Genomic DNA, 230,686 nt, shown 5'->3' on the forward strand with positions numbered 1-230,686 from the left:
ATGAATAAAACTTGCGAACAAGTTTGGGAAAGGTGTCTTAATATAATTAGGGATATTGTGGAATGGCAGCCATTTAAAACCTGGTTTGAACCTATTAAACCCATCCAGCTTGAAAACAATGTTTTAACCATTCAGGTGCCCAGCCAGTTCTTTTATGAATACCTGGAAGAGCACTATGTGGGACTGCTTGGAAAAACAATCAAACGCGAACTCGGAAAAGAGGCACGACTTGAGTATCGTATTGTAGTGGAAAACGGTACTCCTCACCAGCATCCTAAAACAGTAAACATGCCTGGACAGTTTACAAACAGCAAGAAGGACAGCGAGGTAGATTTTCCATTAACGATACAGAACCCTGTAAAGAACCCTTTCGTTATCCCGGGTATCAAGCGTGTACAGATCGATTCACAACTGAACCCTCACTATACACTGGAATCTTTTATTGAAGGTGACTGCAACCGTGTGGCACGCAGAGCAGGTAAAACTGTTTCTGAGAAACCAGGTGGCACATCATTCAATCCTTTAGTTATATATGGCAGCGTTGGTCTTGGTAAGACACACCTTGCCCAGGCAATAGGTAATGAAGTAAAACGCATTCATCCTAACAAAGCTGTTCTGTATGTAAGCGCGGAGAAATTCATCAACCAGTTTATTGATCACTCCAAGAATAGTATCATCAATGACTTTATTCACTTCTATCAGTTAATAGATGTATTGATCGTAGATGATATACAATTTTTTGCGCGTGCAGAAAAAACTCAGGATGCGTTCTTTGCCATCTTCAACCATCTGCATCAATCCGGTAAACAACTTATCTTAACTTCAGATAAACCGCCGAAAGATCTGGACGGTTTACAGGAAAGGCTGCTGAGCCGCTTCCGCTGGGGCCTGAGCGCCGATATGCAGATGCCGGACTTCGAAACACGTATGGAAATTCTTGAAATGAAAATGCGTAACGATGGTCTGGAAATGCCAAAGGAAGTGGTGAAGTATGTTGCCTATAATATACAGAACAACGTACGTGAACTGGAAGGCGCACTGATCTCCCTGCTGGCCCAGTCCTCTCTTAACAGAAAAGAGATAGACCTGGAACTGGCAAAACGTGTACTGAAATCTTTCGTAAAGACCTCCTCCAAAGAGATCACCATCGAAAGCATACAGAAAATGGTATGCGAATATTTCGATGTGCCTTACGACAAGTTGCTGCAGAAAACACGTAAACGTGAAATAGTACAGGCACGGCAGATCACCATGTACCTGGCTAAATCATTTACCAAGAATTCTCTCAAGACCATCGGAGAACATTTCGGCGGAAGGGATCACACCACTGTTATTCACTCCTGCCAGACCGTAAAAGACCTGATGGACACTGACAATACATTCCGTGACAATGTAATTGAACTGCAGCAGAAAGTACAACTGGCTGCCATGTAATAAATCCCCTATATACTACATTATTAGTCCCGGGTAAATTGCCCGGGATTTTTTTTTTATTCTATTACACCCTGTTTAACAATTTCATAATTTAGAGCAGCTACAGCAGTTCGTAACAACCAATAACTTTGTGACACGTTATTCTATGTCAAAAGAAGGTCAATACACTTTATGGCGTTCCATCCGGACAGGTAATGAACTTGCTTTCCGCCAGTTGTTCGATGAATACTGGGAGCCTCTTTTCACCTATGCCTGTAAGATCACCAGGGATCATTCCCTGGCGCAAGACAGTGTACAGGGCCTTTTCATCCATCTCTGGGAAAAGCATGACGTACTGCCTGAGGTAACTGCCATCCTGCCATATCTTCGTAGCGCCCTTAAAAACAGGCTGCTGAACGCCCTCCGCGATGAGCATGTCTATCAGAAACATGTCGATATCTTCACACAGGTGCTCGACACCAATGCGCCTGCTTCCTCCGATCAGCTACACCTTAAAGAAACCGAACAACAACTGCTGCTCTCCATTAACCGCCTTCCTGAGAAGATGAAGGACGTATTTTATCTTCACCGGATGGAAGACCTCTCCGTTGCCGAGATCGCTTGTAAGCTGGGCACCTCCCCGCAAACTATCCGGAACCAGCTCAGTACCGCCATGCAAAGACTGCGGAACGGCTGGAAGACGATCGCCGGCTAATCTAATATTACCTAATTGTTAACGCCGGGTGGTCCAATAGTTAAAACTCCCGTTTCCCGTGTCTTATTATAAACCACAGAACAGTTTGGACAAAGGGACACTATTAGCACTACTGGAAAAATTCCGTCAGGGCGAATGCTCAGTGGAAGAAGAGGCACTTTTATCTAAATGGCTGGATGCCCTGGAGCAGGACGACACCTTACCTGTACTATCTGCTACCGAAATGCAGCAGATCAAACAGGACATGCAGCAGCAGATATGGCCCGATCCCACTATCCGTCCCCGCCGTATAGGGCTGCGCATCGCCAGGATAGCCGCGGTAGTGGTTCCGCTGATCATCGGGGGATATTTTGCACAACAGTACCTGCAGCATCCTTCCCGGCAGTTAGCACACTCGTCCATGAACTGGCAGACGGTAAAAAATACAAGCGGACAAATACAAAGGATCGTATTACCAGATCATACAGTAGCATTGTTAGGGCCTTACAGTACTATTCAGTATCCTTCTCTCTTCCCGGGCAATGCAAGGCCGGTTAAACTGACGGAAGGCAAGGTATTCTTTGATGTTGTGAAAGACACCAGGCCATTCAGCGTAGAAGACAACAGCGGTATACGCACCACGGTACTGGGCACCTCTTTTACCATAGAAGCCAGCAATGCTTTACGCATATCAAGAGTAGCAGTCGCTACCGGTAAGGTACAGGTAGAACGCCAGGGCATTAAACCGGCTACCCTGGGGCCATCGCAAAGACTAACATTCAGTGAACAATCTGTAAAGCAGGACAGCGTTGCGGCCACCGACCTGTTAGCATGGACAAAAGGAGAGATCATACTGCGCAATGCCACTTTACAGGATTTAATACTAACCATAAAAAATCAATACGGCATCACAGCTACCACAGCATTGGACGTACACCAGGGGAATTACACAGTACACATTCCAGCTACTATGACTTTGCAGGAAGTCCTGGACATTATTGAAAAAATCAGTTACAGACCAAAAATTCATTTCAGTATGCAAAACGATCAGCTTCGAGTTCATTAAGGGAATCAGGAATTGACCTTGGGGTTCTATTTCTCATGCTGCATTCCAAACCTTTATTCCACATACTACTTCCATTCCGGTGGAACAGTTATAGTCATGCCTTTACCTTAATCCTTAATATATGCAAAAAAACACTTTACAATTCTCTCTGCGGCTTCGCACAGCATTCCTCGCGGGACTTGCGTTGCTCGTACTGGCGTCTACCGCCTTCGCCTCGCATACCAATGCACAGGCATTGCAAAAGATCCTGCAGCGCTTCCAGGTGCAACAAGGCAGCCTTTCTGCTGCATTGAAACAACTGGAATCAAAAGCACAGATCAGCCTTGCTTACGACGAAGCTGCACTACAGAAAATACAGGTGCACGCAAACACGTATCAGAAGAAAACAGTTATCAGCATCCTGCAGGACCTGCTCAGCCAGTCCTCACTGAAATTTGAAGAAAAGTACAACACCGTATTGATCTACGACAGCGCTTCCATCGCTCCCGCTAATACACTGCAGGCAGTGGACGAAAAGATCACACTCACAGGTGCGGTATATGATAATAATGGTCCGCTGATCGGCGCCACTGTAATGGTCAAAGGCACCAGTACCGGTACCGGCACAGACGCCTCCGGTCATTTTAAATTGTCAGTATCAGCTGGTAACAACCTGGTGCTGGTAGTAAGCATGATCGGTTTTAAAACACAGGAGATTGCTGTGGGCACACAACGTAACTTTCAGATCGTGCTCGCAGAAAACAGTCTTAACCTGAACCAGCTGGTAGTAGTTGGTTATGGTACGCAACGTAAAGCTACTGTATCCGGCGCTGTGGCAGATGTTCAGCTGGATAAACTGACTTCCCGCTCACTGAACAACGCTGCGGAAGCATTACAGGGTAAAGCACCCGGTGTGATCATACAGAACAATGGCGGGGACCCTACCTCCAGCCCTACCGTTTATGTTCGTGGTATGGGTGGTATCAACGGTGAATCGGCCCTCTATATCGTAGATGGATCTATCTACAATGGCGGCCCTATCAACCCGAATGATATCGAATCAATCAACGTGCTGAAAGATGCATCTGCTGCTATCTATGGCGCCAGGGCTTCCGGCGGTGTAATACTGATCACTACCAAAAAAGGCAAGGAAGGGACGGCTACTATTACCCTCGATGCTAAAACCGGCTGGCAGTACGCGGCTAAAAAGCTGGACGTACTGAACGCAAAACAATTTGCAGACGTTGAGAACATCGCATATACCGCTGCAGGTATCGCTCCGGCGGATGCTTTCAATGCTGCCAAATACCCTGATGGCCAGATCACGCGCACAGACTGGCAGGACGAGATCTTCCGCACCGGCAAGATCCAGGACTATAACGTAGGTGTAAAAGGAGGCAACGAAAAAAGCAGGTATTATATGAGCTTTGGCTACCGTCGCAACGAGGGTATCCTGCTGAATACACATGCTGAACGCTACTCCTTCCGCATGAATTCAGATGCACAGATAAAACCATGGCTGAAAATAGGTGAGAACATGTCATTTACCTACAACAACGGCAATGGCGCCAACACCACCAGCCCTTATACCGGCGCCATCTTCACCGCCCTGGGTTATCCGCGTAATATTACGCCATATACTTCTACCGGCGCTTTCAGTGGTATGCCGATCGCATATGCCGGCTCATACGGTGACCTTGCCAACCCGGTAGCGATCCTGACCAGGATGGACAATAAAACACCGGTGAGCAATATCAACATCAATCCTTACGCTGAAGTAAAACTGACAAAAGACCTGGTGTTCCGCTCCAATTTTTCTGTTACCAAATCATTCAGTGATCAGAAGAACTTCACCACCCGCGCACTGGAGATCGGCAAGATCAATACCAGCAACGGACTGACTGAAAATGTCAACAACGGAACCAATATCTTGTCTGAACAGACATTAACATACACCAAACAATTTGCAGGTGTGCACAACATCACTGCTGTAGCTGGTTATACCTATCAGCATGATGACTATACCTTCCTGTCTGTTTCTGCCAGCAACTTCGGCGATGAGCGCGACGTTTACCGTTATTTTGATAACGCCGGCACCTGGGCAAAACCATCCAGCGGCAGAACACAGACTGCACTGGAAGCAATGCTGGGACGTATTAACTACGACTACAAAGGCAAATACCTGCTGACTGTACTGGGCCGCCGTGACGGTAGCTCTCTCGTTGGCGCTAATAACCGTTACCAGAACTACTACTCTGTATCTGGTGGATGGGTACTGACAGAAGAAGATTTCCTGCATAAGAATGATGTGCTCAGTTTCCTCAAGCTCCGCGCCAGCTATGGTCTGCTGGGTAACCTGGCAAGTCTTCCTGCGAATGTTATCAACATCAACTTAAAATCGGTTAATATTTACACAGGCGCCAACGGTACGCAAACCACAGGTCTTGCGGAAGATGCCTTATCAAATCCTAACCTGACATGGGCCAATTCCCGTCAGCTGAACTTTGGTACAGACCTCGCATTCTTCAAAAACAGTCTGTCTATCACTGCTGACTATTTTATCAAGAACACAGAGAAGATGATCATGCAGGTAGCCCCACCAAGTACTGCAGGTGTTAGCACCGGTATGTACAAGAACATGGGTAAAGCGCGTGACAGGGGTATTGAACTGGGTATCAACTACAATGGCAAAATAGGAAAAGACTTCACATTCGGCGTTGGCGCTACTGCTACAGCTATCAAGAACAAGCTGATCGAGCTGCAGCCGGGCCTGAACGAAGTTGTTTCTTCTTCAAATATCAACGTTCGTAGTACGCTGAACCCGATCGTAACACGCGTAGGCCATGAGATCTATGCTTACAATGTGATCAGAACTGCCGGTATCTTCCAGACACAGGAAGAGATCAATAACTATGTGAACAAAGATGGTGCAATGATCCAGCCGAACGCTAAACCAGGCGACCGTAAGTTCATTGACCAACCTGATAAAAATGGCGTTCGTGACGGTGTGATCAACAACAACGACAGGCAGATAGTAGGCAGCCCCTTCCCTGATTTCACTTATGGCCTGAGCCTGAACGCCAGCTATAAAGGATTTGACCTGAACGTGTTTGCACAGGGTGTACAGGGTAATAAACTGTTCAATGCCCTGAAATATACCAACATGAACCCCAGCATCGGTACCAACTACAACATGCTGACAGGTATCCTGAATGCATGGACGCCACAGAATACCAACACCGATGTAACCCGTATCATCTCTACCGATAAGAACGGTAACTACGGTAATACTTCCGACTGGTACATAGAGAACGGTTCTTACCTGCGTATCAAGAACATCACCCTGGGTTATACCTTGCCGGCCAGCCTGACCAACCAGGCGCATATCGGTGCTGTAAGACTGTACGTTACTACTACTAACCTGTTCACCATCACCAAATACACCGGTTACGATCCGGAAGTAGGTATGGACGAACTGGGTATCGACAAAGGCCGTTATCCGCAGGCGAAGAATGTGCTGATCGGGTTGAACGTTAATTTCTAATAAATACAAATGACGACTACAATGAAACAATTAATAAAACATATCACCCTATCGCTTGCAGGTCTTTCCCTGCTGGCGGCCTGCAATAAAAAGCTGGACATTACTCCCGAAGGAGCGCCTACCACAGGTAACTTCTGGCAAACGGAAACGGACGCCATCGCCGGCGCCAATGCTATGTATAGCCAGTTTGATGACGAAAACTTCTATGGCCGCGGTTACTGGTGGTTCATCAACGCCAGCGATGACATGGTAACCGGACGTGTGAAAGCAGAAGGTGATAACATCAAAAACTTCAACAGCAATTTCATTGGCGGCTCCTATACAGAAGGACAATGGAAATTGAGATACATCGTGATCAAACGTGCCAATGATGTGATCCTGCATGTACCTTCCATTAACATGGATGAAAAACTGAAGAACCGTATTCTTGGAGAAGCCTATTTCTTCAGTGGTCTGATGTACTTCGAACTGGCTTACACTTATGGTGATGCACGTGCAGGCGTACCGATCGTAAAACGCGACAGCCTCACCGGCGATCAGCCTATTCCGCGTGCTGCCAATGTGAACCTGGTATATGAGTACATAGAGAAAGAACTGCTGAAAGCAGCATCCCTGCTGCCTTACTTCGACGAATATACCAGCGACCTGTATGGCCGTCCACATAAAACCGCTGCTTATGCCTTCCTCAGTAAAATGTTCCTCTACAAAAAGGACTATGCCAATGCAGAGAAATATGCTGACTCTGTGATCCTGAGTGGTAAACATAAACTACTGGACAATTTCGCAGACGTATTCACTATCGCCAACAACTGGACCAGCGAATATATCTGGTCAGTATACTCCAACTCACAGGGCCCAAGCGGCTGGGGTAGCATTTTGCCAGGCGTTATGCTGGAAAACAAAGGCTGGGGCAAATACAATGGCTGGGGATATTATATGCCTACCAAAGAACTGTACGACTCATATGAGGCAGGCGATAAAAGAAGAGAGGCTACTATCCTGAAGCCAGGCGACGCATTCACCTTCTATGGAGAAGCAAGAACATATGCTTCTACCAACAGCCTTTCAGGCTACCAGTTCCGCAAGTATATGGAGCCTTTCTCTTACGCTGGCGGCGCTCACCTGAGCCCCAACGGCGACCATCCTACTACAGACCTGAACCTGCCACTGATCCGTTATGCAGAAGTATTGCTGATCAAAGCGGAAGCTGAGCTCATGCAAGGCAAGAATGCTGATAAAGAGATCAACATGATCAGGCATCGTGCTGGTCTGACAGACGTGACCAATGCAGACATGACCGAGCTGAAAAAGCAACGCCGTTCCGAGCTGGCCGGCGAGTGGGCTAACCACCACTTCGACCTGGTACGCTGGGGCGATGCACAGGCAGCTTATGCAAAACCACTACACGGTTTCAGCGGCGCTGAAATATGGCCTGCACGTAACTTCAATCCTGCTATCCACAACGTATGGCCGGTACCAAGAAGTGAAGTGACCAGCAGCAATGGCGTTGTAAAACAGAATGGCGGCTGGGAATAATATTTTTTCAATTTAATAATTAGGAATTAAGGACCAGGAGTATTAATATTCCGGCACTTAATTCCTAATTTTTTAACTTCTAATATTTAATCATCGAGATCACATGCTTAGGTCTACCTTTCTTTCCCTCTCTCTTTTCGCGGCCCTGGCCGCGGCAGCGCAAACCAGTAACTATACGACGTTGAGCGCTCATGCCCATAACGATTATGAGCACCCTATTCCTTTCCTGACAGCTTACTACCGTCATTATGGTTCAATAGAAGCAGATGTTTTTGAGCGGAATGGCAAATTGTTCGTTGCACATAATGAAGAAAATATACTTGCTGAGCGTTCTCTCGAGAAACTCTATCTGCAGCCTTTACAAGAGCAGATACGTAGGAACGGGGGTACTGCTTTTAAAAACAGTAAGGATACTTTACAGCTGATGATAGACTTCAAGACCAGCGGTATACCAACCTTAAAAGCACTGGTTAAAACACTGGAACGCTATCCGGAGCTCACCAAAAATCCTACTATCGTTATTACCATCAGCGGCGATCAGCCAGCACCTGCACTGTGGGACCAATATCCTTCCTACATCCATTTCGATGGCAAAAGAGAATTACAGTACACAGCAGCACAGGCAAAACGTATTCCGATGTATAGCGTTGATGTAAAAACCTTTACCAACTGGAACGGGAAAGGGCTGATCGTAAAAGCTGAACGGGAAAAAATGCAACACTGGATCGACAGTGTGCATCATGCTGACAAGAAAGTGCGTTTCTGGGGTACGGCAGATAATGTAAATACCTGGAAAACGCTGATGAACATGGGGGTTAATTACATCGGCACTGATCTCCTGGAAGATCTGGCCAGCTTCCTCTCTGACAGGAAAAGACTGGAATACAATAGTACCGCCGCTCCGCATACACTATATCCTGCCCGCTATGTGAACAATGATAGCCTTACGCATGTCAATAACGTCATTCTCCTGATTGGCGATGGTATGGGACTGGCCCAGATCTATGCCGGCTTCACCGGCAATCGTGGTCAGCTGAACCTCCTGCAGATGCGCAACATCGGTTTCTCCAAGACATATTCGTCCGACAGCTATATCACAGACTCTGCAGCCGGTGGCACTGCCATGGCTACAGGGCATAAGACCAACAACCGTTACATTGGTGTAGATGCTACTGGTGTACGTCTCAACGCCATTCCCGATGTTATCGCTCCCAGGGGTTATAAGAGTGCCCTCATCAGCGCCGGCGATATCACTGACGCTACGCCCGCGGCTTTCTATGCGCATGTACCGGAAAGAACATTGGAAGATACGATTGCTGCCGACTTCCTTTCCAGTCCTGTCAACATTATGATCGGCGGTGGTGCTAAACATTTCAACCAGCGTAAAGACGGCCTGAATATGCCTGCGCTGCTGCAGCAAAAAGGATATACATTCAGCACCAGTCTGGAAGATCTTGATACTATACATGCCTCGAAATATGTTGTGCTGGACAAACGGGCAGAGCTTTCTATGTTAACCGGCAGGGGCAAATTCCTGGCGCCTTCACTGGAAAAGAGCATTGCTACGTTGCGCCAGAAATTCTTCATTATGGCGGAAGGAGCGCAGATCGATTATGGCGGGCATGTTAACAACCTGCCGTATGTTGCCACTGAAATGATGGATTTTGATGAGGCGATCGGGGCGGCGATGAAATTTGCAGATGAAGACGGGCATACGCTGGTGATCGTTACAGCGGATCATGAGACGGGCGGATTATCATTGCTGGATGGTAATATTTCCAAAGGATATGTTGACGGGCATTTCAGCAGTAATGACCATAGTGCTGTGATGGTACCTGTCTTTGCTTATGGGCCGCATTCGCTGGATTTCAGAGGGGTGTATGAGAATACGGAGATATTCGAGAAGATCATTGCGTTGTTGAAATAATATTTTCGCCCTGAGGGTGCTTTGTTACGATTTCAGATGTTAGCACTGGATGTAGTCTTAAAAGTTCCTCTTGTGCGAAGGAATTTGGATGATGTTTGGCCACTGTTTCAAATGGAAGCACTGACTGGTTCTTTGAAGTCTCTCTTCTCGATGGAATTTGGATGATGTTTTGCCACTGTTTCAGGTGGAAGCACTGACTGGTTCTTTAAAGTTTCTCTTCGTGATGGAATTTGGATGATGTTTTGCCACTGTTTCAAATGGAAGCACTGGCTGGTTCTTTAAAGTTTCTCTTCGTGATGGAATTTGGATGATGTTTTGCCACTGTTTCAAATGGAAGCACTGGCTGGTTCTTTGAAGTCTCTCTTCGCGATGGAATTCGGATGATGTTTTGCCGCGGTTTCAGGTGGGATCACTGGCTGTAGTTCTTTGAAGTTCCTGTATATGAAGCTTTGGCAGGTCGTGTTGAGCGTTAGGAATATGAATTAAACCCCTGTCAAGCGGACCGACATACTTCAAATAACTAAGGCCAGTGCTTCCCACCTGAAACCGGTGCTACTTACGCTTCCCTACGACATAATTTTCGTCGCCCTTATCAGGAGTACGAAATAACCGGAGAAGTAAATAGCGGTAAACAGAGGTACATAAAAGTTAAACTACTATAATTAAACAAAGAGGCCTTTGCATGCGTCCGTCTCCTGCCCTTACCTACAATTGGACGACTTATAACGGCGCACGGTTTAGGTGGAGATCACTGGCCTAAGTTGTTTGAAGTATGCTGACCGGCCCACCAGGGGTTAAATAGATATTCCATCGCCCATTCGTCCTAAAAATGTTCCATAGCAAGGATACTTCAAAGAACTAAGCCAGTGGTCCCATCCCAAACCGTGCGCGTGAGTCCAACCCACCACATTCACCCGCTTCCATCAATCAGACGACTTACAACAGCGAAGGGTCGGGTTTGATTTTCCTCAATACTTTCATTCTGCTGAGGTTTTAATCCTTCTTGAACCGCTCCAGTACTCTCTTTCGGTCTCCGGCATGGGCATGGAGGTGCCTGTAAACGACCTTTCCTACATACTTGCGCACATCTGCTTTCAGGGAAGGCATATCCAGTTTGTCTTTGGTATTGTCGCCGTATTCCATTGGATCACCTTTTACAGCGGCCATCAATACTAATTGACGGCCTATCTTTTTTCTTGAAGCCTTCAGTGCTACGCCTTCTTTTTCGCCTATCGCTTTAATGGCGTCCTGCAGGCCTTTAAACACGCCGTCTACCAGTGAACCGCCGGATTTTGTACCGTCATTATTGGCAAAAGACCTGATGTAGGGGGCCGGATAATTAGTGTAGATATGATGATATCTGAAGATAATGTGGTAGATGTAACCATTAATGGCGGTTTTCAGCTCCATGGCCAGCCAGGAGTCCTTCTTGCCATAATCATGTTTTTCCAGTACATTATTGAATAGTTCCTTTAATCCTTTTTTGAAATAGAAAACGTTACGCTGTAGTTCTCCCCTGTTGTCGACGCTGATGATCTTCAATCCGGCGTTCAGGTATGCAAGCTGCTGGAACATAATGTTCACAGGGATGTAAGAGACCTGGCTATCCTTGAATATTTCTTCATCCAGCTGAAAATCAAGCTTGATACCATTTATTTCTTCAGGAGAACAAGGAGCAGTAGAAAGCTCATATGTACCCGACTGTGCTGCCAGTACATGTCTGTCAGGATTAGCCACAATCCTTAACAGGAATACATTGCTGACGCCTATCAGCATGCCGATCTTGTGATTCTTGGAGGATGCAACATGGTGCAGCAAGGCGATCTCATGCAACAGCTCGTCTTCCGAGAGACCTGATATTACGATACTGATGTGATTGTCAGGGTTAAAAGTGATCTCTATTGTATTAATGCCGGTAACACTCTCCAGGTATTCTGATAATACTATCTTCAACAGCCGGCGGATACCGTAGCTGTTGGTCGTTCCCAGGTACATGACTGGTCTTTTCCTGATAGATTCAATAATACTAAGGCCTGGCCGTCCGTTCATACATATGCATTTTCTGCAAATTACTCCAATCGTTTCATATTACTCCAAGCGTTTCACAACACTACCAGATTGTTCTTTACGGCATACAATACAAGGCCGACACGTGTGGATACATTCAGTTTTTTAAACAGGGCTTCTCTGTAACCGTCTACCGTGCGCTCGCTTACAAACATCTCTTTGGCAATGACCTGGTAGCTTTTCTCGCTACAGGCCAGTCGCATGAATTCCATTTCACGGTCGCTTAACTTTACAATGGTGCTCAATGGGGAGTGTTCATCTACCAGGTAATTGATGGATTGCATCACCTTTCTGGTGACCAGGTCATTATAGTAATATCCCAGCGCAAATACTTCATCCAGTGCCTGATTCAACTCGGCGGGTTCTGCATCTTTAAGGATATACCCTTTGGCGCCGTGGCGGATCATTTTTATGATCGCGGTCTCAGCATCCATCGTACTTAGCGCCAGCACTTTGATATCCGGGTAATGCGTGCGCAGCCATTCCGCGGAAGCATAACCGTCCATATCGGGCATATTGACATCCAGTAATACAATGTCGGGTAAGCAGTCCGGATCAATTCTATCTATCAGCTCTTTACCGTTAGCTGCTTCAAATAAAACCTCATAAGCTGGAAAGAGGTTGATCAGGATCGATAGCCCTTTACGGAACATCGTGTGATCATCAACAATGGCTATATATTTTATTTCTGACATAAGGTGTGGTTAATTCATACATTGGGTATGGTGATGGTAATGATCGTTCCTTTGCCGGCGCTGCTGGTAATATTGGCCAGGCCTCCCAGCACCGCTGCCCTGCTGGTAATATGCTGCAACCCTAATCCGTTCTTCCTGCCGAGCACCTCCTCTACATTGAAACCGATACCATTATCGCAAATACTAACATACAGCCGGTCTGTCATGTATTCGCAGGTGATGATCACTTCTGCTGCTGCGGCATGTTTGAGCACGTTTTGCAGGGCTTCCTGTATGATCCTGAAGAGGATCAGCTTTCCCTGCGCCTCCATTGGTCTTTCCGTGCCTTCCAGGTGAAAAACCACACGGGTTGCTCCGCTCCTGTTGATCCGTTCTGCCTCCTGGTCAATGTTGCCCGCCAGGCTGAATAGCTGTACTCTTTCGGTACTAAGTCCTTTGGCAATGTCCCGCAGGATGGTCATAGCCTGCCCTATCGTATCTTTTACTTCCTTCAGGCTACCAGGAGCCTGCTCTGCACGCTGCTCCATGATATGTAACTGCACTTTTGCAAGGCTTAACAGCTGCCCTACATGATCGTGCAGTTCCTGGCTGATGTTGTTAAAAGTCTCTTCCTGGATCTCTAACGTAGATTGTAGCAGCTGCCTGTCAAAATCGTGCTTCATCTGCATCTTTTCCACTTCCACCTGTTGTTTCCTGTTGTTGTATGCCCAGATCATTATCAGAAATAAAATACCGAGAAATAGCAGGACCGCTATTACCGCTATAATGATGATGATGATCTGTTTATTTGCATCCTGCATAATATGAACGCCAGACAATAACAGGAATAGAGAATAATATTTACAGCAGGTAGAATAGCGTGATACAGGCTATCCTTACCGATCACAATATGATTACTTCTGATATATTGCTGCAATCCGAGCAGCACTAATGTAATGAGGCCAAACAGTAAATTGGCGGCACTGATCCAGAAATAAGGCTCTCTGAATATACTTACCAGTACATCGCCCCTAAAAGCCAATCGTAATAGCACGAAACAAGCGAAAACAATATTAAGGATTTCAATCAAAACAACAGAAATATTGTTGAACTGGCCGGGACCCTGCAGGAAAATATAATTCAGGACAATAAACAGCATAGACAGGATGGCAATTGTCACATAAACGGGTTTTTCATTCCTTCTGATCTTTAGCATCCGGGCATACAGGTAAAGATTTATAGGGGTTGACAAAATAATATACCAGTTGTACATGGTATAATTGTGCGTCCAGCCGAGCGCCCTGTAATTGTTCCCTACCAGCTCAATGACATTGGTGAGCAGCAGTAAAGGGATAAACAGTACCAGGTTACAGGCGTTAAGCCCCCTGTAGCAAATGATGGCTACCAGGAGGCTTAACAATTGGAAATACTGAAAGTAGTCTATGATCATAATTTATCAGGGTTGCAGACCGCCGAAGTCGTAAACATATCCGGGCGTTCCAAGTAACCCGGGGGTGTCGGCGCGTGTGAAAGGAATAATAAAAATTGTTGTCCGGTTCCTTTTGGCTTCCTTCAGGCTAACGGGCAGTTCAGATGCAGGATCATCAATGATCTCGTCCGTATAGTAACCCATTACAAGCTGCGTATAAACAAGCCTGCTCGTGTCTCCCTGCTGCAAGGCAGTATAAGTATGCTGCAGCCAATCCAGTACTTCCGGGCCAACAAAGTCCTCAGAGAAGGTAGCGATACGTGATTGAGGTACCAGGAGATTGATCTGTTGCCCACCTCTTAATCTAAGACCATGTTCTGACATAATCGATACATAGGCCTGTGCGCATTTCAGCGCCACCTCGTACCTTACCAGTTCTCCTTTGTGGGGAGGATCGTTAAACCTAAAGGAGGGGAAAGCTTCTCTTTCCATTACAAATGCACCTGTTGTAGCGCCTGTAAAAGGCATTTTTGGATCTTCCATGTTGTGGGGTTTTAAATTGTGATTGAGGTTATTTAACAGGCACAATTTAGAACGCTGCTACGGATTTACAACACGACTATAACAAATACGGGACAAAGAAGTTTTAAGGCGGGAAAAACACCCGTATGCCCTATGTGAATATCACCCTCATCAACAATATGAAGCCCTGTACTTCGACCCCGTCAGGGGTCACGTGTTTGTAGCCCCCCGTTTTCAACGGGGGGGAACGAAACGATGAACGAAACGATGGACGATACGATGGACGATACAATGGGATAACACGATGGACGATACAACCGACAAAACGGCCGACAAAACCGAAACAAAACACCAGGCAAAACGGCCACCATTCGCAAAACAACACCGGTACACCCCTATGTGAATATCACCCTCGTCAACAATATGAAGCCCTGTACTTTGACCCCGTCAGGGGTCACGTGTTTGTAGCCCCCGTTTTCAACGGGGGGGAACGAAACGATGAACGAAACGATGGACGATACAATGGATAACACGATGGCCGATACACCCGACAAAACGCAAACAAACAAGGTCCCCCATCACGAAAATCCTCTGCCTGGTTCATGCCATTCCCCTCACAATCAATTTATCCTTAATACATAAAACACTACAATATGTCAATTAAACTTGTTAACATCCCGCCAGTAGCGTAATTTTATATTCAGATAATCACCCCAAAACCGGCAATTAAAAGATAGATAGACTGACTCATTTTTAACAGCGCGCTTATTAATCATATATACCCCAGCGTAACGCATGTATATGACTTTATACATATCGTATCGGCATTTCTCCCATGCGAGGCTACGCATTATTCAAATCGTTTAAAAATGACCCCATGAGCCCAAAACCACTTGTATCCGAAGCACCATTACCTCCCACTACAGGGCCCTGTGAGGAGGTAACCAATGAGAATCTGGTCAAAGGCCTCCCCGTCAATGAACAGGATTACGCCATCATTGTCGGAATAAGCCATTATACTAGTTTAGCACAATTAAACGCACCCGTTACGGATGCCTGTCGCCTGAGGAACTGGCTGATCAGGGCGGAGGGCGGTAATCTCCATCCGCAGCATGTCTTTTTCATTCCCTCTGCTCCCGGCAGCAATGTACCCGACCAGCTGGCCATTGACAAGGCGCTGTCAGACATCCTGCAGCTGGCGGAAGCCAAACCTGCCCGGCGCCTGTACTTCTACTTCTCCGGTCATGGCTTTGGCTCCAACTGGGAAGTGAACGGTATGTGCCTGCCTATATGGTCGCCCAGCTTTTATAATGCGGCCCTTTCGTCTAAAGCTTACCTGGACCTGCTGGTAGAAAAGGACCTTTTTAAGGAAGTGTATTTCTTCCTGGATTGCTGCCGCGACAGGAAGATCAACACGAAGCCTTTGCATTCCATGCTCGGCGGGCCACGTCCGGGAGGTGCCAATACCATGGCAGTGGTCATGTATGCCTCAGAGTATGAGAACCCGGCCTGGGAAGGGATGATGAATGCGAACGGCAATCTGCAGGTACATGGTTATTTCTCCAGGGCCTTGCTGGAAGCGCTGAATGGTGGGGCGGTGAATAACAGCGGTGATATCACTATTACCAGCTTCCTCGACTATGTGCGGGAGAAGACGGAAACCTATGCCAAGGAAAAGAATCATACACAAACAGTACGCTCTGATATCCGCAATAACAGTTACGGGCTGGATTATGTGATCCATAAGACCGGCAGAACACCCGGCACCGTATTAACGATAAAGTTCAAAACCGGGGGAGACATCTCGCTGGACGGACCTGACCTGAGTAATATCAAATCAGGCATCGTACAGGCAGGCGATTCATGGCTGATCCCACTGGGTAAAGGTTATCACCAGTTAACGGATAAAATCTCCAAAAGATCTTCATTTATTACCATCGATGGTACCCTTAAAACTATGATCTATGAATTCTAATGCCCCTACCTTTAAACTGACCGTTGCTGCCGTTGGCGTGATGTCCGACTTCGCGCATATCACGGTGTACAACGGTTTCCTGGAAGATATCGCAAGGGGGTATGAGCAACTGGATCTCACCTTGCCACAGGGGCTCTACAGCATTACCCTGAAGCTGGATGGCAACATCATCAAAGAGCATGTCCGGCTTACGGAAGACACCCGTTTTGAGATACCTACGCCACCGGTATACTCCTCTGTGGTGGCCGACCGCTTTGAATCTTCGCATGAGTATTATACCCACAATGCACAGCATTGCAGCCGGGAACCTACCGTGGAGACAGGCACGACTGAAGGCGGCGCCATCTTTCTTTTCTTCCGGTATACGGACCTGGATAAACGAAAAGAACTGAATACAGACCAGCATTCGCTGGGAGAAGGCTTCTCCCTGCTGGATGCAGACCGGCAGATATTATATCGCCTGCAGGGCAGTAATATCCGGGAAGATACTGACACCGGCTGGTTGGCCTTTCATGCAGTACTGCCGGTAGGCATTTATTACCTGCACTACAGCGGATGCAAGTTCGAAGAAGGCAACGGACGGGCTACCGATATTCCTCCCAGGGAGATTCCGCTCCAGGTATTTAAGAGCAGCGACAGTTTGCAGGGATTGGCAGATAAATACTGGCAAACGCAGGTCTTCCTCACCTTCGGTTACGGTCCTATCTTCCCTTCCATGAGCGTATTTATTGCGCCCCGGCAACAGGGGTTCATCAACAACGATGAAGGCAATTACCGCATAGATGGCCTTCGTCATAAATTCCATAACGGCGTTTATTACCTGCCCGAGAAAGTATTGCTGGAATTCGAAAAGGGACAGTGGGCCTCGCCTATGAAAGGCCTGCTGGCGGCATATGTCTATTTCAGCAGTCCTGAAACGAACAATGAGCTGTTGTTCAGGAATGTTGCACAGGACCTGCCTGCCCTCCTGGGAGAGGATACGCCGGACGTGAAAGCATTGCAGGTGATGGCGGCACAGTATTACAAAGATCCCATCCCGGAACTCACGCTCAGTGAGCCCTGTATGTTCCTGGCCGGCGTACGCGCCGTGATCAGGGCCTCCATTAAACATCCTGATATCATTGCGGAAGATAGCTTACTGGAAGACATCACCGACAAATTGTATTGCGATATGGTGTGGACTTCCTATCTGCCGGCGCCTATCCCCGAAGCAAAAGCGCAATTGGGAGATGCTACAGCCTGCGGCTCGCTGACAGACAGCATCTTTAACGTAGTGGAAAGGATCATTGGCAATGAAACATCGCCGGAAGAGATCGGAGAAAGATTATTGCAATCCCAGACTGTCAGCACGCTGTTGTATTACATTGATAAGCTGAATGACGATCTCAATGTGAATGATCTTGCCAACAGGCTGCAGATCCCTCCTAATGTGGTCAGAAAGACGATCAATCATATTCTGAGCTTCTCAGACAGCTTAAAGAATGCAAACAGCAAACCAGATCAGTTCAGCATCAGCAACATTAACAAACTAAAAAGCATCCAGTAATGACACCACAAAGCTATGCGCTGCATATCGGCTTGAATGCAGTGAACCCTGACGGCTATGAAGGCTGGGACGGCGAGCTCTTTGCCTGCGAGAACGACGCGGCGGTGTACAAGGCGATCGCTGAAAAGGCGGGTTTCCAATCCATCTACTCACTCCTTACCAAAGAGGCCACGTCTCAAAACGTGCTGCAACACCTGCAAAAAGCGGCCAGCCAGCTGCAATCGGGCGATATACTCCTGCTCACCTATTCAGGACATGGCGGTTCTATTATAGATACCAACCAGGATGAAACCAACAACTTTGGCGAGATGGACGGCTTCGATGAAACCTGGTGCCTGTACGACCGGCAGCTGATAGACGATGAGCTGTTCGACTGCTTCAGCAGGTTCAAACCCGGCGTACGCATATTGATATTCTCCGACAGCTGTCACTCCGGCTCTGTAGCCAAAGCAGCAGAACCGCTTAGCACCACGCTTGATCCTGCTACTTATACCCGCGCCCGTGAAGCGCCGCTGGATGTGTTGAGCCGTACCTACAACAAACATAAAAGCGAATATGATGGCATACAGGCGCAACTCAGCGCCGGTCCGGCAGATATTGCTGCTTACGTGGTGCAGTTTGGCGCCTGCCAGGACGACGAACTGGCGATGGAAGTATGGGGCAATGGCATGTTCACGGCAAAGGTGCAGGAGGTGATGCAAGAAGAGATCAACAGTTATACAGACCTGTTTATTGCCATTAAAAAAAGCTTTTCTGCCCAACAGCATCCTAACTTGTTCCATTACGGGAATAAGACCTACGACTTCCTGGCGCAGGCGCCTTTCAGCATACAGCCACTTGTAGGAACACAGGGATAAGGTTTGCAAACAGCCGATGCACGCAGGCCTGACAACCATAGCGCCCCGAGCATCCTGAATGGCACGAGCCAAAGTTTGCAAAAAGCTGATGCACGCAGGCTTGACAGTTACAGTTCCATAGTCTTCCTGAACGGTACGGATCATGGACCCTGATCCAATACAATGTGGTGGCATAAAAAATCCGGAAGCGGCACAGGGCTGCTTCCGGATTTTCAACGCTATATAATTTCTATCGTTTCGATTTGAATTCAGAGCCTTCTTTCCATTTCGGGAATTTATCTTCATTCGACAAGGTCTGGCCTACATCGAACAGGAAGCGCACATCTTCCACCATTCCTGACAATTCCCAGCTGGGATCCATCTGGTCGAAAGGGGAATGATAATGATCGCGGCCGTACATGGTGGCATGATCGGGTGCCCAGGCAGAATCGTGCATTAGGGATTTGGTGCCGCTACCGGGATATAACGCTGGGATACCGACTTTCGCAAAATTGAAATGGTCGGAGCGGAAGAACCAGCCCCCCGAAGGATTGGCTTCAGGTACCAGGAAGCGGCCCTGTTTTTCGGCCGATCTGGCGGCATAATCGTCCAGCTCAGATTGTCCCTTACCGATGATCGTAATGTCTTTGGTACGCCCGAAGAAGTTCAGCACGTCCATATTGATGTCCGCAACGGTCGATTTAACAGGGAAGATGGGATGTGCCGCATAATATTCGGAGCCCAACAGGCCCTGTTCCTCTCCTGTTAATGCCAGGAATAACACCGAGCGTTTAGGCGCCTGTTTCAGCTTGGAAAAGGCCGTTGCAAGCTGCAGGAGGCCAGCTACACCGGAAGCATTATCCAGCGCACCATTGTAGATAGAATCGCCTTTTACAGCTTCTCCGATGCCCAGGTGATCCCAATGGGCGGAGTAGATGATATATTCATTTTTCCTGTCTGTACCGGGCAGCAGGGCGGCCACGTTGTGGGAAACGGATTTACGGATCTTGTTCTGCAATGCCAGGGAGGCCTTCACATTTAAGGGGACCGGTTTAAACCCGGGGCGTTTAGCCTGGTTCATGATACTGTCGGGCACACCTGCCAGCTGAAACAGTTTTTCGGCAGATTCCTGGGTCAGCCAGCCTTCGATGGCGGCGCGGCTCTTATTATCGTCGGGCGTCTGCAGGTCCAGTTTAGGCTTTGACCAGCCGCTGCGAACTACTGTCCAGCCATAGCTGGCAGGCAACACGTCATGAATGATGAGGATACCTGCCGCCCCCTGACGGGCTGCCTCTTCAAATTTATAGGTCCAGCGGCCGTAATAGGTCATGGTATGGGTCTTGCCTTTGAACAGGGTGCTGTCATAAAACCCGGGATCATTCACCATTACCACCACGGTCTTACCTTTTACGTCCAGTCCCGCGTAGTCGTTCCAGTTGTACTCAGGCGCCACGATACCGAAACCGGCAAACACCATTTCTGAATTGTTGATGGCCACCCGTTCCTGTACATGTTTGGTACCTGCCACGAACTGATCGAGGTAACTGAGTTTCAGTTCACCGCTCTTACCATTTATGCGCAGGTCGCCTTCCGGCACGGACCTGATCTCCACCATCGGCACTTCCTGGAGGAAACTGGTATCATTCCCTGGTTGCAAGCCTATTTCCTTAAACCGTTTTATGAGGTAGGCCAGCGTTTTCTCTTCCCCGATGGTAAAGGGCTTACGTCCCTGGAATTCGTCGGAGGCAAGTACAGCAATATCCTTTGCCAATCCGGCTGAATCGATGGCTTTAATAGCAGTTGAATCGTCGGCAGTACCGGCCTGTCTGGTGCCCGGGTTACAGGCTGCAAGTGCCAGTGTTGTACATAAGAGCAGGTTCTTCATCAGCAAGTTGTATTTCCTTAAAGATATTCAAATTATCTTCAACCTGTTCCCTTGGGCTATTTGCAGGTGCAGTTCTCTCTTTGAATAAATAATTATAAGTTTGCCGCCAAACCGGTTAATCGTTCTGTTCTGTTAACAAAGACACGTTATAGAAAACAGCTCTCACGGAGCTACACCAAACAACAATGGATCGATGCCCCTTAAATGTTAATTTATGCAATATTTCGCAGAGAGATTAAAAGCGCTACGCAAGAGCCATGGTCTGTCCCTGCAGGATCTCGCTGATAAATGCGATCATACGGTCAGCAAACAGGCGCTGAGCAAATATGAGGCGGGCGTTATGCAGCCTTCCCGCAAAATATTAGACATTCTCGCAAAAGTATTAAAGGTAAGGGTCAGCTATTTTGACACGCAACCGATTTTCAAACTGCCTGCATTTGAGTTTAAGCGGAAAGGCGACATACCCGTAAAACAGCTGGAGAGTATCAGGGAAAAAGTAAAGGATATGTTCGAGCGTTATCTGCAGGTAGAATCCCTGCTCGCCATCCAGTTTAAGTTCAGCAATCCTGTAAGGCCTATCCCTGTAGCCGATGAACTGGCAGCGGCGGATGTTGCCACCAAATTACTCAATAAGTGGGACCTGGGATGGGGCGCCCTCCACAATGTGAGCGGCATGCTGGAAAGCAAAGGCCTTCGTGTGATCGAGGTAGAATCACCGGCCATCTTCGACGGCTTAAGCACCTATGTGGGAAAGATACCCGTCATTGTGCTGCATAAAGACCGGCCGGCCGATATCAAACGTTTTGCCGCGATGTACGAGCTGGGCCAGCTCGTGCTGAACATCACCGAAGGTGCAGACAGGCATAAGATCTGTGAGACCTTTGCAGCAGCGATGTTGTTGCCGGGGGATGCTTTGGAGACACATTTAGGCAACAAACGGATCGCCATTGCGCCGGGAGAATTGAGCACTATCAAAGAACAATATGGGCTGCCGATGGGGGCTATTATGCAACAGGCAGTCTTCAAAGAGATCATCGACCGCAAAAATGCAAATGGCTTTTTTAAAATGCTTGCAGATAATGCTGATGAAACAGGCCTCGGCGTTTACACCGGCCAGGAAAAAACATACCGTTTTGAACGCATGGTATACCGGCTAGTAGCAGAAGATATCATTGATGTGGAGAAGGCGGCTGATCTTACCGGGAGATCGGTGGAAGAGCTACAGCGGGAAATAGAGGTGTTTGAGGCCGTGGCGCAGGAGTAAGCATATGTAAGGAAAGATATGAGGCTGACCAAACAGTAAAATGAAGACTTTGAGATTCATTTAAACGATAATCGGCCCCCATAGGCACCCAAACAAAAAGGGGCTGACCAATACTTTGGGTTAGCCCCCTTTTGTTTGGATACCTGATGGAAACAAGTGAAGGTGTAAGTGATTCTCAAAGCCTTCGTTTATTTTGATACACCCACCTCTTTTGTTCGGGTACTTGTACAGAGACGGTTAAGTATATCGGCGATTTCCAGCGCCTGTTTGTTCTTTTCTGGCCTTCTCTTTTTTTAAGGCTGCAGCCCGCCGAAGTCATATACAACAGTTGGATCTTTCAATTTATTTTTGTCTTCGGTATATGGCACAATGAATACTGTCATCCGCCCTATTTTTTCCTTTTGTGTTTTTAGCGGAATCCTCCTGCCTTTAGGGTCTGCTTTGGCGAAGAATTCAGCTGTATACATTCCCATTCGTAGTTCAGTAACGCCATCGTCTGTATCACTTTCCAGGTCGGTGTGGTTTACCAGCCAGCACACCATATCCGTTCCTGAAAACGCTTCTGAGCGCGTAATCAGACTGGATTTAGGCACGAAATACCCTTTCGCCCCCCGCATTACTTCATTTTGTAAGATCGCAGGATCATGTACATACCCATGTCTCGCCATCACCGAATCATACTCCTCAAAACAGAGTTTTGCATGCTCATACTTCCATTCAAAGCCCGATGTGGATGGTTCCAGGTGATGCGCAGCATACTGTTCACAGGCATCTCTAAGCAGCCTTGTGAAATTAGCTGGCGCCGGCGGTACAGCCTTAGGCTGCTGCCGGCAAGCTATCAAACCAAAGAAAAACAGTAATACAATACTGAATAAATAAGTGCTCTTTTTCATGCTGTGGGGTATTATGAGGTTATTGATAAAAGCAATTTAAAACACCTACACCAACTCACAATGCTCACAACATAAATATGGGACATTCCACTTATATCCCGGGAAAAATCCCCTCCCTATATACCGCCTATTTCCCATTGTATGGCCCTGCCCACTGGCCTACCTTTGACTTAACACAATGCCCCTCGCAGCTATTCATCACATTCAACACTACTATTATGGACCCAGCATTCATACAATCATATTTCGACAGGTGCGATAAAAACACCATCAGGAAAATAATTACAAGCGCCATCAAAGCGCAGGAGCTGCCTGTCAGGATCCGGCCTATCATACCACAACGTAACCCCAACAAAAACACGAACAACAAAAAAAGCGTCGGCCGGTAGCTGACGCTTTTTTCATAATATCTAAATATTTATCAGTTGTTCCTCACAGGAGGAACATTCGTTGTTAGCCCTCCCTTGTTATCAACGTAAAGCTTACTGCCCATTTGCCCCTGTTTTCTTTTCCGGTGATGTTGACTGCTTTTATCCTTCCTCCCCTTATTCCACCATACCAGGAAGCCGGTTACAGGCAGGCTGGCGCAGATGAGGCTTGCAAAGAAAGCCAGGATCTTTCCCGGCAGACCGGCAATGGCGCCCACGTGAATGTCGTAGTTCATGCCAATCAGCTGTTCGCCTGCATTCCTGTCTTTCGCTGTTTCATGCAGGAGCAGCTTACCACTGTGCTGATCGAACTGCAGATCGTCCCGGTCATAATAGGTCTCCTTTCCCCAGTAGGCAGACATGCTGATGGTTGCCGTATTGTTATTCGGTGTGGCATATACACCAATGCGTTTTGCATTCGGGAATTGCTGTACCGCTGTGGCATAAGCCACATCCAGCGGATTAGTGCCGGCCGGTGGCAGTGCTAAAGTATCTGACTGCACTTCCTTATGCTGGGGCGGTGTAATGCTGCGGGATGCTACCACATAAACGGTAGCCTGGAACCATTTAAAGGCCCATACCATGCCGGTCAATGCCAATACCAGGGCTATGAGCAAGGCATAGAAACCTAGTACATTATGCAGGTCATAATTCACGCGTTTAAAATTGCCTGACCATTTTATTTTGAAGCTTTGCTCGCGTGTCTTCTTTGTCCATTTCTTCGGCCACCAGAGTATGAGGCCTGTGATCAGGAGAATGACGAAGATGAAGGTTGCCCATCCTACTATCGGCTGACCATATTTCGTATTCAGGAGTAAACTCCAGTGCAGGTATTTTACGATCACAAAGAAATCACGTTTCAGGTCATGCACTGCTGTTACATTACCCGTGTAGGGATCTACATATGCGGCTTTATAATACGCCGTAGCGCCAAAGATGGTGAGGGCATTTTCATCGCCTTCGGCATAGCTTAGGAACTCCCAGGCCCGGTCGGGCGTTCTGTAAGTAAACACACTGCGGATGGGATATTCCTTTCCCAAAGCAACCTGTGCCTTTTCCTGCAGTACGCTCAAGGGCAATGTTGGTGTATGGTGTGCTGTAACGAACAACTCATCATGATGTACCCATTCGTTGATCTCTTTCTGGAACACGAAAATGCAACCGGTAATGCTGACGATCAGCACGATGATGCCGGACGTTAGTCCCAGCCAGAGATGCAGCCAGGCATTGAGTTGCTTTCCCAGAGATTTCCCTTTTTTATTAATGTTGGTTTGTGTGTCGTTCCCCATGGTTTCAGGCATTGGAAGTATTGCTTTACGGAAGGGCCTGGTCCCTTTTGAGTGCATGCAGGGTGTCCCTACCGGGCTAATACGCGAAGGTCGGGATGCCTAAAAAGATAATTAAGACAAAAAAGGAAAAGTATTTACGCAAAACGGAAAAAAGAAATTATGAGACTGGTAGTGCCGTTGCAGTACTGTGTTCTAATTTGGTAGTACGATGACCCTACCATTGTCCATTTCAACCCACATCGGGCAACCGATACTGTTCACCCCCGGTATGCCTGACGCCTATTCCAGCTACGCGCTGCAGGGCACCAGGCCGTATTACGCGGTGAGTGACAGCTTTGGCTGTATCCTGTTCCAGCAGGTAGCGAATCATAGTTACAATGCATGGGTAAGTCATTATATCATTAATAGACCGACAGCATTTAAAGTAAAAGGAAACGTGGACGATCTGTTGTTCCACCACACATTAAAGGGTAATATGTTCTATATATTGAACAGCCATGAAAGTGAAACGTTTCAACACCAGATGAATATCATGGTAACTCCCAGGCTACGCCACCTGGTTCGTTTCAAATCAGCAGGAGTATATGTTGCTTTGGACATACAGATGCCGGTGGATGAACTGAAGAGTTACCAGGAAAGTTTCCCGGTTGTGCAAGACCTCTTAAAGAAGCTAGACGATAAAAATACCATTACCCTCCTGGATCAGCATATGATAGCCCATGAACGCCTTCGCAATATTATTCAGGACATCACCGAACGCCAGTTACCTAAGGCAGCCAGCGAAAAATACAGAGAACAGAAAACCGGAGAACTCATCATTGAATCACTTGATATGCTTTCACGTTACCTTACAGATGCCAACGGCCTGAGCGCGGCCGACCATGAAAGAGGCCAGAAGACAGAGGTACATTTGCTGAAACATCTGCAGCAACCATCGCCTCCCACCCTCAAACAATTGGCGAGATTTGCCGGTACGAATGAAAAGAAACTGGAAGAGATCTTCCGGAGCCGTCACGGTATTACCGTATACGACTTCTTCCAGAATGCGCGTATGCGTATCATTTACCGCAAGCTCACCGAGACGGCTGTGCCTCTTCAGGACCTTGCTGAAGAATTCGGCTATACGGATTATTCCAGCTTCTCCTACGCCGTAAAGAAACGCTTTTCAATGAGCCCCCGTGAACTGAGAAAGAACAGTAGCATCAATTCCTGATGGTTTTTCTCTCTTTCCAAAGTTCACTATTTAACTCCTAAACAACCCCTTTATATCATGACGTAACTTTAATACAGAAAGAACAATATTATTCGTTTTCGTTGCCATAACGACTTATAAATACGACAAGAACATTTAATGGTATATTGAGGAAAACAACGTCCTGGCTTTCTAGCCGGGACCATTTTTCTTACAATGTTACCATTTCCAATATATCGCAACATATACCAACGTACACATGCCAATTGTTTTCTCATCGCATTATTTGTATTCCCCATTCACGCATTAACCCAGGTACATGAAACCGTTTAAAAGCACGCTTTTGTTTGTTGCCCTATGCTTACCCTGTTTTCAGATCGCCCTTGCCACTGGTGGGGGCGATTGGTTTTCCGGCAGATGGTCCATGCAGCCCGTACCTGTTCATACACAGTGGGCGGCAGACGTTTCTCCTGACAATGTATTGCCCGAATATCCCCGCCCGCAGATGGTACGCTCTCAATGGCAGAACCTGAACGGCCTCTGGGAATATGCCATTACCCGCTGGGATGAAGACATGCCTTCGCAGTTTGACGGTGAGATACTGGTACCCTTTCCCATCGAATCTGCACTATCCGGCGTACAGCGGGCGCTGTTGCCGACACAACGACTCTGGTATAAACGCACTATCAAAAAACCCGATACCCGCGGCGGTAAACGGGTACTATTACACTTTGGCGCGGTAGACTGGAGAGCGGCTGTCTTTCTCAATGGCAAGCTGCTGGGCAGGCATATGGGCGGGTATCAGCATTTCTCATTTGATATTACCGCCTCTTTACAGGAAGGGAATAATGAATTGGTGGTGAGTGTGCTCGATCCATCCAACCTGGGGCCTAATCCCTGTGGTAAACAAACCCTGCGACCAAGGAAGATCCTGTATACAGCCGTTAGCGGTATCTGGCAGACGGTATGGATGGAGACAGTGCCGCCTGTCTATATCACAGATCTCTTTATGACACCTGATGTCGATGCCAATTGTCTCAATCTGCGGGTCAATACTTCCGACACTGCAGGCACCGTGATCGAGGCTATTGCTTATGCAGGCACCCAGCCTATTGCCCACACCTCCGGTCCCGCCAACAGGATGCTGGACCTTGGCCTTCCCTTTGCACACCTGTGGAGCCCTGCAGATCCTTTTCTGTATCACCTCCGCATTCGGCTACGGCGGCATGGACAGGTGGTGGATTCTGTGACCAGCTACTTCGGGATGCGGAAGATAGCCGTACAAAAAGATAGCACAGGCATGCCACGCCTGTTCCTCAATAATAAATACACTTTCCAGTTGGGCGTACTTGACCAGGGCTACTGGCCTGAAGGATTGTATACCGCGCCTACTGATTCCGCTCTTGCATTCGATATCAGGATGATGAAGGCGATAGGATTTAACACCATCCGCAAGCATGTGAAACTGGAACCTGACCGCTGGTATTATCATGCTGACCGCTTAGGCATGCTGGTATGGCAGGACATGGTGCCCTGTGCGGATGAAGACTTCTATTCTACCTCGCAGTTTGAACAGGAGAACAATGAGAACCTCTATCAGCTGCACAATTTTCCTTCCATTGTGATGTGGATACTCTTCAATGAAGGATGGGGAAAGTATGATCAGCAGCGCCTCACGGAATGGATGAAACAGGCCGATCCCTCACGGATCATCAATGGTCATTCGGGAGAGAACCTGGATGTATACAGCGACACGCCCCTACGCGACCGATGGATCAGTAGCGATGTGGCGGATGCGCATTATTATCCCGGGCCCTATATACCACCGGCATTACCAGGTAAAGCGAGGGTATTGGGAGAATGGGGCGGTGTGCGCGTCATCACACCCGGCCATCAATGGGCGCCCAAAACAGGATGGGGATATGTGGAAGTGAGTGCAGCCAGGTTTGCCGAGCGATATAAATACATGATGGGCCGCCTGAAGCAATACGAGAAACAAGGATTATCCGCAGCAATATATACACAACCTTATGATGTGGAATCGGAAGAGAATGGGTTTATGACCTACGACAGGAAGGTGCTGAAGATCGATGTGGCAGAAATGCGAAAAGCAAATACCTGGTAATAAAAAGGAACCTTCCTGGATCGTTCAAAACAGGAAGGCTCCCTGCCATGCAGATCTTACATAGCTGTTGTGATGTTTGTTATCGTAGTTGTGCACCAATAAAACTGGCGGGTGATCGTTTCCGTTCCGGAAACCGCCTGCAATGTTTTTACGCCGATCGGCTGGCTGGTGACCAGGTAATAGACGTGGGACAGGCTACCGGGAACAGTGGTAATAAACCATGGCGTGGTCGTACACAGGCTTCCGGTTGTATAATACACCTTGCCGCCAACCGTTTCATATACGATAGATGTTGGCGTAAAGACAGGCTCTAAGGTGAACCTCGTGATCTTAAAGGCCAACAGGCCGCCGCTCATGGCGAGTACGAGGATCAGTACCAGTAGAATTTTAGCTTTTTTCATGATGATGGATTTTATTATTCAACCGTTCCGCCTACGGCACTACATGGCCGCAGTAGTACGGGTAGTGATCAATGCACAGGGCTGATTACCTATTATAAACGTATGTGTTCCTCCCACTTCCTCCAAAGTGATGTTGCCTATGGCCGGACCAATACTAAAGGTAACTGTCGTGGTTGCACCTGTGGTAGTTAAATAACGTGTAGCACCGAGTGCAGTACAGAATATAGTACTGGTAGAGTAAACCGTTCCGAAAGTAGATAGCTCCTTCGTATATCTCCATACCGGCGAAGTATTGAACCGGCTCGCTTTAAAGGCAAACGCGCCTCCGATTCCTGCAAGCATGATCATTGCAATTAAAATGATTCTGGCTTTTTTCATGGTAATAGTTTTAGGTTGATAGATATGATACGACTGGGGTAGAAAGCGACCTAATGTACCCTGATATTTCGCCGTTTACTTTGGAGGCCCTGTATTTATTTAGGAGATACCGATCCCCTATGGCAATAAAAAAGGGAACCTTCCTGAACCGTTCAAAACAGGAAAGTTCCCCGCCATGTAGTTTGTACATAGCTGTTGTTTATATTTGTTAACTGCGGTGCATAAGAAAGGTGTACCGGACAACATCATACTTTCTTCCGATCCCCCTAACAATGATCTTCGTAATTAAAATAGCCCTGGCTTTTTCTCAGGTAATAGATTTAGGTTGACAGATATCCTGTGTTATAATCCTTAGCTAATTTACTGCGATATTTCTGTGTTTGCTTAGGAGGCCATGTACTTATTTAGGATGTACTGTTTATCTTATTACGCCTTTTTTGACCTTACAGGTATAGACAAACATGGCATGAATGCTGCTGTAATATTTCCGTACATTGTATTACCTTACGAGTGACCCCATTTATATGAAATGCATTGCCGCCTGGATTTTATGCCTCTGTTATCTGCCCCTGTTGGCTCAAAAGCCATCCATCTCCAACACATCTTATAAAAGCTGGGAATTGCTTTTTAATTACAATATTACTGACGATGGTAAATACGTCTGGTATACATATGGATCCGAAGTCACGGGCAGTACATTGGTAGTTAGAGCTATCAACGGAGATGATAAGAAAATATTCACCGGCGTGCGGGAAGCTGCATTTGCCCCAGATAATAAACACCTCATCTTCATTTCTGAAAAAGGATTGGGTATTCTTTCATTGGGAGGCAGCGAAGTGGAATACCTTCCTGGTGTAAATAATTTCATCTTACCGGAAGAGGGAAACGGCGAATGGCTAAAAGCACAATATGGCGATACCCTGCTTGTCAGGAACCTTCGTAGTGGTCGGCAGGCTTATTACCCGGACGCCCTGCCGGGTTATTTCAACCGGCAGGGAACAGTCTTAGTGTTACACATCCGGGATTGCCTCATATGGATGGATCTGCAAAACAAGCAACAAAGGCAGATTGCTACGAAGAAGAATATTGGCAACATCACCTTCGACCATACGGGTACACGGCTTGTATTCACTTCCGGCGATGCAGCCGCTGCGGAGGTTCATTATTACAGTAAGGACATGGACAGCGCCCGCGTGCTTGTTTCTCCCCGAAAGCGGGACTTCCCTCCCACTAATGGTATGCTGCAGTTTAGCCAGGATGACCGCTTATTGTTTTTCAAAGTGGCAAGGAAAAAAGAGGCCACTGCCCAGGACAGTACCATTATTACCGATAAACTAAGGCTATGGGATTACCGGGATGCCCGTTTACGTTCCCAGCAAGCACCAGATCCATATGGGCCATTCTCTGCGGTTGTTCCTGTTTCCGGCGGGAATGTTATTCAACTGGAAAATATAGACAGTTCTATCTGTGGTATACCTGGTAAGCGTTTTGCTATCGTCTGCAATGTGACGAATGAAGAAGACGCCTATTGGAATCCCCGGCAGATACCGGGTCATGACCTGATATCGCTGAGTGATGGTAGCCGGCGGAATATCACCCGTTCTCCACAACAGGCATTCCAAATCTGTTTATCTCCTGCAGAACGGTTTGTGACCTGGTTCGATACCCAGTCAAAGCATTATTTCAGCTATGAGATCAGTACGGGGATTACACGCGATATTTCTGCCGGCATTCTTAACTCGCTTGTTGATACCCATATCAGCCGGAAGGAAGTACTACCTTATGGCATGGCCGGCTGGTTAGCCAATGATACCCGTGTGCTGGTGTATGATGAATTTGACATCTGGCAGCTGGACCCGGCAGGCAAGCTCCCTCCACTGAACATCACGAACGAGTATGGCCGCCAGCAGAAAACCACCATGCGCATTGTATATTCGCAGGAACTGCCTACATTAAAACTGAATACGCCCCTGCTGATCACATGCCTGGATAGTACTAGGTTTAATGGTTTTACATATATAAAGGCTGGAGCCAATGCTGTTATTTCGCCTCCCGCTATGGAGCCATGTGTTTATCATTTCCCTGCATTAGCCGTACACGAGCCACCCCCACCTGTTAAGGCACAAAAAGCGGATGTTTACCTGCTTCAGCATCAAAGTGCCACTCAAGCCCCTAACCTGGTCACCACAACAGATTTCCGGCATTTCAGGCGTCTTTCGGATATTCAACCCCAGCAGGGCTTCAACTGGTTGCAGGCAAGCCTTGTTCGCTGGTCTATTACCGATAGCCTTACAGGTACCGGGATCTTGTACAAACCGGAGGATTTTGACAGTACTAAGAAGTACCCTGTCATTTTCCATTATTATGAGGAAAAGAGTAAGGGCCTATTCCTCTTTCCAAGCGTAGGACTTAGTACAGGAGATCTGAACATTTCCTGGTATGTCAGTAACGGGTACCTGGTATTTATACCGGATATCTACCGGCCTACGGGACAATCGGGCGCCGCGATTCTTAACACCGTCGTATCTGCCGCTAAATATCTGTCCTCCTTACCCTATGTGAATGGGCAAAAGATGGGCTTACAGGGCCATAGCTTCGGGGGTTATGAAACCAACTATCTGATCACCCATACCAATTTATTTGCGGCAGCCCAGGCCTCTGCCGCCCCGGCAGATTTGTTTGGGCTGCATGGAGGAACGGGATTTGGCGGCAGGAGTTACCATTATATATCTGAGGTGGGACAACTGAACCAGGGAGCTACTCCCTGGGAAGATCCACAGGCCTATTTACAAGGCTCTCCGGTTTTATCCGTCAGCCAGGTAACCACACCATTATTATTAATGCACAATAAAGAGGACGGAGCCGTACCGTTTTCCCAATCGGTGGCATTGTTTACAGCACTGAGAAGATTAGGGAAGCCGGTTTGGTTGCTGGAATATGAGGGGGAAGGGCATGTATTGTTTGATCCGGGGTGTCTGTTGGATTTTAATATGAAGCAGCAGGAGTTTTTTGACTATTACCTGAAAGACAAAGCCTTTCCTACGTGGATGCGGCGATAACAGGTTCTTACCCATTGCTACTAACAAATTTTATTTAGTCCTAACCGGGTAACTATGACATTAAAGTAGTTTCAGCAAAAAGTCATGAAAAAAGCAAAGATCTTCCTTTCCTTAATTGCCATGCTGGCAATTATTGCGGGCGCTTTCGCCTTTAAAGCTTTTAAGTTCAATGCTAACCCGGCATGGAGGTATACCAATTCTATTACCATAGGAGGAAGTGTTTATTCTTCAACGGTGCCGTTTTGTACATCAACCAATCCCGTGTCCTTTTTCACTACAGCATGTTTTGAAATAACAACAACATATACATCAATAGCCCGGAGCGGAGCGGCTAAAATTACTTTGGCATACACAGCGAACACAAGCATAACATATACAATACCACAGACATCCTGCAGTCTTTTGACCGCTTGTGTGACAGCCATCTTCTAGACAACAAGTGATTTGTATGAAGGTCTAAATTCAGTGACCATGCCTGGCCAGGATATATGTCAGAAATTTATGACCCTCCTTAATAGATCTCCCATTACCTATTATAGTCTGCTTCCAACCCTTTCCTTTGGTCATAAATCAGTTTTTTTGAATCCAGCCAAACTTTTATTGCGTATATCAGTTTTGAAGACAAAGGCGCCCCACCCTGTCGACTCCCGATAGGTTCGAGGCCCTGGGTTCTTTGGGGGAATTCTCCATAGATATAAAAATACTTCCTGGACAACATCATCTGCTTCGTTTACGTTCTGTAGATGGTAAAAGGCTTCCTCATACAAACACTTATGATATCGGTTAAAGATCACATCAAATGCAGTTTCAATGCTTTTCTTCAGTACTTTAACTAAACATATTCCGTTCATATAGAGTAGGGACCTCACAGAATAAATTCTTATTATTTTTTTGAGTACCTGGGTGTCAATTCGACGACATATCAATGAGAACTACAGCTCCGCTAATCGAGATACTGACATATAACAAAGCTTACTTATGTAACATTGCATACCACTAAGAAGCAGGGTACCATACCTATACAATCAGTTAGGATTATTAAGAGCTAAAAAATAAAATACATGCTGACATACTAATCATTTTAGTATGCTAGGGAACACTTTACTTTTGTTGATCCGGAACAAAAATAACCATCAATAGGAAGTAAAGCTATTCCAATCCGCCAGCCACTCTCTTATGTTCCAATGTCTGGAACATCTATTTCCTGTCAATCATTTGCCATCACAATTTTTCATCCAGGTAGGATTATCTAACGTTTTAATAGTTATTCAAATAAACAACTTAACAGTACTATATCATGATTCCATCTAAGATCAAGTACATTATTGTTATTTTCTTTTTCCTATTTGCAGCATCTGTTCATGCCCGAACAGCCTCTAGCTGCAAAACAGTAAGTCATTCTGAAGTAGAAACACTGTCTAAAATGCATTTAGCGGCGTCAATGGTAGTTGAATTGCCGTCTGTGGGCTTTCAAACTGCATTTAAATTCGAAGAAATTGGTTTCAATTTGGGGTTGGATCGGGGCTTTTTGCCAGAAGTAGGGTCAGTTGAGCGAGGATTATCAAAGTACAATGTTAGAGGAGTTAATTTAGTTAATCTAAATTTTGAAAATTCATCAAAAATCAAGGATCTAAATACTTTAATTAGAGACAAATACAAGTATTTGGGGAAAGAATATTGCCTAATAAAAGATTTTTACCAGGATCGACAAGCAGATATTTGGGAACTTAATTTAAATAAACAAAGTTGTAATAAGAAAAAAGCCAAGTTGAATTGGAAAGCTAGTCTATTTAAAGAATCCAAACTTATTTTTATTAATCCTTCAGACATTGAAAGTATAGGTATTCTAAAGGATGCAGATGCAACATTCATTTATGGGTCTAGAGAAGCAAATGGAGCAACTTTGATTACAACAAAAAAAGGAAAAGAGGAGAATCTAAAATTTAATTTGAATTTCAAGTCGGGTTGTGTAAAGTCGTATCAAATTTCAGATAGAACATTCATTTATGAATCTAGTGAGACAAATGGAGCAATTTTGATTACAACAAAAAAAGGAAAAGAGGAGAATCTAAAATTTAATTTGAATTTCAAGTCGGGTTGTATAAAGTCGTATCAAATTTCAGATGCAACATTCATTTATGGATCTAGTGAGACAAATGGAGCAATTTTGATTACAACAAAAAAAGGAAAAGGGGAGAATCTAAAATTTAATTTGAATTTCAAGTCGGGTTGTGTAAAGTGGCATCAAATTTCAAGTAGTTTAAAACTAAATTCGAGTTGGACTAAGTCAAATTTCAGATGTAGTTATAATAACTTATACCCTGGATATTTAGACCATTCATTTAAATTAATCGCGAGTCCGACCAATATTCCACATAAAAGGAGTTTCAATAATTATTATAGCAGGTCAACTGGCAATTCCACTAAGGCTTTATCCGATTTAGTTGGTAAAACTACATTTCATCCTAATAGGGAATTAATAAGAAGGCGAATAATTTTATGTTTAGCCAATACAGCCAACTATACTTTAGACAAAAACTGGTACAAGAAAAAGCGAAAAAAGAGTCCAGAGAATAATTATATAGCCATTAAAGAACAAAAGTTTAAATCCTTTAGAGTTAAAAATGCTTATTTAGTCTCTCCTGTTCAACGAACATAGTCATTGTCAATTCTTACACCTGTACTATTTCATTAGTTTTTAATGACAGGGAATGCTGTGCTCATATTAGAGTACAAATCCCCTATTCAAAAACCCGAACATGACTATCATTAAAGCATGCCATTCAAAATGGCCGATGCCCGAGGGCATTGAATCAACTATTAATATAGTTGATAGTAACAACCTGGAAATTATACGCACAGATTTAAAGCTAAATCAAAGAGACTCTATGACAATATTCCTGACGGACGGCATAGAGGATAGTGAAAAATTTAATCTTGTACTGAATAATATTAATAAGATTGGTAAAAGCTGCGACACATATACTGTTTTATGTGATTGGGAGGATAATATTTCAGGTAATCTATATAAAGGACTTGTCAATTTATGCGACACAGCCCCTTTCAAAAACATCTTACTGCACATTACAACAATGTGTTGCCAGCACATGAACATTAAATCGGCTAAAAAGAAAATCATTTCATTCAATCTTGCCAAAGTCAAACAACAACTAAAGCTTACATTTCCGTTTTCGGGCCTGGATATAAATGCAATATCAACACTAAGCGATAAAAAACTCCATCAGTCTAAATGGGACATTGCGGGTAAACTCAAAACAGCAATTATTGCAAACAATAGTTTTGACGCCGTCAAACTTTCAAAAACTTCGCCTGATCTACTTCCTAATGTTTTACAAGGAAGCAAAGACCCATCAACTTATATAGATGATCTTTGTAACAAAATGGCTGAAATAGTCATTGCGGTATTAAAACGCTATAGAAAAGAGGTAAACCTGGACTTTTATACTACGATAGTAGAAGAAATTTTCCAGCAGTTATATCCCCAAACATATGGCTATCAAATATGGAAAAGGATTAAAAGTACTGCAAGGACTTACTGGCAGCCGAATGATAATGAACAAACACCTAAACCAGGACATCAACTAATTAAAATAATCAAGGATTTCTCTGATGAGAACGGCCACTTTGACATTAACATTATTTGTCATTCTGCAGGCGCCATCGCCGGCTGTGAACTGGTAAAAGCCATTCAGAAATTAAAGTCTGCCCGAATCAGGATTGGAAAGATAATTTTTCTTGCACCGGCCTGTAGCTTTGAACTGTTTGAGGAGGCTATTATGGGCTCCAGTATCCTTCGCGAAGGGTTCAGTATGTTTGTTTTGAAAGAGGAAGATGAACAAAAAGACATCTTCATCGACAATGTATATCCACGCTCTTTTCTACAACTCGCGTCCATACTGGAAAATAGAATCAAATCGACGCCTATCTTAGGTATGGAGAGATATTGTAAGAAACAGCCTCATATCAGTATTGAAAATGATGCCATCGAAGCCTTTCAAGCCTTCCGGGAAGGAAGTGGTAATACGCGAAAAGTCGTATACGCAGGCGCTCCGGATTGTACCGCCAAAAGGCATGATGACTTCCTTACAGACGAAGGAACAATAGACACGATCATCCAATTGTTGAAAAATGAGACGCCTCCACAACCATTAGGCGCTCTGGTGCCAGGCAACAACACTGTCGGTGATAAAACGAACGCAGCAAGGAAGGACAAACATCACCGGTCCAATGGACGGCACATGTCAGCATGGCATTCCTTACGGCAGCCAAACGATAACTATCTTAAAATAAAGGTGACCAGGTGGAAGAATAAGGAGCGAAAGTTAAAGTTTTCATATACAGCCAGCGTAAACGGTAAGAAGGAAAGTGATTCTTTCGACGTCGTACATTTGCTTTACGACATAAAAGATTATTATAACGACAGCATAAAAGAACTAGAGGAGGCTGCATTTCATAAAGAAAACCTGGAAGAGCACCTACGTCGTACCGGTATGAAATTTTATGAAGAATTGTTCCCGGAGGGACTCAGGGATACTTTCTATAGATTAAAAGATAAAGTCTCAACGCTCATTGTAGATTCCTTTGATGAATTTATTGCCTGGGAACGCTGTAAAATGTCCTGGACAAACGACGATGGTACGGTACAGAATGGTCCATTCTTATGCGAATGTTTCAACATGGTACGTTGCGGCCCGCTTTCACTGCCTGTGCATATACCACTAAAGAATCTTGCGATCATCGTACCCAAAAGTGATTTACCTAATGCCCAGGCAGAAAAAGAAATGCTGTACGAACTCGCATCAAAGCGGAGCTACATGAAAATAACCGAAATAGATCCCACCGTTTCTAAAGTGATCAATAGCTTCAGAGCCGGCGAATATGACGGATTCCATTTTATAGGTCATATACGCTCCAGTGAATACGCCAATAAATATCGCATGGAGCTCAACAATGGACCAGTGGAACCAAGCCATATTAGTGGAGATGCCAGGAACCTGGGCAGGGCCACACCTTTTGTATTCCTTAACTCCTGCTATTCTGCAAAAACCGGGCTTGGGCTAACCAATATCGGAGGATGGGCCGCGGCCTTCCTCCGTGCTGGAGCCTGTTGCTTCATTGGATCCGCCTTTGCTGTAGATGACTTCCAGGCGCTAAAATTCGCTACCAGGTTCTATATACATCTTTTCTCCGGATGTACAGTAGCAGAAGCAGCAAAACACGCCAGACTGGATATCAGAACCGCGGGTGACCCAACCTGGTTATATTATGCTGTTTACGCGCATCCTTTTGCGCGCTTGCAAGAGGTCCCAACTGGATAAGTATGACATTACAGTAAAGTAGTTTCAGCAATCAAACCAGGGTATAGCGGATATTTCGCCAAGGAAGGGACATGAGCAGTTCTACAGCACACACGTCCGCAGCCGCATGCGGAGATGTTCAATATGACTGAACTCCCGGGTTAGGATAGACGGGAATATTGTCTATTTCCGCCTTATTGCCGAAGTTAATTCAGTGACCCGCTCTAGAAGGATGGGTAGAAATTCTGGTCCTTTCCAGATAATGCAAATGCTGACAATTATAAACGTCAGAATTATCATTATAGCACGACTACTCAAAGTTACAGACATGCTTTCCCGATTCCGTTTTCGTGAAAATTGAATCATACCGAAAAAGGCTAATAAATAAGGTTAGTAAAATGGTTGGTATACCTTTCCAGCTCCGGATGTGTATTACGCTTGATGTTGACCACCCCTAACGCTCATCTTGACCACCTTTCCGGCCTTTACTGATATTAATAATTGATAATCAGCCAGTACCGCTGGTCAATATGCCGGAACGACATAAACTTAATTAACGTAGGTGGTCAACATGCCGGAACGGCATATTGACCACCTCTAGTTCCTCCAGGATTGTTTGCTTTGGGATACAAAACCCCACGGAAGATGGCCGGAGAAACTATCAGCATGACTAAACTAAAACAGATCTTCTTGCATCGCAGGAATGGCATGGCCCTGGAAGCCATTGCCCGCGTAATGAACGTCTCTCGCAACACTGTCAAAAAGTACATTCGCTTAGCAGAGCAGAAGGGCTTGGAATTGGAACAGCTGGCAGCGATGGAGGAACATGACCTAGAAAAGATATTTGCGGAACCAACATCAGTTGGGAAATCGCGCTTTCAGGATCTGGAGGGAATGTTTGCCTGGATGGAGCAGGAATTGAAGCGAACTGGCGTTACACGATGGTTGCTGTGGGCGGAATACAAATCCCGCTATCCGGATGGATACGCTTACACACAGTTTTGCGATTATTACAGGCATTGGTTGGAACATCGTTCTGCAACTATGCATTTTGATCATACACCTGCGGACAAAGCCTATATTGACTTTACCGGTAAGAGATTGCAGGTGGTTGATAGAGACGGAGGAGAAGTACGAGATGTGGAGATATATGTGTGCATATTAGGATTTAGCCAATTAACCTACGTAGAGGCATTAAATAGCCAGCGCAAGGAGGACTTTCTGCAAGCAACAGCCAACTCATTAAAATACTTTGGAGGTGTGCCCAAAGCCCTTGTTACAGATAATCTGAAGTCTGCCGTGACTGAACCGGATAATTATGAACCGGAAATCAATGAAAGCTTCCTCGAATTTGCCAATCATTATCAGACAACTATTTACCCCGCCCGCAGTAGAAAACCTAAGGATAAAGCGCTGGTAGAAAGCGCGGTTAACATCGTCTATAAACGCATATTCGCTCCATTACGGGATAAGATATTCTTTGAATTGCATGAGCTGAATAGCTCCATACTAGAGCTCTTAAATAAGCATAATAACGAGATGTTTCATAAGGAACCATTTAGTAGAAGGCAAAAGTTCGAACAGCATGAAGCAGGCCTGCTCCAGCCATTACCTGCAACCCCTTACCAGCTTCGGAAATATAAGACAGCAAGAGTTATGAAGAATAGCCACATACAGCTGGAAAAGCATTATTACAGTGTGCCATACCGCTTTATAGGGAAAGACGTCAAGGCCATTTATACCCGTGATCAGGTACATATATTTATCAATAACGAGAGGATTGCCTTCCACATTCGGGGATACAAGCCGTTTGGCTATACAACAGATCAGAATCATCTTCCCTCGAGTCACCAGTTTGTCGCTGATTGGAAGCCTGAAAAGTTTCTGTCCTGGGCTGATAGTATCGGCCCACAAGTTAGGACCTACATAGAAACCATCCTGCAGCAAAAGAAATATCCGGAGCAAGCCTATCGCAGCTGTGTTGGGATATTATCCCTGGCAAAGAAGGCGGGCAAAGAACGTCTGATAAAAGCGATAGAACGAGCCACCTTTTACCAGATATATAACTATAAAACTGTCAAGAAGATCCTTGATGGAGGGTTGGAAATGTTATTCGAGCCAGACAGTGATCAAAGTGAGGCCTCATTGCCCCAACATACTAACATAAGAGGGAAAGAACACTATCAGTAATCACCTTGTAAAACACCATACTATGCAAGAAGTAATCAAGCAAAAATTAGGTCAAATGAAGCTGCATGGCATGAACCAGGCATATTCAGCAGTCTTATCCAATACTCGTTCTGAATCCATCACTCACGATGAGTTTATACACATACTCGTGCAGGCTGAGTGGGAAGACAGAGAAGGCAGAAAGATTGGCCGATCTTTAAAAAATGCGCGGTTCCGCTATCAGGCCTCCATTGAAGAAATTGATTTTACAAAAAGTCGAAATCTGGACAAGACGCATTTATTGCGATTAGCTGAATGTATCTTTATAAAGAAAAAGGAGGACCTCCTCATAACCGGTGCATCTGGTGTAGGCAAGAGCTTCGTCGCCTCAGCCTTGGGGCATCAAGGCTGCCAGTTAGGCTATCGTGTTTTATATTTTAATACCCAGAAGCTATTCTCTCGCTTGAAGACGGCTAAGGGCGACGGTTCATATAACAAAGAAGTTAGTCGAATAGAGAAATATGATCTTTTAATATTAGATGACTTTGCCTTGCAACCTCTAGACAATTACAACCGTAATACACTTATGGAAATTATTGAAGACCGACATGGGCGTAAATCAACCATAATTGCCTCTCAATTGCCTGTCAGTATGTGGTATGATGTGATTGGAGAAAGCACGATTGCAGATGCGATACTAGACCGGTTGGTTCATAAAGCGCACAGAATAGAATTACAAGGAGAATCTATGAGGAAACTGAAAAGTAACTAGTCCGATTTTACCTATTTTTGTTTTAAATAATACATCTTCCACAAAAAGTATGGAAGGCCTGCCTTCGGCAGGAATTAAGTTTTGTCAAAGCGGGTGGTCAAGATACCGTTCTGCTGGTCAGCATCTCCGGAATACACACCGGAAAATGATAAATCAATAGCTAGTCGTGTTATAGCCCTGGTGGGCTCGGAGAATTGTAGTTGTAGTTTCATAAAAATGTTTTAAATCATAAACTGACGTTACCAGCTACGCAACTGGTATCTAATCCTCAAGTAACAACTCGCATTGCAAAAAACGTCTGATGTTTGATTTAAAACATCATTCACCGAATAATTTAAAGAATGTTCGGTCTTCATTCTGATGCACGAAGATAAAATAAAGTGAAAATAAAAAACAAAAAACAATAAAAAATTGATTGGGCCAGTTAAACGCAATCCAAAATATCGATTGCATAGAGGAAATGAAAATGCATGAAGATAATACCTTTCATCTCTATGTGGTGCCCTACTATACTGGGTTATACAGTTTACTGCTGATTCATTGATGGCTGTACACCAATTCCATTACCATATTAGGAAGCGTATATTCATTAACTGTACCATTCTGCACTTCATCACAAGCTGCATCATTCTTTACTACAACATGTTTTGAGATAACCACTACAAATATCTCGACAGTACGAACACGTGGATCATCCACTATTACTTTAAGAAATATCGCGAATACAAGTTTACATACACAATACAGGAGGCGTCCTGCATTGTTGTCACATCTTGCATAACGACTATATTCTAAACACAGATCCAACTACATCACTAAGCGTTTACCAAGTTCAATACCTAAAGGAGTAAGCGAGTATATCTTCATTGGCGTACCATCAGGGTTGGTATATTCATGGCTGGAATGTACCATATAACTATCCCGTTCCAGTAAGTTCAGGAAATGATTAAAGAGATTTATACCATCAGGGTTATTCGCTTCTTCTTCCTCTGTGAAGAAAAAGCCTTTTACTTCATTATACGGTGCGGGATTATAAGCTTTTCTTTCCCAGAATTCCAACAAAATATCAGAAGGATCAGTGAATAGTTTCATAAGAACAATGCGCTATATATTAAGAGTTTATTACCTTCTTCAACGAATCCACCCCCACGCTTCCAATCACTATCTGCTTAAACTCCTTCTTCTTATCATAAACTACCAGATATGGGAAGCCAGGTGCTTTGTAATAAGTAACAAAAAAGCCTTTTATATCCTTCCCAATTGTCACGTTCTTATATTGATCCAGCTTAAACAGCGTATCATACATCTGGATTTCCTTAAAGTCCGCCATAGTAGCCATATAAAAACGTACATCTTTTAACTCACTCATCCGCTTGGTGATATCCCTTGTCAGAGCCTGGCAATAAGGACAATCAGGGCCAAAGAAGAACAACACTATGGGTTTGCCTTTGGGAATATTGGCAGTATTTAATTTGACAGTCGTATCCAATAACTGGATGTTAAAAGACGGTAGGTCTTTATCAATTCCTGGAGGCAAAGCGCGGTTATATTTCGTACAACTGGCTATTCCGGCTAGTATCAAGACTAACAATAACGATCTCATTACGATTGTATTTTATTATTGGCTGCCTTCCAGATATAATCCAGCAGTAGCAATCCAAAGGAGAAAAATATTAATATCGGTAACATCTGGAAGCGTAATGCGATCTGGGAAGCGAATACGCTGAATCCAAAATTTATAATCCAAAGGCCGAAGGCAAGTAACAAGCCTATTGATAAGGTCCTGTTGTATTTGATGCCGTGTAGTATCACAAAGCCTACCAGGCTGAATAGGAACACCACATTCATTACGCCTACAAGGATAGGATAAAAGCTGAGTACTGTAACCTTCAGGTCTTTAAAATGCATCTTCAGCTTCCTGGATTCAAAGCCAAACCACATTTGCCCAATTGGGGCTATACTGTCTTTACCCATGTTGTACGTATCCAGGAACTCTACCGGTGGAGCATAGTACTTCATGGTGTTGGGTATTAAATAATACTGGGCAAACGTAGTAGGATATTGCTTGATCAGGTATGCACCGTATTCCGCATAAAGAGGGCCTACGGTTGCCCATTTCTTTAGTATATGTGCAGTTGAATCCTTTTTAAACTGACGATGCATATATTGCTGCAGGGGTGATTTCGGGTCCCACATGTACCAGGTGTTGCCAATTAGCATCTCCTGCTGATGCATAAAGATGTTCCTGGTAGTATCAAAATATGTGCGTACCATTTTATCCAGCTGCTTGAACTTAGCCGGCATCGGCGGTGGAGGTTGGTCCTGTACAAAACGGTAGGCATACAAGGCGTTATTAGCCATCTGCCAACCACTGAAAGGCGAGAACTGGCGTATACCTGTTAAGCGATCATACTGGTTACTGGTATGCCACACAAACCCTGCTATGAGAATGATACTAGACAAAATGCCTACCACCTTCTGCTTCCAGGGCTGCCGGCTGATAATAAATGCCAGTCCGGCGACAATTGGGTAGAATAGGGCATTATATCTTACTGTAAAGGCAAGGAGAATAACTACCGCATGTAAAATGATCAATGTCTTGTTTGGTCTGTGGAGGATCCAGAGTAAAAGGGTAAACCATATCAGGCTCAGGCTCAAAAACAAGGCATCGCTGGATACATAATTTGCCATGTACAGGAACACGGGGTTAAATACCATAAAGGCATAGAGCACTCCGAATGCAACTTTTCCGGGTTTGTAGAAGTAGGCAAGGGTAAATACAAGTGACAGTGCACTGGCTTGTAACAGTAAATATTGAAATCCCACCAATGCTGTGTCAGATATTGTCAGTGTACTGAAGAAACGCAGGAATTTCGAATAGCCAATCGGATAAGTATTGATACTAAAATTCCCATAAGCAGATTCGAGATATACATAAGAATCTCCATCAATAAACCCTGCGGATGGATATAGATGTTTGAAGATGAAGAACTGCACAAGGACGGCTAAACCAGCAAACCAAACCAACGCTTTATTCCAGGGCAAATCCCAGAGGAATTCTTTGAAGGAAGGAACACGCTTAGGCGCTGCAGCTAAAGGCGCCGCATCTGCGGATTTTTCCTCGTGATATTCCTGTTCGGTATTAATAGCCCAGATATTATCTTTTGTAGTGATTCCTTCTATGATATTATCTACCGCTACCATGGCAGTCAACATGGAGTGGTCCGCATTATTGTACTTATGCATGCCATTTCGGCCTACCAGGAATAAGTTTTCCAACTGATCAGTATAAGCCCTTACCTTGTCAAAATGGGCATAAGCACCGAAATAAGCCGGGTAAGTCTTTTCAACTCTCAGCACAGTGCTATCCAGCACATTCTCTGATGTAGCCAGGCCGATCTTTTCCAGTTCTCTAATGGCTAAAGCTGCGATTTCCGTATCAGGTAATTTCCAGAAATCATCTGTTTCATTACAGAAGAATTCCATCCCTACCCAGGCGGTATCCGGGTCTTTAACCATATAGGGGCTCCAGTTGTTGAATAACTGCAACCTTCCCACCTTTACATCTTTCTCTTGTATATAGATCCAGGTATCTTCCAGTTTCAAGGGCTTCCATTCCCCGGTATGTTTATCCAGGAAAGAAAGCTTACGGAGCAGAATGCCCACGGTAATAAAGTCCCTATATTGCAATTTGGAGGCGATATCTTTAACCGGCTCAGGCACCTCTCCTACTATTCCTCCGATTAACTCTTTTACCGGCATAGTGCTGAAGAAATAATCCCCTGTAAGGGACAATTCTTCACCGGTTTGGTTATTGACAGCAGTAACAGCCGTTACTTTATTATTGTCGGTATATATATGCTTTACATCATGATGCATGTAAATAATGCCCCCCATTTCCTGCACCTGGCGGGCAACTTCTTCCCATAATTGACCAGGTCCTAGCTTGGGATAAAAGAATTGTTCTATCAGGCTGGTTTCCGTATCCTTCTGCGCTACATCCACCGTTGATTTTTTCTTCTTTTTACTGAGTTCCTGCACGGCATGTTCTATTGCCTTGCGAATGCTTACACCTTTGATACGTTGTGCGCCCCACTCTGCGGGGATTTCATCACAGGGAACTCCCCACACTTTTTCCGTATAATCCTTGAAAAAGAGATGGTATAAAGCTTTCCCAAAGCGGTTGATCATAAAATCAGCCAGGCTCTTTTCGGGCTTGCGAGGGAACAACTGTGCCCAGAGGTAAGAGAACAGGATAGCAATGGTCCTGCCTATTCCTAATTTTTTGAGTGTATCTATAGATAAAGTAATCGGATAAGTAAAGAAGCGGCGCAAGAAGTAAATCCTGGACAAGCGCTTACGTACCAGCATCACCTTGTCAGGATCATTGCTTTTTAGGTTCTCAGGCAGGTCCTTTCTATTGATATCCCGGGACTTGTTCTGATACCTGATCTTAAAAGACTCTTCACTACCCGCCTGCAAAGGCAGAATATTTAACCACCAATGCATTACCCGGTCGGATTTGGAAAAGAATCGGTGCCCGCCAATATCCATGCGGTTACCTTTATAATTAATGGTCTTTGAGATACCACCTATATCTCCGCTTTTTTCTAATATGATGGGGATAATGTCAGTGCGTTGTAACATCTCATAAGCGGCAGTCAATCCTGCGGGGCCCGCTCCTATGATAATGGCATTTCTTTTAGATTCCATAATATGGCATTGAATAATTGTAAAACAGGGCGCCTCAAGGGTCGTGGTTAACTATTCTAAAATACCACAGTATGCGTTCTGAATTGTTAGGAGAAAGCGGAAATTATACCGCCGGGTCAACGACTGGTTCAACATCCTCCTCTTTTGCAGGCTTGGATTCCTGGAAGCTTTGCCCGATCACAAATTCCAGCAATAAACCGGCAAATACGAGGGTGAAGATGAATGGGAAAGCCTGATACCTCAGCACAATCGGTGATGCAAAAACACTAAATGCCAGGTTACTGAGCCATATCAGCAGCATGATCCATAATACTGTCCGGTAATAAGGACTAACTTTTGAAAAACCGCCAAGGACAACAAAACCAATAAATCCAAAAAAGAATATGACGTTGATCATGGCTAGTAAGAGCGGGAATATAGCAGTGAGAATAATGATCTTGTTTTTAGAGAAGTGATGCACCTTGTTCGACTTATAACCAAACCAATTCACTGCGCCAGGATCGACAGTGTCACTTCCCATATTGTATATGCCTAAAAACTCTGTAGGTGGGGAATAATAGTTTATAAAATTAGGCCAGATATAATATCGGAGGAATGCACCGGGATGTTGCCTGATCAGCCAGGAACCATACTGTCCATAAAAATTTGACACAGATGCCCAACGCTTGAGGTAGGGAGTCGTGCTGTCTCTTTTGTATTTATCAAACAAATACAGCTTTAAAGGAGCTTTATCGTCCCATAAATAGTAGATGCCCAGTTCCTGATCCGGTCGCTGCTTCAACCGGTTGAGCGAATCCATGTGCTTTATGGTAATAGTGTGAATTCTTGCGAATTGTTTTGGGACAGGTTCCCTGTTAGTGGGCGGAACATGCGCATACATAAACAAGGCATTACTTCCCATTTGCCAGCCACCAAAAGGGGAAAATGTGGCCACACCCAATCTCTCTTTAAATGTAAGCGTTGTGTAAAGCAAGAACCAGCCAACAGGAATAACAACAATAGCTAATCTCAACAACTTCTCCTTAATAGCTCCCTTCGCCAGTAACACTACCAGGATGCTTACAATGGGATAATACAAGGCATTGTAACGCACGGAGAATACAAAGCCCAGCACCAGGGCCTGGAAGACAAACATCTTAATAGTGGGGCGGTATAATATCCAAAACAGGCTTGTTATCCATAACAGGCTGAATGTCGCAAACAAAGCATCGCTTGATACAAAGTTAGCAATGTACAGCCAGAGTGGATTTAAGACAAGAAAGACAAATAACACTCTCATTGTCCATTTGCCAGGCTGCAACAAGTATTTTATAGAGAATAAAAAAAAGAGTATAGCCAGCTGCAACAAAACATATTGGACAATAACCAGTCCCGTGTCCGAACGATTAAATACACTAATTAAGCGAAGGAATTTGGAGTAGCCAACCGGCCACATGTTTATATTTACATTGTTATATGCGGCGTCGATGTAAGAGTATGAATCCGGTAAAAAATTAGGGAAGGGATAGAGCTTTATTATAACAAATAATAATATTCCAGCCATTAGTACGGATAGCATTAAACAAATCCTACTTTCTTTGTCATCCCAGATGTTTTTGAAAAAATCAGCAGGAAGTAAAGGGGCTCTAGGTGTCATATAACGTAGGTTAACATAAAAGACTAACGCGCACAATATAACTAGGAATAACAAATTATAGTTACCAGATAGGGAATATTTGGGTCTGTAAAATAAACTGTGTCAATAATATTTAAGTACTAGCCTCGTTGTTGAATGATATTTTTTCTGTTGCAGTTGGTCTGTGATCCAAAGATGCAAAAAATATCATTCAGTAACGAGGTTTTTTATAGCTTCAATTTTAGCCTATCTGGAAATATAATAGAGAGCTGAGATACGGTGATACTCCAATTCTGCAGTGGTTGCGTCCATTTCTTTTGTATATTCTGAGTCGACAGGTAGATGAGTTTTAGCAACGCCATGTCTGAGGTAAATGCCCCTTTTGTTTTCGTTACTTTACGAATCTGTCGATGAAAGCCTTCTATGGTATTGGTTGTATAGATTAGTTTTCGGATCGCGGACGGATATTTAAAAAATGTACTGAGCTTATCCCAATTACGATTCCAGGATTCAATGACTATAGGATACTTTTTACCCCATTTGCCCTCCAGTTCAACCAACTGTTGCTCTGCTTCATCTTTACTTATTGCTTGGTAAACAGGCTTCAGATCTGCCATAAATGCTTTTTGATCCTTGCTAGCTACATATTTAAGTGAATTTCGGATCTGATGCACGATACAGGTCTGGACTTCTGTATGGGGAAAGACCGTGGCTATTGCTTCTGCGAACCCCTTTAAGTTATCTATGCAGGCAATCAGTATATCACATATACCCCGCTGTTGCAGGTTTGTAAGCACACTCAGCCAGAAATTAGCACCTTCGCTTTCTGAAACATACATACCCAACAAATCTTTACGGCCTTCAGCATTTATTCCCAGAATATTGTAAACGCAGCGATTTATAACACGTCCATCTTCTTTAACCTTGTAGTACATAGCATCAAGCCAAACAATGCAGTAAATGGCTTCTAAAGGCCGGTTCTGCCACTCTTTTACCAGGGGAATAACCTTATCGGTTATAGCAGAAAGCGTAGCAGCAGAAATATCGGTATCATACATGTCTTTTATATGGGCTGAAATATCGCGGAAGCTCATCCCATGCCCATACATGCCAATAATTTTATGCTCAAGACTCTCCGCAAGGATGGTCTCTCGCTTTTTAACAATTTGCGGATCAAACGTCGAGGAACGATCACGGGGTGTTTCAATATTAATGGTACCGTCTGCTGTCTTAAGTCGTTTGGGAGTACGACCATTTTTACGGTTGCCAGCGTCACGTTGCGCATCATCCAGATGCTCATCCAGTTCAGCTTCCATTGCTGCTTCCAGAAACTCTTTCAGTAAGGGCGCAAAGGCGCCATCCTTGCCAAAAAGAGATTTTCCTGAGCGAAATTGCTCTAGGGCCTTTTTCTTGAGGCCGTCATAATCAAATTGATCATTGTTGCTCATAAAAAAAAACTGTGTTAAAGGTCTGAAATAATTTTTAACCTTTGACACAGTCTATTTTACACTCTCGAATATTTAATTGTAATGATTTATCCAAATTGAACTGATACGCTATAACCAATTAAGGGATAAACTACTTTTGTTTTTTTTGGGAAATAGAAATAAGCTGTCGCCTCATTTGAGACGGCTTATTTCTATCAATATGAATTCCATCAATAAGGAATATAGGTCTTGAACCCAATTTCGGGTGTTATCTCTAAAAAGAATAAATCAGCAATAGTCGGTTCGTTTTGCTTTAATACATCTCGCAAATCACCTTTTTTTAAAAGTATTTTATTTCCTACGCTGTCCAGAATCGTATATTTAGAACTGATTAATTCAACTTCAACTCTTGTCATTTCTGGAATGTCTTTATCTATAGTAACTTCACTAAAGGTGTGGCTTTCAAAGTCTAACTGGGATGTCAGGCTTCCGATATACTTCTTTATGTCGGATGTAATAATTTGATTAACGCTGCTTATAGCTTTATTCCTAAAACTCTCTTCAATTACTTTTAAGGATTTTATTGATGAATTGGTTTCAAAAAATTTGTTAACCAACTCAAATATCCCCTTCAAATTATTATTTACTTCATCTTTGTCAATTTTGACTGTTTTTTTTAACGTGACAATCGCCTGATTCATACAATACAAATTTTGTTTGATAAAAAGATATAATTATTACCAGACTCAAAGGTTAATAAGATGTTAATGATATGCTTTTAGGCACAAGGATATTTTATTTGTTGCCTTTCTGCGATGAAGCTAAAGAGAAGATAATAGCGGATGTTAGTGACAACTGATCAAATAAATTTGCTTGGTGGTAAACTATTTTCGGCTTAAATTGAATGGTTTTACAAATTTCAACACTTCTGAGACATTTGGGTACTAGGTGGCTGTAAATTCGATAAAATACTCCATCCACGAAGACTTAAAAAATGTTTAATCACGCATATCCTCCTATCCTAGCAAACTTGGTCAATTACTCCTTCATAAATGGATACTGCAACAGCTTTGGTAAGTTGTGCTTGAAGCCGTCGCTTTGTTCATTGACATAACATTGGATAACCTGCACCAAGTCAAACTGCTTTTACCACTTTGTGCATTGGTTCAGTGCTTTGTTCAGTGCCTGCTTTTGCGTGCCTTTCTTTGAGTTCAAGGAATCCCCGAAGAGCTGTTAAGGTATCCAGATAACTACCCCTGTACCTTGCAGTAGGGGATTTTATTCTTCAGGCGGGGCGCGCGCTTCAGTGCGTCTAAACTATCAATTGCTTTACGACATCGCAGTTGCCTATACTTTCAGCTTCTCTTGAACTTTTTATGCAAGTGATAAAGTCACCCAGTACTTTTCGGTGCTCTTTCTAATGCGCTTGCCTATAGCAAAAAGCTTGCTTTTTATCTCACCAAGATATTTGCTTGGAATGGAGGCATGGAGTCATTTATATAGAGCGCAAGGCAGACGAAATACAGCTGAGCTAAATGCAGAAAAAAGACAAAACTTATCGATCTAAACAAAGGAGAATGTTTTACATTTTTAAGATTCGGTTTTAGGAAAATAGAATCATTGAAGGGAAAACAACGAACAAATTATCGCCCCAAGATGGAAGCGAGGCTTAGTCTAATGAAAAGATACGGGATTTCTTTAAGTGTATTGAATCACAACCATTAACCGGGTTCGGGATATATATCCAATACTGCAGGGCTAGGCTCAATACTGTCGGGTAAAGTATTCCGGTAAAACGGTTTGGTATGTAGAGGATTGGCTGACAAGGAAAATCTGCCGCTATTTGACGAAGGCCAAAAGATGAAAGGTTTCGGTTGAATATCCTAAGCGCGATAGGCGAAAGGACCTTAATAATACATCCCTAGGAAAGCGCAGTGCGCCAAATGTGCATGCCGTGTTTGATGTGACGGGTAGTGGAAGACATGGACTATTGTCTAAATGCGCCACTGCTCGACTCTACCTTGCGAGAAGCAAAGATAACGAACCTCTCTCCTCGGAACCGACTCTAGGAAGTTGTGTTAAAACTATAATATATGCATATGTTGTACATAACCCTGAACCAATCTATAAGTGGCTGGAAAAGTGAAATATACCCAAGAAGTAAAAATATTTTCATTCAAATGTTATAGAAATCTGTCAGGCGCAACAGTAATTATTATAGTTTCTCAGAAAAATGAGGGCAGAGTATCTTTATATTAAAAATTATACTTAATTATTAATGCCTGATAATTTATTTAATTTATTATAAAACTTTTAAAGTTTAGTTGTGACTAAACAAAATAGTAGTATTTTTGAGTTAAGACAAATTGAAGCAATTAAATCAAGACAACACAAGTTTTATGACTTGTCAATTAACGGTGTATTCCAACTTGCTGAATTTGAAAGCAATCTTGAAAACAAGTATCAAGCGGAATTAAGAACGCTGCTTTCGATAATGGATCATTGCTCCAATGGTGGTACACTTCCTAAAGAAAAAATGAGAGATATCACACCTAGAAAACAAACAGTCAAAGAATACGAATTTAAGTCAAAAAATCTTCGAATTTATGCTATACAACAGCCTGGTAGCAAAGTAGTTATTTTCTGTGGATATAAAAATTCACAGGATTCTGACATAAGTCAATTTAGACATCTCAAGAGAAATTTTTTAGACAACCTTAAATAATAGGTTATGGAAAGAAGCGAATTATTACAGTCGAAGGAATATTGGACAGAAAAAATCAAATTGGAGCTTTTCCAAATGGTGACAGATTTTAAGGAGGCTAACAACCTAACGATTGAAGATTTGGCCAGAAAACTGGGTGTTACAAAAGGGTATATTTCTCAGATTTTAAATGGAAATTTTGACCATAAGATAAGCAAACTTGTAGATTTATCATTGGCATGTGATAGGATACCAGTCATAAGATATGAACCTATGGCTCAATATATACAAGATGATGAGCTGGACCTGTGTGATGGACATTATAAGGACAGACCTATAATTGTTTTGGATCTAGGCACTCATCAAACAAGTACGATAAATACCAAAAAGACTTCTTCAGATGCCATCTACTGAAAATATAGTTGACGTAAAATATGGAATTAACTTTGCTAAGACTTTGAGCTTTAGCTATAAGAGTATGGAAGTTTTAGAGCTGCAGGAAATTGATCTTACAAAGCTAAAAGTCAAGTTCGTTAATAAGATTGAAGTCAATAAGAATTTACAAATAATTGAGATCGATTTTGGAACCAACTTCTTTAATGACAAGGATATTGAGTTATTAGAATATTCTCTAAGAATGAATTATCATATTTTGAATTTTGAAGAGGCTGTCGTTTCTAATTCAGATCCCCAGACGTATGAAATTCATGATAGACTGATGCTCCACCTTATGGGGCTAACGATTTCAACAGCAAGAGGAATTTTGATCTCTCACTTAATGAATACAGATTACAAGAATATTTTTATTCCTGTATTCTCTGAATCAGAAATAGAGAAGTTGTTCTTTAGTGGAAAGAAGGAGAAATCTAAAGAATAAATGGGATTTGCGAACTGATAATATTTAGGGATCTATAATAGGATTGGAGTGGGGAATTATTAGGATTACGATTAAGATATGAACCTTTTTTACCTTCTAGCTGAAATAGGTTAGATTTAATGTGACGGCTTGTACAATGTAGCTGAAGCTTGATCTGACGCTAATTTGAATCATTATTTATTTGGAATGCCCTCCCAAAGCTCAAAGGGGATTTCAAAAGAAATAAATGATTCATCGTTCGTATGACGATGTTAGAAGTGTCAGAAGATTTGAAACTGTAACGATAAATAGTTGCGATTACAATTTACAATGAAAAAATTTGAATCCCTAGCAACATTTTTACCTCTCTTGGCAGTCTTAGTATATACTACAGGATTTATAACTTTAACGTCATTTCTGAACTCCAATGGAGTTAGTTACATTCCAGCGCTTGATGGCAAAGTTATCCAAGTGGGATTTCTTTCATTTTTCCTTTTGGCTCCAATTCCGATAATCACATTTCAAAAGATTGATCAACTATCACAAGACGATAAGCCTACAATTGAGAAATTAATTACTCTCGGGTATGAATCTAAAGTCATAATAGCAATATTTTCTGCTTCATGCGTTCAATTACTGTTAGAATCTCCCTGGAAGTATTCCTTTCTATCATGGCTCTATCCTTTAATATTATTCGGCATACTAAAAATAAATAAGAAAGGAACATACACACTTCTAACAATAATCATCTTTACAACGTTCTTTGGCATGCTTTTTTTTGTAACGTTTATACCTTATAACCCCGTAAATACCGTATTTCCCCCCCCTTCTTATTTACATTTATTATTAGTTCATGAATTAATTTTTTTTGGGTGTTTCATATTCCTACTATTCTTAAGCTCAGATAAGGTAGCAAGGGTTCCTCAATATATATCTATTGGTTTATGCTTTGTCGGCGGTTCAATTTTGATTGGTAATCTTTTACTTGAAAAAATAAAATCAGAATATGCAGGAACTCCCCCTCAAAAAGTCACTATGTATTTTAAAGAAGATAGTTATAAAGAAATAAAAAGAACAATCATCAGTAGGGACATTGTGGACAGTTGTGTTACAATAAATTTAATTTTTGAAAATGATAATTTCTATTTTTTCAAGAAAGGAGATACAACTATCAGCTTGCCTAAAGATCTAATATCAGTTGTATTTAGTACTCCGATGAAAGCGGATACTATAAAAAACTTGCCGCCCATGTAAGCTTGCATCGCATTAATGAATAAAACCTGTCAAAGAACTTTAAGTAAAAAACGTCCCGAATGCTACCGGACGTTTCAAATCTTCAAAAAACCGCAACTCCCACCTCGGTCTGATATCCCTGCATATTCCCTGCGGTTACCACCACCCTTCCACCCGGAAAGGCAGGATTCGCAACGGCAGTCCGGTAGGTCCAAACGCCACTACTATTCATCGCAGGGCCTTTTTCAACTTCCTTTCCCTCGGCTGATACGATACTGACTATTACATGATCAACATCTCTTATGATCATATAGATGACGTCGTTGATAGCGCCTCTGTAATAGTCGGTGATCACCATTCTGATATCCGGGAGTTTGTCAGCAGGCTTTCCGTCTGCGACCGGCGGTTGCTCTACCTGTGGTCGTCTCATGATGGAAGCGGCTGAGGGGAATATGGATAAATGCTTAAGAATTTTCATGATACATAAATTTCAATGTGAAAGAAAAAGCACCCCGGCCAATGACCGGGGCGCTGGTTTACGCATTAGGAAATCGTGATTGTCTTCTCGGCTGCGTTACCTGGTAAATCCACCGCAGTAGCAACTACCCTCGTACCGGGCAGTGCTGCATTGGCAGTAGTTACCGTATAAATCCAGAAACGCCTGTCCTTTGCTTTAATGACAGCATCTCCCTGCTCCAATAAAACGCCAGCCTGCGAAAAGATGGCAACTTTTACTGATACCGGGGTAATGACGTCTCTTGCCTTCACAGCGATCAGGTCACCAGCTGTTCCTTTATAGCCACTGATGTCTAAAGCATCAATGACAGGGGGATTCATGGCATCCCGCAAGGCTACGTTATATGCGGTCTGACCACCTTTTGCTGCTTTCTGATACTGTGCTTTAATAGCAGGATCTTTCATTGCATCCTGCGCAAACAACGATGCGGTTATAAATCGCTCGTTTGTTTCCTGCTGTTCTTCAGTCGGCGGTTTGGTACTGGGACCCCGTTTAACAGCGACTACCGTCTTTCCTTTTCTGACACGAAAGTTCATCATATCTCCGACTGTACCGGATACTCCTTTCGTGAATGGGTTTGCTTTTACATATGCCATAGTGATAAGTTTTAGTGATTAAAAATGTTGTTTAATCACAATCATGATCACCAGGTCAAACAGGAGGCGCCCCTCTCCTGTTTTAGGCGCAGCCCTGTTGATCGCGATTGCTGACACAATATTAGCACGATTAACAACGCCATTTCGGCCCATGTGTACCACCTGCAAATCCCTGTATACGAACTGCAAATACGTGAGGACGAACTGCAAAAGTGTGAGGATGGGAATATATCAGCCTTACTAACAAACCCGGAAATGACTGAAAAACTCCTCCCTGTATTCCCGTAAACCAACAACCTGCCCCACATAGGTCATAGGTGTTCTGCCCATTAATTTTGCTGCTAAAAAAAACTATGAGCAGCAAATTAAACAAACCGGTTAAAATGCGTCGCACGGAGAGTGAAATCAGTGGCTTGATGGATATGTTTGATAAGGGAGGAATGAGAGTTAAGGACTTTTGCGAACTTCATAATATAAGCGATGCCACCTTTTACAATTGGCGAAAGAAATATCCACCCATAAAAACAGCTCCTTCAGAAGGATTTATAGAAATCATTTCTTCACTTCCCGCTAGAGATTTACCGGAAGAACGATTATTTGCCAAAGTGGGAGATATTTGTCTTTACCAGCCAGTTGGCCCTGATTATCTCAAATCGTTACTGGCATGAGCAACATAATATTGTTTACAGACCGGTATAGGTATTTTTTATATGGAGGCAGTGCTGATATGCGTAAAAGTTTTGCAGGACTTTGCGGAATCGTGATAAATGAGATGCACATGACTATCACAGATAATGACATATTTGTATTCCTCAACAAAGACAAGACTCACATGAAGATACTCTTGCATGAACACAATGGTTTTACGATGCTGTATCGTAAGTTAGATAAGGGGAGGTTCGATCTTTTGATGCAGGAAGGAGGTAACAACGCAGTTGCATTAAATGCCAGTGACTTATTATCTATTCTTAAAGGATTATCTTTCCATAAGTATCGTCAATACACTTAATCTTTTATTAATCTCAGTGCGCAAATTATTTTTGTTTAACAGTGAAGGTAGATCGAACAAAGATCTGCCTTCGCTGTTATTGGTAGTGTCTGATGAAACAATCTCACGAAACATACAACAAAGCTGCTATCTCTGATGGAAAGGATCAGGTAATTGTACTATTACAGGAGCAAATATTGCTCCTGCAGCAGGATCGTGAGACTACTGATAACTTACTCAGAGAGCAGGACCAATTGATCATCAGACAGCATCAGTATTTATGCGATAAGGATCTGCAACTTGCCAGCTATCAGCAAACAATCCTACAACAAGTCGAACAATTATCTCAGTATGATCAACTGATCACCAACCAGCATAAACAGATATCTACACAGCAGCAACACTTAGACGAACAGAATAAAGAGTTAAGTAAGCTAGATATGCTTCGGCATGAGTTGCGTATAGTAAAGAAATGGATCTATGGGATAAAAAGTGAGAAACGTCATACCAGCAACGAACTCCCCATGTCGGTAGATGTGATACAAGGCAAATTATCCCTGGACGTTGATGACTGGGGTGTATGTCACATAAACAGTAGAAAACTAGTAGCCGCTCATATCAGGACCAGTATTACCATTGCCCCAAAGAAAAGAGGTGGTCGACATGATCTTCCTGAAGGGTTGGAAGAAGAGATTATTGTCCTGGACGTAGAAAATCTGCCTGTTGGCGCCAGACTTTTGCGAATAGAAGAACAGCGGCAGTTGGCTTGTAGTCCGCTACGGTGGTACGTCAAAGTTACCAGGAGACCTGTTTACATAGCTTCTTGTGAAGATGGCTTGTATGCTAAACAGTTCGTAGCTCCGCTACCAAAACATCCTATCCCCAGATGTAAAGTAGACATTAGTGTTCTGGTAATGCTATTGATTGACAAGTTCCTTTATCATATGCCTGTATGGCGACAGCAGAGACGTTTTGTCCAGTATGGGATCACGCTATCTTATAGCACGCTATCCTATTTTACGAATAGGGTCTGCGATATACTGGAACCATTATGGCATTTACTTCTTAAGGAAATATTAAGCAGCAGGCATCTTCATTTTGATGAGAGTTGTTACAAGGTTTTGGATGACACCCGCAAGAAGGGTAAGAAATCACATTTAGGCTGGATGTGGGCAATAATGTCCCCTGTTCAGCGCATAGCTGGTTTTACCTATCAGGAAGGAAGAGGTAAAAAGGATATTGCGAAAATATTGTCAGGGTATCGGGGATACTTGCTGACAGATGGTTATGGGGTGTATACCAGCTATGGTAAACAGCCAGGTGTCATCCATCAACAATGTCTTGTGCATGTGAGAAGATATTTTACGCAAGCCCTGAATTATGACTCCAGCCGTGCGGGATATGCTTTAGATAACTTCTTTAAACCTTTATATGCCATCGAAGCAGCATGTAAAGCATTGAACCTGGATTATGATCAGATCACTGAAAAGAGACAGGCCGAATCCGTTCCGGTACTATTAGCAATGCGTCAGTGGCTGGAACAACAAGCTCCTGGTACTATACCGGGGACTCCGATGCATAAAGCTATTACTTACGCACTTACCCGCTTTGACGCACTGATGATCTATACAACTGATGGAATGTTAGAGGCTGACAACAATTTACTGGAAGCACAAATACGACCACTGGCATTAGGCAGGCATAACCACATGTTTGCGGGTTCTCATCTGGCAGGTAAACGCGCTGCTATTATTTACAGTCTGCTGGCTACTTGCCGTCTACAAGGTGTCAATCCTGTAAAATGGTTGGATGATGTGCTGCGAAGAATTACTGATCACCCTAAAGACAAGTATCTGGAACTTTTGCCCCAGAACTGGAAATCGTCCAACACCACACATAAATCGGCTGTCTGACAGATATCCGATTATATCCCTTGCTTTATTTTGCCGGTAGCGAGATCTATCACTTTTGCACTTTCTGCCTCCGCCTTCTTCCTGTCGCGTTTCTCCTGGGCCCTAATAACAGATTGATCTCTTCTATCAAGTTCTTCATCACTGAGCATGACGACCAAATCGTGAATATCGATCTTGTAAAATTTACAGATCTTCAATGCCATTAAAAAGCTCAGTTCTCTTTGATCCCGTTCTGTTTTCAAGTATGTCGTATAGGAAGTACGCAGGGCCTGTGAAAAAGCGGTGTTGTCGGGTTGATAGATTGCTCTCAATTTAGCCAGCGCCTGGCCTACAGTCAATCTATCGGGCGGGGAGAACGTTAACATAACGGAACTATTTGGTTGTAAACCAAATATCGACAAAATCACGCTAAAATGAAAAACGGAATATCACGAGATATTACTGGTGAAATGTCGATAGTAAAAAGACGGGGCACGTTGGAGGTTTACGTATTCCCGGCCGATGGGTAAGGGATCGCCGACAACCATAGTGACTTCCGCATCAACAAACCTGATATAGTTGATACAAACAATGTATCGCTTGTGTATGCGAATGAACAGATCAGGGGTAGCTTCCTGCCGGAATTGCTGCAGGCTTTTTCTGATTGTAAAGGTACGGCCATCCAGGAGCTTAAGAGATATATAGTTTCTCTGCACAGCCACGTAAACGATCTTCTCTTCCAGGATCATCTCCCGAATAGCATCTTTTTTAAGTATCAAAAACGGGCGGTTCCTCATGCAAATGGATAATAAAATCAGATAAAGCGAAACGGATACGTGTGAAGGCTGAAACAAGCCGGTGTAGCCACATCAGAACACCTTGTATATCCAATAGGAATAAATGAGATAACCGGTATTGATTAGCTGATAAACCGACTACGGTTTTTAATTCGGATACAGGATTTGTTAAGTTTTTCATGTTAGTTATTTTGAGTGTTGAATGCGTCTACTTAGCAGACATGTAATTCATGCATACAAAGTTCATGTAAAGCCATCACTTAAAGATCATTTTGACACCTCCCGTTTTCCCCAATTTTTACACAAAAATGTACTGTTCAGGTTTATATTTCAATGTAACTTTTTACCGTCTTGACACCGCTTTGATACCGCTAATCCTACGTTCATCTTACGTTCACGAACGTAGAATTAACGTAAGATTAGCGGTATCAAAGCGGTATCAAGACGGTATCTGTCAGGTCCTGAAATAGGTTTACACCTTAAAAAGTGTAAAACATGCAAAATTCAAACAATCAGAACAAAGGTGGACGCAAGGGACGCCTGGGACCACAGTTCCAATATGAGCAGTCGTTCATGAACAAAGTCGTAGCCGATTACATGGCCGGAGACCAAAGCATGAGCCAGGTCGCAGCTCGTTATAAGATCACTAAACCACAAATAGCTTATTGGTACTCTCTTTTTTCTTCCGAACTTAGGCAAACGACTTTGGAAAAACCCATAATATCTACGGCCATGACAGAACAGGAAAAAAAGGAGTTTGATGCTTTAAGAAAGCAAAATGAAGAACTCCGTAAAAAGCTGGAACATGCCAATTTAAAGGCATTTGCTTTTCAGACAATGATCGAAGTTGCTGAAGAACAATTTAATATTGAGATCCAAAAAAAGCCTGGTACCAAGCCGTCTGCAGAGTAAAAGAACATTATCCGGACAAGGATTTGGGTAATGTTTGCGGACTGTTTGGTAAAAGCAGACAAGCTTTTTATAAGCGGAAAAACAGCGATCATCAATTTGGCCTGGAAATGGCCATCGTTCTTGACAAAGCGGAGCAAATCAGAGCTTCACAAAAGCGACTGGGCGCCAGAAAACTTCATAGAATGCTTTCACAAACTCTTCAACATCATAAAATTAAATTAGGCAGGGATCGATTTTTCAATCTGTTGGCTGAAAATGGAATGCTTGTCCGTAAAAGAAAACGTAAGAAAATACGGACTACCGATTCTAATCATCCCTTCAAAAAATATCCTAATCTGATTAAAGAGCTGAAGCTTAGTCAGGCTAACCAGGTGTGGGTTAGTGATATTACTTACCTTCCTTTGGTAGGCTCCCGGTTCTGTTATTTGAGCCTGATAACTGATGCTTATTCAAGAAAAATCGTCGGTTATTGCTTACATCCATCACTGGAGGCCGAAGGGCCTATTGAGGCCTTAAAAATGGCTTTATCGGATATAAAGAATCCCATCAAATATAGCCTGATTCACCACTCTGACAGAGGGTCACAATATTGTAGTAAAAACTACATAGAATTACTTAATGATAGTCACGTCGGCATTAGTATGGCCGAGAAGGGCAACCCGTATGAAAATGCCATTGCTGAGCGAGTAAATGGAATATTAAAGTTAGAATTTGGCCTGGACCGGTTATTTAAAAACTATGAAGCCGCGGCTGCTATAGTAGCAGAGACTATCCGCATCTACAATGAACAAAGGCCTCATACAAGCTGCGACTATCTGACTCCGAATCAGGCACATACAAAACAAGGGGAATTAGTAAGGAGATGGCGAACCAAGAAAAAAGATGGTCCAAAATCAGGATTAACAGCAGATACTGTCAACCTGATCCAGGACTAAAATCTAAAGAAAACAACCTTTTTAGGATTATCTTTTAATATTGTAAAATTCAAACGGATTATCTCACCAAAAGTGTAAACCTATACCAGGATAAGACAATCTGAAAGGGAATGTGTCTTAGTAAAGAAAAAACTTTACAGTTTGAGGAATGAGGCGCCCTGGTACTAAAAAAACTTTACAGTTCTTATGATGAGGTTCAGGATTCGCTTTACAGATGATTGTAGATTCATTGTCAACTTTACATCTGTGCAAATTAAGCTTTACACATGCAATACAGGAACGGGAAAAAAATAAATTCTCTTACAGAACGGCGTACTAAAGATAGACCTCATTAACCAGGATCGAATAATACACTGCCATAGGTAAATCTGCTTAAAGCAAGAAAAAGCAGGAACTACAGTATGCCTGGGCCGTAGACAAAGATCGTAAGCAGCGGGGCGCTTATGCTGCATTACGATCTTTGTTTCAGATAGTCCTTAATAGCGCTGTGATACACCGTACTTCCCGGATGCGCTTTATAGCTTGCCTTCCGTACCGGATCATTAATAATCTCCCTGGCGTATGCTACAGCTGCTGCAAATCTGGATTTTTCCTCCAATTGAGCTGCAGATGGAACCACATTGCTCATATCAGGATACTTGGTCAGAAAGGTCTGGCCCTTTCTATTTTTAACTACAAATTCTTCATGTAATACCGCCTTACTAACCTTAACCCGTTAATAAGACGTTTTTTGTTTTTGCCATAAGTAAATATTCAATTAGAAAACAAGATGGTGGGTTTACCCTAATTTCGCCTTGATTAAAGCAGGACCGGGCAAGATTACCCGGTCGTTGTTTCTCTAAATCTAACTTAAACCTACTACTTTCTTTTATCGCGCGATGCTGGTTGAAAAGCAATCAGGTTAAACATCTCACGCATACGGCTTCGTACATGATCACCATAGATCGCCCCCAGTTCTGCGGCATTTAATCGCGTGATGACATGTGTGATCATCCCGTGAGAATGCATCAGATCATACCTCGTGAACAGGATCTGCGACATGAGATTGATCTTATTGCCCCAATAGCTAACCAGGGGTTCAAGACCAAGATCATCGAAGCAATGAACATACGGCATGCGCCTGTATGGATTGAATGCCTTTCTGCTATATTTCAGGATCACGTCACTGCCCATGTCCGCAAACTCAAGGCTTATCTGCACGGAAGATTTAAGGAACGGACGGTGATCAGGCAGACTGAAATTTGACAGGATGCGCATGATCGATGTTTTGCCGCAGCCCACTGGCCCAGTCAAAAGCAGCCCTTTGTGCAGGTCAACTTTCTCCTTTGCCGCAACTTCTCCATCGCGGAGAAAATAAGCGAGCAACTTCATGACAACGGGCCTGTCGATATCATCGATCACGAAATCCCTGCGATACAGGTCACTGCCTTTCTCTTGTACCTGCTGCAGCAGGTAGTGGTAATCAAAAGGGCTCATCGTAACGTTTGTCTTTTGCTGATTCGAGCCCTCCGGTTGTTGATGTGGTATTTGCAATAGCATTGCTTTTTAATGAAGGAATGCGGCTGATCCATTTTTCCGCGGCGGCCTTCCAATCGAGGATAGGCGCACCGCTCATAGTCCAGCCAATGGCTTTGTAATGAAAATAAAACAGCTCAGCTTCTTTGTCTGATTGCGCCGCGGAACGGAAATACGCACATATCTCTTCCAATTCCGGCGCCGCAGGCACAATAATTTTATCTTTACTTTTTTTTTGCGCGCGCGCTGTTTTACTCTCGTTTATAAAATTGTTTATTTGTTTATTATTATAAAAGCGGGGCAAAATAGCTCCCGTATGTGGGTCAGAATTGCTCCCCCCACCTGGATCTTTATTGCTCCACATATGTGGATCATTTTTTTCCGGTACATGTGGAGCAGTTTTGACAGACTGTGGGGCATTTTTTTCCAGTGGGACCATTTTTACCGCACAGGGCAAAAAAGGCTTTTCCGACGGATGATAAGTCAGGAAACCAAAATCATGCAGCCGTTTCAGGCATTGCAGGTATGTGCGAAGCGAACCTATCTTGCTGAGCCGTACCACTAAACTCCGATCCACCATTAGGGTTACCGGAAAATGCGCCAGGTTCCATAAGTGGAACAATGCCATATAGAGGCTAATATCGTTTGCACGTAGTCGTTCATGCTCGTGGACAAGTGTGTAGAATGCGTTGAGGTGGCGGATGAAATTTACGCCGGTATACTGCTTATTCATAGTGGTTATTTGAGTTTTTAATAATGCGGGTTAACATGCTATTTGCTGATCATTTCGAGTTCTAACATTCTCCTGGTGTGGTATATCTCCCATTTCAGCCATTCGCCCAGTACTGCCTTCAGCGATTGCTGGCCGCTCCGATAGGATGTTCCATTTTCAACCAGCTGATGTGCAACTCTCTTTCGCCGTTCAACAAGCCATATGTACCTTTTCCTGTTATCGGTGATGGCACTCGTTTCTGCTCTGAACCGGGATATTAAGTACCGGACATAATCTGCACTGTTGAAATCAATGTACTGCAGCCGGTTGTACAGTCGCCAGACATCGTCATTGCCTTTCTTTACAAACCCCAGTAACTGATTCCCCAACTTTTTAATATAGTTGCGGTTACAGTACGAGAGATCATTCTCATCGGGCGATGAAACCGACATTTCCAGCGGAGCAGTTACAATGCGCTGCAATCGGTCGTCGAGAGAACGGAACCGCGGTGAACTCTTTACTGTCACTAAAGTTTGCATAATGAAATCATGAAACAAAAACCTGCTGTAAGCCGGCATCTTGTAGTCATCGTCCATATACTGGCAGAAATTCTTCTCCAGGAACAGGTGCCAATCGAACAGCAACTTGTGAAGGAACTTAAATAAATGCCGCCCCTCTGGATCAGGATCAAGGTTTTCCATCTGCCTTACTTCAAGTTCCGGAAGCCATTGTATCAATTTGTCCATCAGCGGTACAATGCTGTACTGACAAGACCTTACAGCGATACGAATGGTCTCTTCGTTTGTTGAATTTTTGAGCGATGACAAGAACTCTTGTTCAGGATGTTCAAGTTTCGGATATCGGCCATACATTACCTGGCTGATAAATTTTGAATTGAGAATGGGCGATTTTCTCAATTGCCTTGGAATTTCCTCATTAATGAGGAATGCGAGATGATTTAATATCATCATGTTATTAAATTTTTTGTTAAAAAATAATTACAGCTTCAATGCAGGTAAAGTAGACGCAAATTTTTTGCGCACATACATACATGCGTTGAATTATTTTATTAGTAACGAGGGTGTAAAAAACTGTGACTGGTGGGGTAACTGGTCCTGTGGAATTATAGTAGGACTGGTAGAGATAGTAGAGATAGTAGGGATAGTCGAGGTAGTAGGGCTAGCAGAGAGGAAGTGGCGTTAACAAAAGCATAATTGGAGTTTAAGCCTGAGAGATCAGGTGAGTCGACCAGATCGGTCAACGGCCTTTTTAAATCGAGTTTTGTATGCATAAGACTGATTTGAAATAGGTGTTATTAAAGTTATAACAAAATGCAATTTAGGGAGTTTGTGAATATCATTAATCGAAGTTTTAATATTTTTTTGTTAAAAATATAACCAATACATAATATGTATTATCCGTCTTTCGAGACCAAATATGTTTAGCTACTCCTCACATTATATTTCTGCTTATAAATAAAGGATGTAAATAGACACCCTAGGCACAACGTCTTGTTAGTGCAAAAGCGTAAATAATAATGCAGATCAAAAAGTTTAAACCGTGGAACTTAATAGACGTATAGTTTAAGATCACCGATGTACGACCACCCCTCCAATCTTAGCTCTTGCTGATGCACAACTAATTGTGATTCTTAAAGGGATTGTCCTAAAAACAGTACTTACCGAAAACGATATTGTCGTCAGGAATAATTGGTAATCGCTCCGCTGTTGTTGTTATTGTCCGGTCCAAGTAACTAAATACTCGAACTCTAAACTAAAATCTGGTAATAGTTCATCATCTTTATTCCGAAATTATACACACTCAATAATAATATTTTTTATGAACATTCCTCGCACACTAATTATACTTCTTGTTTTTACTTCAATCGTCGCTGGACTTCTCGCGAAAGAAGTAGCTCGCATGCCAGGTAACGGCTTCACATCATATACAACCACTACGCTGGGTGGCGCAGTCATAACTTTATGTAAGACAACCCAAATATGTTTAACTTCACAACCAGGCACTCCAACAATAACATACACTACAATTTTGCCCGGCAATCGTTGTCCACCGCTCGTTACTACTTATGTCACAGTATGCGATGATTAATTTGAGCAACTAAAATAGCCAATGTTGTTTGAGCTAAGAGATCTAAAGCGATTGCCTCATTGAGAATATACTTCCGAGGTTCGGTCCATTCGCCTATATCATAAGGTATCTGATCGACGCCAAAGCCGTAGATGCCCGCGAAGATATGGATTTAAATGGTTATTGCTCAGGGTAACCGGGATTCTGATGTCCTCTTAAATTGGGGTTAGTAGATAAATCATATACCGGAATCGGAAAGAGCGCTTTAAATGATGCCCATGTTGTTCCTTTCGAAGACGAAATTAAGCTCATCACTTCATCAATCTTGTTCAATCTTTTCAAATCAAGCCAGCGGTGTCCCCACTCTGTAAATAATTCAATTCTCCTTTCCTTAATGATGGCATTTAACAGGTCATTTTGATTGGTAGTAGCGACATCTTTTAATCCAGCTCTGTTTCTTATAATGTTAACATCTGCAGCCGCACCATCAAGTTTTCCCTGGCGAGCCCTCGCCTCACCACGTATAAGGTATAACTCAGCCAATCTAAATACAATTTGATATTCGGTAATGGCTGTGCTAGTCACATCAGTTTTATATTTATTAACATATGGGTAAGTCTCTGCCAGCCAATTTTTTGTTTTAGTCCATTCAGCTTTCCTACTGTCGCCGGTTTCAAAAGAAGAGTATAGTTGGTTGCTCAAATAAACAGGGTGGCTATCAGATGGACCATTATCGGTGTCAGTAAAATTGAAGATGACTCCATCCCCATTATTGATACCTGCATCTCTACTCTGAAATGCCCAAATTGTTTCTTCACTATTCATCAAGAACGTCTGATCAAGTGGGGTTAAGGAATACATCCCATTATTTATGACCAAAGATGCTTCTTCTTCTGCCTTCCCCCACTCACCGATATAAAGATACACCCTACTCAAAAGCGTAGAGGCTGTATATTTGTTTGGGCGCACCCTTTCCGTTGTAGTCGAGGTAACATTAGAAGCCACATAATCCTCATTCAATAGCTTTTTAGCCTCCTGTAAATCCTTGATAATTTGTTCATAAACCAATGATTGACTTACCCTTGGTGACACACTACTGATTTTAGTATCAGTATTTAAAACCAAAGGCACATCACCATAAAGATTAGTTAGGTAAAAATAAAAAAAAGAGCGCAGAAACCTAGCTTCACCAAGAAGTTGAGCTTTGACATTATCTGAGATGCTATTTGATCTCTCAATTCCCTCAATTGCCGCGTTAGTCTTAAAAATAAATTCATAAAAAGAGCCCCAAAATCCATTCGCCAAATTACTTGAACTTGAGTTTTGATAGAACCTAATCAGATCTTCATTTATGCTTCCATTAAATAAGGATAACTCATCAGCAGAAAGACCTAACTTCAGCGACAGTGAGTTCATCCCGTGTACCAGACCACCTGGATCAGAAAGGGTAATGTAGAGTCCCGTCAAAACCGATGCAGCACCAGCGTTAGAGTTGTATATCTCTTGGCCAACCACAGTTTGAATTGGAGGATCAATGTCAATTAGCTTTTCGCAACTTGAAGAGAATAAAGCAATAATAAACAAAAAAGACATTATTAAATAGCCCCTAAAAAATCTGATTATCTGCATATTATATACTATCATATGTTTTTTTTTAATAGATAAATTAAAGCCTAACCTGAAGACCTGCGGTAAGTGTTCTTAATGGAGGTAAAGTTGTTAAACTTTGAGTTTCCGGATCAAACCCTTTATAGCTTGTGATAGTTACCAAGTTTTGCCCCTGGAAGTACAAGCGCATACTTCTTATACCAATTTTTGCCATCCAACTATCGGGAATGTTATAAGCGATCGAAACATTTTTTAATCGTACAAATGAGGCATCAACATACCCGCGGTCACTATCCCTAATAAAAGCTAAATCCTTCCCTGTTGTGGAGAATTGCATAAATTCAGAATTATCGCCCACCTTTTGCCATTGCTTACCAAAAATATAAGCCAGTTGATTCACCCTACCCGATCCGGGATATGAAGCGATTTGATAAAGAGGATTTATCCCATTCTGCTTGATAAACTGAAAGAAGAAATCTATTTGCAAGTGCCTAATCTGAATAGTGTTTCCCAATCCTCCCTGAAATTTCGGAGCCAAAGTAATCCTTACATCACGGCCGAATTTCGGAGGAGTTGAAGTACTAGGATTCTGAACAATTTTTCCTTCAATATCTTGAAATTGATATAGACCAGTTTCGGGATCAACTCCTGCATTTTTATACACATCCTTCCATCCCCAAAATGGTTGCCCAATCCTTGATTGCGAATAAGGAGAATTTGATAAATCCGGATACTTAATCAATTTATTTCTTAGTACGGTAACGTTAAATGAAGTCGTCCACTTTAAGTTTCGGCTTTGAACGTTTGTTGTGTTAGTTTCAACTTCTAAACCAGAGTTTTGTACTAATGCAGGAAGATTAGCTGTCAGCACTCCTGGCCCCGAGATGCTTGGCACAGGGTAAGCTATTAGTTGATTATTTGACCGATTTCGAAAATAAGATATCGAAAACAACAGACGATCTTTAAGATAGCCTGTCTCCAGCCCTAATTCTGCCTTTCTTGTTGTTTCCCAGTGATAATATGCGTTAAAGATACCAGTTGTTTGATAGCCAACCGCTCCCTGGTAAGGATTTCCAAATGTTCTTTGATATTGTTCAAGATACTGATAATCCCCAATACCATCATTCCCTGAAGTACCGTAACTAACTCGCAGCTTTCCATAGCTAAGCGCCCGAAACCGTCTGATAAAGCTTTCCTCTGAGAATATCCATGCCAAGCCCAGCGAGCCAAAATTACCGAACCGATTATTGGGACCGAAACGGCTACTACCGTCTCTACGTGCACTTAAGCTTATAATATATTTATTCTGCAATTGATAGCCCATTCTAATGAAGGACGCGCTATATTTATATTCTGAAGTACTATTACTTTTTGTTCTTACACTTACTGCTGCATCCTTGCTGCCTAATAAAGCGTCATTCAAATAATCATATAATGTTAGAAAGTTGCCATTCTGGCTTGAACTTTGAAACGATGCACCTAGTAGAAAACTGAGACTTCCGCTGAATATATTACTTTGATACCTTACCTGCGGCTCAATACTTAGATTTTTAGTTAGGTTGTCATTAAATTCAGCACTTCTCAGGGTAGAAATATTTGATGATGCTGGCTGCGCCGATGCCAAAGGAGATTTTTGAAAACTATTACTTCTAATTTCATTGTAACCAAAGCTAGCTGACAAATCAATGTTACCGATACTGTAAGACAAATACGAAGAGGCATTAAAATTATTTGTATGCAGTATGTATTGGCGCAATAACTGAGCTGGGTAAGGTGCACTCGCCCGAGTGGTAAGTGCTCCTGTTTGAGGATAAATAGCCCAATTTATTGATCCATCTGGATTATATACGTCAGGTGCATTGGGTTCAGTGGTAATTGCAATATTTGTGAAATCAACTTTTGGAATGTTTGACTTGTCAGATAGGTAGGACGTAGAAACCGTAATCTTTAGTTTTTTGTTTGATGAAGTCCCTGTCAGCGTCATATTACCTGAACCTTTTGTATCTGAATTATTACCAGGAAACACGGTTGTTTCACGATGAACATTTCCTCCTACTCGGTAAGTTACATATTCACTTCCTCCGGATATAGATGATTGAATGTCCATAAACTGACCATTCCTTCCAATCATTTTATCTTGCCAGTTAGTATACTTTGTTTGATCCCAAACCATCAAGTCAGGATATACAAATGCAAATGCAGGATTATTTAACCTATCAATTCTACCGTCATTGGTCAAAGCTTCTTTTCTCATACTAATATACTGTTCAGTGTTCATCATCTTCAGCTTCCGGGGTATTTGCGAAATCCCCGATTGGAAATTAATATCAATACTGGTCAAGCCCGCTCTACCTTTTTTGGTAGTAATCAGGATTACGCCATTGGCGCCCCTTGAGCCATAGATAGAAGTCGCTTCTGCATCTTTCAAAATGCTTATTGACGCAATGTCGTTGGGATTAATGAAGTTAAGCGGTGACATACCGTTACCTAAGGGTGCTCCGCCACCAGAAGTAATTGCTGGCAAAGAACTAGTTATTGGCAGACCATCGATAACGTAAAGTGGATCATTGCTAGTAATGTCATTTAAGCTATTTCTCCCTCTGATTTGAACGGCCACTGGAGCACCTGCTATTCCGCTAGTTGGGGTAATTGTTACTCCTGCAATCCTACCTTGTAAAGCATACAAGGGATTATTTACTGGCTGTCGTTCAATCTCCTCTGAACTAATGGTAGCGACGTTGCCCGGATTTAATCTTCTTGATGTTTGTCCATAAGCTATTACCTGTGTTTCATCCAATGTACCTACATACTTTTCAAGGCGAATTATACCGATTGTTTTTTGTTCTCTTATCTTAACTTCCTTAGTTAAAAAACCGATATTGGAAATTATTATTGTGGAATTTGCATTTATGTTCTTCAACATTATCGAACCATCAGCAGCAGATGTTGTGCCCTGCGACGAACCCTTGACTACAACTGTAGCGCCAGAAACTGGCAGCCCATCTTCATTTACGATCTTAGCGGTGATAGAAATAGTACTATCATAAAATATCCCCGGTGATTCGACCATTCTTTTTGTGCTTTTCCTAATTGAAATGTTCTTTTCATCAATTAACCATTCCAAATCTTTATTTTTAAGGATTTGCTCCAACACTTCTTGTAACAATACATTTTTTGCGTTGATTGTAATCTTCTCTTCATCATTAAGAATGTTATTCGTATAATAAACCCGCTTACCAGTTTGTGTTTCAATTTTTTTAAAAATATTGTACAGAGTATATGTTCCCGAAATGGTAACTCTTTTTTCGGCTTGTGCCCTTCCTAATCCGTAAATGGGGCATTGCAGATAAAATAGGCAGACGAAAACCCATAACGACAATCTCATTGTATTCAATTTTGGTTGGTTATAATATATGTTTCCTAAGGCGAGGTATAGTTTTACAAAAAAATCACATTCCGACTCATTTGTGATTAGACAATTCTTCTGATAATAAGTATGCTTTCTTCCTCGTTTGCACCACCATTTATAAAAAAAAATTCCGAATAAATCGAGAACTCCATTCGTGACATATGTCACCAACCCCATTAACTTAACATTAACATTAACATTTGCCTATCTGACAATCCCGGTGAAAGTTCCGTCATTGCAAATCAGGAGATCCGAGCTTATTTGAAGCACAGATGAGATCCACTGCATACTCTACCGTAGCACTACAAGCCGATAGTATTTTGTCGCCTCGATTGCTACGAGAACTGGAGCACGCTTGACATAAGCGAAAGTATCTTAATATTTGCTGTAGTTGGTTTGAGAATAATAGTATGGTAAGACTCTCCGTAAAGCCTTCTCCCTTCATATCGAGATAATATACTGAGCTTCTGTTGCAGCTCCTGGTCATTCATGATTATAGATATAGATTTATAGAAGCTCCAATATAAAATAGCTTTTTATTAGGCCCATCAGCACATGTGATGGTGATAGCATCGACAGTTCATCAAATGAGGCAAAATTTCCAATTAACGTTGTGTATTCCGGAGATGCTGACCAGCAGAACGGTATCTTGACCACCCGCTTTGACAAAACTTAATTCCTGCCGAAGGCAGGCCTTCCATACTTTTTGTGGAAGATGTATTATTTAAAACAAAAATAGGTAAAATCGGACTAGTTACTTTTCAGTTTCCTCATAGATTCTCCTTGTAATTCTATTCTGTGCGCTTTATGAACCAACCGGTCTAGTATCGCATCTGCAATCGTGCTTTCTCCAATCACATCATACCACATACTGACAGGCAATTGAGAGGCAATTATGGTTGATTTACGCCCATGTCGGTCTTCAATAATTTCCATAAGTGTATTACGGTTGTAATTGTCTAGAGGTTGCAAGGCAAAGTCATCTAATATTAAAAGATCATATTTCTCTATTCGACTAACTTCTTTGTTATATGAACCGTCGCCCTTAGCCGTCTTCAAGCGAGAGAATAGCTTCTGGGTATTAAAATATAAAACACGATAGCCTAACTGGCAGCCTTGATGCCCCAAGGCTGAGGCGACGAAGCTCTTGCCTACACCAGATGCACCGGTTATGAGGAGGTCCTCCTTTTTCTTTATAAAGATACATTCAGCTAATCGCAATAAATGCGTCTTGTCCAGATTTCGACTTTTTGTAAAATCAATTTCTTCAATGGAGGCCTGATAGCGGAACCGCGCATTTTTTAAAGATCGGCCAATCTTTCTGCCTTCTCTGTCTTCCCACTCAGCCTGCACGAGTATGTGTATAAACTCATCGTGAGTGATGGATTCAGAACGAGTATTGGATAAGACTGCTGAATATGCCTGGTTCATGCCATGCAGCTTCATTTGACCTAATTTTTGCTTGATTACTTCTTGCATAGTATGGTGTTTTACAAGGTGATTACTGATAGTGTTCTTTCCCTCTTATGTTAGTATGTTGGGGCAATGAGGCCTCACTTTGATCACTGTCTGGCTCGAATAACATTTCCAACCCTCCATCAAGGATCTTCTTGACAGTTTTATAGTTATATATCTGGTAAAAGGTGGCTCGTTCTATCGCTTTTATCAGACGTTCTTTGCCCGCCTTCTTTGCCAGGGATAATATCCCAACACAGCTGCGATAGGCTTGCTCCGGATATTTCTTTTGCTGCAGGATGGTTTCTATGTAGGTCCTAACTTGTGGGCCGATACTATCAGCCCAGGACAGAAACTTTTCAGGCTTCCAATCAGCGACAAACTGGTGACTCGAGGGAAGATGATTCTGATCTGTTGTATAGCCAAACGGCTTGTATCCCCGAATGTGGAAGGCAATCCTCTCGTTATTGATAAATATATGTACCTGATCACGGGTATAAATGGCCTTGACGTCTTTCCCTATAAAGCGGTATGGCACACTGTAATAATGCTTTTCCAGCTGTATGTGGCTATTCTTCATAACTCTTGCTGTCTTATATTTCCGAAGCTGGTAAGGGGTTGCAGGTAATGGCTGGAGCAGGCCTGCTTCATGCTGTTCGAACTTTTGCCTTCTACTAAATGGTTCCTTATGAAACATCTCGTTATTATGCTTATTTAAGAGCTCTAGTATGGAGCTATTCAGCTCATGCAATTCAAAGAATATCTTATCCCGTAATGGAGCGAATATGCGTTTATAGACGATGTTAACCGCGCTTTCTACCAGCGCTTTATCCTTAGGTTTTCTACTGCGGGCGGGGTAAATAGTTGTCTGATAATGATTGGCAAATTCGAGGAAGCTTTCATTGATTTCCGGTTCATAATTATCCGGTTCAGTCACGGCAGACTTCAGATTATCTGTAACAAGGGCTTTGGGCACACCTCCAAAGTATTTTAATGAGTTGGCTGTTGCTTGCAGAAAGTCCTCCTTGCGCTGGCTATTTAATGCCTCTACGTAGGTTAATTGGCTAAATCCTAATATGCACACATATATCTCCACATCTCGTACTTCTCCTCCGTCTCTATCAACCACCTGCAATCTCTTACCGGTAAAGTCAATATAGGCTTTGTCCGCAGGTGTATGATCAAAATGCATAGTTGCAGAACGATGTTCCAACCAATGCCTGTAATAATCGCAAAACTGTGTGTAAGCGTATCCATCCGGATAGCGGGATTTGTATTCCGCCCACAGCAACCATCGTGTAACGCCAGTTCGCTTCAATTCCTGCTCCATCCAGGCAAACATTCCCTCCAGATCCTGAAAGCGCGATTTCCCAACTGATGTTGGTTCCGCAAATATCTTTTCTAGGTCATGTTCCTCCATCGCTGCCAGCTGTTCCAATTCCAAGCCCTTCTGCTCTGCTAAGCGAATGTACTTTTTGACAGTGTTGCGAGAGACGTTCATTACGCGGGCAATGGCTTCCAGGGCCATGCCATTCCTGCGATGCAAGAAGATCTGTTTTAGTTTAGTCATGCTGATAGTTTCTCCGGCCATCTTCCGTGGGGTTTTGTATCCCAAAGCAAACAATCCTGGAGGAACTAGAGGTGGTCAATATGCCGTTCCGGCATGTTGACCACCTACGTTAATTAAGTTTATGTCGTTCCGGCATATTGACCAGCGGTACTGGCTGATTATCAATTATTAATATCAGTAAAGGCCGGAAAGGTGGTCAAGATGAGCGTTAGGGGTGGTCAACATCAAGCGTAATACACAAACGTCGAATAAAACTCTCTATATACCATTTTCATTTATGAATCTACTATGTATCCGGTCAACCATTCTTATTACTTTTGTTTAAGAAGATTGAATATCTTAAAATTAGTTGACTACACTACATTATTAATTATATAATCAAAATAAATTGATCTATATATTCATTTAACCCAGCTCGTCATGACGTAATCAAAGTATTCATTTTCAATTAAACAAGAGACAAATGAAGGATACAAAACGGAGATATTGATACATTTCTTAGTAGCCGATTGAGGAATAGATTTGTACTCTTGTCTTTGAGTGAGTAACTGAACAGGCTCCCTTTTTTTAATAGTACTCCTATGCCTTCCTTTGCTCTTCACTACTTATCATGTAATCCTTGCAAGTGGTGATCAGCAACCACGACATGGAGGATCGTTTTAACAAATAATAACAAAATAAAACATGATATATTAGTCACTAGGGACTCATCATATTGCACGTTAAACATTTAGAAACTCTATTGCAATAATCAAACAAACAATACCATCAATCCTTTGGCGCCTTCACCCCTGAGTTGGAAGGAAGCCCTGAAAGAATTACCACAATAATGACGAAATAAAACACTATATAGTACAGGTCAAATATCAGCTAGCAAAAGATATTTGATTGCAAATGGAGAAGCCGAAAACCATTAGAAGAGAGTAGGCATATATACTTTCACAAAAATTTAGCCTTTTAATCTCAAAAGGCACAATTTTATGAACAAAGCAAAAATAATGTTATCTGGAGTTGCACTTCTCGCTGTTGTAGGTGGAGCATTGGCCTTTAAAGCTTCTAGACTTCCAAGCAATGCAATCACTTCATATACAACAACTACTGCAGTAGGTGGGCCTACGGTTACCAGATGTAAAACTACTAAAGGATTTTTCACTACGACCGAAGGTATCGCAGCAAACACTTATACCACCTACAATACACTAAATGGCGTGTGCGGTCCTGTTGTTGCGACATTCACTCTTCCATCTAACGATTGATGTAAGACTTGATAACAAACTTGATAATTGACTTACTAAATCTGGGCAAAATATGTTCGCCCAGATTAGTAAGTCAATTTCTTCTTGTAAATACTACTCCGTTTTGTTCTATATAATTTTAGATAAAAAGTAACACATTCAATTGACATAATATGCGAGCTATCGATTTCGGTGTAGACAAAGTAGTGAGCTCTCGTAATGCATAGATTTTTTTAACCAACTAATTATCATAAAAATTATCATTAAGCATTGTTAGTGTGCATTCTGTGCTTATTAGTGTATGTATTTGCACAACACATTAAATGGGGTATGCGGTCCCATTGTTGCTACCTTCTATGAAACCGATTATGAATGAGTAAAATTAGCAACTAGTAGGTAACACAAATTATCCTAGATTAGAATATCCCCTTTCGCTCAGCTTCTTCGGCCTTGACACAAGGTCAAACCTGGGCAAGTAATGGTGCCCAGATTTAATTTAACTACCAACTGGAAGCTCGATTGTACGAGTCGCCTATGGAATTGTATTAGAGGAATCTAACTCCAACCCAGAAAATGACGTATTACCATTTACCATCCAAATGGGCACAGATGTAGCTTTTAGGTAATAGTCAAAGAATTGTTGAATTCGAATTGTCAAATCAAGCTGATTTTCACTATTCGAGACGGTATGATCTTCGTCTTTATATTCAAGCATCCAAACTTTCTTATTCGCTCGTCTCATGCCCAGAAATAATTCCAAAGCTTGATTGTAGCTAATAGATTCGTCATCAGGATTATGAATAATCAATAAAGGTGTCTGTATTTTGCCAATATGCAAGACAGGGGAATTCCTTATGAATATCTCGGGATTCTCCCATGGGGAAACACCAATATTTCGCTGACCGTTATCTGAAGAAGTTTGATTATTGTCACCGCTAGGGCGCAAGCTATTATATTCACTAATGATATTCGTCGGTCCAGCCATTTCACAAGCAGCTTTAAACAATGTGGTCCCCGTGATAATTACATTCGTTTCATACCCCCCAAAACTTTGACCTTGCGCCGCCATTCGTTTGGTATCAACATATGGAATAGAGTCTAATCTTTTGATTGAGGATTCGATCGTATTTATAATATTCGTTGCGACTTCTCCTGTTCTATAATAAAAATCAGGCTCAAATACCAAATATTCTCTGCTCACAAACCAGGGTATGTTTACATTATGGCTAAATAACTCGGGTGTTTTATATCCATTAAGGTTTTCTGATCGCCTTTCATAGTAGTTAAAAATCACAGGATATTTTCTTGATGAGTCAAAGTCTTGTGGCTTGTATAATACTCCATCGCATTTTAATCCGTCAGGTAGAGTCCATGTGATTAACTGCGATTCAGGCCAAATATATTCTTTTTCTGGATGTATATCTGAAACAGCTGAGAAGGAATGGAAGTCCCTCGTATAATATAAATTCGGAGATTCCTTTGTACTCATTCGCCTTACGATAAATGCTTGTTTGTCCTTGGATTTAATTGGCTTAAATTGACTTGGATCCTCAGCTACATTTGCTGAAACGAGTATCGAGGTTGGCTTGAAATAATACACTTTCGAATCCATAATCAGTTTTGAAGGTTCACCTACCGAAGAAGAGTACGCTTCCCAAAAGCCATTTTCCTTTGTTCGCATATTAAAGGCATATAATAATATCATATCACGCCGATAAGGTAAAGGGTATTTCTTGTCTGGTACAATTCTAAATCGAATAGAATTTGCCTTTCCAAGACCTTTAGTTATATTAATTGGATTCTTGCCACCTAAAAGATCGACTTTCCAGATGTCGTAGCAATCATAAATGAAAACATAGTTTCCGTCTCTGTCAATTTCCTGTAACCCATATGCGAACCTACGCTCTCTTATCTTATCAGCCTCACCTCGTTCTGAAATAGAGAGCTTGTTGGGGATTAGAGCACATATATCAATTTTAGATTGAGACTGTGTGTTAAATGAATAAAATTTTGCTTCTTTTGAGTCGAACCATACTACAAATCTTTCCTTTTGTATCAGGCTTGGGCGCTGAAAACCAGGATATTTTAGTTCAGCAAGTTTCGTTTTCCTCCCAGATTCGAACGACATGAGATACAGTGATTGTGATTGATTATTCCAATAATATTCATTTTCATTTATTTTGCTCTTTAAAAGAGCAAAATGATTATTTTCCAACACACCTTCAGCCAACTCTAATTCGTAATTCTCAAGAAGAAGAATATGAGTACTATTTATATCAACAACCGCACAATATGAGTTATCAGTCGCTCTTCTTCGATATATTAATTCCTTTGGTTTTAGTACTTTATCTTTATACGACCATACCAATACTCGATTGTCAATTTGGGAAACATCTTCTGAATATTTATAGGAGAAAAAAAGCCTTTGTCCGTCAGAAGTGAAATTGAGAATATTATCACTAATTCGACTTTTACCACATAAGTCGATATTTTTTTTATCCACCAATATGCGAGAGGTTCTATCGCCCTGTTTAAAATATTTTATACTCCTATTTCCAAGATCATCGTCAGTTAGAAATGCAACTTGAGTTCCCGATGCATCTAAGATTGCTCTTTTTGCATCTGAGCTTTCCGGAATTCTCACTCGTTCGTTTGTTTTCAGCGTTACGACATACAAGCCCAAACTGTCTCTCATCAATATCTCACCTCCACCCGCGCTAAAATGTGATTCATAAATATTAGTATATTGGTATTTTTTTTTCCCGTCGAGCTTTCTTATTACCATAGCCCCAGAATCTCCAACTAAAGAATATTTAATCCATTGATTATTCCCGTTATTGTCCATTTCAAAAGATACAACATTAGCGACCAATTCTTTTGCATGCGTAAATAGATTTAATATTACAAGCGTATCTCCTGGTAAAAGTGCTAAGAAATATTTGCTATTATTACTGAGCGTTGGTTGGTCAGCGTTTTTAAATTCCATACTAAATGAGTTACTTAGCCCTTTAATACATGTCATCTTACTCTTTTTCCCTCCATAGCTATAGACACAATATTCGCCATTGTTTGTTATCAACATATTCTCCCAACCTGTGTTTTGTAGAGAGATCCAATTATCGCAAGCATTTTTATCTATAATGCGTTTTTGACAATAGGAATTAAACACGTTGCTAAAGCATGTTATTATTAATAGAAATGAAAATTTCATATAAAGAAGGCTTTTGATTGTTTATTCTAAAGTAATATTATTAACGGCAGCAAATCCGCAGTGAGAGCTGCTTATATTAAATTCATAGTATCAAAAAACAAGCGACAACAGTACACTGACATAGAGTATGCCCTTGTTGTCTTTTTGCAGTGTAGGGCTTCTAAAAACTGCTAGTCTGACCTCCTTATGCAGCTTTCTGACCGACAGCAAAGTTGAGAACTCTGATACAAAGAAAGTAATCGGAACAATTCGCACTCAAATAGCTGGGAAATGGCGGGCTGAATTCATTTAGAATATTGACATCGATAAGATATCTTCTTTTCGCATCTCGACAAAAAAGCCAATTCTTGATTAGCATGGATTCCTATTTTTTCACGTTACTGTTAACCATAATATTTGATAGATTACCACATAGGTGCGGAGAAGCGTGGATACACTTAAGATAGCATTGACAAATCGACAGCTATTAGTTTCTGTTGTTAAAACCTCATTAGAACCTTGAAATGTTTACAGCATCCCAAATAATTCATACCACGAATCTCAATAAAAAATCTGGATGATTAAACGCACTAAAAGCCTTCATTCTCCAATAATAATGCCGTATCATCGCCAGCCAGCTTAATATATTATATCTTTTTCACGTTTATTTTTTATAGATTACACTGTTTTTAGAATATTTCGTAAAAAACTTGCGACGCAAATTTTTCATTCGAATTTAACAAATGAAGCTAATCGATTCAATATGACATAAAATATTCCTGTTGAAACAAGCTTCTAAATTTACCTAGGGAGCGTTCTAGATGAGAATTTAATGTATTCTTCTTTATGTTCATTTCCGCAGCTGCTTGCTTATAACTTTTCTCTTCTCGAAAAATTTTATTGATCGCCTGCCTTTGATTGCGAGATAACTGTTTCCACCCCAGCTTCAATAAATGCAATTTTTTACTTAAAGAGGAGTCATCATAAAACAAAGACAAGTTAGTTTGCTCTGCCAACAAAATATCATAGGCATATTTTTGCATTTTCGATTCGATGCAGCGTTGCTTATTGAGCATCTCCCAACATCTATAATGTATTCCCATCATGAGGTAGGCCTCAATTGAATTTCCCTTTATTTCGACATTCTTTCGTTCCCATAATGTCATAAACAAATCCTGTACAACATCTTCAGACTTCGCCATATCATTAAGTATTATTCGCGCCTTCATAAGTAATGAATTGAAAGTGCTCTTGTAAACTTGCTCAAAGGGCAGCTCTTGACCCTTAAAAAGAATTATGGCAATATTTGGAGATTCCCCTGACATACGCGTATAACAAATTAAGTGGAAGATTATTTAATTATGAAGTATAACAAAACGTATTTGATTCAAATAAAAACACGATCGCTACATTGCCCGACCTGTATTATCTTCATGCATGGGGGATGCATTTTTTTGACGCTTTCTTTTATTACGTATTAATATACACCTTAGAGAAACAGCACACACAGCTTTCACTACAGGACACAATTCAGCGAATGAATTCAGCCGAAAAACGATTAACATTCTTTACTTAAACGTTCCTTATCCAGTTGCAAAAATGAATATCCCAATTAGATAATCTAAAAATGGGTCCGCCCTCAACAGTGGGTCGAAGTGAAGAACAAAAAGTACCCAAAAAAATTTAACAGAAATTTAAACCATCCATGTAGTAAAAAAATCCATCCGCGTTAACATCGAATTAACTACTCGCAAATTGAGATTCAGTAGCTTAGCAAGTGTATAAAGTACGTTCATTGTTCTACCCCAGATGTCTTTTTATTATCCCTTGAGGTCCCGGAACAGCTCATTTGTATCACCATTTTTCTGTTGAGGTATGCATCTAGACGGTTACAACGACGAACATCTCTTCAAGCTGCTGCAGGACGGCAGCGAAACAGCCTTCAATGCCATCTTTAACCGTTATAGCAAACGTTTATATGTGGAAGCCTATAACCGTTTACAGGACGCAGATGAAGGGAACGATATTGTGCAGGAAGTGTTCTTCTGGTTATGGGAAAGAAAGCGCTCCCTGGAAGTGCCACAATGCCTGAAAGCCTACCTGGTACAGGTAGTCAGGAATAAATGTGTAGACCTGATCCGTAAAAAGACCAGCACAAGGGGTAAGAAACTACAGTACACCTGGCTGGCGGATACCTGCACCACCACATCTCCGATAGAAAATAAAGAATTGGGCAGGCAGTTGGCGGCGGCTATTAATAGCATCACGCCGGCCAGCAGGCTGGCCTTTGAGCAGTTGTACCTGCACAAAAAGAGCCTGAAGGAAATTGCCGACCAGATGGACATCAATGTCCAGTCAGTAAAGAATCACATCCACCGTGCGCTGAAAGTGCTGCGCGAAAATCTGAAACATAGCTTATCATAAGTACCTTTTGGTGTTTTTTCCGACTATACGGGTACTATGAATATAGATGAAACCCAATTAGAACAATTGGTACTGGACGAACTGGGAGGGATCATTACCCCCGAAGACAGTGCCACCCTCAAAAAACTGCTCGAAGAGGAGCCGGAAGCACTTATTATCCGAAACGCCATCTACGAACAGTTTTCGGGACCTGAGGAACAGGCCTTCCTGGCCCTGCCACCCGAACATTTGCCCATCGATAAGGTATGGGCGAAGATCCGCAAAAGAAAATGGATCAGGGTCATTGTACGCTCATCGCTTAGTCTTGCCTTCCTGGCCTCAGTGGCCTCCGGCATCTACATATCATTCCAGCCAACAAAGCCTCTACAGCCTAAGGCAGTTGTCCATGGATTGTCTCCCCTGAAAACTGTTGCACTGCAGCTGCCCAATGGTGAAATTGTGAACCTGGGCAGCACGCAGCAACATGTTACCGTAGGCGATGTTACACTCAACGCACAACAGAAACAGGTAGCCCTGAAAGGGACGAATAAGGGCATGGCCATGATCACCGTGCCTGCCGGGCAGGACTATACCATTAACCTACCCGATGGTACCGAAGTACAGCTCAACGCCACTTCAAAAATGGCCTTCCCGGTAAGCTTCACCGGTAATACCCGCGAAGTGACCATAGCAGGAGAAGCCTACCTGAAAGTAGCCGCGAACCCAAAGAAACCTTTCATTGTACACCTGCCCAACAGCACGGTACAGGTACTCGGCACAGAATTCAATGTAAACACCTACGATAAAGCCCATGAACAAATAGCCCTGGTAAAAGGCGCGATTAAACTGGATGCTGATTCTTCCACGATCATGTTGAAACCAGGATTTGCAGTACGATACCAGAAAGGTCAACAGCTGCAGGCGGTACGTTTTGATGCGGAAGAATTATTGGCATGGAGAGAGGGTACTTATGTATTTCATGCTACGACTATAGACGAAATGTGCAGTGTTTTGAAAAGATGGTACGGCATAAAAGTCATTAATGACAATGTAAACATTAACCGGCCACGCTTTACAGGTTATATAGACAAATCAAGGCCTATTCAGTATTTCCTTAATGCATTACAATTTACCGGACACTTTGATTATTACTTTGATAATGACAGTGTCTTACATATACGTTAACGTTACAGGGTCTTTAAATTTTGTCATGCAGTTTTGAATGTAAAATGATGTTATTTCACGAGGAAGAACTATTATTGTCTGTGAAAAGGGGCGATGCATCAGCTTTCGCTACACTCTACAAACGGTACCGTCCGCAATTACTGATGGAAGCATATCAGAAGGTACGCAACCAGCAAGAGGCGGAAGATATAGTACAGGAGATCTTTACATCTTTGTGGCAAAGGCGCAGGGAACTAGCTATCAACATTTCTCTGAAGCATTACCTGTATAGGGCAGTACACTTACAGTATGCCTACAAATGCCGGCGCAATGAGGTAGCCCGCAGGTTTGTATCGCATGCCTGGTATACCTCCCCGGAAAGCGCTGTGCCCCGGAACCTGGAGAACAAAGAACTGGGACAACAGATCCGGGAAGCCGCCAGGCATGTATCCGCTCCGGCATGCAGGAAAGTATTTGAACTGCTTTACCTGCAGGACTGGAGCCATAAAGAGATTGCACAGGACATGAACATCCAGCCACAGGTAGTGAAAAACCAGGTAAGCCGCGCATTAAAAGTGATCCGTACCCGTTTACGCGAAGAGGAAGTTGTATAGTGCATTCCGTCTATTTACAGGCATTAAATAACCATACCATGTATACTTCAACATCGGGCCTAAAGAAGCTACTGCTCCTTGAAAAACTAAACCCTAGCTATATTGCTCCTGCAGATATTCCGGAGGAATACCAGTCCCTGCTGATACCTGCAGCGGGGCAATGTTACAGGAACGATGCGGAAGCAGAGATCTTATCCCAGCACATCGACTTTGGTCCATTCTCCATATGGATCCATGATATCTGGGCAAAGCAAAACTTTGTGCTATGCACGGCCATTCCTGCACACATGTGGTGTTTACATGGTTTGTATGAAGACAGCCTGCACCTGGAAGATCCTTCTGCTCCCAGTTACCTGCTGGAAGAAAAGGAATTCAATCTCTTCAATCTGCCGAAAGGCTTGCACAGCATTCCCATCGCTGAAGGGAAGAAAGTGCTGTCCATCCATATCAACATTGAGCAGGATGTACTGAAAGACATGGTAGAAGAATTTCCCAGCCTGGAAGTACTGGCCAACAAAACACCTGCAGGTCCCGGCGCCATCAATGCACACCCCTACCATAGCAATCCCGTATGCGATTTCCTGGTAGAGAAAATCCTCTCCTGTAGATATGAACCGAAAAGGGCGTATCCTTTTCTCTTCCGTGCCTGTATAGATTTGTTGCGAAACATCGCGGCCCAGGAAACACTGGCTGCCCAGCCATTGATGTCAGAGAGTGTATTGAACGCCGATAAGATCCACCGCCTGTTCAATTACCTGCAGGAACATCCCTTTATAAAACATACACTGGTACAGCTGGGATATATATTCAAGGCCAGCGGTAAACAATTAGCGTTTGAGTTCAAACAACATTTTGCCTTCACCATTCATGAATATATGCACATGTGCAGGATGATGCACATCTATGATGTGATGCAGAAAGCCAATACCCCTGCGGAGAAAATAGCCGCCATCAGCGAGTATCCGAATGTCACTAATATGCTCATTCAGCTAAAGGAATACTACGCCTGTATGCGCAGCGCTACTTATCAATGATGGCCCGCACCGTATCCAAAGGCAGCGAACCGTAATTCGCCCGCTTGATCTGCCTGTTCTTATCGTAGAACACCAGCAAAGGATAGGCCTGCCCACCATAAAAGCGGAAGAACGCATTATTATAATCCAATCCCAGTTTCACATTCGGGAATTTCTCCACATTAAATTTCTCCTGGTAGATCTTCACTTCATGAAAGCTACCGGCGCTGATGAAAAGGATATTGACATCTTTCAGGGTATCCATTGAAGCCACCATTTTCTGCGACATGGTATCGCATGGCTTACAGCCGGGACCATAAAAGTATAACATGGTAGGGCGGCCCTTAGCAAGACTATCTGTACTGAACTTCGATACAGTGTCTCCCTTCAGCAATACAATCGGTGGCAAAGCTTTCGGATCTGTTGGCATATTGTCCAGATGAGGAGTTTGGGTACAGCTGGCCAGACCCAGGGTAAACAAAAGGAGTAGCTGTTTCATATCGTATAGATGATTACGCAGCAGTAATATAACTTGTTTAAGCGGGATAATAGTTAGGAGATAGCGCATTACTACCCGGCCCTCACCCAAACAAGTGGGTCACGCCAAAGATGAGACCTGCCAGGGCAAGAATGCAAACGATCGGCACGATCACTTCATACAAAAAAGCCTTCATCTGCGCCTGCCGACGTTTTTGGATCTGGATAAACAAACGATGCATCCGCTGATCGCGCTCCAGCTGGTCCTGCCTTTTTCTCCAGGTCTTCAGCGTGATCTGCACCAGGGGTTCGTTGTCAAAAATTTCCTTATTAGGTGCAATACCCGCATAGCTTTCCAGCTCTTTGATCAATGCATCATTACTCAATTCATAATAAGTACCTGAGGGTGTCTCATGCTTAAGAATAAAACCATTGATCAACAAAAGCTGAATGGTACTTGAACTTAAATACTCCTTCATGGTATCATGGTCCACAGCAGTACTCTGAGAGTCTGCAATCAAGAGTTTCTCCAACACATAACGTACGGACAACCGGTCCTGGTAAGAGGTTATTTTTCTGAGCAGGTCGGTATAATGACCGGCCTTAGCATTAGGGAGGTGTAACATATCTTTTAAATTCATATCCCGGTCGGAGAAATAACTGTTTGGTACTCATCACACCGCCATTGTTTAACAGTTTTTAACACAGCGATCATACAACTTATTGCAGTGCAAATTCTCCCTATCTCCTAACTATTCCTCCCGGTATACCGCATAACTTTAAAAAACCCGTTAACCACAATCAAGCTCCCCATGAGTAACCCGAGCCTCAAAGCATACATTTTTAAAGACCCCAATAACCGCCCTTACGTATGGACTGCCATTATCGGGATCGTTCTCCAGTTAATGTTCTTCAAATACCTTTATCCCTTTGCCAGTTACATTAACGGAGACTCCTATGCATACATGGAAACGGCGCACCAGAACCTGGCGATCAATACCTACCCCGTAGGTTACTCCATGTTCATCCGCCTGTTCAGCGTATTTACACATTCAGATACGGCCCTGGTCGTATTCCAATACGGCATGCTGCAGGCCAGCCTCCTATCACTGGTGTTTACGCTGTTCTATTTTTATAATCCACACCGGTATACCAGGATCGGATTATTCGGTTTTATGTTGTTTAACCCGGTGTTCCTCTACCTGGCCAACTATGTATCCAGCGATACACTGTTCCTCTCGTTGAGCATCACCTGGTTCACGATATTGCTATGGATCATCTACCGTCCTTCCCGCAGACTGATGATCTATCATGCCCTGGTATTATTCCTGGCATTCACGGTGCGATATAATGCATTATATTATCCATTGATCGCAGGTATTGCATTTTTGCTATCCAAACAAAGTATCGTACAGAAGGTATTGGGATTAGTGATCTGTGTTATACTAATCGGGAGCTTCATTGAATACAATAAGAGCAAATACTACGAGCTGAGCAAAAAACGAATCTTCACCCCCTTTACTGGCTGGCAGATGGCCAACAATGCCATGTACGCATACAAATTCGTTCCCAAAGATCAACGGAAACCTGTACCCAAAAAATACCAGGTACTGGATAAAATGATACGCGAGTATTTCGATAGTACATTTAATAATCCTAAATACCCGTATGAAATGATGATGGCCAGCACAATCTACATGTGGTCACCAGGCACTCCTTTACAGATCTATATGCATAAACAGTTCAAAAAAGACTCTACGGCACCTGAATTGAAACGCTGGGCCAGCGTATCTCCCCTGTATGAAGAATACGGTAAATACATCATCAAACAATACCCAATGGCTTTTGCCAAATACTATCTGCTGCCGAATGCATTGAAGTATTACGCACCTCCCATTGAGTTCCTGGAATATTACAGTACCGGTGTAGACAGCGTACATCCCGTCGCCCAGATGTGGTTCGAATATAAAAGCAATAAGATCACCACGAAGTTCAAAGACTTCAAGGTGGATATATTGAACTTCTATCCCATCCTGGTGGGTACGATGAATGTGATCTTTTTCCTGGGAATGATCGGGTTTCTTTTGCTGCAGGGTTACAAACAGCAGCCGCTGATGGGTAAAGGATTATTGCTCGTGGTCTGCCTCTGGCTAACAAACTTCGGGTTCAGTATCTTTGCCTCGCCCATTGCTTTACGGTTTCAGCTATTCCCCATACTGGTCATGACTTCTTTTGCCTTCCTGTTCATGGAATACCTCATAAAAGAAGCGACCAAAAAAGAATGATCACTGGCCTTCATCATCATACACAAGGGTGCTGGTCCAGGGCAGTCCTGAAGGAGCATCATAGGTATAGGGAATGCCGCCTATGGTAACCCAGGTCAACACCACACCGGTGTATAGCGGCCTGCCTGCATTTACCGTTGGCTGTGTAGGGCTGGTCGCGAAGTTCCGGTAGGGAGACATGTCGGCCAGCGTGATCCAGCGGCTGACGCCGTTGATCGTCACCCGCGTGCTTACTGTCATATACAAATTATTCAATCCCCGCAGGGATCCGGATGCAGTGATGCCTGCCGTTATTGCCGACAGCACAATGATCCACAGGATTGTCCTTGCCCGTTTCATAAAGTGAAGTTTTGATTTAAAGTTAGAGCTAGAATAGACAAACCTGCATACTACATTCCGGCAGAAGTTTAGAGCCACTGCTAGTAGCCTTCATTTTGTGTCAGGTGGGGATTCAGCAGTATGTCGCCATGAGGAATGGGGAACACCTGTTTGTAGTCCATCCAGGCAGCGCCTTTCTCAATAGCTTCGGCTGCCATCACATCTCTGGCCCTGTCATAACGTTTCAGGTCCAGCCAGCGATGCCCCCATTCCGTGAACAGCTCCACCCGCCTTTCCTGTTCAATCGCTTTTAACAAGGCCACCCGGTTCATGGCTACTGTATAACCGATGCCTGCCCTGCGCCGCAATCGGTCCAGGTCTGACCTGGCGCCGGAAAAATCGTTCATATACGCCTTGGCCTCTGCCCTGATCAGGAGCACCTCGGCTAAGCGTAATACCGCTACGTAGGGCGTAGTTGGCTTGCCGTCTTCCACCAGTCTGTATTTATGGGCATAGTAATGCATATGGCCATTGGTCGTATCTATGCCCGTCCAGGCTTCCAGGCGCTTGTCGCCATGTTCGAATGCTTTCAGTAGCCGTTTGTTCATGTACAGCGGCTGTCTGTCAGGATCAGGCCCCTGTTGTAATACCAGCAAGGCGGCATCTTCGTTCTCCCCGCTGGGATTGTTTTCCAGGGCCCAGATTAGTTCAGGGCTGTATTGCCCGAAGGCCTCGGTCAATGCAGGGATAGTATATAGTCCATTGCGGGTGATCACGTCCGTCGCTTCCTGCTCTGCCGCCGTCCAGTTTTTCCTGTACAAATGTACCCGTGCCAGCAAGGCTACCGCGGCCCATTTATTGGGCCGCAACCGCTCCCGAACGATGCTCTGTGCATCCCCGCCCAGGTATTCTTCTCTTAACACGGATACGGCACTTTTCAGGTCATCCTCCATTTGCGCATATACCTTTTCAGCAGGGCTACGAGCTGCGGTGGTGTTATGCTTCAGATCCGTAGTAAGCAGCAGCGGTACGTCGCCAAATAAATTGACCAGATAGAAATAACAGAAAGCCCGTATGAATTTTGCTTCTCCCATCAGCTGTTGCTTTACAGCAGGTGTTAATACATTTGCTCCTTCCACTCCGGCCAGCAGCATGTTACAATGCTGTATACAGTTATAAAGCGGCGCCCAAAAGGGGCTATCATCAGCAGTCAGGGTATTCTCATAACAACGCAGGAAATCACGGTTTCCGTCCATTAAGCCTAGTTCATCACAGTACAACCCACAGAAAACAGAGATACCCGTTTTCCCTGCTGACAAACCGCTGCCCTTAATAAGGCCATAGATGCCAGCCATGGCTTTAATGGCCCCACTATCTGAACGAAATACTTCGGCTGGCCCTGTTTTATCCGAAGGCTCCCCTACATCGATCATCTTCCTGCACGACAGGCAGGTAAAAAGCAAAAGGCAATATAAAAACAGTACCTGCATATGATATTATTTAAAATAAATATTGTGCTCCTATTTTGATGGTACGCAAAAATGGCAGCACCGTTCTACTGAGGGTTTCCGGATCCAGGGATCGGTAATTGGTAAATGTGAGAGGGTTGCTGATATTGCAATAGATCCTGTATTTCCCTTGCTCTCCATTCTTCCAGGCAACAGTAATATTGTTTACACGGATGTACCATACATTCATGAAGATAGCCGTACTGTTCAGGTACTTTTTAAAGTCTGCTTCCGCCGAAGATGCCTGTGAGGCTCGCTGTACCTGCGCATTGTCACCTATCCTTCTCCAGCGGCCGGCAACATAAACGTTCTGGTTCCACATGGTACCCGGTATGTGCTGTTTATCAATGATGGCGTTCTCCGCCATCCGCTTCATATATTGCCCGGAGCAGGACAGCTCGAAATTATAGATGGTACAGGTGAAGCCAAAACCGCCATACAACCGCGGAGAAATATTAACGGCCACTGTCCGGTCATTTTCAGTCAGCGCATCAGCGCTCACCATATCGCCAGCCCTGTTCCGATAAACATATTCTCCATTCTTTGGATTAACACCCGCAAAATCGTAGTAAAACAGCTCCCGCAAAGGGCGTTTCAACTGTGTCTGACCAGCAGGCGCAGGCATCAGGCCAGGGAAAGAGAGTAGCATATTCGCGCCCCTGGCCGCATTAAAACGTATGGCCAGGCTCCAGGGCGTCCGCTCGACCAGCTTTGCATTCAGTGTCAGCTCTATACCACTGTTCCTGATTGCCACCGGCATATTCTGCTGCATTGTTCCGCCGCCTGCCATATCGGGTAAAGGATATTCCACCAGCTGATGTCTTGAGCTATTACTATAGTATGCTGCTTCGATCTCCCACTTGTTATTAAAGAAACCCATATTGAAAGTGATGTCTTTCTTGTAAGTCATGCCACCCGTTAGCGCGCGGTTCTGCTGTTTGGCCGCTATCAGGCCTTCTACAGACTGGTAACTACCCGCAGGCTGATAGCTTCCTGCATACTGGTAGTCAGCAATCTGATCATTGCCGGTGGCCGACCAGCCCAGCTGCATTTTGCCGTAACTGAGCGCAGGCAATGCATGCCGTATAAAAGTTTCCCGTCCGAAGTCCCAGCCTATTGCCCCACCTCCATATTTGTTTACCTGCTCATCCCTTCCAAACCGACTGCTGCCATCAACCCGGAAAATAAGCTCCAGCGTATATTTCTCTTTCCAGGCATAATTCACATGCGTGTATACGCCTGCATACTTGTAGCGGTTAGTGAAAGGCGTACGTACGACTGTCTTTGCCAGTTCATAGTTCAACATATCCTGATCGTGCAGGAACCCGGCAGCATCGACGGTGGTATTGCTGGTATGCATACTGTTGTAAACTGCACCCAGGTTCAGCGTCATCTTGTGTTGGTCATAAAGCAGGTTAAGCTGCGTTGAAGGTTCGACAACAAAGGTGTAGGAGCGAAAATTGTTCTCAGTTGAAGATGCCGTTAAATTTCCCCGCTCTTCTCCCCGCCTGGCAATGTTCATAATAGAGGTATTTTGCGCTCCCATCCAGTGATGACCCGTCATGAGCGTAAAACTCAAATTCTTTTTAAGAAGATAGCTGATGTTAGCAGTAGCGAATAGATTCGAGACGCTACCCGCAAACTCCGGCATGGAAACAATGGAGTTGTTCACAGCATAATTGATCTTCCCGTTGCTAAACAACGAAGGCGCGTTAGGAGGTAAGGTAATACCGGCGGTATAGTCCGTGCCGGGTAAGCCGGTATTATTGACACTTGCCAGTCCTGTCAGGGAAACAAGGAGACTGCTATCACGCAGTTTTATATTAGCGCTGCCATGCAGGCCATATTTATAATCACCGTACTTATTGTCTTCCCGCATATACACAGTAGTATTCTGGCTATAGGTTCCACTTATCCTGTATTGGACAACAGACCTTTCTCCGGAAACAGTGACAATAGCATCCCGGTATTGAGCGATATTTCCTATCAGTACTTTCTGCCAATCAGTATACCGGAGCGAATCCCAGATTAGTATGTCAGGGGCTTTGCCGTTTGTAGGCGGCAAGCCATCATTTTGCCAGGCATCCCGCCGCAGCTGAAGGTATCCACCCGTGTTTAACAAAGGCTCCCGCCGCGGCACCCCTCCGAAACCACAGGCAACATCTGCCATGATATGTGTTCTTTCTGCGTGGACAGCGCTCTTTGTGAAGATCAATACGACACCATTAGCCCCCCTGGCGCCGTACATGGCAGTAGCAATGGCACTTTTTAACACAACGATCCTTTCTATAGCGGCTGTTGGAAGATAGGAAAGCGTGGAACTATATTGGCTCATGGTGCCTTCTCCTCCTTTGAATTCCGGATTTATCATTACCCCGTCAATAATATACAAAGCCTGGCTGTTCCTGTCAAAACTGGTAGGACCTCTTATCTCCATAGCTCTGTCGCCCGCCGCCCTTCCGGTCGGCCGTTGTAATATCACGCCTGGAATTTCCCCGCTAAGGCCATCTAGCATATTGACCTGCGTCGTCATTGTAATATCTTTTATGTCCGGAAAATGACGCGTAGTATCCACACGTTTGGGCTTCTTTAGTTTGTCGCCTGTCACTTCAACAAGCGTCACACTATTGGCCTGTTCCCGTAACATGACATTTAATACCCCGCTGCCAGGTACGATGGTATCGAGGGTAATACGTCCCACACAACTGATGCTTACAGGCACACCGGTCTTCACATTTAACAATGAGAAGTACCCGTTAATGTCTGTTTTGGGGCCGCTTTCAGCATTATTCAGCCTTACAGATGCACCATCTATCGGGCGCCCGGTCCTGTCGCTGACAATTCCATGCAGTTTGGCAATCACCGCTGTTTTTCCGGCTTCAGTCTCCCTTGCTCTCAGGCCAATATACTTTCCTTCAATGGAGTATTCTACGGGACTATCTTTAAACCATATCTCCAGGAGCTCAGGGACAGAGATGTGCTTATATCCCACGAATATGACCCACTTAGGATCGATACAATTCTTATTCTGGAAAATATAACCAGTCCATTTCTCTATCGAATCAATGGCTTCCCTCAAACGCATGCTGTCCTTGTGAAAGGATACACTCATATGCTGCTCCGGAGCCTGGGCACTCGAACTAATTACGGCACAGAAACATATTAAACCTATGACAATGCCTCCAATAAGCTGGCTGCAGGTAAGGGTAGATTTGGTCATTCCCGGATTTTTTATTTGTTAAACAAATACAGACCCAAAGGATATTCATAGGATTAAGTACAGGTATCTAAACGCTTGCATTGCTGCAGCGCATCTATAGGAAATTATTACCGCCTTTTTTACACTAGTATCAAAAACGGTCTCATTCTTCGTGCCTGTTCAGGCATTTTTTTTAATTAACTAGTTATTAACTGCCAGGGAAGAATCATTCGATAATTTGCCGATCAACCAACCATGTTCATTTTAAAACTAACATAAAATGGATCCAAAAGAGAATGCAATAACTGATCTTCAACTTGTCGGCCAGATAATGAACGGCGACATGCAGGCCCTCGCCCTCTTGTACACACGTTACTACACACCACTGCTCCTGGTTGCCCGTACCAAATCACCAACCAGGGATGCAGCAGATGAAGCCGTTACCGATGTCTTCCTGTCACTCTTAAACAGGGAGCAGGAATTCACCATTACAACAAGTGTAAAAGCATACCTGGAACAGTCCGTTCGCTACCGCTGCATGACCAAGTATGCGATAGCAAACAGGAAGGAGGCATTGCGCAAAAAGTATGAGCCTCATGTACCAGATTATGTACCGGCCACCAACCGGATGGAACTGGCGGAATTGCGGGCTGCCTTACAGGCGGCATTACGCTCACTACCCGATCAGCTAAAAAAGGCAATAGAACTTTCCTATTTTGAGGAAAAAGAGAGACAGGATATTGCCACAGCATTGGGAGTAAGTCCCGAGACGGTAACTAAATACATTCTGGAAGCACGTAAACGCCTCCGCGAGTGCCATTCGCTTAAGATATTTTTGTTATAGTGTTTATCTGATAAGGAAGCTTTACATTTTAAATATATTATCCATTGGACGAGGAACAGATAACACAGTTGGTAATTGATGAACTGCTGGGCAACATCACACCGGAAGATGCTGCCATGCTCAATGAACTCGTGCAGGAAGACGCCACTGCGGCGGCGCTTCGCCTTGAAATCATCCGGCTGTTGACAGAAGGAGATATGCAGGGTGCGCTGGATGAAAAAATACCAATAGAAAGAGCACTCACAAAGCTGGAAAATCAAAAAAATAAAACAAAGAAGCGCTCTTTCCGGGGTCCCGGCACTGTTATCATCGCATTCATTGTCCTCGCCACAATTTTTCTTTTTTATAAACAACAGCAACAGGCAGACATATCAAAAAAATCAGTAGATCTGCAAGCAGCAATATATAAATACCCTGTACTGATGTTCGGAGACGGAAGCTTTATCAGGATGGATCAGATAAACGATAATAAGATCTCCAACCTGTCATCCGGCCCGCTGCGCAACACAGCCTATATTCATGGCAGCATACATCAGTTTGAGAAGGCAACGCTCATCACCGCAAGGGGTGAAAATTACCAGGTAGTACTATCCGATGGAAGTACGCTCTATGCCGGCCCGAAAACCTCCATCACATTTTTCCTTGGCAATACTGCCCCCCGACGCGAAATTGCCATTAGCGGACAGGCATTCATAGATGTAACACACGATCCCCAAAGACCGTTTATTGTAGATTTACCACATGATGGTAAAGTGAAAGTGCTGGGAACATCCTTCAATGTAAATACGGAAGAACAGGGTGGCATACAGGTAGCACTGAAAGAAGGCAGTGTCCAAGTAGAGAACGGGCAGGATTCCACCCGCCTGGAGCCGGGTTTTGCTGCGAGCTGGAAGAAAGGCAGCCGCATTTGCACAACGAGGTTTAACGAAGATACTGTATCGTTCTGGCGGCAGGGTCGGTATCTCTGTTCCAAAGCTACACTGCGTGACCTGGCCAATGTAATGGAACACTGCTATCATTACCCGGTTAGCATAGATGTTCCGGCGGAGGTAGACACATCGCGCTTTGTTGACAGGGAACTGGTGAGAGGTAATTCCATTGAAACCTTTCTCAATAGTGGAGTGGTCTTTCCCTCACATAGTAAGTTTATATTTTATTTCGACAAGGATAGTACATTACACATTTCTCTCAATCATGGGCCGTCAACTAACCACCGCTGAAGAACGACTCTTATTAAACAGGATCCGTAAAGGTGATATAGAAGCATTGGAACTATTATTCATCTCTCACCGCCAACGTGTATTCGTGGATGCCTACCTGCGCCTGAAAGACCCCGCTGCGGCATGGTCGGTCACCACAGAGATCTATTCCTGGCTCTGGGAAGACAAACCAGGCCTGTTCCCGTTTGCTTCCATTAAATTAATGTTGCAGGAAGAAGTAAAAAAACGAACCATTGCACAACCCTGACTGTTATACTCCAAACCTCCATTAAAATGTCACCCCTATCACAAGGAGATGCCAAGTTGCTACCATTGGAAGGTAAGCGCTCGTCAGACACCAATGCGGCACGAATACCCGAGGAATATCTGCAACTATTACTACCCTATGCCGGCATCCACTGCTGGCAGCAGGCCAATGTCCAGATCCTTTCGCAACATCTGCAACTGGGGAAATTTTCCCTGTGGGTACACGACATCATGGCCTACCGCGACCAGGTGATCTGTCCATTCGTACCATTCCCGCTATATACCTTACACTACCTCTTTGAAAGTAATCTCAGTATCAGGATGCCACATTCTTCCCCTTTTCTGCTGGAAGAAGACACCTGCAATCTTTTTCACCTCAGTCCGGGGCTTAGTTATCTTCCCCTGGAAGCCGGCACGAAAACCGTCTCACTTAATATCAACATACTACCGGAACATATCTCCCAGCTGGCAAAAGATCATCCGGCTATGCTCCAACGCCTTAATGAAATATCTTCCGGCAACCAGGCCATCAACAGGCACCCTTATACGATCAATGCCCTTAGCAACCTGCTGGTAACAAAGATGCTGACCTGCCGTTACCTCAGGCAGGAGGCCACCCTATACCTGGAACGCTGCTGCACCGACCTGTTCAACATCTTCTGCCGCCAGTATGCCATTGAAGACAAATCCATGTTCATTGACGATGTAGATACCTATGATGTCTACCACAGGATCTTTGAGTACATGAAGACACATTCAAACATTTACTATGATATCCACAAAATATCCTGGATGTATGAAATTCCGGAAGGAGAACTGGCCACCGGCTTTTTGAACACCTTTGCCGTCACACTGGAGGAATGCAGCCATATGCTGAAAATGATGAAAGCATTCGAACTACTGATGCAGCAGGACCGCGACTTCAGCGAAATAGCCGCCGCAGTAGCCCTGGATACTGACACCATGATTGCCAGTGTAGAGGAATATTATAATTTTAAGATATCCGTTCAACGGAATTAAGCCTCATCATCATCGGACAATAGCCGCTTTTTCACCTCGTTCCAGGCAGCCAGCACCTCATCGTCACTCATCACCGTATCAGCGTTCAGCTGGTTGTCGTCTTGTAAGGCGTTCTCCCTTTTCCTTACATAGAAAAAAGCCAACATCAGTAGTGTGGTACAGCCTATGGGAATCAATTCGTCCTTTACTTGCACGTGGATGGTGAGCGGTGGTGTATCCTGGCCGCCCGTCTGCTGCTGTTCAAAAATGATCCTGACAGATCCCCGCAGGCTGGACACAGGCTGCTGCAGGAGAGGAATGAGCAATAATGTAATGATCAGTATTGTATTTGACGTGCCATGCTGGGTTCGCTTCCCCCTCTTTGAAGCGCGGTTCAATTTATCGTTCATATAGTTGGTTTTATATCCCCCACTATATATAGTCTATACTTAGGGGTAAAAAAGGATGAACGAGAGGGAAGTTTTTTTTAAAAAATATTTCATGTGGGGTTGGGAAGTTTGTTCGTCTTCATTTTTGCCTGCAACACCAGCTCCCACAACAACACGCCAAACACCACACCCAATATCATATTGAACAACTGGTACCGCAGCACCACCGGTGAGGCTAATACGCTGAATCCATAGTGTACGATCCAGTAAAAGGTGCCTATTCTTAGCGCATTGCGGAATTTCATATCTGCAAAGGAAGGCCCGGATACCCTGTAATAGGCGATCCATCCGGAAATGAATAAGAGCATAATGAAGACCATCAATGCAGGATAGTAATCGAAGAGGACCAGCTCTTTTTGATTGGAACGGGTATAGACCTTATTGGAAGGATAGCGGAACCAGGTTTGTGCAACCGGCCACACCGTATCTCGACCATCGTTGTACACACCCAGGTTTTCCACAGGCGGATAGGCATACTGGAAGAAATTCGGCAGCAGGAAATACCGGAAATAGGACGCAGGGTGCTGGCTGATCAGGTATTTGCCATAATCATTATACAATGGCGCCACAGCCGCCATCTGGCGCAGATGCGCAGCATTATCTGCAATATTTACAGCACCGGGAGAAGGTTGTAAGGGAGACGTGGCATCCCAGAGGTAAAAAGCCATCAGGGGGCCATCGGGACGTTGGGACATGGGAATGTGTTGCAGCGAGTCTATATACGCATTCACCTTACTGTGTATGGCTGCAAATTGCGGAGGTACCTGCAAAGGCGGGCGTTCGGGCATATGCGCGTAGGCATGTACGGCATTATTGGCCATCTGCCATCCGCTGAAGGCGGAGAATTGGCGGGTGCCCATCACTTTTTCAGATTGCCAGGTCGTGTATAGCATAAAGCCGCCGATCATGCCGGTCATGATCAATCCACTGGCTATTTTAACCCGTACGCTAAAAGGACAGAAGACGATTACGGTGATACTGATTACCGGATAGATCAATGCATGATACCTGACGGTATAGGCCAGCAGCAACACCAGCAAATGTGCAGCCAGTAACCACTTGGAAGCCTGATACACCAACCGGAACAACTGGGAGATCCAGATAAGGCTGATGCCGATAAAATAGACATCGCTGGTTACATAATTGCCCAGGTAAAGGATAGCAGGGTTTAAGAACAGGAAGGCGAAGATCAGCCTGCGGGGCCATTTGCCTACGGAGGTCAGATCCAGCAGGGTAAAAAAGAAATAGAGTGCACAGATATGGTAAAAGCAGTATTGCACAAAGATCAGGGCCGTATCCCAATGGGTAAAAAAACCAACAGCGCGGATCAGTTTCGCATAACCTACCGGCCACATATTCGCATCGGCATTAGTGTAGGCGCTGCGGAGGTAGTTGTAGGAATCCTGCATGAAGTTGGGATAGGGATAGCAATACTTGAATACAATAAACTGCAGCAGCATGGTGAACATCGCCAGGTAGACATATCTCTTAAAATGCATTCTCATCATATGCAGGAATTTATATGGCCGGGCCAATAGCCAGGTTTGGAGATAGAGAATATTTCTGAAAGCGCTTAAAATTACTGGTTAAATGCTAATTTAAACTGCATTTAAAACACACGTGTGTTAACCACCAGCCCCATATTGATCCCGCTCCTGCTCTGCTGCCATTTAATGGCATGGTCCCGGCAAGCACTTATTACCAATGATAGTTATCGTACCTGGACAAGACTCTCCCCGAACTACGGCTTACGGGATGATGGCCGATACCTCTGGTACCAGTACGGCTCCCCGGCAACAGGCGATATATTGGTCTTGCGCTCGGCAGATGACCAACTGCACCGGGAATTCCCGCATGGCTTCAATCCAGCCTTTTCAGGCGCCAGCTTTCTGTTCCAGCTGCCGGGCGATACCTTGGCCATTTTCACCTCAGATAGTATGAGCTACCTGCGGGATGTTACTACTTATGTAGTAGCCCAACATCAGCTCATCCTGCAACAATCCCATGCGCTTAGCTGGATAGACCTGCATACTGGTGGCAGCAAAACTATCTATGAAGGGTCGGTCAGCCAGATAGCCTTCAATGGGCAACAACTCGCGTTTATTGAGGGGCATACGCTCCGGTATTATCAGCGGGAGATGGATACGACCAGGATATTACATGACAGTTGCATGGGCCCATTACAGATCTCCCGGGATGGAAAACGGATCATTTGCCAGTTATTACCTGCACAAACGCCGGCACAGGAGCAGATCAAGATCTGGCATTACCAGGATTACTACCTGCAAACAGCTCCACCCGTTTCCACTACCATCAGCATCCACCTCGAAGATGGACAGGTGCTACCAGTCAATACACCCGGTACACAGATCGCCTACCAGGATGGCGGCAGGTATATCATTACCCAAAACAATCTCAATTACCAGGAATACTATTGGAACAAAGCAGTGATCTCCACGCTTTATCTTGTAGACACACAAAGCGGCGAAGGGAAAACCATCACCGCCAACAAAGAAAAGTTGCTGATCCAGCCAGCCATTTCACCCGGGGAAAGGTTCATGACCTGGCTCGATCCATCCAGTCAATATATCTGTTGCTATGAGATAGCTACAGGGCAGACGCGCGATGTATTAAAAGGGGTAGAAGTGGCACAATGGACAGCGGGCGACAGCATTCTTTTTATCCATACAGCTGATGATGTCTGGAAGGTAGATCCTACCGGGAATAAACCTGCCATGAATCTGACACATGGCAAACGACAGCATACCCGATTCCGCCTGCTGTTCCCCGGCGTATTCCTCGCCTTTGATACAAAAACAAAGCAAAATGGTTTCCGGAGATGGCATTATAACAGCTTAGCGCCTGGTATAATGGATGATGCCTTATATTACTGGCCGCAATATCCTCTGGATCAATACAAGCCTGTAAAAGCAAAAGATACCACTGTTTACCTGTTGCAGCGCATGCAGGCTACCGCAGCGCCGAATTTATTACTGACGGATGATTTTATCCGCTTTACACCTGTTTCCCATATCCGGCCGGAGAAAGATTATAACTGGCTGACAGTAGAATTAACGAAAGCGGGACTCTTGTACAAACCGGCGAATTTCGATCCCAAGCAAAAATACCCGGTCATCTTTCACTACTATGAGCGCAGCGAAGATTACCTGCACAGGTACCTGCCCCCTGCATTAAGTGAGGGCAATCTGAATGTGCCGGCATACGTCAGCAATGGGTATATTGTATGTATTCCTGACATCCGCACCCAAAAGGGACATCCCGGCAAAAGCGCAGCTAAGGCAGTTTTAAGGGCAGCGAAGTACCTCTCCACCTTTCCCTGGGTAGACCGGCAGCGAATGGGATTGCAGGGACATAGTTTCGGTGGATATATCACCAACTATATCATCAGCCACAGCCACCGCTTCGCGGCAGCACAGGCCAGTGCCGGCCCGGTTGACTTTTTCAGTGGCTATGGAGCCGTCAGGAAAATAGCCGGTACTGCCATGCAGCACTTATACGAACAGGGACAAAATAACATGGGTGTTCCCCCATGGGACAGACCCGGGCTATACCTGAAAAACTCCCCCATCGTCCATGCAGACAAAATACATACTCCCCTGCTGTTGCTGCATAACGATAATGACAATGCCGTACCCTTCGCACAAAGTATAGAACTGTTCACTGCTTTAAGGCGATTGCAAAGGCCTGTGTGGCTGATCCAGTACAGGAATGAAGGTCACCAGTTGTTTCGCGACCCGCAGAAACTGGATTTTAGCATCCGCCAGCAACAGTTCTTCGATCACTACCTGAAAGGTACACCGATGCCCGATTGGATGAAGACTCACTGACCGTTGTCGTCATAGATGCCCAGCCAGGTAGGCCAGGGAGAACCTGTTACTACCGTAATGAAATAAAAAGCCCCACCGATGGTAGTAGTAGATTGGGTGGTGCCTGTATACAAAGGGGTAACAACATTTACAGGCATCTCCCAGATATCTGTACGGAAAGTACGGTAGGGTGCTTCTGCGGCATAGGTCAGGTTCCTGGAGGCGCCGTTCTGAAAGAAATCGCCCGTAGTGCGATAAAAGAGATTCGTAAGTCCCCGCCGCTGGGCCCTGAATGACATTGTCCCCACCAAAATTGCAGACAAGGCGATCATTGTTAAAATAATCCTGGCCTTTTTCATAACATAATGCGTTTGAATTAAAGGTAGGAAGACTAAAATGGAAAAGAATTAGGAACAAAATACCGGACTTGAGAGACACCGTTTATTCCTGGTACCCCTCGTTCTGTGTAAGATTTGGGTTTAACAATAGCTCGCTTTTAGGAATAGGATACCATTGCTGATAGGCTTTCCAGTCGCCTCCTTTAGCTGTAGCAGCAGCCTTCATGACCGTATTGACAGTATGGGTGCGTTTAAGGTCTAGCCAGCGGTGCCCCCATTCGGAGAATAGTTCTACCTGTCTTTCATGCTGGATAACATCCTGCAGTGGACCTGTACCATTGACCCTCGGCGCAGGCAAACCCGCCCGCTGCCGCACCACCATCAGGTCTTTCAATGCACCCTCCTTGTCGGCCGAATGCAACCTGGCTTCTGCCCTGATCAGGTATTGCTCTGCCAAACGTAATACCATGAGGTATTCCGTGAGCGGCTTAGTGGCATTTGTAGCCTTGTATTTGAAAGGATAAGGATCTGTGGCGCCAGCTAGCCAGTATTGCTTTCGGAGGTCATCTTTTTCCAGGGTCTGCATAAAGGACGCCGCGGCAACAACAGGACGCTGTTGTACAAACAGCATAGCATCTTCTACCAAAGTCTTATTCACTGGTTGTATTTGCCAGATGGCTTCTTTGCTGTTTTTCAGGAACACCTTTGATAATGGCACCGTATCATAAACAGCTTTATTGTCAATAAGGGCCGTTGCCGCGGCGATCGCCGCCTGCCAATTGTTCCGGTACAGCTGTACCCTGGCCAGTAAAGCGGTAGCAGCCCATTTGTTGGGCCGTACACGCTCGGGGCTTGCAGACAGGATATCTGCCTGTACATAGTCCGGCCGTAGCAGCGATGCGGCATCTTCCAGGTCTTGTACGATCAGTTCATAGACCTTCACCACCGGCGTACGGCCCATGCTGGCATTGACCTTGTAATCAGTACCGGTGACCAATGGCACTTCATCAAAAAGGTTCACCAAATAGAAATAACAAAAAGCCCTGACAAACTTTGCTTCTCCTGTTAATTGCTGTTTAATGGCAGGCGTGAGGCGGTTGGAAGCGCTTAGTCCTTCAATAGCGGCATTACACTGATAGATGTATTGGTACAATAACCTCCATACCGGCATATTGTCGGGCATGGCCTGGTTTCTATACATGGCCCGGGGCAATTCATCTTCCTGTTCCAGCAGGAACTCATCGGCCGAGAGACCACATAGATAGGACAAGCCCTTTTCTCCCATAAACGCCCCTTCATTGCTCATACTATAGAACAATCCTGTAAGCACGGCGGCAGCGCGGGCATCAGACTGATAGATGGAGCCAGCGCTGTCTCCATCCACCGGCTCGCCGGGGTCCAGCAGTTTGCGACAAGCGCCGCCCAACAGCAGGAAGAGGAGCAATAATAATTTCCATCGCATTCCCAAACAGTTTAAAGCGATATTTTCAATCCGGCAGATAACACCCTCAAAGGAGGAATGGCTGTCCGTGACTGCGTTTCGGGGTCCAGGCCCTTATAGCTGCTCAGGGTGAACAGGTTCTGTGCCTGCAGGTACACCCTGCTGTCATGCAGGCGTAGTTTCTGTTGCATGTTCTCCGGCAATAACCAGGCAGCCTCCACATAGCGGCAACGGACGAATGAAGCATCCTCATAACCAAGGTCACTTTTAATGGCCTTCTTGTACCCTTCCCGCAGGGCGCCATTCTGTGTATACCGCTGGCGGTCGGTGATATCGCCCGGCTTCTGCCACCGGGATAGTACCTCCGTGTATTGATTCTGCTGGAATCCCGGCATATAGCTGGGATCAAAAGTCGTATTGATCCCCTCCTGCTTTGTAAACTGCAGGAGCACTTCCAGCTGGAAACGCCCCAACCGCATACTATTCTGCCAGCCACCGAAGAATACCGGTACACTGTTCACCGACAACCTTTCTGCAGCTTTCTCAGCCGGTACCGGTTTCTGGTTGGCATCCGCAAAGAGATAACTGCCGGTAGCTGGGTCCACCCCCATGGAGGTGGCTACATAACGCTGCGACAAAGGCTCCCCTTCCACAAATCCGTTACCTCCCAGGAAGGGAATGGTCGGATCAGGATAGTGTACCAGTTTATTGTGGCCAAAAGAGATATTGAATGCGGACGCCCATTCAAATTGCTGCTTTCGGATGCAGCGGGTAGATAGCGTAAACTCCCAACCCGTATTCCGGATCACGGCAGGCAGATTGCCAATGATGCTGCCGGCGCCAGTGATATCCGGTAAAGGGTAAGCCACCAGCTGATTGGAAGAGCGGTAAATGAAATGACTGGCAGAGAACAGGATCTTATCGTCCAGGAAACCCAGTTCCAGGCCTGCTTCCGACTTCTGCGTCAGCTCCCAGGCAAAATCGGCATTGAATAAGCGGCTGGTCTTCAGGCCTGTTGCGCCCTGGTAAGTTCCTGTCACCTCCTCATACTTATCGAGGTACTGGTAATCGCCTATCTGGTCATTGCCGGTGGTGCCATAGCTCATTCGCAGTTTACCGAAACTCAGCACCTGCCGCAGGTGACACATAAAAGGTTCTTCTGTAAAGATCCATCCTGCGCCCGCAGCGGCAAATACTGCATATTGTTTACGTGGGCCGAAACGGCTGCTGCCATCGCGGCGTAGGCTGAGGTTCAACAGGTAGCGGTTCTTCCAGTTCAATCCTGTTCTGCCAAACAAGGCAGCATAACGGTAAGCTGCGCCTTCCGTTGCGCCATATACGGTATCTGCATAGCGGATATTCCTGATCAGGCGATCGTCTTTGAAACCATCGCCATTGATGTTCTCCCGGGTTTCGTCATAGCCCTGCACCGTGCCTCCAAGCACTATTTGCAGCCGCAATGCCCCTGCCTGGAGCTCGTAGTTCAACTGGGGCTCAATAATGCGGGAAATGGCGTCATAATCGTATTTATGCAGGGAACCGGTTTTGCCTTTCCGCAGATCCGGGGCATACATCTCGATTGGAAGGATGGTCTCCGATCTGCCGATTAGCCAGTTATAGCCCATGGCGGTCTTGAACACAAGACCAGGCAGCAGCCGGTATTGCAAACCGAGGTTGCCCAGCAGATTTTTTACATGCGCGTCAAAGAGCGGGCCTACCAGGGCAATGTAGGGATTCAGCCAGCCGTAATTCAGGCTGCCGTCTTCCAGGTATACCGCAGGCGCATTGGGCGGCAGCATGATCTGGCTGGTGAGATCAAGACCAGGTAAAGATGTTTTATCGGCCAGGAAACTGCCCGTAAAAGTGGCATGGAAGCGCTGGTTGGCGGTGGTGGTGCTGGTACTGAAATGGATGCCGCCGCGGGTGTCTCCGAATGGGCCCGGGAAGACGGTGCTTTCCCGCCGGTAATGACCACTCAGCAGATATAGAAAGTGCTTGTTCCCTCCGGATACGGATGCCTGGGCATTGGTCACAGATGCAGTTCCTCCTGTCAATTGTTGCTGCCAGTCGGTATAACGGGTGGTATCCCATTTCAGTAAGTCAGGGGCATTCCTTTCCGTAGGCCTGACGCCGTCATTCCGGAAAGCCTCCCGGCGCATGGCGATATATTGTTGGGTATTCAGCAATTTTACTTTTCGGGATGTTTTCCCGAAGCCCCGGCTCACATTGACGTTCAGCTGTGTTTTTCCCGGCTGGCCTTTGCGGGTGGAAATGAGCACGACGCCGTTGGCGCCTCTCGAGCCGTAGATGGCAGTAGCATCCGCATCTTTCAGCACTTCGATGCTTTCCACATCTTCGGCATTGATAAAGTTGAAGGCAGAGGCCTTGTCGCCCCAGATCTGCGAACCCAGTCCGCCGTTCAGGACGGGGTTATAGGGAATGCCATCCACAATGAACAGTGGCTGCGTACCATTTACCAGGCTGTTTTGCCCACGGATCTGCACTTTCATGGCCATACCCGGCACACCACCCGTTTGCGTAATGAGCATACCGGGTACCCTGCCCTGCAGGGCCATGAGCAGGTTGGTACCTGACTGGCCGGCAATGAAGTCGCCTTTGACGGTGGTAACATTCCCGGTATTGAAGCGCGGGGTGGTGGTGCCGTAGCCGATAATGACCGTTTCATCCAATACCCGGCCCATGATCAGTGCAGGTGTATCGGGCAGCTCCATGGGTTGCATACGGGGGCCTATGGCCAGCGGGGCTTTCATTACATTGATGGAGCGATCGTCCAGCTTCCAGGTATAAAGACCTTTCAGTACGGCATTGAGTACGTCCGGCACGGCGGCGTTCCTGAAGTCAGCGTCCAAAACCTGGTGTATGTTGACTATTGCAGGATCATAGCTGAAGTAGTAAGGGCTTTGTTTTTCGATCTGGGAAAAGATGTACCTGAGGCTAAGCCCCTTGCCGACGATGGTCACTTTGGGCCGGGCATGGTCCTGCCCTTTTACCTGGCATAGACAACAGGTAAACAACAACAGGAGGAGTTGACAAAGTAGCGCCGGTTTGGGCATTCCCATAAAACGATGTTGTGGGTATTATCATATAAGTAGCATTTAATGACAAAAAGTACTCATGCGGATAATTTTTAGCCTTTAACATGCCATTAACTCATGCCCATTTGAAATTCGATACATTTATGCACAAAGAAAATAGGGTCTTTGTTATGCATCCATTGAACAATTATTCAGAAGACGAACTATTTCTACTCATGCAGCAGGGCAGTGAGGCTGCCTATGCTGTGCTGTACCAACGCTATCTCGACCTGCTGTTCTCAGCTGCTTATTCAACACTCAATAATGTGGACGAAGCTAAAGATGTGGCCCAGGATGTGCTGATCTGGCTATGGGCCAACCGCGCCACCCTGCAGATCAATACTAATCTGAAGGCCTACCTGGTCGGAGCAGTTAAAAAACGTTGTATTGCGAGGCTCAGGGAAAAGGCCAGCCGGGACAATCGCCAGCAGATCTACGCATCCCTCAGCAATACCATCACCGGCGCTTCTCCATTGGAAACAAAAGAACTCGGTAAGCAGCTCAATGCCGCCATGGCCATGGTCAGCCCTACCAGTAAGAAGGTCTTTGTACTGTCTTATATGGAAGATAAATCAATGAAAGAAATTGCCGCTGCGCTGAACATCAAGGTACAGACGGCGAAGAACCACATGCAACAAGCCCTGAAGACACTCCGCCAACATCTTCGAAAAATTTAAGCTTTCCACCCAGTACTTTTTTGTCATTGGCTGCTACTATATAGTGAACCAGATTTTCACCAGGTTTATCATGCCGGTAGATCCAGAATACATCGAACAATTGGTACTGGAAGAAATAACAGGCACCATTTCACCTGAAGACAGTATCACCCTCAAAAGACTCCTCGAACAGGAACCGGAGGCATATGCCATCTGGCAGCGGCTGCATCGGCAACTGACAGGTGCCTATATCCGGTCCGTCCGTGACAATCTGCCCGAAGACCTTCCGGTGGAGCAAGTATTTGCCACACTGAGAAGGCGCAGGCGACGTAAAATATTCACAGGCAGCCTGGGCGTGGCAGCTTCGCTGCTGGCGCTTGTGCTGGTGTACAAGATAATGTTGCCGGAGCACGAACCCGTTCTTCCGGCCCCTATCCCATCTTTCGCCCTCAAAACTGTTGCACTGCAGCTGCCCGGTGGGCAATTGCTCCATCTGGGCAGCACGCAGCAGCAGATAGTGGATGGGATCACTTTCCGGGAGACAGCCGGAACATTGTCCTGGTCGGGTGCTAACCCCTCCCAACTGGCCCGCGTAATTGTACCGCCTGGAAAGGATTATACCCTTCACCTGCCGGATGGTACGGAGGTGAAGCTAAATGCGGCCACCACCATAGAAATGCCCCTTGCGTTTGGCAGGAGCCGGGAAGTGACGGTAAAGGGAGAGGCCTACTTCCAGGTAGCTAAAAACAGGGAAAAGCCCTTCCTGGTACGTTTACCCAAAAGTACAGTGCAGGTATTGGGTACCTCCTTCAATGTAAACACTTATGATAGCAGCCAGGTGAGGGTGGCGCTGGAATCGGGCGCCGTTAAAATGCGTACGAATGATGGCGATGTGCTGCTGCAGCCCGGAAAAGCCGTCCGGTATCATCCGGGAACAAGACCCATAGCGGCCGGTTTTGATGCCCATGCCGTGCTGTCCTGGAAGAGCGGCTACTATGTATTTGAAAATACCACGGTGAGTGAGATTGCCGATGTGATTGAACGCACTTATCGTGTAAAGGTGATCCTGGACTCAAAAGCCACGGCAGAGAAAACATATTCCTCCAGGCTGGAAAAGGGGGCGCCACTGGAAAAATTCCTCGAACGATTAAAGACACTTAATAACATCAATTACCAGTTTGAAAACGGAAACAGTATTGTGCATTTGTTATACCGCCCGTAAACAATATCGGCTATGCGCTCAACATTATTCAAAGCTAACAAGCTTATCCTGATCGAAAAGGACAAACAATCTTATATTCCCGCCAACTGCCTGCCGCTGGAGTACCTGAAGCTGGTGGTTCCCTATGCAGGTTTATATTTCCGGGAAGATGAGGAGTGTGAGATCCTCTCCCAACACATCAGCACCGGCCCTTTTTCCTTATGGATGCACGACATTTTTGCGAAGGACAGGATCACATTGTTGCCATACACACCCTACCATATCTGGACCCTGCATTTTATGTATGAAGACAGTCTGGTAATAGAAAGCAAAGAGAATCCCCCTTATCTGCTCGAAGAACGGGAATGTAACCTGTTCAACCTGCTCCCGGGGCTACATCCTGTTCCTATGGAGGCCAACAGGAAAGTACTGTCCGTACATATCAACATTCGCCCGGAGTTCTTCACTAACCTCGTATACAAGTATCCCGCCCTCAGCGAGTTGCTGGACCGTTTCACTCCTTCAGCGAGCTGTGCGATCAATGATGCACCACATCCTATCAGCGCAGTTGCAGACCTGCTCATTCAGCGCATTCTAACCTGCCGTTATACCGGCCGGAAAGCGCATGTGTTCCTCCATCGCTGCATCCTGGACCTCCTGCTGAATTATGCACAAAGAGAGGCGCAGGCGGGTGAGCCCTTCCTGTTCAGCAGCCTTGAACACCGGGAAACCTACCGGCAGATCTTTCAGCTGCTGGTAGAGCAGGCACACAAGACCTTTTCATTGGCTGAACTATCCTGGTTATATGGATTGCCCGCGGCAGAACTATCCCAGGGCTTCCGGCAGCACTATGCCATCTCTATTGAGGACTTCAGCCACATGCAGAGAATGATGATGACTTATCACGTATTGCATAAAAGAAACTGCTCACTGCCAGTTATTGCAGAAGCTACTGGTTTTAAAGACGCCAATGAAATGGTGAAACAACTGGAAGTGTATTATGAGTTCAAAGTAAAAAAATAAGGCGAATACCCGGTAACCCTGTTACCATTCATCTCTGACTGCAACTAGAGTTTCCCACGGTCTGCATTTGTCAAGACTTTCGTGGAGATACGACCAACCAATTACATACAGCTTAAAAACTAACCATGAAGAGATTGAATGCGGCAGCGGCTGCCATCGCATTGTTTTGTGCATCGCATGGATACATCTACGCGCAGACACCGATTAACTCCACATCCTCCTGGCAGATGCAACCTGTCAGTATTCAAACAAGATGGGCGAAACAAGTAAATCCCCAAAACGTATTGCCGGAGTATCCTCGGCCACAAATGGTCCGGAACAAATGGCAAAACCTCAATGGTTTATGGCAGTATGCCATTACCCCCAAAGATGCCGCCAGGCCTACACAGTTCAACGGGCAGATCCTGGTGCCCTTCCCCCTCGAATCGGCGCTGTCCGGTGTGAAAAAACCACTGCTACCTACTCAGCGGCTATGGTATAAACGCAGTATTACAAAGCCGGATATCAGCGACGACAAACGGGTGCTGTTACACTTTGGCGCAGTAGATTGGCTAGCCACAGTATACATCAATGGCAAAGAAATTGGCGGCCATACTGGCGGTTACCAAAACTTCTCCTTCGATATTACTGATGCGTTAAAAGACGGTGATAACGAACTGGAAGTATCCGTATTCGACCCTACTGATCAGGGTATCAATCCTCATGGCAAGCAGGTATTGACCCCGCAGAATATAATGTATACCGCCAGCAGCGGTATCTGGCAGACGGTATGGATGGAAACCGTACCGGCTGCTTACATTAACAACATCCGCATTACACCGGATATTGATAAAGGTAATTTGCAACTGGAAGTGATCACCGCCGGCAAGGAAGGTGACTATTCCATAGAGGCTGTTGCATCCAATGGTAAAAAAGTAAAAGGTAAGCCTAATACGCAGCTCTTATTACCGGTGCCGAATGCTAAGCTTTGGAGTCCTGACCAGCCCTACCTCTACAACCTAAATGTAAAACTGTTGTACAAAGGCAAAGTGGTGGATACGATCGGTAGTTATTTCGGCATGCGTAAAATAGAAGTGAAGAAAGATGAAAAGGGTGTAGAGCGCCTTTTCCTCAATAACAAATACACCTACCATTTGGGCGTATTGGACCAGGGTTTCTGGCCGGAAGGATTGTACACCGCTCCAACAGATGAGGCCTTGCAATTTGATATCATGGCCATCAGGAACATGGGGTATAATACCATCCGTAAGCATATCAAATTAGAACCCGCACGCTGGTATTATCATGCAGATAAAGCAGGTATGCTGGTATGGCAGGATATGGTGACCTGTGCGAATGATAAACCAGATGCCAGATCTGAATTCGAAAAAGAAAATAAGGAAAATATCGCCCAGTTATACAACTATCCAAGTATCGTTATCTGGGTACTGTTTAATGAAGGTTGGGCACGATATGATCAGCAACGCCTGACAGAATGGATGAAACAAACAGATCCATCACGTATTGTAAATGGTCATACCGGGGAGAACTATGACCGTGGTGCACCTGAGGACGCTAAAAAATGGGCAAGTAGTGATCTGACTGACATCCACGATTATCCTGGTCCAGGCATTCCACCGGCATTACCTGGCAAAGCGCGTGTACTTGGTGAATGGGGTGGTGTAAGAGTTCCTACCTTAAAACATCAGTGGAATGACATGGAAGGCTGGGGATACATCCAGGTGCCTGCCAGTGCTTTTAAAGCGAAATATGATTCCATGATAAAAAGCCTGAAATCTTTGGAAGAAAAAGGCTTATCCGGTTCTATCTACACGGAACCATTTGACGTGGAAACAGAGGAAAATGGTATGATGACTTATGACCGTGAAGTCATTAAAATAGCTGATGAAGATCTCAGGAAAATTCATGGCCAGATATTGGCACAGGCTGAAAGTTATGCTGCGGCTCCTGGTGTATTTAAGGCCAGAGTAGCTGACACTGCTAATCCAGACTTGCAGTATGCGTCTTTGCTGGATCAATTCCGCAATGGTAAGAAAGATTCGGAATTTTTGAGGGATTTGACATTGATGGCTGTACGTTTAAAAGACGACAAAACTGTGCCGGAATTGAGCGCGGCATATATCAACAGCATGACTGATCCGTTCACGTTCAGGAACATGACCTTCATCAATCGTTTCACCAAATCTACAAAAGATCCGGGCTTTAATATCTTATTCAAGAATCAACAAAAAGCGGGTGAGTTAATTGGCGACGATAATGTAAGAAATAAAATAAAGTCCACAGTATTCAATGATGAAATAAAAGCATATGTTTCCGGGCCTGAAGCAAACCCAGACTGGAATGAACTAGAAAAAAAGATAGTACCTAAATATGGAACTCCTGGTGAGGAAATATTGTTGCATGCTAAAGCTACGCATTATATAAACCATAGAGATTGGAACAATTTCGTTCCTGCTGCATCTACATTAATTAATAAGTACAGAAAAAGTGTACCCAGCGGTATGCTAAATGATTTTGCCTGGGCAGTTTTCGAAAATGTAACGGACACCTCACTACTGAAATCTGCACTCCTATGGAGCAAGTACAGCCTGGAAGAAGAACAAGTGCCGATGATGATGGACACCTATGCAAATTTGCTACATAAACTAGGCAATCAGCAGGAAGCAATAAAGTGGGAACAAAAAGCTGTAGACTCCGATCCTAAAGAAACAGTCTTCAAAGACACCCTCGAAAAAATGAAAAAAGGTGAAAAAACCTGGAACTAAATAAATCTTCGCCAGGGGCGCATCTCCCGCCAGATGCGCCCCTGGCACATTAACTTCAAATTAACTTCTTTTTATTTTTCATTTATTAGTTTAGCAGTGAACCAACTTTACCATCCCTCTTATGACAGATCACTATACCGAATTGCTACACACTTTTGAGCAAACCCCAATGGAGGACCTCGCCTGCTACTTCCACGACAATGCAGAAAGCATTGACTCCCTCATCCAATTGTACGAAGCATATAACAAGCATGTGATGAATGCGCAGGCAAAACGCATTCGCGAGCTCAGGAAAAGCATCTGTCAACTGACGGAAGATGATGCCTGGTCTGACATGGAAGGCCTGGAAATAAGCTATAACGATTTCGAACCACGCATCTATATCCAAGCAGGTTTTACTTCGAATGCAGCAGATCCATTAGCCACCTTCAGCATTCATATACTCGCCCCTACGGTACAGGCCTGGAATCATTATGAAGACCGGCTGCTGGATCACTATACAGCACAGGAACCCCTGATAATCGGCAACAAGACAATATTACAGGTATTCACCGTTCCCGGGCAGCAGCAGGAACAGGTGCTGAAGGCCCTGCAGGAAGTCTATTTGTTCTTATCCAGCCTCACTTTCAGGAATTTCTTCCCCTCGTTAACATCTCATTAACTAAGTTCCCTTTCCAATTTACTAGCTTAGCTGCTATATAGCGATTGTCGTTCAACGATTCCCTTCGGAATACACCAACGAAACCGGCTTAACGATAAAGCATTGTTCCCATTGCCAGCCCCCACGCAAGCCAATAGCGGGTTGCTGCCTGGCTTATATATATAAGTTCATGTGTACATCAAAATAGACCGTTAAAACGCGATTATGTACCCTACATTATTCGAAGAGAACAAACTACTGTTAATTGACCGCCTGGACCGGGCGTATTTTCCTGCTGCCAACATACCAACTGAGTATCTGCCCCTTATCATACCCCATGCTGGCTTGTATTATGAACAGGATGATGATTATAGTATGCTGTCGCAGCATGTCCAGTTAGGACCTTTCTCTTTATGGCTGCACGATGTATTTGCCCATAAGGATATTGTATTGCGGCCCTATGCCCCTTTTCATCTCTGGGCCCTGCATTTTATGTATGAAGATACCCTGCGCGCCGTATCGTCCAAAACAGATATATTTACCCTGGAGGAAAGACAGTGCAACCTGTTCAACCTCTACTCCCACATGCTGCGCGTACCCATGCAGGGAGGACAGAAAGTGCTTTCATTCCATATCAATATACTGCCATCAGACCTGATGTTGCTCGTACAACACTATCCGGGTCTTTATTATCTCGCCAACAAAAGGGTGCAAAGGACATCCAGCGTTATTAACGAAAAGCCTTACCGTATTAATGCTGTTTGTAATATGCTGATCCAGAACATCCTGTCATGCCGCTACTTGGAGATGCCTGCCGCCTGCTTTTTGCAGCGCTGCTGCCTGGACCTTTTCCTCAATTTCGCCCAGCAGGATGCCATCTCTGACGAGATCGCCACTCCCACTGAGGCGCAAACGGCCCTTTTTAACCAGATCTTCATGTACCTGACTGAGCATCCGCACATCCGGCACGACGTGCAGGACCTGGCCAAAATGTTCGATATACCAGGCGCGAAACTGGCCCAGGGCTTCCGGGCGCATTTCAGTATGGGGCTCGTTCCCTTCCTGCAGATGCAGAAAATGATGATGATCTACCACACGCTCATGCAAAAGGCTTGCACCTTGCGCGATGTGGCACTCGTAGCCGGTTATGCACACACAGAAGAGATGGTAAGCGACCTGGAAAAGTATTACAGCTGCAACCTGGCTGCCTTGCGCAGAAGCATGTAAATTTCATTTTGCATTGTTTACCACGAAGCTCCTACAGGAGCTTTTTTTGTGCCCCCTTACACCCGTCCCTCCAAAGTTTTTCTCCTCATCTCCTAAGTTCACTTCTGCCCCGCACGCCTACCTTTGGAAAGAACGAAAACTGTATACTACCATTTTAGAGTTTCTCCAAAAGTTAGCCCATGGATCAGCCCATTTTAATACCACAAACAGATAGCCAGGTTCCCGTAAAACGCAAAGCCATTATTATAGGAGCCGGTCCCGCCGGATTAACGGCCGCATACGAATTGTTGAAGAGATCCGACATCATCCCGGTTATCCTGGAAAAGTCAGGAGACATTGGTGGTATCTCAAAGACCATTAACTATAAAGGTAACCGCATGGACATTGGCGGTCACCGCTTCTTTTCGAAGTCAGACCGCGTCATGAACTGGTGGCTGAACATCCTGCCAGCACAGGAAACAGGCAATGACCAGTTCACCATCAGCTACCAGAACAAATCCAGGCAGGTAAGGCCCGGTGACAGCGTCACGCCCGGCCACGCCGACAAGGTAATGCTGGTGAGGGAACGCCTCTCCCGCATCTACTTCCTGCGCAAGTTCTTTACTTACCCGATACAGCTTTCTATCGATACACTCAGGAAACTGGGAATAGGCACCACCATCTCTATCCTCGTTTCCTACCTTCAGGCCCAGCTCTCTCCCCGCAAGCCGGAGAACAGCCTGGAAGACTTTATGATCAACCGCTTCGGTAAAACACTGTACAAACTATTCTTCAGGGACTATACAGAAAAGGTTTGGGGCGTACCCTGCCACGAAATTCCGGCTGAATGGGGCGCACAGCGTATCAAAGGCGTGAGCATCCGCAAGGCCATTCAACACGCCATTCAATCGGCCGTAAAGAAGAAGAAAAAGAAAACAGGCGACATTGCCCAGAAAGATACCGAAACCAGCCTGATCGAGCAGTTCCTCTACCCTAAACTCGGCCCCGGCCAGCTATGGGAAGAAGTGGCCCGCCAGGTACAGGAAATGGGCGGCACCATCCTGATGCACCACGACGTAATATCTGTCAATACACAGGACGGTAAGGTAGTGGCCGTAGAAGCCTTTAACAAACAAGACCTCCAGACCATTGAATTAAAAGGGGACTTTTTCTTCAGCACCATGCCGATAAAAGAGCTCATTGCCAGCATGGATGCCGACATACCACAGAATGTACGGGAAGTAGCAGCCGGGCTGCAATACCGCGATTTCATCACCGTGGGCATATTGCTTCAGAACCTCTCAGAACAGGACAAACGCACCGGTAAATGGAAGCCCTTACAGCTGAAAGATACCTGGATCTACATCCAGGAAAAAGATGTAAAAGTAGGCCGCCTGCAGCTGTTCAACAACTGGAGCCCCTACCTGGTGAAAGATCCTAACACCGCCTGGGTAGGCATGGAATTCTTCTGTAATGAAACAGACGATTTCTGGAAACTGCCCGATGAAAAGATTGCGGCACTCGCCATCCGCGAGCTGCAGAAAATAGGATTGGCCAATGCGAATGACGTGCTGGATTCTACTGTGCTGCGCGTAGAGAAAACCTACCCGGCCTATTTCGGCGCCTACGAACACTTTGATGAAGTGAAACAATATGTAAATACCTTCCCCAACCTCTTCCTCGTAGGCAGGAACGGTATGCACAAGTATAACAACGCTGACCACTCCATGCTCACAGCAATGGTGGCAGTAGACAATATCATTGCTGGTGAAACAGGGAAAGATAACATCTGGTCCATCAATACGGAACAGGAGTATCATGAAGAAAAAACGGGACAGCATGCCTGATGGCTGTATAAGAAATTAGCCGGGCACGATTGCCCGGCTACATGTATACAGACTAAAAAATTCAATCAGGATGTAATGATACACCTTTCAACATGGAAATAAGTTAATGCGAGGTTAACAGAATGAAATTTCCCTTTTGTAACCACAGAGTTCATCCGGCGCTTCATGCCACTGTTTCCTTCAGCGTCGCGATTACGCTGATCGTTGACCCGGCTGTAGGACTATTGGCCTGGTAGCGGTAAACACCACACCCGGGCCATTTTCCTGCAACAGCAAGATATGGCGGATCAGGAATTAAGTATCTGGCATAATACTATCCGTAGACGTAATTCCTGGTTCCAGATTTTATAAATCCCTAATTCATTTTACATGCGAACGCCATTGTTACCACTGCAGCAACTGCTGGACAGCATGCAACACCCGCCACGCCCTAATGATCCTGACGCCTATGAAATTGCCAGTTCCATGCATAAACAATCCCTTGCCGCAATAGAAGATATTACCCTGGCATTTGAAGAATGCCTGGCCGCTGGTGTCAGCGAACAAACCATTCAGAAATATGTGAGCACCTGCCAGGAAAAGATCACGGCGCTTTGCAACGACGTGCCTTTCAGCTGGCTGGAAGTGGAAACATCTGCCCCTGTGGAATATGACGAATGGCGCTACCTCTGTAATGACATCTGCCACCAGCTGGAAGATCTCATCCTGTACCTCATGTTTACCTATGCCAAGTATTACAACAAAATGGCGGTCACGCCAAACGTGTACCGGGAACTGATGCGGCAACGCATCGCTCCCGGTCTTTCTGTGATCCGCAGCTGGTTCAGCGAAACAGACGAAAGCTGCAGGGAACTGCAAATGATGATCCTCAGTCTCTACGATGCATTCCTGCCGGAAGTGCCTAACAAAATGAACCACTACCAGCTGGACTTTCTCCGCGAGCTGCAACAGGCCCTGCTCAAATACTGGTCGCAGGAAGACAATACAATGGAACATGGCCTATTACAACAATTGCTCTTTTCCCTCAACTTCAACAGTACCGATTATTATCACTATTGCACTTCCTATATCAGTCAGCAACTGGCAGAACTGCCAGACACGCATACCCAGCTGGACCTCCTCTCCTTCATCCATAAAACGCTTTGCCAGATACCGGTGAAACAAGGCCTGGCCTACAGCTATGATTCACCATCTATCATTGCACTACTGAAGGAATGGCTGCAGGTAGAAAGTAAATACCGGCAAACCAGGACGAAACGTCATTCCTCCAAAAGTGTGCAGCAGTTCAAAACCCTGCCTGAAAATTTTAAACTGCAAACGAACCTGACACTGCCGGAGCTGGCAGCATTTTTCAGGGTCTTAAAAGAAGCCGGCATCATAGAGAACAGGAATATGCAGGATGTATTCCGCCTGCTTGCCCTCTGTTTCTCCGTGCAGAAAAAAGAGGCATTCGAAGGAAGCCTGTTCCAGTCACATTACTATCGTATGTCCACAGATACTTTAAAAAAGATGGAGGACCTGGCGCTTTCGCTCGTCAGGAAAACCTGGCAGCTGAAAAAAGGGATGTAAGCCACTGTACATGGCCTACTTTTTCTTCTTCTTTTTTTTCTTCATCATTTCCTGCTGTTTGTTATGTTCATCCAGCAGCAACTGCCAGTTATCGTTCGGGATATCTTCAGAGAAACTGATCGTTTGCCGGTAATCATTCTTATCTATTTTCATGACGGTGATGTCCTTACCAATGTAAGTCTGGATAGCTTCCAGCACCGGCTTTTCTTCTTCACTGCAAAAAGAGACGGCCTGTCCTTTCTTCACGCCCCTGCCTGTACGTCCTACACGGTGTACATAGTTTTCCGGCACCTCCGGCAGGTCGTAATTCACTACGTAATCCACATCCGGGATATCAATACCCCGGGCATTCACATCTGTGGTGATCAACAGTTTGACATCTCCCTTTTTGAACTCTTCCATCACCTGCAGGCGGTCGTCCTGCTCCTTGCCGCCATGCATGGCCAGGGACTTTACCCCCACACGCTCCATGGCAGCCACCACCCTTTCCGCCCGCACTTTCGTGCGCACAAATACCAGGATCTTACTGTCGGGGAACTCTTTTACCAGTCTTTCCAGGAAGAAACGTTTATCGTCCATTTCCACAAAGGCTACGGCATGCTGTACGTTCTTAGATACAGGGTCCTGCGGGGAGATCTGGATCCTGATAGGGTTTCTGACTACAGAATAGGCCAGGTCTTTGATCTCTTCATCGATAGTGGCAGAAAAGAAGAGGGTCTGGTGCTTACGGGGAAGGTGTTTCAGTACATCCCGGATGTCCCGGATGAAACCGAGGTCCAGCATATGGTCTGCCTCATCCAGGATCAGGATGTCCGTCTGGCCGAGGTCAATAAAGCCCCGGCTGATCAGGTCGAACATGCGGCCTGGTGTAGCAATCAGCACATCCACGCCCTGGGCCAGCTTCTTCAGCTGTGGCGCCTCGTCCACGCCCCCATGTAGTCCTAATATGTTCAGTTTTGTGTACTTACCTATCGTTTCAAACACGCCCGAGATCTGCACAGCCAGTTCGCGGGTGGGTACCATTACCACGCATCTCACTTCCCCCTTCGCTTTCCGGGGATGGTACCTTTGCAGCATATGCAGCACAGGAATAGCAAAAGCGGCTGTTTTACCCGTTCCTGTCTGTGCAATGGCCAATACATCATCTCCCTTCAGGATGGAAGGAATCGCCTTAAATTGAATATCCGTAGGACGTTTAAAACCCAACTCGGCTAAACTTCTCTTAATCTCTTCGGAAATATGGTACTGCTCAAACTTCATGCGGCAAAGATAAGGCTAGCAACTGACATTGGCGAAAGGAGGGCATGGGGGGGAGATCAGACCTACTGATTAAGCGTCAGTAGCCCCGGGTATTGGCGTACAAATTGTAATGGCTATCTTTAAAGATAATTCAATTGCATGAGAGGCAGATTCTTTGTCAGATTACACCCCATACACCGCGTATTGATCAGTGCAGGTATTGCCGGCGGGGTATTCCTGCTTACACAGACCTTGTCCCTGACCCCGCTGATCCGTATCGTATTGCTCTGGGATGTATTCGCCCTTGCATATAACATTACCTGCTGGGCCGTGTTCTTTAACCGTACTGTGGATGAGATCCGGAAATATGCCCGGAAAGAGGATGGCAGCCGCATCTTTGTATTCATCGTAATACTCCTGGCCTGTTTTGCCAGTATGCTGATGGTATTGCTGCTCATGATATCTGACGAATCAAAAGAAGCGGATAAACTACTGTATATCCCTGTGGCCATTGCCGGCATCCTGTTTTCCTGGACCATGGTGCATACCATGTTTGCCTTCCACTATGCCCATATCTACTATGACGACGATGAAGACCATGTGGAAAAACAGGCAGGTGGCCTGGAATTCCCGGAAGAACCGGAGCCTGACTACCTGGATTTTGCCTATTTCTCTTTTGTGATCGGGATGACCTTCCAGGTATCGGACGTGGAGATCAGCGCCCGTAAATTGCGGCGTATAGCGCTGTTACACGGCCTGCTGGCTTTTGGACTAAATACCTTCGTGGTAGCACTGACCATCAACCTGGTGGCAGGGCTGAGGAGTTAAACAATATCAATGGATGTTGAGCAGCTATTCAAAATGGCTCCAGAATGCCTGTGTAGCCAGCTGCCCGGCCCTCTGCAGGCGTTTTCTTTCCCGCAGGGGCTGTACCATTGAGCGGTAGGCCTGTTGCAGATAAGGCCAGCCAAAGGCCGCGGTATTGAAAATGATCATGATGGAAGAGAATAATTGTAATCCCATAAACAGGGCAATACCCAGGTGCATCAGCACCACTCCCAGATAAGCATAGGGGCGGCTGCGGCGCCACCAGATAAAGAACGGATATCCTATTTCCAGTAGCAGCGTACTCCAACCGATCACTTTTGCCAGCAAGGGATAACTGGCTATCCAGTGCATATCAAAACGGGCAAACTGTCCCTGCATCAGGGTTTGCCAGATGGCTTCCCCATTCCACCATTGTATGCCCATGGCCTTTTCAAGACCTGAAGCGATATATACAACACACAGGTGCAATTGCAATACTCTTATCGACAGTGTATTCCATTCCGTTGCCAGGGGCCTGGTATGTGGAGAAAAGGTATCCCAGGCATACACGGCGCCCACCGGCATGATAATGCAATAGAACAGGGCAATATGCATAAACGTTTCTACGCCATATGCGGCCATGAAACCGGTATTGATAAACGTAAAGTGTAATGCCCATGCTACAAAAGCCGCATAACGGGTGTATTTCCCCAACAGCAATAAGGCAAGGCTGCATAAGTATAGGCCCATCAGCACATATACCCAGGTATCTGCCGCAACACCCGTTACACGCACCAATGGCTGCAACCAGGATAACTGGGGCATATAGGGATCTACAATACCACTGCTGAGCGACCAGGGTACGAGCCCGTCCGCACCGTACAACAGGGTAATGCTCCCTGCCAGCCAGCCGCCCTGGACGAGTCCCAGCAGGGCAATCGCTATTCTGAAAAATGCCAGTGGCTCGCCCGTGGAAGGAGCCAGGAAGAAGCGTTTAAGATAGGTAAGCATAGTAGCAAGGTTTTAAATCTTTGAGGGGGTTTTTCTAAAATCTTTCACCAGGAAGGGTTCCCACTTCGGCGTAGCGCCGGCACGGAATGCAGCCATATCCGGCACCCTCTTGCCGATAACGGTGACACGCACCATCTGGCTGGAAGGATTCTGACGTAACATATAGGCAGCACAGCTCTTGGCCAGCAATGACTGCGCTTCGTCTATACTGAAGAAGTTATAGATGGTTTGTATACGGCGGTTGCATTCGGTATTGCTGCTTTCCAGCCGGGTTACACGCTGATGCCTACCATCTGCCAGGGTGTACACCACCGCTATTTCATTGCCGATACGTGGTGCAAAAAAGCTGAAGATATTTCCACTGCCGGTATAATCGCCATAGGCCGTGACCTGTTTCAGCAGCCAGGATTTATGCGTGGTCCATTCTTCCAGGTGAGCGGCGTGTAAGGCTGCTATCGTTAAATGGAAGATGGCGAGGCCTATCCAGCAGAGATGTTTGGTCGTGATCATGATTGATGTGGTTTGGTTACGATTTCGTTCAGCGGTTCCGATTATCATCCCCCGTTGAAAACGGGGGCTACAAACACGGCGCTCCTGACGGAGCGATATGCATTGCCGGAAAACGTTTGATCCCGTTCACCGGTTCCGATTCCGTCCACGGTTCCAGGTGTTCATCCGTTGGTTATGGGTTCATCACCGTTCGTGATTCCCATCCACGGGTTACGGGTTCGTTCATTGGTTCCGATTTCCATCCATGGGTTACGTTTTCATTCACCGGTTCCGATTTCATCCCCCCCGTTGAAAACGGGGGGCTACAAACACGGCGCTCCTGACGGAGCGATATGCGTAGCATTGTGGAACAATAGTTTTATAGCGTTTCAATGTTTCAGGGGCCAATAGACAGGAAGAGCACCGGCAATAATATTATTCCGATGCCCTTCGCTATGACTGATGCATAACCATGTTAGAAACCGAGTACGGCGCCACCGGCTACTTCTTCCACGTTCAGTTTCTGGAAGCGGGTATCCAGGCGGGCGAAATTGGCGCGGATATCTTTCAGGATCTCAGGGTCGAAGCAACCGATCATGTTGGGGAACCTTCTCCTGAGGATATCTTCCCATTTCAGGCCATTGTAGATGGTCAGACGGGCGCCGGTAGTGGGCACCTGGGTAATATCGGCGGTGCCATAGAAACCACGGGTAAAGTAAGGCAGGGTGCCGGCGGGGATTGACAGACGGAATTTAGCCAGGGTGGCCTGTCCGATCACTTTCTGGTCCACTACGTCGGGCACTAAACGTGCACCTGCTTCCAGGAAGGATTTGGTAGCCAGCAGTTGCTGTCCTCTACCTACTTCAAATACGCCCAGGTCAAAGAACTGTTTAGGGTCCACTTTCTGTGCCAATGCTGCTGCGCGGGAGGCGATGTCCAGGTAGGGTATCATGGTAGGACAGGTCTTGATCCAGATCTTCCGGAAGGGGATCTTTTCATAACCGATCTTAGCCAGTTCCGGGAATGGCGGACGGCCACCGGGACCAAAGAACTGTGTTTCTTCAGACAGGCTGCCATAACGGGCTTTGGTAATGTAATCGTTGACCGGTAATCCATCAAAAGCCAACAGATAGGTGTCTGGTGAAAGGTCTTTCAGGATCGCATCCAGTTCGTCCGTGCCATCCAGTCGGGCGCCGGTTTCAGTCGTGGAACCAATAGATGTTTGAGGGGTAGCCTGCTGGTCTTTCTTGCAGGAGAACAGTGACAGGGCGGCTATTGCAGCCAGGCCTGTAAACAATAGATGTCTACGCATTTTCTTTGGGGTTTGTGGTTAATAATTAAATCGATGACACAAAACTCCGTCAATTAACCACACCCGTCAAGTGCAAAAACTCCTGTTTTACTACGTAGAAATACGCAAACAATGGAAAGCTCAACAGATGAGCCACCATCGGCGGCCCATCTGCTCATAATTTTTTACATGCTACTGCTCTTAGCGCAGGAACAGGATCTTACCGGCCTCACTTGGCTTGTAGGTGCCGGTAGCACTGTCAAACGTATAGGTACAGGTACCAAAATGGTCCCATGCACATACGTAGTCATAATCCTTGATACCTGCCACTGCAAACTCGCCGGTGCTGGTTTTGTAGTACTTGATCTCAGCACGTTCTGCCTTGTTCTGCATACTGGTGGCTACCGCTGTGCCAGCGGCAAGGGTAACGGCCACTGCCATTAACGCGAATCTTACATTTTTCATTTTTGTGGTTTGATTTTGTAGGTGAAAAGGGGGCAACAACAGGATGATGATCTTAACAGCATACCTGCTGTCAATATTTTAGTTCGGTTTCCTTGCGATGATGTTTGTATGCTTATCGAAGTTTGCCAGTGTTAACAATGAGAACTTTACTTTTTTCCTTTTCATGGGTTTACATTTTGTGTCGTGACGGGGTTAACATTTAATAGGGTACCGAAATTTTCATGGATGATAAAAGGCCGTCTTTCCTTATTTACAGTCACGAAGATATAATAGTCTGCTGCTACGCAACAGCAGTTGTGAAATTGATAATAGAATATTTACTATCTTTGCGTCAGATTAACACAAAGAGTAAATGAAACCCTTTCATAGTTATCAGAACCCCTCCCTTGCAGTGGACCTGGTGGTGTTTGGCTACAGTAAGCAAAACCTCTCCGTTTTACTCCTGAACAGAAAGGAAGCCCCCTTCAAAGACCGCTGGGTACTTCCCGGCGCCTTCCTGCAAATGGAAGAGCGTTTCAAGGATACCTGTTCAAGGGTACTGAAAACCAAACTGGGAATGGATGACGTCTACCTCGAACAGTTGTACTCTTTTGATGAGCCAGACCGCGATCCCCGCGGCCGCACCATATCAGTGGCGTACTATGCACTGGTCAATCCGGCCAGGGTAGCCATTGCTGCCGGCAGTATGGCCAATGACGTCAGCTGGTTCAACATCAATGAGTTGCCTGCATTAGGCTTTGATCATGACAGCATCTTCCAGCAGGCACTCCAGCGCCTGCGCTCCAAGATCACGTATTTCCCTGTGGGCTTTGAGTTGCTGGACGATCTGTTCACTATGCCGGAGTTGCATGAACTATATGAATGCATCCTCGATACGACCATTGATCGCCGCAATTTCAGAAGGAAGATCCTTGATTCGGAGTATATCATTAACACAGGCAAGAAACGTGAAGGTTCCCAGAACAGGCATCCCGATCTGTACAAGTTCAATAAAAAATTAAAGCAGAATAGCTTCCAGATAAATATCTAACGATGCAATACAATAATGAATGGCTGATCAAACGATATCAGGCCAAGGAAAAGTTAACCTACACCTTCTTCTGGGGACATAAAGGAGAACCTGGCAATGTCACTAAAAGTTGCTTCAGCCAATGGTGGCCTGCCGCTTTTAAAGATGACCAACATGTTTATCCCACAGCAGAACATTGGATGATGGCTGAAAAAGCAAGACTATTCAACGATGCTGCCGCCGAAGAAAAAATACTAAACGCGCCCTCACCTGCAGCTGCTAAAAAGCTCGGCAGGCTTGTGCAACATTTTGATGCCGCCACCTGGGATGCAAAAAAATTCAACATCGTAGTGCAGGGCAACCTGCTGAAATTCTCTCAATATCCGAAGATGAAAGAATTTTTGATCAATACCGGCAACAGCATCATCGTAGAAGCCAGTCCCCTGGACAGGATCTGGGGAATAGGTATGGGCGCTGGTCATGAACACGCAGAGAACCCGACCCTCTGGAGGGGACAGAACCTCCTGGGATATGCACTGATGGAAGTCAGGGACCAACTAAAACAATCAATACAATGAACGAGAAACAAAGGAAAGGCATCAGTAAATTCCTGAGCCTCATCCTACGACATCAGCCAGAGGTGATCGGCATCACACTCGATGAGAATGGCTGGACAGATGTAGATGAACTGATCGCTAAAATGAATGCCAATGGGCATCGCATTTCTTTCGATGACCTGGAAGAAGTAGTGGAGACTGACGATAAACAACGTTATTCCTTCAGCCATGACGGCAATAAGATACGCGCCAGCCAGGGACATTCCGTGAATATCTCCCTGGGCCTGGATCCGCAGGAACCGCCGGCATACCTGTATCATGGCACCGTATCAAAGTTCCTGGACAGCATCCGTAAAGAAGGACTGCAAAGGATGAGCCGTCAGCACCTGCACCTGAGCCGCGACAGGGAAACGGCCGTTAAAGTAGGTAGCCGCCGCGGCGCACCGGTGATACTCAATATCAGCAGCGGAGAAATGCACAGGGATGGATTTCTCTTCTACCTGTCAGACAACGGCGTATGGCTCACTGATCATGTGCCAGCGAAGTATATCAATTTCTAAAAATGATGAACAGGAATTTTATCAAAGACGCATTACTGGGAGTGGCTACCGGCGATGCCCTGGGCGTACCGGTGGAATTCCGCTCCAGGAGCATCCTAGAGCGGGATCCCGTTACAGATATGCGGGGTTATGGAACACATCATCAGCCACCAGGCACCTGGTCTGATGATAGTTCGCTTACATTTTGTCTGGCCGAGATGTTGTGCAATGGATATGACCTGCAAAACCTTGCCAACCGCTTTATTAACTGGAAGCATTACAGCTACTGGACGCCTCATGGAGACGTGTTCGATATTGGCATTGCCACAGCAGAAGCCATTACAAGATTACAAAACGGCACTCCTCCTACACTCGGCGGTGGCACCACAGAAGGCAGTAATGGCAATGGCTCTCTCATGCGCATCCTGCCATTGCTCTTCTATATAAAAGACATGCCCATAGCCGAACGCTTTAAACATGTACAGGAAGTATCGTCGCTTACACATGCACACCTGCGTTCTGTCAATGCCTGCTTTATTTACCTGGAACTGGCCCTGGCTATCCTGAAGGGGCAGTCAAAAGAAACTGCCTATGAAACAGTTTGCAGCACAGTGACAGACTTTCTGCAGAACGGGGAAACACATCATTTCAGCGATATACTTTCGGGTCAATTGCCACAATTCCCCATAGCAAAAATTCATGGTACGGGCTATGTGCTCCGTACGCTGGAAGCAGCCATCTGGTGCCTGCTCAATACCAATTCTTACAGCGAAGCTGTATTACAGGCTGTGAACCTCGGAGATGATACGGACACGACAGGAGCTGTGACGGGCGGACTGGCAGGCCTGCTCTACGGTTGGGAAACAATTCCGGCCCACTGGCTAAATGTTTTGGCCAAAAGAGATGCAATTGACCAGTTGATTGTTAACTTGCAGGCCAAAATTTACAGGTAAATGGCGCGGACGTTTGTAATTGGGGATATACATGGCGCATTGAGAGCCCTGGAACAGGTACTTGGCAGGATCGGGCTGAAAGCAGATGATCAGCTCATCTTCCTGGGAGATTATGTGGATGGCTGGTCACAATCCGCACAGGTCATTGATTATCTCATGCAACTGGAAAAACAATACGCCTGCACTTTTATCAAAGGTAATCATGACGCCTGGTGCGAGTCATGGTTAATGGGTGGATTCCCTGACCAGACCTGGCAATTCAATGGCGGAAAAGAAACGGTGGCCAGCTATGATGGTTATAGCCAGTCGCAGAAAAATAGTCATATCATTTTCTTCAACCGGATGAAAGACTATGTCATTGATTCGGAAAGCAGGTTGTTCATACATGCGGGCTTCACTTCCATGCATGGTCCTGCCATGGAGCGATATGACACCAGCTACCACTGGGACAGAACACTCTGGGAAATGGCCATCACGATGGATAAACGTATCAAACGAGATTCCAAGTTGTTCCCTAAAAGATTGTTGGTCTTCAACGAGATCTTTATTGGTCATACGCCTACCATCAACTACGATGTAGATGTACCCATGAATGGTTGTAATGTGTGGAATGTAGATACCGGTGCAGCTTTTTATGGCAAGCTGACGGCCATGGATATTGATACAAAAAAATTCTGGCAGAGTGATCCTGTGCAGCAACTATATCCTAACGAAAAAGGAAGGAACCGTTAAGTGATTATCTTATTAAGGTCAATTCTTTTTTCACCAGTGGAAGATCTTTGTCGGTGATATCTGTTTCGTAGTAGTAGATCACACCATCTTCCATCTGGACCCTGTGCTCCAGGTCTTCATCACTGAGATAATCGCAGGCAGTGGGAATGTCCCAGTAATTGGTAATGCGCACCCATCGGCCGTCCATATAAGACCAGGTACTGCATGTACACAAACAGGCATGCATAGATTGTACGAAGATGGAAATATCATCCTGCCCGTCCCCGTTCAGGTCTCCCTCGTTCACTAACCTGATATGCCTCCCTATCACGACCGGCATCGGTCTTATCTTGTTGTCCTGGAACCTGACAATATACTGTGTCTTGCTTACTACTTCGGTATCTTCCTCATGCTTCTTTTCTCCGTCGATCCTGCCGTAAAATACCCCATACCCAACATCCTGGCTGGTATCTGCGTCGAAATGTCCCTCTACAAAAATAGTATCAGGAATGATCTGAGCGTCCTCCGGTGGAGACGAGAGTATCATGACACCGGTGTCGATGGCAGCTTCAACTGTATTATTCATGCCAGTGGCTGTTTCTTTTTCTTTGGGAGACTCTATAGTGGAATAGCATGCCGGTAATAAAAAGAGACATAAGGCATAAAGGGACTTTTGCATCTCACATGAATTCTGATACTAAAGTATTACTTTATTTACGCTTTCTCAAACAAATACTATAGTTCTCAATGTTTTAGTATTCTTTTTACCGGTCCATGATTATCGGTGCAGGCCCGCATCAGGCCTGCAATAGTAAGGACTACTGCATTCTTTGCGCTTTCTCAAACAAAGACTATAGTTATCAATGCTTTAGTACTCCTTTTACCAGTCATGATCATCTATACAGGTGCGCATCATGCCTGCAATAGCAAGGAGTGCTATTTTCTTTATCCAATTTGGAGTGGGAACGTTTGCGTAAATATTTACGCGGTGTTCTGATCGCTCACGTATCAAATCCTGTAATTTCAGTAACAAATAAAACCCCGTTATGAAAACACTAATACTACTGGCACTTACATGCCTGCCGGGAATCGGCATGTCTTATGCACAAACCCCGCTGTATGTCGCTCCTGGCGGCTCAGCGTCTAACCTTGGTACAAATATCAATGCTCCCACAACACTGGCCAATGCACTTGCTACGATCCCTGCAGGAGGCACTATTTACCTGAGAGGAGGCACCTACAGTTTTTCTGCCACGGTGGTCATTACGGCTACGAACAATGGCACTTCATCGGCCTACAAGAACGTGACGGCATATGCCAGCGAAGTACCGGTGCTCGATTTCTCCGGACAAGCAGTGGCAGACGCAAATCGCGGCCTGGTGCTGGATGGCGACTACTGGCATTTTACAGGCATCACCATCACAGGCGCCGGTGATAATGGCATGTTGCTGGCAGGCAACAACAACATCATCGAAAAATGCATCTTCAGCAAAAACCATGACAGTGGCCTGCAACTAAGTCGTTATGTTACTTCCAACACGACACTCAGCTCCTGGCCTTCCAACAACCTTATCCTGAACTGCGAAGCATTCGACAACCAGGATCCGGACAATGAAGATGCAGACGGATTTGCGGCTAAACTTACCTGCGGCACAGGCAACATATTCAGGGGTTGCATTTCCCACAATAACATCGACGATGGATGGGACCTTTATGCTAAAAGCGAAACAGGTCCAATAGGCCCTGTAACGCTGGAGAACTGTGTATCATATGGCAATGGTACGCTCAGCAGTGGCAGTACTTCCGGTAATGGCGACAAGAATGGTTTTAAGCTCGGCGGCTCAGGCATTGCTGTCAATCATATCATACGCCGTTGCGTGGCTTTCAATAATGGCCATCATGGTATTACTGACAACAACAATCCCGGCAATATTGAGGTATCCAACAACACCAGTTACAACAATGCGCAATCCAATTTCAATTTCCGGGACGGCAGCACGGCTACCTATAGGAACAACCTGTCTTTCAATGCGGGCTCCAGCGATAAATCGACCGGCACTGAAATCGGCGCCAGTAATGTATGGTGGAAGAACAATGCCAGCACCAACAGCGGCAGCCTGGTAGTGAGCAGTGCAGACTTTATTTCTACTACGCCGAGTGTTGGTAAAAACGCTGACGGCAGTCCTAACCTGGGCAATTTCCTGGCCCTGGCCAGCGGCAGTGACATGATCAACGCGGGTGTAACTGCTCCTGGCATTACTTACACCGGCTCTGCGCCCGATATAGGCGCACGTGAATCAGGCAGTACCAGCAATCCCGGCGCCTATACGCTCAGCATTACAGCGTCTCCTGCTGCAGGAGGTACAGTAACTGCCAATCCCAATGCCTCGTCTTATACAGCAGGTACTGTAGTGACGCTGACGGCAACTGCTGCCAGCGGGTATACCTTCTCAGGATGGAGCGGTGCAGCCAGTGGCACATCCACTACCACAACAGTTACTATCAATTCCAACATCGCTGTAACGGCCAGTTTCACCGCCAGCAATGGAGGCGGCGGCAATACACTCCTCATAGACGATGCTGCCAGCGCCAGCAGCGGTTATTGCGGCGCAGACGGTAGTCGCCAGAACAGCTACAGCGGTGCAGATGGCGGCTACTACATCAACCTGTCCAACGCTACTGCCAAAGGCGTGAACTACCGCATTACGGTACCATCTGCAGGCACCTATTCTTTTATATGGCGATATGCCAATGGCGGTTCCAATGTTTCTACCACTGCACGCCTGCTGGTGAATGGCAGCACAGCGGTATCTGGTGTATCATTCCCTAAAACAAGCGCCTGGACAGCGTGGACAACTACCGCAGCAGTAATGGCCACACTTGCTGCGGGTACGAATACAGTGCGGATTGAAACGACATCCTCCACAGAATTTGCCAACATCGACTGGCTGGAAGTGACGGGCAACAGCCCTTCGGCAGGGGCGTGCAGCGCTACTTCGCTTGCTGCGGTAGCTTACAAAGAAGAAAACATGAACACAGCAGTGAATGAAGCCGCACGCGTGTATCCTAACCCGGTAGTGAATACCTCCACACTAAGTTTTTACAACAAACAGGAAACAAGGGTGGCAGTCAGGTTATATGATGCCAATGGCGCACTTGTAAGTACGGTAGTTAACAGGGTCTATCCTCCAGGGCAGCATCAATTGAATATTGATTGCAGCAGGCTGTTGAAGGCAGTGTATTTCATCAGGGTAGAGCGGGATGGAAAGTATGAAACATTAAGGATCATCAAACAATAAATTACAGTTGCTCACCCGGCTTCAGGGCTCTTCCACGCTGTTGCTCAGCAGCCGTGAATGCCTCATCAGAAAGCGCCCGGAATCCTTTGGGCGCTTTCGATGCCGGGCCCTTATAGATGCCTACGAAAGGTTTTGAGAATGTTTTGCGGGTTACAGGATCTGTCATCCTGAAATATTGCGGATACCAACCCTGTACCACCCGATGATCAGGCGCTGCCTGCTGTGCGGCCTTCGCCCTGTTCTCCAGGATCTTTTCCAGGGTGATCTTATCAACATCTTTTTCTTTGAAGAAGTAAACGCGGCGGCCCTTTAAGCCATTGCCGCTTTTGAATACCCCCGCATGATGCCATTCCGAAGCAAAGGCTTCAAGCTCTTTCGCACTGATCTTCGTGTTGAACTTCCTGGATAATAAAGTGGCTACCTCGCCAGCTTTCAACAACTGTTTATCTTCAGCATCCTGGTAATTCTCAGACTTTCCCTCCTGCAGATATTTACGCATCTTCATGAGGGAAAGTTACAATAATTCTAATTTTCGATCGTGATCTTCCCGTCTTTAGTGCTTCTCTGAACTATAGCCAGTGAGACCAATCCGAAACCGGCTAAAACCGCACCGCCCACAAAAGGGCAACCCGCACCTATAAGGTTTTCTATACGGGCAGAAAAAAGGAATGGCAAACAGAAGAGCATTCCGCCAACACCGGCTATGATAGCGGAGAATCCTCCTACGAGTACAATAGTTTTCAAAGACATAATTATTTCATTTAGGTATAGCTATACACAAGATATACTTTTGCTTATAATTTATCATGAAATTCCTGGCTATCGGTTGGCGCCTCTGTTCTTTCAAACATGCCATAATCACGGCTTACAGCAGCGATACGCAAACGATAGGTCTCAAACACATGATCACGTCCTGCCGATTGCGCCATACGATGCATCTCTGTATTCCGCCATTGCTGAATAGCCGTTTCGTCCCGCCAGAAGGACAAGGATAAGATCTTCCCCGGGGCAGTCAGGCTCTGGAAGCGTTCAATGGAAATAAAACCATCTATTTCCTCCAGCAAAGGACGCAGGGATGCAGCAATATCAAGGTATGCCTGTTTTTGTGTGTCCTTCGGGACCACTTCAAAAATGACTGCTATCATGTTCTTTTATTTAAGCGTTATTAACATACTATCCGGGATACGTGCATTTAACAGTGGCGCATACTGAATGAGCCTATCATTCAAACGTACATGCGGATAGTGTTCAAACAGCCAGCTCAGGGCTTCCGTCGCCATATCTGTTGAAAAGCGCTGCGCTGTACATTGATGGATGCCACCGCCGAAAGTGAGGTATGCACCGCCCATATACCAGCTGCCGCATCGAAACAAACAGGCATTTCCTGCAGGCGTTGCCTGTAAACAGCATAAGGGTCGGCCACTTCAGATTGACGGAATAATATCTTGTATGTCATGCTGCAAGATTAGCTAGCTTTACACACAAATACTTCAGTCCACACTTAAATATGGAAACAGCCTTTAAACATATCGCTGCCCTGATCGGCGATCCTACCCGCGCCACCATCTTATGGACATTGCTGGACGGGAAGGCGTTCACGGCTACAGAGCTGGCCATTGCTGCAGATACCTCTCCGCAGAATATCAGCATGCATCTCAACAAACTCGTACAGGCAGACCTTTTAAGTGTGGAAAGCCAGGGAAGGCACCGGTATTACAAGTTCTCGCGGAAGGATGTAGCCTATGCCATTGAGGCGCTGGCAAATCTCATTCCGGCAACACGCAATACGCCTGTTGTGGAACAGGATTCCGCCGTTAAATATTGCAGGACCTGTTATGATCACCTCGCGGGTAAAATAGGTGTGGCTATTACGGATAGTCTCATTACGCAGGAAATACTCTCAGATACATTTGACCTGAGCAGCAAAGGCAATAAGTGGTTTGGGAAAATGGGGATAGATATTGACACCCTGAAACAGCAGCGACGCACATTCATACGCCCTTGCCTCGACTGGAGCGAAAGACGTCATCACCTGGCAGGCGCTGTTGGCGCCGCGCTGCTGGACATGATGCTGTCGGCCGATTGGCTGCGCAAGACCAGGCAATCAAGAGCGATTGTTATAACCGCGGAAGGAGAGAAAATGCTGGAAAAGCATTTTAAACTGGCTATCCCGAATTAAACGTCGAGATGAGAATGGTGCGACGAATACATATTTGACATGGATTGTATTGTATGGGTTGCGCACAACACGTTGCACGACGCGTTGCACGACGACGACCCGGGGTTGCACGACACGTTGCACGACGATGACCCGGGGTTGCACCCCGCGCTACAAACACGGCGCTCCTAACGGAGCGGTGCAGCAGACGGCCAATTTGAATTCATGCATCAAAATATTCAGGAAATCAAAAACGATCTATAATGTATTCAACAAAACACATAGCTCCGTCAGGAGCTGCGTGTTTGTAGCCCCGGGTGACAACCCGGGGGTGTTTGTAGCCCCCGTGACAATCCCGGGGATGTTCGTAGCCCCGGTGGCAACACGGGGGTGTTTGTAGCCCCCCCGTGACAATCCCGGGGGATGTTCGTAGCCCCGGTGGCAACACGGGGGGTTTGTAGCCCCCCGTGACAACCCGGGGTATTTGTAGGCCCCCGTGACAACCCGGGGGTGTTTGTAGCCCCCGTGACAACCCGGGGATGTTTGTAGCCCCCGTGACAACCCGGGGGTGTTTGTCGCCCCGTGACAACCGGGGGCCAATCGGTTCCCTCACACCGTCCAGTGTTCACGGCGGATGATATCTTCCAGGCGGGCCTTGTCCGCCCCCATCTGGGGCTCCAGCCCCAATTGCTGCATTAGGCTGTAGCTGTTGATCACCCCTTCCTTGAACCAGGGCATTTCCTTGCTCAGTACCATCAGCTTGGCGAATCCTTTCATATGTTCACCTTTCTGGATGAGGTAATAGGCATGTGCCGCCCTGAAATGAGGATAATGGTAGAATTCACCTGCTATAGCATCCCAGCTGGCTTCAGTTACCGCCGGCTCCGATTTCAGCAACGCGATGGCATATACGGGGGAATGCAGGAGGTCGTGCTCGAAGGAGACCAGCTCCCCGATGCTCAGCGACTTCCGCTGATCATTAAAAAGCCTGATACGCAGCACTTCGTTATATAATTCGTGGGCACGTTCCTCTTTATGTGTAGCATGCAGGATATCGGCCAGGAGGATCTTTGCTTTCAGATGATTCGGCACCAGGTGCAGGGCCTTTTCAGCCCTTTCTTCCGCCTCTTTGTATTTGGTGAGGATGAAATAAGACCGGGCCACTGCCATATGAAAATTGGCATCCGTAAGGTCAGGACCGGTTGCATGTTCTGCTGCGATCTTCAGGGCATGCTCGGGGTAACGGTCTATATTGTAACGCTCTATGACCTGCCAGAGCTTCATGGATTCACCGATGGAGTTATCCAGGATCTTATAGATGATCCCTCTTCTGTCCCAGATGGACTTTACTTCTTTCCAGGCTTCAAATTCCTCAGGGAAAGCGATGGCGAAAGGAATTACTTCATTGGTTTCTTCCGAGCGTACCCTCATGCTCATCTCTTCTTTGGGTCTGCTGGTATAACGTGCGGCGGCTGCCAGGAATTCTTTGTCAAATAACTCTATGTCCGTCAATGCCGGAGCAGGAATGGCCTGCCCATTCTTATTGTTTCTAAGGCCAAATAAATTAGCGAAAAAGCCCATATCCGAAATACTGAATTGTTCCGCAAGATATACAAATTATATACATATTATTTATAATACCATTTGAATAAATAAGCGGGAACAGTCGCTAATTATTTCTAATTTACAGTAGGAAGCGAAGTATTCAGGATTTTTTATATATCAACCAAATGTCAATTTCAAGAAGAGCATTCTTATCCCAGACAGGGAAAGTAGCTGCTGCCTACCCCGCTATGCTCGCCCTGGGAATGTTACAGAGAGCACCCGCCCATGCCTTTGACCTGCAGGGAACCGGAAACGGTAAACGTATCGTTATTCTCGGTGCAGGCCTGGCAGGACTGACTGCTGCTTATGAGCTAACAAAGCTGGGATACCAGTGCACTATCCTGGAAGCACGCAACAGGGCTGGTGGAAGATGCTGGAGCATCCGTAAGGGTACCGTTCATCAGGAAACTGATATTGCGCCGCAGACAGCCGCCTTCGACAGTGATCAGTACTTTAATGCAGGCCCGTCCCGCATTCCGCATCATCATGAGCTGACCATGCATTATTGCCGGGAACTGGGTGTGCCCATACAGGTATACAATAATGTAAACGAAGCCACCTATTTCTTCAGTGAAGGCAAGGGCCCCCTTTCCAATAAGAAGATCAGGGCCCGTGAGATCCATAATGACCTGCGCGGCTATACGAGCGAATTGCTCGCCAAGGCCATTGATCAGCAGAAGATCGATACCGCCCTTACTAAAGAAGATACGCAGAAGGTCCTGGAATACCTCCGGGCAGAAGGGGGCCTGGACATCGACAAGCTATATAAAGCATCCGACAGGCGTGGCTTTGTTGAAGCGCCGGGTGCGGGCGACAAACCAGGGAAGATCGGCGATCCACACCGGCTGGCAGATATCATCTCCTCCGGCCTGGCAGACCCTGACTTCTACAACGTAGCAGAATATACGTACGAGTTACAGATGACCATGTTCCAGGCCATTGGCGGTATGGACAATATCGCCAAAGCTTTTGAACAGCGGGTGGGCAAGATGATCCGCTTCGGATGCGAGGTGACAGAGATTGTCAATCAGCCGGAAGGCGTAAAGATCCTCTACAAAGACAAAAAGGGCAGCAATGAACTACAGGCCGACCTTTGCGTGTGCACATTGCCACTGCCCGTATTGAGCAATATCCAGCATAATTTCTCTTCCGATGTAAGCCGGGCCATCGACAATGTGCCTTATATGATCACGGGAAAGATCGGCCTCCAATTCAAAAGAAGGTTCTGGGAAGAAGATGAGCAGATCTTTGGCGGCATCACCCATACCAACAATGACCTGACACAGATCTTCTATCCGTCCTACGACTATCTCAGTAAAAAAGGGATCCTGCTGGGCTATTACAATTTTCACGAGAAAGCGAAACGGACGGGCAATCTTACACATGCAGAACGCGAGAAACTGGCGCTGGAAAAGGGCAGCCTGATACATCCGCAGTATACGAAGGAGTTTGAAACCTCTTTCTCTGTGAGCTGGCATAAAACGCCCTACAGCATGGGAGGATGGGGCTTGTACACAGGCGCCACCAGGCAGACATTCTACAAGAGTTTATTACAGCCCGACAAACAGGTATACTTCGCAGGTGAACATACCACCTATCTGAATGCCTGGATGGCCGGCGCTTTTGAATCGGCCAGAAGAACGGTAGCTGACATTCATGCCAGGGTTACGGATCAACGTATCACTTATCCTACTGCCACCGGCAGTTAATGCAATAGATATTTTTTACAACCAAAACTAATTGCTATGAGTACCACCAACTCCATGAACAGGCGTGACTGGCTGAAGACCACAGCCCTGTTTACCGGAGGATTGACGATGCTTCCTCCGGCGCTCAGTCGCCTGCAGGCAGCACCTGCCACCCCTGTCGCCGGTAATAGCACGGCCTACGCCAACGACCTTGCGCTGGGCCCTAAACTGCCTGCCAACCTAAAAGCCAGACTGTTTGCCAACGAGAATCCATTCGGCCCTTCTGCCAGTGCAAAAAAGGCCATTATGGACAGTATGCTGACCAGCTACCAGTACCCCATCCGCCTGATGCCGGAACTGGAAGAAAAGATCTGCGCATATGAAGGCATCACGCCAGATATGCTGATGCTGAGCTCCGGCTCTTCTCCCCTGCTCTTAGGCACTGCTGTCAGCCTGTGCAGAGACGGCGGCAACATTGTTACTGCAGATCCTACTTACGACGATCTCCCGACCCGTTGCGAAAAGGTGAACGCCAAATGGATCAAGGTACCACTGACCAAAGAATATACACATGACCTGGACGCGATAGAGAAAGCTATTACGCCGGATACCAAACTGGTGTACATCTGTAATCCCAACAACCCGACGGGTACCATTGTAGACAAAGACAAACTGAAAGCATTCTGTGAACGCGTGTCGCAGAAAGTGACGGTATTTGTAGATGAGGCTTATATCGACTACCTGCCCGATGCGGCTGCTACTACCATGATCAGCAGTGTGAAGAAAGGACAGAACATTATCGTGGCACGTACTTTCTCCAAAGTATACGGACTGGCAGGCCTGCGTTTAGGTTATATCATCGCACAGCCTGCCACCATTGCGAAACTACAGCCACACACCTCCTGCAGCTGGGCGGCCCTCTCAGCGCCCGCCATCAGTGGCGCACTGGCCAGCTACCAGGACCAGGCCTATATGCAGGAAGTAGTGAAGAAAACAACTGAGAGCAAACAGTTCCTCTACGATACACTGAAAGCCGAAGGTTACAGCTACATTCCTTCTCACACCAACTTCGTTATGTTCCCGCTTAAAATGGACGGAGAACGTTTTGCAGAAGAGATGTTAAAACGGAGCGTAGGTCTACGTAACTGGAAACTGAACAACCAGGATTGGTGCAGGATCAGCATCGGACGCATGGATGAAATGCAGGCATTTGCAGCTGCATTCAAGGAATTATCTTAATTAACAGACTGTATGAAAAAATATCTGCTCACATTACTTTCCTCTCTTTGCATATTGCAGGTGATGGCGCAATCCCGCCCTATCACCACTGCCGAATATGTGAAAGCCAAGACCTTTACGGTAAAAGACCTGGACAATGATACCTACGTAAAGTTCAACAATGCTTATGTATTGGACCGCTATGAAATGCGAAAGCCTTATTTTATTACCGGCGACGATGGACAGAAAAAAAGGATAGACCTCTACCGGCTGATAGCGAAAGACAGTATGCAGGACATTGCTACCGTAATTTTCTACACCAATGAAAGCGGCAAACTGTATACAGCCGTCATGCCACTGTTCAACAGCAATGCTGATATCTGGAACCAGTACTTTGAGGATATTCATGCCATTGATAAAGTGGAGAAGAACTACGTGCTGAAACTGTCTTACGTATTGTCCAAAGAATTCAGCTACCAGTTGTACAAGGCCATGAATGCGGGTAAGAATGTAAAAGACGAAGCCGGTACTTATGGCACTGATATCTGTTTTCCGGGCGACCAGCTGGTGACACTGGCCAATGGTGCGCAGAAGGAACTGCGCGACATACAGCCGGGAGATGAGATCATCAGTCCTGATGCGGCTACACACCAGACCAGCACCATTCGCGTAAAAGAACTGGTGAAACACACTGCCGAAAATTATGCCATCACCCGCCTGCTGGTGATGCATGCCACAGAAGAGGATGCAGCTGGTATACATGTGGTGACCTTGTCAGGGAAAGTATTACAGGCAACGCCGAACCATCCGGTGCTGACCATTGCAGGCAAAAAGCAGATGGGCACCATTACTGCAGGCGATCAGCTGCTTTGTATGGATGAACACACCAAAACACTCGTCACATATACTGTTGTTAATAAAACGGAAGCTGCCGGAGGCAAGCAACCTGTCTACAACATCATTGCTGAAGGCGGAGATGCCTTTATGATGAACAATATCATGGTATTACAGAAATAAAGTAGAGTGCTGAGCGTACAGGCGCAGGAAATCGCTTATAGGTTCAGGACTTTCCATCAGGTATTCGAACAGAAGGAGGATGTATCAAAAAATAAACGAAGGTTCTTAGAATACTTAAATGAATACCTGGCCCCATCAGGTATTCAAACAGGAAGCGGCTGCATCAATTGATACAGCCGCTTCTTAATTAAAGCTCCGCCAACACTTTACCGGCCGTACTGCCAGCCGCCTGCTGAAGCACTTTAGCGGCAATGTTATTAGGCGCCGGCTGATAATCCTGGAAGGTGACAGATACCGCAGCTCTTCCCGAAGAAAGCGTGCGCAAGGTGGTTACATATCCAAACAGTTCTGCCAGCGGCACTTCCGCTTTGATATACTGAGCACTCGCCTTCATTTCCATTCCCCTGATCACACCACGGCGCCTGTTGAGATCACCGGTAATAGCACCGGTAAATTCTTCCGGCAGGGTCACTTCCACACTCATGAAAGGCTCCAGTAAACGGGGAGCAGCTTTTGCAGCTGCTGCGCGGAATCCTATCAGGGCAGCATGTTCGAAGTCCAGCGCATGAGAGTCTTTCTCATGGATGTCGCCATCCAGCAAACGCACCCGCATGGATTGTACGGGGTAGCCTGCCAGCACGCCGTTCTGCATCGCTTCTTCAAATCCTTTCTTCACAGATGGAATGAACTCGCGTGGAATAGCGCCACCGGTGACTTCATTGACAAACTCAAGACCTTGTTGTCCGTCTTCACGCGGCGACAGCTCGAACACGATCTCAGCAAAGTTACCCGACCCACCATTCTGCTTCTTATACACTTCCTTGTGTTGCACCGCTTTGGTGAACACCTCTTTATAGGCGATCTGCGGTTGTCCTTTATTGATCTCCAGCTGATAGTTCGCTGCCAGTTTCTCCAGCACAACTTCCAGGTGCAATTCCCCCATTCCTTTGAGGATGGTTTGACCGGAAGCGGCATCCACGCTTACCGACAAGGTAGGATCTTCTTCTACCAGCTTAGCAAGCGCTTCGCCCAGCCTGTTCACATCTTTGGCCACTTTCGCTTCAATAGCGTATCCCATCATGGGCTCAGGGAAGCTGATCTTTTCGAGCAGTACAGGCCTTTCCACGTCAGACAGGGTATCGCCTGTACGCACGTCCTTCAGTCCAACCACAGCACCAATATCACCAGCGCTGATCACATCAGCGGTTTCATACTTGTCAGACATGATACGCATCAGGCGACTGATACGCACCTTCTTACCTGTACGGCCGTTCCACACGGCATCACCTGTACGTAAAGTACCGGCATATACCCTGACAAATGTCAGCTTGCCTGCATAGTCATCAGAGATGATCTTGAAGGCCAGCGCAGCAAACGGACTTTCTTCCGTAGTAGTTATCTGCAAACTTTCTTCCGTTTCCGGATCAGTAGCATGGATCTCCTGCACATCAGCCGGAGCAGGCAGATAACGGACTACTGCATCCAGCAAAGGTTGTACACCTTTATTGCGATAAGCGGCGCCTGCCAGTACAGGGATAACCTGCATCTGTAAGGTAGCTTTGCGCAGGGCACGGTAGATCTCAGTGACGGATACCATAGCAGGGTCAGTGGTATAGCTTTCAAAGACACCTTCATCATACAATGAAAGTTCTTCCAGCAGATTAATACGCGCCTGTTCCGCTTCTGCCAGCATGTTGGCAGGAATATCAGTAACGGTATATGTTTTACCATCCTGACTATCCCATACATAAGCCTTCATAGTGATCAGGTCAATCACGCCGGAAAAAGCGTCTTCCGCACCAATGGGCAATTGCACAGGCACAGCGTTCGTATGCAATACCTCACGGATCTCATTCACCACACGACGGAAATCTGCTCCCTGCCGGTCCATCTTATTGATCATCACAATACGTGGCACATGATAACGGTTAGCCTGCTGCCACACCGTTTCAGACTGCGGTTGTACACCCGATTTTGCACAGAACACAGCAATGGCGCCGTCCAGCACGCGCAGCGAACGTTCTACTTCCGCAGTAAAGTCCACGTGTCCGGGCGTATCTATAATATTCACCTGGTATTTATTACCATCCAGTTGCCACCAGGTAGTGATGGCCGCAGAAGAAATGGTGATGCCACGTTTCTCTTCCTGCGGATCGCTATCCATGACGGTATTTCCTTCATCAACACTACCTAACTTGTGTGTAAGTCCTGTATAATACAGCATGCGTTCTGTAACGGTTGTTTTACCGGCATCCACATGCGCCATGATCCCTATATTCCTGAATTGTTCCTGTCGTTTCATTTCTTTTGATTTTAAAGCAATAAAAAGCCTTCCGCTCTGGTAACGGAAGGCTCGCTGCAATATGCATAGCACTATACGTTACCGGACATGCCGTGTAAAGAATATTGTCAATGTTTTGATAATTGCTATCATATTGCTGTTATAAATGTTCTTAATGATAATGTAGTTGAAATACGATATTGTTCAGCTATGCGGACATACATGTCCTATGCAGCAGTTGTATGTAACTGCCGGCATGTAACTAAACTTTTTGCCTGAAGAAGGTGGGGGAGACAAATAAAAAGGCCCCTTCGGATGAAGAGGCCTCTGAAGAATATCCAGACACAATATTAACCTCTCATATCCGGGCAAGGATCTGCCTCCCCGTCCTTAATTAAGACAATGCAGGTGCTTGCAATTACTGCCCTGATAGCAGCATTTGCGTTGAACGCTGATTGATATGAAAGAATCTGTTTCATTGTGATTAATGCTTTTAAAATTCGCGTACAAATGTACGAAGAATTTCGATATAAAAAACAAGTGGCATGTCGGGGATGGTTGTGCTGACCACAGTGAGATCAGGAGGAGAAAGGGCTAAAAGCTTGCAACGGTCCTGTTGAAGCGAAAACCCAAGGCTCAATAAATAGTGCAGGGAGATTGTTACTTCCAGTGTCTACCCATTCGGAGATTTGTAAAATTGTAAATTTGTAAGAGTGACTCCATTCATTGAATTGATCACGATACTTACAAGTGTAATGAAGGATCTACTATATTCAACTGTCTGTTCTTTTCACTATTGATGATCCATGCACCCAGGTTAAACCAGGCGGCACATTCATCCAATATCCAGGCATCTGAACTGCACACTGTTTTATCGCCTGCTATCAGGAATTTATCGGGCGAATTCTCAAGATGGATCTCCCAGGGAAATTGATATTGCGCTGCCAGTTCATAACAAAATGCTTTCAACTTTCCACTATTGGAGATGGGTGCATCGAAGATCCAGACCACTTTTTTTATCTGCAGTTTGCGAAGTGTTTCTCCTATCAATACCAGTACATCTCCGGTTTGATTCATCATTTTATAGGTACCGTGAACAGATGATATATCGCGGTAACATCCATCCAATCCTTTAAATACGAAACCGCCGGAATAAATAGTTTCCAGGAGGATTAAGAGGTTAAAACCATCTATGTAGATCGTTTTATGTATTAGTTCATCAGGATGTAGTTCCTTACTTTTTCGCCGTTCCAGTTGTTGTGCGGAGGCGCTCATTCCCTGCAAAGCCAGCAACTGGCGTTTGATCAGGTTGTATCTGTTGCCAACCAATGCCAGGGAAGCCTTCGGCGGGTAATCCCTGCTGAGCAGGTAATGCATATCTTCCAGCCCCTGCCTTAACTGTTCCTTAGCGGCGGCTGTTCCGAATAATGATTGATCTTCCGGATGTTTTTCCTGGTTTCTTTCGGCTTGCAGTTCGTTATTGTCCATAGCAGGGAATAATAAATAAAGACGCCTGGTAAGGCATTTCCCTCAAATTTATAACCTATGTCACTAATTAACGTAATAAACAGGTTTTCCAGGCTCCGATATACGGAATGTGAGGTTGATACGGGCCCCGATCTTCCGGGATGTTTTAGGGATATGATGTTCGTAAAGGTCCTGCATGGTTTCTCCCATCAGCAGGAAACTGCCATGGGTCAAAGGGATGTCCAGGGTTTCTGCCCCTGCATGTTGCTTAGGTCGCACCTTAAAGATCCTGGTTTCTCCGAAGGTGACAGAGGCGATGGCATGATGTCTCCCATCTGCAGGTAAATAATCGCTGTGCCAGGACACGGAATCATTCCCGTCCCGGTAGTAGTTCAGTAACACCCGGTCAAATTCGATACCGCACTCTGCTTCTACCTTAGCCTTAATATCCAACAGTTCGGTGGTCCATTCAAAACCATTGGAGCCGCCATAATAGGCAGTTAAACGGGGATCCGGCAGGACCCTGTCATACATTTTCCGGGTTCGCTGTTGCCAGGGGGTGGTTTCCTTGAGTATTCTGAAGTATTTATCTGACTCTGCCTTAGTGAAAAATTGCTCCCAGAGCCTTAACTCTGTGCCGGGCAGCTGAAAGTCTACGAAACGCCTTATCCCCTCATCAAACAGTTCACAATCATCAAAAAGTTGCATAGATCACAAAGATAGGGAATGGCACCGAAATACTAAAATTTTTAGCATTTTGATGACATCTATTATCGCCATCCATGCTCCTGGTGTGACGGTTCCCCAGGGCGAAAACCCGGGTGGACGGTTCCCCGGGTTGAAAACCCGGGGCTACAAACACGTTGCTCCTAAAGGAGCAGGTTATACAGACGTTCCGCGGGTGTTCAACCGGCACAAACACGTTGCTCCTGGCGGAACAGGTTATAATGCGGTTCAGCGGGTTTGAAATCGGCGCTACAAACACGTTGCTCCCGGCGGAGCAGGTTATAATGCGGTTCCGCGGATTGGAAATCGGCACTACAAACACGCGGCTCCTGGCGGAGCAGGTTATATTGTTCTTCCGCGGGTTTTCAGTACCGCCTTCATTATAGCCATATCAGCGGATGCCGTACCGGTAGATTACGTACTACCTCTGCATTGGAGGGTTGATGATCCAGTTTCTTCCAGGTATCCAACCATTCCTGCTGCTGGTATGCGGTTGCGCCAAATACCAGGAAGGGCTGTGCCACCGGCCATTCATCCCAATACATCACGTCCTTTTTGTAAGGCCATTTCGCCTTATCCGCCACATAGGGGTAGAGAAATGCTATTCCTTTTTTAATGCTACGGCCGTCTGGCAACTTGTAGGCCCATAAGTCGTTTTCCTTGTCGGAAAGGATCTGGCAAATGGTGACCATGGCATCCAGGTTGAACAGGGAATACCCATAGGGCTTCGTTCTGGCCAATTCCAGGGGGAAACTACCGTCGGCAGCCATCTGGTTAGGTAACAGCACCTGCTTGTACCTGTCCCTGCAAAATCGTAATAAAGCGGTGTCCTGGGTAAGGCGGGCGAAGCAGGCAGCCTGCATCACCCAGCAGGTACCGTGGTTGTTCTTCGCATTCATTTCATCTTTACCATACTGATGTGTGGTAAGCCAATGGAGATAATCTGCAAACCATTCATGAATGCCTTTTGCCAGTTCCTTATCGAAGGCAGGATTGCGCTGCATGACCAGCACTCCCTGGGCCACCTCCATCAGATGAATAGCGTCAATAATGCCAATACCTCTGCCCGTGAACCGGCCTTTAATAGCCTGTGCATACTGCAGGTTGGGATGCATGCGTGTAGCAGTATCCGTGAACCACGCCCTCAGATGCGGGAGGGATTCGCGGATATATGCAGCATTGCCCGTGATACGATAAGCAGCAGCCAGCGCACCTATAATGCGGCTGAAACGGATCATTGCATGACGATGTGCAGCAAAATTGTCAGGATTGGTCATACCATCCCGCTGGATATAGGGGCTATCCGGATGGGCAGGGTCAGGCCACCAGTAATCGCCTTCAGAGTAAAAATCATGCTTACCGCCTGCACTGCGCTTACAGGTTGCAGCAGTGACCGTTACGGGCGCCTGTTGCTTCGCCCAGGCAGCTTCTTTGAGTACCTGCTCACGCAGTACATTGACAATAGTTTTATCAGGCGGATCGAAGGCGCTACACAATAGCAGTATCAGTAAAATCGTAAGGTGCTTCATGGGTTATCAACATTCTGTTCTACATAATACAAAACTCCTGTGATAATTTTTCCTAAATTGCTCCGATGAGAAAAGGACTACCTATATTTATCCTGACTGCCAGCCTGTTTTGTTTGTCATCCTACGGACAGGCACTTCAGCCACTTGATGTAGCAAAAGCGATCTTCGACCCGCATGTCTCACCTGATTTCGCCGGTAAACACGCCACGGGCGATTATAGCGGCCGTCCGAACGGACAGGACTTTTCCCCTGAAACAAAGCTCTCCTTTCTGCCCATCTATCAGTCTAAGGAAAAAGCAGTGGTGGCAATGACCATTGCAGACAATAAGGGTAAAGCAACAGACAAATACCTTTTCTTCACAAATGATAGTGCGCAATGGAAAATGTATGCAATAGCAACGCCAACGCTGGCACGCCTGCACGAACACAGGAAGAATGAGATGGAAGCCATTACAGCAACCGAGCTGGATAGCCTGCTCGCCATTTACAAGCAGCAGGAATATGCCCCCTTTAAAAGTAAAGAAGAGTTCTCTTTTATATTGAACAGCCTGAGGCTGAAGCTGTCGCCGGATGATAGTCTTGTGGCTCATTTCTACAAGCATGAAGCAACCTTTAAACAATTGTTGAAGGAGGTAAATAAGACATCAAAATCTCCCGAAACAGAAACACCGACCTTAGTAAATACCCGCACACCTGCATACAGTCCTTTGCTGATCAGCAATGTTACCACCGGTGGATTTCTGCCTGCGAAATGTATCGACTTTCATATCATGAACGACCAGGTAGGATATCTTTATGCGCCCCACAAAAAGTATCTGCCTGACTTAAATCCAGACAAGGTCATGATGTTAAGACCGCTGGGAGGCGGATGGTACTTATATAAAGTAGCGATCTATTTATAGTGTGTTATTTTTTTCCATGGTATCAAAGTATGTTTTATTGCTGTTGTCTAACCTGTAGACACCTATTTAGCAACGCAAAAAATGTAACCATGAGAAAAACACAATTGTTATCTTATTGCCTTCTGGCAATTGTAGGCATCACTGCCTGTTCGAAAAAGAATGACGAAAGCCCGAAACTCAACAACGAAACAGCGCTTGCAGCAGCTGAGCCACCGACTGTACAGGTACCCGGCGTTTGTGAATACGACCTGGATGAAGCTGCATTAAAGGCACAGGGTTATACTAAAGTATTTGAAGACAACTTCAATACACTTGACACTACTAAGTGGGATCGCTGGAACAGTGGCGGTTATAACAATGAACTGCAGCTGTATACGCCTAAAAATCTCCGCATTGTAGATGGTAAATTATTAATTAAACCTGTAAAGGAAACAGTGACCGGGGCGACCGATCCTGACGATCCTACGAAGAAAAAATTCGATTTCACTTCCGGTAGAATTGAATCCCACTACAACTTCAAAGCATCTACCACTACTCCTAAAGTGCGCATATCAGCCCGCATAAAACAACCGCTGGGCTTCGGTATGTGGCCAGCCTTCTGGTCGTACGGCGGCAATTGGCCGACTAACGGAGAACTGGACATCCTGGAAGGATTTGGAGAAAGGAATCTCTACAACACCAATATATGGTATGGCAGCACCGCCGGTACTCCGGATCACGACTATACGCTTTCAATGACATATGTACAATCGCAATCTGATCTGACCTCCTGCTATCATGTATATGAAGCGATCTGGCAGAAAGATACGGTTACCTTCCTGCTTGATGGCACCGTTACAAGGAAACTGGTATCATCAACACCGGCCGGTCGGTTCATTCCAAAGTTCTTTAACAAAACGCAGCACATCACACTGAATGCTGCTATTGGCGGAGATCAGTTTGGCACTATTGATCCATCACAGGTGGTATTGGGAGACACCTATGTAGATTGGGTGAGAGTATATACCGCTAAATAATGAATGAATAAAAGAAAGACAGCCGGCGGCGTGTCTGCCGGCTGTCTTATCGTATGCTGCATGCATGAAAACAAGATGCTGCTCCTGTATTTCATGTTGCCTATCTTCCCACCACGGGGAACTGCGATATCCTGAGTTTTGTACAGCCGTATGGCACCAGTATGACATCTTCCGCCTCGCCCGTCTCCAATCCATACGTCATAGTATAAGGAATTGGCCCGCTCATTTCATTGTATAAATTCCAGGAAGGAATACGTTTAGCCTTTGTTTTGATCAATACAGGTGCATGGTCCAGCGTCCAGGGATAGCTGACGGTACTGTCTTTCTTTTCTACTATATATTGCTCCTGTAACTTATCGTCAGGCACCTCTATCAGGCCATAGTTCCATGGTGTAGCAGGCCGTACTTCATAATAGGCAGCGCCATATTCTATCGGGTCTTTATCATTTGTGACCTTACTTATTTTCTCACCTATTTTCAGTGCATAGGTAATCGGTCCGCGTTCAACAGACATGGCGTTTTCATACCACCTGCTCTTAGAGATCTGCATAGGCAGAAGCAACTCTACCACATCACCCGATTTCCAGGTACGGTCTACCTTTACGACCTGGTTGCCTTCTACTTCTTTCCATAGTTGTCCGTTTACTTTCACTGTGGCCTGTTTACACCAGGCGGGAATGCGGAGATGAAAAGGGAATGTTACAGATGGAACCTTCTTTCCGGTGGATAATGTGAAGCGGATGGATTCTCCAAACGGATAGCTGGTCTCCTCTTTAAAAGAGATCACCGTCTTGTCGCCCACATAAGTAGTTACTTCACTGGGCGCATATAACAGCGCAGCAATGCCTTTGTCGGCGGTAGCGTACCAGAGGTTCTGCGTAAACTTCGGCCAGCCCTGATGCATGTTGGAAGTGCAGCAGGGATACCCGGAGAGCAGGCCATAACAAAGATCTGTACCGCTATGGTTCACATCAAAGTTGCGGGTATGCCGGGTGGCCACTACCTGGTTAGCCTGCTGGAAATATTGCCTTTGAATAAAATCTTCCGCTATCTGGGAAGGCAGGGCGTTGAATGCGATCTTCTCCAGCAGATCGGCATAACTGACATCTCCGCTGATCTCCAGGATGCTTTCCAGTGTGAACATCATTTCCACAGCGGTGCAGAGTTCCGAACCCTGTGTTGGATTATTACCATGCAGGGCTTCGTCTCCGCCATAGAGGCCATGGGCCATGCCGTTGTATTTCCGCAGATCATCAAAGCCTGTTTTGGTAGCCTCCAGGTATATTTTATCCGGATGTTGCTGATAATAAATAAGTGGTTCCTTCATACCCTGCGCCAGGTTCACCCCGTGAATACTGCCGGGACGGCGTAACATATCACTGTGCAGAAAGGCTTCTGTAAAATCGAAGGTCTGCTTGTGCATGAGATCCGCCAGTTCCAGCAGGAACTGATCGCCGGTGATATTATAGAGCCAGTATATCACCATGAGGTTATCGCCCGCACGGTAGCGGCCCCAGAAAGACCAGTGATCCAGGGGGAAGGTGGGCAACTGTTTCAGCTGATACCTGAAATAATTGGTCAGCAGGCTAATGACCCGCTGATCGCCGGTAGCTGTGTAATACTGTTTCAGCACTTTCAGCATGACCATTTTGGGCCACCAGTCGCGGCTATTGTCGCGCTGTATGCCCGGTTCATAAGGATAGTCACGGGAGGGACCAAAATAGCCATCGGGCTGCTGGCTGTTAATAGACCATTCTACCCAGGGCTTCACCCGGGCAATCAGCGCAGTATCTTTCAGGATATAGGCCAGGGGCAGAAGCCCGTCGATCCAATAAGGTCCCCGCTCCCATTGGTCGCCATCGCCACCCAGCCAGCCATTTCGCGGGCCCATTACCAGTGGGTACAATTTGTCCAGCTGACCGGTAGCGCCTTCCTTCTGGTTGAGCAGCATGGTTTTAAGCCATCCCTGTGGCTCGATGGCGCCTAAAGGCAGTTCGATATAAGGTTTCTGATAGAGTGGAGCACGGTTGCCGGTATACGGCCGGACCTGAGGCTTCATTTGTGGTGTCTTCTTCACCTGACCTGTAACCGTGCAAGAGAGACCTGTGATGAGCAGTGGAATGATAGCAATGTTCTTCATATAAAATGCTTGGCATGAAAATAAGAGGAAGGGTATTCCCCCGTTATGTTGTCTTCTGGTTGAAACCCCGGGGCTACAAACACGCGGCATCCGGGCGGAGCCGATCGTCGTGATTAAACCTCTTGTGTTGTTTCCCGGGGCGGCACCGGTGAAGGACTAAAATATAAAATAAATGCCGACTATCCTGCTGCTTATCATTCAACGAAAAAAGGGCTGCACCATATGTTGATGCAGCCCCTTTCGATTATCAAAGTGAGGTATTATTCCGTCACGGTGAATGTTACTTCATTTACTTTGGTAAGACCACTCATACCGCTGTCCTGGTAGATCACTTTATACTTTCCGGGAGCGGTGATCTTGTACCCTGTCAGCAGGTCGATCTCGGCAGATACCTTGTTTTTAGCAGGAACCTTGATGTAAGCGTCTGCAGGAGGAGGCATGATCCTTTTTGCCATAATGCCCTTGTACTGGACAGGCTCGCCTTTGCTATCCTGGATGTCAAAGTAAGAGTTCATGAACTTCTCAAAGGGGGTATGCCATTTACAGAACTGCAATTCCTTTCCGGAATTGTTGGTCACGGTAAATTTCAGCATAACAGGAGCGCCCACTTTTACTTTTTCGGGTACAGACATGGTGGTAACAAGTTCCTCTGCTGTTGACGGTACAGATGTGGTAGATGCTGCTTTCTGCGCATGTTTGCAGGCAGTGAATGAAAAAACGGACAGACAGGCTGCCAATGTGATAAGCTGGTTTCGCATTTAATTAAATTGAGGGGTGAAAATTAAATTAAATAATTTAATTATTCTTATCTAGACACCAGGTTTAGCGTTAAGGCTTCGTGAAAATTGAAAGTTTCTTACACCAGCACATCGAAAGGGAATGACGATTTTTGGTACATGGATATCAACACAATCATTGAGGGAGCCCATGGCGTATCTTTAAGGAACCTGGAACGGGGGGACGCAGATGCGATGTCTGTGCTGGCAAACAATCCGGCAATAGCCCGTAACCTAAGGAATGCATTTCCACATCCTTATACACGGAAGGATGCGGTTTTCTACATCGAAAAGGCCCGGGAAGGCGCCTGGGGATATTGCCAGGCAATATATTATGAAGAAGCATTTGCCGGTGTCATTAACCTGATGCCCCAGGAGGATGTATACCGGCATACGGCAGAAATAGGGTACTGGCTGGGAGAGCCCTATTGGCATAGAGGTATCATGACAGAAGCGATCCGTCTTATGTGCCGGCATGCTTTCAGCCAGACGGGCATTATCCGCATCTATGCAGGCGTGTTTTCCTACAATCGGTACTCAGCTGCGGCACTGGTAAAGAACGGATTTGTACTGGAAGGCATCAGGAAGAAAGCGGTATTAAAGTACAATGAACTATTTGACGAGCATTTTTATGCATTATTAAAATCTTGACATGCAGGAGATCGTAGAGAAAATACAACGCAGAACAGGCATTGATCTGGTTAAGATCCTGTCGGAAGAGCTCTCGGGATCGGAGCTGAATTCACTGTTGCTCGAAGTATTCGACAGGAAAACTGCGCAGCTGACACCCGCACAGCTCTTACAGCAATACCGGCGCAACAGGTTTGTACAGCCTGCAGCTGTGGATGTAATGCAACTCCGGGAAAAGGGCCTGCATACGCTGCAATGCTTACAGCAACATGATTTCGTGCCCATCGAACTTTCGCCCGTTTCCATACTGGGCGCCTGTGCCGCCGTTGCTCCTGTTAGTCAGAAGAAAATTATCAGTGCCATCAGGGGCACGGAAGTGTTATCTGATGCCACCAATGCTATCGCCCTGCATATAGCCGACCAGAAAAAGAAACAAGGCGACAAGGGCCTGCTGAAATATTGTACTACGCAGCGGCATGTACGTACACCGCCGGTAAAGATCAAAGGACATAGCCCGCATTTTACAATTGCCTGTTGCGTTAGTGCAGGAATGGATACCGGCAGTTTTACTTTCGAAATAAATGCCGTCAGGGAGCATTTCCTGGCACTACGGGCTGTCCTGGTACAGGTATTCCAGGTCGAAGTACAATACTTTAAACTACAACCAAGAGGGGGGTACAATCAGGACCATCAGCTCACGGAAAAAGTCTTTGGTGAGATCAGGAATGAATTCCCAATTGTAGTGGATACAAGTGCGGCGCCAAACGATTACTACCAGGGCATACAATTCAAGGCTGTCATCAATATACATGGGGAAGCAATAGAAATTGCGGATGGTGGTTTTGTGAACTGGACACAGCAGCTGATGGAGAATAAAAAGGAACGGTGTTGTATATCCGGCCTTGGAATCGACTATCTTAGTCAAATAATGTAAGTATGATAAGAAGAGGCCAGCTTTTAACGGAAGACGCGAAAGAGCACTTTTTTAAGATCGCTTATCCGGCAGCTCCTTTCCAGGAGTATGTTGACTATTATTTTGAGATCAGCACCGATCCCGCTGCAGCAGACTTTTACATCAATGGCCTGCCTTCTTCCAATACACTGCTGGCTTTTAACCTGAATCAGCAGTCCTGGCATTCTTTAAAGGAGGGTAGTGATAAGCCCGCCGTTTTCAATCGAGCACACCTGTTGGGGCATACATCCATATTACATACCGGCATTTATGCCGGTGGTATGCATACTTTCTTTGTAAAATTAAGCCCGGGTATTGCAGCATTACTGTTTAGAGAAGCGGCAGCCTCCTTTGTCAATACACATACAGACCTCTCCTGCCTATGGACCAGGGAACTGCCGGCGGAGCAGCTAATGGAAGCTGCCAGTTTCAGGGAGCGGATAGAATTATTTCAGCAACTGCTGATGAAACGCATGGTGCATGACCGTCACCACCTGAAGGTACAGCGCCTGCATCAGATGATGAAAGCCTTCCACTCGCTGCAACTGAAAGGTGAAAAAGAAATCGAAAAGATCTGTTCGGCCAACTGGGTCAGCTATGCATCGGCCAGAAGGGATTTCCTGCAATACATCGGATTTACGCCTAAATATTGCCAACGGATCAGCAGGCTAAAGCGTGCATTAAAAGCATATAAAAAACATGGCTATCATTTTTACTATGAAGATTACGGTTACACCGATTTTTCCCACTTTGCAAAAGATAGCAGGCAAATAACAGGACGCCCGCCCTCACTTTTGATATAGCAGCCACTGATGAAAAATATTTTCAGGAATTCGAAATATGCCTTAACTTAACAATACAACTGCGAACGGCTTTATTCTAGTACCTCAAAGAGATTTAAAATTACACGTTACTATCAACGTTCACCAGACATTACAGGTTACTTGTTCTGACATAAGCAGATAACGCCCAGGCTGTATCCTTGAGCTCAATGCCCGGTATATACCACCGGAAGGACTTTTTATTCTCACACCTTTCCAATCACATGCAAACACCTTAATTCCTTGCAATGATGAAAAATTCCATTATCAACACCCCGGATCAACATGGCTTTATATTGAATGGTACAGAAACATTATACATCTGCCATCTGCCCATGTTCAATATGGAAAATCACATGTACCAGGCCACACTGGAAGTCACTATTTCAGCTGAAGCGAAAGCAGCTTATCTGAAAGACAGGCAGGAAAATCCCGGCAATTATTATGTATTGGGCAACATACAAACTGATCTGTTCACTATTCCGGATATCATGCTGGGCAAGACCCAAAACTTCCAGGCAGACATTTTCCGGAACATGCCTGCAGACCCGAACAAGGACCAGCCACTTATCCACAATATAACCACCACGATCACCAGGATCGTATATGCCCGCCATTTCGATTACTCCATCCCTTATCCCGACGATCTTACCTACATCATTTTCGGCAATGAGAAGGAAGCATTTATTGACCACTATCTCACCGAAGAGCAAGACTTTCTGAACATCATGGCGCTGGACAAAGTTCCTGACTGGCTGCCACTTGATCAACTGGCTATCTCCGCCAATGTGGGCTTTATCGGTTTACCGTCCACGCCGATGCCAGAGACGCCGCCACTGTCGCCTGGCAGCTATAAAGTAACCTTCCAGGGGCAGGACGACCTCTATGAATTACATGTAGGGGAGGATATTTTCTTCGACACTGAAATCGTGAATATGGCAGCCGAACAAACAGTGATGAAGGGCTTCTATGTATACTAAGAGAGACCATTATTACACATTCACCCCATCCAAATAATACCGTTATGAAACAAGCTCTAAGCTCCCGGCAGCGCTTTGCGCAAAACCTGGCGCAGCAACGTGAAGAAATACTGGCCAAGCTCAAGGTAACAGGAACAGGCTCCGACGACCTTGCCGGCTGGTTCCTGGGCCCTAAAGCAGAAAATACAGAACTGCTGCAGGCACTTATCCACCAGGCGCTGGACAATCACTGCAACGACCGTAAAACCCTCTACCCCAATGATCCGGTATATGTGACCGAAGAAATGAAACAAACGCCGGAATACCAGCAAACGGTAAGCGTACTGAAAAATAAGCTGGACGTGCTGCTGCAACAGTTGAAAGGCTCCGTACCTTTCTGGAGTTACCGCTGGCAGTCGCATATGAACTGGGACACTACCCTGCCCAGTATGGCCGGTTATTTCGGCACCATGTTATATAATCCCAACAACGTTGCCGCCGAGGCGTCTCCCGTTACGACAGTACTGGAAATGATTGTGGGCGACGAACTTTGCAAGATGCTGGGATATAATATCTCCGGCGAATCGCAGACACTGGGACCGAAAGCATGGGGACATATTACCTGCGATGGCTCTATTGCCAACAATGAAGCCATGTGGGCCGCACGTAACCTGAAGTATTATACTATCAGCCTGGCTGCGGCCATCAAAAACGAGCCATTACTACAGAAAGCCGGCGCTTTGAAAATAAGACTGGCCGACGGCTCTGTTACTACCATGGCCGATGCAGGCAGCTGGGAGCTCCTGAACCTTTCTGTTGACGAGGTGCTTGGCCTGCCGGACAGGCTAAACACAGAATTCCATATCAACCTGGATCTGCTTAACGATATCATGGAGAACTACAGCATCCAGAATATCGGTTTTGACGGCATCAATAAATATATAGACAGCGGCATCAAATCGCCCGTACTCATGGCTGCTTCCACCTGTCACTATTCATGGCCTAAATCGGCCGCAGTGCTGGGCATTGGCGCCAATAACCTCATCAAGATCTATGTAGATGAAAATGCAAGGCTCCATATAGGCCGCCTGAAGGAAGAGCTGCAAAATGCGCTGGACAACCGCATGCCGGTGCTGATGGTCGTAGCTGTAATAGGCACTACGGAGGAAAGTGCAGTAGACCCCCTGAAAGAAATTGTAGCGGTACGCGAGGATTTCAGGAAAAAGGGCCTGAACTTCGTGATCCACTCAGATGCAGCCTGGGGTGGCTATTTCACATCCATTCTCCGGAAACCGGAACGCCAGTTATCTAACAGGTTTGTGCTGTACACTCCTACGCTGACCATGAACGCGTATGTAACAGAACAGTATGCGCATATTCACCAGTCGGACTCTATTACGATAGATCCGCATAAAGCAGGCTATATTCCTTACCCGGCAGGCGGCCTTTGTTATAAGAACGGCGCTATGCGTAACCTCGTAGCATTTGCAGCGCCGGTGGTATACCATGGTGGTGTAGATCCGACGGTAGGCATTTATGGACTGGAGGGCTCTAAACCAGGCGCCGCAGCAGCTGCCGCTTATATGAGCCACCAGGTAATTCCGCTGGACCAGAGCGGTTACGGCCAGATCCTCGGGAAGTGCCTCTTCAACAGCAAACGCCTGTACAGCGCCTTTATTACGATGGCAGAACCAGATGATCCTTTTATCATCGTGCCATTCCAACGGCTGCCGGCAGAAAAGAACGGAGAAGGGCCGGACAAGATAAAGCAACAATACGAGTTCATTAAAGAGGAGATCGTGCCCAGGACCAATGAACAGATCATGGCCAATCCGCAGGCCGTGGCATTATTGCCGGAACTGGGCAGTGACCAGGTCATTATTACCTACACCTTCAACTTCAAGGAAAACGGGGTGCTTAATAAGAATGTGGATAAACTGAATGAATTAAACCTGAATATCTTCCAGGCTTTAAGTCTTTCACCGGGCGAACATGATCATCCGTCCAAAACACCGATGTATTTAACCCAGTCACAGTTCGACAATGAATCGTACGGTAAATCATTTGTAGATGATTATAAAAAACGCCTGGGCCTATCCGTCGATAATGATGAACCGGTGAACATCCTGATCTCTACCACCATGAACCCATGGCTGACAGATACATCTGAAGGCAATTTCATACCTGAACTGGTGAAGGTGTTACGCCAGACAGTACTGGAACAGGTAGAAAAGCTGGTAGGCGCGCTGGAAGAAGCATAGGGAACGGTTAACAAGTGCATCATAAAAACAGGAAGGGGCTGTCTCAGGGAGCAGCCTCTTTTTATTTGGGTTCCTGGGGAGCCAGCTGCTTATTAAAATGATATTGTTGTCCCCATACCTCACTTTCGATCGTCATAGGGGAACACAATATTCATACTATGACGGGCAAAACAAACAAGATCATCTACCGGGCAAGCACCGTTTTCGTAGCCATGTTTTCCATCCTCGGCGCCTGGGGCTTACTGGCAGCACCTTTTTTTATCGACACCGTACATGCAATGGGCTATCCCAATTATTTCAGGATAAGCCTGGCAGTCTTTAAGATACTGGGCGGCGTGGCGCTATTGATCCCTATTCCTGCCAGGATGAAGGAATGGGCTTATGCAGGGATCGGTATCAATGTAATATCGGCTATTATTTCATTTTCCGCCATTCATGCGCCGGCCGCAAGTTTTATATCGCCCCTTATAGCACTGGTGATCTTAATCATTTCTTACGTTTATTTTTGCAGAACAGTTCACTTGTCCCCTTCCGTCAATTTCGATCGTCATGAAAGGGAACAATAAAATCCATAGTAATGAAAGAGTTTGTATTAATCTTCAGGACCAGCAACAACGCGGATTTCAAGCCATCCCCTGAGCAGATTCAGGAAAGAATGAACTGGCTGGCCGGCATTGCCTCCCAAAACAAACTGGTTGATAAAGGGAATTCCCTCTCACCCCTCAGTGCCAAAACCGTAAGACCCGGTAATGTAGTGACGGACGGTCCATACACGGAGATTAAGGAATTTGTAGCCGGTTATGTCATTGTCAGAGCAGATAACCTCGATGATGCGACTGAACTGGCCAAAGACAACCCGGTATTGAAATCTGGTGGCAATGTGGAGGTCAGGGAGATCATGAAACGCGATAGCAATAATTAAGGCCGATGACAGAAAAGGCAACATCGCAACAACTTTTACCCCATCTGTTCAGATTGGAGTACGCTAAAATGACGGCCGTCTTATGCCGTCATTTTGGCCTGCAACATATTGAGACAGCGGAAGACATTGTTAGTGAAACATTCCTGACAGCGTCGGAGGTATGGGCTGAGGGTGGATTACCTGCCAATCCTACTGCCTGGCTTTACACCGTCGCCAAAAATAAGACGAAAGACTTTCTCAGGCGGCAGAAGATCTTTGAAACGAAGGTTAAAGGGAAGCTCCCAACAGCTGAAGCAATACCCGAACCTGAGATTGAATTCACGCAAGAGCGCTTCAACGACAGTCAGCTGGCCATGATCTTTGCGGTTTGCAACCCGGCCAATGCACCTGAATCCCAGATCTGCCTGGCGCTGCAAATTCTATGCGGATTCAGTGTAGAGGAAATAGCGAACGCTTTTCTTACGAAAAATGAAACCATCAAGAAGCGTTTACTCAGGGCAAGGACAAATCTACGGAATGATGATTTCAAGATCACCACATTACAGGAAGATGCTGTTCAGTCCAGGCTCGATACCGTACTCAGAACTTTATACCTGTTGTTCAATGAAGGGTATTGCTCCGCGTCCAATAATCATGCTATAAGAAAAGAGCTCTGCTCTGAAGCCATCCGGCTTACGCTTTTGTTGACAGAAAATCCCACTAGTAATACAACAAAAGTGAATGCCCTTCTTGCGTTAATGTGTTATCAAAGCTCCAGGCTGGAGGCAAGGGAAAATGAAGCAGGAGAAACGATATTGTTTGAACAGCAGGATAAAGACCTTTGGAGCCAGGAGCTGATCGACAAAGGAAATTACTACCTGGTGAATGCCTGTTCAGGCAATGAAGTATCTAAATATCACCTCGAAGCCGGCATTGCTTACTGGCATACAACACCCACTGACAATAAGAAATGGGAGCATATCCTGCAGCTTTATAATGAGCTTATCCTCATAGAGTATTCTTCTATGACAGCCCTGAACAGAACCTTTGCTTTTGCCAAAGTATACGGATATGACAAGGGTATTATAGCAGCAGAAAAGTTACAACTGGAGGATAACAGTTATTATCATTCCCTGCTGGGGTATCTATATGCAGGCAGAGATGTCGACAAGGCTGTTGCTCATTATAATACTGCTATCAAGTTGACGAAGTCGGCCGCGGAAAGGAGGACTTTGTTGAAGGAGGTAGGGCGGTTGACTTCCGCCTGCGGATCCGCTCAACCATTCGATATAAAATAATCAGAAACATTACTGATAATACTGCTAATATCACCCTTGTAGAAACCCGCACCATTCATACAACCACATTCTACAATAAAGTATTCATCCCCACACAAACAAATATCCATCACAAATACATCGTGAGGGGTGTATTCAAGGCATCTGGATTCTGCAAAATCTACTACGGCCGCCGGACATCCTTCTTCCTTCCTGAGTTTAAAATACTCCCTGTACTTAGAGGCAGCGACCACTTTTTTATTAACGATCCAAAGCCGCCATTCGTATCGAATATTATACGGTTCAGATATTACAATCCTGCTCTCCGCGGATAAAGTGCTATTCTCAATCTGCATAAGCATATTGAACCACCCCTCTATTTCATCAAACCGCTTTGTTTCACCAGCAAACGACTTACTATCGTCATCCGGACGAATAAATAACAGTTTATCTCCAGGATACGTCCTGTTTTCCATGAGTTCTCTAAAAGTAGAGATACCGGCTTCATAGTTGAGCATATGCCGTCCCCATTGACTGTTATAATTCTCTATTGAGAATGCCTCTTTATTAAAGAAGATCCCTTCACGCAGCGATACATCTTCATAGGCTAAAGCATTAAATGTAGTAGAGCCATAGATGATGGACCTGCGGCTCCTGTCAAACAGGGGCAGCTCTGCAGTAAAGGGAATGATATCCAGGGAAATAAAAGGAGCTCCGATCTTTTCACAGGCATTCTTCATTCCTTCAAAATCGGCTTGGCTGGTTAGATTCCGCTGTACAACCCATTGAATATGTTTATACTTTTCCATAGGGGGATTTGAGGACGAAAATAAAGTTCTTTTTTTACGAGTACTCAATTTTATCTGAGAGTAAATATGTATTAATTTACACTAACAATTACTCCGTATGCAGATCCAGCCACATCCTGCTTTAGCACATCTTGTCCGGCACTACCTGGTACTGGAGGAGCGGGAAGCTGTTAACTGGCAGCATCGATTGTTTACTGATGCCAATACGGGGTTAGTGTTCAATCTTGGAGAGGCAGCTTTTCATATTTCGGATGCCTCGCCATCGCAGCATGCCGCCTGGTTATACGGGCAGATCAATAATTATCATGATCTTTCTCTTTCCGGTCACATCAAATGGATCATTGTAGTGTTCCGGCCTTATGGCGCTCATCAGCTCTGGGGTGTACCTGCATCGGAATGGAATAATTGCTTTTTTCCTGCCAGCGAGGTGCTGGGCGCTTCCATTCATGTTATTACTTCCAAATTGCTGGCTACAACGTTATTAAGTCAGCAGCTCCAATTGATCGATACATTCCTTCTACACCAGCTGGATAAGCGCCGGCGTCCCGAGCCGGTTGTTATTCAAGCTGTGGAGGAAATTACAAAGCACGAAGGTACGCTGCAGGTAGAATGTTTGCTCAGGAAGCTGTCAGTAACTGAGCGCACATTAGAAAGAAAATTCAAACTACATACCGGTATCACTCCCAAACAATTTTCCGGTATTACCCGTTTAAATGCCAGTGCGAAAAGAATAAAAAGGATGCAGGCGGAAGATACGCTTACTGACATCGCCTATGAAAGCGGCTATTTTGACCAGGCTCATTTTATTAGGGATTTCCGGAAATATACCGGTTTTACACCTCAGCAATATCAGCAGGAGGTGCATCCGCTGGCGTTAAACTTCCTGCAATTGTAATCTGTCGGATTTATACAATTCAATAAAACCCGGCTGGCATATTTTGCAGCACAATCATTCCATATGCTGCCAATAAAAATAGCTACTGCACAGTTCGAAAACCGAAGCAACGATAAAGCATATAACCTGGGGGTTATCCGATCCATTGCTGCACAGGCCAAATCGCAGGGAGCGCAGGTGATCGCGTTTCACGAATGTTCTATCACGGGTTATACTTTTGCCCGGCATCTGGACCGCCGGCAATTGACAGATGTTGCAGAATCCATTCCTGATGGTGAAAGCATACAGGCCTTAATTGCTATTGCAAAAGAGCTGGATATTGTGATCCTGGCGGGGCTGTTTGAAAAAACAGATGATGGTTCATTATATAAAGCCTATGTATGTGTGGATAAAACAGGTTTGCTGGCCAAATACCGCAAGCTGCATCCTTTCATTAACCCACATCTCACCCCGGGCAATGAATATGTTGTGTTTGACCTGTTGGGATGGAAATGCGGCATACTGATCTGCTACGACAATAACATCATTGAAAATGTCAGGGCTACCGCTTTGCTGGGCGCTGACATCATCTTTATGCCACATGTAACGATGTGTACCCCTTCCACCCGGCCTGGAGCCGGGTTTGTGGATCCGGCGTTATGGACATCCCGGGAAACTGACCCGACCTCGCTGCGCGCGGAATTTGACGGATTAAAAGGCCGCAGCTGGCTAATGAAATGGCTACCGGCAAGAGCATATGATAATGGCATCTATGCCATCTTCTCCAATCCAATTGGTATGGACGACGACCAGTTGAAGAATGGCTGTTCGATGATCATTGATCCGTTTGGAGATGTCGTTGCTGAATGCAGACGCCTGGGCGATGACTTTGTGATTGCAACACTTACGCCGGAAAAACTAACACAATCAGGTGGATACCGCTACCGGAATGCAAGGCGGCCGGAGTTGTATGGAGCAGTCATTTCGGCTCCTCATAAGGCGGTACAGAAAGTAGTATGGATGCAGGATACCGAAAAATAAATACATTAAAAAGGCCGCCCGGAAACGGGCGACCTGGTTCATTATCACTGTTTTCTATTGCTTTGTCAGGGGGCGGCGCAGTATCTGCACCACAAGTGTGTCTTTACTGTTATCCTGGCTCAATTTAGATACTACATTAGGATCGAAAAGCATAGCAGGTCCGGCAAGGTAGCCGAGGGCTGTCAACTCCATTGGCACGCCAAATGGCGATGACTCCCACCGGGTTGAAGTAACAGTTGCCACTACATATGCAAAATAGTATTGACCATTTACAATCCTTACCGGATATTGCTTCCTGTACTTACAGGGTGCAGTATAATAGGTGGGACACTGTGATGCAGGGCCGCCCAGTTGCACCAGATTAATTAAAGAATCAGCTACAGTTCTGTTAGGCTTGGGGCTGTCTTCCGAATAATCTACCGCGGCCAGCATCATTAATGTATCATTTTTACCAAGGATCTCTGTCTTTATATTTCCCAGCAATACACTCTTCTCACCCTGGAATTCGAGGGTATACGAGGAAAGATGCGTACCAGCGCCAGTGGATGCATCTAATATGTAAGAGGAGGCACGCCCCCTGCGCGTGAGGTAATCCTTAATCACCGCTTTGTCATATATGGTAGTAGTACCGGTGTACATGACAGTTTCATCTACCGATACAACGTCGCCAGGACTATACGCATTCCGGGAAGTTCCATTATCATCTTTACTACAGGCAAATACGCAGGTACATATCACTACTAAAATCAGCATCTTTTTCATGGTTCGATCAATCTTTAATTTTGAGTTTGTTTTACAGTAAGACAGGGAATACTGAAAAACTCCTACGCCCCGTAAAGATTTTTTTAAAAAAGTTTGATCAGGACATATATATTAGATATTAGGCCATTGTTTTACAGGCTATTAGAACATCCATCCTGACCGGCTCAACCAACTACAGTACATTGTTAACTACTGCATATAAAACAGGCCGCCGTTCAAAAAAAGAAACAGCCCGAAAACGGGCCGTAACTTCTCCTTTCATTTTTTACCCTCCTATTATTTATTCTTTTTTTGCTCCAGTAAATTTTTAGGTGATTGTTTAGATGATTCGACAGCTGTCTTAGTGGCTCTGCCACGACTCATTATAAATCCCAGGTAAATGATCAATGCGATAATCACAGCTATTGGCCATATCCTCTGTTTCAGCATTTCCTTCATTGTTACAGGATGATATTGGTCATGATAATATTTAAAGCGGAATCAGGGCAGTAACACCCTGCTGCAGACATTATTGCTGCTGCGCATGGTTAGATAATAATCAGGATGTATTAAAGCATCAGGCTACTTGCCGTGTGGTAATAAATAAGGTTTCGTTAGAAAATGGTATTTAAGATTGAATATTCGGTGTACGATCACTATGGTTTTCTGAGTTTTTGCTTTTGAGGTCAGTCTGATAATAAATATACTGATAATTTGCATACAGAGAACAAAAAAATTACTCACAATTCTTTTATAATGAATCAGTTATTATTAAGTCATTTTATCAGATGCAGGAGAAATTTAATTTATGCCTCCACCTTTATTATTCCCGCATGAATGTCTAAAATCCACGATGCTCTATGCTTTCGTTCATAGATGCGAGTGGCGATATCATTATACCATTTTTATAGATGGAGAAAAAAACTTTATTTTGAATATCTTTAAAATCGATTTCATTTTAATTTAACAGGATAGAAAAAAAGCAGATCAATCGGAATATAATATTAATACATCCATTTCATCAATTTCGGCGACTAATCAATCATCTCTAATTTAAATTGAACAATATGAAGCAAACAGCACCTGCTTTTATCCTGCTGCTTACACTGGCCGCATGTGGCGGCGCCTCAACAGATCAGGCGAAAACAGAAGAAAAGAAAGAAGCTGCAGCAACCACCGGCGTTGCTTACAGCATTGACACAACAGCTACTTCCGTTAAGTGGCGTGCTACACACAAAGGTGGATTTGCACCACGCTTTGGCAGCATCAAAGTTGTAGATGGGAGCCTCAATGTTGAAAACGGTAGTGTTACCGGCGGCAGCTTTGATGTGAACATGAACACACTGACCACTGATCCGGCTTCTGTGACCGAGCCTGACAAAAAAGCGGCTGATCTTGACGGTCACCTGAAGAGCCCTGACTTCTTCGATGCGGCGAAACACCCAACCGCTAAATTCGTTATCACCAGTGTTACTCCTTACGACAGCACCAAGGAGAAAAGCCTTCTTCCCGGCGCCACTAATCTTATCAGCGGCAACCTGACCCTGAAAGACAGCACCCTGAATATTACCTTCCCTGCGCAGATCTCCGTTGGTGAAAACGACGTTACTGCCAATGCAAAATTTGTGATAGACAGAACTGCATGGGGTATTAACTATAAGACCGAAGGTAGCCCTGAAAACTGGGTGATCAGCAAAGATGTTGAAATTGGTCTCAGCCTGAAGGCCGCGAAAAAATAGTTTTCTAAAGGACTTCATATAAAAAAGCAGCCCGGCCATCATATGCCGGGCTGCTTCTGTTTGATTGTGTCTGGTACCTTCACCTGGTCCACTGTCACCTATCAACGCGAGTGTTTTATAAAACAAGACCATCTTTGCATATACACATTGCATTGTTACGCCGATTGAATCGCCTTGTTTCAACTTCAAATCATCATCATTTACCTCTAATCATAGAGTATTCACAACACCATTTTTAGCTGACGTGATTGTCATTTGCTTATATCAATCACTGGCTCCCGTTCTTCTTAAACACAAGGATATAATGCCTTAAAAAATATTTCCATGGCATTGCAAGGATCGGCAGTATTACCAGTGCGAAAACAAATGTCATTCCCTCTGCCGGAGAACCAGCCAACTGATTTGATATCCATAATGGGTAGGCCACCAGTATTAACCAAATGGTCTTATAAAGTATTTCGAGCATGACAATGGGAAGCATTTTAAGCGGGCGCAGGATGCCGAAAAATGCCAATACTGAATACGATGCCCAGACAGTGAAGTTCATTGCCTCAGCAGGGTCCCATACGCCCTTATGTGTAAATATGAAAGTCCACGCATCCTTTCCTAGGAAAAGGAACATTAATACATACAACAGTCTTAAAAGATAAATCTTGTATGTAGGTACGCCATCCCACTGTTTGTAATCAGGCTTAAAAATATTTGTCATTCTATAGGTATGTAGGGTGATACATAACGAAGATAATCTTCTGGCGGGATTATAAATAATACTTTCGTTTGAATTCTGAAGGGCACTGCAGGACTCCAACGGCTAAAACGCCAAGAGATATTAATAACTGTCTGCGTAGGGGTGTATTCATACCCCTATCAAAATGGTAATCACTTCAATAGTTCTACAATTCTATTCCTAAACCAATTGGTCTTTACAAGATCACTAATAGTATATTTATTGAGTATGGGTTGAATATAAATTCTACTATAATAGGTTTTCATACTAAAGAAAGGATAAAAAGTTTCAAACTCATCGCTTTCCAGTGCCTGTAATATAGGCTCCGCTTTTTCATCATTCTTTATTGCATCCTTAAACTCAACATAGGTTTGCCTTGATGTAGCAATACTCAGCAAAATCCTGTGCAATTTCTGATTCTTCTGATTGGTAATATCCTGGATATATATTTGCTTGTCAAAACCAGCCCAACCTAATTCAGCAATATTATCCGGATGGTATATGTAATTTTCAAACGCGTAATAGTGTAGTATACGTAGATTCGGATATTTCCCACGTATTGAAACTATTTCATCATCCCGGAAGTAGTCCCTGTCCCTTATTCCAAGTTTGGTTTGATCTGCTTTTATTGTTAGAAATACCTCTCTGCTATCTTTTGCTGGAAGAAAGAAATAGCCTTTCCCATTTAGTGCAAGGTTATAGTGCTTATCATTTTGGTTTTCAACTACCACTAATTTGTAGCCCTGTAAAATATTCTGCAAAGTTTCTTTAGGAACAGCAAGATCATACACTTCCAGGTTCTCTTTTGGTTCTGGAGTAATCACTTGCGGAATATCAAAATTAAGCAGATCAAGGTCTATAATACTTGCATTTTCTGCACTCCTTGCAAAGTCGATGAAACCTAAAGCATGAGAAGCGGTCCAAAGTTGTGCATCTTCGGGTATCCAGGTATCTACAATTTCTTTAAGTAATCTGGATTGTAGCGAAGTATTTAAATGACAATCCATTTCATCTATGTAAATGATCGCATCTTTATACTGCTCCTTCCTAACGATAAAGTTTAAAAGAAGGATAACTACCTGCTTTTCACCATGACTCAACAAGTCATAATTGATTTTCGAATTACCTTTTTTAAATATTAGCTTGGGATTGGTCTGAGCATTTGCATTCTGATATTCTGCAATTTGAATGGTAGTGATTTCATCACCACCAAATATGTTCAGCAAAGAATTATTTAAAGGACGTATAAAATCCTGAAAGATCTTAAGCGTGTCTGCAGAACGTCCACTGAATACCGGCTCACGAAGAGCATTGTCAATCATTTGTATGTAAGATGTCACATCATTGTTGAATCTTTCATCTACATCTATAAAAGAAGCAGGAGCATCTGCATTAGAGACAGGAGCATCAATATTCCCGACGTTTTTAATTCTCGGAACAATCCGTATGCTGCTTCGGCCGATAAACTTCTCTGTGATGCCGAATCTGCTTCCAGGAGCATCATTTTTTCCTGTACCAATTTGAGTACCATCCGTAAATACCAGATTAACTTTCGGTTCCTGGTTATTCTTTTTATGATACTCATCAATGTCAATATCATTGATCAAGACAAACTCCTTATCAACAGTAACGCGCCGCCTTACGAAATCAAACGCATCGAAAATAGAAGACTTTCCCGACCCGTTAGATCCGATCAACAAAACAAGCTTAGACGTTGAAGGAATTCCTTCAATCGTCAGTTCAGAAAAACGCTTAAAATTTCCCAGTTCTAATTTTGTGATACGCATAAACCAAATATACCAATTAGGATAACAAGTCAGGGGAGCCTTGTAGAAAAACAAAAAAGGAGATCATCTCTGATCTCCTTTCTGTCGGGGCGGCAGGATTCGAACCTGCGACCTCCTGCTCCCAAAGCAGGCGCGATACCGGGCTACGCTACGCCCCGAACCCGTTAAACATCTCGCTTTGTTGCCATCGCTTTCGATGTTTGGGATTGCAAAGGTAGATGATTTTTTGATATAACCAAAAATGATTCAAAAAAAATATCAGATTTTTTAAAATAACTTTCGGGCGCGGTCAGTGAGACGCATTTCTTAAAAGTGAAAACACACGTCTGCACTGGAAAAAAGAAGAACACTATGAGCCTTGCTAAACTATTCTGGCTGGGCAGCCTGGCGCTCGCCCTGCAATCCTATGGACAAACAAAAAAATTGCCGCTGCTGAGAGAACAGCTTTTCGACGACAACTGGCGCTTCAAAAAAGACAGCCTGCAGGGGGCGGAGCAACCTGACTTTCCGGATGCCGGCTGGCGGACTTTACACCTCCCGCATGACTGGGCGATAGAAGATCTTCCCGGACAAAACGATAGCACCATCATCGGTCCTTTCTACAAGTACAGTCCGGCGCAGGAACACGGCGGCTATGTGGTGGGCGGCACCGCCTGGTACCGGAAGCAGTTTACCCTGCCTGCCCTCCCCGCCGGACAAACCGTGGCCATCCGCTTTGACGGCGTATACATGGACAGCGATGTCTGGATCAACGGGCGCCACCTGGGCAACCACCCTTATGGTTACACGCCCTTTACGTACGACCTGACGCCTTACCTGGCAGCCCCCGGACAAAAGAACGTGCTTGCTGTCAGGGTGAAAAATGAAGGCCTCAATTCACGCTGGTATGCCGGGGCAGGCATCTACCGGCATGTTCACCTGCTGATGCTGCCTCCCATACACCTCGTAAAAGAAGGTATATCCATCACAAACCCGGAAGCTGGCAAAGAAAAAGCCATCGTACAGGTAAGCGCGGCTATGACAGGCGGCAGATCGGGTACTGCCCATCATATACTGCAGGTCCGGCTGAAAGACAGTACCGGTCAGGTGGTGGCGTATGCCTCGCAAGCTGTCAGCATTTCCCCGGGAGATACTACCACAGTTATCAAACAGCTCACAGTAAATAACCCGGCCTTATGGTCGCCGGGAAGACCGTACCTGTACACGACGGAGATCAGCCTGCTGGATACCACCAACACAAAACGGAGCAGCTCCGCTGCAGACCGGCTTGAAATTAAAACCGGTATCCGGAAGATCAGCATAAACGCTACCCAAGGCCTCACCATCAATGGCGAGAAGGTACTGCTGAAAGGCGGGTGCCTTCATCATGACAATGGCCTGCTGGGCGCTGCTGCCTTTGACAGGGCCGAAGAAAGGAAAGTGGAGCTGATGAAGGCCTATGGCTTCAACGCCATCCGCACCAGTCACAATCCACCTTCTGAAAAATTCCTGGAAACCTGCGACAGGCTGGGTATGCTAGTGATCGACGAGGCTTTTGATATGTGGGTAGACCAGAAGCATCCGCAGGACTATCACCGCTTCTTTAAAACATGGTGGCAACGCGATCTGCAAAGTATGATACTGCGCGACAGGAACCATCCAAGCATTATCATGTGGAGTATTGGTAATGAGATACCCGAACGGGCAGATAGCGCAGGGCTTGCGATCACCCGGCAAATGGTGAAGGAAATACGCCGCCTGGACAGTACACGCGCCATTACCGAAGCAGAGAATGATTTCTGGGAAAGACCCTATAAATGGTCCGCTACAGATGCATCTTTCGCATTGCTGGATGTAGCGGGGTATAATTACATGTGGCGTAATTATGCATTGGACGAAAGACGGGTGCCAGGCCGTGTAATGTATGGATCGGAAACTTTCCCCGCCGACTTATACCATGCATGGAACCAGGTACAGGGACTTCCTTTCGTGATCGGCGATTTCGTCTGGACTGCGATGGACTACCTGGGAGAAGCCGGCATTGGACACAGCACCTACTCCGGTAACAGCCAGGGTAGAATGAGCTTTCCCTGGTTCAATGCCTGGTGTGGCGACATAGACCTGATCGGCAATAAAAAACCTCAATCCTATTTCCGGGATGTGGTATGGGGAAGAAGCGCTGTGGAAATGCTGGTACATACGCCCATCCCCGGGGGAACGAAAGAAAAAGTGAGCTGGTGGGGCTGGCCGGATGAAGTACCTTCCTGGACATGGCCGGGCATGAACGATAAAAACATGCAGGTCAGGGTCTTTACCAGGGGAGAAAAAGTTGAACTTGTATTGAACGACTTCCGGGTGGCCACAAAAACCGTATCAGACAGCACTCCGCTAACGGCCACCTTCGACATTCCCTATACCCCCGGCGTACTGACGGCTTTTGTATATGACAGCAAAGGCAACGAGATCGGCGTCAAAACGCTGGCCCTGGCCAGTGCGCCACAAGGCATCAGACTAACGGCCGACCGTACACAGATTGCGGCAGATGCCAATGAACTGGTATATGTGAATGTGGATGTTGTAGATAACCTGGGAAGAATTGTACCCAATGCAAATTTGCCATTAAAGCTCAGCATCAGCGGAGAAGCCACTCTGGCAGCTGCGGGTAGCGCTTGTCCCAATTGTCCCGCCAGTTTCCAACAACCGAAACTGACCACCTTCAGAGGGCGCGGATTAGCCATTTTAAGGGCAAATGGACGACCAGGCAATATTACACTCCAGGTAGAAGGTGAGGGGCTTAAAACGGCTAAAATCAACATCCGGGTAAAATAAGCCTGCTTGTTCGTTCCGTCTTCGATGCTTGTTCGATGCTTGTTCGTTGCGTCTTCGCTCAGGGTTGAACAAGCGCAGACTGACAAAATTGACATAAATCTGACCATATACCAGTTGAATTTCCGTTCAACTGGTATAATTTTAACCTGCCGTCTCAGGTAATCCACCACTTCCGGACACGGTGTAACAATACAGGGTAAATGTCATAAAGGAGGATCGTAAGCAATACCAGGGGAATCACAAAAAAAGTGGCTATTCCCATCAGGTTGAACAGGTACCCACCCAATATGCCTCCGATGATGAAAAATGCCAGCACCGTAAGCCGGATATAGATCTTCTCTCTCAATACACGGGTATTCTCCACCTGCGGATGTAAAAGATCAGATAATTCACCTCCCAGATCTGTGATCAGGCCAGTAAGATGGGATGTTTTGATCAATCCTCCCGAAATTCTCGATACCAGGCCATTCTGCAAACCCATACAAAACAGTACCGCTCCCGTGATCGCCTCCCGCTGTATTTCACTGCCGTTATAGACGTCATTGCCATAGACCGCCACTCCCAGCAGAATGATGATCTCCAGTACAATTGGTGTGGCATGCGCAAAATAAGCGCTTTTGTAGTCCAGCGATTTGACAATGAAGTTGGAAATGAAGGCGCCGAAAAAGAACATGAACAGCCAGTACAAAACCGTGTATACTTCTGCCAGGTTCTGCTCCGTGATCTTTCCGGCCAGGGTTGCCACATGCCCTGTGATATTGGATACAAAAGACAGGAAGGCCATTACCCCTACCACGTTGGTCATACCGGCAACAGAAGCGGTAGAAGACGCCAACAACAGGTTCTTTTTAAGGCTGCGCTGCCCGGGTTCTTCACGAAGCATAAAAGAAAAGGGGTTGATGAGATGATGAGGCGGCAAGAGTAATGCCAGTATTTCATCCTGTTTGTTTTCAAATCTATCTAGCAATAGATAGATTGAAATTTTCCGATCTATTTAAATAATTTTGCACCCTTAAATACAAATGATGGAAGCTAAGATGACAACCCGGAAGTATTGGTCGCTGATACTAATACTAGGAACAATGACGGCGCTGGGACCATTTTCAATCGATATGTACCTCTCCGGTTACCAGGCCATTGCAGGAGATCTGCACACAACTACGGCCAGGATCGGACTTTCACTGGCCAGCTACTTCATCGGCATCTCTGCCGGACAATTACTATATGGGCCACTGCTGGACCGCTTTGGCAGAAAGAAACCGCTTTATGCCGGACTGACGGTGTACATCCTGGCCTCTGCCGGCTGCATCGTTGCCAGATCACTGGACTTCTTTGTAGCGGTACGTTTTATCCAGGCCGTGGGCAGCTGCGCTGCCGCTGTGGCTTCTGTCGCAATGGTACGCGACTTCTTCCCCATAAAAGACAGCGCAAAGGTATTTGCCCTGCTCATGCTGGTAGTAAGCGCTTCTCCCATGCTGGCGCCAACCATAGGTGGCTATATCACAGCTGCCTGGGGCTGGCAGATGATATTTGTTGCTTTGGGCCTAATGGGATTATTCCTGATGCTCACCTGCATTTTCTTCCTGCCGGAAAGCCATCAGCCAGATACCTCCATGTCGCTGAAGCCAGGGCCTATCATTAATGGCTTCTGGGCAGTGATGCGGGAACCCCAGTTTTACACATATGCGTTAACGGGGGCACTCGCCTTTTCAGGACTATTTGTATATGTATCTTCCTCTCCGGTGGTATTCATGGATATTTTTCATGTATCAGAAAAGCATTTTGGCTGGATCTTCGCCGGCCTGTCTGTCGGGCTTATCGGCTCCAGCCAGTTGAATAGCCTGGCCCTACGTTATTTCCGCAGTGAGCAGATCATCCGTATTGCCATGCTTGGACAGGCATTGGTCGGGATCGCGTTCTGTATCAGTACCTATATGGGCTGGCTGGGACTAGGGTCTACCATTGTCATCCTGTTCCTTTTCCTGAGCTGCCTGGGATTTGTCAATCCCAATGCTTCTGCGCTTAGCATAGCGCCCTTTAAAAAGAATGCAGGAAGCGCAGCGGCGCTGATGGGCGCGCTGCAGATGGGCATTGGCGGACTTGCCTCCACGATAGGCAGCCTGTTTGACGCGCACACCGCAGTGCCCATGACCGTTATTATGGCTGCTACCGCGGTACTGGCGCTGACAATGCTGCTGGCAGGACGTACACGCATCACTAACCCCGTTTTGCTGCAGGAAGGCAGTGAAGCTGTGGCCATTCATTAAAAGGTGCTATCTTGCAGTCAGCCATATATCCTATGAAAAAGACTTTCTTATTTCTGCTTGCCCTATTGAGCATTCAATGCAACAGGCATTCTGCCAATAAGAACTTCGATCTGAAGATCAATGTAGATATTGGTAACTACAGGTATACCCGTCATCCCATCACCGAGGCTGAGTTCCATATATTAAAGAGTAATATAGCGCGGGCCTGGCCCCAGCAGATACTGACCAGCAGCAGGAGTACGACCGGCAGCGATCATGAAGCGGCACCGGTTTTAAAGTCAAAATATACTATACAGGAATACATCCGCATTGCCAATGATATGGAAACATTCAAAAAGGAGCTTGTTGTTCCCGGTGAATATCTGAAAAGTACTGCGGCTTCACCGGAAATTGCTGTGCTGGAATACAACAAGGTCTTTGCGCCTCTATCTGACGAATGCATCGCCGAACCTGTCAACTACAGTGATCTGATCACGACCGCCATGCAGGGTATCCTGGCCGACAATAATATCAAACTGGAGGTCTGTTATGGTTTCAAACAGATCTCCACCTTTGAGACCAAGTATACGATCTACGCCAAACTGGACAACACACTGCATACAGTTACCTTTTCCAACACCAAAGGCTGCACACCAGACAATACCGCTATTTACCTGTTACTGAATAAAGTACTGATGAGCACTGATATAAAAGAGCGACTGGTGAGGTACAGTGATCATAACAGCCTGATATTTGTGCAGCCGGCCAGGTATGAGAGACTGGCCCGTAGACTTGCACAACCCTGATACGGCTGCTCCCACTGCTGCCAGGTGAATGTAAAATTTTATACATTCACGTTATAAACACGTTAGAAAAAGATGACCATGTCAATAACCGGAACCCCAGTTGCCCTGCTCTATCAGGCGCAGCAACCACCTGCCAGGAACGGCATTCTCAAGCCCATGAAACCCGGCGGCTACTCAGACAGTGGCGCTGATATTGCCTATGCGCTACGCGAAAAAAAAGTACCTGTAAGTACGCCTGTGATCCATCCGCAACTTTCCATTGACCTCGATTGGGTATTCCCCGATACGGAAGCCGGCATACTGCATGCCGTGGCTAAAGGCGCCCAGGTACTGTGGCTGAATACAATACTGTACAACGGCCATCCTGTGGAAGCATTTCTGAAAAAAGGTATTGCCGCCGTGGGGCAACTGCCCCGTAATACGGACCTCTACGACGATAAATGGACAACCAATAAACTGCTGCAAAAGAATAATCTTCCCATCCCTCCTGCCGTTCTGATCAGCCAGGAAAACCTGCATGACTATCAGCTGAATTTTCCTTTTCCTGTAGTAGCTAAGCCTATACGTGGCAGAGGCAGTGAAGGTGTGCATGTTGCCAATACACAAGAGGAACTGGATGCCATACTGGAAGATATGCTGAGCGGAGAAAAGTACGGTAGCGCGGTATATGTAGAAAAATACCTGCAGGGAAAAGAAATAACTGTTACAGTGATGCCGCCGGGCCAATATGAGATCAAAGGCGTTTGCCAGGAAAAGATCAATTACTGGAGTCTCCCGGCCGTTGAACGTTTTAATCACCATAACGGTGTAGCCCCCTACAACGGCACTGTTGCCGTTGTACATAACAGCAGGGTGCTGGACGATGCACAGCTGCAATCACACAAGATCATTACCATCTGTAAACAGTGCGAATCTGCGGCTGCCCTGGTGGGCGCCAAGGCGCCTGTGAGAATAGATTGCCGGCAGGATGAGCAGGGGAATTATTTCATCTTCGATCTGAATATGAAACCCAATATGACCGGCGCAGCACGTCCACACAGGCAGGACCAGGACAGTCTGTCAGCATTGGCGGCAAGGAAGATAGGCTGGAGTTTCCCGGACCTGCTGGTAAATATGCTGCGGCAGCAATGGCGCTTGTAATATGAAGGATTACCGGATCTTCAGTTTTTCCAGCATTTCCGAACTAAACGCATCAGAGGAAGCACCATAACCTGTTACCAGTATACCTTTTATGCCGTTGGTAGATTCAATGGCATACACTGCTGCCTCGTCAGACGGATCTGTATTACCCTCATAGCGATACACGTCTACAATGCTGAAATCATTTACGCCTATTTTATTTCCCTCATTTACCAGGTAATTCCCTTCCAGGTTAAAATCAACAGTATATCCCTGCCGCTTCAGCGAGTTAATGGCATTGGAAACAGTATCATAATGGTGTTCCATATCTGTTATTTTGAATGATATTAATAGATTATTAATTGAGGCCGGCCGGACTTTTCTTCCATATTGCCTGTATCTTCAATAGCTTGATCAGGTAAATAATCAGGAAAACAAGCTCCAGTCTGAAAGAAGCAATGAATCTGCCGGTGCCGAACATATCATAAAAACCTACAAACAGGCAGGCAAGTATTCCCAACACGGCATCCACCAGCCCGACTTCAATGGCCCAGTCCTTTTCAAACAACAAACCGTAAGCCGCAACTGCTTTTATGAAGAACAGTACCATGACCAACAGGGTGATAAAGGAGTGCCTGTCTGAACTTTCCAATCCATATAAAGACACGCTAAAGTCGTTCCCCAGCAGGAACATTATCAGATATATTCCAATGGCCATTGCACCAGCGAATAAAAAGAAATAACTGAATATCTTCAGCCACCAGGTCAACAACGTTCTTCTTCTTGGCAGCATTAATTCTTCCAGTTCATCCAGTTTGTCGGCAATAATAGATTTATCGTCCATATACAGGTATTAAGGGTTCTTCCAGGCAAATATACGAACTGTCTCTGCAGCCTGACGCAAAAAAGGACCGTTCCTGGAGAGAAACGGCCATTAACAATCAAGCTCCACTGTATGAATAAAAGGAAGGATATACTTTGATAATAATGCCGCAGCTCTACACATTCCATGCTGCTTTCCATAGTCGATAGACTAATAGTCCATAGTAAAACACCGGTTAATATTCCAGGCTGATTAACTATGTCTGATCGGGCTATTGTTCATTGCCAGGCGCTATCTCCTATGAACTATTTGCCTATCGTCTACAGATTGCCCACTATCCTAATAAGCTACCCATTTGACTCCCGTCACACACTGCCAAATACACTTGTTCATCATCTTTACCTGTGAGTGTTCTGTCCGTTGATCCCTGTCTTTTACTGTCTGTTGAATTCTCTACAAAACTACCCTCAAAGCGCCTGAATGTCAATTGCCTAATTACATGTTCTGTTGTACTTTTTATGGAGAGCATTATAAAGTATGTCTCTTTACAATACCGAGTTTCTTCATTTTTGAGGCCAGTGTGGAAGGCGGCAGATTGAGTAACTCTGCGGCGCCTCCCGGGCCTGATATTTTGTGATTACACTTTTTCAGCACGGTAAGTATATGTTCTCTTTCTAATTCCACAATTGTCTTAATATCTGTGTCGGCAGCCACCACTACTGTTTCCTTCCTGGCAGATACCGGCAGTGATACTTCCCTGATCATGCTTTCACGCGCCAGCAGCACACTTCTTTCTATAAGGTTCTGCAATTCACGTACATTGCCCGGCCAGCCGTAGTCCGTCAGTTGTTTCAGTGCGGCCGGCGCTACGCCTTCTACCACCTTTCCCGTAGCGGCAGCATATAAGCGGATGAAATGATTGATCAGCAGCGGAATGTCTTCCCGGCGTTCACGCAGCGCTGACAACATGATGGGGAATACATGCAGCCTGTAATACAGGTCCAGGCGGAAGCGCCCTTCGGCAATTTCCTTCTCCAGGTTACGATTAGTAGCTGCAATGATGCGCACATTAACTTTCAGCGTACCATTACCGCCTATTCTTTCTATTTCTTTTTCCTGCAATACACGCAATAGTTTTACCTGCAGATCCGCCGGCATATCACCTATTTCATCCAGGAAAATAGTTCCGCCGTCTGCTCTTTCGAACTTACCGATCCTCTTCTCCAATGCGCCTGTAAAAGCGCCTTTCTCATGACCGAAAAGCTCTGATTCTATCAAATGGGTGGGCAGGGCTGCACAATTCACCTTAACGAATGGTTTTGCCTTTCGGGGAGACAATTTATGGATACAGTTGGCCACCCCTTCCTTACCGGTACCCGTTTCACCGAGTATCAGCACAGAAGTATCCAGCGGAGCCACCTGGCGGATCAGTTCAAATACACGTGACATTGGCGCACTTTGCCCGATAATACCTTCAAAGTTGGGAATAGGCGGCAGGGCATCCTGCTGCGCCGCAATCACTTTATCCGGCTGGAATGCCGGCAGGCGCGGAGCGTCCTGCTTCTGTTCCGTATCGGGCTGTACATTCAGCGCACGGTTGTGCTCAAAACGGTAGCGGGCTATATCGAGTGTTACCAGCAGGTCTTTCTCCCTGAATGGTTTCACAATAAAGCCATAAGGCTGGGTCACTTTTGCGGCTTCCAGCACCTGGCGATTGCAATTGGCAGACAGATATACAAAAGGTATGTTTACTTTATTCAGTTCAACTGCAAGGTCAATACCTGTCTGGTCACCTTTCAGGTAGATGTCCAGTAGTACGAGGTCTGGCCTTTCCGTTTCTATGATCTCCAGGGCTCTGTGTACAGAGCGGGCCACGCCTGAGACCTTATAGCCGGCTCTTTCCAGTGTTAACCGTATATCGCCCGCAACAATCAGCTCATCTTCTACGATCATAATTTTTTCTTCCATACTAAGCAGTTTTGTTTACTAATTTCAGTAAGCCGGGAATTTTTTCCCTGTCAAGTTGTGGTTTAAATATCAATGTGACGGATACCCCGTCCTTATTCTTAACGGATAGTTTTCCTTCCAGCTGCTCACTTAATGTTTCCATAAGCAGGATCCCCATAGAGGCATGCCTCCTTTTCTCAAAGTCCACCGGCAATCCTTTCCCATTGTCTTTCACTGAAAGCAGGATATCTTCTTCAGAGATATACTGCAGGTTAACTGTAATGGTACCTTCCTCTCCCGCCGGGAACGCATATTTGAATGAATTTGTGATCGCCTCATTCAGGATCAGACCGATGGGTACAGCCTGACAAACTTCCAGGTATACATCTGCTATCTGCAAATCAAAAGAAATCTGCCGTAATCCGGCAAAACTATCTTCAAAATATGCAACAAGTTCCCGGATATATATATCCATCCCGACGAGGGCCATACTTTCCGACGAATATAACTTTTGATGAATAAGAGAAATTGCCTGCATACGATGCCGGCTCTCCCTGATGGCCGCCAGCGCATTTTCATCGTCCAAATGGGCCGCCTGCGCATTCAGCAATCGCATAATGATCTGCAGATTGTCTTTCACCCGGTGATGGATCTCCTTTACCAGCCATTCTTTTTCCGCTACCAGCTTACGTTGTGTGCAGAGCAGGACATGCAGTGAGTGGTGCTGCTCACTGATCTCCCGTTGCTGTAACTGCAACTGCCGGTTGATCCGCTGTTTAAGCTGATAACGGTTGTAGCCCAGCACCAGCAATATTACCAGCATCAATGTCCCTCCTATGATCACATTTCCTTCCAGGCGGGCCCGTTGCAGATCGCTCTTTTGCAATTGCCCCCGGCGGGTCAGCAATTGAATGCGCTGTTCTTTCAGCAGCAGATCATGATCTTTTTTCTCCATATCATATTGCATCTGCAGCTGTGCGATCTCCCTTGTTTTCTCCTCGCCGTAGAGTGAATCCTGCAACAATTTATACTGCTGATAATAAACAATTGCATCAGCATAATTTCCCAGGGCAGAATCAGCCCGGAAAAGACTTTTGTAGTCATTTAACAGCTCATATGCATAGCCGCCGTTTTTACAATAGATCTCATAATTCGTCCCATACCATTTTACATTCTCATAATCTCTGACGGCCAGGAAATAATTGATCAGCGCCACATATATTCCGTCCTGCATATAATGGAAAGTCCCGAAGGCCCTGGATAAACATGTTAATTTTTTCACCCGGATATGCGCTTCTTCAAAGCGCCCCAGACTGATATAGCTGTTGACCAGTCCTGCAGACAAAGTCGCCTTGTCTTCATCGGAAGTGATGTGGTAGTGCTTCTCCATATCCCCCAGTATATGAACCGCATCTTCCGGCCTTCCGAGGCCTTGCAGTGCGCTGGCTACATTCGGGATCAGCGTCAGAATGGAAGCTGTATCATTCCAGCGTTCTGCTATGCCCAGTGATTTTTTGAAATATGTCAGCGCCTGTGCGTGATCTCCCAGATGATAGAATGTAAGTCCCAGCCGGTTGTAAATGGTGCAAAGCATTAGCGAAGTGTCCTGCATCGCCTCCGCCGTTTTTACCGCCATAAAACCATTATCCAGGGCTATTTTATAATTCCCCATCTGGCTGTGTACATTGCCCAGCAGGTCATAAATGCCCTGCAATGCGGGATAGCGGATGTCCTTGTAAATAGCCAGGGCCTGTTCCAATGCAGACAATGCAGGCGCCAATACTCCCTGGTGATTGTAGCAATCGCCCAGCATTTGCAATGCCATCGCCTGTTTAAGCTTGTTGACTGCCATTTTATACAGTGGAACGGCCAGTTCATAACAGGCTATTTTTTGCTTCAGTTCATTCTCAGAATAGGTATCGTATGCTCTTGCCAGCTCCATCCAGGCATCTCCGGCGCCTTCCGGGACAGGATACTGCACTTTCTGCCGGGGTGACAGTGACCCGGTCAGGTTTAATTGTGCTGCTACAACAGTAGGGCGCGAACATAATATCACAAAACAGAGCCACCGTACCAACCTATAGCAAGCGCTAATATGGTCCCCATTTTTTTCAGGCATAGTCCGTGATTCCCTCCTCAAATTCTACCGGTCCGGTAAAAGCTTGTTTTTCCTGGTATTTAAAGTTGACAGTAATTATTACACCATTATGGCTCTGTATGTTCAAAGTTCCTTCCAATTGTTCAGTTAATGTTTTTATCAGTGTCATTCCCATTGACTTCTTATGAGGCGTTCCGCCATCGGCAGGAAGACCTTTTCCGTTATCTGCCACAATGAGCGTCAGTTGCTGATCGCCCGTTTGCTGCAGGGAAACCAGGATGGTACCATTAGCGGTAAAAGCATATTTAATCGCATTGCTGATCGCTTCATTCAGGATCAGCCCCACAGGCACAGACTGCGATACGTCCAGTTTTACAGGCGCGATCTGCAGGTCGAAATTGATCCTGCTAATGCCGGTAAATCCCTCTTTCAGGTATATTACCAGGTCGTGGATGTAGGTATGCATGTCTATCAGGGCCATATTTCCCGATTGGTACAGCTTCTGATGGATCAGTGAAATAGCCTGCATCCGGTACCTGCTTTCCCTGATAGCGTTCAGGGCGTCTTTGTCGTCCAGGAAGGCCGTCTGTGTATTCAACAGGCTCATGACAATCTGGAGGTTGTTTTTTACCCGGTGGTGTATCTCTTTCAGCAGCCATTCTTTTTCTTCGATCAGTTTATCCTGGATACCGATCAGTTCCTGCAGGGAGAGGTTCTGTTGATAGATCTCGTCCTGTTGCTCTTTCATCTGCCTGTTACTCCTTAGTTTCAGCTGGTACCGGTTGTATCCCAGCAGAAGCAGCAGGACCAGCATGCCGGCTCCGCCAAAGATCACATTCCTGATAAACCAGGCCCTTTGCAGTTTTGCTTCCTGTAGCTGTGCTTCACGCGTCAGCAGTTCAATGTTCTGCTGCTTCAGTTTCAGCGCCTGGTCTTTCTGTTCCGTTTTAAACCGGATCTCCAGCTGATTCAGTTGCTGACGTTTCATTATATTAAATAATGAATCATGTGATGCCTTATACAGCTGGTAATGACGTATAGCATCCTGGTAACGGCCCAATGCGGAATCAGCCTTAAACCAGCAGGCATAACTCCTGGCAAGTACTTCCATCCGGCCGCTCCTTTCGGCTGCTGCCGCCAGCACAGCTGCATACTGCCGGACAGTTTCATACTGCTTTTTGTCCAGGTAATACCTGATCAGATCTGAGTACAGGGTTATGCTATCAGTACTCCCGTTTTCCCCTCCCATAAAAGGTGCATACCGGGTATTCATCGTCACCAGCGTAATATTACCGCCGCTATCCGGCGCTTCATTCAACAGCTTTTGCAACATTACCTCTGACGGATTCAGCTCATCCTGTGCCACACACCGACACAAGCAACCAATCATACAAAAGGAAAGCAACAGTAGCCTTTTCATAAGTTAATTATTTTAATACGTCTCTACTACGACCTGTGGTTTCTCTCCTGTTTGTGCTATTGTTCTTGTCTTATAGTTGGGACGGCTAGCTGGCATTATAATTTAAAGATTGGTTCGACTTTCCGAGGAACAGGAAAAGTACAACATTTTTTACGTCCAGGCAATGTCTCATGCATGTCGCTTATCCTATTTGTTGTTTAAATGACACAATCACTGACACTCCCTGTTCCTGGCGGATGCTGATAGTCCCCTCCAATTGTTCTGCAAGCGTTTCCATAAGACGGGTGCCCATAGAGCCTTGCACAGATACATCAAATGCTGGTGGGAACCCTTGCCCATTGTCGGCAATACTAAGTATAAACTGGCTGTCGAGCGTGCATAATAAGGATACAACAACAGTTCCCTGCCGGTTTTCGGGGAAAGCATATTTAATGGCATTGGTAAGTGCTTCGTTAAGTATGAGACCAACCGGCACTGCCTGGGCTACGTCCAGCTGCACCGGGGCTATCTGCAGATCGAAATAGATACGCTGGATGCCTTCAAAATTATCTTTCAGATAACTGATCAACTCGCGGGTATAGGTTTGCATATCTATCAGCGCCATGTTTTCCGACTGATATAATTTCTGATGGATGAGGGAAATAGCCTGCATACGGTGCTTGCTTTCCCTGATAGCCTCCAGGGCATCTGCATCATGCAGGTAGGCGGCCTGGGTATTCAACAGGCTCATAACGATCTGCAGGTTATTCTTCACCCGGTGGTGAATCTCTTTTAACAGCCATTCTTTTTCCTCCAGCAATTTGTCCTGCGTAGTGATGAGCTGTTGCAGGGAAAGATTCTGTTGATAGATCTCATCCTGTTTTTGCCGGAGCTGCCTGTTGTTCTGCTGTTTCATCAGGTAACGGCTCCCTCCCAGTACGAGCAGCAGCAACAACATGATGGCCCCGGAGATGATCACATTGCGCGTAAGCCTGGCCTCTTTCAGTGCTGACCGCTGCAATTGTCCCTGGCGGGTCAGCAGTTCGATACTCTGTTGCTGCAGGCGGATATCTTTATCCTTTTTATCTATGTCAAACCTGACCTGCAACCTGGCGATCTGTCCGGCTTTCGCTATCTGAAATAATGAGTCGTTCATTATCTTATATTCCTGGTAATGTTTGATAGCAGCGGGATAATTTTTCAATGCGGAATCTGCCTGAAACCAACATAAGTAGTTATGCGACAGCACATTGACCAATCCTATCTTTTTACATACATCGTTTTGTAGTGAGCAATAGAAAGACGCATCCATATACTGCCGGGTGGCCAGATAGTAATTGATCAAGGCGTCATAGATCAGCGTTTGATAATAATTGTATGCCGACATCTCGCGCGAGTGGCTTTGCAGTCCTGGAATAAATGTTTTGGCTTTGTCATACTGGCGCATAGCCGTATAACATTTCACCATGTTGGCTAAGATCCAGAGACGGTCTTTGAAGATGGGCTGCCGGTATATTTTAACTATGTTATTCAATAGTGTGAGCGCGGCCTCCGGCCGGTCAGTTTTGAGGTAGTTAGCAACGATATTTGTGCTCACGACCAGTATGGATGCGGTGTCTTTGTAGCGGTCAGCAATTTTCAGCGCTTTATTAAGACTTTCTTCCGCCTGTTTGTAATCGCCCAGCTGATAATAGGTAATACCCAGCCTGTTGTAAATGGTACATAGCTGCAAACTGCTGTCATGCTGTTCTTCCGCTGTTCTAACAGCCATCAGGCCATAAGTCATGCCCAGGCTATAGTCGCCCGTACCAGTAGCAATAATCCCCAGCAGGTCATACAAACCCTGGAGGTCTTTTCTACCCGTCTCCTTATAAAGCGCGAGCGCTTTATTTAATGTTTGCAGGGCCTCCGGGAACTTTCCCCAGCAGTGATAGCAATCGCCCGTCATTCTCAGGGCATTGGCTTCATTTTTCTTATCGCCTGCCTTATGATATTGCAGGTTCGCCTCCTCATACAAGCGGATCTTCTCTTTCAGCTGAGGTTCGTCATCAACTGAATAGTAATTGCCCTGCTCCATCAATACATCTCCAAGATCATCCGGCAGATTGGCGCCTTCTAAGATCGCGCTGGCTTTCAAAATGGCAGTCTTCCCTTCATTGGGCATTTTCTTTTCCCGGTAGGCCTTGGAGAAGGCGTAAAGACACCTGGCCTCCCAGCGGGTATCTTTCACGTGTTCATTGATCCGGGCTGCTTGCCCTATGTATAATAGTCCGCTGTCCAGATCGGCGGTGCTTTCACCTTCCCTGTCTATGTAAGCATTGCCGAGTTGTAACAGTATATTGATCTTTTGAGTGTCGGAAGTGGCTTTCGTTAATTGGTGCAGCAATACGGGGACAGCGCTTTCAGGCTGGCCCATACACGGTAGTATGCCCATAAGCATGAGATGGAACACCAGCGCTAGCCTATACATAAATTAAAAGTTTTTGTCCCTGCAGGTTGTAGGCAGCTACAATAATCCGATAATGTTTTTAATAATTCTTTCTATTCGATAATATGTACAAGAGAATCGATAAAATGGCAATTGCCCGGGCGGGGACTTATTCAATAGTGCGCAAGAGGCTAAGCAGGGATCTGTCCTTTAACATACCACTATGAAAAGCTTTCACACGATAGGACGTATCCAGCACAATCCAGGCAGGGTATGCTACATGCTGCTGCATGAATTTCGCTGCCAGCGCATGTATGCCCTGTGTACCGTAGGGAATAAAGGAATAAGTGGTATCGTTAAAAACAATGGGTTGATGGCTTTCTGCATTCAGGGTCAGATAGTAATATTCTTCAGTCAGCAGTTGCTGTAATGCAGGAGAGCGTCTGACCTGCACGTCCTGCATTTTGCAATAACTGCACCAATCGGTATAGATCTTAATGACTATGGGTTTAGGGCGTGCAGCCATACTATCCCGCAGGTGAGCAAAGGTAACCGGTCCCTGTTGTGCAAGGACCGGCATTGTTAGCAATATGCCATATATTATGCAGATGAAAAACTTCCGGATCATATCATTTGAACAGGTTATATCTCACTCCTAAAAACCCTCTCGCACCTTGTAAGGGCGCATAGTTGTATTCGGTGTCGAATGTATATCCATTGGGATTGTTCACGGGGTCATTCACATGCTTATCGAAAGGATCAAAAGGTCTCATTAAAGCATATTTCGGTACATAGTTCAGCAGATTCTTTACACCTCCATATACCTCCCATCCTTTGGCAAACTTCTTTGTGATCTGGGCGTTGGCCAGCAGGAACCAGGGAGAGTATTCGGGCCTGTAATCTTTCGGCTGTACCGGCAGGCGCATCGGGCCGTTCCAGTTGCCGGTAAGATCTATGCCAAAGCCGGCCGGCAGGCTATAGCTGATCGTGAAAGTACCCGCCCATTTAGGCGCATCTATTTGCCTGCTTTTCAGCGGAATGCCCGCTGTATTTTCATCTATCTGGTATACATCCATGTAAGTAACACCGGCAAGCACTTTCAGCGGGAAAGCAAAAACGGCATCCACATTCAGGGAAACGCCCTGTGAAATGGCATGTCCCCGCAGATTATCGTAAATGATCTTGTTAGGATCCGTATCAAAATCACCGTTGATCTTATTTGTGAAATAGGAATAGAACCCGGTAGCATCGAGGTTAATGAAGGCATTGTTCATCGGGACCTTCAGCACATAGTTCAGGTTCGCGTTGTATGACTTTTCCGGTTTCAGGGCTTCGGCGATGACCACCTGGCGGGAACCGGTCAGTGCAGCATGATCTTCCGTAAACAGGTTCACTACACGGAAACCAGTACCCAGGCTGGCCCTGAGGGTGTTATTGTCATTGGGCGTCCACTTGTAGGCGATACGCGGCGAATGGATGCTACCGTGGTTTTTGTCATGGTCGTAACGATAGCCCAACAGGAGTTTATGTTTCCTTGCAAATGCCCACTCATCCTGTATGAAGGCGCCGGGCAAAGGCGTTTTAGCAGGCATATTGATCTTGCCATCTTCCGAAAGCGTACCGGGGGTATTGTCGTCATACCAGGTATAACGGTAGGAAATACCGGTCAGCAGGTTATGCTTTTCACTCAGCTGTTTATCCCAATAGAGCTGTGTAAACCCTACATGCTGCGTAGCCATATAAGGCATCTTACCATAGTAGGAGTTCTGTTCATGCCGGTTGTAGGAGTATTGCAGCATGATCTTCTCTTTTAGGGGCAGCTGGTATAAACCGATCAATTCCACTCTTTTGGTATAGATACTTTCGCCATAGATAGCGTCGCTGCCGCGCCAGGCTTTGCTCCATCTCATATCGCCACCCCAGCGGTCCTCATATACATACCTGGCGGCAATACTTGCCTGCCGGTTCTCCTTCCGCCGGAAGGCCCATTTATTAAAGACAGAGATGCGGTTTTGGATGGTCAGGTCAGTAAAACCGTCGCCGTTGTTGTCTTTTGGGTGCTGATAATTAAACCAGCTGACGCCGAACAATCCCGAGGCTTTACCCGCAGTTACCTTCATGGCAGCGTCTATGTTATATTCTCCCCAACTGGAACTAAACACATCGGCACTGATGAGCGGCGCGCTCAATGGGTTCCTGGTGATCACGTTCACGATACCTCCCATGGCCTCGGAACCGTATAAGGAAGAACCAGGCCCTTTTACCACTTCTATGCGTTCCACCATGCTCATAGGAATGCCACTCAGGCCATATACAGTAGATAAGGCGCTTACGATGGGCATACCGTCTATCAGGATCAGGGTATATGCTCCTTCCATTCCATTGATGTGAATATCTCCTGTATTACAAACGTTACAGTTAAGCTGGGGCCTTACGCCATTTACCATCCCGATGGATTCCAGCAGGGAGGGAGAAGGGTTTTTCTGAAAATATTTAGGTGTGTATACTTCTACTGGTACCGGGCTTTCCGTCCTGCTGACGGGCTTCAGGGTACCGGTCACTACCACATCGTTCAGTTTGGTAACGTCTTGCTGCAACCTGATCTGCAGGGATGTTTTTCCGCCGGGGCTTACCGTCACCTTCCTGGAAAAGGACGTAAAGCCTGTAGCGGAGGAACGCAATGTATAGGTGCCGGCTTTTACATTGTTCAATTTGAAATAACCGGTAGAATCGGTGGCTACGCCGGCTTTATTTTCCGCCAGGTATACGTTGGCCAGGTATACCGGCTGACCGTCTGACAGCACATATCCGCTGATAGTACCGGTAGCTGATTGTGCCCTCACTGCCAGGCTGAAGGCCGGGCAAACAAGAGCTATCAGTAAAGATATTTTTATACATGCAAAAGTAGAAATACGGGGCATTAATTAATATTATTTAGGTCTGTCTAAATTATTATCAGAGACAAATCTAATTATTTATTCAGAAAATCATACTCCTTAATTCAACAATCTGGTAAATTTCAATGAAAATAAATTGAATATCAGGCCCTACCGGTATAAAAATACCGGCAATGCACAAGGTATCTAAACAGGATATGCTTATTTCCTGCTTAGTAATTCCTGGACTACAGGGATGTAGGCACTCTTAGGGAAGTTGGTTTTGAAGTAATAAAAAAGTTCTATCTGGGCGCCATTTCCCTTATTGTGGTCAGGGATATTGGCCAGGAACTCATTGCCTGCCATCATTTCATGTAAGTTGATGGGTGCGTAGGCATAAAGCTTATACTGTTCGTCAAAATGCTGCCAGAAATCGACCATGGTGGCGCCGCCCCTGATATATCCTTTTTTAATGAGGTAGCACTTTTTAGCGATCAGCAGGTCCACTCCGGGGCTGGAAACATATTTCGCATCAAAGGGGTCGTAGAGATCGGTGGCGTCCTGGACCACCTGTTTCAATTCTTTTTCGTTCAGGGCTTTATTTTTCCGGTCACCAGGATTTTCCAGGCGTTTTCCGGCGCTGTTAAGCAGGTAATATACCAGGCGGCTTTCCAGGGTACTTACCATACTTTCATAAAAGCCCACGGAGATCTGGCCTTTTCTGAGGTGGACCAGCAAGGGAGCTTTCAGATCGAACAGGGTAGAGCGCATCCCCCATAGGGCGCCATTGACAGAGCGGGCAGTGTCCATTACATAGTCCATAGCACTGCTCAGTCGCTCGGTGGAGAGGGGCGTATCGTTATTGAACAGATCATGTCCGGCCGCATTACTGCCGGAATAGATCTTTTTGCCAATGCTGCCCTCACGACTGATACCTATATCCACAGAATCGCCGGGTTCCACGTAGAGGACTGATTTTACATATTTGTTCTCTATGGTGATATAGCCGGGAGCCTCCATGGGTACTCTTAATGTAAACTCGTGATTGCTTACTTTTCCGGCGCTTTGCTTATATAATGAATTGAAATATGTTCCGATCGGCTTGTAGACAAATACATCAGTACTATCCGGTGCATCCGGCACTTTTCCTGTAATAACAACCTGTTGCGCAAATGCGGTGAATGGAATCAATAGGATAAATAGTACTTTTCTCATATCATTTTCTAACTTATCAAAATCGGACCCTCTTGAGTTGCCGGGTAACATTTCAGTTGGCCCATTAATTTACACAAAAAAAAGAAATCCCCGGGATGAATATACCCGGGGAGCCTGCTTTTTTTGTTATCCTTCATCATTTTTCCGCCATGGAAACCTTCTCAACGATGGATACGATCAGCAGGAAGGTATAGGGCATAGGATATAAAAGTCTCGTTTTGAATGTGAATTATTTATAATACAAAGCTACGTCCCCGCTGCTTTCAGGAAGCTGACAACTGTCATCCCTTATCGTGATACTGGTCTGGAAATTGTACTCCCCCAGGGTGTGAATAAGACAAATAATGGTTTGATCGGGATTAACAGGCAGTCACTGCTTCATGATAACTTTATGGCATGAGAAAGACATATAAAAAAAGAGATTTCCCGGTTGCGGACATCAGGAGATACCTGGAACCAGGGCCTACTGTTCTGGTCAGCTCCCAATGGAAAGATGAGCGTAATATTATGACCATGGGCTGGCATACGGTAATGGAGTTTTCACCGTCCATGATCGGGTGTTTTATTACCGGAGCGAACCACAGCTTTGAGATGATCCGGAAAAGCAGGGAGTGTGTGATCAACATCCCTACAGATGATATGATTGAAGACATCATAGGGATCGGCAACTGTACCGGCGCAGAAGTGGACAAGTTCCAGGAATTTAAGCTGACGCCGGAGAAGGCGGAAAAGGTGAAAGCACCCCTTATAAAGGAATGCTATGCCAATTTTGAGTGTAAGGTGATTGACGAACACCTCTTACCTAAGTATAACTTCTTCATCCTGGAAGTGGTCAAAGCCCATGTAGCCACCTCTCCTAAATACCCCCGTACTGTGCACTACAGGGGGGACGCAACTTTTATGATCTCAGGAAAGAACGTTTCCTATCCGGCCAGGTTCAAACCGCAGAACCTATAGCCTTAATAACTGGCCTGCCCGATATCCAGCCTGCTGATCTTGCCGGCTGCATCGATATGGAACTTAAAATAGGCCTTGAAATCGCCCCAGTAGTCGCTGTGAAACCGTCCATAGAGGTCCAGTCCCTTGTTTTCTATCTTATCGATGCTGGTGAAGCGTTCATGGCCAAATGCTTTTTCGAAGAAGCTTTTGAAGTCCATTTTATTGCCATCGTCATAGAGTGCAGCATCCGCTGTGAAAAGTGCGAACCAGGTTTTACTATCGGCAGCCTGCAAGGCGTCGATCGCCTTTTTCACGATGGTATTTGTGAGTTTATCAGTGTTCATTGTATTGGATTTGTTTTGTGCTTTAACGGTCAATGTGCATATTACTAATGCCATTGTATAGATGAAGATCTTCATTAGTTGTTTTTTGCGAGTGGGTGTTGTAAATAAATAGCGGCCAGGTTCATCAGGAGGAAAGGCAGCTCTATAGCGGCGCCTTTGAGATCTTTCAGCGATAGCTGCAGGCAGAGTATCAGTAAAATGGCGCTTGCCATGAGGAAATTACCAGCTACAAAGGTCCTGGGAAATAAGATCAGCACAGCACTTAACAATGTCACGATCCCATTGGTCAACACAGCTGGCCTGTTGAAGTGAAAGCGGCCCAGCATGGCTGCCATTTCCGGCTTACCGGAGACCATTGCCCATCCCTGCTTCAGCCCCATGAACACGATCGCCAGGACCAGTGCTGCATTTAGTATTTTAATGAACATGCTTGCTATTTTAGAGTGAATGGCGGGCGGAGTCTTAGTTGGTGGCTCCGCCGTTTACCAGCAGGTGCTGGCCAGATACGAAAGAAGACAGATCGCTTGCAAAGAATTCTGCAATATTGGCCACATCTTCCACTTCTGCCAGGCGCCCCATCGGACAGCTGTCCAGCAATTGTTTTCTTAATTCGGGATATGCCTCAGGATCAACGAAGATACCGGAATGGTCTACCGCGAAAGGAATGATAGAGTTTACAGTAACCCCTCTGTGACCGATCTCTTTTGACAGGATATCCACCAGGTAGCGTGGAGTTGTTTTACTACCACCATATACAGCCATACCGGGCACAGGGAAGGAAGTAGTGCTGGATGCGATGTAGATGATACGTCCATTGTCTTCCACGTGTTTTGCTGCCTGCTGCATAGTGAAGTAGGTACCTTTGGTATTGATGGAGAACACGCGGTCAAATTGTTCTTCTGTAAATTCAGTTACCGGTGTTTCTACCAGCTCTATACCTGCATTTGCTACTACGATATCGATCTTTCCAAAAGCTGCTTTTGCTTCGGTGAACAGTCGCTCGATCTCTTTCACCTTACTCACATCCGCCTGTACAGCGATCACCTTCGCGCCCATCGCTTTGATATTACTAACTACTTCATCTGCGGATGCTTTATCCCTGGAATAGTTAACCACTATATCTGCGCCCAGCGCTGCATAACGTTCTGCGATGGCTTTACCTAATCCCCTTGCTGATCCTGTAACTATTGCTACTTTACCTTTTAAGTTATTCATGACTGACACTTATTTGAATTGTTATTGTTTAACATTTATTTATTGTAATTAAGCCATACCACCGTTTACGCCTATATTCTGCCCGGTGATCCATTTAGCGGCGTCACTGGCCAGGAATGCCACCACTTCTGCAATTTCTTCAGGCGTACCGATACGGTTAAAAGCGGCCATAGCGGCGAGGCGGTCTACCACTTCCTGCGATTTTCCATTCATAAATAAATCAGTGTTGGTCGGGCCGGGAGAAACAGAATTCACATTGACCCCTCTGGCGCCCATTTCCTTTGAGAATACACGGGTTAATTGTTCTACGGCTGATTTAGTAGCTACATAGGTCCCGTAGGTAGGAATCATTACGCGGTTCACAGTAGTGGAGAAGTTAATGACGGATCCCTTGTCTGCCAGTCTGGTCGCTGCTTCGCGGAGGGTATTAAAGGTACCTTTTACGTTGATATCGAACTGGCGATCGAACTCTTCGTCCGTAGTATCCTTAATAGTTTTCAGGAGCATGATGCCTGCATTGTTCACCAGTACGTCGATCCTGCCATAATGTGCAATAGCGGCATCAAACAGGTTCTTAACATCTGCACTCCTGCTGACATCTGCCTGTATAGCGATGGCGTCGCCACCTTTTTCCTTTATTTCAGCAACAACCTGGTCGGCAGCATCCTTACCACCGGCATAGTTAACGATTATCTTTGCTCCTTCTGCTGAAAGTTTACGGGCAATGGCAGCGCCAATGCCTCTTGATGCGCCTGTTACTAAGATTACTTTGCTTGTTAGTGTGTTCATGTTTCTTTGTTTTTGTTTGTCGTTATTGACATAACAAAGGTGGAACATAAACACGCCCTAAAATTGCAAGATTTACACTATTAGTTGCAAATATCTAAGACACCCCTGTTCCGAGGTGTTTTCTGTATAGGACCGGGGTGGTATCTGTATATTTCTTAAAATAATTACTGAAATGAGCGGTTTCAGCAAACCCAAGCTGGTCGGCGATCTGCTTAATAGGAGTAGCGGAATTCTGTAATAATGATTTAGCTTCGGTAATGGTCTTATCTATGATCCAGGTACTAACGGACTTGCCCGTTTTCGCCTTAATGACATTATTCAGATAGTTGGGATGCAGGTTTTGCTCGTTGGCATAATCCTGTGCACGGAAAACCCGTTTAGCCTTCCCGGTGCTTAATTCGCGGTAATGTTTTTCCAGGCTTCTTTTGAAGTTCTTCACGATCTGTGAGCTCCTGTTACCTTCGTAGATCGGGTTGTAGTCTTCCCAGAAGTATTCCTTTATCTTCAATAGCAAGACCACAAACAGGTTGCCGATCATTTTATTCTTGTAAGGAGAGTTGGAGAAGTACTCTTTATAGATCTGCAGGTATAATGGTTCAAACTCTGCGAACACTTCCGGCTCCAGTACCCTCGCAGGGACAGTTTCTGCCAGCAGGAAAGGAAACTCTTCGAATATATTGGCATGAACGTTCTCCTTCAGGAAAGACTCGCTCATGGTTACCAGGTAGACTTCCTTCAAACAATGCCACTCAAAGGATTTATAATGCCCGGGATTGGTGAAATAGATAGTATAGGGCTTTGTATTGAACTCCAGATCATCTGTAGTATATCTCCCCTCCCCGTCCTTAATAAACAGGAAAGAATAAAAATTAGCCCGGTATACGCTGGATTTAAAAGGCAGGTCCCCATGTATATCCATCAGCTTATGGATCGTAAAGTCGTTCTTAGGGTCGATCAGGTCTACGGGTAAACCCAGATACTCGTAGTTCTCGATCAGGTTATTAAAAACGGGGGGCCTGTCTGTTGTTTTCTGCCTGGTCATGGTAACGGAGGAGGTTTAGATGAGGTTAAAGTTACAAAAGGTTTGGGCTACCTCGTAACATATAACCCCGAATCACTATAACTACTCCCAGGTACTGGCTACCGGCGTCAATACTTCGATCTGGGGAGGGCTTACAAGACCACTGTCATCCCGCTGTTGCTGGAAGGCTTTAAAAGAGGGTGTATTGAGCACTGCTGCCTGGATCTCTTCGTTTTTGTAGTGGGAAAGGTGGGTGAAGGTAGTTTCACTATTATAGATAGTGTATTGGAAGTCGGCGCCCATTTTTTCGAAGTCCTGCATGAAGGCCTGGATGTTCTGTTTATTCTGCGCTACAAAAGACGGTTTTACTCTGTAAGTCACTTTTACTGCTATCATGGTTTTAAGTTTTTATATAGATATAGACAGGGCAGCATGTAAAAACGTGACAGGATCTCCAAAGTTTTATTGCTGTCTACTATGCATGGGAATTTGCGGCTAATTTAAATTGCAGGCACGCTGCAGTAGAATACATACGTTACCTGTAGGCCACTGCCCTATTTACAGCTTTTTTCGTCAAAAGAGTTCTGTGTGCGCAACAGAACTCTTTTGGTGAGTGTCAGGAGCATCCCACCTATACATATTCTAATATTTATTACTATCTTGTTGCAAATGCCATATCAAACATCGTAAACGGGGCAATTAAATATTTCAATATCAATTAATTAACGTTCGGGAGAAATCACTACCTATGAAAAAGCTGTTCTCTATCGTTGCGACTTCGGTTGCACTTTATTCCTGTAGCTCTACAAATCTTGTCTACATCAGCGTCCAGCAACCGGCGCCTGTTACCATATCGCCTGATATTAAAAATGTAGGGATCGTTAACAGGAGTACCATTGCTGACAAAAACAAAGCGCTGGACATCATTGACAAAGTACTCACAGTGGAAGGCGATAGCCTTGACCGGCAGGCCGCCCAGGCAGGCGTGGTCGGACTGGCTGATGAACTGATCAAAAATAACAGGTTCACCAATGTCACCGCTTTCAATAGCATTGACCTGCGGACAAACGTACCGGGGCAATTTCCGGCGCCGCTGACATGGGACGTAGTGGAGAAGATCTGCCGGGAAAAACACGTGGATGCGTTGTTCTCCCTGGAACTGTTTGACACAGACTCAAAAGTAAGCTATGCCGCCGTTCCTGTATCAATGAAAACACCGCTGGGCAATATTCCTGGTATTGAACATCACGCCAATATGCTCACTACCGTGAAAACTGGTTGGAGGATCTACGACCCGGTGGAAAAATCAATACTGGACGAATACGCCATTGCCAAAGACATCACCTTCACGGGAAAAGGCATCAACCCCGTAGCTGCAGCCGGCGCTATCATCAACAGGAAAGAATCCGTGCTCGACGTCAGCAGAAAAACCGGGCAGGATTATGCCTTCAGACTGATCCCTTACTGGATCAGGGTAACAAGGGATTATTATGTAAAGGGAACCGACAATTTCAGCACCGCGAAACGTAAAGCGCAAACAGGTAACTGGGATGGTGCTGCTGAATTATGGAAGAAAGAAACAAACTCCTCCAGCGCCAAGATCGCGGGCAGGGCATGCTACAACATGGCCATCATCTGCGAAATAAATGGTCAGCTGGACAAGGCAATAGAATGGGCACAGAAGGCTTATGAGAATTACAACAATAAACTGGCCCTGAGATACGTCAACATCCTTAAAAACCGGAAAGCAAGCAATAATGTACTGAACTATCAGCAACAAAGCTAAAGTTCCAGGTCTATGGGATTTACGGTCCCATAGACCTGTCTTTTAACAAGGGCCCATTACAATGCCTCGCCATTAATATCTGTCGTCAGCACATCGCTCATATAATCGAAAAACGGGCGCATGTTCTTAAAGGTCTGATTCGCTTCTTTCAGGAACTCACCACTCAGTACCACTTCATCCGGAAAATGCCGTACCAAAAGGAATTGCTTGTAACGCAACAGATCGATCGCTTCATGATCTGCATCAAAACCTTTCGGAGCCGTTTTCAGCTGCTCTCCTTTCAGCTCACCAAATGTTGACACAAAGGACTTCGCCTTCAGGATTTTCCGCAGCGGGGCGGGGTCAAATGCGATATCCTCCCTGATCCGTTTAAGGTCTTCCGTGCTGGGACCAAAGAATCCTCCCGCCACAAAGCTGTTACCAGGCTCGATATGAAAATAATATCCTCCCCTGCGGTACTTTGTCGCACGCTTGAAGCTACCGCTCCAATGGGTCTTGTAAGGCGTTTTATCTGCAGAAAAACGGGTATCCCTGTAAATACGGTACAGGCTCTTTTTACCGGAAGGTGTCTCAATTTCATCATGTGCGTTGAGCGCCTGTAACAACGCCTCTGCAAAATGCTCTACAATGGCCAGCTCCTGCAGGAATGTATCCTTGTGTGCGTTAAACCATTCCCTGTTATTGTTCTTTCTTAGTTTATTCAAAAAGTCAAAGCCTGATGGTGCTAATAATGCCTGTTTGGCCATAAGATCCTGTTTAAATATGCCGTAAAGATACTAACACAAAAAACGATATTTCGTTAATCCACATGCCATTTGTGGCATATCACGAAACCACATGCCTCAGCAAGGCACAGTGCATTGTCTGCCAGTCATTTATCAAATGGCATTCCTCTTGCCATGCCTATCTGCACTTTAATACTTACTGCTATGATTCACCTCACAACATTGGGCTTCATCCACACGGTGATCGGTGTGCTGGCCCTTATCCCCGCATTTATATCCCTGTTTAGTTATGGTGTGATCGCCCCTCAGAAAAGAACCGGCAAAATCTACATTGTACTGACGGCATTAGCCTGTCTGACATCTTTCCCCATTATGAAGAGCGGTCATTTATCGCCCGGGCATTTTCTGGCCATCCTGATCCTGCTCATGCTACCGCTGGCCTACTATGCATCTTCTATAAAATTGTTCGGACAGAAATGGCAGTACATTCAGGTGGTTTTGATGTCGCTCACATTATTTTTTTCACTGGTACCTGCATTTACAGAAACGCTTGTACGCGTACCACTGGGACATCCGTTTGCTTCAGGACAGGAAGATCCCGCGCTTCAGCCTGTTATGGGTGTACTGGCCCTCGTTTTTGTGGTGGGTATCTGTTATCAGTTGTTCAGGCTGAGAACACAGCACAGGAAATTGCAGTCAGTATAGGGATACATGGAAGTGGCTAACGGAACAGGAAGCTGTTCTTCAGTTTCAGGTTAGCTCCTGCCACCGGCCCACATCAAACCATTCGGATATCTTCCGCCCCACGCCGTCAGCTTCCCCTTTGAAGAAATACTCATTGGAATTGTGATCGTAATAATAATCCTTTTCCCATTCATGAATATTGGCTACAGTTATCTCGATAGCATCCAGGATAAAATTAATTTCCGCATTGGTCATGGTAGGATGTATTGATAATCTTACCCAACCGGGTTTACAGGAAAGATCCCCGCTACGGATTGCATCAAGTATGGCATACGATCTGGCTTTGTCTACATCAAGCAGCACATGCCCGTAAGTTCCCGCACAGGAGCATCCTCCCCTGGTCTGAATGCCGAACCTGTCGTTAAGCAGCCTGGTAATTAAATTGTAATGCACGCCTGTTACGATAAACGAGACCACACCTAAGCGCTTTGTTACATTGGCCTGAAGCACCTGTACATACTTCATGTCAGGCAGTCTGTTGAATATCGTCGCCAACAGTTCTTCCTCCCGCTTAAGCATATTGCTTATACCCATTTCCTCTTTCAGCCGGATACACATGGCAGCTTTTATTCCCTGGAGAAATGGCGGTGTGCCACTGTCTTCCCGTTGTTCAATATTGGCTACGTATTCCCGCAGGCCCCATGGGTTCGTATACTTCAGGGCACCGCCTCCTGGTTGATCAGGGATCTTATTGTTGTAAAGATGTTTGTTAAAGATCAATATCCCGGGTGTACCGGGACCACCCAGCAACTTATGCGGGGAGAAATAGATGGCGTCCAGATAGGCGTCATTTTCACCCGGATGCATATCCATCTCACAGTAGGGTGCAGCACAGGCAAAATCCACAAAGCACCATCCACCGTATGCATGAATGAGTTTAGCAATGCCGTGATAGTCCGTTCGAATACCCGTTACATTGGAACATGCTGTTACGGCAGCAATCTTATATACGCGGTGTTTGTGCTGCTCCAGTAAGGATCCGAAGTGTGCCATATCCACATTCCCATCTTCTCCCATCCGGATCACGGCCACGTCTGCAATGGTTTCCAGCCAGCTGGTCTGGTTGCTATGATGTTCCATTGCCGTCACAAAAACCACTGGCTTCAAGGCTTCATCACACGGCGGCCACTCTTTTCCTGTATACGCCGCAATGCGCTCGGGCACTCTCATGCCCATTATCCGTTGCAATTTGTGTACAGCAGCGGTCATTCCGCTGCCGCAAAATATCAGCACATCATCACTACCGGCATTAACGTGTTTCTTTATAATGCGCTTGGCTTCTTCATAAGCCTTGGACATCGAGCTGCCTGTGACGGTGGTTCCTGTGTGCGTATTACCCACAAAAGGAAGTATTTCCCGCCGTATATAGTCTTCAATAGGTCCATAACACCTGCCGCTTGCAGTCCAATCCGCATAAATGATCCGCCTGACGCCAAAGGGCGATTCAAAATGTTGCTGACTGCCGATAATATGCATCCTGTAAGATGAAAAGTAATCTTCCAACCGGCTCTCACGGTTCAAGGGTAGCGTTACCATGTCTATCTGGATTTAGCGGTTACCACCTTTTTAAACATATCGTGCGGTTGCCTGCTGTAACGTTCATTCAGCCAGCGGGATGCAGCGAAGATGAGGGCAACAAAGAGTAGCAATACGGCCAACTGCGTCACAGACACTTTCTGGATGTCCTGTCTTGCCGTAACATCGCATACCTCTCCAGGACAATGCTGTACTTTCTTCCTGTTAAACAAGGGATACACCATGCAGCCCAGGCAGATGCCAAAGGAAGCTTCGAAAAACAGGAATAAAAGGCAAACCAGGCAGACCAATCCGGTAATAATGCTGTAGGCGTTGACAATGATGAAAAGATAGAACATGGTGGCAGATAACACAATACCAATGATCCAGGCAAATCTCTTCTGTGGTGCACCTACATATTCGGGTACCTGATTACGGACAATGAGGCGTCCTGCTATCATTGTTGGGGAATACCTGGGATTGATCAATACACGGATCAACAGGTCGAGTAAAAAGAAGGTGATTACGTATTTTACGAGTATAAAATTGCCGCTAAAGAGAATAAACATCAGGGATGTATAAACGGCGAGGAACAGGATTCCTGCCGCCGCCCTGATCTCACGCTCGTTCAGGACAGGGATATCATATCCCGCTACTTTTTCTCCGAATTGTAAAAACTTGTTCATGTTTTGATTAATATTGGGTGCAAGGATTGAATTTTTATCGATCGACGATACAAGAATAGAGAATAGGGCTGATTACAAATATGCCCGGTCAACAAACGACGCCTCCTGGTCAATGAACTGCGAACTTGCGTCAATTATCCCAACAGAAGGCTGAAACAAAGAACATTTTATCGACATTTACTGCATCAAACTTCAATATGAAGATCTTATCCGGCATAAAACGATATGAACTATACGTCTGGCTTGCGCCGGCCTTTTTACTTTTAAATCTGCTGGGAGACATTGTTGAACATAGGAGCGATTTTCCGCAAAGGGCCGTTAATGAAACCTGGCTGGCATGCTATGTAATAGTGATGAATTACCGCTTGCTGGAGTACACATTGCCAGGCATGAGCCTGAAAAGGTTTTTCCGGTCCGTCCTGCTCATACTACCGTATTTCTTTTCTTATTCGCTGGGCCTTTTTCTTTGGAGAGCACTGGGAGTTACATTGCATATTTATACCGTACTGGATAACACGCTTACAATAGACAAAAGGATCGGCACCCTGACAGGATACAGTATCGGATCGATTATATTTTTCAGCGTTGTCAGGCACATCTATAACCATATAAAGCTGAAGCAATCAGCACAGGAGTTACTCATAGCAAGCCAGCAAGCCGAGCTGAACTACCTGAGATCCCAGACTAATCCTCATTTTTTATTCAATACACTGAACAATATCTATTCACTGGCCAGAGACAAGTCCGACCTCGCTCCCGAGTCTATCCTGCGATTGTCAAAGATCCTGCGTTATATGCTGTACGAAACCAGTGCCGCCTATGCCGCTATTGAACAGGAAATTAAGATCATTGACGATTACATTGAGTTGGAAAAGCTACGCTATGATGAATCATTGCATGTTAATTTCAACCACGATCTTGAAGACAGGAAGCAGGCCTTACCGCCATTGCTGCTTATTCCACTGGTTGAAAATGCGTTCAAGCATGGTGTATCAGAAACCAGGGACCGACCCTCAGTAAATATTCATCTTTCTGTCAAAAACAGGGTGCTGCTTTTTATTGTTGAAAATTCAACCGGAGATGCTGCAGGAAATGTCAGTCTGAAGGAAAACATCGGTTTGTCTAATTTACGCCGGCAACTGGCATTGTTATATACCAGCTATAGTCTTGATACACGCCCGGGTGATTTTACATTTACCGCTACCCTGAAAATAAATCTCGACAGTCATGTCTAAAATAAAGTGCATTATTATAGAAGATGAGCCATTGGCAGCAAAGGTGCTAATCGATTATATAGCAGCGGTTCCTTTCCTGGAATTACAAAAGACTTTTAAAGATGCGATCCTTGCTGCCGAATTCCTGTCGAACAATGAGACAGATCTTATATTCCTGGATATCCATCTGCCCAGGCTGAAAGGCATGGCTTTTCTCAGAACACTTGTCAATCCGCCATCAGTAATAGTTACCACCGCCTATCATCATTACGCAGTAGAAGGGTTTGACCTGAATGTAACAGATTACCTGTTGAAGCCTTTCGAGTTTGAGCGGTTCCTCACCGCTGTTAATAAGGTAAATGCGGAGCCCCGGCGGATAGCAGGTAGTATCAAAGACTTTATCTTCATAAATGTACAAAAGCGGAAAGTCAAAGTCCTTTTCTCAGAAATTCTGTATATCGAAAGCCAGCGTGAGTATATTAAAATCGTTACTACCAAAAGCGAGTACTTATCCAAAATGAGTACTCATGAGATTGAAGAGGTACTGCCAGCACATCTTTTTAAACGCATACATCGCTCTTTCATTATTTCAGTCAACCAGATAGATTCCTATACCGCCGAAATAGTGGAAATAAAAGGGATCCCTATTCCCATTGGCCGGGGGTATAAGGATGTTATTGACAATTTATGAAGCAGGATCATTTTTCAGGACTTTGATGGCTGGTTGGTGCATCAATGCTGAGCCAAAAGTAAAGCAGCACCCCAAACGTTACTACCGCAGTAGTCCCAAACGCAAGACCAGCGCCAAAGCGGAGCCATAGCCAACCGGTAACAGTACTGGCCAGCATGGTACAGATACTCTGAAACCCGGTGTAGGTGCCTATTGCGGTAGCCGTATCCGCCTTGTCAGTGATATTGCTTATCCATGCCTTGGAAATCCCTTCCGTTGCAGCAGCATAAGCGCCATACAAGAGGAAAAGAAATCCGTAGTAATAGATACTACCTGTGAAGGCCATCCCGGCATATACCAATACGAAGAGGAACAGTCCGGCAATGAATATCTTTTTCAATCCTATGCTATCGGCCAGTATTCCCAGGGGAAAAGCGGCCAATGCGTATATCAGGTTATAAAAGATATATACGCCTATAGTAGCTGCATCACTCAATCCTGCCTGTTTTATTTTCAGGAGGAGGAAAACATCGGAACTGTTAAACAATGTAAAAACCAGCAATCCTGTTACTACGCGCCGGTAAATAGCAGGGCTATGTTTCCAGTAATGCAGAAAGGAGAAAAAGGAAACGGGGGTTTTGTTCTCTTTCTGTTCGCGTTTTTTGTCTTTGAGATAAAAAGATAGTCCGATAGCCAATAGTCCGGGCACAAATGCGATAAAGAACAGCGTCCTGTATTCATTGGGATAAAGGTACAGGTAAACCAAAGCCAGGGCTGGCCCGATAACAGCTCCCAGTGTATCCATCGAACGGTGGAATCCGAACACCCGGCCTTTGGTAGCCGGCGTGGCTTCGTCAGACAACAGCGCGTCTCGCGCGCCGGTACGGATGCCTTTGCCTAAGCGGTCGGCCGTTCGTGCCAGGAATATCCAGAGCGGGTAGACAAAAACGGCCATTATGGGCTTAGACAAAGCGCTCAGGGTATATCCTAATTGTATGAACGGCGCCCTTCTGCCTCTCTGGTCAGATAATTTGCCGAAATAGCCCTTGCTTAAACCGGCGGTAGCTTCTGCAATACCTTCAAGTATGCCAATCAGCAATACGGAAAAACCAATGCTTCTTAAATAAATGGGCATGACCGGATATAACATTTCGCCGGCCACATCTGTCAGCAGACTAATGAACGATAATACCCATATTGTACGCGTTAAGTATTTCATGGCGCATGGTTATACTATTACCCCGAATCCACTGTTTAAGATGATATAAGCCGACAGCCATATAAGTCTGCCAGCCAGGCTATTTCCCCATAATTTTCTTACGATGTTCTATCCCCCAGCTTGTCAGGTTCTCAATGATGGTCTTCAGCGTCTTACCATGGTCTGTAAGCACATACTGAACCGTTACAGGCTGGGTGTCTAACACCGTGCGTTTAATCAGTTCATTTACTTCCAATTCTTTCAATTCCTTGCTCAGCATTTTGTTGGAAATACCGGGTACATCATTCAGGATGTCAGAGAACCTTCTTTCGCTATAATAGCAGATAGATGAGATAATAGGTATTTTCCATTTCCCGCTCAACACGTCCATTGCATCATGGACACCCATCATCTCTCTTTTGTGATCTTGTTCGACTCTTTTGCACTCCATAAGTTACTTTGTTACCTCCAGGTTACTGTTACTTTCGGTAACAAAGTTACCAAAATATATCCGGGCGTCATAAGTTTGTATCTCAATCATCAAATAAACGAGAGGAAAATGAAAAGACTAGAGAACAAGGTAGCAGTAGTTACAGGCGCGTCAAAAGGAATAGGTGCATCCATCGCGAAATATTTTGCGGCGGAAGGTGCTAAGGTGGTGGTGAATTATGCTTCCAGCAGGGAAGATGCAGAGAAGGTGGTAAAAGCCATCAGCGACGCAGGAGGCAAGGCCATTGCGGTACAGGGTGATGTATCGGATGCGGCTGATATAAGCAGACTTTTTGAAGCAACTAAAGATGCTTTCGGCTCATTGGATATCCTGGTAAACAATGCCGGCATTTATCAGTACGCCCCGGTTGAGGAGGTTTCAGCCGATTCTTTTCATCGGCAATTTAATATCAATGTCTGGGGATCTTTACTTGCCATCCAGGCATCTTTAAAACTGTTTGGCAACAAAGGTGGCAATATCATTAACATCAGTTCAGAGGCAGGCAAAATGCCACTTCCGACAGGTTCGATATATTCTGCCACCAAGGCGGCCTTAGATGCTATTACTATTTCTTTATCAAAAGAACTGGGTGCAAAAAAGATCCGCATCAATTCTATTTTGCCGGGCGTGGTAGAAACAGAAGGCTCACATAGCGCAGGCTTTATCGGCAGTGATGCTGAAGCAAAACTCGTAGCTAACACGCCACTTGGCCGTACGGGTCAGCCGGAAGACATTGCGAAAGTAGCTGTATTTCTTGCTTCGGATGAATCGGGTTGGATTACAGGAGAAAAGATCTCGGTTTCGGGAGGTATTTATGGATTTTAGCATGCAAGCCAGGTATAACAGTCCCGCTAAAACCCAGCTCAAGTCAGAAAGATACTCGCTCTCAACGATTGACAAACCCAACAACAAATTGTAAAAAAATGGAACAGCATCAGTATACCGGGTCACTACAAAAACCTGTAGGATCAGGGTTCAATGCAGCATCTACATCAACAGATGTACTGAAGGGAATTGACCTTACTGGAAAAATTGCCATTGTAACAGGCGGTTACACCGGCATCGGTTTAGAAACTACCAAAATGCTTGCCGCAGCAGGCGCCACCGTTATTGTACCTGCAAGAAGTATTGAAAAGGCAGCCAAAAATCTGGCCGGCATTGCAAATGTAGTGTTAGAGGAAATGGACTTAATGAGCCATATTTCTATAGACAGATTTGCAGAAAAATTTCTGGCTTCAGGCCGGCCATTACACCTGCTGATCAATAATGCAGGAATTATGTTTGTTCCTTTGCGCAGGGACAGCCGTGGCATAGAGTCTCAATTGGTGACAAACTACCTGGCACCATTTCAGCTCACCGCACGCTTATGGGATACACTAAAAAAAGCGAATGGCGCAAGAGTAGTGAATGTGTCTTCCCAGGGACATCAATTCGCACCATTCAATTTTGAGGATCCCAACTTTGAAAGTCGTGCGTATGAAACCTTATCAGCGTATGGCCAATCAAAGACAGCACTCAATCTGTTCACTGTTGAATTGGACAAACGTGGCAAGAGGCATCATGTAAGAGCGTATGCATTGCACCCGGGCAATGTTCTCGGAACAGAACTGGCAAGAGAAGCATCAGTAGAAACATTCCGCCAGCTGGGATTGGTAGATGAAAATGGCAACCTTTTACCTGAATTTGCAGCTTCCATGAAAACAATTCCGCAAGGGGCGGCAACCACCCTCTGGTGTGCTACCAGTCCCTTGTTAAACAATATCGGCGGTGTGTATTGCGAGGATGCGGATATTGCGGTATTAGCTCCAGGGCAGGAAATATCAGGGGGCGTAAAGCCTTATTCGCTGGATGAGAGCAATGCAAATCGGCTTTGGAAATTGAGCGAGGAGATGACGGGGGTTGGGTTCGATGTTGATACGGCTGCTTGATAAATGCAAATAAGTTTAGACATAGGATGAACGAACAGTGGTTGATTCTACTTTAAAAGCATATTTAGCTCTTGGCAAAGCCCGCGCTATTAGCGGGTTTTGCTACTTAAGAGTGGGATAAGGAGAATAAGTCCCGAACCGGCTTGTATAAACTATTTATCTTAAGGTATGAGGGACGCGGGAGCGACAGCGACAAATTATCCTCAGATCACAAAAGAATATTGCGATTGTTCAGCGGATAAGATCATGAAAGCGATGACAAAAGATCAGTATGTAAAAAGTGTTTCCAAGCCGCTGGAAGACCAGGTAAAAGAAGTGCTTCTGATCTTTCAGGATTGTGTGAATGAACTCAGGCACCGTATTGACAGCGTCAAAAGACAAGCAAAATAAAGGGGGCATATGGTACACTGTCTGTTCATTGCCAATTTTCCAGCCATTGGAAAAATTGGCAAGTCTTAGGGAATTAAATACATTTTTCAGAGGGTAAATGGTACGCAATTTTGTATTGACAATAAATACAAAACAATGAAAGCATTTAAAGTACCAAACCGTGAAGAGGTCAGCCCTGCCAACCAGGCAATATTCGATACACTGAAAAAGAAGCTGGGCAAGGTTCCTAATAGCTATGCATTTATGGCAAGTTCCGAAAATGGTTTAGCCAACTATCTCGCATTGTCTAATGCAAAAAGTTCACTTACTATCCGGGAGAAGGAAGTTATTAACCTGATCGTTAGCGCAATAAACGACTGCCATTATTGTGTCAGCGCCCATACTGTGATCGGAAAATTAAACGGCTTTACTGATGAGCAAATACTGGAAATACGCCGTGGCAACATCAGTTTTGATGCAAAACTCAACGCACTAGTGCAGTTCGTGAAAGAGGTGACTAACAAAAAAGGTAACGCCAGTCAGCAGGCTATAGATAACTTTTTTGCAGCAGGCTATACCAATGAAAGTCTTGTTGATACGTTAATGATCATCTCCGAAAGAACTTTCAGCAATTACCTGAACGCTATTGTGAAGGTGCCAATCGACTTCCCTGTTGCGCCTGAAATTTGAGATAATTCGTTCAGTGCTGATAAATGCCCGGAATGGTAAATTACACCATCCAAACAGTGAAAAACACCATATTCCCGATGCAGCCTATGCTAACTTAGCACAGGCTAAGTTGAAGGAAATTTAAAAGGCATGATCTAATGAAGTTTTCACATACTGACAAGAGATCGGGTGGTGTAATTTATTTTCTGGAGAACGAGGTATTTTCCGGCAGGAGAACAGAAGCGACGGCAGACCGGCTTTTTACAATCGCGTTAAACAGCGGTCCGGCGCAGCAGGTCTATATTGACAATATTGAGTATACCTTCCCTTCCGGATGCCTGTTACCGCTTTTTTCCAATCAGTCTTTTATATTTGAAGAGCCCCGACAGATTACCGCCTGGCAATATAACCGGGATTTTTATTGCATTGTTGATCACGATAACGAGGTAAGCTGTGCAGGTTTTCTGTTTTTCGGATCCTATGGTCAGCTATTCATTAAGCTGGACAAATTCAATCAGGGAAAACTCGAGATACTGAAAAGCATTTTTATCGAAGAGTTTGAAATGGATGACAGTACAAAATCGGAGATGCTCAAAATGTTATTAAAAAGGCTGATTATTATCGGTACCAGGTTAGCCAAAGAACAATATGTAAAAGAGCAGCCCGTTGAATCTGACAAATTTGACATCGTTAGAAAATATAATCTATTAGTTGACAGGAACTTTAAAACACAGCACCAGGTACAATTCTATGCGAATGAGTTAGGCAAATCTCCCAAAACATTATCTAACCTGTTTGCACGTTACCATCATAAACTCCCCTTACAGATCATTCATGACCGTATAATTGACGAAGCAAAAAGGTTATTCTATTACACGGATAGATCAGCGAAAGAAATAGCTTATGAGCTTGGGTTTGATGACGCGGCACATTTTAGCCGGTTCTTTAAAAAGATAACAGGCCAAAACATTTCCGGGTATAAAAAGGCCAGATTACGCTATTCAGAGGCCAATGCATTGTCTTTTCCCCAGGAGCCGGGACATCCGGCATCGTTCTTATAAGCCTGTTAAACATGATAGTCCTTCGCGTGACGGACTAATAGCTGCGCCAATAGTCGCGCTGCCTTTTTGCGATATTGCCCTGCCGGCCAGGAAATAGTGGCCAATCGTGTCATACCTTCGCCTGTAATTTTCAGCGCTTTTAATTCAGGGTAGTTAAAGATCGACGAACCCATTAATATGGTTGCCCACTGACCACTATCTACTAGTTGTAAAAGCATATTGATATCATTTACTTCCATTTTGATATCAGGTATTAAATGATGATCTTCCAATAAAAGATCGAGGTAATTGCGGATGCTATATCCTCTGGTAGGCAATACCAAAGGCATACCATCTAATTGCTTAATGTTGATCTGCTTTCTACCGCCCAACGGATGGCTTTTGTGAACTACAAGTGCCAGGCAGGAAGAAAACAAACGTTCAATTTCAAATCCATCGCCTTTCTCGCCTTGAGAAAAAGACAACATCATATCAATATGACCCTGATCAAGCTTGTCAAGTAAATCCTGAGTGGTGCCAAAGCTAATTTTTATGTTGATTTTGGGACACTCTTGTGAAAAGTCCACTATAGCTTTCGTTAACAAGGCCATTAGTCCGTAGGTCACGCCGATCGACAACGTTCCTGTATTAAGATTCATCAAATCCTTCAACATGTCCTTGCCGTCCTGGGCATCTTTCGCCGTTTTGAGGGCATAAGGCAAAAACGTTCTACCGGCCTCTGTGAGCCGCACCCGCTTAGCGATCCTGTCAAACAACGGCACTCCCAGTTCATCTTCCAATTGTTTGATCTGCTGAGATAGTGTGCTTTGCGTAATAAATAATGCACCCGAAGCTTCAGTGAAATTTTGCAATTCAGCGGCCTTGATAAAGTATTTTAATTGACGGAGTTCCATTTTTAAATAATCGGTTTTTTCGATCAACTATATCTAAAATAAGCATTTTAACGATTAGTAAATTTCGGTGACCTTTGAATTATCAAACAAAAAATATCATGGAAATCAAACAAACTATCGAAAATGCGCTTTCTCACTCAACTGTAAAAGCGATCATCAACGCGCCAATTGAAAAAGTAAACATTGCAGATTGGTTATTCAATCTCCCCGATGAGGAATATCAAAGATGCTCTACAGCCCATATCGCAGCTGGCTTCACACACACTTTAGCTGGCGAGCCTATGTCAATCAATGTAGAGACCATCGGTAACGCGCTTGTCATTCAGCATTATGTGGCTACTGAATACAGGGCAGATTATTGCCGTATGTTATCGGTTTCTGATACCATCACTACCAACGGGCGCAGCAAAGTTCAGGTGTTATGGGAACTTAGAGTCACAAAATTGGACGATCAAACCTGTGAATATACCAACGAAATTCATGCAACAGCGACGCCGGAGTTTTTTGAATTTATGAAAGTGCACAACATTTCTTTGGCCCAGGCTGCTCACGACCGCCAGGTTGCATCGGACGCTCATAATCATGAAGAAACACCCCTGTTTGCAAAAAGCATCGAAAAGAAAGCCCTTACCGGTAGTTATGGTATTTAATTGAATGGTTAAAAAAATGAAATCGAAATTAATCAGATTGATAAATATGCCAGCAGGCATGCCGCAAATCGATGACTTCCTGCTCGAAGAGGATGAACTTCCATCGATTACTGATGGTCAGTTATTGTTAAAGCCATTATTTATTTCTGTCGACCCATACTTAAGAGTCGCCATGAGTGGTGGACATCCGCCTGCGTTAAATGTTGGAGATATTATTATTTCACGTGGTATTGCAGTAGTTGTGACTTCCGCTCATAAAGATTTCAAAAAGGGTGATCTGGTAATGGGATATATGGAATGGCGGGATCTTTTATTACGTGACGCTGATGATCTGGTTGTATTGGAAGATAAGAGTATGCCATTGAGTTCCTATCTGAGTGTATTAGGAGCTACTGGTTTGTCCGCTTACTTTGCGCTTAGTGAAATAGGTAAGCCGCAAAAAGGTGAAACGATCGTTATTTCGGGTGCGGCTGGTGCGGTAGGAAGCATCGCAGGTCAAATCGGTAAATTGTTTGGTTGTAAGGTCATAGGCATTGTAGGAAGCGATGAAAAAGCCGACTTTATAAAAACCGGGCTAAGGTTTGACGCTGCCATTAACTACAGGACCAGTACTGACATCGGTGCCGTCCTGGACAGGCTTTGTCCCAAAGGGATAGATGTATATTTCGATAATGTTGGCGGTAACATATCGGATGCTGTAATCAGTAAGATGAATGATTATGGGCGGATAGTGGTCTGTGGTACTATTGCTGATTACAATGATGAAAAGGAAGCTGTTGGGCCAAGATTGTTACCACTTGTGGTTTACAAAAAATTATTAATTCAAGGATTTCTCATCGGCGATTACAAAGAGCGTTTTAATGAAGGCCGGGCGCAGCTAAGACAATGGCTGATTGACGGAAATCTGAATTACAGAGAAACGATCGTGAAGGGCTTTGAGCAACTACCAGCGGCTTTTATAGGACTTTTCAGTGGCAAAAACGAAGGCAAGATGTTAGTTGAATTGTAATGGAAATAATTGCCCATAAGTAGCTTTACCCTAATGAAGATGCCTAATGAAGTCATTATACGAAATAGTCTCGTTCATATCAAAGTAGTTCGCGTAATGAAAGTTTCTACTCACCTTGAAAATTTCAGTTTTTCAAGGTGAGGGTCACCATTTCGCGAAAAATAATGATTTGCACTCGTACCAGCTACAATTAAAATACTTCACTCCATCCCCCAAACAAAAAAGCCTCCAGGTCTTTCGACTTGAAGGCTTTAAAGCTTGCGGTGAGAGAGGGATTCGAACCCTCGGTACAGTGTTACCCGTACGACGGTTTAGCAAACCGTTCCTTTCGGCCACTCAGGCATCTCACCGAATCAAATTTCCCCGTTAGGGGTTGCAAAAATAGGAATTATTTTATCTTATCCAAAAGTTTTTTGGAATAAGATTTGACCAATTTATTCGTTTACCTTCATAGAACCAATGCGATCAGACCTAAACAACTGTTAATGAAAACATTTACAGACGTAATAACCGATCCCATATACGTCAAACCTGAGGGGACGGACAATGCCTTCCAGAGATTTCTCAAATCCATGATCCGCGATGAGCGAGACCTGCCATTCCTTTATCTGACACTGGAACTCACATTAATATTATTGCCGCTGGCAATTATTTTATACCTGCCGGTACCAGGATGGTTGTGGTGGACTGCCGCAATTGCTTACCAGGTACTGAACAATTTCAGATATAAGGGTTCCTTCGGACTAATGCTGCATTGTACCAGTCACCGGGTATTCTTCAATAAGAAATATGGCTTCCTGAACCATTACCTCCCCTGGGTGATAGGACCGCTGTTTGGACAGACACCCGAAACTTACTACAGTCATCATATCGGCATGCACCATCCGGAGAACAATATGCCCGAAGATGAAAGCAGTACGATGGCCTACCAGCGCGATTCTTTCAGGGGATTCTGCAAATACCTGGCAAGCTTTGTATTTACCGGCATTGTTACCCTTTGCCAATATTTTATTCGCAAACACCGCCAGAAACTAATGGTCAGAGCTGCCAGGGGTGAACTGATCTTTTTCCTGGCCTGTATCGGGCTCTCCTTTATCAATTTCCCGGCTACCCTGACCGTGTTCATTATTCCTTTTATCATTTCCCGGATCATCATGATGGTGGGCAACTGGGCACAGCACGCTTTTATTGACGCCGGAGATCCTGCGAACGCCTATAAGAACAGTATTACCTGTATTAACACCAAATACAACCATAAATGCTGGAATGACGGTTACCACATCAGCCATCACATCAAACCCTCCATGCACTGGACGGAACATCCCCTCTTTTTCCGGAAAACACTGCCGGAGTATATTGCCAACGACGCCATCGTATTTGACGGTATCCACTTTCTGCACGTCTGGGTCTATCTGATGACAAAACGATACGACCTCCTGGCCAGGAATTTTGTGAATATTGGCAACAGGTTCAACAGCGACCAGGAAATTATCGCCTTCCTGAGGGCCCGTACTCAAAAAATAGACATCGCTACCGTCCCCATCAACAACGCTGTAGCCTGATAAATCGCCCCCTTTTTATTTATATGACACATAAATCTTATGAATATGCGTAATCATAAGAATAAGTGACTAAATTTGCGCTCTAACTTTCGATTTTAAAGTCAAAGCATTATGCGCACTGTTACGTTAAAAAGGGTTGTGGTTACCGGGCTGGGGGCCTTAACGCCTATCGGAAACGATGTAAACACATTCTGGAATAGTCTTAAATCTGGTACCGGTGGTGCTGGTCCTATTACCCGTTTCGATACTACGGAGTTTAAAACTAAGTTTGCTTGCGAACTGAAGGGTTTTGATATAGAGAAATTCATGGAAAAGAAGGAAGCCCGTAAAATGGACATGTTTACGCAATATGCCATGGTGGCTGCCCAGGAAGCTGTTGAACATGCAGGTCTTCACCTGGATGGTGTGGACAAAACCCAAATCGGTGTGATCTGGGCGTCCGGTAACGGTGGTATGCAGACCTTCGAAGACCAGATCGTTGAATTTGCCCAGGGCAATTTCATTCCTAAATTCAATCCTTTCTTTATTCCCAAGCTGATCTCCGATATCGCAGCTGGTCAGATCTCTATGAAATATGGTTTCATGGGTGTGAACTACTGTACTGTATCTGCCTGCGCTTCTTCCAGCAGTGCTCTGGTAGACGCTTTCAACTATATCCGCCTGGGTAAGGCCAACGCTATCGTGGCTGGTGGTTCTGAAGCACCTGTTACCCGTGCCGGTATCGCCGGTTTCAATGCGCTCAAGGCATTGTCTACCCGCAATGATGATCATGCTACCGCTTCCCGTCCTTTCGACGCTGACCGTGATGGTTTCGTAATGGGTGAAGGCGCTGGCGCTATCATCCTGGAAGAATATGAGCACGCTGTGAAAAGAGGCGCTACCATCTACGCAGAAATGGTAGGTGGCGCTATGACCGCTGACGCTTATCACCTCACCGCTACTCATCCGGAAGGCCTCGGCGCCCGTTTAGGTATGCAGAGAGCCCTGGAAGATGCTGACCTGAAACCTGAAGATGTAGACTATATCAATGCACACGCTACTTCTACCCCGCTGGGCGACGTTAGCGAGCTGAAAGGTATCACCGGCGTATTTGGTGATCACATTACCAAACTGAACATCAGCGCTACCAAATCCATGACCGGTCACCTCCTGGGTGCTGCCGGCGCTATTGAAGCGATTGCTTGTATCAAGGCTACCCAGTTCGACTTGGTGCCTCCTACCATCAACACCACTACATTGGGCGAAGGCATCCCTACCAACCTGAACCTGACCCTCGGTAAGGCACAGGAACGTACCGTAAATGTTGCCATGAGCAATACTTTCGGTTTCGGTGGTCATAATGCGATCGTAATATTCAAAAAATTCAAGGCTTAATACGCCCTGACTATATTAATAATGAAGAGCGGGTTACAAGGTAATCCGCTCTTTTTATGTCGCGCCCACTCCTGAATAAACATGTACGGTATGCTTCGGGCCAGCTACATGTAAGCCATAGATATAGCACCTTATCCCATAATCCCCAACCTGCCTCACCCCAATGCACAGCATTGTATCAATGATAATCAGCATGTTACTGTATAGCCACACTAAAATTTTTAGTAAACTCGTAATTATGCCGTAGTTTAGTAGTCTAAAATAGTCCGTGGTACATTTTTCGGATGCGCCACGGCTTTTTAAACCGATATGGCAAAGAAGAAAGAGAATGTAATAACGCCTGATCCGGCACCGGTCACGGCAGATGACCATATAGCAGTGTTTGGCGCCAGGTCACATAACCTGAAAAACCTGGACCTGCAGTTACCCAAGAATAAACTGGTAGTCATTACGGGCATCAGCGGAAGCGGAAAATCCTCCCTTGCGTTCGATACCATTTATGCTGAAGGCCAAAGGCGATACATGGAGAGTTTCTCCGCCTACGCCCGCCAGTTTATCGGCGATATGGAAAGACCTGATGTAGATAAGATCACCGGCCTTTCACCGGTTATCTCCATCGAACAGAAGACGACCAACAAAAACCCCCGTTCCACGGTGGGTACCATCACGGAGATCTATGACTTCCTCCGTCTCCTCTACGCACGTGTAGGCCTCGCCTATTCATATAATACCGGCAAACGCATGACCCGCTTCTCTGAAGAAGAGATCCTGGACCATATGTTCAAGAACTATCCGAAGAAAAAGCTGGTTATATTGGCGCCGCTGATCCGTGGCCGTAAGGGTCACTACCGCGAACTGTTCGAACAGCTCCGTAAACAGGGCTACCTCAAAGTACGTGTCAATGGCGAGATCCTTGATCTGAAGGAACGTATGCAGGTGGACCGTTACAAGATCCATGACATTGAACTGGTGGTAGACCGGATCCAGGTACAGGACGATGCCCGTACCCGCATCAGCCAGAGTGTGCAGAAAGCCCTCCAGATGGGCAAAGGCCTGCTCTTCGTCATGGACAACGACAGCGGAAAAGTAAGCCAGTACAGTAAACAACTGATGTGTGAGGATACCGGCCTTTCCTACGAAGAGCCATCGCCCAACACCTTCTCCTTTAACTCCCCTTACGGAGCCTGTCCCCGTTGTAAGGGCCTGGGTACCATTTACCAGATAGATATGGACGCAGTTATTCCTGATCCGTCCCTGTCTATCAATGATGGTGGGCTTGCGCCTCTCGGTGAGGCCCGCGATACCTTTACCTTCAAACAGGTACAGCAGCTGGCCCGCAAACATAAATTCTCCCTGACAGCACCCATCTCCGAACTGCCGCAGAAGACCATGAACCTCCTGCTGTTCGGCGACGAGAACGGTAAACTGGAAATGGATATGGAATTTGGCGACAGCGCTGAAGCAGCATACGCCAATGAATTTGAAGGGGTGATCAATACCGTACGCCGTTATTTCAACGATACCTCTTCCGATGCCGTACGTAACTGGGCAGAAAGCTTCATGAAGCTGCACACCTGCCCCGAATGTAATGGTACCCGCCTGAAAAAGGAGAGCCTCTTCTTTAAAGTGGATGAGAAGAATATCGCTGAACTGGGCAGTATGGACCTCGACAAGTTACAGGACTGGTTCAAAGACATCGAAAAACGCCTGGATAAAAAGCAGAACACCATCGCCAAAGATATTCTCAAAGAGATCCGCGAGCGCCTGGGATTCCTGCTCAATGTAGGCTTGAACTACCTCACCCTCTACCGCTCTACCCGCACATTGAGCGGCGGTGAGAGCCAGCGTATACGCCTGGCTACACAGATAGGCTCCCAGCTGATGGGCATCACCTACATCCTGGATGAGCCCAGCATCGGGCTTCACCAGCGGGATAATATGCAGTTGATCGATGCCCTCCGCAACCTGAAAGAGATGGGCAATACCGTGATCGTAGTGGAACATGACAAAGATATTATGCTCCACGCGGACTACCTGGTGGATATTGGTCCGGGCGCAGGTGTACACGGCGGACAGATCATCGCCCAGGGCGCACCTTCCCAAATCCTGAAACTGGACACACCTACCGCCGGTTATCTGAACGGCAAAAGGGTCGTACCGGTTCCTGCCGAACGCCGTAAAGGCAATGGCAAGGCCCTGGAACTAAAAGGCGCCACCGGCAATAACCTGAAGAACGTGAGCGTGAAATTCCCGCTCGGGGTATTCATCTGCGTTACAGGCGTATCCGGTAGCGGAAAGTCCACACTTATTAATGAAACGCTCTACCCTATCCTCAGTAAACATGCCTACGACTCCAACCTGGAGCCGATGCCTTACAAAAGCATCAAAGGACTGGAAGACATCGATAAGGTAATAGAAATAGATCAGTCCCCGATCGGACGTACTCCCAGGAGCAATCCCGCCACCTACTGCGGATTCTTCACCGACATCCGCCAGCTGTTCTCCCAGGTACCGGAAGCCAAGATCAGGGGTTACAATGCAGGCCGTTTCTCCTTCAATGTGAAAAGCGGACGCTGTGATGTTTGTGAAGGCGGCGGCATGCGCGTGATCGAAATGAACTTCCTCCCCGATGTATACGTACACTGCGAGAAATGTAACGGACGCCGCTACAACAGGGAAACACTCGAGATCCGGTATAAGGGAAAATCCATCTCCGATGTACTGGATATGACCGTAGATGAAGCCGTGGAATTTTTCCAGCCTGTCAACTACATCTACCGCAAGATCAAGACCCTCCAGGATGTGGGCTTAGGCTATATTACCCTGGGACAATCGGCGGTAACACTTTCCGGCGGGGAAGCCCAGCGTGTGAAACTGGCTACGGAATTGTCCAAGAAAGACACCGGCAAAACTATCTATATCCTGGATGAACCTACCACAGGTCTCCATTTCCAGGATATCCAGCTGCTCCTGAACGTGCTCAATAAACTGGTAGACCGGGGCAACACGGTGCTGGTCATTGAACACAACCTGGACGTTATCAAGATGGCCGATCATATTATAGACCTGGGACCTGAAGGAGGCGCCGGCGGAGGTACAATCCTCTGCAGCGGTACCCCGGAAGAAGTGGCCAACTGTAAAGACAGCCATACCGCCAGGTTCCTGAAGCTGGAACTGAAGAATTAACACAGGCGCACCCGATCTTTAGCACTCCGCAAAATGATATACATCCCTTTCCGCGGGTGATTAATTTCACCTGCGGAAAGCGGAACTTGTAAAGGGAACTCGTAATTTGCAGGCATGAAATACATTTCTGGGATTATAGCAATACTACTGCTGTCAGTATTTGCGGCCTGTGAAGATGAAACCAAAAGTTGTGACCAGACCCTGATCAGTGACCTGGGCATGAACTTTAAGAAGGACACATTGCAAGGCTTTTTAGTTAAAGACACCATCTGGCCCAAGGTAACTATGTATGCACTGGGAAAAGACTCGATCGTTAAAAAACAACCCAGATCGAGCGTGTTTATGTCATTAGACCCACTGGCAGACAGCAGCAGGTTTTACCTGAAACTGGACTCCACCATGATCCCCGACACCCTGACCTTCCGGTACAAAAGGAAACAGAACTTTGTGTCGCCAGGGTGTGGATTTGCCACCTTCTTCACCCTCGATACGGTGATCACCACCTATCATACCATCGACTCTTTACATATTAATAACAGGGAAGTAAACAGCACGAATGATACGCACATTTCTTTATTCTTTATCTATTAGTCTGGCCGGCCTGCTTACACAAGCTGTTCAGGCGCAGGTAAAACCTGCGGGAGATACCAGTATCAGGAAAACCGCTGCAGATACTTCCGCCAAAGCAACGCAACGCCCGGCCACTACTGCCCCTTCCGGGAAAGCAGTGGATACCTCCGGACCTAAAACCGCACAACGCCCGCAGGCAACAACGCCTACCTCAGGAAGAGCAGTGGACAGCACCGGACGCAAGACGGTACAACGTACGGCAGCCATTGCTCCTCCCAAAAAACCAGACTCTGTCTATTACGTTCCCGGCGGTCTGCGTCTGGGTATAGACATCAGCCGCTTTGCCCTGCACTTCTTCCAGCCCTACAGAACTGACGTAGCGGTACAGGCAGACCTGCGCCTCAACAAAAAGCTTTATGGCGCTTTCGAAGTCGGTTACAACCGAACCTCTCACAGCGATACCAACTATACCTATAAAGGCAATGGTGTATATGCTACTGCCGGTATAGATTATGATTTTCTGAAAAAGAAAGACCCTGCTGATAAGAACATGGTATATGGCGGCATTCATTATGGCTTTGCCCGTAACGGCTACGAAGCGCCGGCCTTCAATATCCACAATCAGTATTGGGAATCAGAGACACCCGGTTCATTCCCTAAAACAAATATGACCGCTCATTGGATCGAGCTGACATTTGGTATGAGAGTGGAAGCGCTCCCCAACTTCTTCCTGGGATGGGCAGTGCGTGAAAAGATCATGCTCTCCAACAATGCCATCGACGGATTTGATCCTATTATCATTCCGGGCTTTGGCAGCGGTTCCAAAAGTTCGCAGTTCGATATGACCTACACGGTATCTTATTACCTTCCCTTGTACAAGCTGAAGATCCGCGAATCCCGGGAACCGAAAAAGAAGAACGACTAAGCTTCCCGGATCATCTCTATATGCGGGATGTTGTCTTCCAGGTACATCTCACTGCTTTGTTTAAAGCCTAAAGAAGCGTAGAACTTCTCCAGGTATTGCTGTGCGCCTATTTTGATAGGTACCTTGCCGAACCGTTCTTCCACCACCGCAATGGAATGTTCCATCAGCTTTTTACCAATACCGGTTCTCCGCGCCCGGGGAGAGGTGACCACCCTTCCGATAGAGCACATGTCAAACTTGATACCCGGGCCAAATACACGGGTATAGGCTACCAGCTCGTTATTCAGTTCATCATCAAATCCCATGATATGCACAGCCAGCTGGTCTGCATTATCCATATCCTGGAAAACACAGTTCTGTTCTACCACAAATACCTCACTCCTGAGACGTAATAATGCGTATAATTCCTGTGTGGTTAACTCTTCAAATGTCTTGGTGATCCAGTGTATCATAAGATTGTTATTTATTGATTTTGAGCTTTCTCCTTGTTTGTTCCATACCCTGACAGGCAACCGATTATCCACCCAAGACCCGGCTTCGCTTCAATAATCCCACGTTGTCACAAACGATCCGGGGATTTACAAGCAACAATTTACCGCACATTACCATCCTTACCATTTCAGCCAATCCATCCTTATCATTCCCAAAGGCAACAAAGCTATAAACCTGGCAGGACCATCTTCTTAATCAACGATCGTGTATTACAGCAAATGTAATTAACAAAACACAACGGGCATCCTGCCGAATCCTGCTGTGTTTTGTTATTTGCATTTGCTATGGGGGTACCTCTTCGCTGGAGATTCGGTGCGACTGTCCTACCGATTCCTACCTATAGGCGCTATAGTCCTACATTTCACCCACTGTTCTATAGCGTTCGCTATAGAACAGTGCCTATAATGCTATAGCAGAGAGCCTGTAGGATATAGCCTCTACCGAATCTCCACCGAATCTCCACTGAATCTCGACCGGATCCCCGGTAGCCCGGGACTAGTATTTGAAGGGGCATTCATTAAGGTACAAATAGTGTTTCTCCCGTTATTTTACGTTCATCCTGCGTCATTGAACGTGAAACGGACATAGAAAAAGTATTATTATTAACTGATTATAAACATATTATATTCGAACCAGCTGACATTAAGGTCATATTGTAACAGTCGGGAGCTCAATCCAATGTTCCTCACCCTGATGAACGTATTTATAATACGATATGTCCCTTCAAATACCAAAATCCCACAATAAATAATAAATTAGCCGCGAATTTCGAGAAACAGAAGATTATGAGTACCCATGCCATTCCATTTCTATCACTGGAGCACATCACTGTTCGTTACCTAGATAAAACCCTTTTCACCGGCCTGGACTGGCATATCAATGCAGGAGAACAATGGGCGATAACCGGTCCCAGTGGCTCCGGCAAATCAGCCCTGCTCAATACAATAGCGGGCAAGTTCAACGTGATCAATGGCAATATACATCACCATTTCAGTGAAACTTACCGCCAGCAGCATACCATCACTGACCCATACTTCAGCTACCGGGACTTGCTGGCGCTGGTGGGACACCATCATGCGTTCAGGAACCGCTCCAATACCACCACAGATTTCTACTATCAGCAGCGCTTCAATAGTATGGACTCTTCAGATGCCCCAACCGTACGGGAATACCTGTACGGAGAGGCCGGCGGTACGCCGGAACAGACACCGATACTGGACCCGCTGAAGATCCCGGCTTTGATGGATAAAGAACTGATCAAACTTTCCAACGGGGAAACCCGCCGTGTGATGATTGCCAAATCATTGTTAAAAAAGCCGGTATTGCTCATGCTGGACAATCCATTCAGTGGTTTGGACGTTCAGACAAGAAAGCACTTCAGTGATATGGTGAACAGGATCATTGCCGGAGGTACTACCGTATTGCTGGTTACTTCCCCTACAGAAGTACCGGAAAATATTACCCACGTGCTGACACTTGATGAAGGCCATATAACAGGGAAGTACACACGGGATGAATACCTGAAGATCCCGCAACCGGTTACGACCCAGCGCTGGCAGGTAGATGAAGAAAAGATCCGGGCGATTGTGAAGAACACGCCTTCTCCATATGAGACCATCGTCAGGATGGAACATATAAAAGTGCAATATGGCGAACATTTGATCCTTGACGATGTTAACTGGATAGTAAAGCCTAATGAAAAATGGGCCTTACTCGGTCACAACGGTGCCGGAAAATCCACCCTGTTAAGCCTGATCAACGGCGATAATCCACAGGCCTACGCACAGGAGTTGTACCTCTTTGACCGGAAGAGAGGCAGCGGAGAAAGCATCTGGGATATTAAAAAGAAGATAGGCTTTGTATCACCCGAACTACACCAATACTTCCAGGCCGGCAGTAGCTGCCTGCAGGTAGTTGTATCAGGTTTCTTTGATATTATCGGCAGCAACCGCCAGGGCACTGCCGAACAACAGGAACACGCCGCTGCGTGGATGGATATACTGGACATTGCAACATATGCAAACCAGGCTTTTAAAGGAGTACCCGAAAGTATACAGCGACTAACCCTCCTGGCCCGCGCCCTGGTAAAAGAGCCCCCTTTACTCATTTTCGACGAGCCCTGCCAGGGATTGGATCAGCAGCAAAAGGAACATTTTAAACATGTCATTGATGTACTATGTGGTGTGATGGACCTGACCCTTATATTCGTTACACACTACCAGGAAGAGATCCCGGCAGCAGTTACCAATGTTCTGAAACTGGAGAAGGGAAGATCCATATAATAATATTATAATACATTTAGTTTACCTTTATATCTTAAACAGCATTTAAACCTCATGGGTCCCAAAAAACGCCTGGCGGTCGTCTCCGCCTTCGCTGTATGCCTGCTCATTACCTGCATTACAGCCTGTAAAAACACGAAAACAGTCATGAATCCCGCCCTGGCTAAATACATTGAAGCCTATACCGCCGGGGTTATTTCGAGGCAAAGTACAATCCGGGTACAACTGACCAGCAATGTGAATGTTACTCATACACAGAACGAACCTGTGGAAGAGGAGCTTTTCGATTTCAGCCCCAACGTCAAAGGAAAGGCATACTGGGTGGACGCTACCACGGTCGAGTTCCGGCCCGACGCCAATCTCGAACCGGGCAAGACCTACAAGGCTACCTTTAAGCTGGGCAAGGTCATGAAGGTGGAAAAAGACCTGAAGGAATTCGACTTCGAGTTCCGTGTTATCAAGCCATCTTATGCAATAGAAGAATATGGCCTGAAAGCGGCAGGCAGCAACATCCTGAACAAAATGACATTCTCAGGCGCTATCAGTACTGCTGATACCGAAGATCCCCAACAGATCGAGAAGGTTGTGAATGCCACTTATGATGGTAAAAAAATGGCTATCACCTGGCAACACAATGCGGCCGACAAAGTATCCACCTTCACTATAGAGAACCTGGTACGTGGGGAAAAAGGCACTGGCCCCCGTAAGCTGGAACTAAACTGGGACGGTAAACCTTTGAAAGTAGACCTCTCCGGCAAGAAGACAATCGAAGTACCTGCCATCTCCGACTTTAAAGTACTGGATGTACGTGCAGTGGCTGAAACAGAACAATACGTGCTTGTACAGTTCTCTGATCCTGTCAGTGTTGCACAGAGCCTGGATGGTCTTATTGGCATCAGCGGTGAAAGCGATCTGCGCTTCTCCATTGAAGGTAGTGAGGTAAAAGTTTTCGCTGCTAAAAGGCTGGAAGGGAACTATACCGTCGTAGTGAATGAAGGTATCCTGAATGTGGCCGATAGTAAACTGGAACAAAGCTTCTCTGCCAATATCATCTTCGAAAATACGCAACCTTCCGTGACCATTCCCGGCAAAGGTGTGATACTGCCGGAAAGCAATAAACTGGTGATGCCTTTTGAAGCGGTGAACCTCAGTGCTGTGGACGTGACCATCATCAAGATCTATGAGAATAATATACCGCAATATTTACAGCAGAATGGACTGGACGGTAGCGCGGAATTACGCCGTGTGGGACGTCCGGTAGTGGAAAAGACGATCCGCCTGGATACCGATAAATCGCTCAACCTCCACAAGCGCAACCGCTTCTTCCTGGATATGGAGAAACTGCTGCGTACGGAACCAGGCGCTATTTACCGGGTGACCATAGGTTTCCGCAAATCCTACTCCCTCCTGGGATGCTCTTCCACCGAAAGTGAGAATAATGCTAATACAAGCGAAGGAGAAAGTGATGAAGAATATTATGGTGGTTATTATGGCAATGAGAAAGTAGATGAAGACGACGATTTCTGGCGCCGTTATGATAACTACTATCCTTATGGCTATTCCTGGGATGAGCGTGACAATCCATGCACCAACTCTTACTACAATAAAGACAAATGGGCATCCCGCAACGTCTTTTCTTCCAACATAGGCCTTACCGCCAAAAGAGGAAATGACAACAGCATGCTGATTGCCGTAACCGATATCCGTGATACCAAACCGATGATCGGTGTCGAACTGGAACTGCTCGACTATCAGAACCAGGTCATCTTCAAAACTAAAAGTGACGGTGAAGGTCTCGCTACTTTCGATCTGAAACGTAAGCCTTATCTCCTCGTTGCTAAAAAAGACGATGAAAGAGGTTACCTGAAACTGGACGATGGCAACTCTCTGCCACTCGGCCGTTTCGATGTAAAAGGCGAAGAAGTGCAGAGTGGTATCAAAGGCTTCCTGTACGGTGAACGTGGCGTATGGCGCCCGGGTGATACCCTGTTCCTCACCTTCATCCTGGAAGATAAACAACAGAAACTGCCCCCTAATCACCCGGTAACACTGGAACTGTACAATCCTAAAGGACAATTGTACAGACAGCTTAACGGGCTGCAGTCAGTGAATGGTTTTTATCGCTTCACCACTGCCACCTCTCCGGATGATCTGACAGGTAACTGGACAGCCAAAGTAAAAGTAGGCGGTGCGGTATTTACCAAAAACCTGCGTATAGAGACCGTTAAGCCTAACAGGCTGAAAATAGACCTCAACTTCGGCAGGAACACTACGCTCTCCAAGACGTCTCCAACTGAAGGTACACTGAACGCCCGCTGGCTATTTGGCGCTACTGCCCAAAACCTGAAGGCGAAGGTGGATGTGTCGCTCACACAGCAGACTACCAGCTTTAAGAACTTCAAGGACTATCATTTCGATGACCCTATCACGCACTTCGAAGCTGAGAGCAAAACCATCTTTGAAAGCAGCCTGGGCGAGAATGGTACAGCGCCTGTAAAAGTAGATCTGCCATTGGGCAGTCTGGCTCCCGGTCAGCTGAAAGCCAGCTTCGAGATAAAAGTATTTGAGCCCGGTGGCGATTTTAGTATCGACCACTTCTCCATGCCTTATAATCCGTTTGCTTCCTATACCGGTGTCAAAATGCCGGAAGGCGATCGTATGACAGGTATGCTGCTCACAGATAAGGCGCATCCTGTCAGCATTGTGAATGTAGATGAAAACGGTAACCTGCTGAGCGGCAACCAGGAAGTACAGGTAGAACTGTACAAGATCCGCTGGCGCTGGTGGTGGGATGAGGACAGTGAAGACGAATTCAGCAACTTCACACAGAGCAGCTACAACCAGCTCCTGAAGAAAGAAACAATGACACTGCACGGTGGTAAAGGTACCTGGAACCTCCAGATAGCCTATCCAGACTGGGGACGTTACCTGGTGCGTGTAAAAGACCTGAAAAGCGGTCATACAAGTGGTCAGGCAGTATATATCGACTGGCCGGGATGGGCAGAAAGGGTGCAGAAAGAAAACCCAACCGAGGCATCTATGCTGGTATTTACTTCCGATAAAACCCAGTACAATGTAGGTGATGATATCACCCTCACTATCCCAAGCTCAGAAGGTGGCCGCGGATTGGTGAGCATAGAATCAGGCAGCAAGGTGTTGAAAACCTTCTGGATCGAAACACAGAAAGGTCAGACCGTTTACAAGTTCAAGGCAGAGAAGGAGATGGCGCCAAACATTTATGTGAACGTCAGCCTGCTGCAGAAACATGCCAATACCCTGAACGACCTGCCAATCCGTATGTATGGCGTGATCCCGCTCACCATCAATGATGCGAATACCGTATTACAACCGGTGATCACCATGCCTGACAAACTGGAACCGGAACAGAATGCCAGCATCACTATATCTGAAGCCAAAGGAAAAGAAATGACCTACACCATTGCCCTGGTGGATGAAGGCCTGCTGGACCTGACCCGTTTCAAAACACCTGACCCACACAGCGCTTTCTATGCACGTGAGGCCCTTGGTGTGAAGACATGGGACCTGTTTGATTATGTGATCGGCGCCTGGGGTGGCGATATAGAACGCATCCTGAGCATTGGCGGTGACGAAGGACTGAATAAAAATGCAGGCAATGCAAAAGCCAACCGCTTTAAGCCTGTTGTATTATACATGGGGCCATTCACGCTGAAAGGCGGCAAGCAGACCCATAACTTTAAACTGCCTCCGTATGTTGGTTCTGTGAAAGCAATGGTAGTTGCAGGTCAGGACGGCGCTTACGGTTCTGCTGAAAAAGTAGTGGCGGTGAAGAAACCGCTCATGTTGCTGACCACACTGCCACGTGTACTGGGACCATCAGAGACTATCCAGCTACCGGTAACTGTATTCGGACTGGAAAACAATATCCGTTCTGCAAAAGTTACACTGGCTACCAGTCCGCTACTGGAAGTAGTGGGCGAGCGTACCAAGACCGTTACTTTCCCACAGCCCGGTGAGCAGATCGTTTACTTTGATGTGCGTGTAAGACCACAGGTAGGCATCGCCAAAGTGAAAGTGACCGCTACCAGCGGCGCGGCTAAAGCAGAAGAAGAAACCCAGCTGGAAATACGTAATCCAAACCCGGTGATCACCACCGTCCAGGAAGCCACCCTTCAGGCCGGCCAGAGCTGGAGCACTACCTATAAGCCTGCGGGCATGGCGGGCACTAACACCGGCGTACTGGAAGTATCCACTATTCCTGCTTTGAACCTGGCGAAAAGATTGAACTACCTGATCCAGTATCCGCATGGATGTGTGGAACAAACCACTTCCAGTGTATTCCCTCAACTGGCGTTGAACCAGCTGATGGACCTGAAACAAAGTGAACTGGCGAATGTAGACCGTAATATCAAAGCCGGTATCAACCGCCTGAAAGGCTTCCAGGCTTCCGACGGCGGTATGAGCTACTGGCCTGGCGAGGGACAGTCGGACGAGTGGGGTACCAACTATGCCGGTCACTTCCTGCTGGAAGCCCAGGCCAAAGGTTATGAGCTGCCTGCCAGTATGCTGGACCAGTGGAAAAAATACCAGCGCAATAAAGCCGGTGCATGGGCTCCGTCCACTACCAATTTCTATGGCGGCGACCTGACACAGGCATATCGTCTGTACCTGCTGGCACTGGCAAAAGTGCCGGAATTAGGCGCCATGAACCGTCTGAAGGAATTCAAGTACCTGTCTAACGAAGCGAAATGGAGACTGGCAGCAGCCTATAAACTGGCTGGTCAGCCGGAACTGGCCAACAGCCTGGTGAGAACATTGCCTACAGATGTGAAGCCATACAATCAACTGGGCGGTACCTTCGGTTCCGACCTGCGTGATAAGGCGATGATACTGGAAACACTCACCATCCTGGGACAGCGTACACGTGCAAATGAGCTCTTAAAACAGATAGCGGCCAGTCTCGCACAGGATAGCTGGTATAGTACACAGACCACCGCTTATGCATTGATTGCCGTCGCCAAATATTGTGGTGTGAACAGCAGCGGCAATAAGATGAGCTTCAGCTATACAGTGAATGGCGCCAGCAACACTGTAAATGGCAGCTCTTATGTTGCACAGGTGCCTGTTACCTTCGCCAGCATGGCAGATGGTAGCGTAAGCATCCAGAACAAGGGACAAAATGTGCTGTATACCCGCCTTATTCTCCAGGGCCGTCCGGATGCCGGTCAGGAGCCTAATGTGCCTAACAATCCTGATGTGCTGGATATCCAGGTAAAATACAGCACCCGCGACGGTAAAGCCCTTGATCCGGCTTCCCTGCGTCAGGGAGCAGACTTCCTGGCAACTGTTACCATCCGCAACCCGGGTAAACGTGGTTATTATGAACAAATGGCGCTGACGGAGGTATTCCCGAGTGGATGGGAGATCATCAACACCCGTCTGATGGACAATGACAGCAGCTTCCGTTCATCGCCATATACCTACAAGGATATCCGCGATGACAGGGTATACACTTACTTCAATATCGAGGAAAATAAAACACGCACCTACAACGTCCTGCTGAACGCGGCCTACCTTGGCCGTTATTATCTGCCGGCCGTATCCTGTGAGGCAATGTATGACAACACCATACATGCGTTCCTGCCGGGTAAGTGGGTAGAAGTGACAAAATAAGGTTCTTCTTAACTGGCTGCCGTTTAGTGAAGCAAGAGGGAATACTCCTGATTGCTTTGCTAAACGGCAGTCTTTTTTAGGCATTACCACCGTACAACAAACATTGCCCTCCTGTATTTTATTCCCGATTCTTATTCCTAATTTTACTTCATGTGGTTCCGAAAACGAAAATGGTGGCTTCTTGCTGCAGCCCTGCTCCTTATCCTTTACATCTTCTCTATACCTTCCCGTCTCTTCACTACGCCTACCTCTTTCGTGATTGAAGACAGTAACGGAGAACTGCTAAGCGCTACCATTGCTACTGACGGACAATGGCGTTTTCCGGCAGACAAACAGGTACCCGACAAATTTGCCAAATGCATTGTTGCCTATGAAGACAAACGTTTCTATCACCACTGGGGGGTAGATATACTGGCGCTGGGCCGGGCTATCAGGCAAAACATCAGCAGGAAAAAAGTTGTCAGCGGTGGCAGTACGCTTACCATGCAGGTGATCAGGTTATCGCGCAACCGGCAGCGGACCCTTATGCAAAAGTTGATAGAAGCGGTGATGGCCACCCGGCTGGAGTTCTCTTATTCCAAGAAGAGCATTTTATCATTATACGCAGGCAATGCGCCTTTCGGAGGGAACGTGGTTGGGCTGGAAGCCGCTTCCTGGCGGTATTACGGCCGTAGCGCCACACAGCTGTCCTGGGGAGAAACAGCCGCACTGGCGGTATTGCCGAATAGTCCGGCACTCGTACACCCGGGTCGTAACCGGCAGATATTACTACAAAAACGCAATCAGCTGCTGGATAAGCTGCAGCAGAACAATACCATTGACAGCGTAACCTGCCAGCTGGCCAAGCTGGAGCCGCTGCCCGATCAGCCGAAAGCATTACCACAGGATGCCCCGCATTTATTGGACAAGTTCAGGAAAGACTACCTGGCTCAAAAAGACAATAAAGCCGTTACACGCGTCAGGACAACGCTGGAAGCATCATTGCAAAGGAATGTCAGCAGTATCGTAGAGCGCTATCATAATGTTTACAAAGCGAACGGTATCAACAATGCAGCTGCTATTGTACTGGATGTGGAAACCGGTAATACGCTGGCTTATGTAGGCAATGTATTTCATCCGGAAGATCCTGAAACGGAAAGCCATGTAGATATTATACAGGCGCCCCGCAGCCCGGGCAGTACCTTGAAACCATTCTTATATGCAGCCATGCTGAATGATGGATTGATTTTACCGCATTCCCTGGTGGCAGACATTCCTACACAGATAGCAGGATACACACCACAGAACTTTGACCTGGGATATGATGGAGCGGTGCCTGCCAGTAAAGCGCTTGCACGTTCGCTCAATATTCCTGCGGTCAGGATGTTACAGCAATACCGCTATGAAAGGCTGCATGCATTGCTGAAACAAATGGGAATGACAACATTGACCCAACCAGCAGACCACTACGGCCTTTCGCTGATCCTCGGTGGCGGAGAGGCTACCCTGTGGGAGCTGTCGGGCATGTACGCCAGCATGGCGCGCACCCTGCTGCACCTGGATCAGTACAAGGGGAAATATGACGCAGATGATATCCATCCGCCAAATTATATACAGGGAGCTAAACTGGTATCAAAACATTCACCATCCACCAGTGGCGTACTGGATGCGGGCGCCATCTGGTATACTTTTCAGGCGATGGAAGAGGTAATGCGCCCTGGTGAGGAATTGCTCTGGCAGCAGTTCTCATCTTCACAACGTATTGCATGGAAAACAGGCACCAGCTTCGGTTTCAGGGACGGTTGGGCCATTGGTGTTACGCCACAGTATGTAGTAGGCATATGGGTAGGCAATGCAGATGGTGAGGGCAGACCAGGGCTGATAGGTGTATCTACAGCGGCGCCGGTACTCTTTGACGTGTTTCGTTTACTACAGACCGGCAGCTGGTTTAACGCGCCTTATAGCAAACTGCAGAAGATAGAAGTTTGCCGGCAGAGCGGTTACAGGACCAGCGATCTTTGTCCGGAAAAAGATTCCATTGCAGTACCAGTCAGCGGACTACGCTCAGGCGTATGTCCCTATCATCAACTGGTGCATCTGGATCATACCGGAACGTGGCGTGTTACAGCAGATTGTGAACCACCCTCGCAAATGCAGCATGTGCCATGGTTTGTACTACCCCCGGCAATGGAATTCTACTATCGTTCGAAACACAATTATCTGCCACTGCCTCCATACAAAGCAGCTTGCCTGGCCACGCTCAGTACCGGCAAAGCGCCTATGGAGCTGATCTATCCAAGGCCTAATGCGCGTATCTATGTACCTGTTGAAATAGATGGTACGCCCGGAGAGGCCGTATTCACAGCAACGCACCGCAATACGACGGAGAAGATCTTCTGGCACCTGGATAACAATTATATAGGTACCACACAGGAAATCCATCAGTTAGCACTGCATCCTTCTGCGGGTAAACATACCATCACACTGGTTGATGAGCAGGGAGAGCAGATACATATATCGTTTGAGATATTGGCCAGGAAGAACGAAGATCAGTAACCGTACTTCTCCTTCCATAAGCTGCGCAGGTGTTTTCTCATTTCATCCTCACGCGCATTCCTGCCCGGATCATAGAGCTTCATGCCTTTGATACTGTCCGGCAGGTATTCCTGCGGGGAGAAGTTGTTATCGTAGTCATGAGAGTATTCATATCCCTTATGATACCCCATGTCCTTCATCATCTTCGTTGGCGCATTGCGTATATGCATAGGCACCGGCAGATCGCCGGTTTGCGACACCACAGATATGGCATTATTGATAGCCATATATGCAGCATTGCTCTTCGGGGAAGAGGCCAGGTAAGTAGTGCATTGGGAGAGGATGATCCGTGCTTCCGGATAGCCGATCATCGTTACCGCCTGAAAGCAGCTCGTAGCCAGGAGTAATGCGTTGGGATTGGCATTACCTATATCCTCAGACGCCAGTATCACAAGGCGGCGCGCAATGAACTTCACGTCCTCACCACCTTCTATCATCCTCGCCAGGTAGTAGACAGCTGCATTTGGATCGCTTCCACGAACAGATTTGATAAATGCAGAGATGATATCATAATGTTGTTCCCCTGTCTTGTCGTAGATCGTTACACGCTGCTGTGCTATATCCATCACCTTCTGATCGGTAATGACAATGGGCATTTCATTTTGCAGGGTATTTACCACCAGTTCAAACAGGTTAAGCAACTTACGGGCATCGCCACCGGAGATATTAAACAGGGCAGTGGTCTCCTTTAGTTCTATCTGTTTGCTGCCCAGCCATTCATCCTGTTTCATGGCCTGGTGCAACAGCTGTAATAACTCGGTTTCACTAAGTGGTTTGAGTACATATACCTGGCTGCGGGACAACAAAGCGGAATTGACTTCGAAGGAAGGATTCTCGGTAGTGGCGCCTATCAGCGTAATGATACCTTTTTCAACAGCGCCCAGCAGGGCATCCTGTTGGGACTTATTAAAGCGGTGTATCTCATCAATGAACAATACGGCATACCCCTGTTTACGGGCTATCTCGATCACTTCGCGTACTTCTTTTACACCGGCAGAAATAGCACTGAGTGTATAAAAGGGCACATCCAGTGTATGTGCAATAATGTTGGCAATAGTGGTCTTACCTACGCCCGGAGGCCCCCACAGGATCATTGACGGGATCTTTCCCTGCCGCAGGGCAGTACGTAAGATGCTGTCCTTGCCGGTCAGGTGTTCCTGTCCCACCAGCTCGTCCAGTGTCTCCGGTCTTATTCGCTCGGCTAATGGTTCCATTATACAGTGATATTAAGTGTTTTGGATGCCAGGGTTATCAGGCATCCAGGTCAAGATCAATATGTTTATCGTCTTCCTGTTTTTTCTTCCATTGCTGCAGGAAGGACAAGGATAACAAAGCATTCACTATGATAGAGCTGCCATAAAGGAAAAGGAAGATCTGCATGGCAGTTATTATTTTCCCCATCAAACCTTTCATGGAATCCAGCTGTCGTAGCTGTTCATCGGTCATCTGGTTGGCCACTTCTTTCAGATACAGGTCTTTGTAAGCAAAAATGGCAATAGCGCCTATCAGCATAAAAGCACCCACCAGTATTGAGTAACCACCCATAATGCGGATACCGCCAGGCGTATTCTCTTTCAGCGTAAAACCGGGTTCCTGCAGGCTCCTTTGCAGGTAAGCCGACAAGATGGCGTGGATAAAGACCCCACCGAACATAACAATGGAGACCAGGCCCTGGCCAAATGCCCCCATTAGCATGGACGTGAGATTCAGCAGCAGAAAGAATCCCGTGATGAACAAGTTAATCCCTGTCAACGCCTTAAACAATTTAAATCTAAAAGTCATGTATTCCATTTTTACAGATTACAAACCTACTAAACAACCAGCAAACCACCCAGTATACTACTGCCCTTCCCGCCGTCTATAAAAAAGCGACACTTCTGCATGCAATGTTTTAGTTATATTGAGCTACTAAACCTGTTTACATATGAAGAGCACATACGCTTTACATCTTCCATTGCTGGCAGCTGTATCCCTTATGGCCGCCTGTAACAACAACACCACAAAACAAACACAGGCAGGACCAGACACAACCAAAGTCCCCGCGTTCGAAGTAAGTTCAATTGATTCAACCGCAAAGCCTTGCGATGATTTTGACCAGTTTGTAAATGGCAACTGGAAGAAGAACAATCCTATACCTTCAACAGAAAGCCGCTGGGGTGCTTTCAATGTACTTGATAAGGAAAATAAAGAAGTACGGTTAAAAGGTATCATTCTTGCCCTGGCAGAGCAAAAAGACCTGAAGAAAGGGACAGAAGAGCAGCAGATCTCTGATTTTTACCGCTCATTCCTGGATACTGCCACTATCGAAAAACTGGGTATAAGTCCGCTGCAGCCTTACCTTGATAAGATCAACGGCATCCAGAACCTTTCCGACTTTGCAAAAGTATCCGGCGAACTGGAAATGCTCGGTATTCCCGGCGTTGTAAACTTTGGCATTGATGCGGATGGTCGTAACAGTAAGATGAATGCCGTGTACCAGGTACAGGATGGCCTGAGTCTTGGTGAAAGAAGCTATTATGAAAGGCCTGACTCCAGCACAGCAGAAGTGCGTAAAGAGTTTGTGAACCACATTAACAAGCAATTCTCACAGGCAGGTTTCAAAGATGCCGATCCGGGCAAGACTATCCTTGACTTTGAAACCAAAGTAGCCAAGCTGCAGCTCACCAATGTAGAATTGCGTGATCCTGTTGCTACCTACAACAAAGCACATTACAGCGAATTAAAGAAACTGGCCCCTGAATTTGACTGGGATGTGTTTACAGGTGCACAGGGTATCAAAACCGATACGTTGATCCTTCAGAACAAACCGTATCTGAAAAATGTATCTGCACTCTTAAAGAGCACTTCCCCGGAAACACTCAAGACCTGGCTGCGCTGGCAGGTATTATCGCATTTTGCCAGCTATCTGCCTAAACCGATAGATGACGAGAATTTCCACTTCTTTGCGACTGTAATGCGCGGCGCCAAACAACAGCGTCCCCGCCTGGAACGCGCTATCCGTGCTACTGATGGTATCATGGGTATGCCGCTGGGAAAAGTATTTGCCAAGAAATATTTCCCTGAAAGCTCCAAACAGAAGGTATCTGAAATGATCGAGAACGTACGTGCCGTATATGGACAGCGTATCGACAGCCTGACCTGGATGAGCGCTGCCACCAAAGAGATGGCCCACAAGAAACTGGCATCCTTCACATACAAGATCGGTTATCCTGACAAATGGAAGGATTATTCCACTATCGATATCAAACCAGGTACCCTGATCGAGAACCTCGTTTCGGCCGCCCATTATGGTCATAAAGAAGCGCTCGATAAGATCGGTAAACCCGTAGATAAAAGCGAATGGGGCATGACGCCTCAGACGGTAAATGCATATTACAACCCGCTGAACAACGAAGTGGTATTCCCTGCCGGTATTCTCCAGCCTCCTTTCTTCAATGCTGATGCAGACGATGCCATTAACTATGGGGGCATCATCGCGGTGATCGGTCACGAGTTCACCCATGGTTTTGATGACCAGGGGTCTCAGTACGATGCTGACGGTAACCTGAAGAACTGGTGGACAGATGCCGACCGTAAAAACTTCATGGCGCTGGCCAAACGTTATATCGACTATTTCAGCAGCATTGAGGTACAGAAAGGTTTCTATATCAACGGCGCACTGACCATCGGTGAAAATATTGCTGACCTGGGTGGTCTGACCCTCGCCTACAGTGCACTGGAGAAATCCCTGAAAGGCAAACCTGAGCCGGCCCTGATTGACGGCTTTAACTGGAAACAGCGTTTCTTCCTGGGATGGGCGCAGGTATGGCATGCCAACACTACAGAAGCTGCTCTGCGTAACCAGATACAGACAGATCCGCATTCTCCGGCCAGGGACCGCATCAACGGCCCTCTGCCTCACCTGAAAGCTTTTGCTGATGCCTGGGGTTGCACCGGCGGCAGCAAAATGTGCCTGCCTGACGACAAACGTGTCGTGATCTGGTAATCTATTTTACTTAAAATAACAACGGGGGGCCCGGGTAGATCCGGGTCCCCCGTTGTTATTTTAAGTAACGCCACTGCATTTACCGCAAACCGGTCATCAATCTCCGGGATTTGTACAATATTTTCTGTCCTTTATGTGTTATTTTTGTGTATTACTCACCGGATTTAAACAGTAACAATGACCGGCATTTTGAAACAATATCGCACAGAAATCCGCAATATATTGATCATTGCCCTGGTGGCGATGCTTCTGCCATATTTACCCAAACTGGGGGCTTTTCTGCTGACCACTACTACAGGAGCTATCATTGCCCTGAGCCTGATGGGAAGTTTAGTACTGGCTTTCACATTGAAAATATACTTTCGCATATTGGTAATGCGTATTAATAAAGACAATGAGACCATTGCCTGATCTTTTTAAAACGCAACCTATTATGACGATGAGACAACTACAGCACATCTCCTATACACTTCTGCTGGCGGCATTAATGACTGCCTGTGGCAATTCCGGCACAAAGCCTGCACACGACAGTGGTGCCAGCACTCCCCAACCTGCGGAGCATGCGCCAGCGCAGGATGCGGTTATTGCGGGCAAACTACCGGACCCGGTATGTGGTATGCCTTATGATACGATGTATAAAGAATGGAGTGTATATCAGAATGACACCATTCACTTTTGTTCCCCCACCTGCAAGCGTGTATTTGATAAGAATCCGGAGAAGTATGCAGGTAAACTGGGACTGTAATCGACCGTCAGCCCTTTTTTATCTCTTACCCAATGTAACTTAGTTCAGTTTTTTGCGTTCTAATTACAAACTCCTATGCATGAGATCACTAATAACCAGCTTGCTGCTACTCATGTTATTCTGCAGCTGCGAGAAAAATGACGTGGAGCCCACGCCTGCGATAGATGTCACCGGTTCCTGGCAACTATCCCAACAGTTATCATTGCCGGATACTGTTTGGCAGAACATCGCACCCGGAGATTCCGCTTTTTATATTTTCGGCGCCAACGGCCAGTTCGTTTTTGATGCCAAGCGTTACCATTTCACGGGTACTTATAAAGTTATCCCTTCCGGCGATAAAGTAAAACTGATCATTAGCGGTAAAGATTCCATTTCTCAGTACCTCCAGGTAGAAAAGCTGAACGATAGCAGCATTCGGATAGATGACTGGTTAATTGGTGTCACCAAAGAGCAGATCAGCCGCAAATTCATCCTCATCAATAAGTAATTCACTCATAAGCAATACAATATAAAAAGTCCCGGGATAAATCCCGGGACCGTCGATTAAAACAGCTTATGAAAATCTACGCTTACGTTCAAATTATATAATAAAGTTAGCCCCCCGGTGTTACTTCAGTGTTACGGGTACATTATCAGCGTATTAACAAATTCGGTATCCCCATTCCATTATTTTACCACGCGAACATCGACCCCGTAGGGGGCATGTATTTGTAGCTCTTCATTTTCAATGGGGGGATGCGTGGAATTCACGCGATGCATCGGGATTCATGGGATCACGCGATTCACGGATTCATGGCATACAAACACACCGGAAAACAATTTTATCACCCGAAAATCGACCCCGTAGGGGTCACGTGTTTGTAGCCCCCCATTTCAATGGGGGGACGCATGGGATTCACGCGATTCATCATGAACCATGGTGGCGAATTCCCCCTCACATTCCCTGAAAACAAAACAGGGATAACGCATCGCTGCATTATCCCCGTTTCTCAACTACTAATTCCTTTTCCTTAGAAGCTATATCTCAAGCCCAGCTGCATCTGGTGTCTGCTCGCAAAGAAGTCTCTGGAGTAAGGCGTACCAGGATTAGACCAGGTGTATACCGGGTAAGCGCTTGGGGAACCAGCAGCCTTGCTGCTCAGACCTACGCTTGCGGTAGAGTTGAATGTATTTGGAGAGAAGTACTGAACACCCCAATCCTTGTTCAACAGGTTGGTCAGGTTGATGATATCGTAAGTCAGGGTCAGGGTATGAACGGTCTTACCTGCCTTGAAGTTGAAGTCCTGAGTGAAACGGAAGTCAGCTTGTGTATTCCATGGAGTACGGCCACCGTTACGCTCGGTGAACTGTCCTTTACGGCTGCTCAGGTATTTATCATTTTCTACGTAAGAGAAGAATGCATCAGCCATCGCCTGGTTCTCAGGAGTGAAGAACTTACGTGCTTCAGCCTGATCTTTCGGGATGTATACTAAGCTAACCTGTTGTGGTGTACCCTGAATGGTAGCATTCACGAAACCATAAGAGAAAGGTAAACCGGAAGATGTATTGAAGAAGAGGGAGAAGTTAGAAATAAAACGTCCCTTATGTTGCCAATCCAGTTTGTAGTTGGCAGTAGCCACAATACGGTGACGGATGTCGAAGTTGGAATAAGCCAGCTGCGGCTCATTTGGATTCAGCGCCTGGTTCAACTGCCAGTTAGACTCCATGGAGTTACGGATACCATTGGTGATGTCTTTAGACTGACCATAAGTATACGCTACTGAGAAGTTCATACCGAAATCAAATGCCTTGCTTGCCTGACCGGTTACAGCATAACGGTAACCTTTGTGTGTGTTGGACAGCAGGTAAGCGTTGGTAAACTTAGAGTTGATCTTGCTACCACTGTAGATAGGCTGTTGCTTCTGTGTATCGTAGATATTGTAAGTAGGGTTATCTACCAGGTTGACCTGCTGGAATTTCAGATCATAGATAGTTTTGGTATAGATACCTTCTACTGTAAATCTCCACCTGTTTTCTGTAGAGTAATCCAGCGCCAGGCTGCTTCTCCACATCTGCGGCATTTTGAAGTTGTTGTCGATCAGGTCCACCTGGGTAGCACCGGTTGCGTCGTTTACGTTAACACCCTGTGCAGCTACAAACTGCGCAGCGCCCTGGTCAGATACTTTCACCGGATTGCTACCTGCTACAGGAGGTGCAGTTTTGGTGAATCGTTTATCATATGCACCATAGCTTGTACCGTTGTTGTAGTATGCATAACCTAACCATGCGAATGGAATACGACCGGTGAACAGGCCAGTTCCTCCACGCAGTACCAGGCTCTGATCGCCCTTGATGTCGAAGTTAAAGCCCAGACGAGGGGAGATCTGGATGTTGTTAAGATATTTATTGTTGATGTTTCTTGGCTGTGTATAGCTGTAAGTTGTCCCGAAGTTAGGATCTACCGGAGCGTTTGTGGTCTTGTCGCTCAATGCCTGTCTGTTAGGCAGGCTGGTATAATCGAAACGGATACCTGGAGTCAGTTTAAAACGGTCAGTCAGCTGGATCTCATCCTGAGCGTACAGGCTGTACATACCGATCTTGAACTTAGCCGGAGGATTCGCCATGATATAATCACGGGAATTGTTGGTATAATTAAAGTTAGCGCGTACACGGCTTGGAGCGTCGGCCAGGAAGTCTGCGATACTGTCATAGTCTACACGGCCGTTCCAGGAGTTCACAAAACCATAGGTGATGTTGTACAACTCATTGTGTGTACCGATGGTGATGTTATGTTTGCCTTTGAAAATGTTCACGTTATCGGTGAATTCAAAGGTCTTCTGTTTCATATCGAAGATAGACGCTTCACGGTCTGTACCCAGGAAGATGGTACCACCTCTTGATTTGATCTGGATCTGTGGCAGTGAAGGGTCTGAAGAAGGGGTACGATAGTCATGGATGTTGGAATAACCGATGATCAGGCTGTTGGAAACAGTATTGTTAAAACGGCTTTTCAATTCCGCAACAGTAGAGGACTGGTTGTTCACCTGTTTGAAGTCGATACCGCTGAAACGGAAGTTCTGCTGGTCACGCTCCAGGTTGGTGGCCTCTGAAGTGATGGTATTGTTACGTACTGATAACTGGTGTTTATCATTGATGTTCCAGTCCAGACGGTTGAAGAACTTATTAGAGTTAGCATATATAGATGTGTTGCCATAAGTTCCCGGATCGTATTTACCTGATTTGGTTACATCAAGGCTCAGCATGTGCTGACGGATCTGTTCTGCCTCCTGTACGGTGATCAGTGGCATATCAGCAGAACCTGCGCCCAGGATCACCGGGTCACGACGACGTGCTATTTCCTCGTTGGTGAAGAAGAACAATTTATCCTTGATAATAGGGAAGCCCAATCTAACACCAGTCTGGTAATCATGGAAGTCGGAAGGCAGTTTGGAACCGTCACCGGCATTGTTCTTACCGATCATACCGGCATTACGGCCGAAACCATATACAGAGCCATGGAATTCGTTGGTACCGCTACGGGTTACCGCGTTGATACTACCACCCAGGAAGTTACCGATCTTCACATCATAAGGAGCCAGGTAAACCTGGATATCCTGGATCGCGTCCAGCGATACCGGGTTTGAACGGGTGCTGCTACCAGGCTGGCCGGAGCTGTTGCTCTGTCCGCCGAGGGAAGGGCTAAAGCCGATCGCATCGTTGTTGATAGCACCATCCAGGGTTACGTTATTATAACGGTAGTTGGTACCCAGGAAGGAGTTGTTGTTACTCTGTGGAGTAGCACGTGTAAAGTCCTGGAAGCTACGATTGATGGAAGGAAGGGTCTTTAACTGATTCTGACCTATTTTAAAGGCGCCACCGGATTTGCCGGTAGTATTACCTTTCACTACTACTTCACTCAGCGCAGTAGAAGCGTCGGTCAGCTGGAAGTTGAAAGTACTGCTACCCAATGACAGGTTAATGTCAGGTCTTTCTTCTTTTTTATAACCAATGAAGGAAACTGTTATTACATAAGGGCCACCTGGATTTACGTTATTGATCAGGTAACGGCCATCCGCGTTTGTTTGAGCTCCGTAACGCGTACCGGTTGATGTGTTCACTGCCAGTACTGTTACACCTGGCAACGCCTCGCCTTTACTGCTGACTACCTTTCCCGTGAGCTGGGAAGTAGTGATCTGTGCTCTCAAGCCGGCTGCAGACAGTACAAGGATACCTACAAATAGCAATAATGAATAGAATTTCTTATTCACGTCTTTTGAATTTTGACGCAAACGTATCCCTGCTACATTACGCATATGTTAACGCAATATTAAATTAATGTTAACACACCGGCGTACGTATCAAATTCAATGACTTATGGATTAAGCCATTGAACTATGTGTGAAATATTTTCTGTTGGGCTTGTTAAATTTTCACTCGTTTCCAGGCATAGATACAGGAAGCATGAGTTTGAAGTGGACCATGTTCATCCATACAAGCTTATCAGGATGCAGCAACAAATAAGGGTGTTTCGCTATATAGGTTTCCAATTTGTTCGCATTATATCAAAAATAGACAGCCTGTGTTAAGGGATTGTTACCCTAATATTAACTTTCGCTTTTAAGTATGTTAAGTTTTTCATAATGCAAGCCTTCTTTCCTGCAGCCGTTTAACATGCAGATTTACGCCTATATGAAATTATTCGTTAAAGCATGAATCACCATATCACCTCTCACTATAGCCGGATTTATCCTTATCCTCATCTTTCTTACCTGGCTTTGTTGTTTTGATGATCTGTCCCGTGTTTAGTGACAAGGCAGTTTCATGCTTGGGTTCCGCTATTACGAAGAGACTGTTGATGCGGCTGACGGCATCCAGGCGGGAAAGCTTATTTGTTATAAACAGTTCATATTCTTCCAGGTCGGCCACCATTACCTTCAGAAGATAATCATACGGACCATTGATCTTATAACATTCCATGACCTCCGGGAAAGCGTTCACTTTTGATTCAAAAAGCAGGAACACATCATGCCCATGCTCTTTCAGTGTAATATTAGCAAAGGCGGTCACATGTTTTCCCATCCGCTTCCTGTCCAATATGGCTACATACCCTTTAATATATCCTTCACATTCCAGGCGCTTTATTCTTTCAAAAATGGAGGTCACTGATTTTCCCAGTTTCGCCGCTATTTCTTTGTTGGTGAGGCGTGCGTCTTCCTGCAACAGATCCAGTATGTGTAGGTCGGTTTCATCTAACGTGAAATGCATTGGGGAATATTTTACTAAAAATACGTAGAATAAAGACACTACTCCGGAAAAAAAATCATGCGCCGCAGCGCTTTATAGATTTGTTTTCGGCTTTAGCATACATCTGTATTTCTATATACAATAATCATGACCTTTATCCTGACGCGCCAACTATCATACACCAAAATTTTTCTCATTAATGGAAACAAGAATTGTAATTCCTTTACAGGCATTAGGCCTGGAGGATATCCCTATCGTAGGCGGGAAATGTGCCTCGCTGGGGGAAATGATTGCCAACCTTTCCAGGGCCGGTATTAATATCCCCTCCGGATTTGCCATTACAACAACTGCATACTATCAGTTCTTACGCCAGAGTGGTCTGGAAGAATATATCCGCGAACAGATCGAAGGTATTGATTTCAACTCACTGGTTACCTTACGCCGGGCGGGTCAGCGCATCAGGCAGGCCATCAGCAATACCAAATTCCCTCATGAACTCAGTGCTGAGATCATCAGCGCTTATATGGAGTTGTCCAGGGAGTATGGCCAGGATATCACCGACGTAGCTGTACGCTCATCTGCCACTACTGAAGACCTGCCCGATGCCTCCTTTGCCGGCCAGCAGGAAACATATCTGAATGTACGGGGACCTGCTGCGCTCATAGATGCCGTACGTAACTGTTTTGCTTCCCTCTTTACCGACAGGGCCATTAGTTATCGGCAGAACTTCGGATATGATCATTTCAGTATCGGCCTCTCTGTCTGTGTGCAGAAGATGGTACGCTCCGACCTCGGCGCTGCTGGTGTAGCCTTCTCTCTCGATACAGAGTCAGGTTTTAAAGATGTCGTGGTAGTCAACGGCGCATTTGGCCTTGGTGAAATGGTCGTACAGGGCGCAGTATCGCCCGACGAATTCATCGTGTTCAAACCAGCGCTCAATGGCAAGTTCTCGCCCATCATTGAAAAGCGGCTGGGCATTAAGGATAAGATGATGATCTATGGGGAAAGCAATGACCAGCGCACAAAAGTGATCCCCGTTGAAAGAGGGAATCAGCAGCGATTCTGCCTGAGAGATAAACAGATCCTGCAACTGGCGGAATGGGTATGCAAAATAGAAGACTATTATTCTGAACTAAAAGACAAATGGTGCCCTATGGATATTGAATGGGCCCTCGACGGGTTAAGCAATGAACTCTTCATTGTGCAGGCCCGCCCGGAAACCATTCACTCCCAGAAAGAACATCACACTATTACTTCATATTCTCTTGAAGGCAGCGCTACTCCACTCCTGAAAGGAATAGCAGTTGGAGATAAGATCGCTTCCGGAAAGGTCAACATCCTGTTCTCTCTCGACAAACGCATCACAGAAGGAACTGAATTCAAAGCGGGCGATGTGCTGGTAACAGACATGACCGACCCTGACTGGGAGCCCATCATGAAAATGGCAGCAGCGATCGTCACCAACAAAGGTGGCAGAACCTGTCATGCGGCCATTGTAGCCAGAGAAATGGGCATCCCTGCCATCGTTGGTTGTGGTAATGCAACAGAATTACTCTCTACCGGACAAGATATTACCATCAGCTGTGCAGAAGGTGATGAAGGTATCATTTATGAAGGCCTGGTGCCTTACAAAGAAACCTCCTTCGACTTACGCGAGCTGCCTGAGATCAAAACGGCGCTGATGCTCAATGTAGCCTCTCCGGCAATGGCCTTTCAGTTCTCACACCTGCCCAACAAAGGCGTAGGGCTGGCAAGGGAAGAATTCATCATCAACAACTATATCAAGGTCCATCCGCTTGCACTGCTGCACCACAGGACCCTGAACGATCCGGCTCTGACGGCTGATATCATGCAGCTCATCAGAGGTTATGATGACGAGGAGGCTTACTTCGTACAGAAACTCGCTTACGGCATTGCAAAGATTGCAGCAGGATTCCATCCGGGTAAGGTCATTGTACGCTTCTCTGATTTCAAGAGCAATGAATACTACAATCTTTTAGGCGGAAAATATTTTGAGCCGGAAGAAGAGAACCCCATGATCGGCTGGCGGGGTGCATCGCGGTACTACTCTGAGAAATACAAGGCAGCCTTTGCATTGGAATGTAAGGCCATCAAAAAGGTGAGGGAAGAGATGGGGCTGAAGAATGTGGTGGTGATGATTCCCTTCTGCAGAACGGTGGATGAACTGTTGCTTGTACTGGATACCATGAAGCAATATGGCATAGAAAGAGGCCGTAACGGGCTGGAGGTATACCTCATGGCAGAAATACCTTCCAACATTATCATGGCTGAAGAATTTGCTGCGCATATAGATGGCTTCTCCATCGGCTCTAACGACCTTACCCAGCTTACACTGGGACTGGACCGCGACTCTTCACTGATCGCGGGCCTTTACAACGAACGTAATCCGGCGGTGTTAAGGATGATCAGCATGCTGATCACTGCAGCCAAAAGGAAACAGGTTAAAGTAGGAATATGCGGACAGGGGCCTTCTGACTTCCCCGATTTTACAAAGTTTCTCGTAGAGCAGGGTATAGACAGCATTTCAGTAACACCTGATGCGCTGCTCAAAACAGTGAAAGCGATCCATGAAGCAGAAGAACTGAAAGAACAGATCCCTTACATATAGTCTATATATAGCAGAACAGCGGGCACTGTGATGGTACCCGCTGTTACTGCGCCTATTGAATAGTGATTGTCTTGCTTGCCCAACTGCTTATACAGTTAGATGTAGTGATCCTTGTTCTGAACACATAAGTGCCGGGGGCCAGGCTTGGCACCTGGAACTCGATATCGGAATCAGTAGAAGTATAGTTATAACCCGTGGCGCTGTTTGTGATCTGCCATTCTATAAAATTAAGAGGTCCTCTATATGAAGGATACAATGTTCCGGAAGCCTCTCCTGAAGAAACTACAGCAGGACGGTTGATGAATGTCTGCAGATTACAGGAATTAAGCGGATACAATGTATTTACGGCTAACCTGTCATACGAGCTTAACAGGGTATTGCCATCAATGCTGGTAGAGAAGAACTTCCTCATCACAGAATTAGGATCCTCTACTGTAATATTGGAGAAATAGTTTGCTCCGAAGTAATAACCATTCTCGCTGTTAGGCTCTCCATAAATGTCCCAGTCGCTATGACGTAATCCCAGCATATGCCCTATTTCATGTGTCAATATCCAGCTGATCTGGTTACTGGAGAGATGCAGTGAATTGATATAATTCTGGTCCACAAGGATGTTATAACCTGGCACACCGTTCATATTCGGCAGGCCTGGAAAATCTGCCATTGCCAGTACACCTGAAGGGAGCGTGGTGAAAATAAG

The 230,686-nt window shown here is 45.7% G+C and carries 191 protein-coding genes and 2 tRNA genes (1 of these 193 cut by a window edge); 100 read left to right on the forward strand and 93 right to left on the reverse strand.

Translation table 11 applies throughout. The annotated features are described in order from the left end of the window. Positions 1-57: 57 nt before the first annotated feature. The 6 genes from dnaA (at position 58) to MYF79_RS00030 (ending at position 10,159) form a co-directional block, all read left to right on the forward strand. Positions 58-1,434 carry a chromosomal replication initiator protein DnaA gene (dnaA, locus tag MYF79_RS00005; protein WP_245901584.1) on the forward strand — a complete coding sequence of 459 codons (1,377 nt, stop codon included), beginning with the start codon at positions 58-60 and terminating at the stop codon, positions 1,432-1,434. A gap of 145 nt (positions 1,435-1,579) precedes the next feature. Then, positions 1,580-2,128 carry an RNA polymerase sigma factor gene (locus MYF79_RS00010; protein WP_247811944.1) on the forward strand — a complete coding sequence of 183 codons (549 nt, stop codon included), beginning with the start codon at positions 1,580-1,582 and terminating at the stop codon, positions 2,126-2,128. Positions 2,129-2,213: 85 nt separating this feature from the next. Beyond that, positions 2,214-3,173, forward strand: a complete 960-nt coding sequence (locus MYF79_RS00015; RefSeq protein WP_247811945.1) for a FecR family protein — start codon at positions 2,214-2,216, stop codon at positions 3,171-3,173. A gap of 121 nt (positions 3,174-3,294) precedes the next feature. Further along, positions 3,295-6,696 carry a SusC/RagA family TonB-linked outer membrane protein gene (locus MYF79_RS00020; protein WP_247811946.1) on the forward strand — a complete coding sequence of 1,134 codons (3,402 nt, stop codon included), beginning with the start codon at positions 3,295-3,297 and terminating at the stop codon, positions 6,694-6,696. Between the two features lie 21 nt (positions 6,697-6,717). Next, the gene (locus MYF79_RS00025) at positions 6,718-8,232 is read left to right on the forward strand and encodes a RagB/SusD family nutrient uptake outer membrane protein (RefSeq protein WP_247811947.1); all 1,515 of its coding nucleotides are present in this window, start codon (positions 6,718-6,720) and stop codon (positions 8,230-8,232) included. Between the two features lie 103 nt (positions 8,233-8,335). Then, complete coding sequence (locus MYF79_RS00030; RefSeq protein ID WP_247811948.1) at positions 8,336-10,159, forward strand: alkaline phosphatase; 1,824 nt, start codon at positions 8,336-8,338, stop codon at positions 10,157-10,159. A gap of 993 nt (positions 10,160-11,152) precedes the next feature. On the opposite strand, the gene MYF79_RS00035 is transcribed toward MYF79_RS00030, so the two are convergent. Genes MYF79_RS00035 through MYF79_RS00055 form a run of 5 tightly spaced genes read right to left on the reverse strand, consistent with a single transcriptional unit; the run spans position 11,153 to position 14,872 of the window. Then, entirely contained in the window at positions 11,153-12,208 is a 1,056-nt protein-coding gene (locus MYF79_RS00035; RefSeq protein WP_247811949.1) for a hypothetical protein, read from the reverse strand. Between the two features lie 53 nt (positions 12,209-12,261). Further along, a complete protein-coding gene (locus tag MYF79_RS00040) occupies positions 12,262-12,921 on the reverse strand; it encodes a response regulator transcription factor (protein ID WP_247811950.1) in 660 nt (219 codons plus the stop codon). Between the two features lie 14 nt (positions 12,922-12,935). Continuing rightward, on the reverse strand, positions 12,936-13,721 hold the full coding sequence (locus MYF79_RS00045) for a sensor histidine kinase (protein WP_247811951.1): 786 nt from the start codon (positions 13,719-13,721) through the stop codon (positions 12,936-12,938). Then, positions 13,682-14,350 carry a hypothetical protein gene (locus tag MYF79_RS00050; protein WP_247811952.1) on the reverse strand — a complete coding sequence of 223 codons (669 nt, stop codon included), beginning with the start codon at positions 14,348-14,350 and terminating at the stop codon, positions 13,682-13,684. The genes MYF79_RS00045 and MYF79_RS00050 overlap by 40 nt, the downstream gene beginning before the upstream one ends. 6 nt (positions 14,351-14,356) lie before the next feature. Beyond that, positions 14,357-14,872 carry a hypothetical protein gene (locus tag MYF79_RS00055; RefSeq protein WP_247811953.1) on the reverse strand — a complete coding sequence of 172 codons (516 nt, stop codon included), beginning with the start codon at positions 14,870-14,872 and terminating at the stop codon, positions 14,357-14,359. An 856-nt stretch (positions 14,873-15,728) separates the two neighbouring features. On the opposite strand from MYF79_RS00055, the gene MYF79_RS00060 reads away from it, so the two are divergent. Genes MYF79_RS00060 through MYF79_RS00070 form a run of 3 tightly spaced genes read left to right on the forward strand, consistent with a single transcriptional unit; the run spans position 15,729 to position 19,229 of the window. Further along, a complete protein-coding gene (locus MYF79_RS00060; protein WP_247811954.1) occupies positions 15,729-16,826 on the forward strand; it encodes a caspase domain-containing protein in 1,098 nt (365 codons plus the stop codon). After that, the gene (locus tag MYF79_RS00065; RefSeq protein ID WP_247811955.1) at positions 16,816-18,372 is read left to right on the forward strand and encodes a hypothetical protein; all 1,557 of its coding nucleotides are present in this window, start codon (positions 16,816-16,818) and stop codon (positions 18,370-18,372) included. Before MYF79_RS00060 ends, MYF79_RS00065 begins: the two co-directional genes overlap by 11 nt. Beyond that, entirely contained in the window at positions 18,372-19,229 is an 858-nt protein-coding gene (locus tag MYF79_RS00070; protein WP_247811956.1) for a caspase family protein, read from the forward strand. Before MYF79_RS00065 ends, MYF79_RS00070 begins: the two co-directional genes overlap by 1 nt. A 229-nt stretch (positions 19,230-19,458) precedes the next feature. Here the strand turns inward: MYF79_RS00070 and MYF79_RS00075 are convergent, their stop codons facing one another. Beyond that, the gene (locus tag MYF79_RS00075; RefSeq protein WP_247811957.1) at positions 19,459-21,093 is read right to left on the reverse strand and encodes a M28 family metallopeptidase; all 1,635 of its coding nucleotides are present in this window, start codon (positions 21,091-21,093) and stop codon (positions 19,459-19,461) included. Positions 21,094-21,307: 214 nt separating this feature from the next. On the opposite strand from MYF79_RS00075, the gene MYF79_RS00080 reads away from it, so the two are divergent. Beyond that, the gene (locus MYF79_RS00080; protein WP_247811958.1) at positions 21,308-22,357 is read left to right on the forward strand and encodes a helix-turn-helix domain-containing protein; all 1,050 of its coding nucleotides are present in this window, start codon (positions 21,308-21,310) and stop codon (positions 22,355-22,357) included. A gap of 293 nt (positions 22,358-22,650) precedes the next feature. Here MYF79_RS00080 and MYF79_RS00085 read toward each other — a convergent pair whose 3' ends face one another. Further along, on the reverse strand, positions 22,651-23,250 hold the full coding sequence (locus MYF79_RS00085) for a hypothetical protein (RefSeq protein WP_247811959.1): 600 nt from the start codon (positions 23,248-23,250) through the stop codon (positions 22,651-22,653). A gap of 218 nt (positions 23,251-23,468) precedes the next feature. Between MYF79_RS00085 and MYF79_RS00090 the strand changes: the two genes are divergently transcribed. Then, a complete protein-coding gene (locus tag MYF79_RS00090) occupies positions 23,469-23,639 on the forward strand; it encodes a hypothetical protein (protein WP_247811960.1) in 171 nt (56 codons plus the stop codon). Between the two features lie 32 nt (positions 23,640-23,671). Here MYF79_RS00090 and MYF79_RS00095 read toward each other — a convergent pair whose 3' ends face one another. Then, positions 23,672-24,979, reverse strand: a complete 1,308-nt coding sequence (locus MYF79_RS00095) for a PepSY-associated TM helix domain-containing protein (protein WP_247811961.1) — start codon at positions 24,977-24,979, stop codon at positions 23,672-23,674. 196 nt (positions 24,980-25,175) lie between these two features. Here MYF79_RS00095 and MYF79_RS00100 point away from each other — a divergent pair, with 196 nt between their 5' ends. Both MYF79_RS00100 and MYF79_RS00105 read left to right on the forward strand, forming a co-directional pair. Further along, a complete protein-coding gene (locus MYF79_RS00100) occupies positions 25,176-26,180 on the forward strand; it encodes a helix-turn-helix domain-containing protein (protein ID WP_247811962.1) in 1,005 nt (334 codons plus the stop codon). 298 nt (positions 26,181-26,478) lie between these two features. Then, complete coding sequence (locus MYF79_RS00105; RefSeq protein ID WP_247811963.1) at positions 26,479-28,284, forward strand: glycoside hydrolase family 2 protein; 1,806 nt, start codon at positions 26,479-26,481, stop codon at positions 28,282-28,284. 56 nt (positions 28,285-28,340) lie between these two features. Here MYF79_RS00105 and MYF79_RS00110 read toward each other — a convergent pair whose 3' ends face one another. After that, positions 28,341-28,685 (reverse strand): hypothetical protein, encoded by a 345-nt coding sequence (locus tag MYF79_RS00110; RefSeq protein WP_247811964.1) that lies wholly within the window; start codon positions 28,683-28,685, stop codon positions 28,341-28,343. Between the two features lie 39 nt (positions 28,686-28,724). Further along, a complete protein-coding gene (locus MYF79_RS00115) occupies positions 28,725-29,063 on the reverse strand; it encodes a hypothetical protein (protein WP_247811965.1) in 339 nt (112 codons plus the stop codon). 524 nt (positions 29,064-29,587) lie between these two features. Here MYF79_RS00115 and MYF79_RS00120 point away from each other — a divergent pair. The 5 genes from MYF79_RS00120 (at position 29,588) to istB (MYF79_RS00140) (ending at position 40,381) form a co-directional block, all read left to right on the forward strand. Next, positions 29,588-32,122, forward strand: coding sequence for an alpha/beta hydrolase family protein (locus tag MYF79_RS00120; RefSeq protein WP_247811966.1), 2,535 nt, complete (start codon positions 29,588-29,590; stop codon positions 32,120-32,122). 1,297 nt (positions 32,123-33,419) lie between these two features. Then, positions 33,420-34,781: a hypothetical protein gene (locus tag MYF79_RS00125; RefSeq protein ID WP_247811967.1), complete on the forward strand. Its 1,362-nt coding sequence runs from the start codon at positions 33,420-33,422 to the stop codon at positions 34,779-34,781. A gap of 100 nt (positions 34,782-34,881) precedes the next feature. Continuing rightward, positions 34,882-37,461, forward strand: a complete 2,580-nt coding sequence (locus MYF79_RS00130; RefSeq protein ID WP_247811968.1) for a CHAT domain-containing protein — start codon at positions 34,882-34,884, stop codon at positions 37,459-37,461. Between the two features lie 624 nt (positions 37,462-38,085). Continuing rightward, a complete protein-coding gene (gene istA / locus MYF79_RS00135; protein ID WP_247811969.1) occupies positions 38,086-39,630 on the forward strand; it encodes an IS21 family transposase in 1,545 nt (514 codons plus the stop codon). Positions 39,631-39,652: 22 nt separating this feature from the next. Then, a complete protein-coding gene (gene istB / locus MYF79_RS00140; RefSeq protein WP_247811970.1) occupies positions 39,653-40,381 on the forward strand; it encodes an IS21-like element helper ATPase IstB in 729 nt (242 codons plus the stop codon). 74 nt (positions 40,382-40,455) lie between these two features. Here the strand turns inward: istB (MYF79_RS00140) and MYF79_RS00145 are convergent, their stop codons facing one another. The 7 genes from MYF79_RS00145 to MYF79_RS00175 form a co-directional block, all read right to left on the reverse strand. Beyond that, positions 40,456-40,593, reverse strand: coding sequence for a hypothetical protein (locus MYF79_RS00145; protein WP_247811971.1), 138 nt, complete (start codon positions 40,591-40,593; stop codon positions 40,456-40,458). 595 nt (positions 40,594-41,188) lie between these two features. Then, entirely contained in the window at positions 41,189-41,473 is a 285-nt protein-coding gene (locus tag MYF79_RS00150) for a hypothetical protein (protein ID WP_247811972.1), read from the reverse strand. 19 nt (positions 41,474-41,492) lie between these two features. Continuing rightward, positions 41,493-41,984 carry a TlpA family protein disulfide reductase gene (locus MYF79_RS00155; RefSeq protein ID WP_247811973.1) on the reverse strand — a complete coding sequence of 164 codons (492 nt, stop codon included), beginning with the start codon at positions 41,982-41,984 and terminating at the stop codon, positions 41,493-41,495. Then, positions 41,984-45,094: an NAD(P)-binding protein gene (locus MYF79_RS00160; protein ID WP_247811974.1), complete on the reverse strand. Its 3,111-nt coding sequence runs from the start codon at positions 45,092-45,094 to the stop codon at positions 41,984-41,986. The genes MYF79_RS00155 and MYF79_RS00160 overlap by 1 nt, the downstream gene beginning before the upstream one ends. A gap of 103 nt (positions 45,095-45,197) precedes the next feature. After that, positions 45,198-46,229 (reverse strand): hypothetical protein, encoded by a 1,032-nt coding sequence (locus MYF79_RS00165; RefSeq protein ID WP_247811975.1) that lies wholly within the window; start codon positions 46,227-46,229, stop codon positions 45,198-45,200. A 707-nt stretch (positions 46,230-46,936) separates the two neighbouring features. Further along, positions 46,937-48,157 (reverse strand): IS256 family transposase, encoded by a 1,221-nt coding sequence (locus MYF79_RS00170; protein ID WP_247811976.1) that lies wholly within the window; start codon positions 48,155-48,157, stop codon positions 46,937-46,939. Between the two features lie 209 nt (positions 48,158-48,366). Then, positions 48,367-48,837 carry a hypothetical protein gene (locus MYF79_RS00175; RefSeq protein WP_247811977.1) on the reverse strand — a complete coding sequence of 157 codons (471 nt, stop codon included), beginning with the start codon at positions 48,835-48,837 and terminating at the stop codon, positions 48,367-48,369. Positions 48,838-50,462: 1,625 nt separating this feature from the next. Between MYF79_RS00175 and MYF79_RS00180 the strand changes: the two genes are divergently transcribed. The 4 genes from MYF79_RS00180 to MYF79_RS00195 all read left to right on the forward strand — a co-directional run bounded on the left by MYF79_RS00180 (position 50,463) and on the right by MYF79_RS00195 (position 52,950). Then, entirely contained in the window at positions 50,463-50,861 is a 399-nt protein-coding gene (locus MYF79_RS00180) for a hypothetical protein (RefSeq protein WP_247811978.1), read from the forward strand. A gap of 6 nt (positions 50,862-50,867) precedes the next feature. Continuing rightward, positions 50,868-51,254, forward strand: coding sequence for a helix-turn-helix domain-containing protein (locus tag MYF79_RS00185; protein ID WP_247811979.1), 387 nt, complete (start codon positions 50,868-50,870; stop codon positions 51,252-51,254). Continuing rightward, positions 51,241-51,717 carry a hypothetical protein gene (locus MYF79_RS00190; protein ID WP_247811980.1) on the forward strand — a complete coding sequence of 159 codons (477 nt, stop codon included), beginning with the start codon at positions 51,241-51,243 and terminating at the stop codon, positions 51,715-51,717. The genes MYF79_RS00185 and MYF79_RS00190 overlap by 14 nt, the downstream gene beginning before the upstream one ends. Positions 51,718-52,026: 309 nt before the next feature. Next, on the forward strand, positions 52,027-52,950 hold the full coding sequence (locus MYF79_RS00195) for a hypothetical protein (RefSeq protein ID WP_247811981.1): 924 nt from the start codon (positions 52,027-52,029) through the stop codon (positions 52,948-52,950). An 82-nt stretch (positions 52,951-53,032) separates the two neighbouring features. On the opposite strand, the gene MYF79_RS00200 is transcribed toward MYF79_RS00195, so the two are convergent. Continuing rightward, a complete protein-coding gene (locus tag MYF79_RS00200) occupies positions 53,033-53,407 on the reverse strand; it encodes a hypothetical protein (protein ID WP_247811982.1) in 375 nt (124 codons plus the stop codon). 65 nt (positions 53,408-53,472) lie between these two features. Further along, the gene (locus MYF79_RS00205; protein WP_247811983.1) at positions 53,473-54,042 is read right to left on the reverse strand and encodes a hypothetical protein; all 570 of its coding nucleotides are present in this window, start codon (positions 54,040-54,042) and stop codon (positions 53,473-53,475) included. A gap of 353 nt (positions 54,043-54,395) precedes the next feature. Between MYF79_RS00205 and tnpA the strand changes: the two genes are divergently transcribed. The 3 genes from tnpA (at position 54,396) to tnpC (ending at position 56,943) form a co-directional block, all read left to right on the forward strand. After that, positions 54,396-54,710, forward strand: coding sequence for an IS66 family insertion sequence element accessory protein TnpA (gene tnpA / locus MYF79_RS00210; RefSeq protein ID WP_247810394.1), 315 nt, complete (start codon positions 54,396-54,398; stop codon positions 54,708-54,710). Next, positions 54,707-55,051: an IS66 family insertion sequence element accessory protein TnpB gene (gene tnpB / locus MYF79_RS00215; RefSeq protein WP_247810393.1), complete on the forward strand. Its 345-nt coding sequence runs from the start codon at positions 54,707-54,709 to the stop codon at positions 55,049-55,051. The genes tnpA and tnpB overlap by 4 nt, the downstream gene beginning before the upstream one ends. Before the next feature lie 92 nt (positions 55,052-55,143). Continuing rightward, entirely contained in the window at positions 55,144-56,943 is a 1,800-nt protein-coding gene (gene tnpC / locus MYF79_RS00220; protein ID WP_247810392.1) for an IS66 family transposase, read from the forward strand. A gap of 11 nt (positions 56,944-56,954) precedes the next feature. Here the strand turns inward: tnpC and MYF79_RS00225 are convergent, their stop codons facing one another. The 3 genes from MYF79_RS00225 to MYF79_RS00235 all read right to left on the reverse strand — a co-directional run bounded on the left by MYF79_RS00225 (position 56,955) and on the right by MYF79_RS00235 (position 57,900). Next, positions 56,955-57,308: a hypothetical protein gene (locus MYF79_RS00225; protein ID WP_247810391.1), complete on the reverse strand. Its 354-nt coding sequence runs from the start codon at positions 57,306-57,308 to the stop codon at positions 56,955-56,957. A 63-nt stretch (positions 57,309-57,371) separates the two neighbouring features. Next, entirely contained in the window at positions 57,372-57,701 is a 330-nt protein-coding gene (locus tag MYF79_RS00230) for a LytTR family DNA-binding domain-containing protein (RefSeq protein WP_247811984.1), read from the reverse strand. Beyond that, entirely contained in the window at positions 57,691-57,900 is a 210-nt protein-coding gene (locus tag MYF79_RS00235) for a hypothetical protein (protein ID WP_247811985.1), read from the reverse strand. Before MYF79_RS00235 ends, MYF79_RS00230 begins: the two co-directional genes overlap by 11 nt. A gap of 314 nt (positions 57,901-58,214) precedes the next feature. Between MYF79_RS00235 and MYF79_RS00240 the strand changes: the two genes are divergently transcribed. Then, complete coding sequence (locus MYF79_RS00240; protein WP_247809347.1) at positions 58,215-58,631, forward strand: hypothetical protein; 417 nt, start codon at positions 58,215-58,217, stop codon at positions 58,629-58,631. A gap of 23 nt (positions 58,632-58,654) precedes the next feature. Further along, positions 58,655-59,566 (forward strand): IS3 family transposase, encoded by a 912-nt coding sequence (locus tag MYF79_RS00245; protein WP_247809346.1) that lies wholly within the window; start codon positions 58,655-58,657, stop codon positions 59,564-59,566. A 451-nt stretch (positions 59,567-60,017) separates the two neighbouring features. Here the strand turns inward: MYF79_RS00245 and MYF79_RS00250 are convergent, their stop codons facing one another. The 8 genes from MYF79_RS00250 to istA (MYF79_RS00285) form a co-directional block, all read right to left on the reverse strand. Next, positions 60,018-60,194: a hypothetical protein gene (locus tag MYF79_RS00250; protein ID WP_247811986.1), complete on the reverse strand. Its 177-nt coding sequence runs from the start codon at positions 60,192-60,194 to the stop codon at positions 60,018-60,020. Between the two features lie 230 nt (positions 60,195-60,424). Continuing rightward, a complete protein-coding gene (locus MYF79_RS00255) occupies positions 60,425-61,042 on the reverse strand; it encodes a hypothetical protein (protein ID WP_247811987.1) in 618 nt (205 codons plus the stop codon). Then, complete coding sequence (locus MYF79_RS00260) at positions 61,029-61,814, reverse strand: hypothetical protein (protein ID WP_247811988.1); 786 nt, start codon at positions 61,812-61,814, stop codon at positions 61,029-61,031. Before MYF79_RS00260 ends, MYF79_RS00255 begins: the two co-directional genes overlap by 14 nt. A gap of 38 nt (positions 61,815-61,852) precedes the next feature. Further along, positions 61,853-62,764, reverse strand: a complete 912-nt coding sequence (locus MYF79_RS00265; protein WP_247811989.1) for a hypothetical protein — start codon at positions 62,762-62,764, stop codon at positions 61,853-61,855. 1,297 nt (positions 62,765-64,061) lie between these two features. Next, a complete protein-coding gene (locus MYF79_RS00270; protein WP_247811990.1) occupies positions 64,062-65,525 on the reverse strand; it encodes a RagB/SusD family nutrient uptake outer membrane protein in 1,464 nt (487 codons plus the stop codon). A 22-nt stretch (positions 65,526-65,547) separates the two neighbouring features. After that, positions 65,548-68,874 (reverse strand): SusC/RagA family TonB-linked outer membrane protein, encoded by a 3,327-nt coding sequence (locus tag MYF79_RS00275; RefSeq protein ID WP_247811991.1) that lies wholly within the window; start codon positions 68,872-68,874, stop codon positions 65,548-65,550. 774 nt (positions 68,875-69,648) lie between these two features. Then, positions 69,649-70,377, reverse strand: a complete 729-nt coding sequence (gene istB, locus MYF79_RS00280; RefSeq protein WP_247811970.1) for an IS21-like element helper ATPase IstB — start codon at positions 70,375-70,377, stop codon at positions 69,649-69,651. Between the two features lie 22 nt (positions 70,378-70,399). Beyond that, positions 70,400-71,944 (reverse strand): IS21 family transposase, encoded by a 1,545-nt coding sequence (gene istA, locus MYF79_RS00285; RefSeq protein WP_247811969.1) that lies wholly within the window; start codon positions 71,942-71,944, stop codon positions 70,400-70,402. A 959-nt stretch (positions 71,945-72,903) separates the two neighbouring features. Between istA (MYF79_RS00285) and MYF79_RS00290 the strand changes: the two genes are divergently transcribed. Continuing rightward, positions 72,904-73,179, forward strand: a complete 276-nt coding sequence (locus tag MYF79_RS00290; protein ID WP_247811992.1) for a hypothetical protein — start codon at positions 72,904-72,906, stop codon at positions 73,177-73,179. Positions 73,180-73,690: 511 nt separating this feature from the next. Here MYF79_RS00290 and MYF79_RS00295 read toward each other — a convergent pair. Together MYF79_RS00295 and MYF79_RS00300 are read right to left on the reverse strand one after the other, a co-directional pair. Continuing rightward, on the reverse strand, positions 73,691-76,144 hold the full coding sequence (locus MYF79_RS00295) for an alpha/beta hydrolase family protein (RefSeq protein WP_247811993.1): 2,454 nt from the start codon (positions 76,142-76,144) through the stop codon (positions 73,691-73,693). Positions 76,145-77,106: 962 nt separating this feature from the next. Then, the gene (locus MYF79_RS00300) at positions 77,107-77,550 is read right to left on the reverse strand and encodes a sigma factor-like helix-turn-helix DNA-binding protein (RefSeq protein ID WP_247811994.1); all 444 of its coding nucleotides are present in this window, start codon (positions 77,548-77,550) and stop codon (positions 77,107-77,109) included. Between the two features lie 673 nt (positions 77,551-78,223). On the opposite strand from MYF79_RS00300, the gene MYF79_RS00305 reads away from it, so the two are divergent. Genes MYF79_RS00305 through MYF79_RS00320 form a run of 4 tightly spaced genes read left to right on the forward strand, consistent with a single transcriptional unit; the run spans position 78,224 to position 81,563 of the window. Beyond that, entirely contained in the window at positions 78,224-78,772 is a 549-nt protein-coding gene (locus MYF79_RS00305; RefSeq protein ID WP_247811995.1) for an RNA polymerase sigma factor, read from the forward strand. Between the two features lie 36 nt (positions 78,773-78,808). Then, positions 78,809-79,936, forward strand: a complete 1,128-nt coding sequence (locus MYF79_RS00310) for a FecR family protein (protein WP_247811996.1) — start codon at positions 78,809-78,811, stop codon at positions 79,934-79,936. Between the two features lie 44 nt (positions 79,937-79,980). Continuing rightward, a complete protein-coding gene (locus MYF79_RS00315) occupies positions 79,981-80,529 on the forward strand; it encodes an RNA polymerase sigma factor (protein ID WP_247811997.1) in 549 nt (182 codons plus the stop codon). Positions 80,530-80,567: 38 nt separating this feature from the next. Next, positions 80,568-81,563 carry a hypothetical protein gene (locus tag MYF79_RS00320; RefSeq protein ID WP_247811998.1) on the forward strand — a complete coding sequence of 332 codons (996 nt, stop codon included), beginning with the start codon at positions 80,568-80,570 and terminating at the stop codon, positions 81,561-81,563. Here the strand turns inward: MYF79_RS00320 and MYF79_RS00325 are convergent. Continuing rightward, positions 81,550-82,041: a TlpA family protein disulfide reductase gene (locus tag MYF79_RS00325; RefSeq protein WP_247811999.1), complete on the reverse strand. Its 492-nt coding sequence runs from the start codon at positions 82,039-82,041 to the stop codon at positions 81,550-81,552. The genes MYF79_RS00320 and MYF79_RS00325 overlap by 14 nt on opposite strands. 82 nt (positions 82,042-82,123) lie before the next feature. After that, positions 82,124-82,645: a hypothetical protein gene (locus MYF79_RS00330; RefSeq protein ID WP_247812000.1), complete on the reverse strand. Its 522-nt coding sequence runs from the start codon at positions 82,643-82,645 to the stop codon at positions 82,124-82,126. Positions 82,646-82,831: 186 nt separating this feature from the next. Between MYF79_RS00330 and MYF79_RS00335 the strand changes: the two genes are divergently transcribed. Continuing rightward, positions 82,832-84,304 (forward strand): hypothetical protein, encoded by a 1,473-nt coding sequence (locus MYF79_RS00335; RefSeq protein ID WP_247812001.1) that lies wholly within the window; start codon positions 82,832-82,834, stop codon positions 84,302-84,304. Here MYF79_RS00335 and MYF79_RS00340 read toward each other — a convergent pair whose 3' ends face one another. The 3 genes from MYF79_RS00340 to MYF79_RS00350 all read right to left on the reverse strand — a co-directional run bounded on the left by MYF79_RS00340 (position 84,305) and on the right by MYF79_RS00350 (position 89,350). Then, the gene (locus tag MYF79_RS00340) at positions 84,305-84,643 is read right to left on the reverse strand and encodes a hypothetical protein (protein WP_247812002.1); all 339 of its coding nucleotides are present in this window, start codon (positions 84,641-84,643) and stop codon (positions 84,305-84,307) included. It lies immediately after the preceding gene. Positions 84,644-84,723: 80 nt separating this feature from the next. Next, positions 84,724-86,112 (reverse strand): RagB/SusD family nutrient uptake outer membrane protein, encoded by a 1,389-nt coding sequence (locus MYF79_RS00345; protein WP_247812003.1) that lies wholly within the window; start codon positions 86,110-86,112, stop codon positions 84,724-84,726. A gap of 10 nt (positions 86,113-86,122) precedes the next feature. Next, entirely contained in the window at positions 86,123-89,350 is a 3,228-nt protein-coding gene (locus tag MYF79_RS00350) for a SusC/RagA family TonB-linked outer membrane protein (protein WP_247812004.1), read from the reverse strand. A 259-nt stretch (positions 89,351-89,609) separates the two neighbouring features. Between MYF79_RS00350 and MYF79_RS00355 the strand changes: the two genes are divergently transcribed. From MYF79_RS00355 to MYF79_RS00370, 4 genes are read left to right on the forward strand one after another with little or no spacing between them, the layout of a single operon-like run. Then, a complete protein-coding gene (locus MYF79_RS00355) occupies positions 89,610-90,173 on the forward strand; it encodes an RNA polymerase sigma factor (RefSeq protein ID WP_247812005.1) in 564 nt (187 codons plus the stop codon). A 44-nt stretch (positions 90,174-90,217) separates the two neighbouring features. After that, entirely contained in the window at positions 90,218-91,393 is a 1,176-nt protein-coding gene (locus MYF79_RS00360) for a FecR family protein (RefSeq protein ID WP_247812006.1), read from the forward strand. Next, positions 91,368-91,640: a hypothetical protein gene (locus MYF79_RS00365; protein ID WP_247812007.1), complete on the forward strand. Its 273-nt coding sequence runs from the start codon at positions 91,368-91,370 to the stop codon at positions 91,638-91,640. The genes MYF79_RS00360 and MYF79_RS00365 overlap by 26 nt, the downstream gene beginning before the upstream one ends. A gap of 26 nt (positions 91,641-91,666) precedes the next feature. After that, entirely contained in the window at positions 91,667-92,659 is a 993-nt protein-coding gene (locus MYF79_RS00370; RefSeq protein ID WP_247812008.1) for a hypothetical protein, read from the forward strand. Here MYF79_RS00370 and MYF79_RS00375 read toward each other — a convergent pair. Further along, positions 92,656-93,048: a hypothetical protein gene (locus MYF79_RS00375; protein WP_247812009.1), complete on the reverse strand. Its 393-nt coding sequence runs from the start codon at positions 93,046-93,048 to the stop codon at positions 92,656-92,658. The genes MYF79_RS00370 and MYF79_RS00375 overlap by 4 nt on opposite strands. Positions 93,049-93,137: 89 nt before the next feature. Further along, complete coding sequence (locus MYF79_RS00380) at positions 93,138-94,595, reverse strand: hypothetical protein (protein WP_247812010.1); 1,458 nt, start codon at positions 94,593-94,595, stop codon at positions 93,138-93,140. A 114-nt stretch (positions 94,596-94,709) separates the two neighbouring features. On the opposite strand from MYF79_RS00380, the gene MYF79_RS00385 reads away from it, so the two are divergent. Next, the gene (locus MYF79_RS00385; RefSeq protein ID WP_247812011.1) at positions 94,710-96,935 is read left to right on the forward strand and encodes a prolyl oligopeptidase family serine peptidase; all 2,226 of its coding nucleotides are present in this window, start codon (positions 94,710-94,712) and stop codon (positions 96,933-96,935) included. Here the strand turns inward: MYF79_RS00385 and MYF79_RS00390 are convergent. From MYF79_RS00390 to MYF79_RS00400, 3 genes are all read right to left on the reverse strand, one after another. Beyond that, the gene (locus MYF79_RS00390) at positions 96,929-97,273 is read right to left on the reverse strand and encodes a hypothetical protein (RefSeq protein ID WP_247812012.1); all 345 of its coding nucleotides are present in this window, start codon (positions 97,271-97,273) and stop codon (positions 96,929-96,931) included. The two genes, MYF79_RS00385 and MYF79_RS00390, sit on opposite strands and share 7 nt — an antisense overlap. A gap of 82 nt (positions 97,274-97,355) precedes the next feature. Continuing rightward, the gene (locus MYF79_RS00395) at positions 97,356-98,714 is read right to left on the reverse strand and encodes a RagB/SusD family nutrient uptake outer membrane protein (RefSeq protein WP_247812013.1); all 1,359 of its coding nucleotides are present in this window, start codon (positions 98,712-98,714) and stop codon (positions 97,356-97,358) included. A gap of 11 nt (positions 98,715-98,725) precedes the next feature. Beyond that, positions 98,726-101,773, reverse strand: a complete 3,048-nt coding sequence (locus tag MYF79_RS00400; RefSeq protein WP_247812014.1) for a SusC/RagA family TonB-linked outer membrane protein — start codon at positions 101,771-101,773, stop codon at positions 98,726-98,728. Between the two features lie 119 nt (positions 101,774-101,892). On the opposite strand from MYF79_RS00400, the gene MYF79_RS00405 reads away from it, so the two are divergent. The 8 genes from MYF79_RS00405 to MYF79_RS00440 all read left to right on the forward strand — a co-directional run bounded on the left by MYF79_RS00405 (position 101,893) and on the right by MYF79_RS00440 (position 112,695). Beyond that, positions 101,893-102,465, forward strand: a complete 573-nt coding sequence (locus MYF79_RS00405; RefSeq protein WP_247812015.1) for an RNA polymerase sigma factor — start codon at positions 101,893-101,895, stop codon at positions 102,463-102,465. Positions 102,466-102,535: 70 nt separating this feature from the next. Continuing rightward, complete coding sequence (locus MYF79_RS00410; RefSeq protein ID WP_247812016.1) at positions 102,536-103,666, forward strand: FecR family protein; 1,131 nt, start codon at positions 102,536-102,538, stop codon at positions 103,664-103,666. A 12-nt stretch (positions 103,667-103,678) separates the two neighbouring features. Next, positions 103,679-104,668 carry a hypothetical protein gene (locus MYF79_RS00415; protein WP_247812017.1) on the forward strand — a complete coding sequence of 330 codons (990 nt, stop codon included), beginning with the start codon at positions 103,679-103,681 and terminating at the stop codon, positions 104,666-104,668. Between the two features lie 125 nt (positions 104,669-104,793). Further along, on the forward strand, positions 104,794-107,433 hold the full coding sequence (locus MYF79_RS00420; protein WP_247812018.1) for a glycoside hydrolase family 2 protein: 2,640 nt from the start codon (positions 104,794-104,796) through the stop codon (positions 107,431-107,433). 121 nt (positions 107,434-107,554) lie between these two features. Then, on the forward strand, positions 107,555-108,094 hold the full coding sequence (locus MYF79_RS00425; protein WP_247812019.1) for a hypothetical protein: 540 nt from the start codon (positions 107,555-107,557) through the stop codon (positions 108,092-108,094). Positions 108,095-108,298: 204 nt separating this feature from the next. Then, positions 108,299-109,300: a hypothetical protein gene (locus tag MYF79_RS00430; RefSeq protein ID WP_247812020.1), complete on the forward strand. Its 1,002-nt coding sequence runs from the start codon at positions 108,299-108,301 to the stop codon at positions 109,298-109,300. Positions 109,301-109,479: 179 nt separating this feature from the next. Beyond that, the gene (locus MYF79_RS00435; protein ID WP_247812021.1) at positions 109,480-111,126 is read left to right on the forward strand and encodes an NAD(P)/FAD-dependent oxidoreductase; all 1,647 of its coding nucleotides are present in this window, start codon (positions 109,480-109,482) and stop codon (positions 111,124-111,126) included. Positions 111,127-111,495: 369 nt separating this feature from the next. Continuing rightward, positions 111,496-112,695 (forward strand): hypothetical protein, encoded by a 1,200-nt coding sequence (locus MYF79_RS00440; protein ID WP_247812022.1) that lies wholly within the window; start codon positions 111,496-111,498, stop codon positions 112,693-112,695. Positions 112,696-112,710: 15 nt separating this feature from the next. On the opposite strand, the gene MYF79_RS00445 is transcribed toward MYF79_RS00440, so the two are convergent. Further along, positions 112,711-113,955, reverse strand: a complete 1,245-nt coding sequence (locus MYF79_RS00445; RefSeq protein WP_247812023.1) for a DEAD/DEAH box helicase — start codon at positions 113,953-113,955, stop codon at positions 112,711-112,713. Positions 113,956-114,093: 138 nt separating this feature from the next. Here MYF79_RS00445 and MYF79_RS00450 point away from each other — a divergent pair, with 138 nt between their 5' ends. Then, positions 114,094-114,762, forward strand: a complete 669-nt coding sequence (locus tag MYF79_RS00450; RefSeq protein ID WP_247812024.1) for a DUF1345 domain-containing protein — start codon at positions 114,094-114,096, stop codon at positions 114,760-114,762. A 24-nt stretch (positions 114,763-114,786) separates the two neighbouring features. Here MYF79_RS00450 and MYF79_RS00455 read toward each other — a convergent pair whose 3' ends face one another. The 4 genes from MYF79_RS00455 to MYF79_RS00470 form a co-directional block, all read right to left on the reverse strand. Then, on the reverse strand, positions 114,787-115,752 hold the full coding sequence (locus MYF79_RS00455; RefSeq protein ID WP_247812025.1) for an HTTM domain-containing protein: 966 nt from the start codon (positions 115,750-115,752) through the stop codon (positions 114,787-114,789). A 12-nt stretch (positions 115,753-115,764) separates the two neighbouring features. Continuing rightward, entirely contained in the window at positions 115,765-116,262 is a 498-nt protein-coding gene (locus MYF79_RS00460; protein WP_247812026.1) for a hypothetical protein, read from the reverse strand. Positions 116,263-116,716: 454 nt separating this feature from the next. Then, the gene (locus MYF79_RS00465; RefSeq protein ID WP_247812027.1) at positions 116,717-117,553 is read right to left on the reverse strand and encodes a hypothetical protein; all 837 of its coding nucleotides are present in this window, start codon (positions 117,551-117,553) and stop codon (positions 116,717-116,719) included. Between the two features lie 180 nt (positions 117,554-117,733). Beyond that, entirely contained in the window at positions 117,734-117,997 is a 264-nt protein-coding gene (locus tag MYF79_RS00470) for a hypothetical protein (protein WP_247812028.1), read from the reverse strand. A gap of 352 nt (positions 117,998-118,349) precedes the next feature. Here MYF79_RS00470 and MYF79_RS00475 point away from each other — a divergent pair, with 352 nt between their 5' ends. Genes MYF79_RS00475 through MYF79_RS00495 form a run of 5 tightly spaced genes read left to right on the forward strand, consistent with a single transcriptional unit; the run spans position 118,350 to position 121,787 of the window. Beyond that, a complete protein-coding gene (locus MYF79_RS00475; protein WP_247812029.1) occupies positions 118,350-119,027 on the forward strand; it encodes an NUDIX hydrolase in 678 nt (225 codons plus the stop codon). A 2-nt stretch (positions 119,028-119,029) separates the two neighbouring features. Then, entirely contained in the window at positions 119,030-119,584 is a 555-nt protein-coding gene (locus MYF79_RS00480; protein ID WP_247812030.1) for an NADAR family protein, read from the forward strand. Further along, positions 119,581-120,123 (forward strand): RNA 2'-phosphotransferase, encoded by a 543-nt coding sequence (locus MYF79_RS00485; protein ID WP_247812031.1) that lies wholly within the window; start codon positions 119,581-119,583, stop codon positions 120,121-120,123. The genes MYF79_RS00480 and MYF79_RS00485 overlap by 4 nt, the downstream gene beginning before the upstream one ends. 2 nt (positions 120,124-120,125) lie before the next feature. Further along, complete coding sequence (locus MYF79_RS00490; protein ID WP_247812032.1) at positions 120,126-121,055, forward strand: ADP-ribosylglycohydrolase family protein; 930 nt, start codon at positions 120,126-120,128, stop codon at positions 121,053-121,055. Continuing rightward, the gene (locus MYF79_RS00495; RefSeq protein WP_247812033.1) at positions 121,056-121,787 is read left to right on the forward strand and encodes a metallophosphoesterase family protein; all 732 of its coding nucleotides are present in this window, start codon (positions 121,056-121,058) and stop codon (positions 121,785-121,787) included. 4 nt (positions 121,788-121,791) lie between these two features. Here the strand turns inward: MYF79_RS00495 and MYF79_RS00500 are convergent, their stop codons facing one another. Continuing rightward, positions 121,792-122,352: a hypothetical protein gene (locus MYF79_RS00500; protein ID WP_247812034.1), complete on the reverse strand. Its 561-nt coding sequence runs from the start codon at positions 122,350-122,352 to the stop codon at positions 121,792-121,794. A 460-nt stretch (positions 122,353-122,812) separates the two neighbouring features. On the opposite strand from MYF79_RS00500, the gene MYF79_RS00505 reads away from it, so the two are divergent. Continuing rightward, the gene (locus MYF79_RS00505; RefSeq protein ID WP_247812035.1) at positions 122,813-125,065 is read left to right on the forward strand and encodes an InlB B-repeat-containing protein; all 2,253 of its coding nucleotides are present in this window, start codon (positions 122,813-122,815) and stop codon (positions 125,063-125,065) included. A gap of 1 nt (position 125,066) precedes the next feature. On the opposite strand, the gene MYF79_RS00510 is transcribed toward MYF79_RS00505, so the two are convergent. From MYF79_RS00510 to MYF79_RS00525, 4 genes are all read right to left on the reverse strand, one after another. Continuing rightward, positions 125,067-125,570 carry a hypothetical protein gene (locus tag MYF79_RS00510; RefSeq protein WP_247812036.1) on the reverse strand — a complete coding sequence of 168 codons (504 nt, stop codon included), beginning with the start codon at positions 125,568-125,570 and terminating at the stop codon, positions 125,067-125,069. Between the two features lie 20 nt (positions 125,571-125,590). Continuing rightward, positions 125,591-125,815, reverse strand: a complete 225-nt coding sequence (locus MYF79_RS00515; protein WP_247812037.1) for a hypothetical protein — start codon at positions 125,813-125,815, stop codon at positions 125,591-125,593. 44 nt (positions 125,816-125,859) lie between these two features. Continuing rightward, the gene (locus MYF79_RS00520; RefSeq protein ID WP_247812038.1) at positions 125,860-126,210 is read right to left on the reverse strand and encodes an antibiotic biosynthesis monooxygenase family protein; all 351 of its coding nucleotides are present in this window, start codon (positions 126,208-126,210) and stop codon (positions 125,860-125,862) included. Between the two features lie 116 nt (positions 126,211-126,326). Beyond that, complete coding sequence (locus MYF79_RS00525; protein ID WP_247812039.1) at positions 126,327-126,521, reverse strand: hypothetical protein; 195 nt, start codon at positions 126,519-126,521, stop codon at positions 126,327-126,329. Positions 126,522-126,572: 51 nt separating this feature from the next. Here MYF79_RS00525 and MYF79_RS00530 point away from each other — a divergent pair, with 51 nt between their 5' ends. Beyond that, entirely contained in the window at positions 126,573-127,244 is a 672-nt protein-coding gene (locus MYF79_RS00530; RefSeq protein ID WP_247812040.1) for an ArsR/SmtB family transcription factor, read from the forward strand. A 588-nt stretch (positions 127,245-127,832) separates the two neighbouring features. On the opposite strand, the gene MYF79_RS00535 is transcribed toward MYF79_RS00530, so the two are convergent. Beyond that, positions 127,833-128,804: a tetratricopeptide repeat protein gene (locus tag MYF79_RS00535; RefSeq protein WP_247812041.1), complete on the reverse strand. Its 972-nt coding sequence runs from the start codon at positions 128,802-128,804 to the stop codon at positions 127,833-127,835. A gap of 149 nt (positions 128,805-128,953) precedes the next feature. Here MYF79_RS00535 and MYF79_RS00540 point away from each other — a divergent pair, with 149 nt between their 5' ends. Genes MYF79_RS00540 through MYF79_RS00550 form a run of 3 tightly spaced genes read left to right on the forward strand, consistent with a single transcriptional unit; the run spans position 128,954 to position 132,751 of the window. Then, positions 128,954-130,537 carry a flavin monoamine oxidase family protein gene (locus MYF79_RS00540; RefSeq protein ID WP_247812042.1) on the forward strand — a complete coding sequence of 528 codons (1,584 nt, stop codon included), beginning with the start codon at positions 128,954-128,956 and terminating at the stop codon, positions 130,535-130,537. Between the two features lie 36 nt (positions 130,538-130,573). After that, on the forward strand, positions 130,574-131,755 hold the full coding sequence (locus tag MYF79_RS00545) for a pyridoxal phosphate-dependent aminotransferase (protein WP_247812043.1): 1,182 nt from the start codon (positions 130,574-130,576) through the stop codon (positions 131,753-131,755). A gap of 12 nt (positions 131,756-131,767) precedes the next feature. Continuing rightward, complete coding sequence (locus MYF79_RS00550) at positions 131,768-132,751, forward strand: Hint domain-containing protein (RefSeq protein WP_247812044.1); 984 nt, start codon at positions 131,768-131,770, stop codon at positions 132,749-132,751. 187 nt (positions 132,752-132,938) lie between these two features. Here MYF79_RS00550 and fusA read toward each other — a convergent pair whose 3' ends face one another. The 3 genes from fusA to MYF79_RS00565 all read right to left on the reverse strand — a co-directional run bounded on the left by fusA (position 132,939) and on the right by MYF79_RS00565 (position 137,207). Beyond that, entirely contained in the window at positions 132,939-135,053 is a 2,115-nt protein-coding gene (fusA, locus tag MYF79_RS00555; RefSeq protein ID WP_247812045.1) for an elongation factor G, read from the reverse strand. Between the two features lie 723 nt (positions 135,054-135,776). Beyond that, positions 135,777-136,520: a DUF434 domain-containing protein gene (locus MYF79_RS00560; RefSeq protein ID WP_247812046.1), complete on the reverse strand. Its 744-nt coding sequence runs from the start codon at positions 136,518-136,520 to the stop codon at positions 135,777-135,779. A gap of 63 nt (positions 136,521-136,583) precedes the next feature. Then, positions 136,584-137,207 carry an alpha-ketoglutarate-dependent dioxygenase AlkB family protein gene (locus tag MYF79_RS00565; RefSeq protein WP_247812047.1) on the reverse strand — a complete coding sequence of 208 codons (624 nt, stop codon included), beginning with the start codon at positions 137,205-137,207 and terminating at the stop codon, positions 136,584-136,586. A gap of 49 nt (positions 137,208-137,256) precedes the next feature. Between MYF79_RS00565 and MYF79_RS00570 the strand changes: the two genes are divergently transcribed. Next, positions 137,257-137,466 (forward strand): hypothetical protein, encoded by a 210-nt coding sequence (locus MYF79_RS00570; RefSeq protein ID WP_247812048.1) that lies wholly within the window; start codon positions 137,257-137,259, stop codon positions 137,464-137,466. Positions 137,467-137,605: 139 nt separating this feature from the next. On the opposite strand, the gene MYF79_RS00575 is transcribed toward MYF79_RS00570, so the two are convergent. Next, positions 137,606-138,754, reverse strand: a complete 1,149-nt coding sequence (locus tag MYF79_RS00575; RefSeq protein WP_247812049.1) for an alginate lyase family protein — start codon at positions 138,752-138,754, stop codon at positions 137,606-137,608. A gap of 65 nt (positions 138,755-138,819) precedes the next feature. Between MYF79_RS00575 and MYF79_RS00580 the strand changes: the two genes are divergently transcribed. Together MYF79_RS00580 and MYF79_RS00585 are read left to right on the forward strand one after the other, a co-directional pair. Beyond that, on the forward strand, positions 138,820-139,656 hold the full coding sequence (locus tag MYF79_RS00580; RefSeq protein ID WP_247812050.1) for a hypothetical protein: 837 nt from the start codon (positions 138,820-138,822) through the stop codon (positions 139,654-139,656). A gap of 89 nt (positions 139,657-139,745) precedes the next feature. Next, positions 139,746-140,672, forward strand: a complete 927-nt coding sequence (locus MYF79_RS00585) for a family 16 glycosylhydrolase (protein ID WP_247812051.1) — start codon at positions 139,746-139,748, stop codon at positions 140,670-140,672. A gap of 100 nt (positions 140,673-140,772) precedes the next feature. Here MYF79_RS00585 and MYF79_RS00590 read toward each other — a convergent pair whose 3' ends face one another. Both MYF79_RS00590 and MYF79_RS00595 read right to left on the reverse strand, forming a co-directional pair. Next, positions 140,773-142,812 carry a beta-L-arabinofuranosidase domain-containing protein gene (locus MYF79_RS00590; protein ID WP_247812052.1) on the reverse strand — a complete coding sequence of 680 codons (2,040 nt, stop codon included), beginning with the start codon at positions 142,810-142,812 and terminating at the stop codon, positions 140,773-140,775. Between the two features lie 260 nt (positions 142,813-143,072). Beyond that, the gene (locus MYF79_RS00595) at positions 143,073-143,570 is read right to left on the reverse strand and encodes a hypothetical protein (RefSeq protein ID WP_247812053.1); all 498 of its coding nucleotides are present in this window, start codon (positions 143,568-143,570) and stop codon (positions 143,073-143,075) included. A 138-nt stretch (positions 143,571-143,708) separates the two neighbouring features. Between MYF79_RS00595 and MYF79_RS00600 the strand changes: the two genes are divergently transcribed. The 8 genes from MYF79_RS00600 (at position 143,709) to MYF79_RS00635 (ending at position 151,410) form a co-directional block, all read left to right on the forward strand. After that, positions 143,709-144,239 (forward strand): GNAT family N-acetyltransferase, encoded by a 531-nt coding sequence (locus tag MYF79_RS00600; RefSeq protein WP_247812054.1) that lies wholly within the window; start codon positions 143,709-143,711, stop codon positions 144,237-144,239. Between the two features lies 1 nt (position 144,240). Then, complete coding sequence (locus MYF79_RS00605) at positions 144,241-145,152, forward strand: hypothetical protein (protein WP_247812055.1); 912 nt, start codon at positions 144,241-144,243, stop codon at positions 145,150-145,152. 2 nt (positions 145,153-145,154) lie between these two features. Then, complete coding sequence (locus MYF79_RS00610; RefSeq protein WP_247812056.1) at positions 145,155-145,973, forward strand: helix-turn-helix domain-containing protein; 819 nt, start codon at positions 145,155-145,157, stop codon at positions 145,971-145,973. A gap of 266 nt (positions 145,974-146,239) precedes the next feature. Beyond that, on the forward strand, positions 146,240-146,971 hold the full coding sequence (locus tag MYF79_RS00615) for a hypothetical protein (protein WP_247812057.1): 732 nt from the start codon (positions 146,240-146,242) through the stop codon (positions 146,969-146,971). A 44-nt stretch (positions 146,972-147,015) separates the two neighbouring features. Then, positions 147,016-149,211: a pyridoxal-dependent decarboxylase gene (locus tag MYF79_RS00620; protein ID WP_247812058.1), complete on the forward strand. Its 2,196-nt coding sequence runs from the start codon at positions 147,016-147,018 to the stop codon at positions 149,209-149,211. A 158-nt stretch (positions 149,212-149,369) separates the two neighbouring features. Beyond that, positions 149,370-149,777: a DoxX family protein gene (locus tag MYF79_RS00625; RefSeq protein WP_247812059.1), complete on the forward strand. Its 408-nt coding sequence runs from the start codon at positions 149,370-149,372 to the stop codon at positions 149,775-149,777. Positions 149,778-149,788: 11 nt separating this feature from the next. Beyond that, on the forward strand, positions 149,789-150,133 hold the full coding sequence (locus MYF79_RS00630; RefSeq protein ID WP_247812060.1) for a YciI family protein: 345 nt from the start codon (positions 149,789-149,791) through the stop codon (positions 150,131-150,133). 5 nt (positions 150,134-150,138) lie between these two features. Next, a complete protein-coding gene (locus tag MYF79_RS00635; protein ID WP_247812061.1) occupies positions 150,139-151,410 on the forward strand; it encodes an RNA polymerase sigma factor in 1,272 nt (423 codons plus the stop codon). On the opposite strand, the gene MYF79_RS00640 is transcribed toward MYF79_RS00635, so the two are convergent. Continuing rightward, positions 151,389-152,198 carry an ATP-grasp domain-containing protein gene (locus MYF79_RS00640; RefSeq protein WP_247812062.1) on the reverse strand — a complete coding sequence of 270 codons (810 nt, stop codon included), beginning with the start codon at positions 152,196-152,198 and terminating at the stop codon, positions 151,389-151,391. The genes MYF79_RS00635 and MYF79_RS00640 overlap by 22 nt on opposite strands. 97 nt (positions 152,199-152,295) lie before the next feature. On the opposite strand from MYF79_RS00640, the gene MYF79_RS00645 reads away from it, so the two are divergent. Together MYF79_RS00645 and MYF79_RS00650 are read left to right on the forward strand one after the other, a co-directional pair. Beyond that, positions 152,296-153,093 (forward strand): helix-turn-helix transcriptional regulator, encoded by a 798-nt coding sequence (locus MYF79_RS00645; RefSeq protein WP_247812063.1) that lies wholly within the window; start codon positions 152,296-152,298, stop codon positions 153,091-153,093. 63 nt (positions 153,094-153,156) lie between these two features. Next, positions 153,157-154,113, forward strand: a complete 957-nt coding sequence (locus MYF79_RS00650) for a nitrilase family protein (RefSeq protein ID WP_247812064.1) — start codon at positions 153,157-153,159, stop codon at positions 154,111-154,113. A gap of 54 nt (positions 154,114-154,167) precedes the next feature. Here the strand turns inward: MYF79_RS00650 and MYF79_RS00655 are convergent, their stop codons facing one another. Next, entirely contained in the window at positions 154,168-154,875 is a 708-nt protein-coding gene (locus tag MYF79_RS00655) for a hypothetical protein (RefSeq protein ID WP_247812065.1), read from the reverse strand. A 1,046-nt stretch (positions 154,876-155,921) separates the two neighbouring features. On the opposite strand from MYF79_RS00655, the gene MYF79_RS00660 reads away from it, so the two are divergent. Next, positions 155,922-156,593, forward strand: a complete 672-nt coding sequence (locus tag MYF79_RS00660; protein ID WP_247812066.1) for a YceI family protein — start codon at positions 155,922-155,924, stop codon at positions 156,591-156,593. Between the two features lie 268 nt (positions 156,594-156,861). Here the strand turns inward: MYF79_RS00660 and MYF79_RS00665 are convergent, their stop codons facing one another. The 3 genes from MYF79_RS00665 to MYF79_RS00675 form a co-directional block, all read right to left on the reverse strand. Further along, entirely contained in the window at positions 156,862-157,302 is a 441-nt protein-coding gene (locus tag MYF79_RS00665) for a hypothetical protein (RefSeq protein ID WP_247812067.1), read from the reverse strand. Between the two features lie 170 nt (positions 157,303-157,472). Continuing rightward, positions 157,473-159,107: an AAA family ATPase gene (locus tag MYF79_RS00670; RefSeq protein ID WP_247812068.1), complete on the reverse strand. Its 1,635-nt coding sequence runs from the start codon at positions 159,105-159,107 to the stop codon at positions 157,473-157,475. An 84-nt stretch (positions 159,108-159,191) separates the two neighbouring features. Further along, positions 159,192-159,265: transfer RNA gene (locus MYF79_RS00675), tRNA-Pro, on the reverse strand. A gap of 193 nt (positions 159,266-159,458) precedes the next feature. Between MYF79_RS00675 and MYF79_RS00680 the strand changes: the two genes are divergently transcribed. Next, complete coding sequence (locus MYF79_RS00680) at positions 159,459-161,915, forward strand: glycoside hydrolase family 2 TIM barrel-domain containing protein (RefSeq protein ID WP_247812069.1); 2,457 nt, start codon at positions 159,459-159,461, stop codon at positions 161,913-161,915. Positions 161,916-162,069: 154 nt separating this feature from the next. On the opposite strand, the gene MYF79_RS00685 is transcribed toward MYF79_RS00680, so the two are convergent. Beyond that, complete coding sequence (locus tag MYF79_RS00685) at positions 162,070-162,882, reverse strand: YoaK family protein (RefSeq protein ID WP_247812070.1); 813 nt, start codon at positions 162,880-162,882, stop codon at positions 162,070-162,072. 70 nt (positions 162,883-162,952) lie between these two features. Here MYF79_RS00685 and MYF79_RS00690 point away from each other — a divergent pair, with 70 nt between their 5' ends. From MYF79_RS00690 to MYF79_RS00700, 3 genes are all read left to right on the forward strand, one after another. Beyond that, positions 162,953-164,182 carry a multidrug effflux MFS transporter gene (locus tag MYF79_RS00690; RefSeq protein WP_247812071.1) on the forward strand — a complete coding sequence of 410 codons (1,230 nt, stop codon included), beginning with the start codon at positions 162,953-162,955 and terminating at the stop codon, positions 164,180-164,182. 32 nt (positions 164,183-164,214) lie between these two features. After that, positions 164,215-164,967 (forward strand): hypothetical protein, encoded by a 753-nt coding sequence (locus MYF79_RS00695; RefSeq protein ID WP_247812072.1) that lies wholly within the window; start codon positions 164,215-164,217, stop codon positions 164,965-164,967. A 78-nt stretch (positions 164,968-165,045) separates the two neighbouring features. Then, positions 165,046-166,107 carry an ATP-grasp domain-containing protein gene (locus MYF79_RS00700; protein WP_247812073.1) on the forward strand — a complete coding sequence of 354 codons (1,062 nt, stop codon included), beginning with the start codon at positions 165,046-165,048 and terminating at the stop codon, positions 166,105-166,107. Between the two features lie 9 nt (positions 166,108-166,116). Here MYF79_RS00700 and MYF79_RS00705 read toward each other — a convergent pair whose 3' ends face one another. The 9 genes from MYF79_RS00705 to MYF79_RS00745 all read right to left on the reverse strand — a co-directional run bounded on the left by MYF79_RS00705 (position 166,117) and on the right by MYF79_RS00745 (position 178,872). Continuing rightward, entirely contained in the window at positions 166,117-166,413 is a 297-nt protein-coding gene (locus MYF79_RS00705; RefSeq protein WP_199653715.1) for a hypothetical protein, read from the reverse strand. Positions 166,414-166,444: 31 nt separating this feature from the next. After that, positions 166,445-166,930 carry a hypothetical protein gene (locus MYF79_RS00710; protein WP_247812074.1) on the reverse strand — a complete coding sequence of 162 codons (486 nt, stop codon included), beginning with the start codon at positions 166,928-166,930 and terminating at the stop codon, positions 166,445-166,447. Positions 166,931-167,437: 507 nt separating this feature from the next. After that, a complete protein-coding gene (locus tag MYF79_RS00715; RefSeq protein ID WP_247812075.1) occupies positions 167,438-168,877 on the reverse strand; it encodes a sigma-54-dependent transcriptional regulator in 1,440 nt (479 codons plus the stop codon). 1 nt (position 168,878) lies between these two features. Next, a complete protein-coding gene (locus MYF79_RS00720; protein ID WP_247812076.1) occupies positions 168,879-170,837 on the reverse strand; it encodes a histidine kinase dimerization/phosphoacceptor domain -containing protein in 1,959 nt (652 codons plus the stop codon). A 130-nt stretch (positions 170,838-170,967) separates the two neighbouring features. Beyond that, positions 170,968-172,374 carry a sensor histidine kinase gene (locus tag MYF79_RS00725; protein ID WP_247812077.1) on the reverse strand — a complete coding sequence of 469 codons (1,407 nt, stop codon included), beginning with the start codon at positions 172,372-172,374 and terminating at the stop codon, positions 170,968-170,970. Between the two features lie 181 nt (positions 172,375-172,555). Then, positions 172,556-174,823 carry a histidine kinase dimerization/phosphoacceptor domain -containing protein gene (locus MYF79_RS00730; RefSeq protein WP_247812078.1) on the reverse strand — a complete coding sequence of 756 codons (2,268 nt, stop codon included), beginning with the start codon at positions 174,821-174,823 and terminating at the stop codon, positions 172,556-172,558. Between the two features lie 127 nt (positions 174,824-174,950). Then, positions 174,951-175,361: a thioredoxin family protein gene (locus tag MYF79_RS00735; RefSeq protein ID WP_247812079.1), complete on the reverse strand. Its 411-nt coding sequence runs from the start codon at positions 175,359-175,361 to the stop codon at positions 174,951-174,953. A 49-nt stretch (positions 175,362-175,410) separates the two neighbouring features. Beyond that, a complete protein-coding gene (locus tag MYF79_RS00740; protein WP_247812080.1) occupies positions 175,411-177,702 on the reverse strand; it encodes a TonB-dependent receptor in 2,292 nt (763 codons plus the stop codon). Between the two features lie 177 nt (positions 177,703-177,879). After that, a complete protein-coding gene (locus MYF79_RS00745) occupies positions 177,880-178,872 on the reverse strand; it encodes a hypothetical protein (RefSeq protein ID WP_247812081.1) in 993 nt (330 codons plus the stop codon). 396 nt (positions 178,873-179,268) lie between these two features. Here MYF79_RS00745 and MYF79_RS00750 point away from each other — a divergent pair, with 396 nt between their 5' ends. Next, positions 179,269-179,829 carry a flavin reductase family protein gene (locus MYF79_RS00750; RefSeq protein ID WP_247812082.1) on the forward strand — a complete coding sequence of 187 codons (561 nt, stop codon included), beginning with the start codon at positions 179,269-179,271 and terminating at the stop codon, positions 179,827-179,829. A gap of 2 nt (positions 179,830-179,831) precedes the next feature. Here MYF79_RS00750 and MYF79_RS00755 read toward each other — a convergent pair whose 3' ends face one another. The 6 genes from MYF79_RS00755 to MYF79_RS00780 form a co-directional block, all read right to left on the reverse strand. Further along, the gene (locus tag MYF79_RS00755; RefSeq protein WP_247812083.1) at positions 179,832-180,230 is read right to left on the reverse strand and encodes a hypothetical protein; all 399 of its coding nucleotides are present in this window, start codon (positions 180,228-180,230) and stop codon (positions 179,832-179,834) included. Further along, the gene (locus tag MYF79_RS00760; RefSeq protein WP_247812084.1) at positions 180,230-180,583 is read right to left on the reverse strand and encodes a hypothetical protein; all 354 of its coding nucleotides are present in this window, start codon (positions 180,581-180,583) and stop codon (positions 180,230-180,232) included. Before MYF79_RS00760 ends, MYF79_RS00755 begins: the two co-directional genes overlap by 1 nt. Before the next feature lie 34 nt (positions 180,584-180,617). After that, complete coding sequence (locus MYF79_RS00765) at positions 180,618-181,370, reverse strand: glucose 1-dehydrogenase (RefSeq protein WP_247812085.1); 753 nt, start codon at positions 181,368-181,370, stop codon at positions 180,618-180,620. 48 nt (positions 181,371-181,418) lie between these two features. Further along, complete coding sequence (locus tag MYF79_RS00770; RefSeq protein WP_247812086.1) at positions 181,419-182,159, reverse strand: SDR family oxidoreductase; 741 nt, start codon at positions 182,157-182,159, stop codon at positions 181,419-181,421. A gap of 94 nt (positions 182,160-182,253) precedes the next feature. After that, positions 182,254-183,201, reverse strand: a complete 948-nt coding sequence (locus MYF79_RS00775; RefSeq protein ID WP_247812087.1) for a helix-turn-helix domain-containing protein — start codon at positions 183,199-183,201, stop codon at positions 182,254-182,256. A gap of 81 nt (positions 183,202-183,282) precedes the next feature. Beyond that, a complete protein-coding gene (locus tag MYF79_RS00780; protein ID WP_247812088.1) occupies positions 183,283-183,576 on the reverse strand; it encodes a hypothetical protein in 294 nt (97 codons plus the stop codon). Positions 183,577-183,928: 352 nt separating this feature from the next. Between MYF79_RS00780 and MYF79_RS00785 the strand changes: the two genes are divergently transcribed. Next, positions 183,929-184,966, forward strand: a complete 1,038-nt coding sequence (locus MYF79_RS00785; RefSeq protein ID WP_247812089.1) for a DUF6340 family protein — start codon at positions 183,929-183,931, stop codon at positions 184,964-184,966. A 56-nt stretch (positions 184,967-185,022) separates the two neighbouring features. Here the strand turns inward: MYF79_RS00785 and MYF79_RS00790 are convergent, their stop codons facing one another. Further along, positions 185,023-185,712 carry a DUF2461 domain-containing protein gene (locus tag MYF79_RS00790; protein WP_247812090.1) on the reverse strand — a complete coding sequence of 230 codons (690 nt, stop codon included), beginning with the start codon at positions 185,710-185,712 and terminating at the stop codon, positions 185,023-185,025. 183 nt (positions 185,713-185,895) lie between these two features. On the opposite strand from MYF79_RS00790, the gene MYF79_RS00795 reads away from it, so the two are divergent. Further along, positions 185,896-186,396 (forward strand): hypothetical protein, encoded by a 501-nt coding sequence (locus tag MYF79_RS00795; protein ID WP_247812091.1) that lies wholly within the window; start codon positions 185,896-185,898, stop codon positions 186,394-186,396. 45 nt (positions 186,397-186,441) lie between these two features. Here MYF79_RS00795 and MYF79_RS00800 read toward each other — a convergent pair whose 3' ends face one another. Together MYF79_RS00800 and MYF79_RS00805 are read right to left on the reverse strand one after the other, a co-directional pair. Further along, on the reverse strand, positions 186,442-187,971 hold the full coding sequence (locus MYF79_RS00800) for an aminotransferase class V-fold PLP-dependent enzyme (RefSeq protein WP_247812092.1): 1,530 nt from the start codon (positions 187,969-187,971) through the stop codon (positions 186,442-186,444). 2 nt (positions 187,972-187,973) lie between these two features. Then, positions 187,974-188,636, reverse strand: a complete 663-nt coding sequence (locus tag MYF79_RS00805) for a DUF4395 domain-containing protein (protein ID WP_247812093.1) — start codon at positions 188,634-188,636, stop codon at positions 187,974-187,976. A 197-nt stretch (positions 188,637-188,833) separates the two neighbouring features. Here MYF79_RS00805 and MYF79_RS00810 point away from each other — a divergent pair, with 197 nt between their 5' ends. Further along, positions 188,834-189,871: a sensor histidine kinase gene (locus tag MYF79_RS00810; protein ID WP_247812094.1), complete on the forward strand. Its 1,038-nt coding sequence runs from the start codon at positions 188,834-188,836 to the stop codon at positions 189,869-189,871. After that, positions 189,864-190,541, forward strand: a complete 678-nt coding sequence (locus MYF79_RS00815; protein ID WP_247812095.1) for a LytR/AlgR family response regulator transcription factor — start codon at positions 189,864-189,866, stop codon at positions 190,539-190,541. Before MYF79_RS00810 ends, MYF79_RS00815 begins: the two co-directional genes overlap by 8 nt. A 7-nt stretch (positions 190,542-190,548) precedes the next feature. Here MYF79_RS00815 and MYF79_RS00820 read toward each other — a convergent pair whose 3' ends face one another. Together MYF79_RS00820 and MYF79_RS00825 are read right to left on the reverse strand one after the other, a co-directional pair. Then, complete coding sequence (locus MYF79_RS00820; RefSeq protein ID WP_247812096.1) at positions 190,549-191,739, reverse strand: MFS transporter; 1,191 nt, start codon at positions 191,737-191,739, stop codon at positions 190,549-190,551. A gap of 79 nt (positions 191,740-191,818) precedes the next feature. After that, entirely contained in the window at positions 191,819-192,169 is a 351-nt protein-coding gene (locus MYF79_RS00825) for a winged helix-turn-helix transcriptional regulator (RefSeq protein ID WP_247812097.1), read from the reverse strand. A 108-nt stretch (positions 192,170-192,277) separates the two neighbouring features. Between MYF79_RS00825 and MYF79_RS00830 the strand changes: the two genes are divergently transcribed. The 5 genes from MYF79_RS00830 to MYF79_RS00850 all read left to right on the forward strand — a co-directional run bounded on the left by MYF79_RS00830 (position 192,278) and on the right by MYF79_RS00850 (position 196,235). Continuing rightward, on the forward strand, positions 192,278-193,033 hold the full coding sequence (locus tag MYF79_RS00830; protein WP_247812098.1) for an SDR family NAD(P)-dependent oxidoreductase: 756 nt from the start codon (positions 192,278-192,280) through the stop codon (positions 193,031-193,033). A 98-nt stretch (positions 193,034-193,131) separates the two neighbouring features. Next, complete coding sequence (locus MYF79_RS00835) at positions 193,132-194,136, forward strand: SDR family NAD(P)-dependent oxidoreductase (protein ID WP_247812099.1); 1,005 nt, start codon at positions 193,132-193,134, stop codon at positions 194,134-194,136. 168 nt (positions 194,137-194,304) lie between these two features. Then, positions 194,305-194,526 carry a hypothetical protein gene (locus MYF79_RS00840; protein ID WP_247812100.1) on the forward strand — a complete coding sequence of 74 codons (222 nt, stop codon included), beginning with the start codon at positions 194,305-194,307 and terminating at the stop codon, positions 194,524-194,526. A gap of 135 nt (positions 194,527-194,661) precedes the next feature. Further along, entirely contained in the window at positions 194,662-195,195 is a 534-nt protein-coding gene (locus tag MYF79_RS00845; protein WP_247812101.1) for a carboxymuconolactone decarboxylase family protein, read from the forward strand. Between the two features lie 137 nt (positions 195,196-195,332). Next, positions 195,333-196,235: a helix-turn-helix domain-containing protein gene (locus tag MYF79_RS00850; protein ID WP_247812102.1), complete on the forward strand. Its 903-nt coding sequence runs from the start codon at positions 195,333-195,335 to the stop codon at positions 196,233-196,235. Positions 196,236-196,240: 5 nt separating this feature from the next. Here the strand turns inward: MYF79_RS00850 and MYF79_RS00855 are convergent, their stop codons facing one another. Continuing rightward, positions 196,241-197,128: a LysR family transcriptional regulator gene (locus MYF79_RS00855; protein WP_247812103.1), complete on the reverse strand. Its 888-nt coding sequence runs from the start codon at positions 197,126-197,128 to the stop codon at positions 196,241-196,243. 98 nt (positions 197,129-197,226) lie between these two features. On the opposite strand from MYF79_RS00855, the gene MYF79_RS00860 reads away from it, so the two are divergent. Both MYF79_RS00860 and MYF79_RS00865 read left to right on the forward strand, forming a co-directional pair. Then, a complete protein-coding gene (locus MYF79_RS00860; RefSeq protein WP_247812104.1) occupies positions 197,227-197,778 on the forward strand; it encodes a hypothetical protein in 552 nt (183 codons plus the stop codon). A 16-nt stretch (positions 197,779-197,794) separates the two neighbouring features. Next, complete coding sequence (locus tag MYF79_RS00865) at positions 197,795-198,787, forward strand: NADP-dependent oxidoreductase (RefSeq protein ID WP_247812105.1); 993 nt, start codon at positions 197,795-197,797, stop codon at positions 198,785-198,787. 261 nt (positions 198,788-199,048) lie between these two features. On the opposite strand, the gene MYF79_RS00870 is transcribed toward MYF79_RS00865, so the two are convergent. After that, positions 199,049-199,137: transfer RNA gene (locus MYF79_RS00870), tRNA-Ser, on the reverse strand. 135 nt (positions 199,138-199,272) lie between these two features. Between MYF79_RS00870 and MYF79_RS00875 the strand changes: the two genes are divergently transcribed. The 5 genes from MYF79_RS00875 (at position 199,273) to MYF79_RS00895 (ending at position 206,404) form a co-directional block, all read left to right on the forward strand. Further along, positions 199,273-200,349, forward strand: a complete 1,077-nt coding sequence (locus MYF79_RS00875; protein ID WP_247812106.1) for a fatty acid desaturase family protein — start codon at positions 199,273-199,275, stop codon at positions 200,347-200,349. 111 nt (positions 200,350-200,460) lie between these two features. Further along, on the forward strand, positions 200,461-201,723 hold the full coding sequence (fabF, locus tag MYF79_RS00880; protein ID WP_247812107.1) for a beta-ketoacyl-ACP synthase II: 1,263 nt from the start codon (positions 200,461-200,463) through the stop codon (positions 201,721-201,723). A 309-nt stretch (positions 201,724-202,032) separates the two neighbouring features. Beyond that, the gene (gene uvrA, locus MYF79_RS00885; RefSeq protein WP_247812108.1) at positions 202,033-204,909 is read left to right on the forward strand and encodes an excinuclease ABC subunit UvrA; all 2,877 of its coding nucleotides are present in this window, start codon (positions 202,033-202,035) and stop codon (positions 204,907-204,909) included. Between the two features lie 114 nt (positions 204,910-205,023). Continuing rightward, positions 205,024-205,500 carry a DUF6452 family protein gene (locus MYF79_RS00890; protein WP_247812109.1) on the forward strand — a complete coding sequence of 159 codons (477 nt, stop codon included), beginning with the start codon at positions 205,024-205,026 and terminating at the stop codon, positions 205,498-205,500. Continuing rightward, a complete protein-coding gene (locus MYF79_RS00895; RefSeq protein WP_247812110.1) occupies positions 205,466-206,404 on the forward strand; it encodes a DUF6048 family protein in 939 nt (312 codons plus the stop codon). The genes MYF79_RS00890 and MYF79_RS00895 overlap by 35 nt, the downstream gene beginning before the upstream one ends. Here MYF79_RS00895 and MYF79_RS00900 read toward each other — a convergent pair. Beyond that, positions 206,401-206,856: a GNAT family N-acetyltransferase gene (locus tag MYF79_RS00900; RefSeq protein WP_247812111.1), complete on the reverse strand. Its 456-nt coding sequence runs from the start codon at positions 206,854-206,856 to the stop codon at positions 206,401-206,403. The two genes, MYF79_RS00895 and MYF79_RS00900, sit on opposite strands and share 4 nt — an antisense overlap. Positions 206,857-207,681: 825 nt before the next feature. On the opposite strand from MYF79_RS00900, the gene MYF79_RS00905 reads away from it, so the two are divergent. From MYF79_RS00905 to pbpC, 3 genes are all read left to right on the forward strand, one after another. Further along, the gene (locus MYF79_RS00905) at positions 207,682-209,178 is read left to right on the forward strand and encodes an ATP-binding cassette domain-containing protein (RefSeq protein WP_247812112.1); all 1,497 of its coding nucleotides are present in this window, start codon (positions 207,682-207,684) and stop codon (positions 209,176-209,178) included. A gap of 54 nt (positions 209,179-209,232) precedes the next feature. Further along, a complete protein-coding gene (locus MYF79_RS00910) occupies positions 209,233-214,830 on the forward strand; it encodes an alpha-2-macroglobulin family protein (RefSeq protein WP_247812113.1) in 5,598 nt (1,865 codons plus the stop codon). Positions 214,831-214,980: 150 nt separating this feature from the next. Beyond that, positions 214,981-217,365 (forward strand): penicillin-binding protein 1C, encoded by a 2,385-nt coding sequence (pbpC, locus tag MYF79_RS00915; RefSeq protein WP_247812114.1) that lies wholly within the window; start codon positions 214,981-214,983, stop codon positions 217,363-217,365. On the opposite strand, the gene MYF79_RS00920 is transcribed toward pbpC, so the two are convergent. Continuing rightward, positions 217,359-218,618 carry a replication-associated recombination protein A gene (locus tag MYF79_RS00920; RefSeq protein ID WP_247812115.1) on the reverse strand — a complete coding sequence of 420 codons (1,260 nt, stop codon included), beginning with the start codon at positions 218,616-218,618 and terminating at the stop codon, positions 217,359-217,361. The two genes, pbpC and MYF79_RS00920, sit on opposite strands and share 7 nt — an antisense overlap. A gap of 37 nt (positions 218,619-218,655) precedes the next feature. Further along, entirely contained in the window at positions 218,656-219,186 is a 531-nt protein-coding gene (locus MYF79_RS00925) for a hypothetical protein (RefSeq protein WP_247812116.1), read from the reverse strand. A 142-nt stretch (positions 219,187-219,328) separates the two neighbouring features. Here MYF79_RS00925 and MYF79_RS00930 point away from each other — a divergent pair, with 142 nt between their 5' ends. The 4 genes from MYF79_RS00930 to MYF79_RS00945 all read left to right on the forward strand — a co-directional run bounded on the left by MYF79_RS00930 (position 219,329) and on the right by MYF79_RS00945 (position 222,621). After that, positions 219,329-221,389, forward strand: a complete 2,061-nt coding sequence (locus MYF79_RS00930) for a M13 family metallopeptidase (protein ID WP_247812117.1) — start codon at positions 219,329-219,331, stop codon at positions 221,387-221,389. A gap of 177 nt (positions 221,390-221,566) precedes the next feature. Further along, on the forward strand, positions 221,567-221,800 hold the full coding sequence (locus tag MYF79_RS00935) for a hypothetical protein (protein ID WP_247812118.1): 234 nt from the start codon (positions 221,567-221,569) through the stop codon (positions 221,798-221,800). A gap of 22 nt (positions 221,801-221,822) precedes the next feature. Beyond that, a complete protein-coding gene (locus tag MYF79_RS00940; protein WP_247812119.1) occupies positions 221,823-222,134 on the forward strand; it encodes a YHS domain-containing protein in 312 nt (103 codons plus the stop codon). 79 nt (positions 222,135-222,213) lie between these two features. After that, positions 222,214-222,621: a hypothetical protein gene (locus MYF79_RS00945; RefSeq protein ID WP_247812120.1), complete on the forward strand. Its 408-nt coding sequence runs from the start codon at positions 222,214-222,216 to the stop codon at positions 222,619-222,621. A gap of 523 nt (positions 222,622-223,144) precedes the next feature. Here MYF79_RS00945 and MYF79_RS00950 read toward each other — a convergent pair. Together MYF79_RS00950 and MYF79_RS00955 are read right to left on the reverse strand one after the other, a co-directional pair. Beyond that, positions 223,145-226,381 carry a TonB-dependent receptor gene (locus MYF79_RS00950; protein ID WP_247812121.1) on the reverse strand — a complete coding sequence of 1,079 codons (3,237 nt, stop codon included), beginning with the start codon at positions 226,379-226,381 and terminating at the stop codon, positions 223,145-223,147. A gap of 454 nt (positions 226,382-226,835) precedes the next feature. Next, positions 226,836-227,378: an Lrp/AsnC family transcriptional regulator gene (locus tag MYF79_RS00955; protein WP_247812122.1), complete on the reverse strand. Its 543-nt coding sequence runs from the start codon at positions 227,376-227,378 to the stop codon at positions 226,836-226,838. A 178-nt stretch (positions 227,379-227,556) separates the two neighbouring features. On the opposite strand from MYF79_RS00955, the gene ppsA reads away from it, so the two are divergent. After that, positions 227,557-229,986, forward strand: coding sequence for a phosphoenolpyruvate synthase (ppsA, locus tag MYF79_RS00960; RefSeq protein WP_247812123.1), 2,430 nt, complete (start codon positions 227,557-227,559; stop codon positions 229,984-229,986). A 52-nt stretch (positions 229,987-230,038) separates the two neighbouring features. Here ppsA and MYF79_RS00965 read toward each other — a convergent pair whose 3' ends face one another. Then, positions 230,039-230,686, reverse strand: the 3' portion of a protein-coding gene (locus tag MYF79_RS00965; protein ID WP_247812124.1) for a M57 family metalloprotease. It continues 450 nt past the right edge of the window; 648 of the gene's 1,098 nt are visible here — the last part of the coding sequence; its start codon lies beyond the right edge, outside the window; its stop codon occupies positions 230,039-230,041.

This window comes from Chitinophaga filiformis, assembly GCF_023100805.1.
Lineage (GTDB): Bacteria > Bacteroidota > Bacteroidia > Chitinophagales > Chitinophagaceae > Chitinophaga > Chitinophaga filiformis_B.

Excerpts from the sequence above, each read along its gene's own strand:
- MYF79_RS00010 (WP_247811944.1), top strand. The coding sequence starts at position 1,580 with ATGTCAAAAGAAGGTCAATACACTTTATGGCGTTCCATCCGGACAGGT.
- MYF79_RS00020 (WP_247811946.1), top strand. The coding sequence starts at position 3,295 with ATGCAAAAAAACACTTTACAATTCTCTCTGCGGCTTCGCACAGCATTC.
- MYF79_RS00025 (WP_247811947.1), top strand. The coding sequence starts at position 6,718 with ATGAAACAATTAATAAAACATATCACCCTATCGCTTGCAGGTCTTTCC.
- MYF79_RS00030 (WP_247811948.1), top strand. The coding sequence starts at position 8,336 with ATGCTTAGGTCTACCTTTCTTTCCCTCTCTCTTTTCGCGGCCCTGGCC.
- MYF79_RS00035 (WP_247811949.1), bottom strand. The coding sequence starts at position 12,208 with ATGAACGGACGGCCAGGCCTTAGTATTATTGAATCTATCAGGAAAAGA.
- MYF79_RS00040 (WP_247811950.1), bottom strand. The coding sequence starts at position 12,921 with ATGTCAGAAATAAAATATATAGCCATTGTTGATGATCACACGATGTTC.
- MYF79_RS00045 (WP_247811951.1), bottom strand. The coding sequence starts at position 13,721 with ATGCAGGATGCAAATAAACAGATCATCATCATCATTATAGCGGTAATA.
- MYF79_RS00050 (WP_247811952.1), bottom strand. The coding sequence starts at position 14,350 with ATGATCATAGACTACTTTCAGTATTTCCAATTGTTAAGCCTCCTGGTA.
- MYF79_RS00055 (WP_247811953.1), bottom strand. The coding sequence starts at position 14,872 with ATGGAAGATCCAAAAATGCCTTTTACAGGCGCTACAACAGGTGCATTT.
- MYF79_RS00060 (WP_247811954.1), top strand. The coding sequence starts at position 15,729 with ATGAGCCCAAAACCACTTGTATCCGAAGCACCATTACCTCCCACTACA.
- MYF79_RS00065 (WP_247811955.1), top strand. The coding sequence starts at position 16,816 with ATGAATTCTAATGCCCCTACCTTTAAACTGACCGTTGCTGCCGTTGGC.
- MYF79_RS00070 (WP_247811956.1), top strand. The coding sequence starts at position 18,372 with ATGACACCACAAAGCTATGCGCTGCATATCGGCTTGAATGCAGTGAAC.
- MYF79_RS00075 (WP_247811957.1), bottom strand. The coding sequence starts at position 21,093 with ATGAAGAACCTGCTCTTATGTACAACACTGGCACTTGCAGCCTGTAAC.
- MYF79_RS00080 (WP_247811958.1), top strand. The coding sequence starts at position 21,308 with ATGCAATATTTCGCAGAGAGATTAAAAGCGCTACGCAAGAGCCATGGT.
- MYF79_RS00085 (WP_247811959.1), bottom strand. The coding sequence starts at position 23,250 with ATGAAAAAGAGCACTTATTTATTCAGTATTGTATTACTGTTTTTCTTT.
- MYF79_RS00090 (WP_247811960.1), top strand. The coding sequence starts at position 23,469 with ATGGACCCAGCATTCATACAATCATATTTCGACAGGTGCGATAAAAAC.
- MYF79_RS00095 (WP_247811961.1), bottom strand. The coding sequence starts at position 24,979 with ATGCCTGAAACCATGGGGAACGACACACAAACCAACATTAATAAAAAA.
- MYF79_RS00100 (WP_247811962.1), top strand. The coding sequence starts at position 25,176 with ATGACCCTACCATTGTCCATTTCAACCCACATCGGGCAACCGATACTG.
- MYF79_RS00105 (WP_247811963.1), top strand. The coding sequence starts at position 26,479 with ATGAAACCGTTTAAAAGCACGCTTTTGTTTGTTGCCCTATGCTTACCC.
- MYF79_RS00110 (WP_247811964.1), bottom strand. The coding sequence starts at position 28,685 with ATGAAAAAAGCTAAAATTCTACTGGTACTGATCCTCGTACTCGCCATG.
- MYF79_RS00115 (WP_247811965.1), bottom strand. The coding sequence starts at position 29,063 with ATGAAAAAAGCCAGAATCATTTTAATTGCAATGATCATGCTTGCAGGA.
- MYF79_RS00120 (WP_247811966.1), top strand. The coding sequence starts at position 29,588 with ATGAAATGCATTGCCGCCTGGATTTTATGCCTCTGTTATCTGCCCCTG.
- MYF79_RS00125 (WP_247811967.1), top strand. The coding sequence starts at position 33,420 with ATGATTCCATCTAAGATCAAGTACATTATTGTTATTTTCTTTTTCCTA.
- MYF79_RS00130 (WP_247811968.1), top strand. The coding sequence starts at position 34,882 with ATGACTATCATTAAAGCATGCCATTCAAAATGGCCGATGCCCGAGGGC.
- istA (WP_247811969.1), top strand. The coding sequence starts at position 38,086 with ATGGCCGGAGAAACTATCAGCATGACTAAACTAAAACAGATCTTCTTG.
- istB (WP_247811970.1), top strand. The coding sequence starts at position 39,653 with ATGCAAGAAGTAATCAAGCAAAAATTAGGTCAAATGAAGCTGCATGGC.
- MYF79_RS00145 (WP_247811971.1), bottom strand. The coding sequence starts at position 40,593 with ATGAAACTACAACTACAATTCTCCGAGCCCACCAGGGCTATAACACGA.
- MYF79_RS00150 (WP_247811972.1), bottom strand. The coding sequence starts at position 41,473 with ATGAAACTATTCACTGATCCTTCTGATATTTTGTTGGAATTCTGGGAA.
- MYF79_RS00155 (WP_247811973.1), bottom strand. The coding sequence starts at position 41,984 with ATGAGATCGTTATTGTTAGTCTTGATACTAGCCGGAATAGCCAGTTGT.
- MYF79_RS00160 (WP_247811974.1), bottom strand. The coding sequence starts at position 45,094 with ATGGAATCTAAAAGAAATGCCATTATCATAGGAGCGGGCCCCGCAGGA.
- MYF79_RS00165 (WP_247811975.1), bottom strand. The coding sequence starts at position 46,229 with ATGTTTGTCTTCCAGGCCCTGGTGCTGGGCTTTGTATTCTCCGTGCGT.
- MYF79_RS00170 (WP_247811976.1), bottom strand. The coding sequence starts at position 48,157 with ATGAGCAACAATGATCAATTTGATTATGACGGCCTCAAGAAAAAGGCC.
- MYF79_RS00175 (WP_247811977.1), bottom strand. The coding sequence starts at position 48,837 with ATGAATCAGGCGATTGTCACGTTAAAAAAAACAGTCAAAATTGACAAA.
- MYF79_RS00185 (WP_247811979.1), top strand. The coding sequence starts at position 50,868 with ATGGAAAGAAGCGAATTATTACAGTCGAAGGAATATTGGACAGAAAAA.
- MYF79_RS00190 (WP_247811980.1), top strand. The coding sequence starts at position 51,241 with ATGCCATCTACTGAAAATATAGTTGACGTAAAATATGGAATTAACTTT.
- MYF79_RS00195 (WP_247811981.1), top strand. The coding sequence starts at position 52,027 with ATGAAAAAATTTGAATCCCTAGCAACATTTTTACCTCTCTTGGCAGTC.
- MYF79_RS00200 (WP_247811982.1), bottom strand. The coding sequence starts at position 53,407 with ATGAAAATTCTTAAGCATTTATCCATATTCCCCTCAGCCGCTTCCATC.
- MYF79_RS00205 (WP_247811983.1), bottom strand. The coding sequence starts at position 54,042 with ATGGCATATGTAAAAGCAAACCCATTCACGAAAGGAGTATCCGGTACA.
- tnpA (WP_247810394.1), top strand. The coding sequence starts at position 54,396 with ATGAGCAGCAAATTAAACAAACCGGTTAAAATGCGTCGCACGGAGAGT.
- tnpB (WP_247810393.1), top strand. The coding sequence starts at position 54,707 with ATGAGCAACATAATATTGTTTACAGACCGGTATAGGTATTTTTTATAT.
- tnpC (WP_247810392.1), top strand. The coding sequence starts at position 55,144 with ATGAAACAATCTCACGAAACATACAACAAAGCTGCTATCTCTGATGGA.
- MYF79_RS00225 (WP_247810391.1), bottom strand. The coding sequence starts at position 57,308 with ATGTTAACGTTCTCCCCGCCCGATAGATTGACTGTAGGCCAGGCGCTG.
- MYF79_RS00235 (WP_247811985.1), bottom strand. The coding sequence starts at position 57,900 with ATGAAAAACTTAACAAATCCTGTATCCGAATTAAAAACCGTAGTCGGT.
- MYF79_RS00240 (WP_247809347.1), top strand. The coding sequence starts at position 58,215 with ATGCAAAATTCAAACAATCAGAACAAAGGTGGACGCAAGGGACGCCTG.
- MYF79_RS00250 (WP_247811986.1), bottom strand. The coding sequence starts at position 60,194 with ATGAGCAATGTGGTTCCATCTGCAGCTCAATTGGAGGAAAAATCCAGA.
- MYF79_RS00255 (WP_247811987.1), bottom strand. The coding sequence starts at position 61,042 with ATGAGCCCTTTTGATTACCACTACCTGCTGCAGCAGGTACAAGAGAAA.
- MYF79_RS00260 (WP_247811988.1), bottom strand. The coding sequence starts at position 61,814 with ATGAATAAGCAGTATACCGGCGTAAATTTCATCCGCCACCTCAACGCA.
- MYF79_RS00265 (WP_247811989.1), bottom strand. The coding sequence starts at position 62,764 with ATGATGATATTAAATCATCTCGCATTCCTCATTAATGAGGAAATTCCA.
- MYF79_RS00270 (WP_247811990.1), bottom strand. The coding sequence starts at position 65,525 with ATGATAGTATATAATATGCAGATAATCAGATTTTTTAGGGGCTATTTA.
- MYF79_RS00275 (WP_247811991.1), bottom strand. The coding sequence starts at position 68,874 with ATGAGATTGTCGTTATGGGTTTTCGTCTGCCTATTTTATCTGCAATGC.
- istB (WP_247811970.1), bottom strand. The coding sequence starts at position 70,377 with ATGCAAGAAGTAATCAAGCAAAAATTAGGTCAAATGAAGCTGCATGGC.
- istA (WP_247811969.1), bottom strand. The coding sequence starts at position 71,944 with ATGGCCGGAGAAACTATCAGCATGACTAAACTAAAACAGATCTTCTTG.
- MYF79_RS00290 (WP_247811992.1), top strand. The coding sequence starts at position 72,904 with ATGAACAAAGCAAAAATAATGTTATCTGGAGTTGCACTTCTCGCTGTT.
- MYF79_RS00295 (WP_247811993.1), bottom strand. The coding sequence starts at position 76,144 with ATGGAATTTAAAAACGCTGACCAACCAACGCTCAGTAATAATAGCAAA.
- MYF79_RS00300 (WP_247811994.1), bottom strand. The coding sequence starts at position 77,550 with ATGGCGAAGTCTGAAGATGTTGTACAGGATTTGTTTATGACATTATGG.
- MYF79_RS00305 (WP_247811995.1), top strand. The coding sequence starts at position 78,224 with ATGCATCTAGACGGTTACAACGACGAACATCTCTTCAAGCTGCTGCAG.
- MYF79_RS00310 (WP_247811996.1), top strand. The coding sequence starts at position 78,809 with ATGAATATAGATGAAACCCAATTAGAACAATTGGTACTGGACGAACTG.
- MYF79_RS00315 (WP_247811997.1), top strand. The coding sequence starts at position 79,981 with ATGATGTTATTTCACGAGGAAGAACTATTATTGTCTGTGAAAAGGGGC.
- MYF79_RS00320 (WP_247811998.1), top strand. The coding sequence starts at position 80,568 with ATGTATACTTCAACATCGGGCCTAAAGAAGCTACTGCTCCTTGAAAAA.
- MYF79_RS00325 (WP_247811999.1), bottom strand. The coding sequence starts at position 82,041 with ATGAAACAGCTACTCCTTTTGTTTACCCTGGGTCTGGCCAGCTGTACC.
- MYF79_RS00330 (WP_247812000.1), bottom strand. The coding sequence starts at position 82,645 with ATGTTACACCTCCCTAATGCTAAGGCCGGTCATTATACCGACCTGCTC.
- MYF79_RS00335 (WP_247812001.1), top strand. The coding sequence starts at position 82,832 with ATGAGTAACCCGAGCCTCAAAGCATACATTTTTAAAGACCCCAATAAC.
- MYF79_RS00340 (WP_247812002.1), bottom strand. The coding sequence starts at position 84,643 with ATGAAACGGGCAAGGACAATCCTGTGGATCATTGTGCTGTCGGCAATA.
- MYF79_RS00345 (WP_247812003.1), bottom strand. The coding sequence starts at position 86,112 with ATGCAGGTACTGTTTTTATATTGCCTTTTGCTTTTTACCTGCCTGTCG.
- MYF79_RS00350 (WP_247812004.1), bottom strand. The coding sequence starts at position 89,350 with ATGACCAAATCTACCCTTACCTGCAGCCAGCTTATTGGAGGCATTGTC.
- MYF79_RS00355 (WP_247812005.1), top strand. The coding sequence starts at position 89,610 with ATGGATCCAAAAGAGAATGCAATAACTGATCTTCAACTTGTCGGCCAG.
- MYF79_RS00365 (WP_247812007.1), top strand. The coding sequence starts at position 91,368 with ATGGGCCGTCAACTAACCACCGCTGAAGAACGACTCTTATTAAACAGG.
- MYF79_RS00370 (WP_247812008.1), top strand. The coding sequence starts at position 91,667 with ATGTCACCCCTATCACAAGGAGATGCCAAGTTGCTACCATTGGAAGGT.
- MYF79_RS00375 (WP_247812009.1), bottom strand. The coding sequence starts at position 93,048 with ATGAACGATAAATTGAACCGCGCTTCAAAGAGGGGGAAGCGAACCCAG.
- MYF79_RS00380 (WP_247812010.1), bottom strand. The coding sequence starts at position 94,595 with ATGATGAGAATGCATTTTAAGAGATATGTCTACCTGGCGATGTTCACC.
- MYF79_RS00390 (WP_247812012.1), bottom strand. The coding sequence starts at position 97,273 with ATGAAAAAGGCCAGGATTATTTTAACAATGATCGCCTTGTCTGCAATT.
- MYF79_RS00395 (WP_247812013.1), bottom strand. The coding sequence starts at position 98,714 with ATGCGATGGAAATTATTATTGCTCCTCTTCCTGCTGTTGGGCGGCGCT.
- MYF79_RS00400 (WP_247812014.1), bottom strand. The coding sequence starts at position 101,773 with ATGGGAATGCCCAAACCGGCGCTACTTTGTCAACTCCTCCTGTTGTTG.
- MYF79_RS00405 (WP_247812015.1), top strand. The coding sequence starts at position 101,893 with ATGCACAAAGAAAATAGGGTCTTTGTTATGCATCCATTGAACAATTAT.
- MYF79_RS00410 (WP_247812016.1), top strand. The coding sequence starts at position 102,536 with ATGCCGGTAGATCCAGAATACATCGAACAATTGGTACTGGAAGAAATA.
- MYF79_RS00415 (WP_247812017.1), top strand. The coding sequence starts at position 103,679 with ATGCGCTCAACATTATTCAAAGCTAACAAGCTTATCCTGATCGAAAAG.
- MYF79_RS00420 (WP_247812018.1), top strand. The coding sequence starts at position 104,794 with ATGAAGAGATTGAATGCGGCAGCGGCTGCCATCGCATTGTTTTGTGCA.
- MYF79_RS00425 (WP_247812019.1), top strand. The coding sequence starts at position 107,555 with ATGACAGATCACTATACCGAATTGCTACACACTTTTGAGCAAACCCCA.
- MYF79_RS00430 (WP_247812020.1), top strand. The coding sequence starts at position 108,299 with ATGTACCCTACATTATTCGAAGAGAACAAACTACTGTTAATTGACCGC.
- MYF79_RS00435 (WP_247812021.1), top strand. The coding sequence starts at position 109,480 with ATGGATCAGCCCATTTTAATACCACAAACAGATAGCCAGGTTCCCGTA.
- MYF79_RS00440 (WP_247812022.1), top strand. The coding sequence starts at position 111,496 with ATGCGAACGCCATTGTTACCACTGCAGCAACTGCTGGACAGCATGCAA.
- MYF79_RS00445 (WP_247812023.1), bottom strand. The coding sequence starts at position 113,955 with ATGAAGTTTGAGCAGTACCATATTTCCGAAGAGATTAAGAGAAGTTTA.
- MYF79_RS00450 (WP_247812024.1), top strand. The coding sequence starts at position 114,094 with ATGAGAGGCAGATTCTTTGTCAGATTACACCCCATACACCGCGTATTG.
- MYF79_RS00455 (WP_247812025.1), bottom strand. The coding sequence starts at position 115,752 with ATGCTTACCTATCTTAAACGCTTCTTCCTGGCTCCTTCCACGGGCGAG.
- MYF79_RS00460 (WP_247812026.1), bottom strand. The coding sequence starts at position 116,262 with ATGATCACGACCAAACATCTCTGCTGGATAGGCCTCGCCATCTTCCAT.
- MYF79_RS00465 (WP_247812027.1), bottom strand. The coding sequence starts at position 117,553 with ATGCGTAGACATCTATTGTTTACAGGCCTGGCTGCAATAGCCGCCCTG.
- MYF79_RS00470 (WP_247812028.1), bottom strand. The coding sequence starts at position 117,997 with ATGAAAAATGTAAGATTCGCGTTAATGGCAGTGGCCGTTACCCTTGCC.
- MYF79_RS00475 (WP_247812029.1), top strand. The coding sequence starts at position 118,350 with ATGAAACCCTTTCATAGTTATCAGAACCCCTCCCTTGCAGTGGACCTG.
- MYF79_RS00480 (WP_247812030.1), top strand. The coding sequence starts at position 119,030 with ATGCAATACAATAATGAATGGCTGATCAAACGATATCAGGCCAAGGAA.
- MYF79_RS00485 (WP_247812031.1), top strand. The coding sequence starts at position 119,581 with ATGAACGAGAAACAAAGGAAAGGCATCAGTAAATTCCTGAGCCTCATC.
- MYF79_RS00490 (WP_247812032.1), top strand. The coding sequence starts at position 120,126 with ATGATGAACAGGAATTTTATCAAAGACGCATTACTGGGAGTGGCTACC.
- MYF79_RS00495 (WP_247812033.1), top strand. The coding sequence starts at position 121,056 with ATGGCGCGGACGTTTGTAATTGGGGATATACATGGCGCATTGAGAGCC.
- MYF79_RS00500 (WP_247812034.1), bottom strand. The coding sequence starts at position 122,352 with ATGAATAATACAGTTGAAGCTGCCATCGACACCGGTGTCATGATACTC.
- MYF79_RS00505 (WP_247812035.1), top strand. The coding sequence starts at position 122,813 with ATGAAAACACTAATACTACTGGCACTTACATGCCTGCCGGGAATCGGC.
- MYF79_RS00510 (WP_247812036.1), bottom strand. The coding sequence starts at position 125,570 with ATGAAGATGCGTAAATATCTGCAGGAGGGAAAGTCTGAGAATTACCAG.
- MYF79_RS00515 (WP_247812037.1), bottom strand. The coding sequence starts at position 125,815 with ATGTCTTTGAAAACTATTGTACTCGTAGGAGGATTCTCCGCTATCATA.
- MYF79_RS00520 (WP_247812038.1), bottom strand. The coding sequence starts at position 126,210 with ATGATAGCAGTCATTTTTGAAGTGGTCCCGAAGGACACACAAAAACAG.
- MYF79_RS00525 (WP_247812039.1), bottom strand. The coding sequence starts at position 126,521 with ATGACATACAAGATATTATTCCGTCAATCTGAAGTGGCCGACCCTTAT.
- MYF79_RS00530 (WP_247812040.1), top strand. The coding sequence starts at position 126,573 with ATGGAAACAGCCTTTAAACATATCGCTGCCCTGATCGGCGATCCTACC.
- MYF79_RS00535 (WP_247812041.1), bottom strand. The coding sequence starts at position 128,804 with ATGGGCTTTTTCGCTAATTTATTTGGCCTTAGAAACAATAAGAATGGG.
- MYF79_RS00540 (WP_247812042.1), top strand. The coding sequence starts at position 128,954 with ATGTCAATTTCAAGAAGAGCATTCTTATCCCAGACAGGGAAAGTAGCT.
- MYF79_RS00545 (WP_247812043.1), top strand. The coding sequence starts at position 130,574 with ATGAGTACCACCAACTCCATGAACAGGCGTGACTGGCTGAAGACCACA.
- MYF79_RS00550 (WP_247812044.1), top strand. The coding sequence starts at position 131,768 with ATGAAAAAATATCTGCTCACATTACTTTCCTCTCTTTGCATATTGCAG.
- fusA (WP_247812045.1), bottom strand. The coding sequence starts at position 135,053 with ATGAAACGACAGGAACAATTCAGGAATATAGGGATCATGGCGCATGTG.
- MYF79_RS00560 (WP_247812046.1), bottom strand. The coding sequence starts at position 136,520 with ATGGACAATAACGAACTGCAAGCCGAAAGAAACCAGGAAAAACATCCG.
- MYF79_RS00565 (WP_247812047.1), bottom strand. The coding sequence starts at position 137,207 with ATGCAACTTTTTGATGATTGTGAACTGTTTGATGAGGGGATAAGGCGT.
- MYF79_RS00575 (WP_247812049.1), bottom strand. The coding sequence starts at position 138,754 with ATGAAGCACCTTACGATTTTACTGATACTGCTATTGTGTAGCGCCTTC.
- MYF79_RS00580 (WP_247812050.1), top strand. The coding sequence starts at position 138,820 with ATGAGAAAAGGACTACCTATATTTATCCTGACTGCCAGCCTGTTTTGT.
- MYF79_RS00585 (WP_247812051.1), top strand. The coding sequence starts at position 139,746 with ATGAGAAAAACACAATTGTTATCTTATTGCCTTCTGGCAATTGTAGGC.
- MYF79_RS00590 (WP_247812052.1), bottom strand. The coding sequence starts at position 142,812 with ATGAAGAACATTGCTATCATTCCACTGCTCATCACAGGTCTCTCTTGC.
- MYF79_RS00595 (WP_247812053.1), bottom strand. The coding sequence starts at position 143,570 with ATGCGAAACCAGCTTATCACATTGGCAGCCTGTCTGTCCGTTTTTTCA.
- MYF79_RS00600 (WP_247812054.1), top strand. The coding sequence starts at position 143,709 with ATGGATATCAACACAATCATTGAGGGAGCCCATGGCGTATCTTTAAGG.
- MYF79_RS00605 (WP_247812055.1), top strand. The coding sequence starts at position 144,241 with ATGCAGGAGATCGTAGAGAAAATACAACGCAGAACAGGCATTGATCTG.
- MYF79_RS00610 (WP_247812056.1), top strand. The coding sequence starts at position 145,155 with ATGATAAGAAGAGGCCAGCTTTTAACGGAAGACGCGAAAGAGCACTTT.
- MYF79_RS00615 (WP_247812057.1), top strand. The coding sequence starts at position 146,240 with ATGATGAAAAATTCCATTATCAACACCCCGGATCAACATGGCTTTATA.
- MYF79_RS00620 (WP_247812058.1), top strand. The coding sequence starts at position 147,016 with ATGAAACAAGCTCTAAGCTCCCGGCAGCGCTTTGCGCAAAACCTGGCG.
- MYF79_RS00625 (WP_247812059.1), top strand. The coding sequence starts at position 149,370 with ATGACGGGCAAAACAAACAAGATCATCTACCGGGCAAGCACCGTTTTC.
- MYF79_RS00630 (WP_247812060.1), top strand. The coding sequence starts at position 149,789 with ATGAAAGAGTTTGTATTAATCTTCAGGACCAGCAACAACGCGGATTTC.
- MYF79_RS00635 (WP_247812061.1), top strand. The coding sequence starts at position 150,139 with ATGACAGAAAAGGCAACATCGCAACAACTTTTACCCCATCTGTTCAGA.
- MYF79_RS00640 (WP_247812062.1), bottom strand. The coding sequence starts at position 152,198 with ATGGAAAAGTATAAACATATTCAATGGGTTGTACAGCGGAATCTAACC.
- MYF79_RS00645 (WP_247812063.1), top strand. The coding sequence starts at position 152,296 with ATGCAGATCCAGCCACATCCTGCTTTAGCACATCTTGTCCGGCACTAC.
- MYF79_RS00650 (WP_247812064.1), top strand. The coding sequence starts at position 153,157 with ATGCTGCCAATAAAAATAGCTACTGCACAGTTCGAAAACCGAAGCAAC.
- MYF79_RS00655 (WP_247812065.1), bottom strand. The coding sequence starts at position 154,875 with ATGAAAAAGATGCTGATTTTAGTAGTGATATGTACCTGCGTATTTGCC.
- MYF79_RS00660 (WP_247812066.1), top strand. The coding sequence starts at position 155,922 with ATGAAGCAAACAGCACCTGCTTTTATCCTGCTGCTTACACTGGCCGCA.
- MYF79_RS00665 (WP_247812067.1), bottom strand. The coding sequence starts at position 157,302 with ATGACAAATATTTTTAAGCCTGATTACAAACAGTGGGATGGCGTACCT.
- MYF79_RS00670 (WP_247812068.1), bottom strand. The coding sequence starts at position 159,107 with ATGCGTATCACAAAATTAGAACTGGGAAATTTTAAGCGTTTTTCTGAA.
- MYF79_RS00680 (WP_247812069.1), top strand. The coding sequence starts at position 159,459 with ATGAGCCTTGCTAAACTATTCTGGCTGGGCAGCCTGGCGCTCGCCCTG.
- MYF79_RS00690 (WP_247812071.1), top strand. The coding sequence starts at position 162,953 with ATGACAACCCGGAAGTATTGGTCGCTGATACTAATACTAGGAACAATG.
- MYF79_RS00695 (WP_247812072.1), top strand. The coding sequence starts at position 164,215 with ATGAAAAAGACTTTCTTATTTCTGCTTGCCCTATTGAGCATTCAATGC.
- MYF79_RS00700 (WP_247812073.1), top strand. The coding sequence starts at position 165,046 with ATGTCAATAACCGGAACCCCAGTTGCCCTGCTCTATCAGGCGCAGCAA.
- MYF79_RS00705 (WP_199653715.1), bottom strand. The coding sequence starts at position 166,413 with ATGGAACACCATTATGATACTGTTTCCAATGCCATTAACTCGCTGAAG.
- MYF79_RS00710 (WP_247812074.1), bottom strand. The coding sequence starts at position 166,930 with ATGGACGATAAATCTATTATTGCCGACAAACTGGATGAACTGGAAGAA.
- MYF79_RS00715 (WP_247812075.1), bottom strand. The coding sequence starts at position 168,877 with ATGGAAGAAAAAATTATGATCGTAGAAGATGAGCTGATTGTTGCGGGC.
- MYF79_RS00725 (WP_247812077.1), bottom strand. The coding sequence starts at position 172,374 with ATGAAAAGGCTACTGTTGCTTTCCTTTTGTATGATTGGTTGCTTGTGT.
- MYF79_RS00730 (WP_247812078.1), bottom strand. The coding sequence starts at position 174,823 with ATGTATAGGCTAGCGCTGGTGTTCCATCTCATGCTTATGGGCATACTA.
- MYF79_RS00735 (WP_247812079.1), bottom strand. The coding sequence starts at position 175,361 with ATGCCGGTCCTTGCACAACAGGGACCGGTTACCTTTGCTCACCTGCGG.
- MYF79_RS00740 (WP_247812080.1), bottom strand. The coding sequence starts at position 177,702 with ATGCCCCGTATTTCTACTTTTGCATGTATAAAAATATCTTTACTGATA.
- MYF79_RS00745 (WP_247812081.1), bottom strand. The coding sequence starts at position 178,872 with ATGAGAAAAGTACTATTTATCCTATTGATTCCATTCACCGCATTTGCG.
- MYF79_RS00750 (WP_247812082.1), top strand. The coding sequence starts at position 179,269 with ATGAGAAAGACATATAAAAAAAGAGATTTCCCGGTTGCGGACATCAGG.
- MYF79_RS00755 (WP_247812083.1), bottom strand. The coding sequence starts at position 180,230 with ATGAAGATCTTCATCTATACAATGGCATTAGTAATATGCACATTGACC.
- MYF79_RS00760 (WP_247812084.1), bottom strand. The coding sequence starts at position 180,583 with ATGTTCATTAAAATACTAAATGCAGCACTGGTCCTGGCGATCGTGTTC.
- MYF79_RS00765 (WP_247812085.1), bottom strand. The coding sequence starts at position 181,370 with ATGAATAACTTAAAAGGTAAAGTAGCAATAGTTACAGGATCAGCAAGG.
- MYF79_RS00770 (WP_247812086.1), bottom strand. The coding sequence starts at position 182,159 with ATGAACACACTAACAAGCAAAGTAATCTTAGTAACAGGCGCATCAAGA.
- MYF79_RS00775 (WP_247812087.1), bottom strand. The coding sequence starts at position 183,201 with ATGACCAGGCAGAAAACAACAGACAGGCCCCCCGTTTTTAATAACCTG.
- MYF79_RS00780 (WP_247812088.1), bottom strand. The coding sequence starts at position 183,576 with ATGATAGCAGTAAAAGTGACTTACAGAGTAAAACCGTCTTTTGTAGCG.
- MYF79_RS00785 (WP_247812089.1), top strand. The coding sequence starts at position 183,929 with ATGAAAAAGCTGTTCTCTATCGTTGCGACTTCGGTTGCACTTTATTCC.
- MYF79_RS00790 (WP_247812090.1), bottom strand. The coding sequence starts at position 185,712 with ATGGCCAAACAGGCATTATTAGCACCATCAGGCTTTGACTTTTTGAAT.
- MYF79_RS00795 (WP_247812091.1), top strand. The coding sequence starts at position 185,896 with ATGATTCACCTCACAACATTGGGCTTCATCCACACGGTGATCGGTGTG.
- MYF79_RS00800 (WP_247812092.1), bottom strand. The coding sequence starts at position 187,971 with ATGGTAACGCTACCCTTGAACCGTGAGAGCCGGTTGGAAGATTACTTT.
- MYF79_RS00805 (WP_247812093.1), bottom strand. The coding sequence starts at position 188,636 with ATGAACAAGTTTTTACAATTCGGAGAAAAAGTAGCGGGATATGATATC.
- MYF79_RS00810 (WP_247812094.1), top strand. The coding sequence starts at position 188,834 with ATGAAGATCTTATCCGGCATAAAACGATATGAACTATACGTCTGGCTT.
- MYF79_RS00815 (WP_247812095.1), top strand. The coding sequence starts at position 189,864 with ATGTCTAAAATAAAGTGCATTATTATAGAAGATGAGCCATTGGCAGCA.
- MYF79_RS00820 (WP_247812096.1), bottom strand. The coding sequence starts at position 191,739 with ATGAAATACTTAACGCGTACAATATGGGTATTATCGTTCATTAGTCTG.
- MYF79_RS00825 (WP_247812097.1), bottom strand. The coding sequence starts at position 192,169 with ATGGAGTGCAAAAGAGTCGAACAAGATCACAAAAGAGAGATGATGGGT.
- MYF79_RS00830 (WP_247812098.1), top strand. The coding sequence starts at position 192,278 with ATGAAAAGACTAGAGAACAAGGTAGCAGTAGTTACAGGCGCGTCAAAA.
- MYF79_RS00835 (WP_247812099.1), top strand. The coding sequence starts at position 193,132 with ATGGAACAGCATCAGTATACCGGGTCACTACAAAAACCTGTAGGATCA.
- MYF79_RS00840 (WP_247812100.1), top strand. The coding sequence starts at position 194,305 with ATGAGGGACGCGGGAGCGACAGCGACAAATTATCCTCAGATCACAAAA.
- MYF79_RS00845 (WP_247812101.1), top strand. The coding sequence starts at position 194,662 with ATGAAAGCATTTAAAGTACCAAACCGTGAAGAGGTCAGCCCTGCCAAC.
- MYF79_RS00850 (WP_247812102.1), top strand. The coding sequence starts at position 195,333 with ATGAAGTTTTCACATACTGACAAGAGATCGGGTGGTGTAATTTATTTT.
- MYF79_RS00855 (WP_247812103.1), bottom strand. The coding sequence starts at position 197,128 with ATGGAACTCCGTCAATTAAAATACTTTATCAAGGCCGCTGAATTGCAA.
- MYF79_RS00860 (WP_247812104.1), top strand. The coding sequence starts at position 197,227 with ATGGAAATCAAACAAACTATCGAAAATGCGCTTTCTCACTCAACTGTA.
- MYF79_RS00865 (WP_247812105.1), top strand. The coding sequence starts at position 197,795 with ATGAAATCGAAATTAATCAGATTGATAAATATGCCAGCAGGCATGCCG.
- MYF79_RS00875 (WP_247812106.1), top strand. The coding sequence starts at position 199,273 with ATGAAAACATTTACAGACGTAATAACCGATCCCATATACGTCAAACCT.
- fabF (WP_247812107.1), top strand. The coding sequence starts at position 200,461 with ATGCGCACTGTTACGTTAAAAAGGGTTGTGGTTACCGGGCTGGGGGCC.
- uvrA (WP_247812108.1), top strand. The coding sequence starts at position 202,033 with ATGGCAAAGAAGAAAGAGAATGTAATAACGCCTGATCCGGCACCGGTC.
- MYF79_RS00890 (WP_247812109.1), top strand. The coding sequence starts at position 205,024 with ATGAAATACATTTCTGGGATTATAGCAATACTACTGCTGTCAGTATTT.
- MYF79_RS00895 (WP_247812110.1), top strand. The coding sequence starts at position 205,466 with ATGATACGCACATTTCTTTATTCTTTATCTATTAGTCTGGCCGGCCTG.
- MYF79_RS00900 (WP_247812111.1), bottom strand. The coding sequence starts at position 206,856 with ATGATACACTGGATCACCAAGACATTTGAAGAGTTAACCACACAGGAA.
- MYF79_RS00905 (WP_247812112.1), top strand. The coding sequence starts at position 207,682 with ATGAGTACCCATGCCATTCCATTTCTATCACTGGAGCACATCACTGTT.
- MYF79_RS00910 (WP_247812113.1), top strand. The coding sequence starts at position 209,233 with ATGGGTCCCAAAAAACGCCTGGCGGTCGTCTCCGCCTTCGCTGTATGC.
- pbpC (WP_247812114.1), top strand. The coding sequence starts at position 214,981 with ATGTGGTTCCGAAAACGAAAATGGTGGCTTCTTGCTGCAGCCCTGCTC.
- MYF79_RS00920 (WP_247812115.1), bottom strand. The coding sequence starts at position 218,618 with ATGGAACCATTAGCCGAGCGAATAAGACCGGAGACACTGGACGAGCTG.
- MYF79_RS00925 (WP_247812116.1), bottom strand. The coding sequence starts at position 219,186 with ATGACTTTTAGATTTAAATTGTTTAAGGCGTTGACAGGGATTAACTTG.
- MYF79_RS00930 (WP_247812117.1), top strand. The coding sequence starts at position 219,329 with ATGAAGAGCACATACGCTTTACATCTTCCATTGCTGGCAGCTGTATCC.
- MYF79_RS00935 (WP_247812118.1), top strand. The coding sequence starts at position 221,567 with ATGACCGGCATTTTGAAACAATATCGCACAGAAATCCGCAATATATTG.
- MYF79_RS00940 (WP_247812119.1), top strand. The coding sequence starts at position 221,823 with ATGACGATGAGACAACTACAGCACATCTCCTATACACTTCTGCTGGCG.
- MYF79_RS00945 (WP_247812120.1), top strand. The coding sequence starts at position 222,214 with ATGAGATCACTAATAACCAGCTTGCTGCTACTCATGTTATTCTGCAGC.
- MYF79_RS00955 (WP_247812122.1), bottom strand. The coding sequence starts at position 227,378 with ATGCATTTCACGTTAGATGAAACCGACCTACACATACTGGATCTGTTG.
- ppsA (WP_247812123.1), top strand. The coding sequence starts at position 227,557 with ATGGAAACAAGAATTGTAATTCCTTTACAGGCATTAGGCCTGGAGGAT.